The sequence below is a fragment of the Rhodococcus sp. NFXS4 genome (assembly GCF_058139645.1).
This window is the reverse complement of record NZ_CP192221.1, coordinates 2334551-2534361: the sequence shown is the minus strand read 5'-3', so window position 1 is coordinate 2534361 and position 199811 is coordinate 2334551. Positions and strand designations below refer to the sequence as shown.

Sequence of the window (199811 nt, the reverse complement as noted above, 5' to 3'; positions counted from 1 at the left end):
CACAGAGTTTCGGTGGCCATAGCGGAGGGGAAACGCCCGGACCCATTCCGAACCCGGAAGCTAAGCCCTCCAGCGCCGATGGTACTGCACCCGACAGGGTGTGGGAGAGTAGGACACCGCCGAACAATCCGTTCCGAAAGGGGACCCATTCACATGGGTCCCCTTTCGTGTTTCTGCACTCCGATCGTGAGTGCGGCATGATGACACCACCGGTGACGAGCGGGAGAGCTCGGTCGCCGATCGATCGAAAGGAACCACCGTGCCGGAAGAGCCGTCATCGGAAGGTCGTACGTCCGATTCGGACCGCCGGCCGCCCGCGCGCGACAACCGGGCACCTCGCCGCGACAGCGCGGGGGACCGCGGGTCGTTCCGATCATCGGCCCCTCGCTCCGGTGACCGTTCCGGGAGCCAGGACGAACGTCGCCATACCGGCGACCGTGGGCGCTCCGGGGATCGATCGACGTCCGGCGACCGTCGGCAGGGTTCCGGCAGGGGCCAGGCACCCGACCGCACTCGAGGACAGGGTGCACCCCCCCGTCGTCGCGGCGGTGAAGGGAGCGCCGGTCCGCGCGCCGGCGGTGGGCGAGGACCTGATTCTCGCGCTCCTCGTCCGGTCGAGCCCGATCTGCCGGACGATGTCGACGCGAAAGATCTCGAACCCGGGGTCCGTCGAGACCTGTTGAGCCTCGACAAGAGCAACGCGGAAGCTGTTGCACGACACATGGTCATGGTCAGTCAGCTGATCGGAGACGATCCCGCCGCAGCACTGCTGCACGCGCGAGCGGCGCGGCAGCGTGCCGGCCGCATCGCCGTGGTCCGAGAGACGGCCGGCATCGCCGCGTATCACGCAGGAGAGTGGGCGGAGGCTCTGTCCGAGCTCCGCGCCGCCCGCCGTATGGCCGGTGGACCGGGCCTGCTGTCCGTCATGGCTGATTGTGAGCGGGGCCTCGGTCGGCCGGAGCGCGCCATCGAGCTCGGACGCAGCGACGAGGCTCGCCAGCTGACGGGTGACGACGCGTCCGAACTGCGCATCGTCGTCGCGGGTGCCCGCATGGACATGGGGCAGTACGACCAGGCGGTGGTGACGCTGCAGACTCCGGATCTCGAGGGAGATCGCACGGGGTCGGCTGCAGCGCGGTTGTACTACGCCTACGCCGACGCTCTGGTGGCCGCCGGTCGAGCGGACGACGGGGTGCAGTGGTTCCTCCGTGCCGCCGCCGCCGACGTCGAGGGTGAGACGGACGCCGAGGACCGAGTCGACGAACTGACCGGTCAGTGACCCGTCTGACCGACGCTCACGACGCTCTGCTGCTCGATCTCGACGGGACTCTGTACCGGGGTCCCGATCCGATCGACGGTGCCGTCGACACTCTCCGCGAGTGCTCCTCGCAGCTCTGCTACGTCACCAACAACGCCAGTCGATCTCCCGCTCAGGTGGCCGAGCACCTACGCGATCTCGGTTTCCGTGCGCCCGACGAGTCGGTGGTGACGAGTTCCCAGGCGGCGGGGCGGCTTCTCGCTCGTCTCCTGCCCGCAGGTGCGGCCGTGCTGGTCGTCGGAACCGAGGCCCTCGAGGCAGAGGTGTCCGCCGCCGGCCTGGTGCCGGTTCGTACAGCGGACCCCACTCCGGACGCGGTCGTCCAGGGACATTCCCCCGAGACGGGGTGGGCGAACATCGCCGAAGCGACCTACGCGGTCCGTGCCGGCGCACGCTGGGTGGCCACGAATGCCGACACCAGCCTGCCGACTCCTCGCGGTCTCGGGCCGGGAAACGGTGCCATGGTCGCAGCGGTCGCCGCAGCGACGGGGGCCTCCCCGATCGTGGCGGGCAAGCCCGAGGCACCTCTCATGAAGGACGCGCTCGAGCGCAGCGGGTCGACCACGCCGCTGGTGGTGGGTGACCGTCTGGACACGGACATCGCGGGTGCCAACGAGGTGGGTGTGCCGTCACTCCTCGTGCTCACCGGAGTGAGCACCGTGCACGACGTGCTCACTGCCGTGCCACACGAGCGCCCCACGTACCTCGCGTCGTCCCTGTCGGCTCTGCTCGAGGAGCCGGCCGCGTCTCTCGTTCCCTCAGAGCCTTCCGACACCTGGTCGGTGTCGCTGTCCGGTTCCGTGTTGCGAGTCGAGACCACGGGCGACGTCGACGCCGACGGCGACCTCTGGATCGAGGCACTGCGCGAGGTTCTCCCCGCGGTCTGGGCGCTCGGCGGCTTCGACACCGTCGAGGGCGCGTCCGGTGCGGCTGCGGATGTCGTCGCGCGGTGGACCGCCTGACACTGACGGTCACCACCGCCGACCGACGTCGTCGGGGGTATCGGCTAGCGTTGTCCGCGATGAGCACGCCCGTTCCCCGCCCCGGTCAGCACTTGCCGTCGCACTCCGATGTCGAGGGCACGTCCGTCGATCCCGACGCCGTCGTCTCGGCTGTCGACGCGCTGGTCGCCGAGGCGGACGTTGCGGCGTCGGCGCCGTTCGGCGAGGGTACGGACGACCCGCACGGCCTGGTCACGCTGACGCGGCAGGCCCGCATCCTCGACCGCGCGCACGAGGTACTCGTCGACGCGCTCGCGTCCGTGGACAAGAACTGACATGGCTCGTCGCGCTCGGGTGGACGCCGAACTCGTCCGCCGCGGTCTGGCCCGCTCTCGGGATCACGCCTCGGAACTCATCTCGGACGGTCGAGTGCTGATCGCCGGCACCGTGGCCACGAAGCCCGCCACCGCGGTCGAGCCCGGCACGGCGCTACGGGTCACCGAGGTCTCCGACGAGGTGTCGTGGGCCTCTCGAGGTGCACACAAGCTGCTGGGCGCGCTCGCCGCCTTCGAGCCACGCGGTGTCACGGTGGAGGGCGCGCGGTGTCTCGACGCGGGTGCGTCCACCGGTGGGTTCACCGACGTGCTGTTGTCCAAGGGTGCACGCGAGGTCGTAGCGGTCGACGTCGGCTACGGACAGTTGGTGTGGCGGCTACGGACCGACGAGCGGGTGCGAGTCCTCGACCGTACGAACGTCCGCGGCATCGATGCCGAGGCCATCGGCGGGCCGGTCGACCTCGTGGTCGCCGACCTGTCCTTCATCTCGTTGGCTCTCGTACTCCCGGCGTTCGCCGCGTGCGCCCGTCCGGGTGCCAGCATCCTCCCGATGGTCAAGCCCCAGTTCGAGGTCGGCAAGGATCGCGTCGGTGCAGGGGGAGTGGTCCGCGATCCCGCCCTGCGCGCGGACGCGGTGCTCGGAGTCGCGCGCGCCGCGGCCGACCTGGGTCTGGTCACGTCCGGTGTGGAGCCGAGCCCACTGCCCGGTCCGTCCGGCAACGTCGAGTACTTCCTGTGGCTCACCGTTCCGGGTCCGGACCACGATCCGAGCACCGCCCAGTCGACGTCCGTCGAGCAACTGGTGTCCGACGCCGTGGAGAAGGGGCCGCAGTGAGCGAGTCGACCGTGCCCGAGCGCACCATCCTGCTCGTCGCGCATCCGGGTCGCCCGGACATCGAGCAGACGGCTCTGCGCGCGGCGAAGGTGTTCCACGATCACGGGATCGCACTGCGCGTGCTCGTCGACGAGCACGACACGTCGCGGTTGGAGTCGACGTCGGGGATCGATGCGCTCTCCACACCGCAGTCCGACGTCTCCGTCGTGGAGTTCGGTCCGTCGGCGGCGGTGGGCTGCGAGCTCGTCCTTGTCCTCGGCGGCGATGGAACCTTCCTGCGCGCTGCGGAACTTGCGCGGGTGGCGTCCATCCCGGTGCTCGGCGTGAACCTGGGACGCATCGGATTCCTCGCCGAGGCGGAGGCCGACGATCTCGAGGAGACCCTGGCCATCGTGGTGCGCCGCGAGTACCGCATCGAACCGCGGATGACGCTGGACATCACCGTGCACGTCGACGGCGAGATCATCGAACGTGGGTGGGCGCTGAACGAGGCCAGTATCGAGAACGGATCGCGGCTCGGGGTGCTCGAGGTGGTGCTCGAGGTGGACGACCGTCCGGTGTCCTCGTTCGGATGCGACGGTGTTCTGCTGTCGACCCCCACCGGGTCCACCGCCTATGCGTTCTCGGCCGGTGGTCCGGTCGTGTGGCCGGAGCTCGAGGCGATCCTCGTCATCCCCAGTAACGCCCACGCGCTGTTCGCGCGGCCGCTGGTGACAAGTCCCGAGTCACACATCGCCATCGAGACCTTCGACGGCGGACACGACGCGGTGGTGTTCTGCGACGGCAGGCGCACCCTGCGCCTGCCCGCCGGTGCTCGCGTCGAGGTGGTGCGAGGATGTGAGCCGATCAAGTGGATCCGGCTCGACTCCGCGCCGTTCGCCGATCGACTCGTACACAAGTTCGCCTTGCCGGTCACCGGCTGGCGGGGGAGGGTGACGTAACCGACGTGTTGTCCGAAATTCGTATCGACGGCCTGGGAGTCATCGCCGAGGCGACGGCGTCGTTCTCGGAGGGTCTGACGGTGCTCACCGGTGAGACCGGTGCCGGCAAGACGATGGTCGTCACCAGCCTGCATCTGCTCTCCGGCGCGCGCGCCGACGCCGGGCGTGTCCGTGTCGGCGCCGACCGCGCGGTGGTCGAGGGTCGTTTCACCACCGACCACGTCACCGACCAGGTCCGCGGCGACGTGGAGCAGTTGCTCGAGTCCACCGGCGGTCGGCGCGACGAGGACGACAGCATCATCGCCCTCCGGACGGTCGGCAGCGACGGCCGATCACGTGCTCATCTCGGCGGCCGCAGTGTGCCCGCAGGCGTCCTGTCGGAGTTCACCGGATCGTTGCTCACGGTGCACGGACAGAACGATCAACTGCGTCTGCAACGCAGTGATCAGCAGTTGGCCGCTCTGGACCGCTTCGCTGCGGACGCCATCGGGCCGCTGCTCGAGACGTACCGCACTCGCCGCTCGCAGTGGGTCGCTGCGGTGACCGAACTGCGGGAGCGGACGGAGAAGGCTCGCGAACTCGCGCGCGAGGCGGACCAGCTCACCTTCGCCCTGAACGAGATCGACGCGGTCGCACCGGCACCGCACGAGGACACCGACATCGCGGCGACCGTCCGGCGGCTCAGCGATCTCGACTCGCTCCGCGATGCGGCGTCCGCCGCGCACACGGCGCTCACCGGTGGCGACGACCCCGGCGACGTGTCCGTCATGGCGCTGTTGGGCGAGGCCCGCGATCGACTCGCCTCGACCGACGACGAGATTCTCTCGGCCGTCGGCCCACGACTCGCCGAGGCTATCGCGGTGGTGACCGACGTCGGAGCCGAGCTCACCTCGTACCTCGAGGATCTGCCCGCCGATCCGGAGTCACTGGACACGCTGCTCTCGCGTCAAGCGGAGCTCAAGAGTCTGACTCGCAAGTACGCCGCCGACCTGGACGGAGTGCTCGCGTGGGCGGAGGACGCACGAACCCGCCTGACGGGACTGGACGTCTCCGCCGACGCCGTGGCAGCGCTGACCGAGCGCGTCTCCACCACCGGTGCAGCGACCGCCGAGGTCGCACGCAAGCTGTCGGCCGCGCGGGTGAAGGCTGCGGCGAAACTGTCCAAGGCGGTCAGCGCCGAACTCGCCGGCCTGGCGATGGGCAAGGCCAAGCTGGACGTCGAGGTGCGCCCCCGCGCTGCGGGTGCGGACGATCGGTCGGCGCTGTCCGTCGACGGAACCGCGCTGCACGCCGGGTCGACCGGCACCGACGAGATCGAGTTCCGTCTGTCCGCGCACAGCGGTGCGCAGTCGCTGCCGCTCAACAAGAGCGCGTCCGGCGGTGAGCTCTCCCGCGTGATGTTGGCGCTCGAGGTGGTCCTCGCGCGATCGGATGCCGGAGCGACCATGGTCTTCGACGAGGTCGATGCCGGCGTGGGTGGTCGCGCCGCCGTGGAGATCGGCAAGCGGCTGGCACGCCTGGCCAGGACGCACCAGGTCATCGTCGTGACGCACCTCCCGCAGGTCGCGGCGTTCGCCGACACGCACCTGGTGGTGAACAAGACCGACGGAAAACGTGGCGGCCCCAACAGTGGTGTGCGCACTTTGACGGATTCCGAGCGTGTCGTGGAACTCGCGCGCATGCTCGCCGGGCTCGACGACACCGAGACCGGCCGGGCACATGCCGAGGAACTGTTGCGCACCGCGACGGCGGAACGGGAGTCCGCGACCGCCTGAGAGCGATGTGCTGGTGTGACTCATGTGAATGATGTGGTAGTTGTTACGGCGCGCCTCCGCCGATGCTGCCGTGTTGTTGTCCATCATCGTGTGCATGAAGATGCCGGCTCTGCTCTCGCGTAGTCATGACTCACTTCCCGGAGTCACGGGAATCGCTCGGGTCGATCGCTCCACGGCCAAGCTCCTGCGCCGTGTCGGTCCCGGAGACATCGTCGTTCTCGACGAACTCGACCTCGACCGGATCACCGCCGACCTGCTGGTACAGGCCGGCGTGACGGCCGTGGTCAACGCCTCCGCCTCGATCTCGGGGCGCTACCCCAATCTCGGTCCGGAGGTGCTCGTCGCCAACGGCATCGAGCTCATCGACGAGGTGGGCTCCGACGTCTTCAAGAAGGTCAAGGACGGTTCGAAGATCCGCCTGCACGACGGCAACGTGTACGCCGGGGAGCGACGTCTCGCCACCGGCACCGAGCAGTCCGAGGCCGACATCTCCGACCGCATGATCGAGGCCAAGTCTGGTCTGATCGATCACCTGGAAGCGTTCTCGGGCAACACGATCGAGTTCATCCGCACCGAGTCGCCGCTGCTGATCGACGGCGTCGGAGTGCCCGAGGTGGACGTCGACATGAACGGTCGTCACGTCGTGGTCGTCGCCGAGGGCACCGACCACGTGGCCGATCTCAAGTCGCTCAAGCCGTTCATCAAGGAGTACTCGCCGATCCTCATCGGTGTCGGCGCCGGCGCCGACACGCTGTCGGAGGCGGGATACCGCCCCGACCTGATCGTCGGCGACCCGGACGACGTGAGCAGCCGCACGCTGAAGTCCGGCGCCGAGGTGGTGCTCCCCGCCGATTCCGACGGCCACGCCAAAGGCCTCGAGCGCATCCAGGACCTGGGCATCGGAGCCATGACGTTCCCGGCCACGGGCACCCCGGCGGACCTCGCGCTCCTGCTCGCCGACCACCACGGCGCCTCACTCATCGTCACGGTCGGATGTGCCGCGTCGCTCGACGAGTTCTTCGACGCCAGCAAGCGCGCGGACACACCGTCGACGTTCATGACCCGACTCAAGGTCGGTCCGAAACTGGTGGACGCCAAGGCCATGGCGACGTTGTACCGCAGCCGGGTCTCCGGTGGCGCGGTGGCGCTGCTCGTCCTCGCAGCCCTCATCGCCGTCATCGCGGCGCTCGTCGTGACCAACGGCAGCGGTGCGACTCTGGACTGGGCGATCGAGACCTGGAACAGCTTCGCCCTGTGGGTGCAGGGGCTGCTTCAGTGATTTCGCTTCGTCAGCACACCATCTCGTTGATCGCGGTGTTCCTGGCGCTCGCGGTCGGAGTCGTCCTCGGCTCCGGCCTGCTGTCCGGTCGAGTGCTGTCCGGACTGCGCGACGACCGGGACGATCTGCAGACCGAGGTGAACGACCTGCAGTCGGCGAACAACGCACTCGGTGAGCAACTCAACGCCGCCGACGGTTTCGACGCGGCCGTCGCGACCCGGGTGGTCGCGGGAGCGCTGGCCGACCGCACCGTCGTGCTGGTCACCACGCCCGACGCAGACCCCGCCGACGTGGAGGGTGTGCAGCGCACCATCGCCGACGCGGGCGGGTCGGTGACCGGACGAGTGGGGCTCACCGAGGCGTTCGTGTCCGCCGCCAGCGGCGACGATCTCCGCACGCGCCTCACCAACGTGGTTCCCGCAGGCGCGCAACTGCGTACGGGATCGGTGGATCAGGGCAGCCTCGCGGGCGATCTGCTCGGTACGGTGCTGTTGCTGAACGCACAGACCGCCCAACCGCAGAGCACGCCGGAGGAACTGGGCCTGGCCCTCGACACCCTGCGCGGCGGCGGCTTCATCACGTACGACGACGGTGCCGTGGCACCGGCACAGCTCGCGGTGGTGGTCTCCGGACAGGCCGCCGACTCGGGTGAGGACGGCAACCGCGGCGCGATCGTGGCTCGCTTCGCCGGCGCTCTGGACGGACGCGGAGCCGGAACCGTGCTCGCGGGCCGTGCCGGTTCGGCCGAGGGCAGCGGTCCCATCGCGGTGGTGCGGTCGGATTCCGCCCTCGCAGCCGGGACCAGCACCGTCGACGACGTCGATCGCACGTCGGGGCGCATCACCGTCGCCTTGGCACTCGGTGAGCAGCTCGCCGGTGGTACGGGTCGGTACGGAACGGGTCCTGCCGCGACGGCCGTGACGGTCGGGGCGACCCCGAGCTAGGTACTCCAGCCGTCGTCGCCCGCGTGGTGTCGACCGAACTCGCGTGAAGGTGTTACCGTGAAGTCCCGTGGGTCGGCCAGGTTCCGAACCACTCGATGTTGAGCGATTCGCTCGCTGTCACCATCGGGTCGCACCGTCACGGGAGTCTCTTTGCAGTCACGCATTCACACGCGGGCCGACATCAAGCACATCTTCGTCAGCGGCGGCGTCGCGTCGTCGCTCGGCAAGGGGCTCACGGCCTCGAGCCTCGGTCAGCTTCTCACCTCACGTGGCCTTCGCGTCACGATGCAGAAGCTCGATCCCTACCTCAACGTCGATCCCGGAACGATGAACCCGTTCCAGCACGGCGAGGTCTTCGTCACCGAGGACGGCGCGGAGACCGACCTCGACGTCGGCCACTACGAGCGGTTCCTCGATCGGGATCTCTCCGGATACGCCAACGTGACCACCGGCCAGGTGTACTCCACGGTGATCGCCAAGGAGCGTCGCGGCGAGTACCTCGGCGACACCGTCCAGGTCATCCCGCACATCACCGACGAGATCAAGGCCCGCATCCTCGCGATGCGCGGACCGGATCTGCAGGGCCAGGAGCCCGACGTCGTCATCACCGAGATCGGTGGCACCGTCGGCGACATCGAGTCGCAGCCCTTCCTCGAAGCGGCGCGTCAGGTCCGCCACGACGTCGGCCGGGAGAACGTCTTCTTCCTCCACGTCTCGCTCGTTCCGTTCCTCGCGCCCTCGGGTGAGCTCAAGACCAAGCCGACGCAGCACTCGGTGGCGGCGTTGCGCAGCATCGGTATTCAGCCCGACGCGCTGATCCTGCGATCAGACCGCGACGTGCCGCAGGCCCTCAAGGCGAAGATCGCGCTCATGTGCGACGTGGACGTCGACGGGTGCATCTCCACACCCGACGCGCCCTCCATCTACGACATCCCGCGCGTGCTGCACGGCGAGGGTCTCGACGCGTACGTCGTGCGGCAGCTCGGACTGCCGTTCCGGGACGTCGACTGGACCGTGTGGGGAACCCTCCTCGAGCGAGTGCACCAGCCTCGTGAGACGGTGCGCGTCGCCCTGGTCGGCAAGTACGTCGATCTGCCCGACGCCTACCTGTCGGTGACCGAGGCGCTGCGGGCCGGCGGTTTCGCCAACCGCGCGAAGGTCGAACTCGTGTGGGTGCAGTCCGACGACTGCGACACCGCGGCCGGCGCCAAGCTGGCGCTCGCCGACATCGACGCCGTGGTGATTCCCGGCGGCTTCGGCATCCGCGGTATCGAGGGCAAGCTCGGCGCGATCACCCACGCCCGGACGCACAAGATCCCGACGCTCGGGCTCTGCCTGGGTCTGCAGTGCATGGTCATCGAGGCGGCGCGGTCCGTCGGTCTCACCGATGCGAACTCGGCCGAGTTCGAGCCCGAGACGACACAGCCGGTCATCTCGACGATGGCGGACCAGGAGCAGGCGGTCGCCGGCGAGGCGGACCTGGGCGGCACGATGCGCCTCGGGGCCTACCCCGCCACGCTCACCAAGGGGTCGGTGGTGTCGCAGGCCTACGGCAGCGAGTCCGTCTCCGAGCGTCACCGCCATCGCTACGAGGTCAACAACAGCTACCGCGACCGCATCGCGGAGAGTGGACTGCAGTTCAGCGGCACGTCCCCGGACGGCCACCTGGTCGAGTTCGTCGAACTGCCGCGGAGCGCGCATCCGTTCTTCGTCGGCACGCAGGCGCATCCCGAACTCAAGAGCCGGCCGACGCGGCCGCACCCGCTCTTCGCGTCGCTGATCTCCGCTGCGCTCTCGTACAAGTCCGAGGAGCGGCTGCCCGTCGACGTCCACGGCGACGAGTCCGACACGGCGCAGCCGGCCGAACCCGCCGCGACGAAGGCCTGACCATGGCCGATCGTCACGAGTTCGAGATCCTCGAGTCGTCCGTCGAGTACCAGGGTGCGATTCTCGCGCTCCGGCTCGATCAGGTGACGATGCCCGGCGGTCGTCGGGCCGAACGTGAGGTCGTCGAACATCACGGTGCGGTCGCCGTGGTCGCGCTGGACGACGACGAGCGCATCGTGCTGATCAGCCAGTACCGGCACCCTCTGGGGCGTCGCCTGCTCGAGCTTCCCGCGGGTCTGTTGGACGAGCCGGGGGAGGACCCCGTCGAGGCCGCGAAGCGTGAGCTGACCGAGGAGACGGGGCTCGCCGCGGCGTCCCTGTCGTTGCTGGTCGACGTGGCGGCGTCACCCGGGTTCACGGACGAGACCGTGCGGATCTACCTGGCCGACGCGGTGACCGAGGTCGATCGACCGGAGGCACACGACGAGGAAGCCGACATCGAGCTCGTCCGCGTCCCGGTGGACGAGGCGGTGTCGCGGGTGTTCAGCGGCGAGATCGTGAACGCGTCGGCGGTGGCGGGAATCCTGGCGCTGGCGGCGGTGCGGTCACGCTCGGTTCCGTTGCGGCCGAGCGATGCACCCTGGCGTGATCGACCCACCGCGTTCGAGAAGCGCAAGGGCGCGCATGGCAGCTGACTCGCCGGGCGAGGTGATCGCGACCTATCTCGATCACCTCGCCGTCGAGCGCGGGTCAGCTCGCAACACCATCACCTCGTACCGCCGCGACCTCTCGCGCTACGCCAGCCATCTGGGTGAACTCGACCGGAACAGTCTCCGCGACGTCACCGAGGTGGACGTCGCGGAGTTCGTGACGGCCCTCCGGTCCGGCAACGAGCTGTTCCCGCCGCTCGCGGCGAGCAGCGCCGCGCGCACGGTCATCGCGGTTCGCGGAGTCCACCGCTTCGCGCTGGCCGAGGGCATCGTCGACGTCGACGTCGCTGCCGGGGTCAAACCGCCGGCGCCGGGCCGCCGGCTCCCGAAGTCGCTCTCCGTCGAGCAGGTGTTCGCGCTCCTCGATGCCGTCGCCGGGGAGGCCGCGGACACCCCGCGCGGTCTTCGCGACCGGGCGCTGCTCGAGCTCCTCTACTCCACCGGTGCGCGCATCTCCGAGGCCGTGGGACTCGACGTCGACGACATCGACTCCGACTCGCGGTCCGTGGTCCTGCACGGCAAGGGCGGCAAGGAGCGCATCGTGCCCATCGGCCGTCCCGCACTCGACGCCGTCGACGCGTACCTCGTCCGTGGTCGACCCGCACTGGTGTCGCAGGGCACGCCCGCCCTGCTGCTGAACGTGCGAGGCGGCCGGTTGTCACGCCAGAGCGCCTGGCAGGTCCTCCAGACCGCGGCGGAGCGCGCCGGGATCGGAGCCAGCGTGTCCCCGCACACGTTGCGGCACTCCTTCGCGACCCACCTGCTCGACGGCGGCGCGGACGTACGTGTGGTGCAGGAACTTCTGGGTCACGCCTCGGTGACCACCACGCAGATCTACACACTGGTCACCGTCACGACGTTGCGCGAAGTGTGGGCCGAGGCGCATCCGCGCGCACGGTAGCGTGTCCGCACGAAGCTGCACCCGACACGCGGTAGCGTTCAGGGGAACTGCAGCACGAGGTGAGGATGGAGGTCCGGTGGTGTCAGCGGCGCACGACGACGGAGCACTGTTCCGCACTCGTCAGCCCGAACCGGAACATCCCACGCTGGCCCACCCGTCGGGCATGGGGCCGACGGGCCGCCCGTATCGCGACATCCCGGATCCGCAGCCGCTGTCCTCGCACGGACCGGCGACGGTCATCGCGATGTGCAACCAGAAGGGCGGCGTCGGCAAGACCACGTCGACCATCAATCTGGGTGCGTCGCTGGCCGAGTACGGACGCCGAGTCCTGCTGGTCGACCTCGATCCGCAGGGCGCGCTCTCCGCGGGTCTCGGTGTGCCACACCACGAGTTGGACCTCACGGTGCACAACCTGCTGGTGGAGCCGCGGGTAGCGATCGACGACGTCCTCATGCGTACGCGGGTGGACGGGATGGACCTGCTCCCCAGCAACATCGATCTCTCCGCGGCCGAGATCCAACTGGTCACCGAGGTCGGCCGCGAGCAGACGCTGGGACGCGTGCTGCACCCGATTCTCGATCGCTACGACTACGTCCTCATCGACTGCCAGCCGTCGCTCGGCCTGTTGACCGTCAATGCCCTCGCGTGCGCCGATTCCGTGCTCATCCCGATGGAGTGCGAGTACTTCAGTCTGCGCGGACTCGCGTTGCTCAACGACACCGTCGACAAGGTGCGCGATCGTCTCAATCCGCGGCTGAAGCTCGAGGGCATCGTGGTCACGATGTTCGACGCCCGCACGCTGCACTCGCGAGAGGTCATGAATCGCGTGGTCGAGGTGTTCGGCGACGTCGTCTTCGACACCGTCATCACGCGCACCGTGCGTTTCCCGGAGACGAGCGTCGCCGGCGAGCCGATCACCACGTGGGCGCCGAAGTCCGCGGGTGCCGACGCGTACCGGTCGTTGGCCCGCGAGGTCATCCACCGGGACACCGCACCCCAGTCTTGACCGACGGGACGGTCGTGACGGACACGACGGTCGGGGACGCGCCGACGCCCACCGGATTCCAGGTGCGGCTCACCAACTTCGAAGGCCCGTTCGACCTGTTGCTGACCCTGATCGGGCAGCACCGACTCGACGTCACCGAGGTCGCACTGCACACCGTCACCGACGACTTCATCGCGTACACCCGCGCGATGGGCGCGGAGATGGGTCTCGACCAGACCACCGAGTTCCTGGTGGTCGCGGCGACCCTGCTGGACCTCAAGGCCGCCCGCCTCCTGCCGTCGGGCGAGGTGGACGACGCCGAGGACCTGGCACTGCTCGAGGTGCGGGACCTGCTGTTCGCCCGGCTGCTGCAGTACCGGGCCTACAAACAGGTGGCGCAGTTGTTCGGCGAACTGGAGAACGCCGCGCTGCGGCGCTATCCGCGATCGGTCTCGCTCGAGGACTCGTTCGCGTCGCTGCTGCCGGAGGTGTTGCTCGGTGTGGATCCGCGCCGCTTCGCCGAGATCGCCGCGGCGGCGTTCACCCCGCGCGAGGTGCCGACGGTCGGTCTCGGCCATCTCCACGCGTCGGCGGTGTCGGTCCCGGAACACGCGCGGGCGATCCTGGCGATGCTGCGCGACCGCGGAGTGGGTGAGTGGGCGACGTTCGCCGACCTGGTCCGCGACTGCGAGGTCACCGTCGAGGTGGTCGCACGGTTCCTCGCGCTGCTCGAGCTGTATCGCGAGAAGGTCGTCGCGTTCGACCAACCCGAGGCGCTGGGCGATCTCGCGGTCACCTGGACCGGCGACGACGACGCTGCCGACATCGACCGGATGGACGTCTCGAGGATGGAGGACTACGGATGACAGCGAGCGAGGACGCTCCCGACGCCCTGTCGGACGCCGAGGTGCGCGCGGCGCTCGAGTCGGTGCTGCTCGTCGTCGACACCCCGGCATCCGTCCCGCAGCTCGCCTCCGCCCTGGACTGTGACGAAACGCGCATCCGGCAGGCGCTGACCGCCATGGCCGCCGACCTCACCGCCCGCGGCAGTGGCATCGACCTGCGGTTCGCCGGCGACGGGTGGCGTTTCTACACCCGCACCGAGTACGCGCCCTATGTCGAACGGCTCCTCCTCGACGGTGCGCGGTCCAAGCTCACCCGAGCGGCACTGGAAACCCTCGCTGTGATCGCCTATCGTCAACCGGTTACTCGCGCACGAGTCAGTGCTGTGCGCGGAGTGAACGTGGACGGCGTGATGCGCACTCTCCTCGCGAGAGGTCTCATCGCCGAGGCGGGTCCCGACCCGGACTCTGCGGCGACGCAGTACGTCACCACGGAAATGTTCCTCGAACGGTTGGGGTTGGCGTCACTGTCCGACCTCCCCGAACTTGCTCCGCTGCTTCCTGGCGTGGACATGATCGACGACATCAGCGACAGCATGGACTCCGATCCGCGGGTCCTGCGTGCCGAGCGTCGACGAGAGAACACCGAGTCGAACTCGACCACCGAGTTCGGCACCGACACCACAGACGAATAGGTAAGAAAAGTGAACGACTCCGCTCGCCGTGATGGCACACCGGACCGGGACGGCGCATCCGACGCCTCCACTCCCGAACGACAGAAGAAGCGCCCCAACAAGAAGGTCGCCGCTGCTGCGTACAGCAAGCGCACCGAGAGCCGTAAGCCCGGCGGCAAGTCCGGGTACCCCCGGGTGGCTCCCAAGAACAGCGGCTCCAAGCCCGGCAAGTCGCCGAAGCCGGAGCGCAAGACGACGGCTGCTCCGACCATCAGCAACGCCAAGCCCGCCCGCCACCAGCACACCGACGGCCCGCGGCCGCACGTGGCTCCGGAGGACGGTGTGCGCTTGCAGAAGGTGCTCGCCCAGGCAGGTGTCGCCTCGCGTCGCGCCGCCGAGCAGCTCATCGACGAGGGACGCGTCGAGGTCGACGGCCGCATCGTCACCGAGCAAGGTGTCCGCGTCGACCCCGAGGTCGCGGTCGTGCGGGTGGACGGCACCCGTGTCGTCATCAAGGCCGATCTGGTCCACATCGCGCTGAACAAGCCGCGCGGATGGCAGTCCACGATGTCGGACGACCTCGGTCGGCCCTGCATCGGCGACATCGTCTCGGAGCGGGTCCAGGCAGGACAGCGGCTCTTCCACGTCGGCCGACTCGATGCCGACACCGAAGGCCTGATCCTGCTCACCAACGACGGCGATCTGGCCCACCGGCTGATGCACCCCTCCTTCGAGGTGTCCAAGACGTACCTCGCCACGGTGCAGGGTGTCCTGGACCGCGACGCGGGCAAGAAGCTGCGTTCCGGAGTCGAACTCGACGACGGACCGGCGAAGGTGGACTCCTACGCGGTGCTCGACGTGAACGAGGGCAAGACGCTCGTGAAGGTCGTGCTGCACGAGGGTCGCAAGCACATCGTGCGCCGACTGTTCGACTCGGTCGGGTTCCCGGTGAAACGCCTGGTGCGCACCGACATCGGGGCCGTCGCCCTCGGCGACCAGCGCCCCGGCACGCTGCGGGTGCTCGGTCGCGGCGAGGTCGGCAGTCTGTACGGGGCGGTCGGCCTGTGACCGCGTCGGAGGATCGACTGATCGTCGCGATGGACGGCCCGTCCGGTACCGGCAAGTCGTCCGTCTCCCGCCTGTTGGCGACCCGGCTCGGTGCGTCCTACCTCGACACCGGTGCGATGTACCGCGCGGCGACGGCCTGGGTGCTGACGAACGACGTCGATCCCGTAGACGCCGACGCCGTCGCTGCGCTCACCGAGTCCATCGACCTCTCCATCGGCACCGATCCCACGGGGGAGCGGGTCGAGGTGTCGGGCGAGGACGTCACCGGTCCGATCCGCGGGTCCGCCGTGACGGCGGCCGTCTCCGCGGTGTCCGCCGTGCCCGCTGTGCGCGAGAAACTCGTTGCGCTGCAACGAGAGATCGCGGACACTGCCGGTCGCATCGTCGTGGAGGGTCGCGACATCGGCACCGTCGTCCTCACCGACGCTCACATCAAGATTTATCTGACCGCGTCCGCGGAGACGCGCGCCACGCGTCGTAACGACCAGAACATCGCCGAGGGCCGCGGGGACGACTACGACGCCGTGCTCGCCGACGTCCAGCGTCGGGACCACGCGGACTCCACACGTGCCACGTCCCCGCTGCGACCCGCGGACGATGCGGTCACCGTGGACACCAGCGACCTCGACAAGGACGCGGTGATCGACGAACTGATGCGTCTGGTCACCGAGCGTCTGGACATCGGGCGTCCGACTCATGCCCCGGAAGGAGCACGCTCATGAGCGACAACACATTCGACACGCTCGACGCGACCGAGGTCTACGCCTCGGACGGCATCTGGTCCGAGGAGTCGGACTGGGAGGACATCGACTTCGAGGGTGACGGCGAGGCCGAGGCCGAGGTCGCCGTTCCCACCCTCGCCGTCGTCGGTCGGCCCAACGTGGGCAAGTCCACGCTCGTCAACCGCATCATCGGCCGCCGCGAGGCCGTGGTGGAGGACGTTCCCGGCGTCACCCGCGACCGTGTCTCGTACGAGGCCAACTGGTCCGGACGTCGATTCATGGTGCAGGACACCGGCGGTTGGGAGCCCGACGCCAAGGGGATGCAGCAGTCGATCGCCCGGCAGGCCGAGATGGCGATGCAGACGGCGGACGCCATCCTGCTCGTCGTCGACGCCGTCGTCGGTGCGACGGCGACGGACGAGGCCGTGGCACGAGTCCTGCGTCGGTCGAAGACGCCGGTCATCCTGGTGGCCAACAAGGTCGACGACGAGCGCACGGAATCCGAAGCGGCACTGCTGTGGTCGCTGGGTCTCGGTGAGCCCCGTCCGGTCAGTGCGACGCACGGCCGCGGTACGGGCGATCTGCTCGACGACGTCCTGGCAGTCCTGCCCGAGACGCCCCGCGAGGGAACCGGTGTCGCCGGCCCTCGTCGTGTCGCCCTGGTCGGCAAGCCGAACGTGGGCAAGTCCAGCCTGCTGAACAAGCTCACCGGCGACGAGCGATCGGTCGTGCACGACGTCGCCGGCACCACCGTCGACCCGGTGGACTCACTGGTGGAACTGGGCGGCAAGGTGTGGCGTTTCGTCGACACCGCGGGGTTGCGCAAGCGCGTCAGCCACGCCAGCGGCGCCGAGTTCTACGCCTCGCTCCGCACCAAGGGCGCCATCGACGCGGCCGAGGTCGCGATCCTGCTGCTCGACGCGTCCGAGGTCATCTCCGAGCAGGACCTGCGGGTGCTCTCGATGGTCGCCGACGCGGGCCGCGCGCTGGTCATCGCGTTCAACAAGTGGGACCTCGTCGACGACGACCGTCGTGGCCAGCTCGAGAAGGAGATCGACCGGGACCTGATGCGCGTGCCGTGGGCGCAGCGCGTCAACGTCTCGGCCAAGACCGGTCGTGCGGTGCAGAAGCTCGTGCCCGCTCTGGAGACGTCGCTCGCGTCGTGGGACAAGCGCATCTCGACCGGTCAGCTGAACTCCTGGCTCAAGGAGGTCGTGGCCGCGACGCCGCCGCCGATGCGTGGTGGTCGACTGCCGCGCGTCATGTTCGCCACGCAGGCGAGCACGCGGCCGCCGACGTTCGTGCTGTTCACCACCGGTTTCCTCGAGGCCGGGTACCGCCGGTTCCTCGAGCGCCGACTGCGTGAGGAGTTCAACTTCGACGGCAGTCCGGTGCGGATCTCGGTGCGTATCCGGGAGAAGCGGGACCGCAAGAAGAAGTAGGCGACTGCCCCGGTGGTGCTGCTGAGGCGATTGGCGTCCAGCGTCGCCACTGGGGTAGTGTTTGCTCGTTCCCTTCGGGGCACACACGATCCCTTTCGAGGGATCGCGGGCTGTGGCGCAGCTTGGTAGCGCACCTGACTGGGGGTCAGGTGGTCGCAGGTTCAAATCCTGTCAGCCCGACACAGAAATGGCTCCGGACGGTTGTCCGGGGCCATTTTCCATGTTCGCGTCCAGTGCGGTGCGCGCGGAGGCCGCGCCCGTGGTCGTCGACTTCCTCGGCAGCTGAGAGAGCCTGCCGTGGGAGAATGACGGGAGTACATCACCCGTCAGGAGTGCGCGAAGGAGGGCAGCGGCGGTGTCTTCCTCCCCGGCGATGAGCCGTCGAGAACGGAACAAGCAGGACAAGCTCGACCGCATCACCACGGCGGCACGCGACCTCTTCGCCGAGTACGGCGTGAGTGAGGTGACCACACAACAGGTCGCCGACCGCGCCGACGTGGGAACCGGAACGGTCTTCCTGTACGCGAAGAACAAGGGTGAACTGCTTCTTCTGGTGCAGAACTCGGACTATGCGAGCGCGCTCGAGCGGGGCATCGCCGCGGCCGCCCACGTCGTGGACCCGGTCGAGGCCGTCATGGCCGTCCTCATGCCGGTCGTCGAGTGCAACCGCAAGCAGATCGAGAACGGCCGGACCTATCAGCGAGAGGTCGTGTTCGGTGACGACACGGAACCTCATCGTCGTGAAGCGTTGTCACTCGCCGCGCGGACCGAGGCGGTCGTCGCGGAGATCCTCGGCCGCGACGACGACACGACGCACCACCCGGACCGGCAGGTGCAGGCCCACATCGTCTCCGCCATCCTGTTTCTCAGCATGGCTCTGACGGCGAACGCGACCAAGAGTGTCGCGGACGTGGCGGCAGAGATCGAGATGCAGATCGGTGTCCTGCTCGGCCGTTGACGCCACTCGCGGCGTGTCGAACATGAAGAAACCTTCATCGTCGTCTCATGGGACGGTCATGGACCCCCGGCATAGTTGCTGTCATGCGCTCCTCCCGCCCACTCGCCGTGGCCGCCGTCCTGGTGGCCATCGCGTGCGTTCTCGTCGCCGGGGTCCTGGTGACGCGATCACCGGCGCCACGCCTCGACCCCTCGCCCGTCGTGGTGAGTGTGGCGCCGGAGCCGACGCCCGAGGTGATCGCTCCCACACCTGATGTCCCGCTCGCCTCTCCCGCGCCCGCGCCTGCGCCGGCCGCTCCCGCTCCGATCACACCGCCGCCAGTTCAGGCCCCAGTGCAGGCACCGCCGATCGTCGACTTCTCCGACGACGACGCGGACGACGGCGATGACGGCGCCGACGACGTCGACGGCGTCGACGGCGTCGACGGCGGTGACGACGATGAGTGACGCCGCCGGTGTCTCGGCTCGCCGCGGATCGGCTCTTCCGGCACGGTGGAAGATCACCGCCTGGATCATGTTGACGACCCTTCTTCTGTTGGTGGTCGTGCTGGTGACCGCCCGCAATCTGCTGTTGCGCGACGTCGACGTGCGCGCCAACGGGGACGTCGCGCAGGAAGCCGAGGAGTTCCGGACCTTCGCGTCCGAGGGGGTCGATCCCACGACGACGCAGCCGTTCGTCTCGGTGGAGCGGCTTCTCGAGGTGTACCTCGCCCGGCAGTCGGCCGGCACGGGTGAAGTGATGTTCGGCGTCGTGGGCGACTCGGTACTGACTCAGCCCGGCGTCGATGTGCCGACCGTGCTCGCACCGGGGTCACCGATCCTGACGACGATCGTGCAGTCGGCCGAACCCGCCGGAGTGCTGGACACCGACAACGGCGAGATGCGGTGGGGGCACGTCGTCATCGACGACGCGACCGGCCGCGCCGGCACGTTCGTCGTCACGGCGTTCACCGGTGCGAACCGTGATCTCGTCGATCGGACCATGCGAACCATGGCAGTGGTCGGCGCCGTCGGACTGCTGCTGACGACAGGAATCGCGTATCTCGTCGCCGGTCGCATTCTCGCTCCCGTCCGCACGGTGCGCACGGTCGCGGCCGAGATCGGGGAGACGGATCTGACCGCGCGCGTCCCGGTCCACGGGCGCGACGACATCTCCGATCTCGCCGAGACGTTCAATGCGATGCTCGACCGGCTGGAGCAGGCGTACACCACCCAGCGACAGTTCGTCGACGATGCCGGACACGAACTGCGCACGCCGATCACGATCGTCCGGGGGCATCTCGAGCTCATGTCGGAGGACCCGGAGGAGCGGCGGCGTACGTTGGCGCTCGTCGACAGCGAGCTCGCCCGCATGGGGCGGATCGTCAGCGATCTGCTCATGTTGGCCAAGGCCGAGCAGCCCGATTTCGTCGTGCCCGCCCCCGTCGATGCGGCGCAACTCGTCCTCGACATCGAGTCGAAGGTGCAGACGCTCGGCGATCGGCAGTGGTTGCTGATGCAGGTCGCGGAGGGCTCGTGTGTTCTGGACGCCCAGCGCGTCACGCAGGCCATGGTCCAGCTCGCGGCCAACGCCGTCGGACACACCCAGGACGGGAGCCGCATCCGGCTCGGATCGACCTTCCACGACGACGGGGACGCTCGACGGTTGTCGCTGTGGATCGCCGACGACGGGCCCGGTGTCCGCCCCGAGGACGCGCCCGTCATCTTCGACCGTTTCCAACGCGGATCGCCCGCCGACCGGACGTCACCGGCAGCGCGGTCGGGAGCCGGCCTCGGACTCGCCATCGTCCGTGCCATCGCCGACGCCCACGGCGGCTCCGCCTGGGTGCGCAGTGTGCACGGCGAGGGGGCGACGTTCGGCCTCGACCTCCCGGCTCCGGGCCACAGCCCGCGGTCCGAGACCGGCCCGGCGCTCACGACAGACGATGCACTCACGAAGGAGATCCGATGAGCCGAATCCTGATCGCGGAGGACGACATCCACATCGCCTCCTTCGTCGGCAAGGGTCTGCGGGCCGCCGGGTACACCACCGAGCACGTCGCCGACGGCGAGACCGCGCTCATGATGGCGCGTGGCGGTGGCTTCGACATGGTGGTGCTCGACATCGGCCTGCCGGCGATGGACGGGTTCACGGTGCTCCGACAGTTGCGCGGCGAGGGTGTGTCGACACCCGTGGTGGTCCTGACCGCTCGGGACAGCGTGCGCGACACCGTTGCCGGGCTCGAGGGCGGCGCCAACGACTACATGACCAAGCCCTTCCAGTTCGCCGAGCTCCTCGCACGGGTACGCCTGCGGTTGCAGGACGACACCGCAGGTTCGGCGGACAACTCGCTGACCTCGGGGGACCTTCGTCTCGATCTGCGGTCACGCCGTGTGCACGTGGGGGAGTCGGTCGTCGATCTGACGGCGCGCGAGTTCGCTCTGCTCGAGACGTTCCTGCGCCACCCCGACCAGGTGCTGTCCCGTGAGCAGATCCTCGGGCAGGTGTGGGGATACGACTTCGATCCGGCCTCGAACGTGGTCGACGTCTACGTGCGTGCGTTGCGCGCGAAGATCGGCGCCGAGCGCGTGGAGACCGTGCGCGGGATGGGATACCGCGTCCGATGACCGTCACCGAGTTCGCGACGACGCCGCCCGGGCGGCGTACTCCCACCAGTCCTGTCCCGACCCGGACGCCGCGGCGAGTTCCGACGCCGTCGCCGCGGACCCTCGTCAGTGCCGTCATTCTCGCGGTGCTCGCCGTCGGTGTCGTCCTGGCAGGAGTGGCCGGCGATCTGACCGCACACGGGACCATCACGGTGCTGGTCTTCCTCGTCGCGGTGTGGATGTGGATCTTCTCGCCCCTCGACGACACCCACGTCGCTCTGGGCGCCGCTCTGACGTTGGTGATCCTGGGTCCCGTGTCCACCGAGACCTTCACGCGCACACTGGGTGACACCGTGATCTGGCTGTTGGTCGGGTCGTTCGTCATCGCCGCGGCGGTGACGGCCAGCGGCCTGTCCGCTCGGGTTGCGGCACGCGTGCTGTCGGTCGCCCGGTCGCCGCGGCAGCTCGTCCATCTGGTCACCCTCGTGCTGCTCCTGACGACCTTCGCGATCCCGTCGACGTCGGGCCGGGCTGCGCTGGCGCTGCCGGTGTTCCTCGCTCTGGCGACCGTTCTGCGTGAACGGCCCCGAGTGGTGCTGACGCTGTCCCTGGTCTTCCCCGCGGTGATCCTCTGCTCCGCGGTCGGGTCGCTGCTGGGGGCCGGCGCGCACCTCATCACCAGCGAGATCGTGCGCACGACGACCGGATCGGGCATCGGGTTCCTGCAGTGGGCGATTCTCGGACTGCCGCTCGCGATCGTGTGGTCGCATCTCGCGGCGGAGATCGCGCTGTCCCTGTTCACCGATCGAGCGGAGCGACGCCGACCGCTCTCGGTGACACGCGACGCGTTCGTCGGGTCCACCGGGCCATTCACCGTCCCGCAGAAGCGTGTCCTGCTCGTTCTGGTCGCCGTCGTGACCCTGTGGTGCACCGAGCCGGTGCACGGTGTCGAACCGGCCATCGTCGCGATGATCGGCGCACTGCTCGCGTCGGCACCGTTCGTCGGGGCCACCACGCTGCCTGCCGCCGTTCGCACCATCCCGTGGAGCCTGCTGCTCTTCATGGCCGGAACACTGTGTCTCGGAGTGGCGCTGACCACGACGGGTGCCGCCGAGTGGTTTGCCGACCTGGTCTTCGGGCCCATCAGCGCGCTCGGGTCGTCCGCCGCGACCGTGTTCGTGGTCGTACTGGTGCTGGTGTCGCTGCTGTCCCACCTCGTGGTCCAGTCACGGTCCGCCCGCTCCGCGGTGCTCGTCCCCGTCGTCGTTGCCACTGCGCCGGTGCTCGGCATCGATCCTGCCGCCGCGGCGTTCGCTTCCACCGCTGCCGCCGGCTTCTGCCTCACCCTCACCAGTTCGGCCAAACCGGTGGCGATGTTCGCCGCGAGCGACTCCGTCCCGGGGTTCTCGGCAGGCCACCTTCTCCGCCTGTCCGCCGCGGTCGCCCCGGTGTCCGTCGCTCTCGTTCTCGTCTGCTCGGTATGGCTGTGGCCTGCCCTCGGTCTTCCGCTGTACCTGCCCTGACTGCTCCCACCCCTATCTCAGGAGAACCATGTCCACACGAGTTCCCCAGCGCATCCTCGTCGCCCCCAGCGGTTTCAAGGAGAGCCTCTGCGCCGAGTCCGTCGCGTCCGCCATCGCATCGGGGGTGCGGCGCGCACTACCCGGAGTTCGGGTCGACACCGCGCCCATCGCCGACGGCGGTGAGGGAACGGCACGCACACTGGCGGCCGCGACGCGCGGCACCCTCCACGAGACGACGGTCGTCGGACCGGTGGGGGAGCCGGTGCCCTCGCACTGGGCCCGACTCGGTGGCTCCGAGCGCTCCGTCGCCGTGGTGGAGATGGCGGCTGCGGCGGGGCTCTCCCTCGTACCGCACGATCGGCGCGATCCCGGCGCGACCACCACCTACGGTGTCGGCCAGCTCATGGCCGCGGCGCTCGACGCGGGCGCGGACACGATCCTGGTGGGTTGCGGCGATTCCGGCACCTGCGACGGGGGAGCCGGGGCACTGCAGGCGCTCGGCGCCAGGATCCTCGACGTGCAGGGCCGTGAGATCGGCCGCGGCGGTCGAGAACTGATCCGGGCGCACCACCTCGATCTGACGGCGCTGCATCCCCGTCTCGCCGAGGTCGACGTCGTGCTCGCGTGCAATCCGCACAACGTATTGTGCGGACCCAGCGGTGTCGCCCGCGTGTTCGGACCGCAGAAGGGGGCGTCCCCGGATCAGGTGGACGAACTCGCCGCCGCCCTGGACAACTGGGCGCGCGTCCTCGAGCGGGACGGTGTGGCCACCGGCGATGTGGCGACCGGAGCGGGCACGGGAGCGTCGGGCGGACTGGGTGCAGGACTCGCGGCCGGGGTCGGGGCGCAGTTGCGGTCCCGCTTCGATGCGTTGCTGGACTCGGGCCTGTCGGGAATCGACCTCGACCGCCGAATCCGCAAGGCGGACCTCGTCATCACTGCTGAAGGGTCCATCGACTTCCAGACCCCGCGGGGCAAGGTCCCGGCGGAGGTGGCGCGGCGCTGCCAGCAGTTCGGCGTGCCGGTGATCGCGTTGGCGGGATCACTCGGTCGCGGAGCGCCGGCGGTGCACGACGTGGGCATCGCCGCCATCGCGTCCATCATCACGGTGCCGATGCCGTTGTCCGAGGCGGTCGCGAACGGCGAGCGGTTGCTCACCGACGCCGCCGAACGGACCATGCGCATGATCCTGCTCGGGGGTGCGGTCTCCGCTCGATCCGGTAATCGGAGTCGCAAGAAGTCGGCGTGAGGCCGGTCGATGTCGGCGTCAGCGAATGCCGAGGATGGCGTCCAGCAGCGACGGAACACTCGGCGCGGTCACGATCGTCGGGGTCGCCAGATCGAACGCCCCGAGCGCGGTGAGTACGTCGTCGCTCTGGGTCGCCGGGCCGCCGTAGGTGTTGGCCGCGACCGTGAAGTCGTCGCCGATGGAGGCCGAGGCGACGACGCTGGACCCGTCGTCCGCCCAGCCCCACTTCGTTCCGGTGGCGGCGGCGAGCCGGCCGGTGCCCCAGTCCTGGACCGTGCCGTCGGCCGCGACCGGTAGCGCCGTGGTCATCCACGTGAGGACGGGGCTGCCGGGATCGGTGCGCTTCTTGGTGTCGAGGAAGCGCACGGTGTCGGCCGTGCTGGTGTAGGAGTCGCCCCAGAAGCTGCCTCGCGAGGTCGCGGTCAGTCCGTACTCGCGCGCCGCGGCGTCGATGGCGCCGGGGTACTTGCTGTCGAGCAGCGAGGCGGCCCAGTCGTCGCTCACCTGGATCATGCGAGCGGCGAGGTCGCGGTCCTCCGCGGACGAATCACCCTGTCGGAGCACGTGATCCGCCAGGTAGAGCTTGACCGTGGAGAGTCCCGGCCGTGCCTCGTTCTCGTTGGCAGTGCCGACGTGGACGCCCGTGGAGAGCGAGGTGTACGACAGGGAGGTCCGCTCTGGGACGCCGGAGAAGTCGCCCGGTGCGGGCGCGGCGCTCGCGGGGGCCGCGAGGGCGGTGACCAGTGCGACGCCCACTGCGGCGGTCGCGAACCAGGTGGCCGGTCGTCTGTGTCGAACGTTCATCGTGCTGCCCCTCCGGCGGTAGTGCCGCCGACGAACGACGAACACCGTCGAATCTATTGCCTCCGCTACCGGAACGGTGGACGACGCCGCGGTGGCGTGGTGGGGATCACATACCCGCGCGGCCCGGTGATCACGCTGTCCCGGAGTGAACAGCCGCTGAGAAATTGCTGTGACTCGTCGGCATGTTCACCGATCCGTCACCGCAGTGTCGGATCGATGGGCAATACTCGCGTCGTGACACGCACACCCTTCCCCGCAGCCTCCCGGTCGACGACGCCCGGCGCAGCACCCCTGTCCACCGATCCGACGGATCCGTCGGAGACCGACCTCGCGATGGTCGCCTTCCTGCGGCGGTGGTACGTCTACGGCGGCGGCCGCGCCGAGGACATCCTGGTGGAGTTCGGACTCACGCCCCACGAGTTCTTCGGTCGTGTGAAGGTGTTGCTGGAGAACGGCGTTCGGGTCACCGACCGCGGGCTGGTCGAGCCCATGCTCGCCGTCTGCCGGAAGCGGCTCTGGCTCGGTCAGTGACGACCGGCCTCACACCGACCGTGAAGTGACGTTCTCTCGCTCCGACGACCGCCGTGTGCGTGTCGAGGGACACGCACACGGCGCACGCGTCTGTCAGCGCAGGTGATGGACCTCCTGCAGCCCGTACACGGGGGTGTCCAGGCCTTCGTACCGAGCCTTCAGCTGTAGGCCGAGGTAGAGCGAGTAGTGCCGCGACTGGTGCAGGTTGCCGCCGTGGAACCACAGGTTGTCCTGCTGCGTCGGCTTCCACATGTTGCGCTGCTCGCCCTCCCACGGGCCGGGGTCCTTGGTGGTGTCGGAACCGAGACCCCAGCACTTGCCCACCTTGTCGGCCGTCTCCTGGTCCACCAGGTCGGCCACCCAGCCGTTCATCGATCCGTAGCCCGTCGCGTACACGACGAGATCGGCCTCGAGTTCCGTCCCGTCGGACAGCACCACCGCGTTCTCCGTCAGGTGGTCGACCTGGCCGCCGACGAGGTGGATGCTGCCGTCCGCCACCAGCTCCGAGGCGCCGACATCGATGTAGTAGCCGGAGCCGCGCCGCAGGTACTTCATGAAGAGTCCGGAGCCGTCGTCTCCGAAGTCGTGCTGGAAGCCGGCCTTCTCGAGGCGGTCGTAGAAGTCCCTGTCCTTCTCGGCGATCTGCTGGTACACCGGGATCTGGAACTCGTGCATGATGCGGTACGGCAGTGAGGCGAAGGTGAGATCCGCTTTCTGCGTGGTCATTCCGGATTCGACGGCGCGCTCGGAGTACAGGTCGCCCAGCGCGATCTCGCACAGCGAGTCGGACTTGACGATGTGAGTGGACGATCGCTGGAGCATCGTGACGTCGGCGCCCGTCTCGAACAGCGCCTTGCAGATGTCGTGCGCCGAGTTGTTCGAGCCCACCACCACGACCTTCTTGCCGACGTAGGCGTCCGGACCGGGATGCTGACTCGAGTGATGCTGCTCGCCTCGGAAGACGTCCATTCCCGGGAAGTCGGGGATGGAGGCCTTGCCGGACATGCCCGTCGCCATCACCAGCTGCTTCGGTCGCAGCGTCACCTCCTCGCCGTCACGATCGACCACCACGGTCCATTCCCCGGCCGCCTCGTCGAAGGTCGCCGACAGGGCGGTCGTCTTCGTCCAGTACGGCACCTCCATGACCTTCGTGTACATCTCGAGCCAGTCGCCGATCTTGTCCTTCGGGGCGAACACCGGCCAGTTGTCCGGGAACGGCAGGTAGGGGAGGTGGTCGTACCAGACCGGATCGTGGAGGCACAGCGACTTGTAGCGTCCTCGCCACTGATCACCGGGGCGCTCGCCGCGATCGACGACGATGGCCGGGACGCCCATCTGACGCAGGCGAGCGCCCAGAGCGATGCCACCCTGACCGCCGCCGACGACGAGGGCGTATGGCTGGATGCCGTATCCCAGTTCCTTCTCCTCCGCCTCGCGTCGCTCGGCCCAGGTCTTCGTCTCCTTGTTCGAGCCGTGCACAGCCCCCATCGGTCGCGCGTGCCCGCGCGGTTCCTCGTACCCCTTCAGTTCCTGCATCGTCGTCAGCAAGGTCCAGGCGAGCGACTCACCGGACTCCGCGTCGGTGCGTAGCCGCAGATGTCCCTTGCCGCGTGCCGTCGCGGTCTCGAACTCGATCCATGCGGAGGTGACACCGTCGGCCTCGTCGGGTGTCTCGGTCGTGCGAAAACCCTGCGGAGCGACGTCGGCGAGCCGTGCCGTCAGCATGTCGGCGATACCGTCGCGTCCCTCCACCGTCTTGAGGTTCCAGGTGAACGTCACCAGGTCGCGCCAGAAGCTGTCGACGGCGAACATCGCGACGACTCGATCGATGTCCCGCGCAGCGAGCCCCGCTTCGAAATCGGCCAACCATGCGTCGACCCGCTGCTGCGGCGAGATGCTCTGCGTGGGTGGCTCGAGGGTCTGGGTCATGACAACTCCGTCTTCGTCGTTCCGTGGTCGTGCTCGTGTGATGCACAGCACACGCCGTGGACGCGGTCCGAGGAAGAGTTGCAGCGGGTTGCAGTCGCAGGTGCAACCGACTGCAACCCTGTCGTGCTGTGCCGCGTGTCACATAGAACGGTGATCACGGCCGTCGCTGGGACGGCCGGTGAGGAGTCGAACGATGCGCGCAGCGGTGTACCACGGGCCCGGCAAGGTCGAGATCGCCGATGTCCCGGAGCCCGACCCGGGACCGGATCAGGTGAAGATCGCCGTCGGTGCCAACGGCATCTGCGGTACCGACCTGCACGAGTACTACGCCGGTCCGATCTTCATTCCCACCGAGCCGCACGCCCTGACCGGTCAGCAGATGCCGCTGATTCTCGGACACGAGTTCTCCGGCACCATCACCGAGATCGGCGCGGGAGTGACGGGATGGTCGATCGGCGACCGTGTCGCCATCGAACCGCTGTACCGCTGCGGGCACTGTGGTCCGTGTCGAGCCGGCAACTACAACGTGTGCCAGTCGATCGGCTTCCACGGACTGATGTCCGACGGCGGTATGGCTGAGTACACGGTGGTGCCGACCGACATGCTGCACGCGCTGCCGGACTCCGTGTCCCTCGATCTGGGTGCGCTGGTGGAGCCGATGTCGGTGGCCTACCACGCGGCGACTCTGGGTGAGGTGCGCGAGGGCGACACCGCGATGGTGTTCGGGGCGGGACCGATCGGCATCGGACTCTGGTTCGCGCTGCGCGGCAAGGGGCTCGACGACATCCTCGTGGTGGAGCCGTCCGCGACCCGGCGGGCAGCGATCGAGGCGCTCGGTGCACGCACTCTCGACCCCACGTCCGTCGACGTCCCCGCTGTGGTGGCCGACGAGACCGACGGGCGCGGCGCCGACGCCGTGTACGACGCGGCCGGTGTCGCGCCGGCGGTGGCGACCGCGCTGGCGTGCGTCGGGTCCCGCAAGCCGATGGTCAGCGTGGCCATCTACGAGAAGCCGCTCACCACACCGCTTCTCGATCTGGTGATGAAGGAGGCCCGCATCCAGGGGTCGCTCTGCTACACCTCCGCCGACTACGACGCCGTCATCGCTCTGATGGCCGACGGCGTGTACGACCCCACCGGGTGGGTGTCGCGCATCGGGATGGACGCGGTGATCGACGACGGCTTCGAGGCACTGCATGCCGGCACGAAGATGAAGGTTCTCGTCGATCCGTCGCTCTGACCTCCGTCCCGGACATCCACCATCACATGAAGGAGACACGCATGAGCATCGACGGACAGGTCGCACTCGTCACCGGCGCAGGACAGGGAATCGGGAGGGGAATCGCCCTCCGACTCGCGCGGGACGGCGCGGACATCGCCCTCGTCGACGTGCACCCCGACGGCATCGGCAAGGTCGCCGACGAGGTGCGGGAGCTCGGTCGCGCAGCCACGACGATCGTCGCCGACGTCAGCGATCGCCGCCAGGTGTTCGACGCCGTGAACCGGGCCGCCGCCGAGTTGGGAGGTCTCGACATCATGGTCAACAATGCCGGGATCGCACTCGTCGGCCCGCTGTCCGAGGCCACGCCGGAGGAGGTCGGCCGCATCCTGTCGATCAACGTCGAAGGTGTGCTGTGGGGTATCCAGGCGGCCGCCGCGACGTTCATCGAACTCGGTCGGCCCGGCCGCATCATCAACGCGTCGTCCATCGCAGGGCACGACGGGTTCGAGATGCTCGGTGTGTACAGCGCCACCAAGTTCGCCGTGCGCGGTCTCACGCAGGCCGCCGCCAAGGAGTACGCGTCCGCCGGGATCACCGTGAACGCCTACTGCCCGGGTGTGGTCGGCACGGACATGTGGGTCACCATCGACAAGCGGTTCGCCGAACTGACCGGCGCGGAGGAGGGCGCGACCTACGAGAAGTTCGTGGGCGGTATCGCGTTGGGCCGAGCCGAGACTCCCGACGACGTCGCGGGATACGTGTCCTACCTCGCCGGGCCCGACGCGGCGTACATGACCGGTCAGGCCGGTCTCATCGACGGCGGACTCGTCTACCGATGACCGATCGGGACAGACCCGGGCATGACGCGCACTGTGATGTGGAGCACAATCGGTGTCGATGACTCGAACCTCCGAACCCGAGCCCGCCGTCGCGGCAGGTGAGGACCCACGTCGGTACGCACAGCTGCTGTCCGCCGTGTACGACGCGACCATGTCGGGTGCCCGCGCGCCCGCTCGCCCCCGCGACGTCATCGGTGACTCGTGGCAGCGCGTGATGAACCTGGGTGTCGATCCGGAGAACCGCGGACCCGCCGATGCTGTCGACGCCGCGGCACTCGAGCAGATGCGTCGGGACTCGGGGCTCGTGGAGATCCTGCCGGAGTTGACCGGGAGCCTGCGTTCGGTTCTGCAGGACTCCGACAACCTACTGGTGGTCGCGGACCGGCTCGGGCGGGTGCTGTGGCGCAGCGGGGCACCCTCGGTGCTTGACCGCGCCGATCGGCTCGGCTTCGTCGAGGGGGCCGACTGGGCCGAGGACAGTGTGGGAACCAACGCCATCGGCACGGCACTGGTCTCGCGCTCGGCGGTGCAGATCTTCTCCGCCGAGCACTTCGTGCGCACTCACCACGCGTGGACCTGCGCGAGCAGTCCCATCAAGGATCCGCGTACCGGCCGGGTGCTGGGCCTCGTCGACGTCAGCGGACCTGCGAGTTCGGTGCACCCGACCACGCTGGCGCTGATCGATGCCGTGTCTCGACTCGCCGAAGCTCAACTGCGTGAACAGCATCGACGCACGCTCGACAATCTGCGCTCGGTGGCGGCGCCGATGCTGGCTCGGTCGGAGACGCCCGCGCTGGCCGTCGACGGGCACGGGTGGGTCGCGGCGGTGGCGTCGGTCCCGGTGCGCAATCGGGTGCTGCTCCCCGACGAGGTGGCGCCGGGCCGACTGTGGGTACCGACGCTCGGCGTGTGCGATCTGGAGCCGCTGCCCGGTGGCTGGATGGTGCGACCGGCGTCCTCGCAACGCGACGGAGTGGTCGACGGGGAGTCGACGCCGACGAACATCCGCATCGACGTGTCCGACCCCTCGCGCACCGTGGTCGAGGTGTCGAGTCCCTTCGGAACCTGGTCCCACGAGCCGACACCTCGGCACGCGGAGATCCTCTTCCTGCTCGCCGCGAGGAGAGACGGGCGCACCGCGGCAGAACTTGCGACGGAACTGTTCGGCGACAACGGCCGTGCCATCACGGTCCGGGCCGAGATGTCACGGCTGCGCAAGGCCTTCGCCGGCGTGGTGCTCGCGCAGCCGTACCGGATCGACGAGTCCGCTGTCGTGGAGCTGGCCCTTCCGGCGGATCGCTCGCGCATCCTGCCGTACTCGGCGGCGCCGGCCGTGCGCGCGCTGCGCGCACCGGCCCGGTGAGCCTGGCTACTGTCGCCTGATGGACACGCGCCTCGAACGTGCAGAGATCGTGCGGACGCTGGACGGTTTCGAGAGTCGGCTCATCGAGGGCGGTGACGAACGACGCGCCTCGGTCGTGGTGGCCGTCGGCGGGGAGCCCGGCGATCGGCACGTGCTGCTGACGAAGCGGCCCTCCCGGATGCGCGCGCATCCGGGCCAGTTCGCGTTGCCTGGCGGGCGTGTCGACGACGGCGAGACACCGGTCGATGCCGCCCTGCGCGAACTCGACGAGGAGGTCGGCATCCGAGTCGGCCCGGACTCCGTGCTCGGGACGCTCGACGACTATCGGACCCGCTCCGGCTACGTCATCCGTCCGTTCGTGGTGTGGATCGCGGACTGGACCGGGGACGCGGTGCCCAATCCTGACGAGGTGGAGTTCCTCTACCGCGTCACCGCGGACGAGCTCGACGTCGACGCCCGGTTCGTGTCGATCGCCGAGTCGCCGCGACCGGTGGTGCAGTGGCCTTTCCGCTCGAGCCTGGTGCACGCGCCCACGGGCGCGGTGGTGCACCAGTTCCGCGAGGTGGTGCTCGGTGGGCGGCACACCCGCGTGCACGACTACGAGCAGCCGGTCTTCGCCTGGCGGTAGCGGCTCGTCGGGTCCGGACGGCGCGCCCGTGTGGAAAGCTCGGGGGATGACCGATCCGGCGTCCGACAGCCCTCGCGACGTGGTCGCCGGTGTCGTCGGCGATCGCATCCTGACGGTGCCCAATGCTCTGAGTGTCGTTCGTCTGCTCGGGGTGCCGGTGTTCCTGTGGTTGTTGCTGGGGGAGCAGGCGTACGGCTGGGCGCTACTGCTGCTCCTGCTCAGCGGGGCCACGGACTGGTTGGACGGCAAGCTCGCCCGGCTGCTCGACCAGTCGTCGGCCCTGGGTGCTCTGCTCGACCCGTTCGTCGATCGCCTGTACGTCGTCACCACACTGGTGGGGTTCGCCCTCGCGGGCATCCTCCCGTGGTGGGTGGCCGTGGTCCTGATCGCGCGGGACGGCATCCTCGCACTCACCCTGCTGCTCTACCGGCGGCGGGGACTCGCTCCGCCCGAGGTGATCTACCTCGGCAAGGCCGCGACGTTCGTTCTGATGAGCGCCCTGCCGTTCCTCCTCGCCGCGCGGGTGGACTGGGTCGGCGCCGAAGTGATCGAGGTTCCCGCGCAGGCCCTGCTGGTGTGGGGGACCGCGCTGTACCTCTACACGGGCGCGCTGTACCTCGGCCTGGCGCTCGGTCCGGTCCGACGCCTCCCGCTCGCCGCACGATGAGCCGGGGAGCGCCCGCCTTGCGGAGGCGGAAAGCTCGCCAATACGCTCAGCGCGAGTGCGGTTCTCCTCGTCCGCACCGCGACAACGCCTGCGAAAGGACCCGGTTCACGTGAGCCAGACCGATATCCCCACCGAGTTGCGGTACACGGCCGAGCACGAATGGGTCCAGCGGACCGGCCCCACCACCGTGCGCGTGGGCGTCACCGACTACGCACAGTCGCAGCTCGGCGACGTCGTCTTCGTTCAGCTACCCACCGAGGACGATGCGGTGTCGGCCGGTGAGTCGCTCGGCGAGGTGGAGTCCACCAAGAGCGTCTCCGACATCTACGCCCCGCTGTCGGCCAAAGTGGTTGCAGTGAACGGTGAACTGGACGGCGACCCCGAACTGGTGAACAGCGATCCGTACGGCGCCGGCTGGCTCGTGGACCTGTCCGTCGACTCCGAGAGCGATCTCGACGACGCTCTCGAGGCGATGATGGACGCCGAGGGGTACGCGTCGATCACGACCACGTAACAGCCGTGCCCGGCGGGCGGGCAAGCACGCCCGGGCGACGGTGTGTGCAAGGTACGGTCGGTAAGGTCCTCACGTGGTTCGGCGGCACCCCGGTCGGGGAACCGCGGAACCGTCAGACAAGCGTGACAAGAGAATGTGCTGAATCGCCTCGTGGGTGAGGGGCGATCAGATCGAGGAGGAGAAACGTGAGCGATAACGGCAACGACGGCGTCTACGGAGAGTCCCCCGCGGAGACCACCTCGGTCTTCCGAGCGGACTTCCTGAACGAGATCGATTCCGCAGCGGCGCCCCAGGGCTCCTCCGACGCACCGGTCTCCGGAGTCGAGGGTCTGCCCGTCGGTTCCGCCCTGCTCGTCGTCAAGCGGGGCCCCAACGCGGGCTCTCGCTTCCTGCTGGACCAGCCCACGACGTCCGCGGGACGCCACCCGGACAGCGACATCTTCCTCGACGACGTCACCGTGAGCCGTCGCCACGCGGAGTTCCGTCAGGACGACGAGGACTTCCAGGTCGTCGACGTCGGCAGCCTCAACGGCACCTACGTCAACCGTGAGCCCGTCGACTCCGCCGTTCTGGCGAACGGCGACGAGGTGCAGATCGGCAAGTTCCGCCTCGTGTTCCTGACCGGTCCGAAGGGTCAGTCCGCAGGCGGCCAGCTCGGCGAGTCGTCTGCCGGCGCAGGTAGCTGATGACGGCAGTCGGGCAGCAGTCCGGTGGCGGCATGTCGATCGGGTCCGTACTCGATCGACTGCGCCCGGACTTCCCCGACGTCACCATTTCGAAGATCCGTTTTCTCGAGGCCGAGGGACTGATCTCCCCGGAACGAACGGCGTCGGGTTACCGGAGATTCTCCGTCGAGGACTGCGAGCGCCTGCGCTACGTCCTCACGGCGCAGCGTGATCACTACCTCCCGCTGAAGGTCATCAAGGAGCAGTTGGACGCGCTGGACAACGGCATCCGTTCCGTGGGTCCCGACGGTGTCGCCGCGGCGCCTAAGGGGCCACGTGTGCTGGCTCTGGCGCCCGGAAGTGTCTCGCCCACCGAGTTTCTCGGGGAGCGGCGCGTCCGGATGAGTCGTGCCGACCTGCTCGAGCGTGCGGGCGTGGACGAGCCGTTCCTGCTCGAACTGCAGAAGAGCGGCCTCGTCTCGGCGGGTCCGGCCGGCTTCTACGACGAGGAAGCCGTGGTGCTCGTGCGCACCGCGTGGGCGATGGCGCAGTACGGACTCGAGGTGCGGCATCTGCGCGCGTTCAAGCTCGCCGCGGACCGCGAGGCGAACCTGCTGGCTCAGGTCGCCGGGCCGGTGGCGCTGGGCCGTGACGCGGGCGCGCGAGACCGCGCCGAGGAGCTCGTCCGGGAGCTGGCCGCGTTGTCGCTGTCGCTGCACACGTCATTGGTCAAGTCCGCGGTGCACGGGATACTGGACAAGTAGTCCCGAGGGCGTGCGTCGGCCGCTCGCACGGCCGGTCGTCGGCGCCGCGGGTCAATACACTGGAGAGCACGTCCGCCCCGTCGAGTGCGCGGGCGACGAGTCACAGCAGCTGGGAGGCGGCGCGATGGGCGAGATGCGCGTGATCGGTATCCGGGTGGAGCAGCCACAGAATCAACCTGTTCTGCTGTTGCGGGAGTCGGACGGCGAACGGTACCTGCCGATCTGGATCGGCCAGACGGAAGCCACGGCGATCGCACTGGAGCAGCAGGGCGTGCAACCGCCGCGTCCGCTGACCCACGATCTCATCGGTGACATCGTCACGGCCCTCGGGCGATCCCTGAAGGAAGTCCGCATCGTCGATCTCCAGGAGGGCACCTTCTACGCCGACCTGGTCTTCGACCAGGACGTGCGTGTCTCGGCACGCCCGTCGGACTCGGTCGCCATCGCCCTGCGAGCCGGCGTGCCGATCTTCGCGGAGGAGCCCGTTCTGGCCGAAGCCGGTCTGGTCATGCCCGACGAGCGCGAGGACGAGGTGGAGAAGTTCAAGGAATTCCTGGACACCATCTCGCCGGACGACTTCAAGGCGACCGACGGTTAGATAACGATCGAGTCTCACCCTTGAGTTGAGGTTGAGGCTTACCGCGTGGCGCGTTGCCTCACGGCTCCGCGGTCCATAGCGTTCGGGTCGATGAAGGACGTGCCGCTCACCGCGGTGAGGGCGTATTCTCGACCTCGCCGAGCGTCACGGATGTCATCGTCGTTCTCACCGCGCGTACCGCACAGGTCCGCGGACGAGGACTCCAGGCGGACCATCCGAGAGGGAGAGAAACACGTGGCAGATCAGCCGCAGGAGCCGGAGCAGATGAGCCTGCTGGCATCGAACGACGTGGACGAGGTGCAACCCGGTCTCTTCCCCGACGATTCGGTTCCGGACGAGTTGGTCGGCTACCGCGTCCCCAGTGCGTGCCAGATCGCCGGCATCACCTATCGGCAGCTGGACTACTGGGCCCGCACCGGCCTCGTGGTGCCGTCCATCCGCGGCGCGGCAGGATCCGGCAGCCAGCGGCTGTATTCCTTCAAGGACATCCTTGTACTCAAGATCGTCAAGCGACTGCTAGACACCGGCATCTCGCTCCAGAACATCCGCGTCGCCGTCGACCACCTCCGTCGTCGTGGCGTGGCGGATCTGGCCCGTATCACGCTGTTCTCGGACGGCACCACCGTCTACGAGTGCACGTCCGCCGAGGAGGTCGTCGACCTGCTGCAGGGCGGACAGGGCGTCTTCGGGATCGCGGTCAGCGGAGCCATGCGTGAACTGACCGGCGCCATCGCCGACTTCCCCGCCGAGCGTGCCGACGGCGGCGAGAGTCAGCCGACGCCCGAGGACGAGCTCGCCTCCCGCCGCAAGAATCGCGCGAGCCGCAAGACCGGCTGACCCGCCGACGCGCACTCCCATATACTGAGGAAGCGTCGACGCCGCACGGGAGAGCTTCGCCGGGACGCGGTCCGTCACAGGACCGAGCCCGACGAGCGCCGAAGGAGCAGCACCTCTCCGTCAATCTCTCAGGCACCCGGGACCGTGCGGGCTCCGACGCCTCTGGAAAGTGGTGGAATCGTCCACCCGCCCACGGGGAAAGGCGCCGTACGCGGCGGCCGAATCTCTCAGGCGCCCGGTGGTCTCGGGCATCACGACAGAGGGAGAGGGGCGTCCCTCCCTGCGTGTGGGGCGTGCACCTCGCCACCACCACGGGAGATCACGTGACCGCCGAACCCCGCTCGACCTCCGGACTCCGTACCTTCGTCGACCGCCACATCGGGCCCGACGCGGAGCAGACCGCGCGACTCCTCGACGTCATCGGTGTGGCGAGCCTGGACGATCTCGCTGCCGCCGCGGTTCCCGCCGACATCCTCGACGCGGCCGTCGACGGCATCGCGGACGGTCTGGACGCGCTGCCCGCGCCGGTCTCCGAGCACGAGGCACTCACCGAACTGGCCGCGCTGGCCGCGAGCAACACCGTCGCGACGTCCATGATCGGCCAGGGTTACAGCGCCACGCTCACCCCGCCCGTCCTGGTGCGCAACATCCTCGAGAACCCGGCCTGGTACACCGCGTACACGCCGTACCAGCCCGAGATCAGCCAGGGCCGACTCGAGGCACTGCTCAACTTCCAGACCATGGTGTCCGACCTGACGGGTATGGACATCGCCAACTCCTCGATGCTCGACGAGGGCACCGCCGCGGCGGAGGCCATGACGCTGCTGCGCCGAGCCGGCAAGTCGAAGTCGGCCCGCCTGGTCCTCGACACCGACCTGTTCCCGCAGACCCGCGCCGTCATCGCGACGCGCGCGGAGCCGCTCGGCATCGAGCTCGTCGACGCCGACCTCGCGGCGGGCCTGCCCGAGGGCGAGTTCTTCGGTGTCGTGTCGCAGACGCCGGGAGCATCGGGCCGCATCGTCGACCTCACGTCGGTGATCGCCGAGGCGCACGATCGGGGCGCCCTCGTGGCCGTCGGCGCGGACCTCCTCGCCGCCACTCTCGTCACCTCGCCCGGCGAGCAGGGGGCCGACGCGTGCTTCGGCACGTCGCAGCGGTTCGGCGTCCCGATGGGCTTCGGTGGACCCCATGCGGGATACCTGGCCGTGCGCACCTCCCACGCTCGTCAGTTGCCGGGCCGACTCGTCGGCGTCTCCGTCGACGCCGACGGATCGCCCGCCTACCGCCTGGCTCTGCAGACACGTGAGCAGCACATCCGCCGCGAGAAGGCGACGTCCAACATCTGCACCGCGCAGGTGCTCCTCGCCGTCGTCGCCGCGATGTACGCGAGCTACCACGGTGCCGACGGGCTCACCGCCATCGCGCGTCGCGTCGCCGGACACGCGGCCTCGCTGGGTGCCGCGCTGCGCGCCGGTGGCGTCACCGTGGTGCACGAGAACTACTTCGACACCGTCCTCGCCCGCGTACCCGGCCGCGCGGCCGAGGTGGTCGCCGCCGCGAAGACGACCGCCGCGATCAACCTCCGCTTCGTCGACGACGACCACGTCGGCATCTCCTGCGACGAGGCCACGATCGACGCTCATGTGGAGGCCGTGCTGCAGGCCTTCGGTGTCGAGCCGGCCTCCGACTCCGCGCCGATCGCCGTTCCCGACGCCCTCTCCCGTACGTCGGAGTTCCTGACGCACCCGGCGTTCACGCGGTACCGCACCGAGACCGCCATGCTCCGGTACCTCCGCGCGCTGTCCGACAAGGACATCGCCCTCGACCGCAGCATGATCCCGTTGGGCTCGTGCACTATGAAGCTCAACGCCACCGCGGAGATGGAGCCCATCACGTGGCCGGGCTTCAACGCCCTGCACCCCTTCGCACCCGCTGACGATGCTCCCGGCATGGCGCGCATCATCAGCGACCTCGAGGAGTGGCTCGTCGCGGTCACCGGTTACGACGCGGTGTCCCTGCAGCCGAACGCGGGCAGCCAGGGCGAGTACGCAGGACTGCTGGCGATCCGCAACTATCACCGCAGCCGCGGGGACGACGCACGCACCATCTGCCTCATCCCGTCCAGCGCCCACGGCACCAACGCGGCGTCCGCCGTGATGGCCGGGATGAAGGTCGTGGTGGTGGCGTGCCGCACCAACGGTGACGTGGACGTCGACGACCTGCGCGCCAAGGTGGCCGAGCACGCCGAGTCGCTGGCCGCCATCATGATCACCTACCCCTCGACCCACGGCGTCTACGAACACGAGATCGGCGACATCTGCGCCGCGGTGCACGACGCGGGTGGCCAGGTGTACGTCGACGGCGCGAACCTCAACGCTCTGGTCGGCGTGGCGCGCCCCGGTCGCTTCGGCGGCGACGTCAGCCACCTGAACCTGCACAAGACGTTCTGCATCCCGCACGGCGGCGGCGGCCCCGGCGTCGGTCCGATCGGCGTCCGCTCCCACCTCGCGCAGTTCCTGCCCGGACACCCGTTCGTGGAGGGTCTCGGTGAGACCGGTGCGATCTCGGCCGCACCGTACGGTTCGGCGTCCATCCTGCCGATCACGTGGGCCTACATCCGCATGATGGGTGCCGCCGGTCTACGGCGCGCGACCCTCACCGCGATCGCGTCGGCGAACTACATCGCCCGCCGACTCGACGAGTACTTCCCGGTGCTCTACACCGGCGATCGCTCGATGGTCGCGCACGAGTGCATCCTCGATCTGCGGCCCATCACCAAGCGCACCGGGGTGACGGTCGACGATGTCGCGAAGCGGTTGGCGGACTACGGTTTCCACGCACCGACGATGAGCTTCCCGGTGTCGGGCACCCTCATGATCGAGCCGACCGAGAGCGAGAATCTCGACGAGATCGACGCCTTCGTCGACGCCATGATCGCCATCCGCGCGGAGATCGAACGAGTGGCGTCGGGGGAGTGGACCGTGGACGACAACCCGCTCCGGGGCGCGCCGCACACGGCGCACTGCCTCGTCACGGACTGGACGCACCCGTACTCGCGCGAGGAGGCCGTCTACCCGGCCGGCACCTCGCGCGCCAAGGTGTGGCCGTCGGTGCGGCGGATCGACGGCGCACACGGCGATCGCAACCTCGTGTGCTCCTGCCCGCCGATCGAGGCCTTCGCCTGACCCACTGACACTGACGCGATGTGATCAGCGCGCCGTCCGGAGCTCCAGCAGAGAGATCTCGGGCGGCGCGCCGATGCGTACCGGGGGACCCCAGGCGCCGGCGCCGCGGGTGGTGTACAGCGTGGTGTCGCCGATGGTGTCGAGGCCCTGGACCGAGGGCTGTTGCAGCGGTACGAGATACACGATCGGCCAGATCTGTCCGCCGTGAGTGTGGCCGGAGACCTGCATGTCCACACCGAGATCGGACGCCTGCGTCGCCTGCTTGGGCTGGTGCGCCGAGAGCAGCTGGAAACGGGCCGGGTCGGTGCCCTCGAGGGCTGCCGCCAGATCCGGCTCGTACGGTTCCGGCGCCGTGAGGTCCTCGATGCCGACCAGGTCGATCGTGTCGACGCCGCGGGTGAGCGGGACCGTCTCGTTGCGCAGGACCCGCAGTCCCAGCGAGTCGTACAGGTCGAGCCACGCGCCGCCGTCGCCCGCGTAGAACTCGTGGTTACCGCTGGTGACCACGACACCCAGCGGCGCCGACAGTTCGCTCAGCGGAGCCAGTGCCGGGCCCACGAGGTCCACGGTTCCGTCGACGAGGTCCCCGGCGATGATGACGAGATCCGGCTTCTCGGCCATGAGGGTGTCGACGACCCCCTGCACGAACGCCTCGCCGCGCGCCGGGCCGACGTGCAGGTCGGACACCAGTCCCACCCGCACACCGTCGAACGACGCGGGCAGTGCTGCGAGTTCGACTGTCGTCCGGGTCACCTTCGGGGTGGCGGCCGCGACGACTCCGTACGCGACGGCCACCACGGTGCCGAGGACGAGAACGGCGGTGGCGGGACGCACGAAGGTGCGCCGTGCGGACACCACGTCGCGGTGGGCGACACGCGCTCCGATCCGCACCACCAGGGCGCCCACGGCGATCAGCAGGGAACCGAGGCAGAGGTACAGGAGTGCGGCGAGCCAGGTCAGACCCGGGTACGCGACGTAGCGGGCCCACGAGGGATCCAGTACCTCACCGCTGCCGATCCCGACCACCGCGGCGGCCCAGAACGCCACGAGAACGGCATCTGCGGCGAGGCGCGCGGCGCCGGTGAGTCCGGTGGCCACCACCAGACGGCGGTGCAGGACGAACGTCACGATCGCCAGGAGCACGGCGAACGTCAGCATGCGAATCACGGGGAAGCCCTTCGGCATTCGGTGGAGATCGTCACCGGTCGGAGGACAATCGGTCGAGCGAGGCGGTGAGTGAGGGGTCGGAGGAGGACACCTCGACGAGGTCGCCTCCGGTCTGGCCCGCGAGGCTGCGCAGCGTCGCGATGTCCGAGTTCTGGGTCAGAGACACCACGTCGATGCGGACCGGACGCGCAGGGTCCGACGCGGCGGCGATCGACTGGAGGAAGGACGCGGCGGAGATCGAGGTGTCGTCGTTCGGGCCGTCGGTGACGAGAAGAACCGAGTTGGTCCCGTCGCCCGACCAGTTCTGCACCGCCGATTCGTAGGCGGCCTGCGCGGAGGCGTAGGTCGAGGTGGCGGTGGCGGGAGACAGACCGGCGAGAGAGCTGTCCAGTGCGGCGCGGGACTCGGAGTTCGCCTCCTTGAGCGGAACCTCCACCCGGTACGGCCGTGATCCGTCCAGTGCCCGGCTGTACGTCCACAGGCCGATTCGGCTGGTGTCGGGAACCGCGCCGATCACCTGACGCAGGGCGGACGTCACGTTGGTCAGGCGCGTGGCGGACCCGTCGATCGACTCCATCGATCCCGACACGTCGAGCAGGACGGTGGTGCTCGACGGGCGGGTGGGTGACGCGAGGGTGTCGAGCACCGCCGTGCGCGCCGCCGGCTCGGGCGACGCGGCGGGCTGACCGATCGCCGGGAACGTCAGTCCCGCCACCGACGGAGGTGTCGCCTCGGTGGTTCCGTCGGCGGTGGGAACGCGGAATCCCTGTCGCAGGAACGCCTGCTGCTGATCGGCTCCGCGGGCGAACTCCGCGAACGCGGCCGCAGCCGCGCGTCCGGTCGCATCACCGTCCGAGAGCACCACTGCAGGATGGTCGGCACTCGGCGTCGAACCGGCCGGGCGGAAGGCGGCCAGCTGCTGGCCCTCCGTGATCCGGCCGTACAACTGCTGTTCGGTGACCGGGACGGCGTGGACCGGGGCGGCCGCGGGGTCGCCGCCCTGCACCATCGCATCGAGAGCGGCCGCAGCATCGGCGGGCGGCGTGGGAGTCTCGTCCGTCGCCGCGCGGGAGAGCGCGGAGACCGCCGACACGACGGGCGCGGACGCAGCCTGATCGGCGGTCAGCGGCGCGGTGGAGGCGGTGGGATCGACGACCGCCGCAGCCACCGACACCAGAGCCGCGGTGGTGGTCGACCCCGCCGGCAGTGCCGGTCGCAGGGATCCCCAGCCCACGGCGCCGATGGCGTCGAGCGACTCGGGGGTGGCGGCGAGACGAGGTAGGTCGGCCCACCCCACGGCCGCCGCTCCCAGGGTGTCGGCGAGCGTCGGCGCGACGCCGAGGACGACGGGACTGGTGGCGAGAGACCGCGGGGTGCTGTCGACCCGCCGCGCGTCGATCAGCGGCGCCGCATCCGCCGAGGTCGCCGGGATCCACAGCGACGGACGAGGACCGGCCGCCGCGTCGTACGGATCGGCCGCGAGGGCCGCTGCCGCGACGTCCGACGCCGTCTCGGTCACCGTCGTGGTGACGCAGTGATCGCGCACCACCGGCGCCGTGGCGTCCCACGCCGCGGCGACCGTACGCACGGCGTCGGCGATGTCGGGATCGGCCGTGACGGCCAGCACGGCGTCACCCTCCACACAGGCCTTCGCGGCCTGCTCACCCTCGTCGGTGATCCGATCGCGCAGGGCGAACCAGCCCAGGACGGCCGCGACGAGCAGCACGAGAACGACGACGACCACGACGGGTCCGCGGCTCACACCGCGACGACCACCCGACGTGGACGCGGTGCGACGATGCTCTCCCACCCTCGGGACCCGTCCTCTCTCGTGCTGCTCCCGGCCTCCCTGTCAGGATGCCTGGTTCGCTGCCTTGTACTCGCGACGGCGCGCGTGGAGGATCGGCTCCGTGTACCCGTTCGGCTGCCGGGTTCCCTCGAGGATGAGGTCCTTGGCGGCGTTGAAGGCGATGTTGGAATCCGAGTTCTCGGCGAGCGGTCGGTAGGTCGGGTCGTCGGCGTTCTGCCGATCGACCACCGGCGCCATGCGTGCCAGCGAGGCGACGACGTCCTGCTCGGTCACGACGCCGTGACGGACCCAGTTGGCCAGCAGCTGGCTCGAGATGCGCAGCGTCGCACGGTCCTCCATGAGCGCGACGTCCTCGATGTCCGGAACTTTCGAGCAGCCGACGCCGTGGTCGATCCACCGGACGACGTATCCCAGGATCGACTGGCAGTTGTTGTCGAGCTCACGCTGCTTGTCCTCGTCGCTCCAGGAGGTGTCGGCAGCCAGTGGGATCTCGAGGATGTCGTCGACCGTGGCGCGGCGAGCCTTCGCGATCTCATCCTGGCGGGCGAAGACGTCGACCTGGTGGTAGTGGGTGGCATGCAGCGTGGCCGCGGTGGGCGACGGGACCCAGGCGGTGTTCGCACCCGCGCGCGGGTGACCGATCTTCTGCTCGAGCATGTCGTGCATGAGATCGGGCATCGCCCACATTCCCTTGCCGATCTGCGCCTTGCCCTCGAGGCCCGCCGCGAGACCGGTGTCGACGTTCCAGTCCTCGTAGGCGGCGATCCACTTCTGCTTCTTCATCTCGGCCTTGCGCACGACGGCTCCGGCTTCCATGGAGGTGTGGATCTCGTCGCCGGTCCGGTCGAGGAAGCCGGTGTTGATGAACACGACGCGTTCCTTCGCCGCGAGGATGCAGGCCGCGAGGTTGACCGTCGTGCGACGCTCCTCGTCCATGATGCCGACCTTGAGGGTGTTGCGGGGGAGGCCCACGACGTCCTCGACCCGCGCGAACAGCTCGTTCGTGAAGGCGACCTCGTCGGGACCGTGCATCTTGGGCTTCACGATGTAGAGCGAGCCGGTGCGGCTGTTGCTCAGCGCGACGTCGTCTCGCAGGCTGTGCTTGCCCGTCAGGGACGTCATGACGGCATCGAGAATGCCTTCGGGGATCTCGTTGCCGTCCTTGTCGAGGATCGCATCGGTGGTCATCAGGTGCCCGACGTTGCGGACGAACAGAAGCGACCGGCCGTGCAGCACGAGTTCGGAGCCGTCCAGAGCGGTGTAGACGCGATCCGGATTCATGGTGCGGGTGAAGGTCTTCCCGTTCTTCGACACCTCCTCGGCGAGATCGCCGCGCATCAGACCGAGCCAGTTGTGGTAGCCGAGCACCTTGTCGTCGGCGTCCACGGCGGCGACGGAGTCCTCGAAGTCCATGATCGCGGTGACCGCGGACTCGAGCAGCACGTCCTTCACGCCCGCGGCGTCGGTGCTGCCGATGGGACTCTCGGCGTCGATCTGCAGTTCGAAGTGCAAGCCGTTGTGGACGAACAGGATGCCGGTCGGTGCGGACGGCTCACCCGTGTAGCCGAGCAGCGAGTCCGGTGACGCGAGACCGACGGTGTCGCCGGAGGACAGGGTGACCGCCAGGGCGGACCCGTCGACGACGTACGACGTGGCGTCCGCGTGCGAGCCGGACGTCAGCGGCACCGCGTCGTCGAGGAACGTGCGAGCCCACGCGATGACCTTGTCGCCGCGCACCTTGTTGTAGCTGGTGCCCTTCTCCGCGCCGCCGTCCTCGGAGATGGCGTCGGTGCCGTAGAGCGCGTCGTACAGCGAGCCCCACCGGGCGTTGGAGGCGTTGATGGCGAAGCGTGCGTTGAGGACGGGGACGACCAGCTGCGGGCCGGCCGTCGTGGTGATCTCGGTGTCGACGCCCTCGGTCGTGATCGCGAACGCGGCAGGCTCGTCCTGCAGGTACCCGATCTCCTTCAGGAACGCCTTGTACTGCGCGCGGTCGTAGCCGGCTCCGGGGTGCTCGGAGTGCCAGGCGTCGAGCTTGCCCTGGATCTCGTCGCGGGCCTCGAGGAGCGCCCGGTTACGGGGCGCGAGATCCTCGAGGAGGGACTGCACACCCGCCCAGAACGCATCCTGATCCACACCCGTGCCGGGCAGAGCCTGCTTCTCCACGAACTCGTGCAGCACTGCCGCCACCTGCAGATCGCCGACCTGGACGCGTTCCGTCATCACAGCCCCTCACTTGACTCTCGCCTGTCGCGGCGTCGTGCCGCGCTGGATCGCCCCGATGTTACCCAGTGGTAGTGCGGAGCCCACCGGTGGTGGCGCGCGGGACGATCACGAGCAGGAATACCTGCGACCCCCACGGCGTCGTACTCGCCATGACGACATCGACGACTTCCCGCCCCGCCGACGCGAGCGGCACCTTCCTGCTCGGTGGAGACCTCGAGATCACCCGGCTCGGTTACGGCACCATGCAGCTGCCCGGAGAAGGCGTCTGGGGGCCGCCGCGTGACCGCGACGAGGCGATCCGCGTGCTGCGGCGATCGGTGGAGCTGGGCGTGACCTTCTTCGACACCGCAGACAGCTACGGCCCGGAGGTGGCCGAGGACCTGCTCGCCGAGGCGCTGCGTCCCTACGCCGACGACATCGTGATCGCGACCAAGGCCGGGCTCACCCGGCAGGGCCCCGGGCAGTGGACCCCGGTCGGTCGTCCCGCATACCTCCGCCAGCAAGCCGAGTTGTCGCTGCGCCGTCTCGGTGTGGACCGCATCGACCTGTTCCAGCTGCACCGGATCGACCCGGACGTCGCGCTCGAGGATCAGGTCGGCGAACTGAAGGCGCTGCAGGACGAGGGCAAGATCCGGCACATCGGCCTCAGCCAGGTGTCCGTCGAGGAGGTGACACAGGCGCAGAGGATCGCTCCGATCGTGTCCGTCCAGAACCTCTTCAACCTCACGGACCGCTCCTCCGAGGAGCTCCTCGACTGGTCGACCGAGCAGAACATCGGCTTCATCCCGTGGTTCCCGCTCGCCACCGGAAAGCTCACCGGCGAGGGCAGCCCGCTGACGGAGCTGGCCCAGCGGCACGGCGTCTCCGCGTCGCAGCTCGCCCTCGCGTGGCTGTTGCGTCGATCCCCGGTGATGCTGCCGATTCCCGGAACGTCGTCGGTGTCCCACCTCGAGGACAACGTCGCCGCCGCGAGCATCGAGCTCAGCGACGAGGAGTTCGCCGAACTCTCGGCCGTGGGCGTCTGACCCGAACCGTCAGCGCAGATCGGCGAGCAGGCCGCCGATCGCGACTCGCAGAGCGGCTCCTCGTTCCGCGATCGCCGACTGGGCGCGCACGTACTCGGCGCGCCCGGTCGGGGTCTCGACACGCACGGGGGAGTAGCCGTACGCCGTGAGGTCGTACGGGCTCGCCCGCATGTCCAGTTCACGCGCCGTCATCGACAGCGCGAAGCAGTCGAGCAGCAGATCGGACGGCAGCAGCGGTCCGAGCTTCGCCACCCACTTGTACAGATCCATCGAGGCGTGCAGGCAGCCCGGCTGTTCCGTCAGGAGCCGGTGCTCCGGCGTCAGCTCGAGCGCGTTCCGCGGGACCGCGTCCGGGGTGAAGAAACGGAACGCGTCGTAGTGGGTGCAGCGCAACGGCATCGACTCCACCACCGCGTCGGTGCCGTCGTGACCGAGGCGCAGCGGCACGTCGTGACGCAGAGCCTCGTCCCCGCCGCGGTAGACCATCGCCCACTCGTGCAGACCGAAGCAGCCCAGCTGCGCCGGGCGGGTGGCCGTCCGGCCGATCAGGGTGCTCACGAACTCGATCGCGGACGACCGCCGGTCGAGGAACTCGGACGACACCGTGACGCCGGGTCGCCCGCACACGGCGACGTCCACGTACCCGGAGCGTCCGCGGTAGTCCTCGATGCCCGGCCCGGTCAGTACCGAGCCGTGACCGGGGTGCCACCGGCGCAGATGGCCCGGCTTGAGGCTGTAGTAGGTGAAGAGGAAGTCGAGCACCGGATGCGGCTCGCCGACCGCGCGCCGCTCCAGATAGGCACCGATCATCTCGTCCACCCGCTCGCCGTGAGCGTGCCGCCGAGGATGCCACGCGTCCGGTCCGAGAACGACGAGATCGGTGTCCGACACGACGGACGTCACGGCGCGTCGGGCCCGGGGACGACGTCCTCCACGAGGTGGGTGCCGTCGCGCACCGTGCCGACGAACTCCTCGACGAGGTCCTCGAGAGCGACGATGCCGATGGTGCCCTTGCCCGTCTCCACCACGGCGCCGAGGTGACTGCGTCGGCGGCGGAGACCGGCCAACGCCTCGTCGAGAGGGGTGCGCGCGTCGATGATCGGCAGAAGGCGGACGTCCGAGCGCGGGATGATCGTCCCCGAGTCGGCCAGCGGGTCCGCCATCAGATCGAGGACGTCCTTGATGTGGAGATACCCGATCATGCCGTCGGTCTCGTCGCGGACCGGGTACCGCGAGAAACCGGTCTCGCGGACCGCCTCCTCGATCGCACCCAGCGTGGGTCCCTTGGGTCCGCAGACCACCGTGCGGGCCTTGTCCAGCGGGATGAGGACCTCCCGCACGGTGCGACCCGACGTCTCGAGAGCCTGCGTCAGCCGGCGGTGCTCCTCCTCGTCGATGAGTCCCTCCGAGCGGGACTCGCCGATCATGTCGGAGAGCTGGTCCGCCGACACCGACGAGTCCAGCTCGTCCTTCGGCTCGACGCGCAACAACCGCAGTGTGCCGTTGGCGCACAGGTTGTAGAACGAGATCAGCGGCTTCGCGACGCGCAACCACCACAGATGAACGGGCACCAGCAACATCGCCGTCGCTTCCGGTCCGGCGATCGCGATGTTCTTCGGCACCATCTCGCCGATGAGGATGTGCAGGATCACCACGATGCCCAGGGCGAGGGCGAACCCGATGGGGTGCAGCAGGGAGTCGGGTACGCCGAGCAGCTCGAACGGACGCTCGATCAGGTGGGCCACGGCGGGTTCCGCCACGCGCCCGAGCAGGATCGAGCAGATGGTGATGCCGAGCTGCGCGGCCGCGAGCATCATCGACAGGTTCTGACCGGCCTCGATGACCGTCTGAGCCCGTTTCTTGCCCTGCACCACCAGACTCTCGAGGCGGTCGCGGCGTGCCGAGATCAGAGAGAACTCGGCACCGACGAAGAAGGCGTTGAGGAGCAGGAGGACGACCGCGAGGCCGACGGCGAGAAGGTCACCCATCGAGGTCCTCCCGGTCGTGCTCGCGGACGGTCTCGGCGCGCAGCCGGGTGATCTCGTCCTCCGCGGCCGGGCGAACGAGGATCCGGTCGATCCGGCGCCCGTCCATCGCGTCCACGCGCGCGACCCAGCCGCCCTCGTCGGACTCGAGGTCTCCGCTCGGGGGCGGCAGGATGACCTGGTCGCCGGCGTCGGGGATGCGTTCGAACTGCGTCAACACCAGGCCACCGAGGGTGTCGTACTCGCCCTCGGGTGCCGCGTACCCGGTGAACTCGGTGACCTCGTCGATGCGCAGGAGTCCGGAGCAGAGCCACCCGTCGGCGACGCGTTGGACGTCGACCTCGCGGGTGTCATGCTCGTCGCGGACGTCGCCGACGATCTCCTCGATGAGGTCCTCCATGGTGACGATGCCCGCGGTGCCGCCGTACTCGTCCACCACGATGGCGACCTGCATGCCGTCGGCGCGCACCCGTTCCATGACGGTATCGCCGTCCAGGCTCGAGGGGACGTTGGGGACACGCTGCGCGAGGGAGCTGACCGTCGTTCCGGCGCGGCGCTCGGCGGGCACGGTGAACGCGTGCTTGATGTGGACGACGCCCACGGTGTCGTCGAGGTCGCCGTTGACGACGGGGAACCGGGAGAACCCGGTGCGGGCCGCGGTGTCGATGAGGTCGGCGACCGTGTCGTCCGCGGCGAGGGTCTCGATCTTCACGCGGGGGGTCATCAACTCCTCCGCCGTGCGCTCGCCGAACTGCAGCGAGCGGTCGACGAGGAGAGCGGTGCGCTGGTCGATGGAGCCGTGTTCCGCGGAGGAGCGCACCAGCGACCCGAGTTCCTGGGGCGAGCGCGCCGAACGCAGTTCCTCCGCGGGCTCGACGCCGAGGCGGCGGACCACCCAGTTCGCGGAACCGTTGAGACCGTTGATGGCCCAGCGGAAGACGAGGGAGAACCCTGCCTGCAGGCCGGCCGTCGCCCGCGCCACCTTCATCGGATTGGAGATGGCCATGTTCTTGGGCACCAGCTCGCCGAACACCATCGACGCCGAGGTGGCGATGATGAGCGCCAGCACCAGAGACACGGCGCCGGCGAGCGAGTCGGACGCACCGAGCGCCGTGGCGGCGGGGGTGATGAACCGCGCCAGCACCGGCTCGGCGATGTAGCCGGTGATCAGCGTCGTGATGGTGATGCCGAGCTGCGCACCGGAGAGCTGGAACGACAGCGTCCTGTGCGCGTGCTGGACCTGGCGGGATCGCATGTCACCGTCGCGGGCCGCCGCGTCGACGGTGCTGCGTTCGAGTGCGGTGAGGGAGAACTCCGCGGCGACGAAGATCGCCGTTCCCGCCGTCAGCGCGACGAAGCCCACGAGGGACAGGATCGGAACGAGAACGGTCACGAGGGACACACCTCGCTGCGACTCGAGGTGGTCGTCGGGAAAGCGCCGGGTGAGCCCGGCGACCTAGAGGAGCCCTCCGGAGAGAGACCGCCGGACGACTCCCCGTCGGGGGAGGGGCGGTCTCGGGACGGTCGGTCCGGGGACGGAGTGCCGGCCCCGGGGGTCGGCGTCGTCGTGGGTGCCTCGGGCACCGGTGTCCTTCCTGTCGTGTGGCGTTCGCGTGGAGGCGACGCCTGCGCCGCAGAATCGGCGCGTGTCACAGCAGTACCCGCTCGGGGGCGCCGCTATCGCACACATCGTATCGTCGCCGACCCGGAATCACCGAGTCGGCGGCGTGAGCACGAGTGCGGCCGAGATCACCAGCCGGACGGGAGCGGCCGCCCCTCGGCGAAGCCCGCCGCAGACTGGATGCCGAGCACGGCATCCCGATGCAGCTCCTCGAGCGAGCGCGCACCGGCGTACGTGCAGGTGCTGCGCACACCCGCGCAGATGTGATCGATGAGGTCCTCGACACCGGGCCGCTCCGGATCGAGGCGCATCCGCGAGCTGGAGATGCCTTCCTCGAACAGGCCCTTGCGCGCCTGGTCGAACGCACTGTCCGCCGCGGTGCGTGCGGCCACGGCTCGCTTCGACGCCATGCCGAAGCTCTCCTTGTAGGCCACCCCGGCGGCGTCGACGCGGAGATCTCCGGGCGACTCGTGGGTGCCGGCGAACCAGGACCCGATCATGACGTTGGAGGCACCCGCAGCGACGGCGAGCGCGACGTCGCGGGGATGTCGGACTCCGCCGTCGGCCCACACGTGCTTGCCCAGCTCGCGCGCCGCGGCGGCGCACTCCTCGACGGCCGAGAACTGCGGGCGGCCCACGCCGGTCATCATGCGGGTGGTGCACATGGCGCCGGGGCCCACCCCGACCTTGACGATGTCCGCGCCGGCCTCGATCAGGTCACGGGTACCCGCTGCGGACACGACGTTGCCGGCGACCAGGGGCACGCCCAGATCGAGCGCCGCGACGACGGCCAGCGCATCGAGCATCTTCTGCTGGTGGCCGTGGGCGGTGTCGAGCACCAGGACGTCGGCCCCGGCCTCGACCAGGGCGGCGGCCTTCGCGCCCACGTCACCATTGATGCCGACGGCGGCGGCGATGCGCAGGCGTCCGTCGGCGTCGGTGGCGGGCCGGTAGATGCCGGCGCGCAGCGCACCGGTGCGGGTGAGCACTCCCGCGAGTGCGCCGTCCGGTCCGGTCAGCACGGCGAGGTTCTCGTGCCGGGCCTCGAGCTGCTCGAAGATCTCGCGGGGACTCGTGTCCACGGAGGCCGTCACGAAGTCCTTGTCCATCACCGTCGAGAGGCGCGCGAAGCGATCGACGTCCGTGCACGCCGCCTCGGAGACGATGCCCACGGCCGTGTCACCGTCCACGACCACGACGACGCCGTGGGCACGCTTGGGCATGAGGGCGAGAGCGTCGGAGACCGAGTCCTCCGCCGTCAACACGACCGGGGTGTCCGCCACCAGGTTCCGGCTCTTGACGAAGGAGACCGTCTCGGCGACGGCCGCGGTCGGCAGGTCCTGCGGGATGACGACGATGCCGCCGCGTCGCGCGACCGTCTCCGCCATCCGGCGGCCGGCCACGGCGGTCATGTTGGCGACGACGATGGGAATGGTGGTCCCGGAGCCGTCGACACTCGCCAGATCGACGTCGAAACGGGACGTGACCGTCGTGTGGTTCGGGACGAGGAACACGTCGTCGTACGTCAGGTCGTAGGGCGGGCGCTGGTCGCGAAGGAAATGCACGGGACGCCAGCGTACGCGACCGACGGATATATCTTGCGGCGGCGACGTCGAGGGTGGGTCAGACAACAGGGACGGCGTCGTCCGCACGCCCCTGCTCCCGCGAGAGAACCACGGTGGTCACGATCATGACGATCACGGCGGAGGCGACGACCACGCCGCGCAGTCCGTCGAGGCGGAGCCGTTCGTCGAGCACCACGATGCCGAGGAACACCGCCGCCAGCGGCTCGCACACGGTCACCGCCGGCAGCGACGCCGCGAGCGGACCGGCCTGGAAAGCACGCTGCTGCAGGTAGAAGCCCGAGACTCCCGCGGCGATCAACGCGTACGTCTGCCACGCCGTGAGGGCGCCGAGCAGATCGGACTCCACCAGGTCGGTGACGTACTTGGTGAACGCGACGGCGACACCGAACAGCAGCCCACCGCCGATTCCGAGCAGCAGCGCCGCACGACCGGGCTCGCGCGTGAGCACACCGGCGACGGCGCCGACCAGCGCCACCGCCACCACGGCGGCCAACGGCGGTGCCCACACCGACAGCGGCGCGTCGGCGGTGCCCTCGGTGGGGTCGCCGACCGCGACGAACGCCACCAACGCGACCGTGAGACCCACGGCCGAGATCCAGGTGGCGCGCCGCATCCGCAGACCGGAGTACTTCGCGGCGAGGGGAAGCGCGAACAGCAGCATGCTGACGAGCAACGGCTGCACCACGGACACCGACCCGACGGCCAGGGCGGCCACCTGCACCAGGTAGCCGCCCAGGTCGCCGACCACCCCGGCCCACCACCGCGGGCTGCTCACGAGACCCGAGATCAACGAGTCCCCGTCCGCGACCGCCGACGCCGCCGTCTGCTGAGCGACGGCGGCGCAGGCGAAGAGAAATGCCGCGACGAGCGAGAGCCCGACCGCGAGCACGGACGAACTCACGGCGGAGGTCAGGCCTCGATCTCGGACCGGTCCTCGCTCCACAGGGTGTGGAACTTGCCGTCGGCGTCGATGCGCTCGTAGGTGTGCGCTCCGAAGAAGTCGCGCAGACCCTGCGTCAGCGCGGCGGGCAGACGTTCGGCGCGCAGTCCGTCGTAGTACGACAGGGCGGAGGCGAAGCCGGGCACCGGGATTCCGAGGAGTGTCGCGGTGGACACGACGCGACGCCAGCTGTCGACGGCGTTCTCGACGGCGTCACGGAAGTACGGCGCCAGCAACAGCGCGGGCAGTTCCGGGTTCTCGTCGTAGGCGTCCTTGATGCGGTTCAGGAACCGGGCCCGGATGATGCATCCTCCGCGCCAGATGGTGGCGAGATCGCCGGGGTGCAGATTCCAGTCGTACTCGGCCGAACCGGCGGCGATCTGATCGAAGCCCTGCGAGTAGGCGACGACCTTGGAGGCGTACAGCGCGGAACGGATGTCCTCGGTGAAGGTCTCGATGTCCTCGGGCTTCGCCGAGAGCGTTCCCGACGCCAGACCCTTGGACGCCTCGCGCTGGCCGCGCGCGCCCGAGAGTGCTCGGGCGAACACCGCCTCGGCGATGCCGGTGACGGGGACTCCGAGATCCAGCGCGGACTTGACGGTCCAGCGACCGGTGCCCTTCTGCTCGGCGGCGTCGACGATGACGTCGACCAGCGGCTTCCCGGTCTTCGCGTCCTTGTGGGCGAGCACCTGCGCGGTGATCTCGACGAGGTAGCTCTCGAGGTCGCCCTCGTTCCACTGGCGGAAGACGTCTGCGACCGCGTCCGGATCCATGCCCAGCGCGTCGCGTAGCAGGTTGTAGGCCTCACCGATGAGCTGCATGTCGGCGTACTCGATGCCGTTGTGCACCATCTTCACGAAGTGCCCGGACCCGTCGGGGCCGATGTGGGTGCAGCACGGGGTGCCGTCCACGTGTGCCGAGATCGACTCGAGCAGGGGCCCGACCGACTCGTACGACTTCGCGGGGCCGCCGGGCATGATCGAGGGGCCGTTGAGTGCACCCTCCTCGCCGCCGGAGATGCCGGCGCCGACGAAGAGAAGGCCGCGGTCCTTCAACGAGGACTCGCGGCGGATGGTGTCCGTGTAGAGGGCGTTGCCGCCGTCGATGATGATGTCGCCCTCGTCCATGACGCCGGCGAGTTCCTCGATGACCGCGTCCGTGGGATCGCCGGCCTTGACCATGATGACGACCTTGCGTGGCTTCTCGAGGCTGGCCACGAAGTCGTCGATGCTCTCGGACGCGACGAAGGTGCCGTCACTGCCGTGCGCGTCGAGCAGAGTCTGTGTCTTGGAGTAACTCCGGTTGTGCACCGCGACCACGTGTCCGTGGCGGGCGAAGTTCCGCGCCAGGTTGGACCCCATGACAGCGAGGCCGGTGACACCGATCTGGGCGAGAGGTGAAGAATCCGAGGAAGTCATTCCCCCAGCTTTCCCTGCCCGGCCCCGACGCGAAAGTCGGGGCCGGACAAGGACGGGAGAGCTGTCAGTCGCGCGCGGTGCCCGCAGCACGGCTGCGGAACCCGCCGGTGCGCGAAGCCGTTGCGCCCGTGCGGTTCTCGTCGCGGCCCTTGTAGCCACCGGTGGATTCGCCGCCGCGGTAGCCGCCGGTGCGGTTCTCGTCGCGGCCCTTGTAGCCACCGCTCGACTCACCGCCGCGGTACCCACCGGTGCGGTTCTCGTCGCGACCCCGGTATCCGCCGGAGTCGCCGCCGCGGTAGCCACCGGTGCGCGGGGATCCCGAGGCGCCGAAGCGCGAGGGGCCACTGGGACGCTCGCGACGCGGTGCCTCACGCACCGGCTCGCCGGACGGAGCCTTGGCTCCGGTGATGGAACCGAGCTCCACCGAACCGGGGGAGACGTCCACCGAGGTGACCTTCACCCCGGCCTGGCCGGTCAGCCGGCTGATGATGCGGCGCTGGTTGGGCAGCGCGATGGCGACGACGGTGCCCGCCGCACCGGCACGTGCCGTACGGCCGGCGCGGTGCATGTAGTCCTTGTGATCCGCGGGCGGATCGACGTGCACGACCAGGTCGATGCCGTCGACGTGGATGCCGCGTGCGGCGACGTCGGTGGCGACGAGCACGGGGGTGCGGCCGCTCTTGAAGCGGTCGAGCACGCGGGTGCGCTGGTTCTGAGCCTTGCCGCCGTGCAGCGACTCGGCGTGGATGCCGACTGCGCGCAGGCGATCGGTGATGCCGTCGCAGCCGAGCTTGGTGCGGGCGAACATGATGGTCCGGCCACCCTCGCGAGCGGCGATCTCGGACAGGACGATGTCCTTCTGTCCACGGCCGACATTGAGGATGTAGTGATCCATCGACTCGACGGCGGCCTTGCTGTCACCGGTCGAGTGCTGGACGTGGTCGGCCAGGAACTGGCGGACCAACGACTGGACCTCGCGATCCAGCGTGGCGGAGAACAGCATGCGCTGGCCACCGTTCGCGGTCTGTCCGAGGATGTCGCGCACCTCGGGCAGGAAGCCCATGTCGGCCATCTGGTCGGCCTCGTCGAGTGCGGTGATCTCCACTGCCTCGAGGACGCAGGTGCCCTGACGCAGGTGATCGCCGAGGCGTCCGGGGGTGGCGACGAGAACGTCGACACCGCGGCGGAGCTGATCGGCCTGACGACCGAACGGGGTGCCCCCGACGGCCGGACGCACGCTCAGTCCGAGGACGGTGGCGTAGGACTGCAGCGAGTCGACGACCTGGAAGGCGAGCTCGCGGGTGGGGACCAGCACCAGTGCGCGGGGACGCTTCGCGGCGGGCTTGGTACCGGTCGACGCCAGGCGGGCGAGCATCGGCAGACCGAACGCGAGCGTCTTGCCCGATCCGGTCTGTGCGCGGCCGAGAACGTTACGGCCGGCGAGGGCGTCGGTGATGGCCATCTTCTGGATGGGCGAGGGAACGGTGATGCCGTTCTTGGCGAGCGCCGCGACGATGGCCGCGGGAAGTCCGAGGTCGGAGAACGTGGTCTCGGACGCCTCGGGAGTGCTGGTGGCAGAAACAGAAACGGGGGTGGCGCTGGTCAACGCGGTGGTACCTCTCGGGGTTGCAGGCGCGTCGGTGCACAGCAACGATGAATCACCGCGCAGCGTGACGAGCCAGGGCACACATCACCTGGTCATCGATGCGCAAGCGGAGCTCGGGCGCAATGTGAGGTGTCTTGTCACCGGTACGACTCCGTGGCGTCCACGAGGGGACGGATCGGAGCGACGGCGAAATTTGTGCCATATCGACTAACGGATGGTTCTGATGAACCACGGGTAACACTACGCGACGAGTGGTGCCGATGCCGACTCGTGTGAGCCAGTAGTCACGAACCGTGTCGTGCGAGGCGCGTCAGCTCGGTCAACCACGGCACGGCGACGTAGATGGTCGGCACCACGAGGATGGCCGCCGACGCGAGATAGGCGAGAGTGGCGACACCCGGGGTGGAACCGGGAGTGGCCAACCGGCGCACCCGCACCAGCGTGCTCGGCCCACCCGCGGCCAGAGCTCCCCGCGGCGCCGACGATCCGGAGCAGGCCACGAGAGCGCGGGCGAGGGGACGAGGGCCCGTGACGCGCACCGCGGAATCGTCCGCGAGCAGCTCGACCAGCAGCTGCACCGACCCCAGCGCGGACCGGCTGCGCACGACGTGCGGGAACGCCTGGTTGACGGCCATGAACGCCTCGAGAACGAGATCGTGCCGCGCGCGCAGGTGGGAGCGTTCGTGGGTCAGGATGGCGGCCAGCTCGTCGTCGTCCAGGTTGGACAACGTGCCCTCGCTGACCACGACGCGTTGCCGCAGTCCGGGCAGGCAGTAGGCGATGGGGTCGAGGCTCTCGAGGACCCGCACGTCGGTTCCGTGGGCACTGGTCTCGCCCGCACTGCGATCGAGGATGTCGACCAGCGTGCGGTGTCGCGCACGCCGTCGTCGGGTCTTGATCGCCACCAGGGACGTGGCCCAGACGAGCCGCGCACCGATGACGAGGGTGATCGCGAGCACCGTCACGTAGAGGATCCACAGCGGGAGGCCGAGGGCGTCGATCTCGGCCGTCGGCGCCGTGGTGGGCCGGCCGTCCGGTCCGGGGACGAGCAGCTGGCTCGCGATCGCGAGACCGGAACTGAAGGCCGAGAGCACCGCGGCGAGTGCGATCGCCTGCCACAGCACCAGGGCGGCGCGCGGTGTCCGGTGCGGCCATGTCGCACGGGACAGCATCGCGGGAACCGGTCCCGTCAGGATCAACGCGAGTACCGCGAAGACCAGTGCTGTCGGTGCGTTCATGTCCTCACCGTCGTGTGGGAGGGAGCGTCGAGGGTCGAGAGGTCAGGCGTTGGAGGAACCGTCGTCCTGCGTCTCCAGTGCCGCGAGGGCCTCCCGGAGTGCGGCGGCCTCGTCGGCGCCGACCCGACCCACGAAGTGGACCAGGGCAGCAGCGCGTCCGCCGGAGCGGTCGGCCTGCTGGAGGGCGTCGACCATGAGGCTGGCGACAAGCTCTTCGCGCCCATGTACCGGAGCGTACCGATGCGCGCGGTCGTCCCGCTGCTGGGTGACGAGCTTCTTCTTCGCCAGACGCTGCAGGACCGTCATGACCGTCGTGTATGCGAGCTCACGCTTCGACGCCAGTGCCTCGTGGACCTGACGGACGGTCTGCGGCTCCGAACTCGACCACAAATGTTCCATCACTGCTCGTTCGAGATCGCCCAGGCCTGCCATTCGTCAGATGATACGGCCACTCCGACGCAAATGCGTACTACACGATGTAGCAGCGGGTCGTCGCACGTCGGCGCGCGTCCACCGGCGCGGAAACACGCGTCGAGAACTTCTGCGCGACTACTGTTGCGCCGTGGCATTCGTCGACACGTCGTTGGTCAGTGGACCGGTCCCGATCGTCGTCACGGTCGTCGGAGTGCTCGGGCTCGTCTGGCTCGTGCTCGCGCGGCGTCGGCGGCACCTCACCCGCGCCGTCCCGGTGGCCGTCGCGGTGGCGGCCGTCCTCACGGTGGCGGCGTGGTTCGGCATCGAGAAGATCTGGCGGGTCTTCCCCGATCCCGTCGAGACGTCGGTCTACGTCTGGGTCGGTCTCGGAGTCCTGGGTCTGTTCCTCCTCGTACCGCGGATGCTGGCCGCGACACGGTGGTGGACCCGCGTGGTGACCGTGATCGCGACGGTGGCCGTGGTCGCGACGTCCGCGCTGCAGGTCAACCTGGTCTTCGACGCCTACCCCACCGTCGGTACCGCCCTGGGGATCTCGTCCGTGCAGGAAGTGGACGTCGACGACGTCACCGGCCGCACAGCGGACCCGATCACCGGTACACCTCTCGCGAGCGTGTGGACCGCCCCCGCCGACATGCCGACCGGTGGTCGCATCCTGGACACGCCGATCCCGGGCACGGAGTCGGGTTTCTCCGCCCGGAACGCGAAGGTCTACCTGCCGCCCGCGTACTTCACCGCACGCCGGCCGCTGCTGCCCGTCCTCGTGCTGCTCGCCGGCCAACCCGGAGCGCCCGACGACTGGCTCACCGGCGGCCGGTTGGTCCAGACGATGGACGCCTACGCCGCCGATCACGCAGGTCTCGCACCCGTCGTGGTGGTGGCGGACGCGACCGGGTCCACCATCGCCAATCCGCTCTGCGTCGACTCTCCGCTCGGCAACGTGGCGTCCTATCTGGCGAAGGACGTGCCGGCGTGGGTGAACGCGACCCTGCAGGTGGACACCGATCCGGCGCACTGGGCGATCGGCGGGCTCTCCTACGGCGGTACCTGCGCCATGCAGATGACCACCAACTACCCGCAGCTGTACCCGACCTTCCTCGTTCTCTCGGGGCAGCTCGAACCGACGTTGGGGGACAAGCAGCGCACGCTGGACGCGGCGTTCGGCGGAAGCGAGGCCGCGTTCGAGGCCGTGAACCCGATGAACCTCATGGCCACACGCCAGTACCCCATCAGCGCCGGCGCCTTCGTCGTCGGCGCCAGTGATCCCGATTACCAGAACTCGGCGAAGCAGCTGCTCGCCGCCGCACAGAAAGCCGGAATGGACGTGCGTTATGCCGAGGTCCCGGGTGGACACAGTTACGAGACGTGGTCTGCGGGCCTGAAGCTGGAGCTGGACTGGCTCTGCACCCGGCTGGGGTTGACGTCGTGACCGATCCGTCCGCCGCAGGATCTCCCGCGCAGGGTCCGGTCGCCCGTGCGCGGACCGACATCGCCGCGTGGTGGGGACGAACCGGTCGCCAGGGCGCACGGTTGTGGTCCACGATCGCCTACGGCGCCAAGGGGGCTCCGATCAGCCTGGCACTGCTGGCCGTCATGTGGGTGGGGCTGATCGTGCTCTCCCTCACCACGCGCAGCTATCGCAGCTTCCTCGACCACCACACCGCGCTGGGCATCGTTCCGATCGAGAACCTGCGGCTCTGGACCCCCGTCACGTCGGGGCTCTTCGCCGTGGGGGTGGCCGCCTTCGTCGTCGCCACCGCGTTGTTCCTGGTCGTGGCAGCGCCGATCGAGCACCGGATGGGTACTCGGCGCTTCGCGGTCGCCGTCCTGGTGACCCAGGTGGGCGGCTCGCTGCTGGGTCTCGCGCTGGCCGCTCTCGGGCAGTTGCTCGACGAGGGGTGGGGCTTCCAGCTTCATCTCGGCGTCACCTCGGGCCCCACGGCCTGGATCCTCGGCACGCTGATGGTGGCCAGCGCGAACATGGGAACGCTCTGGCGTCGGCGGGTGCGGGTGGGCCTCGTGGCGCTGACCGTCGTGATGGCCCTGTTCGGTGGCCATCTCGCCGACATCACCGCGCTCGGCTCGGTCGTGGTCGGCGCAGTGGCGGGTCCGTTGATCGTCGGACGATCCTCTCGCGCCATCCATCTCGCCGGTACCCGCCGCGAGGGTCGGGTGCTGGTGGCCCTCATCGTCGCGGCGTCCGCGATCGGCCCGATGATCGCTGCCTTCTCGCCCAATGCGGTGGGCCCGTTCGCCGTCCTGCGCGAACTGTTCCGCAGCCAGGAGTGGACGCTCGACGAGGTGAACCTGGTCTGTGGTGCAGATCCGGGGTCCACCGACTGCCGACGCGGGCTGCTCGATCTCCGACTCGGCGGAGTGGGACCGGTGCTGGCCAGCGTCATGCCCTCGGTCTATCTGCTGGTCCTCAGCGACGGACTGCGCCGCGGGCGTCGGTTCGCCTGGATCGGTGCGATGGTCTCGCAGGTCGTGCTCCTGGCCCTGGCGCTCGCCAACTACCTGATCCGCTTCGCCGATCTGGACAACGGCGACACGCTGTTCTACGGCGTCGCAGATCCGACGCTCTACCGCACCGCCGTCCCGTTCGTCGTCCCCCTGGCGGTCATGGCACTGCTGGTGGTCACGCGCACGAACTTCGACGTGTCCGCGCCTGCCGGTACGTACACGCGACTGTGGGCCACCGTGGTCGGGGCCGGCGCGGTTCTCGCCGTTCTCTACGTCGCCGTCGGCGCGCTGATCCGGTCCGGCTTCGACGGCAGCCCGGGAGTGCTGACGCTGCTCGGCGACTTCCCGCAGCGGCTCGTGCCCCCGGTTCTGCTGCAGTGGTTCGACCCGCCCTTCCTGCCGACGAGCTGGCTCGCCACCGTGCTCTACGAATGGACGGGCATCGTGTTCTGGGCGGTGCTGGTCGTCGCGACTGCGGGATCGTTCGTGAGACCGGCGTACGGCGTGGAGACCGACGCCACCGAGCGCGCCCGGGCGGTGCTGACGAGCAGCAGCGGCAGCGCCCTGTCCTGGATGACGACGTGGCGCGGCAACCGGTACTGGTTCTCGCCCGACGGTCGCAGTTACGTCGCGTTCCGGGTGATCTCGGGTATCGCTCTCACCACCGGCGATCCGGTGGGTCCGCCCGCGGACCGGGAGGCGGCCATCGTCGGCTTCTCCGAGTACGCCGCCGCGAACGGATGGTCGCCCTGCTTCTACTCGGTGACGCCGGACGTCGCGGCGATCACCGGCGCTCTGGGCTGGGAGAGCATCCAGGTGGGGGAGGAGACCGTGCTCCCGCTCGCGCATCTCGCCTTCACGGGCAAGAAGTTCCAGGACGTCCGCACCGCGGTGAACCGGGCGAAGAAGGCCGGTGTCGAGGCCGAGTGGATCTCGTTCCCGACGGCGCCGCTGGCGATCACGGACCAGATCACCGCGATCTCCGAGGAATGGGTCGCCGACAAGGGCATGCCCGAGATGGGCTTCACGCTCGGCGGCCTGGACGAGGTCGACGATCCGCAGGTCCGGTGCCTCATCGCCGTGGACGAGCAGCGCACCGTGCACGGCATCACCTCGTGGATGCCGGTGTACCGCGACGGCGTCGTCGTGGGCTGGACCCTGGACTTCATGCGCCGTCGGTCCGAGGGCTTCCGGCCCGCGATGGAATTCCTCATCGCGTCCGCCGCACTGTCCCTGCAGGAGGAGGGCGCGCAGTTCCTCAGTCTGTCGGGAGCGCCGCTGGCCAAGGTGGGCGATCCGACCGAGGACACGGCGCAGACGTCGACACTCTCGGGGATGCTCGAGCGTCTGCTCGACGTCGTGGGCCGCACGCTCGAACCGGTCTACGGCTTCCGGTCGTTGCTGGCGTTCAAGTCGAAGTTCCAGCCGGTGTACGAGCCGATGTACATGACGTTCCCCGATCCGGCTGCGCTACCGAGCATCGGCAACGCCATCGGACGGGCCTACCTGCCGGACGTGTCCTTCGGTCAGAGTGTCCGGCTCGTGAAGACGATGATCGACCGCTGACCGTCAGGCCGGTCGGATGCCGGCGCCCGCCCGGACGTGGCGGGTGCCGATGGGCACGATCAGCGGACGATCGGAGACCGGGTCGTCGATGACGGCCGCGGACAGGCCGAAGACGTCGAAGAGCATCTTCTCGGAGATGACCTCGGACGGCGTACCGCTGGCGACGATCGCTCCCTCGTGCATGACCACGAGACGGTCGCTGTAGCGGACGGCCAGGTTGAGGTCGTGCAGCACCATCACCACGGTCCGGCCCATCTCGTCGTGCATCCGGTCCACCAGGTCGAGGACCTCGATGGAGTGCGCGAGATCGAGGTAGGTGGTCGGCTCGTCGAGGAGCAGGACGTCGGTGCCCTGCGCCAGTGCCATGGAGATCCAGGCACGCTGGCGCTGTCCTCCCGAGAGCTGGTCGACGGGACGTTCGGCGAGATCCTCGATACCGGTGAGCTTCAGCGCACGCGCCACCTCGGACTCGTCGTCGCGGGACCACTGCCGGATCCAGGACTGGTGGGGATGGCGGCCTCGTGCCACCAGGTCCGCCACCGTCAGCCCCTCCGGAGCGATCGGCGACTGCGGGAGCACCCCCAGAGTGCGCGCGACGTCGCGGGTCTTCATGTGGCCGATCGCCTTGCCGTCCAGCGTCACCTGGCCCTGGCGCGGGGACAGCAGGCGGCCGAGAGCGCGCAGCAGAGTCGACTTGCCGCAGCCGTTGGGTCCGATGACCGTCGTGACGACGCCGGTGTGGATCTCGAGGTCGAGCCCCTCGATGATGATGCGGTCGCCGTAGCCGACCGAGATGTTCTCCGCGGCGAGACGGTGCGGAGGTGTGGCTCCGGTGATCTCCGGATGCGCGTGCACGCTCATACTGTCGCCTTTCGGTTGACTCGGACCAGCAGATAGAGGAGGAAGGGTCCGCCGAGGACGGACGTGACGATGCCGACGGGGAGCTCGACCGGCAGAATCGTGCGCGCCACCAGGTCGGAGCCCACCACGGTGACGGCGCCGGTGAGGGCCGAGGCGATCAGCGGAGGCTCGGCGCACCGGGTCAGCCGCAGAGCGATCTGCGGCGCGGCGAGGGCCACGAAGCCGATCGGGCCGGCGACGCTCGTGGCGATGGCGGCCATCGCGACCGAGATGACGAGCAGGACGGCCTGGGACCGCTGCACGTCCACGCCCAGCGAGCGGGCGGTGTCCGGTCCGAGCCGCATGGCGGACAGTCGGAACGACATGATCACCGAGCCCGCTCCGAGAACGACCACGGCGGCGGTGACGGGCCACACCTGCGACCACGTGGCGCCGGACAGCGTCCCGGTGAGCCACAGCTGGGCGCGGGTGACGTCGGTGATGTCGGCATTGACCAACATCCAGCCGATCAGCGCGACCATCATGGCGTTGATCGCGATGCCCACGAGCACCAGCCGCATGCCCTGCACTCCGCCCCGCCACGACAACAGGTACACCAGCGCTGCGGTGAGCAGCCCGCCGACGAGAGCGGCGAGGGTCACGCCGAGCGTGGCGAACAGGCCCACGGCCGTACTGGTGCCGCTCAGGACGATCAGCGAGATGGCGGCGACGCTCGCGCCGGACGTGATGCCGAGAATGTCCGGGCTCGCGAGTGAGTTGCGGGTGATCGACTGCATCAACGCGCCGGAGACGGCGAGCGCGGCGCCGACGAGCGCGCCCGTGAGGGCACGCGGCAGGCGGAGGTCCATGACGACGAAACGCTCGATCCGCGAGCCGCCGCCCACCAACACGTTCACGACGTCCGGGATCGACAGCGGGTAGTCGCCGCGCCCGACGTTCAGACAGAACACGAGGAACAGCACGATCGCGAGGGCGAGGGTGACGAGCACCCTGGCGGGGCGACGCACCGTCGACAGCGGTCCCATGCGGAAGGCCGGGCGACCCGCCACCGACGGCGCGGTCGCCGCGGAACGGACGGTCGGGTGCGCGGTCACAGCGACACCAACGTCCGACGGCGTACCAGGGCGATGAAGAACGGCGCGCCGATCAGCGCGAGCACGATGCCGACCTGCAGTTCACCGGGCCGCACGACGACGCGACCGATGACGTCGGCGAGCACGAGCAGGACACCGCCCAGCGCGCCGGCGAACGGGAGCAGCCAGCGATAGTCCGGGCCGGTGATGGCACGCGCGATGTGGGGCACCACCAGTCCGACGAAGGCCACGGGCCCACACGCAGCGGTCGCCGCGCCGGTCAGAAGTGTGATGGCCACGATGCCGACGACGCGCGTGAGGGTGATGTTGGTGCCCAGTGAGCGGGCGACGTCGTCACCGAGGCTGATCGTGTTGAGGGCCGGCGTGCCCGCGACGGCGATGATCAGCCCGATGACGATGAACGGGAGCACGGTCCAGAAGATGTCCGGCCCGCGTCCCGAGACGGAGCCGACGACCCAGAACCGGTAGCTGTCGAGGGTGGTCTGATCGAGCAGCACCACCGCGTTGGTCATGGCCTGCAGGAAGAACGCGATCGCGGCTCCCGCGAGGGCCAACGACAGCGGGTTGGCCCGCGCCCCGCCCAGAGACGCGGTACCGAACACGACGATGCTGGCCGCGGCAGCGCCGGCGAAGGCGAACCAGAGGTAGCCACCGGGGGACGTGATGCCGAAGAGGTAGATCGCCATGACGACGAAGAAGGCGGCACCGGCGTTGAGGCCGAGCAACCCGGCATCGGCGAGCGGATTGCGGGTGTGGCCCTGGATCAGGGCGCCGGCGACGCCGAGTGCGATGCCCACGACGAGTCCGAGGATCGTGCGGGGGAGGCGTAGCGACCGGACGATCACGTCGGTGTCGGTCCCGGTGGCGGAGAACAGCGCATGGAAGATCTCGGCGAAGGTGAGCGGCCGCGCACCGACGGCCACGCTCATGAGCGCGACGAGCACGATGGCGGCGACGAGGATGATCAGTCCGGAGGTTCGGCGTCGACGGGTCGCTGCCGAGGAGGTGTCCGGAGCGACCGGTTCGAAGTCCTCCGCGACCGCGACGGTGAGCCGGACCGTCTCGACACCGGGCTTCCGACGCAGCGTCAGAGCAGGTCGGACGCCCACCGCGTCACCGGTCTCGGCGTCCCGCAGCACGAGGGCGAACAGGGACTTTCCGACGCTCTGTCCGGCGCGACCGTCCCGGAACCCCCGGTTCCACACCAGCACACCCGCGGCCGCGAGCACCGCGATGACGCCGAAGACCGCGCGGTCGACCTGGCCGCCGCCGTTGTCGTCGGCGAGCGATCGGACGACGACGAGGCCGAGCACGAGGGGGAGCAGGACGACACCGACGTCGACCGCCGAGGCTGCCGCGACGGTCACCCGGCCGGGCGCCCGCCGATCCGCGTCGGCGATCGAGTAGTCGCGATCGGGACGAACCGTGGTGCCGGGCTCGGGGAGGTCGTTCGGGCCGGGGTGAGATGCGAGAGGTCCGGACGCGGTGTCGGTCACGCGGTCCTCCTCGATCGGTGTGGTGGTGTCTCTCATGGAAGGTTACGCAAGCCTAAGCAGTCGTGTGGCGGCGCGGTCTCGCGGTGATGCGAACCACACCCGGTTGTCTTCGATGTATTGGTTAGGCTTACCTTATGACTTGACCGGTCGCCTCGACCGGTCGGTGCGTGTCACCGTCCGGGCACCTGCAGACGAGGAGTTCCATCCGATGACAGTCACGATCGACACCGTCGTCTCACCGCACGATCGTCGAGCCGCGGTGTCCACCGCCTTCCGGCACACCATGACCGCTCTGCGACACCTCGATCCGGAGGCCCCCCGCGTGTACGCCGTCGCGGACATGGCCGAGCAGAGCAAGCGTCGCTGGTGGTCGTTCGCCACCGGGCTCGAGTCGGGCCGCTTCGACGCCCTGCTGCGCCGGTCGTCGCTCGACCATCCGGACCCGCGTCGTGCGGTGGACCAGGTGGCGGCCGCACTCGTGCACGCGGTCGTGGGACGGTCGGCCGCGGCGTTCGTCGGATGTGGACGGGTGTGGGACCCCGGCCCCGAGAATCTCTGGATCCATCTCGACAGCGACGTGGGCATCGACTGGGCGGGCGTGCGGGACACGGCGCTGCGCTCGGTGTCCGGCTCGGGCGCGACCGCGGGAACGGTGGTCATGCCGTGCGACGAGGCGCTCGCGGCCTGGACCGCGCATCGCGCTGCTCGCTCGCTCGAGGTCGCCGCGGCAGGGTTGTCCGCGCTCGGTCCTCTGGACGCCACGCAGATGAGCCGCATCGTGGGCGAGTCGGTCCTCGGCGCCTCGGCACGAGTTCCGTTGCTGGGTGGCGTGTCTCGTGACGGCGGCTGGCGCAGGGGGCAGATGCTCCTCGATGCGTTCGTCGACGCGGGGTGGCGCGTCCGGTTACGGCGACCTGCGTGACTTAGGCAAGGCTATCCTGTATAGTCCGAGCCACACGAACTTCGGATCGTGCCGACGTCCTGAGGGCTGCAGCGACGTCGGCGTCCGTGCCCCGGCGGGCCTCGCGACACACTGCGAGGCCCGCCGCTTCGTGTCCGTCCACGTGATTCACTGAACGCCATGAACGATGTGTCACCGTCGGTGTCGGACGAACTTCGAGAGCAGTTGGACAGCGGTTTCGGGAAGGTGCTGGGTCTGCAGTTCCGCGAACTGGGACCCGATCGGGCCACCGCGGAGTGGACCGTGCGCCCGGAACTCCTGCAGCCGTTCGGGATCGTGCACGGCGGCGTGCACTGCGCCGTCGTCGAGTCGCTGGCGAGCACGGCGGGCGCCCTGTGGTTGGGGGATCGCGGCCACGTCGTCGGAGTCAACAACACCACCGATTTCATCCGCGCCGCCCGCGAGGGCGTGCTCACCGCCGAGGCACTGCCCGTGCACCGCGGGCGGACCCAGCAGATCTGGACCGTCACCATCACCGATGCCGCGGACCGTCTCATCGCCCGCGGCCAGGTCCGACTGCAGAACATCGAGGACACGGGGCGGATCGGCGCGTCCTGACGCGCGTCCGGCGAGCGCGACGGCCAGGGTCGTGCCAGCATTGCCTGTCGCCGTCGTTCGCCGCGAAGGGAAGTGTCCCCCATGAGATTGTCTCCGCACGAGCAGGAGAGGTTGCTGCTCAGCTACGCCGCGGAACTGGCGCGTCGCCGGCAGCAGCGCGGACTCCGGTTGAACCATCCGGAGGCGATCGCGCTGATCACCGACCACCTGCTCGAGGGCGCACGCGACGGGCGGTCCGTGGCGGAACTGATGTCGTCGGGCCGTGAGGTGCTGACCCGCGCCGACGTGATGGACGGCATCCCGGAGATGCTGCACGAGGTGCAGGTGGAGGCCACGTTCCCGGACGGCACCAAGCTCATCACCGTTCATGACCCGATCTCGTGAAGGAGTGCGCGTGATTCCCGGAGAGATCATCACCGAGGACGGGTCGATCGAGCTCAACGCCGGTCGTGCGTCGCTCACTCTCGACGTCGTGAACGACGGCGATCGGCCGGTGCAGGTGGGAAGTCACGTCCATCTCCCGCAGGCCAACGCCGCGCTGACGTTCGATCGCGTCGCCGCGCACGGGAAGCGCCTCGACATCCCGGCGGGCACCGCGGTGCGGTTCGAACCGGGTATCGCTCAGGAGGTCGTGCTCGTCGACATCGGCGGTCTCCGCGAGGTTCACGGCATCTCGCTCACCCCGCCCGGCGCACTGGACGACACGACACCCCGGGACGGTCACTGATGGCGTACCTCGATCGTTCGCGCTACGCGGAGCTGTACGGACCCACCACGGGTGACCGGATCCGCCTGGCAGACACCGACCTGCTGATCGAGATCACCGAGGACCGCAGCGGTGGGCCGGGTCTCGCCGGCGACGAGGCCGTGTTCGGCGGCGGCAAGGTGATCCGCGAGTCGATGGGACAGTCGCGGGCCACGCGGGCCGACGGTGCGCCCGACACCGTCATCACCGGTGTCGTGGTGCTCGACCACTGGGGTGTGATCAAGGCCGACGTCGGACTGCGTGACGGACGGATCGTGGCGCTGGGCAAGGCCGGGAACCCGGACACCATGCCGGGAGTGCATCCCGGTCTCGTCATCGGGCCGTCCACCGAGATCATCGCCGGCAACGGCAAGATCCTGACCGCCGGCGCCATCGACTGCCACGTGCACCTCATCGCCCCCCAGCTCATGGAGGAGGCGCTCGGCGGTGGCATCACCACCATCATCGCCGGCGGCACCGGCCCCGCCGAGGGCACGAAGGCGACCACCGTGACCCCGGGTGCCTGGCATCTGGCGCGGATGCTCGAGGCCATGGACGGGTGGCCGCTGAACGTGGCGCTGCTGGGCAAGGGCAACACCGTCTCACCCGACGCGATGTGGGAGCAGTTACGTTCCGGCGCATCGGGATTCAAGCTGCACGAGGACTGGGGCTCGACCCCGGCCGCCATCGACGCGTGCCTGCGGGTCTGCGACGAGGCCGGTGTGCAGGCGGCGCTCCACTCGGACACTCTGAACGAGGCGGGCTTCGTCGAGGACACCCTCGGCGCGATCGCCGGTCGCGGCATCCACTCGTACCACACGGAGGGTGCGGGCGGCGGGCACGCGCCGGACATCATCACCGTCGCCTCGCAGCCACACGTGCTCCCGAGTTCGACCAACCCGACTCGGCCGCACACGGTCAACACTCTCGACGAGCATCTCGACATGCTGATGGTCTGTCACCACCTCAGCCCGTCCATTCCCGAGGACCTCGCCTTCGCCGAGAGCCGCATCCGCCCCTCGACCATCGCGGCCGAGGATCTGTTGCACGACATGGGTGCCATCTCGATGATCGGCAGCGACTCGCAGGCAATGGGACGCATCGGTGAGGTGGTCATGCGGACGTGGCAGACCGCACACGTGATGAAGAAGCGTCGTGGCTTCCTCGCCGGTGACTACCGTGCGGACAACAACCGCGCGATGCGGTACGTCGCGAAGTACACGATCTGCCCGGCCGTGGCGCACGGACTCGACGGCGAGGTCGGATCCGTCGAGCCCGGCAAGTTGGCCGACCTCGTGCTGTGGGAGCCGGCGTTCTTCGGTGTCCGGCCGCATCTGGTGATCAAGGGCGGCATGATCGCGTGGGCCACCATGGGCGACGCCAACGCCTCGATTCCGACACCGCAGCCGGAACTGCCGCGACCGATGTTCGGAGCGGCACCCAAGGCGGCGGCCGCCACGTCCGTGCACTTCGTCGCGCCCCAGGCGCTCGACGACGGGCTGGCCGATCGCCTCGACGTCGCGCGTCGACTCGTTCCGGTCGGGAACGTCCGCGGCATCGGGAAGGCACAGATGGTGAACAACGACGCGGTTCCCCGTATCGAGGTCGATCCGGACACCTTCACCGTCCGCATCGACGGCGACGTCTGGACCGAGCAGCCGGCGACGGAGCTGCCGATGGCGCAGCGGTACTTCCTGTTCTGATGACGAATCCGCATTCCGGTGTCGGCCTCGCCACGTTGCTCACCCTCGCCGACTCACGGCTCCCGATCGGTGGGCACGTGCACTCGGGGGGAGTCGAGGAGGCGATCGCCGAGGGACTCGTCCGGGACCTGCCGACGCTCGAGGCGTATCTGCTGCGGCGTATGCGCATCAGCGGCGCCGTGGCGGCGTCGATCGCTGCCGCTGTGGCCGCCGGTGTCCTGCCCGCGGACGCCGCCGATCGCGAGACCGACGCCCGCACGCCGTCTCCTGCGGCTCGCGCCGCGTCCCGCGCCCAGGGGAGGGGATTGCGTCGCCTCGCCGAGACGGTGTGGCCGGACCACGACTGGACGGCGGTCGGACGGCGCCCGCACCTGCCCGTCGTGGCGGGAGTCGTCGGTGCCGTCACCGGCGCGGGACCGTACGAGACGGCGTCCGTGCAGATCTACACGGCCATGACGGGCGCCGCCATCGCCGCCCAGCGACTTCTCGCGTTGGACCCGGGCGCCGTGGCGGGGTGCACCGTGGCGCTCGCGGCCGAGTGCGACCGGATCGCGGCCTCGGTCGCACGCGCGCTCCCGGCTCTGTCCGACGAATCGGATCCGCTGCTGGACCACCTCGGCGAACGTCACGTCCGGCGCGAACGTCCCCTCTTCGTCTCCTGATCACCCCACAGAAAGAGAGAACACCCATGCCTCCGCATCTCATCGACGGCGAGCCCCACTCCCACGCCCTGGACCGGCCCAAGCGCGTCCGCACACCCGGAGAAGCGCTGCGCGTGGGTATCGGCGGTCCCGTCGGATCCGGCAAGACCGCACTGGTGGCGGCGCTGTGCCGCCAGCTGCGCGAAGAACTGTCGCTGGCCGTGCTGACCAACGACATCTACACGACGGAGGATGCCGACTTCCTGCGCCGTCACGCAGTTCTGCCGGACGAGCGCATCACGGCCGTGCAGACCGGCGGCTGCCCGCACACGGCGATCCGCGACGACATCACGGCGAACCTGGACGCCATCGACGACCTGGTCGACGCCAATCCGCCACTCGATCTGATCCTCGTCGAGTCGGGCGGCGACAACCTCACCGCGACCTTCTCGTCCGGGCTGATCGACGTGCAGATCTTCGTCGTGGACGTCGCCGGCGGTGACAAGGTGCCGCGCAAGGGCGGTCCCGGCGTGACGTTCTCGGATCTGCTCGTGATCAACAAGACCGATCTCGCCCCCATGGTGGGTGCCGACCTCACGGTCATGGAGAACGACGCGGTGCGGGTGCGTGAGGGTCGTCCCACCGCTCTGATCTCGCTCACGGAGGATCCTGCCGCGACGGTGGTGCTCACCTGGGTGCGCGAGCAGCTCGCTGCCGTCGCTGCCTGACGTGACGACGCACGGCGCGCTGCGCTCGACGGTGCTCGTCGTCGCGTCGCGGAGCAGGTCACCGCGCATCGAGGCGGTGGGCGGGCTCGCCGTACGCCGGACCGGAGTCGACCGTGTCCACCTCGTCGGCTCGGCCGCGACCCCGCTGGGTGGGGACACCATCGACGTCCGGATCGTGGTCGAGGCGGGGGCGCGGCTGCACGTGTGCAGTGTCGCCGCCTCGGTGGCGTTGCCCGGGCGCTCGACCGACGTGTCGCACGCGTCGTGGACCGTGGACGTCGAGGACGGCGCCGAGGTGATCGTGGACCCGGAACCCACCATCGTCGCCGGATCGGCGGACCACCGATCGTCGGTGTCGCTGCATCTCGGCGACCGGGTACGCGCCGCCGTGCGCGAACGAATCCAGATCGGCCGCACCGGGGAAGTGGACGGCCGGTGGTCGGGTCTCTTTCGAGTCGACGGCGTGGCCGGTCCGGTGCTCCGCCACCGACTCGACCTGGGTAGGGGCGCCGCAGGGCACGACGCGCTCTTCGCGCCGACCGCGTCGATCAGTACGTTGACCTGGCCGGAGTGTCTGGCGGACAGTCCCTCCGGAGACACCGTGGCCGGTCTGGAGACGACGATGCCGATGGCCGGAGGCGGGACACTGTCCACCTGGCTCGGCCATCGGCTCCCGGTGACCCGGTCGGTCGCTGCGCTCTCGGCGCGGGGAGATCAGCCTGCGCGCTTGGCTTCCGCGGTCTCCGCCGCTCCGTCGTTCGCGGAGGGCTCCTCGCCCTGACGCTCCGCCGGTGTGGGTGAGGCGCCGGAGGCGGCCCGCTTCTCCGTGCTGTCGAGCTGCCTGCTCTGTTCCGCCGCATCGGCCGTGGCACCGGACTCGCGGTCCGCCGCCTTCGAGGTCGCCTCGACCGTGCGGGTGGGGATCGCCACGCCGTCGACGCGGTTCTCCTGCTCGAGCGTGTGGAGTTGCTCGATTGCGAGGCGCGCGAACACCTGCTGTTCGGTGGACGCCATCTGCGCCCGACCCTTGCCCAGGAAGGTGACGAACCAGGAGATCACCGTCGTCAGACGGTTCCGGTATCCCACCTGGTAGAAGAGGTGGAGTCCGAGCCATGCGACCCAGGCGATGAATCCGCCGAACTCCAGCTTGCCGACCTTGCACACGGCGCTGAATCGCGACACCGTGGCCATCGACCCCTTGTCGAAGTACGAGAATGGCTTGCGCTCGGACGGGTTCTGTCCGTCGAGTGAGGCCTTGATCTGCTTCACCGCGTACTTCGCGCCCTGGATCGCGCCCTGCGCCATACCCGGGACGTCCTTGACCGACATCATGTCGCCGACCACGAACACGTTGGGGTGTCCCTTGACGGTCAGATCCGGCTCCACCACGACACGGCCCGCGCGGTCGACCTCGGTGCCGTCGGACTGGTCGGCGAGCTGCTTGCCCAGCGGGCTGGCCTGCACGCCGGCGGACCAGACCTTGCACTGCGCCTCGATGCGGCGTTCGGTGCCGTCCTTGTCCTTGACGGTGAGACCGTCGTTGTCGACGCCGGTGACCATCGCGTTGAGCTGGATGTCGACACCGAGCTTGGTGAGGCGCTTCGCGGCCTTCTCGCCCAGCTTCTTTCCCATCGGGGGAAGCACGGCGGGCGCCGCGTCGAGCAGCACCACCTTCGCGTCCTTGGCGTCGATGTTGCGGAAGGCTCCGTCGAGCGTGCGCGTCGCGAGCTCGGAGATCTGGCCCGCGAGCTCGACGCCGGTGGGGCCTGCGCCGACCACGACGAACGTCATCAGGCGCTCGCGCTCGGCCGGATCGGTGGACAACTCGGCCTGCTCGAACGCGCCGAGGATGCGTCCGCGCAGTTCCAGGGCGTCGTCGATCGTCTTCATGCCGGGTGCGAACTCGGCGAAGTGGTCGTTGCCGAAGTAGGACTGCTGGGCGCCCGCAGCCACGATGAGGCTGTCGAACGGCGTCACGGTCTCGCGCTCGAGCAGCCGCGAGGTGACGGTCTTGTTCGTCAGGTCGATGGTCTCGACGTCACCCATCAGAACCTCGGCGTTCTTCTGCTTCCGCAGGATGACGCGGGTCGCGGGGGCGATCTCGCCGACCGAGAGGATGCCCGTGGCCACCTGGTAGAGCAGTGGCTGGAACAGGTGGTGGGTGGTCCGCGCGATGAGCGTGACGTCCACATCGGCTCGCTTGAGGGCCTGTGTGCCGAAGAGGCCACCAAAGCCGGAACCGATGACGACGACGCGGTGGCGCTTCTTCTCGTTCGTCTCGACGCTCATGTATCCGCTCCTAGATGTCTATGCGTTCTGAGCTCAACGGTAGTCTCCCCACCCCCGCGCGTCTCCGCGAGGCCGTCGTCAGGGGACGAGGACGTACTTGCCGCGCGGGTGGTGCGTCTGCAGTTCGCGGTGGGCGGTGGCCGCCTCCGCGAGGGGAAACGTCCCGGCCACCGTCACGGTGATCACCGATCCGGCCAACTCGAGCAGAGGTAGACGCGCCTCCTTGCGCCGTGCGGCGCTCTCGTTGTTCCCGCCGCCCGCGGACCGGAAACCCTCGTCGGCTGCCCGACCGAAGGCAGTGATGGTCACGATGCGCGTCCGGTCCTGCACCACCACCAGGGACACGTCGATCGCCTCGTCGGTGCCGGCCGTGTCCAGCGCGGCATCCACGCCGTCGGGCGCCGCGGTGCGTACCCGGTCGAGCAGACCGTCGCCGTACGCGACTGCGACAGCGCCGAGGGCGCGCACCGCGTCGAGGTTGCGGGGATTCGCGGTGCCGATCACCTGTGCTCCGCGGTGCAGGGCGAGCTGGACCGCCTGCGAGCCGACGGCGCCGGATGCTCCGTGGATCAGGACGCAGTCGCCCTCCTCTACGCTCGCGAGCTCCGCCATGTCGTAGGCGGTGGCCGCAGTGAGGGAGTACCCGGCCGCTTCCTCCCAGCCGAGCGCCTGCGGTTTCGGCAGCACCGCGTCGGCATCGACGAGAAGGCGATCGGCGTAGGCACCGTCTGCCAGAACGATGACCTCGTCGCCGACACGGACGGGACCCGCCGGTCCGACGGCGTCGCGCCCCACCGCGGACACCACGCCCGACGCCTCGCTACCGAGGTGCAGCGGGAGTGTGCTCTCGTCCGTCCCGAATGCGCCGCTGTAGAGCTTGTGATCGAACGGATTGACGCCGGCGGCGCGAATGTCCACGACGACCTGTCCGGGACCCGGTTCGTCGACCACCTCGTCGCGGATCGCCAGGACGTCGGGTCCACCGAAGGCCGTGGCGACCACGGTGCGTGTCGTTCTCGAACCAGTCATACGAGGACCAACGGTGCCCGGTGCTCCGAATGTTCCCCGGGAGTGCACCGCGTCGGCGGAGTGCTGATCCGACCATCGAGGAGAACCATCGTGCAGTTGGCAGTCCACTATCCCTACTTCACCCTTCCGGGTGGCTCCGCGGCCACGGCGGGACTGCTCTCCGACTCCGCGCGCGCTGCGGAGGACGGCGGGTGCACGCTGTTCACGCTCATGGACCACTGGTTCCAGATGGAGAATCTGGCGACCGCGCAGGACCCCATGCTCGAGGGCTACACCTCGCTGGGCTTCCTCGCGGGCCGGACCGAGAGCATCCGCCTGGGCCTGCTCGTCACGGGCGTGACCTATCGGCATCCGGGGCTCCTGGCGAAGACGGTCACGACCCTGGACGTGCTCTCCGGCGGTCGAGCGATGCTCGGCATCGGTGCGGCCTGGTACGAGCGCGAGCACCGCGGCCTCGGTGTGCCGTTCCCGTCGACGGCCGAGCGGTTCGAGCGTCTCGAGGAGACGTTGCGCATCTGCAGACAGATGTGGAGCGACGACGACGGACCCTTCGAGGGCACGCACTACTCGCTGGCCGAGACGCTCTGCGAGCCGAGGCCGCTGCAGAGTCCGGGTCCGCCCATCATGGTCGGCGGGTCGGGGGAGAAGAAGACACTCGCGTTCGTCGCGCGGTACGCCTCGCTGTGCAACCTCTTCGCCCCCGACCAGGAGACCGTGGCACACAAGCTCGACGTGCTGCGCGGTCACTGCGAGCGCGAGAACCGCGACTACGCGGAGATCGAGAAGACCATCATCACCTCGCTCGACCCGGTGGCCGACGAGGCCGGCTTCCTCCGGGAGATGGAAGGGTTCGCCGCGCTCGGAGTCGACACCGTGTGCGTGAGCCCGCAGGGACAGGACCCGGTGACCTGGACCCGGTCCGCCACCGCAGCCGTGGTCGACACACTCGCCGGATTGGAGAACTGACATGGACCTCCCGGGCAAGCACTTCCTGGTGACCGGCGCTTCCGGCGCTCTCGGATCGCGCATCACTCGCCGCCTGCTCGACGCCGGCGCCACCGTCACCGCGTCCGGCCGCTCGGAGCAGACGCTGGCCGGTGTCGACCTGGGCAGCGCGCACCTCGTGGCGTCGGACCTGACCCACCCCGCGGCCCCGGCCGACCTGATCGCGGCGGCCAAGAGCCACACCGGAACGCTCGACGGCGTCGTGATCGCCTCGGGCGTGGTGGCGTTCGGACCCGCGGCCGAGGTGGACGACGACACCGTCGACGATCTCCTGCTGGTGGATCTGCTGGCGCCACTGCGGCTGGTGCGATCGGCACTCACCGAGGTGGAGTCCGGGGGCGTCGTCGTCAGCATCAGTGGGGTGATCGCGGAGACGCCCGTCGGCGGGATGGCTGCGTACTGCGCGGCGAAGGCCGGGATCAGCGCGTTCGTCGAGGCGGCTCGACCGGAAGCGCGTCGGCGCAAGCTGCGGGTCGTGGACGTACGTCCGCCGCACACCGAGACCGGTCTGGCCGGGCGCGCGATCGCGGGCACGGCGCCCACCATGCCGGACGGTCTCGATCCGGACGCTGTCGCCGACCGGATCGTCAAGGCCATCGTGGACGACGAGAAGGATCTGGCGTCGACCGACTTCAGTTGAGTCGGGTCAGAGAGCGCCGCGGCGGACGGTGGTGGGCGTCGCGTTCCACCACCGTCGGCACGCACGAGTGAAGGCGGACTGCTCGGACAGTCCCACAGCGGCCGCGATCTGACTCATCGGCAGCGACGTCGTCGTGAGGTACCGATGGGCCTCCGTGCGGCGCACCTCGTCGACGATCGCCGCGAACGACGTTCCCTCCCCGGCCAATCGGCGTTGCAACGTCCGCGGGTGCAGGTTCAGCAGATGTGCGGCACCGTCGATGTGCGGTGGGGTGGTGCCGAGGGACTGCTGCAGGATGGTGCGCACCCGCGGTGCCACCTCGGTGGTGGGTCCGGCGCCCTGCCGAGCGAGGAAGGCCAGGGCCAGCCGTTTGAGGTTCGAGTCTCCGCCGTGGAGCGGTCGGTTCTGGAGTGTGGCCGGGACCCGGAGGACGGCGGCGGGACGGCCGACGCTGACCGCGACGCCGAAGAAGTTCTCGTAGACCGACACCGGAGCCGCCGGCACGTAGGGGAGCTCGACCGAGCGGAGTCCGTACGACCCGCCGACCAGTGCGATGGTGGCGCGGTGGAGGAACCCCAGCCCCATGTCGGTGCCCTGGACGGGCGCGACGACCCCGGGCTTCGTTCCGTACCGCAGCGCGACGATCCCCGGCGTCCCGTACGGGTCGGGTTCGGCACGCAGGCTGAGCGACTGGGCATGGATGAACAGGTAGTGCTCGGTGCACTCGAGTGCCTCCCCCACGGTCGAGGAGTTCTGGATCGCGAGTGCGAGCGGACCGAGCATGCCGAGATCCTGGCGCCGTGCGATCCGCAACCCCAGATCGGGGCACGCCAGCTCCGCCGCGGCGATCTCGAGAACCGCGGCCATGGCGACGTCCTCGACGAGGAGGTCGTCGGCGTCGAGCGCGTCCACGGGCAGCCCCGCCGCGACCGCGTACGCCTCGGCGTCCCCGCCCAGTTCGGCCACGGTCGCGCGGAAGCCGCGGAGACCGGCGGAGCGGATGGCGGGCACAGCGCTCACCTTGGGGTAGCTGTCGTCTGAAGTCAACTAGTTGTCGTGAGGTGTCAAGCCATCGGGTGGTGGCACGAGGACACTGGAGTCATGACGTCCACCACCGATCGACTCGACTCGTCCCCGACCGACACCACCCTCGAGCATCTCGACGTGATCGTCGTCGGCGCCGGGCTCTCCGGCGTCGGTGCGGGCTACCGCCTTTCGACGGAGCATCCCGGCAAGTCGTGGGCCATCCTCGAGGCGCGGTCCTCGATGGGCGGCACCTGGGATCTGTTCCGCTACCCCGGTGTGCGCTCGGACTCCGACATGTACACGCTCGGCTACCAGTTCAAGCCGTGGCGCGAAGCAAAGTCCATCGCCGACGGGCACTCGATTCTGAAGTACATCGAGGAGACCGCTGCGGAGTTCGGGATCGACGAGCACATCCGGTACGGGACCCGCGTCGTCGGCGCGGATTTCTCCACCGCGGAGGCTCGCTGGACCCTGACTCTCGACGTGACCGACGAGTCGGGAACCTCGCAGCAGCAGATGACGTGCGGCTTCCTGTACTGCTGCTCGGGCTACTACGACTACGCCAAGGGCTACAACCCCGACATCCCGGGACTCGACACGTTCGAGGGCACCGTGGTGCATCCCCAGTTCTGGCCCGACGATCTGGACTACGCCGGCAAGAACGTCGTCGTGATCGGCAGTGGCGCCACCGCAGTGACCCTCGTGCCGTCGATGGCGCGCGACGCCGGTCACGTCACGATGCTGCAGCGTTCACCCACCTGGATCAGCGCGGTCCCCGGACGTGACAAGCAGGCGGACAAGATTCGTGATCTTCTCCCGGCAGGTTTGGCGCACAGCGTGATCCGGGTCAAGAACATTCTGTTCAGCACCGGCTTCTATCAGTTCTGCCGGCGTCGTCCGCAGGCGGCACGGCGGCTCCTCACCAATCTCTCGACCAAGATCCTGGGCGACGAGAAGCTGGTGGCCGAGCACTTCACGCCCGAGTACAACCCCTGGGATCAGCGACTGTGCGCCGTCCCCGATGCCGATCTGTTCAAGGCGATGAAGAAGGGGAAGGCGTCGGTGGTCACCGACCGCATCGCCTCCGTGCGCCCCGACGGCATCGACCTGCAGTCGGGCGCCTCGTTGCCCGCCGACGTCATCGTCACCGCGACGGGACTGCAACTGCTCGCCTTCGGCGGTATCGAGCCCAAGGTGGACGGCGTGACCGTCGATCTGTCGAAGCAGTTCGTGTGGCAGGGCGCCATGATGACTGGTGTCCCCAACTTCGCCATCTGCATCGGCTACACCAACGCGTCGTGGACTCTGCGCGCCGATCTGACGTCGCGTCTCGTGTGCCGCGTGCTCGGGTACATGGACGACAAGGACTTCGCGTCCATCGTCCCGCAGCCCGACGGACCGCTCGAGGAGCGTCCGCTGCTGGACCTGCAGTCCGGCTACGTCCAGCGCTCGATCGACGCCTTTCCCCGGCAGGGCGATCACGGCCCGTGGCTGGTGCGTCAGAACTACATCCTCGACTCCGTCACCACGCTGCGGGGCGACCTCGGCAAGACCCTCTCGGGGACGCCGCGTCGGTCGGTGCGACGCGCCGCCGGAGTCGCCTGACCCGCCATGCACAGGACCACCCATCGTCAACTCAGGGGTGACGGTGGGTGGTCGACCAGGCACGTCGGTCCGGGGCGTCCTGGACCGACATCGGCCGCAGTACGGGAGTGAGCAAACAGGCCGTGCAGAAGAAGTTCGTGGCCAGACCGCACGCCGACGAGGCGTTGAACGCCAGCCAGGTTTTCGCTCGTTTCACCGAGCGCGTGAAGTACAGCCGCCGGCACGCGTTCCGTTCGATGCTGCGACGGCCGAGATTCTGGAACTGACGTTCCGCGAGGCGCTGCGCCTCGGGGCTGCTCAGTGGTCTCGGCGTGACGAGGGACCAGGTGGAGACCGACCTCGCTGCCGCTCTCGATCTGTCCTGAGAGCGGCAGCGCGTCCGTCACATGCCGCGGCGCATCACGGCGTAGTAGGCGGACGGGAACACGCGGGCGAGGATGTCGACGGTGTGGGCACTCGCGGCGATGAGGACCCGTCCCTTGCGCTTCTCGACCCCGTCGAGGATGCGGAGTGCAGCCTTGTCCGCGGGATAGGTGAGCAGTTTGGCGAAGGTGGCCTTGCCGTCCGCGATCTCCTTGTCCGTCGCTCCGGCGGCCGAACCGGCCGTCTCGGCGATGCGGGTCTTGATGCCGCCGGGGTGCACCGACGTCACGCCGATCGTCGGCGCCAGTTCGTGGCGCAGGCACTCGGTGAACCCGCGGATGGCGAACTTCGACGACGAGTAGGCCGACTGCCCCGGAGGCGCCACGATGCCGAACAAGCTCGACACGTTGACGATGTGCGCGCCCGTGGATCGGCGCATCGTCGGCAGCAGACGTCGGGTGATGTCCACCGGCGCATGGAAGTTGATGGTCATCACCGAGTCGAAGTCCTTGGCGGTGAGTTGCTCGAACGAGCCGCCGAACGCGATACCGGCGTTGTTGATCAGCAGGTCGATGCGCTCGTGCCGCTCGATCACACCGTCGATGACCACGCCGAGCGCGTCGAGGTCGGAGAGGTCCGCGACGACGACGTCGACGCTGCGTGCCGGTGAGGCGGACTCGATGGCGTGTGCGACGTCGGCGAGCCGATCGGCGTCCCGGTCGAGCAGGATCAGATCGGTGCCCCGTCGCGCGAGCTCGTGGGCCATCTGCTCACCCATGCCACTGGCGGCGCCGGTGACGAGCGCGGTGGCGCCGGGAAAGCGGAAGGGGGGCAAAGACGACATGACAACTCCTGAGCTCGGCGGTACCAACGTCTCGATCATCGCGGACGGCGGGCCGTCGTTCTTGACTTCAGGCGACACCGTCGTCGATCGCCCGCATCGAGGCCGTCGGGTCGCTACGGTGCACCGGTGACGCCTGACTCGACCGCTCCGCTCGCGTCCGGATCCGTGACGGTCCGCGCCGATGCCGAGGACGTGTACGCCCTCCTGACCGATCTCGACCGGCTCGCCGATCTGGCGGACGAGACGCACTCGATGCGGTGGGTGGGGAGCTCCGGCGCCCGTCCGGGTGCGTCCTTCGTCGGTCGGAACCGCAACGGTCTGCATCGATGGTCGACCACATGCACCGTGACCGCCGCCGACCCCGGAGCAACCTTTGCCTTCGACGTGCACTACGGCCCGTTCTCGCTGCCGATCGCGCACTGGCGCTACGACATCGACGGCGGTGGCGACGGCGGCGAGACCACGGTGACCGAGCGGATGTGGGACCGGCGGCCGCGATGGTTCGTCGGCGTCGGAGGACTGGCGACGGGTGTCCGCGACCGCGCCACGGTCAACGGCGACCACATCGCGGCCACCCTCGAACGGCTCCGGCAGACCGTCGACGGTCCCTTGGATTCGTAGGGTGCGAGTGCGGGCACACTGGACGCCATGACGGCACACGCGACGATCGGCATCTGGACCGGAACGCTCGACGGGGTCTCCGCCTCCGCGGTTCCCGACGTGGTGGGGGAGGTGGAGTCGCAGGGCTGGCACTCGCTCTGGTTCGGCGAGGCCTACGGCCGCGAGGCGCTCACCGCCGCGCAGATGTACCTCGGCGCCTCGTCGTCGCTGATCGTCGGTACCGGCATCGCGAGCATCTACGCCCGCGACGCCGTGGCGACCGCATCGGCGGCACGTACCCTGCACGCCGTCTCGGGTGGTCGGTTCGTCCTGGGACTCGGCGTGTCGCACGCTCCGCTGGTCGAGCGCATGCGCGGTCACAACTACGGCAAGCCCGTCGCGGCGATGCGGGAGTATCTCGACGCACTCGACAACGCACCCGCGGCAGTGGCGGGGGAAGAGCAGAACCCACCACGACTGCTGGCGGCGCTGGGTCCGAAGATGCTCGAGCTGTCCCGCGATCGCACCGCGGGGGCGCATCCTTACCTCGTCACACCGGAGCACACGGCGACGGCCCGCGAGATCCTCGATGCCGGAGACGGCGAGAAGCGCCCGGAACTGGTCGTCGAGCAGGCGGCGGTGGTGGACCCGGTCGCCGACACCGATGCGGAGGTGTGGGCCGAACGCGCGCACGCGCATCTGAACATCTACACCGGGCTGCCCAACTACCGGAACAACTGGGAGCGTCTGGGTTTCGGGCAGGACGACTTCGTCCGCGGCGGCAGCGAGAAGCTCGCCGAGGCGATGGTGACGCGCGGACTCGACGCGACTGTGGCCCGAGTGCGCGAGCACATCGAGGCGGGAGCCACCAGCGTCCTCGTCCAGGTCCTCGGATCCGCGATGAACGTTCCGCCGGTGGACGACTGGCGTCGACTGGGTGAGGCCCTCGAGCTCTCCCGTTGAGCTGAGGGTAGCCTTACCGCAAGCCTGCTCCACCAGTCGTCCCCGAAAGGTTCTTCATGCGCGTCTCCGTCGGTGTGTCCGTCGCGGCCACCGTTCTTCTGCTCGGAACGGCGGCGTGCAGCTCGTCGGACACGGACTCGGCGCCGGCCGCGGACGCGTCGGGAGCCTTCCCGGCCGAGGTCACCGACAAGTTCGGGACCGTGACGGTCGAGGGTGCGCCGGAGCGTCTGGTGACCGCCGGGTACAACGACCAGGACTTCGCGCTCGCTCTCGGTGTCACACCCGTGGCCACCCGCGGATTCACGGGGTACGACTACACCACCCGACCGTGGGCCCAGCAGCAGCTGAACGGTGCCACGATTCCCGAGGTGGGAAGCGACACACTCGATCTCGAAGGTGTCGCGGCCGCGGAGCCCGACCTCATCATGGCGACGTACGCCTATCTGGAGGAGCCCGAGTACCAGCAGCTCGGACAGATCGCCACGACGGTCGGCGACATCCCCGGCTCGGACGGGTCGGAGACCCCGTCGTGGCGAGACCAGTTGGCCGCGTACGGAACCGCCCTGGGCAAGACGGCCGAGGCAGAGACCGTGCGTGACGAGGTCGACGCGACGTTCGTAGACGCCACGACCCAGAACCCGTCCTTCGCCGGCCGCACCGCTGCGGTCGCGCTCTATCTCGACGGCACCTTCTACATCCTCGACAGCGGTGACCCGCGGAACAGGTTCTTCACCGACCTCGGCTTCGCGACGCCCGAGACCACCGGAACGGTGAGCCCGGAGCGCTACGACCTGCTCGATCAGCAGACTCTCGTGCTGCTGGGCGTCACTCCCGAGGACGTCGCCGGTGATCCGCTGCTGCAGAGCCTGAACGTGGTGAAGGAGGATCGCACCGTCTACGTCGGCGAATTCGGGACCACCGTGCCGGCCGCTCTCGGTTTCGCCAGCCCCCTCAGCCTTCCGTACGCGGTGGACGCGCTCGTCCCGGTGCTCGCACGGGCCTCGGACGACGATCCGGCCACCCGCGTCGGCACCGTCGAGGGCTGATCGGTCCTGCTCACGGGTCGGAAGGTTAGTGTGACCCGACGACAGGGGTAACCGTGGGCATGAGCATCGAGCAGTACGACAGGGACGGGGGCGGCCCGCCCGAGACCGAGCACTGGTCCGAGGGCCCGGTCACCACCCCGGAGCGGGACCCGTTCTACGTCGCGCCCGACGGTTTCGAGAGTGCCGCGTGCGGCGACGTCCTGCGCACCAGACCCGTGCGCATCGGTGTGTTCGGCCGGGTGCGGCAGCGCGTGCAGGCCTGGCAGCTGCTGTATCGCACCGAGGATCTCGAGCGCGTGCCACGCGTGAGTGTCACCACGGTCTTGCTGCCCGCCGGAGCCGTCCCCGACGCGACGCGACCACTCCTGTCGTATCAGTGCGCCATCGACGCCGTCTCCGGTCGATCGTTCCCGTCGTACGCGCTCCGGCTCGGGTCACGGGCGCGCGGCACGGTGCCGCAGTACGAGTTCCTGCTCGTCCTGCACGCCCTGCGTCTGGGTTGGGCGGTCTCGATCCCGGATCACGAAGGCGCCGAGGGGCATTGGGGTGCTCCGCTCGAGCCCGGGTACTGCACTCTCGACGCCGTCCGGGCCGCGCTCTCGTTCGACGAGCTCGGTCTCGACACGACCACACCGGTCGGACTGTGGGGATACTCGGGTGGCGGGCTCGCGTCGTCCTGGGCGGCGGAGGCCGCGGGGGAGTACGCACCCGAGATCGATGTCGTCGGAGCCGTTCTCGGGTCGCCGGTGGGTGATCCGGCGTCGGCGTTCTTCCGGCTGAACGCCACCCGCTACGCCGCGCTGCCGACTCTCGTCATCGAGGGTCTGCGGCGTACCTACCCGGCCCTGGACGACGTCATGCAGGAGTTCGTCACCGAGGAGGGTCTCGAGCTGCTGGCGTCGACGAACAAGATGACCACGATGCAGGCCATCATCGCGCTCCGCGGGTTCGACCTCGACGCCTACTCGACCATTCCCATCGCCGACGTCATGGCTCGTCCGGAGATGGTGACGATCTTCGAGGAGATCCAGCCGGGCCGGTCGGCGCCCGGATTCCCGCTGCTCGTCCTGCAGGCGACGCACGATCAGATCATCGCCGTGGACGACGTCGACGGGCAGGTGACGCGCTATCGAGACGCGGGTGCCGAGGTCGAGTACGTCCGCGATCGCACGAGCGAGCACATCACGCTGCTGCCGCTGTCGGTCCCGCTGACGCTCCGATGGCTCGACGACCGGTTCGCCGGGCGCCGACCGGGACTCGCGGCCACCAGGACCGTCTTCTCGGTGGCGGCGTCGTGGCGCAGCGCCGCGGGCTATCTGGCCATGGCAGGCTCGGCGGCGAGAGCGCTGACCGGGCTCCCCATCTCCGTCCGCCGCACCCGACGCTGAGACGACACCACCCCCGCACCGAGGACTCGGTGCGGGGGTGGTGTGGTGTTCAGGAGCGAGATCAGGCCAGTTCGAAGCGATCCAGCATCATGACCTTGTCCCACGCGGCGACGAAGTCCTGGACGAACTTGTCCTTCGCGTCGTCGCAGGCGTACACCTCGGCGATGGCACGGAGTTCGGAGTTCGAGCCGAACACCAGGTCGTTACGGGTGCCGGTCCACTTCGTCGCACCGGTGGCAGCATCCTTGGCCTCGTAGATGCCGTCCTCGGACGTGGGAACCCACTCGGTGCCCATGTCGAGGAGGTTCACGAAGAAGTCGTTGGACAGTGTGCCGACCTTGTCGGTCAGAACGCCGTGCGACGAGTTCTGGTAGTTGGCGCCGAGAACACGCAGACCACCGACGAGGACGGTCAGCTCGGGTGCGCTGAGTGACAACAGGTTCGCCCGGTCGACGAGGGAGTACTCCGCCGGCAGCTTCTGGCCCTTGCCGAGGAAGTTACGGAAGCCGTCGGCCTTCAGCTCGAGGTCCGAGAACGAATCGACGTCCGTCTGCTCCTGCGTGGTGTCCATGCGGCCCGGGGTGAACGGAACGCTGACGCCCGAAGCCTTCTCGAGTGCCGCGACGCCGCCGAGGACGACGAGGTCGGCAAACGACACCGTTCCGGAGAACGACTCCTGGATGCCCTCGAGCACGCGGATGACCTGTGCCAACTCGTCAGGCTCGTTGACCTCCCAGCCCGCCTGCGGCTGCAGGCGCAGGCGACCGCCGTTGGCACCGCCGCGCTTGTCGCTGACGCGGAAGGACGACGCTGCGGCCCACGCGGTCGAGATGAGCTGCTCGGTGCTCAGTCCGGAATCGAGGATGGTGGACTTGAGCTCGGCGATCTGTGCATCGTCGATCAGTTCGTGGTCGACGGCCGGGATCGGGTCCTGCCACAGCAGGGTCTCCGACGGCACCTCGGGTCCGAGGTACCGGCTGACCGGTCCCATGTCGCGGTGGGTCAGCTTGAACCACGCCTTCTGGAACTCTTCTGCGAGCTCCTCGGGGTGGTCGAGCCAGCGACGGGTGATCTGCTCGTAGATCGGGTCGACGCGCATCGCGATGTCCGAGGTCAGCATCGACGGGTGGCGACGCTTCGTCGGGTCGGCGGGGTCGGGAACCAGGTCCGCGCCCTCACCATTCTTCGGACGCCACTGATGTGCGCCGCCGGGGCTCTTGTAGAGCTCCCACTCGAAGCCGTAGAGCGTCTCGAGGAAAGTGTTGTCCCACTGCGTCGGGGTCGGGGTCCAGATGACCTCGAGGCCACTCGTGATCGCGTCCGCGCCGACACCACTCTGGAAGCTGTTCTTCCAGCCGAGACCCATCTGCTCGATCGGGGCGCCCTCGGGCTCGGCTCCGATGTGCGCATCGGGGTCGGCCGCACCGTGGGTCTTGCCGAAGGTGTGTCCGCCGACGGCCAGTGCTGCGGTCTCGACGTCGTTCATGGCCATGCGGCCGAAGGTCTCGCGGATGTCCAGTGCGGACTGCACGGGATCCGGGTTGCCGTTCGGACCTTCGGGATTGACGTAGATCAGGCCCATCTGCACGGCTGCCAGCGGGTTCTCGAGGCTCGTACGATCACCGTCGTAGCGCTCGTCGCCAAGCCAGGTCTGCTCGGGGCCCCAGTAGACGTCCTCGTCCGGCTCCCAGGCGTCGACGCGACCGCCGGCGTAGCCGTAGGTGGGCAGTCCCATGGACTCGATGGCGACGTTGCCTGTCAGGACGATGAGGTCGGCCCAGGAGAGCTTGCGGCCGTACTTCTGCTTCACGGGCCAGATCAGGCGACGGGCCTTGTCCAGGCTCGCGTTGTCCGGCCAGCTGTTCAGCGGTGCGAAGCGCTGCATGCCGGCTCCGGCTCCGCCGCGTCCGTCCTGCTTGCGGTACGTGCCGGCTGCGTGCCACGCCATACGGATGAAGAAGGGGCCGTAGTGGCCGAAGTCCGCGGGCCACCACGGCTGCGAGTTCGTCATGACCGCTTCGATGTCGCGCTTGACCTCGGCGAGATCGAGCGAGTTGAACTCGGCCGCGTAGTCGTAGTCCGCGCCCATCGGATCGCCGACGGCGGGGTTCTTCTTCAGGATCTTGAGGTTCAGTGCCTTGGGCCACCACTCGTGGTTGGTGCCACCCTCGACCGGCATCGGCATCTTGTCGTGCATGACAGGGCAGCCGCCGGACGCGTCCTGCGGCTGGTCCTGGTTCATCTCTTTTTCGCGTGTTGTGTGGTCCTCGGACACGAGTTTCCCTCCAAGAGAAGATGAATGAACTGATTTCGCGGCGCCTTCGCGCCTCGAGATCAGGGGCTGACGCTGGTGGAGCAGTTCTCGCACAGGCCCCAGTAGATGACCTCTGCCTCGTCGACGACGAAACCATGGGCCTCCGACGGAGTGAGGCACGGAGCCTCGCCGACGGCGCATTCCACGTCGGCGATGGTGCCGCAGGCGCGGCACACGACATGGTGGTGATTGTCGCCGATTCTGCTCTCGTACCGCGAGACCGAGCCGGACGGCTGGATGCGCCGTACCAGTCCCGCGGTGGTGAGAGCGTGGAGCACGTCGTACACGGCCTGGCGGGAGACGTCGGGCAGGGTGGCCCGAACGGCTCCGTAGACGGTGTCGGTGTCGGCGTGCGGATGTTCGTGCACCGCGTCGAGCACCGCCAGACGCGGGCGGGTGACTCGGAGCGCGGCACCACGCAGCATCTCCGGGTAGTTCGACGATGGGCTCACGTCGAACAGTATGCACGACTTTTCTGGAATGAGTCAGGAAACGGGGCGCGAACACCGGTCGAACGGCGTGTCGTCCGGCCCCCGCGGGGGCATGATGCGAGGCGACATCCAACGCTCGCAGGGGGTACGAAGATGACCGCGTTCCAGACCGTCGCCAACGCCGCGAACCAGGTCGTTCGACCTCTGATGCGACTGCCCGTGTTGTCCGCCGTTCTCGGGCGTGGCCTGGCCACCATCACCTACACCGGTCGACGGTCGGGCCGTGCGATCTCGCTGCCCGTCTCCTACCGGCGATCGGGCGAGACGGTGACCGTGATGGTCGCAGCACCGAGCCAGAAAGCCTGGTGGCGCAACTTCCATCCCGATCCCGCCCCGGTGACCGTCGACATCGCGGGGGACCAGCATCGGGGGAGCGCACAGGCGGTGGTCTCCGACAAGGGGGGCGTGCGTGTCGTGATCACCCTCGACAGCTGATCAACGGAGTACGACGAGCTGCTGGGTCGCGCGGGTCATCGCCACGTAGCGATCGACGGCGCTGTCCGCACTCGACCGGTCGACGAGATCGAACCCGAGGCCCTTCGCCGATCGTGCGCTCGACGATCGGATCCTCGCGGTGTCCGGTAGAGACGGCATCCCGATGACGCAGGCCACACCCTCACTCGTCGCGGCCCGCTCGTCCAGCACCGCCGCCAGGTCGTCGACGTCGGCGTGCCGGACGCCCACGCCGGTGGTGCGCACCGAGCGTGGCACGAGCGCGGCGCGCGCGCATCGCCGTCGCCCGTGGATCGCCGAGGCGGCGACGAGCGACATCGAGGACCGGGAGATCTGCTATGGTCCAGGGGGACCCGACGTTCCTGCGGACCGCCGCCCTGTCATCGTCGTCGAGCCAGGGTGCGCAGTGGCGTAGGTACGCCGGCACAGTCCAGAGGTCGGCGACGAGATCGGGAGCATCGATCACCGTCCACGACGACTCCACTCGGTCGCAGAGCTCGTCGATTTCACGCAGCGACGACGCCAGCTCGCCGGCCGACACGTTCGCGACGAGGCGGTCGACGAGGATATCGCCCAGAACCGCCCAGATCTCCTCTCGCGCATCGTTGTGCGGAGTCTCCGCCTGCGGTGCCGCAGTGCCGCGTCGATTCTGGCGAGGTTCCCCTCATCGCCGATCGTCGCGTGCCTCGGCCAACCGCCTGATCGCGGACGGCCCCTTTCCGTGTAGCGCGGACAAAGTCGCGAGGTTCGCCGGGAGGTCGTGCACCGTGCGATACCCCGCGTCGATCAACGCACCGGTCGCCGGCCGGCCGATGCGGACACCGTCGAACAGCGGTCCGCGGTCGACCGGCACGTCCCTCGTCATGCTGCTCAGCTGACGCCGAGAACCTTGATCGCGAAGATCAGAGAATCGCCCTGCTGGATGCCCGCGCGCGGCTGACCGTTGGGGTAACCGTCCGCGGAGGTCACCGCGACGCCGATCGTCGATCCCACGGTCTGGCCGGCGATGGCCTTCTGGAAACCGGCCACGACACCGTCGAGGGGGAATTCGACCGGGGCGCCGCGCTCGTAGCTGCTGTCGAAGGTGGATCCGTCGCGTCCGTTGACGCCCATGTAGCAGACGGAGACGGTGGCGTCCGCCGCGACGACGGGGCCGTCGCCGGCCTGCAATGTCTGCACCTGCGTCTCCGCGACGCTGAAGGGTGCCTCGACGGTGACCAGGGGAGCGGCATCGTCGGTGGACCCGGTCACCGCGATGCTGCCCGTGTCACCGTCGAGGTCCCACTCGGCCGCGGCACCGGACTCGGGCGCCGCGGTGGGGCACGACTCGGCAGCTGCGGTCGACGACGACCCCGCGGACGAGGATGCGGCGCTGGAGGAGGTGGCGGCAGATGGCGTGTCGTTGTCGGAGCTGCATCCGGACAGCACCAGGACGAGCGACGCGGACGAGGCCAGCAGGACACCGAGGGTACGAGAGGAGTTCACGCCCGACACGCTACAGCCGCCCGACTACTCGACCAGCCGGGCGAGTGCTGCGGTGACCGAGCCCCACCCTTCCGCGAACCCGAGGCTCGCGTGACGATCGCGTGTCGTCGGATCTCCGTGACGGACGACGGCCCGGTAAGCAGTGCCGCGCGGGTGGTCGGTCAGCGTGATCTCCGCTGACATCGCGACCGGCTGCGGCGACGCGGGGCGCCACCCGCTGTCGAGAGTGTTGGTGAACACCAGCCGGGTGTCGGGCTCGACTACTAGGAACACGGCGTCGGTGTGGGGCACGAATGTCGTTCCGTCGTCGCTCATCTCGGTGACGAACGCCCCGCCCGGTCGCACCTCCAGGTGGTCCACCCGAGTGACGGTGGGTGCCGGTGTCCACCACTGTGACAGCAACGACGAGTTCGTCCATGCCTCCCAGATGCGGTGACGAGGAGCCGCGATGACGCGATCGAGTACGAGGTCGAGGGCAGGATCGATCGGGAGCGCGGTCATGAGTCTTCTTCCGTCGGAGTCGGGGAGGTGACGAGTTGTTCGAGCCGATCCGTGCGGCTCTCCCAGAGGTGCCGTTGATCGTCGAGCCAGTCCTGGACGAGGTCGAGTCGTTCCCTGTGCAGAGTGCACGTCCGGACGCGTCCTACTTTGGCCGTGCGAATGAGCCCGCTCGACTCGAGACTGCGGACGTGTTTGAGGAAGGTGGGAAGCGCGATCGGGAACGGCGCCGCCAGTTCACCGACGCTTGCCGGACCGGCACCGAGACGCCGGACGACTGCTCGCCGCGTCGGATCTCCGAGGGCGGTGAGCACGGCGTCGAGTTCTGCCGTATGGTTAGCCATAAGGGTAAGTATTACAGGCGATCCGGGGTGTGGCGCAACCGATGACTTTCGACGTGTGCGTCGGTCGGAGTGTTCGTGGGCCGACCAGCGCCCACGGGGAACGAAGGAGTGCACATGCGCACGTTGATCGTCACCGCGTTCGTCTCGCTCGACGGCGTGATGGAGGCGCCTGGTGGAGAGGCCGGATACCGCAATGCGGGCTGGACCTTCACGGACGTCGAATTCGACGAGGCCGCGTACGAGATCAAGGGGCGGGAGCAGGGGGAGGCCGCCGCGCTGCTGCTCGGTCGCCGATCCTACGAGGCGTTCGCGCCCGTGTGGCCCACGATGGAGGACTTCGCCGGATACAACGCCATGCCGCGGTACGTGGTCTCGACGACGCTCGATGATGATGATTCGCGTTGGCCTGCAACGGTTCTTCGATCACTCGACGACGTCGCCGCGCTGAAGGAGACCGAGGGCGGACCGATCCTCGTGCACGGGAGCGCGACGCTGGGACGTGCGTTGGCCGACGCCGGGCTGGTCGACAGGTACCACCTGCTGGTGTTCCCGTTGCTGCTCGGCGCCGGCCTGCGCCTGTTCAGCGACACGGACAAGGGCGCCACGGTGCTGACGCTCGTCGAGCACGAGGTCTACGGCAACGGTGTCCAGAAGCAGGTGTTCGATGTGCGCCGCTGACGGGGAAACGTCATGCGCACACTGAGATTCGCGATGAACACGAGTGTGGACGGTTACGTCGCGGCGCCCGATGGCGACCTCGGCTGGAGCGTGCCGAGCGACGAGGCGTTCCAGTGGTGGTCCGACCGCGTCGACTCGACGGGCCTCACGCTCTACGGGCGGAGGCTGTGGGAGGCGATGAACGCGCACTGGCCGACGGCCGATCGGCAGCCAGGGGCGACGCCCGCGCACGTCGAGTACGCCCGTCGGTGGCGCGACATGCCCAAGGTGGTGTTCTCGTCGACCCTGGACGCGGTGGAGGGCAACGCGCGGCTCGTCACAGGTGACGCCGTGGCGGAGATCGTCCGTCTGAAGGCCGGCGACGGTGGCCCGATGGACATCGGCGGCGCCACACTGGCCGCGGCGGCGATGAGGGCCGGGCTGATCGACGAGTACGTGATCATGACGCATCCCGTTCTGGTGGGCGCCGGTACGCCGTTCTTCACGGTGCTCGACGAGTGGGCGGGCCTGGAGTTGGCGGAGACGCGGACGTTCTCGGGGGGACTGCACCTGATGAGGTACCTGACGCGGCAAGGGGTGGGAGATTCACGGTAGTTGACATAATGTCGATTATCGGCACAATTTGGTATCACCTGGAACCCTGCCTGAGCGTCGCACGTCGACCGACGTACCGTCGGTCGACGAAGTCCTTCCTGTACCTCACAGGTAGTGAGCACGGAAGGCGAAGATCGTGACTGTGGAACGACGCGTACTGATCACCGGGGCCAGCATCGCCGGCCCGACCCTCGCGTACTGGCTCGCGAGGTCGGGTCGTGCCGTGACGGTCGTCGAGCGCGCTCCGTCGCCTCGGCTCGGCGGGCAGAACATCGACATTCGTGGTCCCGGCCGCGAGGTCGTACGCCGCATGGGTCTGGAGGACGCTCTCTTCGCCGCGACCACGACGGAACAGGGCACCCGGTTCGTCGATCGACGGGGCGCGACGATCGCGGCGTTCCCGGCCGGTACGGCGGACAGCGGAGGCGCGACGGCCGAGCTGGAGATCCTCCGCGGCGAACTCGCGCGCATCCTCGTCGACGCGTCGGGACCGGACGTCGAGTACCGCTACGGCGACCGGGTCGTGGGCTGCGATCAGGACGCCCACGGTGTCGACGTGACGTTCGAGCACGGCGCTCCCGAGCGCTACGACCTCGTGGTGTTCGCCGACGGAGTGCGGTCCGGGAGCCGGGAGATCGTCTTTCCCGGCGAGGCCGTCACGCGAGATCTCGGGCTGTTCACCGCCTACGGGGTGCTCCCCCGCACCTCGGACGACGATGCATGGTGGCGCTGGTACAACGCGACCGGCGGACGTGTGGCCGGCTTGCGCCCGGACAACCAGGGCACCACGCGCTTCAGCCTGTCCTGGTTGTCGGGGCCGACCGGCCTCGAGCGGGCAGGGCAGTCGGAGGTCGTGGCCGCCCTTCGGGCGACGTTCGCCGGCGCCGGCTGGGAGACTCCCCGCATCCTGGAGTCGCTCGATTCCGCCTCGGAGCTGTACGTCGACCGCCTCGCTCAGGTCCACGCCCCACGGTGGTCGTCGGGCCGGGTCGCGATGGTGGGCGACGCGGCCTGGTGCGCGACTCCGGTGAGTGGGATGGGCACGACACTGGCCATCACCGGTGCCTACGTACTGGCCGCCGAACTCGCCCGCACCGATGATCACCGGGCCGCGTTCACGGCGTGGGACGCGCGGATGCGGCCCTTCGTCGACACGGTGCAGTCGCTGCCGCCGGGAACGCCGAGGCTGGCGCACCCGAAGACGGCAGTGGGGCTCGCGGTCTTCAACTCTGCTGTGCGACTGGCCGGTTCGGCGCCGGTGCGAGCGCTGGCCGGCAGGTTCGGCGGCTCGGACGACGCGAACCTCGATCTGAGCGACTACCGCTGACGCTGCTGGATGCGGATCAGGTTGCCCGCGGGATCACGCACCGCGCAGTCCCGGATCCCATAGGGCTGGTCGGTCGGTTCCTGCACGATGTCGGCATCCGCGGCCTGGAGTGCATCGAAGGTCGCCTCGAGGTCGTCGCTCGCGAGCAGGATGCCGCCGTACGTGCCCTTGGCCATCATCTCGGTGATGGTGCGGCGCTCGTCCTCGGTGATGGCGGGGTCGACCGCGGGCGGTGTCAGAACGATGGCGGTGTCCGGCTGCCCGGGCGGGCCGACGGTGAGCCACCGCAGGTTCTCGTACCCGACGTCGAGGCGGACCTCGAAGCCGAGAAGGTCGCGGTAGAAGGCCAGTGCGGCCCCCGGATCGTCCTGCGGGAGGAAGCTGGAGGCGATGGTGAGTGTCATGGCGACGACACTAGGTTCGCCTGGCGCGGTCCGCTTCTCGATTCCTGATCGGTCGGGTGACCACTTTCTCGACACACGACGGCGCGCCGGCCTCCGTGGACTGGTTCTGCTGCCGATACGCGGACGGGGACAGTCCGGTCAGTTCGGAGAACCGGGTGCTGAAGGTGCCCAGTGAGGAGCACCCCACGGTGAAGCAGATCTCCGTCACCGACCTCTCCGACCCCCGGAGCAACGCCATGGCTCGCTCGATGCGCCGCGTCATCAGGTACGCGTAGGGCGACTCTCCGTACGCGGCGCGGAACTGCCGGCTCAGGTGCCCCGCGGACATGTGCGCGTCGCGCGCCAGGGTCTCGAGGTTCAGTGGTGTGGCGTACTCGCGGTCCATTCGATCCCGTACTCGACGGAGACGACGCAGATCGTCGAGGTGTCGCGAGTCCGCACCGGTGTCGGTCACGCGTCCTCCTCTCAGGAATGCCGCAGCAGTCCGTGCAGTGCGCGCATGCAGAGATCATGCACCTCGTCGGCCGAGATCGACTGCCGGTCCACCCAGTCCACGCACACGGCGCGAACGAACGACACCCACCCGGCCACGGCCACCCGCGTCACCTCGTCTGCGCCGTCGTCGGGTCCCAGAGCCGCCAGGATCCGTTGCTGCTGCGTCTCGAACTCGGCCGTGAGGATCGCCTGGATACCGACGTCGCCCGACATCGTTCCTCGATTGATGGCCCGTAGTCCGTGAGCGTGATCGGTGGAGTAGCGGATGTAGGCGCGCAGTCCGGCGGACACCTGGTGCTCGACGGGCAGCGTGGTGTCGGGAGCCGTGATCTCGACCATCCGAGCGGATTCGAGCCGGATGATGTCGGCGAAGAAATCCCTCTTGGACGAGAAGTAGTGATACATCAGCCCACGCGAGACGCCGGCCAGGTCGGCAACCTCCTCGATCCACACCTCGTCGTAGGGCCGTTCCGCGAACAGTCGTGACCCGATCTCGAGCAACTGGTGCCGACGCTGATCGGGTGACAGGCGTTTGCGGGGAGAGGTCATGACCTGCGCCATGTTACGGGACTGCTCGTGATACTTGACACGCGTTCAGTAGGGGGTACCGTCCGCTGTTGTATCCCGGTTCAGTACGCCGGCCACCCACGCGAAAGGGTCCGACCGTGGTCACCACGATCTCGTCCACTTCTCCGCTTCCCCATCCCCCTCGACGACTCCCGGTGCTGGGCGACGTGCTGGGCGTACACGCGAGCACCCCGGTGCAGGACTCGGTGGCGCTGGCCGCGCAGCTGGGCCCCATCTTCGAGCGGGTGGTCCTGGGGCGCCGGTTCGTGATCGTGTCGGGCGCCGATCTCGTGGAGGAACTCAGCGACGAGTCGCGGTTCGTCAAGCACGTGGCACCCGCGGTCGCCGGACTTCGCTCGATCGGCGGGGACGGACTGTTCACGGCGTACTCGCACGAACCGAACTGGCGCAAGGCCCACGATCTCCTCCGGCCGGCGTTCACGCAGTCGGCCATGCGGAGCTACCACGACATCATGGTGGACGTCGCCGGACAGCTGGTGTCGCACTGGTCGTCCCGTGATCGGGTCGACGTCTCCTCGGACATGACCAAGTTGACGCTCGAGACCATCGGCCGCACCGGGTTCAGCTACAGCTTCGACTCGTTCACCCGCGCCGAGACGCACCCGTTCGTCCGGGCCATGGTGCGGACCCTGCAGCACAACCAGCGCCGCGCACTGCTGCCGCTCCCCGTCGTCGGCGACCTGGTGTTCCGGCGTCGCGAACGGCGGAACGATGCCGACAAGGCCTTCATGGCCGAGTTGCTCGACGACATCGTGCGGGCCCGCCGGGACGGTGAGACGAGCGGAGACGGCGATCTGCTGGACATCATGCTCCAGGCGGCACGCGACGGTGATCCCAACGCGCTGGACGAGGTGAACATCCGGCATCAGATCGTCACCTTCCTCATCGCCGGACACGAGACGACCTCCGGCTCACTGTCGTTCGCCCTGTACTACCTGTCGAGGCATCCCGAGATGTGGGCCCGGGCGCGTGCGGAGGTGGACGAGGTGTGGGGTGCGGACACGCCGTCCTTCGAGCAGGTGGCGAAGTTGCGCTTCGTCCGACGGGTTCTCGACGAGGGACTGCGCCTGTGGCCGACGGCCCCTGGTTACGCGCGCGAGGCACGCCACGACACGACGGTCGGCGGGCGTCCCATGGCCGCGGGCGACTGGGCCCTGGTGCTGATCCCCGGTCTGCATCGCGATCCCGTATGGGGGCCGGATCCCGAGGTGTTCGACCCGGACCGCTTCCTGTCGGCGAACGTGCGGGCCAGGCCGCCGCACGCCTACAAGCCGTTCGGCACGGGCGAGCGTGCCTGCATCGGGCGCCAGTTCGCTCTCCACGAGTCGCTGCTGGTGCTGGGCACGATCCTCCAGACCTTCGACGTCGCTCCCGATCCGGGCTACGAGCTCGCCATCGAGGAACGCCTCACCCTCATGCCGGCCGGGTTCGAGCTCGAGGTGGCTCGGCGCGACCGCAGCTGACGTGAGGATCCCGCACACTGGTCCCATGCGATCGCGCGGCAAGATCATGGAGGCCACCCTCGAGGTGATCGCGGAGCACGGTTTCGACGGCGTCACCATCGCGGGTGTGTCCGCCGCTGCCGGGGTCTCCCGACAGACCGTGTACTCCATCTTCGGCACGCGCGAGGTGTTGGTGACCCGCACGATGGAGCATTTGGCGGTCGAGGTCATGACCGAGATCCGGTCGCGCCTCGACGGCCCGGAGACCGTGCGCGACTACGTCGTGGAGATGGTGATCGGTGGTCGGCGGGCGGTGCGCGACATTCCCGCGATGGGAGCGCTGCTGCGGTTGAACGGCATCAACCCGGTGTTGCATCCCGATGTCGTCCAGCACGCCATTCCCGTCGTGCGAGATCTACTGTCCCCGCTGACCGCACTCGACCCCCGGGTCGCGGAGGTGTTGGACGACATCGTCCTCATCACCACTCGTCTCGGACTGTCCGTCGTGCTCTTCGACGATCCGTCCATCGCGGACGACGACGACCTCCGCGCCTTCCTCCTGCGGTGGCTCCCGGCGTCGATGACCGTGCCTCCGGAGTGACGGGCTTCACCTCGTGACCTTGACACCTGGTGCCGGAACTGTCTAACTTCAGGGCGCCTGCCGGGGGGTCCGCGCAGCGGGAAGGAAGTCGATGACACTGACACGCAGTCTGATCGTCGGAGCGGTGCTCGTGGCGTTGGTCGGTGTCGCACCCGCACTCGCCGACGCAGCCCCCGGTGACGACTTCTACTCCCCACCGACGGACGTCGCGGGTGCGCCGGGCACGGTGCTGCGCACCGAGCCGATGTCGCTCTTTCTCGCTGCGCCGGGAGTGGACGGTCGCTATCCCGCCACCGCGCAGCGCGTCATGTACACCTCGCGGACCGAGAACGACGAGCCCGTCGCGGTGACCGGAACGTTCATCGACTCGGCCGTTCCCTGGCGCGGCGCCGGCCCCAGACCCACCGTCGTGGTCGCTCCGGGGACGGTGGGGCAGGGCGACCAGTGCGCGCCGTCGCGGGCGTTCCCGCTCGGGCTGAACCTCACGACGGACCCGCTGTCCCTCTCGGCGAACCAGGAACTCGTGTCGTCGACGCTCTGGGGGTCGATGGGCGCGCGCGTCTTCGTGACCGACTACATCGGTCTCGGCACGCCGAGGTTGCACACCTACGTCAACCGGCCGGAGGAGGCGCACGCGGTGCTCGACGGCGCGCGAGCGGCGAACGCGCTGGCAGGCGACCCCGACTCCCCCATCGGTCTCTGGGGCTATTCGCAGGGCGGCGGCGCCACCGCCGCCGCCGCCGAGTCGGCGGCGAGTTACGCACCGGAACTGAACATCAAGGGCACCTGGGCGGGCGCACCGACGGCCGACCTGCTCGACGTGCTGAACACGGTGGACGGCACTCTCATCGGCGGCGTCATCGGGTACGCACTGAACGGAGTCCTCGAGCGGAACCCGTCGTTGCGGGCCCGCGTCGAGGAGCGCGTCTCCGATCACGGCAAGACGGTGCTGAACGACCTGTCGACCCAGTGCATCGCCGACACGATCCTGACGTATCCGTTCCTGCGCACCGAGACGCTGACGAAGGACGGTCGCTCGATGTCGGAGAACCTGAGATCCGTGCCCGAGGCCGGTCCCATCTTCGAGAAGCTGCGTACCGGCACCCTGCGGCCGTCGGCCCCGGTGTTGATCACCAGCGGCATCAACGACGACACGGTGCCGTACGGGCAGGCGCGGGAGTTGGCGGAGGAGTGGTGCGGCCAGGGTGCGTCGGTGACGTTCCGGTCGAACCCGCTGCCGCCGATCCTGCCGGGTGCGGTGCTGCCCAACCACTTCGGTCCGCAGATCATCGACGGCTACGGCGGTGCGGCCGCGGCGTACCTGATGGACCGGTTCGCCGACGTACCCACCGACGGGTGCGACATCGCCTGACGGTCGGTTCGGGTCACCGACCACGGTCGGCTCGGTCATTGTCGCGGACGGCGATCAGCCATAGTGTCACCGATCACAGTGGATCATTCGGCTGACTGAGGGGTACACACATGACGGTCCAGCACTCTCCGGAACGCACCGCGGCACCGACGCCGTCCGACGGAGAGGTGCACGCGGCCGTCGCCCGCGCGCGTGACGCGGCACTGTGGTGGGGCGCTCTCGATTTCACGGATCGCAAGGGGTGGCTGCTCGAGTTCCGATCCAGGATCGCCCGGACGTCGGGGTCGCTCGTCGACACCGTGCGCGAGGAGACGGGCAAGCCGAAGGACGACGCTCTGCTCGAGGTCATGCTGGCGGTGGAGCATCTCACGTGGGCCGCGAAGAACGCGCGACGTGTCCTGCGGGAGCGGTCCGTCTTCCCGGGTCTGGTGAGCATCAATCACGCTGCCTCCGTGCGGTATCAACCGATGGGCGTCGTCGGCGTGATCGGCCCGTGGAACTATCCGGTCTACACACCGATGGGGTCGCTCGCGTACTCGATGGCCGCCGGCAACGCCGTCGTCTTCAAGCCCAGCGAGCTCACTCCCCGCACCGGCACCTGGCTGGCCGACGCCTGGGCGTCGCTGGCGGCGCCGCACCAGGTGCTCCAGACCGTCACCGGCGACGGTCGGGTCGGTGAGGCGCTGTGCCGCTCGGGAGTGGACAAGCTCGCCTTCACCGGGTCCACCGCGACGGCGAAGAAGGTCATGGCGGTGTGCGCGGAGACGCTCACGCCGATCGTGGTCGAGGGCGGCGGCAAGGACGCGCTCATCGTCGACGCCACCGCCGACCTCGAGGCCGCGGCGACCTTCGCCGCGTTCGGCGCCATGGGCAACGCGGGCCAGACCTGCGCGGGTGTGGAGCGCATCTACGTGGTCGAGGAGGTCGCCGATCGTTTCGTGGACATCCTGACCTCCCGTGTACGCGACCTCCGGGTCGGCGACGCGGACGATGCGCAGTACGGACGCATGACGTTGCCGAAGCAGGTCGACATCGTGCGGGACCAGGTCGAGGACGCCCTGGCGCGCGGTGGTCGCGCCGTCGTCGGCGGACTCGAATCCGTCCGGGCGCCGTACGTCGATCCCATCGTGCTGCTCGACGTGCCGGAGGACAGCTCGGCCGTCGCCGAGGAGACGTTCGGTCCGACCGTGGTGGTCAACCGCGTCCGTGATCTCGACGAGGGCATCGAGCGGGCCAACGCCTCGAAGTACGGGCTGGGCGCGTCGGTCTTCACCGCGTCGAAGGCCGCGGCCGAGCGGGCGGCGGACCGGCTCCGCGTCGGAGTGGTGACGGTCAACTCCGTGCTGGGCTTCGCAGCGGTGGGCGCGCTGCCGTTCGGCGGAGTCGGCGACTCGGGCTTCGGACGGATCCACGGCGCCGACGGGTTGCGGGAGTTCTCCCGGGTGAAGTCGGTGACGAAGCAACGCTTCGCCGCCCCGCTGGGCCTGGTGACGATGACGCGCAAGCGGCGCGACGTCGCGGTCGCGCGCCTGTTGCTGACCAAGGTCTACGGGCGATGACCACCCTCCCCCGACCGCGCTTCGGGCGGTTCGGGTGGGTGCGGGTGATCGACGAGCTGGATCCGGTGGCGGACGCGGCCACCGTCCTCAAGATCACGGCGGGCTGCGAGTTTCCCTGGGACTACCAGCGCGCGTTGGAGTTCGCGCTGTTCCGCACGTACTGCGTGCCCACCATCTCGGCGTTGCTCCGCAGGACGGGAGAGTTCGAGCACCGCCCCCAGAAGCGGTACGACGACACCGCGCTGCTCATGTCGGAACTCGTGGAACACGGGTACGACTCCGAGCGCGGGCGCGCGTCGCTCCGCGCGGTCAACCGCATGCACGCGCGCTACGACATCTCGAACGACGACATGCTGTACGTGCTCTCCACCTTCGCGTTCGATCCGCTGGACTGGATCGACCGCTACGGGTGGCGGCGCCTGCATCCGCACGAACGGATCGCGAGCGTCGCGTTCTACCGCGAGGTCGGGATCCGGATGGGCATCCGGGACATTCCCGCGTCGACAGCCGACTTCCACGCCTTCAAGGTGCGGTACGAGCGCGAGCGGTTCGTCTACTCCGACGACAACAGGGCCATCGGCGAGTACACCCGCGACCTGCTGGCGTCGTGGTACCCGCGCCCGGTCCGCTCCGCGGTGCGCGGCGCCGTGCTGTCGATGATCGATCAGGACATGACCCGCGCCTTCGGGTTCGGCGACCCGGTCCCCGCCGTGCGCCCGGCGCTCGAGTCGGCGCTGCAGGCCCGAGGCCGCGTGGAGCGTCTGCTGCCCAAGCGGACGGCATCGCGGTCGGCGCAGGATCCGCGCAACCGGACGTACCCCGGGTACCCGCAGGGCTACCACCCGAGCGACCTGGGTGTCTGATCAGGATCAGCGCAGTCGTTCCGCGTCCTTGGCCAGGGTGACCAACCGGTCGCAGAGCTCGGCGAGTTCGGCCGCGTCGGCGCCCTCCGCGACGGCCGTGGCCACGTCTTCGGCGGCGCACCGGACTCTGAACGCGCGATCGGCGGCGGCACCGGCCTCGGCCTCCGTGAGCACCACGGCGTCGTCCGCGACGACGGTGTCCTTCAGCGACGTCCGCTGTTCGTAGGCGCGCTGACGGCAGGACTGACGGCAGTACCGTCGGCGCCGGCCCGCAGCGCCCTCGACCACCGGCCGACCGCACCACAGACACGTGCTCGGGCGCCGTGCGCGGGACCGACCGATCCCACCGTCCACAGTCCCGGATTCACCCCGCATCGACCCGACGATACCGACGTGCGCGGACCCTGCCGCATCACCGGTTAGAATGGGGTGTTCGCGTGCGGGAACGTTCCGCGCACCACGCGCGTTGAATTCGACGGACGCGACATGCGTACCACGATCGAGAGAGGACTCCACCATGGCAGATCGCGTTCTACGAGGTAGTCGACTCGGAGCGGTGAGCTACGAGACCGATCGCGACCACGACCTCGCGCCCCGGCGCATGGCTCGATACCGGACGGACAACGGCGAGGAGTTCGACGTTCCCTTCGCCGACGACGCCGAGCTGCCCGGCACCTGGCTCTGCCGCAACGGTCTCGAGGGCAGTCTGATCGAGGGCACCGCGCCCGAGGCCAAGAAGGTCAAGCCCCCGCGCACCCACTGGGACATGCTGCTCGAGCGGCGTTCGGTGGAGGAGCTCGAGGAACTGCTCAAGGAGCGGATGGATCTGCTCAAGGCGAAGCGTCGCGGCGCCGGAGTCTGACCGCCTCTCCCCTGTCGTCACCGAGGGCCCCGGAGCATCTGCTCCGGGGCCCTCGGTGTGTCTCGGGTCCGTCCGAGATCAGCGCAGGTGCTGCGCGACGATCGGTCCGATGATCGCGAGTGCCTGCGGATCGGTCATCGCGGAGTGTGCGACCGGCACCGCGTGATCGTGGATGGCACCGCGGACGTGTCGACGCCAGGCCGAGGCGGTCCGCCGTACGTCGTTCCGATTCACCTCGTCCTCGGTCGCCGTGAAGAACAGCACGTCGCAGTCCACGACGCCCGGTGAGTACCCGTGCGCCAGCGAGGTCCCGTTCACGTAGCCCGCGTACAGCCGCTCGAGGGTGTCGACGGTCATCGCCGCCATCGGACCACCCTCGGACCGCAGCGCGGCCGCCGCCTCCGCGACCGTCGGTTCCACGCCTGCCGGCAACTCGTGGCCGGTGAACTCCTCGATGAGATCCCGCACCGACGGTGTCGACTCGAGGTACTCGTCGGCGAGCACGTAGCTGTCGAGCATGGTCAGCGTCGCGACGCTCTCCCCCACCCGCTGCAGCTCGACGGTCATCGCGTGGGCGATGAGGCCTCCGAGCGACCAGCCCAGCAGGTGGTATGGACCGTGCGGCTGGATCGACCGGATCTCGCGAACGTAGTACCGGGCCAGCTCCTCGACCGTGTCGAACTCCTCGGTGCGTCCCGAGACGACGGGTGACTGCAGGCCGTACACCGGCTGATTCGAGTCGAGGTGGGCGAGCAGACCGCTGTAACTCCAGGACAGTCCGAACGCCGGATGAATGCAGAACACCGGTGACGCGGAACCCTGCGGGCGCAGCGGCAGCAGCATGTCCAGTGACGCCGTGGCCGTCGCCGCGACCTCGTCCGCCGACAGATGCGCGGTGTCGTCGATGCGCGCGGCGAGAGCTGCCGGCGTGGAGTCGGTGAACAACCATTGCATCGGAACCGCCGTGCCGAGGGTCTCTTCGAGTCGAGCGACCACGCGCGTCCCCACCAGCGACGTGCCGCCGAGTTCGAAGAAGCTGTCGTCGAGTCCGACTCCGGCCACCCCCAGGATCTCCTCGTAGACAGCGCAGACGGCGCGCTCGGTCGCGGTGCCCGGATCGCGATGCTCGCCGGTGACGGCGAACTCCGGAGCGGGCAGCGCTCGCCGATCGAGTTTGCCGACGGAGGTCAGCGGCAGCTCGTCCAGCAGCATGATCGACTGCGGCACCATGTAGCCGGGCAGTCGCTCCTGCAGATGGCGACGCAACGACGCCGTGTCGACCGACGACTCCCGGTGCGGCAGGACGTAGGACACCAGCACGGTGTCCCCCGAGGGCAGGACGTGGCCCATCGTGGTCGCGAAGTCCACGCCGTCGTGCACGTCGAACGCGGCGTCGATCTCACCCAGCTCGATGCGGAACCCGCGGATCTTGACCTGATGATCGGTCCGGCCCACGTAGGACAGGGTCGGGTCGCCGTCGGCGGACTCGCGCCAGCGCACCAGGTCACCGGTGCGGTAGAGGCGCTCACCCGGCTTGCCGTGCGGATCGGCGACGAACCGCGACGACGTCAACGCCGTCCGCCCGAGGTAGCCGCGAGCGAGTTCCGGTCCGGCGAGGTACAGCTCGCCGACGACGCCGAACGGCACCGGTTGCAGCTGGCGGTCGAGGACCTGCGCCGCGACACCGCGGATCGGTCCACCGATCGTGACCGGACCCTTGGGCACCATCGGCGCACTCATCGTCGTGACGATGGTCGTCTCCGTCGGCCCGTACACGTTGTACAGCGAGCGTCCCGGAGCCCAGCGCTCGACCAGTTCCGGTGGGCACGCCTCGCCGCCGACGAGGATGTGTCGCAACGACGTCGCGCTCGCCGGGTCCGCGGTCGACAATGCCGCGGTCGTGATGAAGGCGTGCGTGATGCGTTCCGATCCCAACAGGTCGCCCAGTTCGCGGCCGCCGTAGACCCCGGGCGGTGACACGACGAGTGTCGCGCCGGATCCGTACGCGAACAGCTGGTCCATGACGGCGGCGTCGAAACTCGGTGTCGCGAAGTGCAGCACGCGCGCCGTGTCGTCGACCTCGAATCGATCGCGCAGCTCGCCGGCGAAGTTCGACAGGCCGGCGTGGGTGACGACGACGCCCTTCGGTGTCCCGGTCGACCCCGAGGTGTAGATGACGTACGCGGGGTGCACGAGAGCGATGGGTCCGAGAAGCTCTGCGGGCGTCAGGGGTTCGTCGGACGTACGAGCCAGCTCGGCCAGGGTGTCCGCGTCGTCGAGCACGAGCCACCGTGTCGACGAGACTCCGTCCACGGCCGCCAGGTGCTCCGCGGTCGTCAGTCCCCACGTGGTCGCCGAGTCCGTCAGCATGTGACGGACGCGGTCGGCCGGGTAGTGCGGGTCGACCGGGACGAAGGCGCCGCCGGCCTTCGCGACGGCCAGGACCGCGACGAGGGAGTCGAAGGATCGCGTGAAGCCCAGGGCCACCAGTGATTCCGGTCCGACACCGCGCCGGACGAGAGCTCGGGCCACCGTGGTCGAACGTCGGTCGAGCTCGCCGTAGGTGATGTGGGCGCCGAGGTACTCCGCCGCGATGCGGTCGGGAACCCGACGTGCGGTCTGCTCGAACACCTCGGACAGGGTCAGCGACGGATCGGGATCGGTCTCGCCGCCGTGCACGGGCACCAGATGGGCTCGCTCCTGCGAGGTCAACATCTCGACGCTGCCGACGCTGCGGTCGGGTTCGGTGGCCAGGACGCCCAACACGCCCACCAGACGATCGAGCATGGTGCTCACGGTGGCGGCGTCGAACAGATCGGTCGCGTAGTCGGCGGTGACGGTCAGCCCCGCCGGCTCCCGGTCGTCGGTGCGCCGGTCGGTGACCGTGAACTGGATGTCGAACTTGGCGACGGCGACGTCCACCTCGGCCGCGTCGACGGTCACCTCGCCCATGCGGGCAGTCGTCGGAACGTCGTCCTGCAACGACAACATGATCTGGAACAACGGGTGATGGCTCGTGCTGCGCTGCGGGTGCAGCACGTCCACCAGACGTTCGAACGGAACGTCGGGGTGCGCGAACGCGTCCAGATCGACCGCGCGCACGTGCTGCAACGCCTCGGTCAGCGACGCGGTCGGCGAGACCCGCGTGCGCAGGACCAGCGTGTTGACGAACATTCCGACCAGCGCGTCCAGTGCCTGGTCGCCGCGGCCGGCGACCGCGGTACCGACGGACGTGTCGAAGCGGCCGGCGAGACGGCCGAGCACGACGGCGAGGGCGGTGTGGACGGCCATGAACAGCGTCGCGTTCTCCCGCCGCGCAAGGTCGACGAGCCGCCGGTGCGTGTCGACACCCACCGTGGTGGTGACCACCCCGCCCCGGTGAGACGGCACGCTCGGCCGCGGACGGTCGGTGGGGATGTCGATACGGTCGGGAGCTCCGGTCAACGCCGCCGTCCAGTACGCCAGTTGCGACGAGACGAGGCTCGACGGGTCGTCCTCGGAGCCGAGCCGGTCACGCTGCCACAGCGTGTAGTCCGCGTACTGCACCGGCAGTGGCTCCGTCGCGGGTGCCGTGCCGGTGGACCGCGCGGTGTAGGCGGTGAGCAGGTCGGCGGCGAGCGGCGCCAGCGACCAGCCGTCCGCGGCGATGTGGTGCAGCGTGACGACGAGGACGTGCTCGTCCCCGGCCGCCACCTCGAGCAGGTCCACCCGCAGGGGCGCCTGCGTGGTCACGTCGAACCCGCGGGCCGCGCTCGTGACGATCGCGGCCGTCACCGCGGAGGGCTCGGTCACGACGGGCTCCAGCGCCACCGGCACCTCGTGCGCAGGCAGGATCACCTGGTGCGGGCCCTCGGGCGAGTCCGGGTACACGGTCCGGAGCACCTCGTGGCGGTCGACGAGGTCGCGCAGCGCGGCCTCCAGCGCGGCGATGTCGAGCGGTCCCGTCAGGCGCACCGCGAAGGGCACGTTGTACGCCCCCGACGCCCGGTCGAACCTGTTGAGGAACCACAGGCGTTGCTGCGCCGAGGACAGCGGGATCCGGTCGGGTCGAGGCCGTGCCTCGAGAGCGGGGCCGGCGGACTCGGCGAGCCCGTCGATGTGCGCGGCGAGGGCTGCGACCGTCGGGTGCTCGAAGAGTGCCCGGACCGGAACCCGAACGCCGCGAGTGGAACCCAGGCGGGACGCGACCTGTGTGGCCAACAGGGAGTTGCCACCGAGTGCGAAGAAGCTGTCGTCGCGTCCGACCTCGACGTCGAGGTCCAGCACTGTCGCCACGGTCTCGGCGACGGTCCGCTCGGTCTCGGAGGCCGGCGCGTCGTGAGTGCGGTCGACGGCCACGACGACCGGGGCGGGAAGCGCCCGCACGTCCAGCTTGCCGACGGGAGTGAGAGGGATGCGCTCGAGAACCGTCATCGATGCCGGCACCATATGGCCGGGCAGAACGGAGCGGACGCCGCCCGTGACCGCGTCGACATCGATGTCGTGTCCGGTGGCGGCGACGACGTAGGACGCCAGCGAGGCGCGACCGGAGGCATCGGTGTGCACCAGAGTGTGCGCGAAGCCGACGGACGGGTCCCTCGTCAGTGCGGCGTCGATCTCACCGAGCTCGATGCGGAATCCGCGGATCTTGACCTGGGTGTCCGAGCGTCCGACGTAGTCGAGCCGGCCGTCCGCAGTCCACCGCACGACATCGCCGGTGCGGTACATCCGCTCCCCCGCTGTGCCGTACGGATCGGCCACGAACCGGCCCGCCGTCAGTCCCGCGCGGTCGAGGTAGCCGCGAGCGACGCCGACACCCGACAGGTACAGCTCACCCGTGACGCCGACCGGCACCGGATGCAGACGCGCGTCGAGCACCACGGCGCGAACTCCGGCGATGGGCGTACCGATGGTGACCGGTTCGTCGGCACGCAGTTCCGCGATGGCGGCGACGATGGTCGCCTCCGTCGGGCCGTACCCGTTGTACAGCGAACGTCCGACCGACCAGCGCCGCACCAGGTCCGCGGAGCACGTGTCGCCGCCCACCACCACGGTGGTGAGACTCGGCAGTGATCCGGCGGCGACGTCGACGGTCGCGAGCGCGGCCGGGGTGACGAAGGCGTGCGAGACCGACTCGCGGTCGATCAGTTCGGCCAGTTCCGCGCCGCCGTAGACGTCGCTCGGGGCGACGACGACGGTGGAGCCGACGCCCATCGCCATCAGGATCTCGAGCACCGACGCGTCGAAGCTCGGCGAGGCGAAGTGCAGGGTCCGCGATGTTCCGGTGATGCCGAACGTCGTGCGCTGCACCTCCGCGAACGAGGAGAGTCCCGAGTGCGTCACGGCGACGCCCTTGGGCAGTCCCGTCGATCCGGAGGTGTAGATGACGTAGGCCGGATGGTCGACACGCAGCGTGGACGTCCGGTCACGGTCGGTGACGGGTTCCGTCGACCGGGTCGCGATGTCGGCGACGGTGGCCGGGTCGTCGAGCACGATCCAGTCGACGTCCCGTCCTGCCGCCGGGCGGTCGGCCACGGTGCAGACACCGAGATCGGCCCCGCTGTCGGTGAGCATGTGGTCGATGCGGTCCGCCGGGTAGCGCGGATCGACGGGGACCCAGGCCGCGCCTGTCATCGCCACGGCGAGCATCGCCGCGACGGACTCCGCCGACCGGGTGAGCGCCAGGGCGACGACGCGCTCGGGTCCGGCTCCGCGTTCGAGCAGGACCCGGGCGAGACGGGTGGCGTCGGCATCGAGCTCGGCGTACGTGCGCGACCGCCGAGCCGTGACGTCGACGCCGTGGGACGGATCATGCACCAGCGCAGTGGTGTTCGCGTTCTCCCGCGCGACGGCGGCCCACAGGTCGGGCAGCAGTACCGGTGCGCCGGGACGCTCGCCGGCCCGTGTCGTCAGCTCGCGGGACTCCTGATGGGACAGGAGTTCGATGTCGCCCACGGTCACCGACGGGTCTCGGGCCACCGTGGTGAGCACGGCGCTGACACGGTCCGCGAAGGCGGCGATGGTGCTCTCGTCGTAGAGATCGCGCGTGTAGGTGACGCGGAACCGCCACGACCGCTCACCGTCGGCGTCGGTGCTCTCCGTGACGGCGAGCTCGACGTCGAACTTGCTGCGCTGCAGGTCGATCTCCGACGCGGTGACGGTGAGACCGCCGAGTTCGCCGCTGGTGACACCGTCGGACTGGAAGGCCAGCACGACCTGCACGAGCGGGTGCCGACCGGCCGTCCGCGACGGCGACAGAGCGTCGACCAGACGCTCGAACGGCAGGTCCGCGTGGGCGAACGCGTCGAGATCGGTGCTGCGGACCCGGCCGAGAAGGTCGGCGAAGGTGTCGGAGGGCGCCACGTCGGATCGCAGGACCAGGGTGCCGACGAACATGCCGACCAGCTCGTCCAGTGCGCGATCGCGTCGGCCGGCGATCGGGGTGCCGATCACCACGTCCCGGGTGTCGGCGAGCCGAGCGAGCGTGACCGCGAGTGCGGCGTGCATCGCCATGAACGTGGTGCCGCCCCGGCGCTCGGCGACGGCCGACAGGGCGGTCATCACAGCCGGATCGACGGCGAACTCGTGGACGCCGGCCCGGTGGGACGGCGCCGCCGGGCGGACGCGATCGCCGGGCAGGGTGCACTCGTCCGGAAGATCGGCGAGAGTGTCGGTCCAGAAGGAGAGTTCGCGGTGTGCCCGGCTCTCCGGGTCGGCCTCTTCTCCGAGCACGGCTCGCTGCCACAGGGTGAAGTCGCTGTACTGCACAGGAAGTGGGGTCCACTGCGGGGCAGCTCCGCGGGTGCGGGCAGCGTAGGCGACCATGACGTCGCGGGTCAGCGGTCCGAGGGACCACCCGTCCGCGGCGATGTGGTGTACGACGAGACCGAGCACGTGCTCCGTCTCGGAGATCGACAGAAGTGTGGTGCGCAGCGGGGTCTCGACCGTGAGATCGAACCCGCGACGGGCGAACCGGGTCAGCGCGTCCGCGACGTCGCCGCGGTCCACGACGGTCGTCGTGAGCGGTGCGGGTGCTGCCGGTGCGACGACCTGGTGCGGTCCGTGATCGCTCTCGGGGAACACGGTCCGCAGGCTCTCGTGCCGTTCCACCACGTCGGCCAACGCCAGTGCCATCGCGGGGGCGTCGAGGACGCCGTCCAGGTGCACCGAGAACGAGATGTTGTAGGCGTCGGAGGTGGGGTCGAAGCGGTTGAGGAACCACAGCCGTTGCTGCGGCGACGACAGCGGGATCCGGTCAGGACGGCTCGCCGCCGGAATCGCGACGAGCGGGATCCGCGACGCCGCACCGCTGTCGGCGTCGAGGTGAGCCGCGAGCGCCGCGACGGTCGGGGCCTCGAAGAGAGTGCGCACCTCCACCTCACGGCTCAGCGCGGCGCCGATCGCACTCGTGACACGGGTCGCCATCAACGAGTTGCCACCGGCGTCGAAGAAGCTGTCGTCCAGACCGACCCGGGGCACCGTCAGGACGTCCGCGAACACGCGGGCGACGGTCCACTCGGTCTCGGTGCGGGGCTCGCGATACGCCGCCTCCGTCGTCTCCGGTGTGGGCATCGGCAGCGCGCGGCGATCGAGCTTGCCCGACGGGGTGAGGGGCACCTCGTCGAGCACGACCACCGCGGACGGCACCATGTACCCGGGCAGGGTGCGGCGGGCGTGCTCGAGCACCGGCTCGGTTCCGGCGGCGCCCGGCGCGAGCGTGAGGTGCGAGACCAGGCGGGCGTCGGCCCGGCCCGCGTTCTGCACGCTCGTGACGGAGAACGTGACCGACGGATGACGCTGGAGCACCGCGTCGATCTCGGCGAGTTCGATGCGGTGACCCCGCACCTTGACCTGGTCGTCGGCTCGGCCGCGGAACACCAGTTCGGTTCCCGCGGTGGTGGTCACGGCGGCGACGACGTCGCCGGTGCGGTACATACGGTCACCCGGCGTGCCGAACGGATCGGCGACGAAGCGGGTGGAGGTCAGCGGCAGGCGCCCGAGGTACCCGCGGGCCAGCGCCGGCCCGGACAGGTAGAGCTCGCCGGGAACTCCGGGGACCACCGGGCGCAGACGACGATCGAGCACCCGCACGTCGACACCGCGGCGCGGGGCGCCGATGGTGACGGGCGAACCGGGTGCCATCGGCGGTGTCAGGGTCGCGACGACAGTGGCCTCGGACGGCCCGTACAGGTTGAGCATGCGGCGGCCGGGCGCCCACCGTTCGACGAGGGCGGGACTGCAGACGTCGCCGCCGACCCCGACGAAGGTCAGAGCGTCGAGGTCCGCAGGGTCCACCGTCTCGAGAGCAGCAGGGGTGACGAAGGCGTGGGTCACCCGCTGATCACGCAGCAGTGCGGTGAGGCGGTCGCCGCCGTAGACGTCGGTACCGGCGACCACGACGGTCGCGCCCGCGGCGAATCCCATGAGCAGTTCCAGGATCGAGGCGTCGAAACTCGGCGAGGCGAAATGCAGTGTGCGCGATCGCGGTCCGACTCGGTAGGTCGCCACCTGCTCGCGGGCGAAGTCGGCGAGGCCGCGGTGCGGCACCACGACCGCCTTGGGGGTGCCCGTGGATCCGGACGTGAAGATGAGGTAGGCCGGGTTCTCCGGGCGCACCCGTACGGGCAGTGCCGCCGAGGACTCGTCGGATCGGTGATCGACGGTGACCCACCGGACCGCAACGGGCAGTGCGGCTCCCGCGGCAGCGATGCCGAGGGACGCGGCGACGTCGGTGACCATGCGCTCGATGCGGTCCGCCGGGTAGCGCGGATCCACCGGGAGGAAGGCGGCGCCGGTCTTCGTCACGGCCCAGGTCGCGACGATCGAGTCGATCGAGCGCTCGAGACACACGGGCACGATCGATTCCGGGCCGACTCCCTCGGCGATCAACGCGTGCGCCAGCAGGTCCGACGCGTCGTCGAGTTCGCCGTACGTGACGGAGCCGTCCGCCGTGACGACGGCGGTGGCGGACGGATCGCGCCGCGCGGCCGAGACGAGGATGTCGGCGAGCGACGAGGTGGGCCCGGCTGCCGCGCCCACGAGGACGGCAGGAGCGTCGGTGGACGTGGACAGGTCGATGTCGCCGATCGCTCGGGTGGGATCCACCGCGACCGATCGCATGACGGACACCAGTCGCTGCGCCATCGTCGCGGCTGTCGCGTCGTCGAACAGATCGCGGGCGTAGCCCAGGCGCGCATCGACCCCGTCGGGCCGACCGTCGACCGTGGTGCGCTCCGAGAGCTGCAGTGTGAGGTCGAACTTGGCTGTGCGGGAGTCGATTTCGGCGACCTCGACATCCAGTCCGGCCATCTCGACGCGGACCGGCGCGAGGTTCTCGAAGGAGAGAACGACCTGGAACAGCGGGTGGCGCGACGTCGAGCGTTCCGGTGCCACCGCGTCGACGACACGCTCGAACGGGACGTCCGCGCGGGCGAACGCCTCGAGGTCGTGATCGCGTACCTCGCGGAGGAGGTCGGTGAACGGGACGTGCGGCGCGGGCGTCGACCGCAGCACCAGTGTGTTGACGAACATGCCGACGAGTCCGTCGAGCGCGCGGTGGCCGCGACCGGCGATGGGCGACCCGATCGCGACGTCGTCCGAGTCCGCGAGCCGTCCCAGCAGCGCGGACAGTGCCGCGTGCAACACCATGAACAGGCTGGCCGAGGTGTCCGATGCGAGCACGAGGAGCTGCTGGTGCAGATCGGCGTCGATGTGGAAGTCGTGGGCGCCGCCGCGGTGCGACGGTGCAGCGGGACGGGGGCGATCCGTCGGCAGCTCGAGCGTGTCGGGCAGGCCGTCCAACCGCGCGGTCCAGTAGTCGATCTGACTGCGCAGGATCGAGGTCGGATCGTTCTCGTCTCCGAGTGCGGCGTGCTGCCAGAGCGTGAAGTCCGCGTACTGCACGTCGAGCGGTGCCCACAGCGGCGCACTCCCCTGCGTCCGCGCAGCGTAGGCGGTCATGACACCGGTCGCGAGGGGGCCGAAGGAGAACCCGTCCGACGCGATGTGGTGCAGCACCACGGCCAGCGTGTGCGACGTCGGCGAGGTGCGGAACAGGCGGACACGGACCGGGTGCTCCCGCGTGACGTCGAATCCGTGAGACGCGAACTCCCGCACGGTGTCGGCCAGCGCCGAGTCGTCGGTGTCGATCGGCGCGAGGTCGTGGTGCGCGGGGTCCTGCACCACCTGGTGCGGACCGTCGGCGGAGTCGGGATACACGGTGCGCAGCGTCTCGTGGCGCTCCAGGACGTCGGCGAGCGCGACACTCAGAGCGTCCGCGTCGAGGTCGCCGTGCAACGTGATGGCGAACGGCATGTTGTACGCCGGGGACGCCGAGTCGAACCGGTTCAGGAACCACAGTCGCTGTTGGGCGAGCGAGAGGGGAATGCGATCCGGGCGAGGTCCTGCGACCAGCGGCGGCCCGGTGGTGACCACGGGCGCATGGGCGACGCGATCCGCCAGACGTGCCACGGTCGGCGCCTCGAAGAGGTCCTTGATGCCCACGTCGGCACCGAGCTCGGCGCTGATGCGGGAGACCACGCGCGTGGCCAGCAGCGAGTTGCCGCCGATCTCGAAGAAGCTGTCGTGGACACCGGGAGCGGGGACGTCCAGCACGTCGGCGATGGTCTCGGCGATGCGTCGCTCGACCTCTGTGCGCGGCGGGACCGAGGGCACGTCGGCCCGGCGGCGCACCGGTTCCGGCAGTGCCTTGCGGTCGACCTTGCCGTTGGCGCTCAACGGAAGTGCGTCGAGAACGATCACCAGCGACGGCACCATGTAGGACGGGAGGCGGTCGGCGACGGTCGCGGCGACAGCGCGGACCTCGACGCTCGCCGCGTCGGTGCCGGGCTCGGGTGCGACGTACGCGACGAGCGTGGTCTCGCCGCGCTCGTCGACGTGGGCCACGGCCACCGCGTGGTGCACGGCGGGATGCGCGACCAGAGCCGCCTCGACGTCGCCGAGCTCGATCCGCAGTCCGCGGATCTTGACCTGGAAGTCGGTGCGGCCCAGGTACTCGACGGCGCCGTCGGCCCGCCAACGCGCCAGGTCGCCGGTGCGGTACATGCGGGTGCCGTGCGCCGACAGCGGGTCGGCGACGAACCGGTCGGCGCTCAGATCGGGCCGACCGACGTAGCCACGGGCGAGCTGGTCGCCCGCGAGGTAGAGCTCGCCCGCCGTTCCCACCGGAACCGGCTCGAGCCGGGCGTCGAGGATCTGCAACGCGGTGTTCCACACCGGCCGTCCGATCGGCACCGTGACGGCGTCGGCGTCGGTCACTTTCCAGTAGGTGACGTCGACGGCGGCCTCGGTCGGCCCGTAGAGGTTGTGCAGCGCGGACCCGGTGAGCGAGCGGAATGCCGATGCCGTCTCCGCGGGCAGTGCCTCACCGCTGCAGAACACCTGACGCAGGTCACCGAGCCGGGCGTCGGACGCGCGCAGTTCAGCGACGAAGGCGCTGAGCATCGAGGGCACGAAATGTGCCGTGGTGACGCCTGATCCGGCGATGATCGAGGCGAGGTAGCGCGGGTCGCGATGCCCGTCGGGCTCCGCGATCACCAGGCGGGCGCCGACCTGGAGCGGCCAGAAGAACTCCCACACCGAGACGTCGAACGTCGCCGGAGTCTTCTGCAACACGGCGTCGTCGGCGCCGAGGTAGTACTCGTTCTGCATCCACAGCAATCGGTTGACGATCGCCTGGTGCGACACCCCGACACCCTTGGGGCGGCCCGTGGAACCCGACGTGAAGATCACGTACGCCAGCGAATCGGGTCGCAGAGTCGCCGTGCGTTCACTGTCGCCGACCGGTGTGTCGGCGAGTCCGGCGAGATCGAGCGTGTCGACGTCGACGCGCGCAGCGGTGTCGGGCAGGACGACACCCTGCGTGGACACCGTCAGCACGCACGCGGGCCGGGCGGTGTCGAGGACGTGGCCGAGACGCTCGGCGGGATGATCGGGGTCGAGCGGTACGTAGGCGCCGCCGGCCTTCTCGATCGCGTACATCGCGACGACGAGGTCGAGCGAGCGCTGCATGGCCAGGCCCACGAGCACGTCGGGTCCGACGCCGCGGGCGATCAACGCCCGCGCCAGGCGGGACGAGCGACGATCGAGTTCCGCGTACGTCAGTGCGGTGCCGGCGAACTCCAGGGCCGTCGCGTCCGGGGTGCGCCGCACCTGTGCGTCGAACAGCGCGGGCAGCGTGGTCCGCGGAACGCTCACGGCTGTGTCGTTGAACTCGGTGACCACACGGTCGTACTCGTCGGGCAGCACGACGTCGAGACCGGAGACGCGAGTTCGTGCCCCGCGTCCCAGGAAGTTCTCGAAGAAGGCGAGGAACCGCCGATGATGGGCGGCGAGGGTGTCCTCGTCGTACAGCGACGGGTTGCCCTCGAAGTCGATGTTCAGCGAGTTGCCGCCGCTGTTGTAGACGTTGAAGGTGAAGTCCTCGATGGGACCGCTGGAGAGCAGGTGCAGCCGGCCCACCAGATCGCCCAGACCGACGGTCCAGTCGAACAGCATGATGTTCACCATGGGTCCGAAGAACCCGCGGTGCATGGTCGAGCTGCCGTGGTCGCGGCGGATGTCCTCGTGGCGATACTTCTGGTGGCGCAGCGCACCGGTGATCTCGAGGGTCACCGACGACACCAGGTCGCCGATGTTCATGTCGGGCGAGATGTGCACGCGGATCGGTACGACGTTGGACACCATGCCGCCCGAGCGGCGCAGCGCCGCGGTGGTGCGGACGGACACCGGCAGACTCATGACGACGTCGGCGCGCCCGGTGACCCGGTGCAGGTAGGCGGCGAAGGACGCGGCCACGACGGCAGCGGCACTGGCGTCGAATCGCTCCTCCGCGGAGGTGAGCATGTCGCCGACGGTCTCGTCGGTGACACCGTTGAGTCGCAGGCGACTCGGCGCGGCCGGGGCGGTGCGATCGGCGAGGGAGAAGGTGTCCGGCAGACCCTGGAGCGTGTCCTGCCAGAAGGCGCGGTCGGTCTCGAACCTGGTGGAGGTGCGGTACGCGCGTTCTGCCGCGTAGAGCGTGGCCAGGTCGCCGGCTTTACTGTCCGGGGTGGGAACACCGGCCTGCTCGTTGGTGTACAGCTCGGCGACGCGCTTCATGGCGGTGACGGCGCCGTATCCGTCACCGGCGATGTGGTGCATGCGGGTGTACCAGAAGTAGCGGTGGTCCTCGACGCGGAAGACGACGTTGACGGTCAGCGGATCGCGGTCCAGATCGACCGGGGAGCGCATCTCCTTCTGCATCCAGGCCAGGGCCGCGGCGATCGGGTCCGCCTCGGACCGGACGTCGAGCCGAGTGGTGCGCACGGTGGCTGCCGGGTCGACGACCTGATACGGCTGACCGTCGATCTCCACGAGCCTGATCTCGCCGGACTGGAGTTCCGCGGCCGCGCGGGCACCCACGCGCTCGAGCAGGTCGATGTCGAGGTCACCCTGCACGTCGACGTACTGCGCGACGGTGAGGGGAACCTCGGGAGCGAGCTTCTGGGCGAACCACAGGCTGGCCTGCGCCGGGGAGAGCGGGAAGGGATCGGACGCTGTCCGGTTCACGGTAGGTGTCGTGTCGGCCGGTTCGGTGGTTCTCGGTGCGCTGTCCGACGTCGTCATCGTTCGCTCCTCCTCGTCGGTCCCGTGGCCGAGGAGCGGTCCTGCTCCCCGGGCTGTGCGAGACGACGCACACTTCCACCGAACGGACGCAGAAAGCATCGACGCCGCGGCCGATTCGGCCGCACGTCTGCGTGCTGTGTGTGACTTCCGGTGTCCCCGACCGTGGTCGCACTCTGTACTGAGCTGTATGTGGCATTCGCTCATCCACCCGCCGTGGATGGGTGAGACTTACCAACTTCTCGGTTTGCGGACCCGAAACGTTACGTCCATCGCGGTGACAGATCACGAAAAGTGCGGAAAGACCGCCCCGACCAGCGGACGCGGAGCCGTGTGCCCGGTCAGCGGGCCCGACGCCGTCGAACGTTCGGTATCGTGGCGCCGATCACACTCAGGACGCCGAGGGCCACGAACACGTACTCGACGGTGGATCCCAGCCGTGTCGCGAGTGTGGTGTCGGTGCGCAGACCCACCGTGGCGACCAGATGGTCGGCGTCGAAGAGAGCGGTTCGCGAGGTCACGGAACCGTCGGGCGCGATGACGGCGCTGACCCCGCTGGTGGCAGCGACAACGACGGTCCTCGAGTGCTCCACCGCCCGGACTCGCGACATGGCCAGCTGCTGGTAGGTCATCTCCGTGTCGCCGAAGGTCGCGTTGTTGGTGGGCACCGCGAGAATCTGGGCGCCGGCGCGCACCGCCTCGGTGGGTGCGCGGTCGAAGGCCACCTCGTAGCAGGTCGCGACTCCCACGGCGAGGGCCCGCTGCTCGCGATCCGTGCCGGCGGGCACGTGCACGACGCCGTCACCGTCGCCGGGCACGAAGTTGCCCGCCGAGTCGGCGTACGAGGAGAACAACCGGAAGAAGCTGCGGTACGGCAGGTACTCCCCGAACGGTTGGACGATCTTCTTGTCGTGGCGCTCCCCCGGTCCGGCGGCTCCGTCCCAGGCGATGACCGAGTTGGTGGAGGTGCCGTCGGCATTCGACAGCACCGCGCCCACGAGAATCGGTGCGTCGATCCGCACGGAGGCGGCGGTGATCTCGGCCGCTGCGGTCGCGTCGCGGGTGGGATCGACGTCCGACGCGTTCTCCGGCCAGATGACGACGTCGGGCTTCGGGGTCCGCCCCGCCTCGACCTCCTCCGCCAGCCGGAGAGTCTCGTTCACGTGGTTGTCGAGCACCTGGCGGCGTTGCGCGTTGAAGTCGAGGCCGAGCCGGGGAACGCTGCCCTGGATGGCCGCGATGGTGATCGTGTCGTCGCCGTCCTGCGGACCCGCGAGCGTGGGGCGTACGGAGAGGGCGACGACCGGCGCCACGGCGGCGAGCGCGACCAGCCCGGCGACCGAAGTGACGGCGAAGCCGGTTCGCACCGTCCTGCACAGCAGCGTCAGGCACACACCGATCAGTGCCACCGCGGCGCTGAGCAGCGGGGCGCCGCCGAGTGCGGCCAGCGGAAGCAGGGGTGACTCGGACTGACCGAAGGCCAGACGGCCCCAGGGAAATCCGCCGAACGGGACCGTGCTGCGCAACCACTCCGTCAGTGACCACACCATGGTGATCCACACCGCGGCGAACGGCAGGCGGGACACCACCACGGCGAGCAGTCCGAACAGACCGAGGAACAGTGACTCCGCGACGGCGAGCGCGATCCACGGCAGCGGTCCGACGTACACGCCGATCCACGGGAGCAGCGGCAGGAAGAAGCCGAGGCCGAAAGCGAACCCGTACAGGAAGCCGCCCTTCAGCGACAGGGCGCGCGCCGGATCGTCGACCCGCCGCTCGGTCAGGACGAACGTGACGAGCGCCAGGGCGACGGGCGCGAGAAACCACAGTGATCGCGGTGGGAACGACGCGAACAGGAGCGCGCCGGCGCCGGCCGAGAGAGCGAGCCGCGCGGGTGGGATCAGTCGAGCGGGAACGCTCACGCGCGGTACACCGTGGTGCCGCGGTGCACGGTCTCCAGGCACACCGGGTCCGGCGCCTCGGGATCGAGGCGAGGCAGGGCCGGAACTCGTGACCGCGGGTCGGTGGACCAGCGCTGCACCGAGTCCCGTGGTGCGATCACGACCAGTTCCGCGGCGTCCCACACCGCATAGCTGGCCGGCGCGCCCGGCACCAGCGTGCCGGCCAGGCCGTCGCGCACTCCCCCGGCGCGCCAGGCGCCGCGCGTGGCCGCGGAGAACGCGGCGCGGGGCGAGACGGCACTGCCCGGTGTGCGGTGGTTGACCGCTCCGCGGACACCGCGCCACGGCTCGAGCGGCGTGACGGGTGCGTCCGACCCGATGGCCAGCGACACCCCGGCGGACGCCATCATCGCCAGCGGGTTGAGTGCGCGAGCGCGCTCCGCGCCGAGTCGAGTGGCGTACAGGCCCTCCTCACCGCCCCAGTAGGTGTCGAACACCGGTTGCACGCTCGCGATGACACCCCACGCCGCGAGGGCGTCGGCCTGCTCGGACGACACCATCTCGATGTGTTCGAGGCGATGGCCGCGAGACGCCACGGCGGGGCCGCCGAGCTCGGCCACGACCCGCCCGAACGCCTCGACCACGGCAGTGGTGGCGGCGTCGCCGATGACGTGGAAGCCGGCCTGGATCCCGGCGCGGGTGCAGGCGGAGACGTGCGCCGCGATCGCGTCGACGTCGAGATACGAACGGCCGCAACCGGAGTGGTCGGCGTAGTGGTCGTGCAGCCAGGCGGTGTGCGAGCCGATCGAACCGTCGACGAAGAGGTCGCCGCCCAGGGCGTGCGCGCCGGTCGCGGCCAGGAGTGCCGTCGCCTCGTCCGGGGTCGAGACGGCCTCGCCCCAGTAGGCGCGCACCTCGACGCCGTGCTCGAGGGCGAGGAGTTCGGCCAGGTCGACGCGGCCGGAGATGTCGGGGCCGGCGCACTCGTGCACGGCGGCGACCCCGTGCGCGGCAGCATGATCGAGCGCGGCGACGCGGGCGCGGTGCCGGCCCGCGGGGCTCAGCAGGTCCAGCGCCCGGGTGCGCACGGCATGGTGCGCCTCCGCGATGAGCGGCCGTTGCGGATCTGCGGTGGCGACCACGTCCCCGGCGGCGCGACGCAGCACCGTCGAGCACGCCGCGGAGTGCGCGTCGATGCGCGAGAGGTACACGGCCCGTCCGGGTGCTGCGGCGTCGAGCTCCGCGGTGGTGGGGCCGCGCCCCTCCGGCCACGTCGACTCGTCCCAGTTCTGCCCCCAGATCAAGGTGCCCCCGTCCTCGGCCGCGTACGCCGCGAGAGCACGCAGGCACTCGTCGAGAGACCGAGCGCCGCTCAGATCGAGTCCGATGAGCGCCAGACCGGTGGCGGTGGTGTGGACGTGGGTGTCCACGAACGCGGGAGTCACGAACTCCCCGTTCAGTTCCACCACCTCGGCGTCGGGATGCAGCGCCCGCGCGGGGCGATCCTCACCGATCCAGACGACGGTGCCGTCGGTGACGGCCATGGCTGTCGCGTCGGGCGCGGACGGGCTGTAGATCCGTCCGCCGACCAGCAGATGCGTACTCACGCTCGCCAGTGTGCCCGGTGTCGGGCGGCCGGGGTGTCGGGGGTCAGCGCTCGTCGCGGCCGGTGGTGCCGTCGATCACACCGCGCGTGTCGCGAGGGGCCGAATTCCCGCGGTCCGGCATCACATCGCCGTCGATGACCACGTGACCGGCCCCGAAACCCTGCGGCCCGAATCCCTGCGGCCCGAAACCGCCGGGCGGGAACGTACGGCCCGAGGCCACGGCCGTCTCGACGCGCCGGGCGGCGGACCGCGCGATGACCGGACGAAGCAGCGCGCGGGTCAGCGGGATCATCAGCAGCAGGCCGAGGACGCTCGAGACGAGACCGGGAATCGTCAGCAGGACCGAGCCGAGGGCCACGAGCGCACCGTCCGCGACCGCGCCGCCGGGTGAGCGGCGTCCGGCGTTGGCCGAGCGCAGTTCCGAGAGCACGCGCCGACCCTGGGAGCGGATCGCGACCATGCCCAGAGCGGACAGTGCGATCACCACGAACACCGTCCACAGGATGCCGATCGCCGAGCCGAGCCACACGAGGGCGCTGATCTCGACGACGAGGTAGAGGAAGAAGTAGAGCAGTGGCATCGCGGGAGTCCTTTCGGCGACTGGTCGAACCCGTCTGCCGTGTCAACGCGCGACCGCCTCGTTTTTCTCCCGGCCGGTCAGGCGCCCGGAGTGACCAGTCCGAGCTCGTAGGCGAGCACGACGGCCTGGACGCGATCGCGCAGCCCGAGCTTGGTGAGCATGCGGCCGACGTGGGTCTTGACGGTCGCCTCGGACAGGAACAGCTCACCCGCGATCTCGGCGTTCGACTTACCGGCGGCGATGAGCAGCAGCACCTCGCGCTCACGGTCGGTGAGCGATTCGACGGCTGCCGATCGTCCGGGAACATCGCGCGGTTGCCCGGCGACGATGCGGGAGAGCAGACGTCGGGTCACCCGCGGCGAGACGACGGCGTCCCCTGCCGCCACGCTGCGGATCGCGGACACGAGGTCCTCCGGAGGCGTGTCCTTGAGGAGGAATCCGCTGGCACCGGCACGCAGTGCGCCCAGGGCGTGTTCGTCCAGGTCGAAGGTCGTCATGACGATGACCCGCACCTCGGGTTGCGCCGCGATGATGCGTTCGGTGGCCGAGACACCGTCGATACCGGGCATGCGGACGTCCATCAGCACGACGTCCGGTTCGAGGCGCGCGGCCGCGGCGATCGCGGTGGCACCGTCGGGCACGTCGCCCACCACGTCGATGTCGGGCTGCGCGCCGAGAACCATCGACAGACCCATGCGCATCAGTTCCTGATCGTCGACCAGGAGCACCGAGATGGACACGGGAGACAACCTAGCGGTCCGGGTGGTCCTGGTCGACGCCCAGCGCGGCCTTCAGTTCGAGGGGCAGCGTCGCGGCCACGCGCCACCGGCCGTCCGGCAGCGGACCGGCGCGGAGCTCTCCGCCCAGCACGGCGACACGTTCGCGCATGCCGATGACGCCGAAGCCGCTGGTGGTGGGTGCGGCGTGGATGTCGACGGCCGGGCCGGTGTCGTCCGAGGAATTGATCACCGACACCGTCACCGCGGACGGTTCGCGGCGCACGGCCACCACGGCTCGGGGCCGCTCACCGCCGTGGCGCAGCACGTTGGTGAGCGATTCCTGCACCAGCCGGTGCACCCCGAGCGACACCGCCGGCGGTAGGTCGTCGAGTTCGCCCGTCTGCTCGATGGACACCCGCAGCCCGGCGGCGCGCATCAACTCCACGATCTTGGCGAGGGCCGCGGTGCCGTACTCGGGGTGGGACTCGGACGACTCGTCGGTCCGCAACAGCGACACCGTGCGTCGGAGTTCGGCGAGTGCGGTGCGGCCGGTCGCGGAGATGTTCGCGAGTGCCGCCGCGGCCCGCTCCGGGTCCGACCGCAGCGCGTAGGACGCCCCGTCCGCCTGCACGATCATGACGCTCACCGCGTGGGCCACCACGTCGTGCAGTTCGCGGGCGATGCGGGTGCGCTCGGCGGACACCGCCTCGACGGCGCGTCGGTCACGATCGGATTCGGCGACGGCGAGCCGTGCGCTGACCTCGGCGACGTAGGCCCGGCGAGTCCCGAGGAACTCCGCCGTGATGTAGGCCAGGGCGTAAAGGAGGACGAAGAAGATGCTGGAGGTCCAGTCGGACCCGAGCACGAGTCGCACGACGACGATGTCGGCCGCGAGGCCCAGCGCGAAGAGGAGGGTCGTGCGCCGGTCGGTGTACACGGCCAGCGTGTAGAGCATCACCACGAAGCCGAGCTGCCCGGGCGGCAGCGTGCGCGGTTCCTCCGATGCCCACACCATCAGAGTCGCGACCTGGCCGAGTGCGAGCGCCGTCCAGGCGGCGGCCACCGGGTAGCGGCGGCGCCAGGCGATCGGCGTGGACACGGCGACCGCCATCGCCACGTAGACGAGGGGCTGCTCCACGGCACCGACGGCCGTGAGCTCGATGAGGAAGAGTGACACCGCCAGCGCACAGTCGACCGCGAACGGACGGTGGCGGAGCCATTCGCTGAATCGGCGCATCGTGGTCGAAGCGTAGCGCGGGAGCTGTGATCGAATGTCCGCCATGGGTGCTGGTGACTGGTCGGTGTTGCTGGCTGCCGCGCTGGCGGCGGGTTGGGTGGACGCCGTGGTCGGTGGCGGCGGGCTCATCCTGCTGCCCGCACTCCTGTTGGTCACGCCGGCGGCCACGACCCAGCAGACCGTGCTGGCCACCAACAAGCTGGCCTCCGTCGCCGGCACCACCGCCGCGGTGCTGACCTTCTCCCGCAAGGTCCCGATGAACTGGCGGCTCCTCGCACCCGCCGGAGTGGTGGCCGCGGTCGGCGCGGCGTTCGGCGCCGCCACCGTCAGCCTCATCGACAAGGACCTCTTCATCCCCATCGTGCTGGTGGTGCTGGTCGGCGTCGCGGTGCTGGTGACGCTGCGCCCCACCGTCGGCGTCGTGGTGGGTGATCCGCCGACGCGCCGCCGCATCACCATCGTGGTGGTGGTGGCCGCCGTCGCCATCGGGTTCTACGACGGCATCCTCGGTCCGGGCACCGGCACCTTCCTCATCATCACGTTCGCCACCCTGCTCGGCACCGAGTTCGTGCGCAGCGCGGCGATGGCGAAGGTGCTGAATCTGGGATCCAACATCGGCGCCCTCCTGTACTTCTCGGCGACCGACGACGTCCTGTGGTTGCTCGGCCTCGCCATGGCCGTCGCGAACGTCGCGGGCTCGCTGGTCGGCTCACGCATGGCGATCTCGCGGGGCGCCGGGTTCGTGCGCATCGTGTTGCTGGTGGTGGTGTTCGCGCTCGTCATCCGACTCGGGTGGCAACAGTTCGGCTAGCGTCACCGATGTGAGAGACGTCGACAGCGATTTCGTCGCCCTGCCACTGCACGCGCTCGCGGACGTGGCGCTGACAGCGGCACGTGCGTCCGGTGCCACGCATGCGGATCTGCGGGTGCATCGCTTGCGGACGCAGTCGCTCGCTCTCCGCGACGGCGAGGTGCAGTCGAGTGTCGAGGCGACGACGCTCGGCCTCGCGGTCCGGGTGATCGTCGACGGCACCTGGGGCTTCGCGTCCGGCGCGGTGCTGTCGGTGGACGAGGCCGTCTCCGTCACCTCGCGCGCCGTGCTCGTCGCGCAGGCGTTGCGCGACCTGAACCGGGATCCCGTCGTGCTCGCCTCCGAGCCGGTGTACGAGAACGTGTCGTGGGTGTCGGACTACGAGATCGATCCCTTCGACGTCCCCACCACCGACAAGGTCGATCTGCTGGGCGAGTACTCCGGCCGTCTGCTGGCCTCGGACGGCGTCGACCACGTGAGTGCCTCCGTGCTGCAGGTCAAGGAGCAGTCGTTCTACGCCGACCTCGCCGGGTCGCGCATCACGCAGCAACGGGTGCGACTCCACCCGCAGATCGACGCCGTGTCGGTCGATTCCGCGTCGGGTGGCTTCGATTCGATGCGCACCCTCGCTCCCCCGACGGGACGCGGTTGGGAGTACCTGACCTCCGACGGGACCGGCGCCGACGGACTGTGGGACTGGGACGACGAACTCTCGCGCATCCCCGACTGGCTCGCCGAGAAGACGAAGGCCCCCGGCGTGGAGCCGGGTCTCACCGATCTGGTGATCGACCCGACCAACCTGTGGCTCACCATCCACGAGTCCATCGGCCACGCCACGGAATACGACCGAGCCATCGGCTACGAGGCCGCCTACGCCGGAACGTCCTTCGCGACGCCCGACCAGCTCGGCACGCTGCGCTACGGCAGTGAGTCGATGCACGTGACCGCCGACCGCACCGAACGCCACGGGTTGTCCAGCATCGGGTGGGACGACGACGGCGTGGCCTCGCAGTCGTGGGATCTGGTGCGCGACGGGGTTCTCGTCGGCTACCAGCTCGACAGGGTGTTCGCACCCCGCCTCGGGCTCGAGCGGTCGAACGGGTGCTCGTACGCGGACTCGCCCCACCACGTCCCGATCCAGCGGATGGCCAACGTCTCGCTGCAACCGGACCCGCACGTCGATCGCAGCGTGGACGATCTCATCGCCGACGTCGAGCACGGCGTCTATGTGGTGGGCGACAAGTCGTGGTCGATCGACATGCAGCGCTACAACTTCCAGTTCACCGGCCAGCGCTTCTTCCGCATCGAGAACGGGGCTCTCGCGGGCCAGGTCCGGGACCTGGCGTACCAGGCGACGACCACCGATTTCTGGGGCTCGATGGAGGCGGTGGGCGGACCGTCCACGTGGCGTCTGGGCGGCGCGTTCAACTGCGGCAAGGCGCAGCCCGGTCAGGTGGCGGCAGTGTCGCACGGCTGCCCCGCTGCTCTCTTCCGTTCGGTCAACGTCCTCAATACACGAACGGAGGCGGGTCAGTGAGCGTCAGCACTCCCCTCGGCGGCCACGATCTGGTGGAGCGTGCGCTGTCGTACGCCACCGTCTCGGACACCGTCGTGATCGTCGCCGACATCTCGGAGGCATCCCTGCGGTGGGCCGGGAACTCGATGACCACCAACGGCGTGGGTGACTCGAGGTCCTGGACCGTCGTCTCGATCGTGCGGGACGGCACGGCGGCGCGGGTGGGAACGGTCTCGTCCACGAGCATGGATCCGGATGATGTCGCCGGCGTCGTGGCAGCCGCCGAGGACGCCGCTCGTGCGGCTCAGCCCGCCACCGATGCGATGCCCCTCGTCGAGGGCGCCCCGACGCCGGACTCCGGCTGGGGCGACGTCCCGCTCCGCACGGGGATCGACGTGTTCGACTCCGTGGTACCGGGCCTGGCGCGGGGATTCGACGGAGCCGATGCGTTGTACGGCTTCGCGCATCACACGGTCCGCACCGTGTGGCTGGGCACGTCCACCGGGGTACGGCGGCGCGTCGTCGAACCTGTCGGATCGCTCGAGATCAACGGTAAGAGGGGTGGTCTCTCGGGCGGTGCCAGTGCCTGGGTGGGCACCGGTACCCGAGACTTCCGCGACATCGATCTGGATGCGTCCCTGGCCGAACTGACGCGCCGGCTCGACTGGTCCGCCCGGACCGTCGACCTTCCCGCGGGACGCTACGAGACGATCCTCTCACCGTCCGCGGTCGCCGATCTGATGATCGATCTGCTGTGGTCGATGGACGGCCGGGGCGCGCAGGAGGGCCGCACCGCCCTGTCCGCTCCCGGCGGTGGCACCCGCGTCGGTGAGGTGCTCGGACACCTCGGTCTCACGCTGTACTCCGACCCGTCCGAGAACGGCCTCGAGTACGCCCCGTTCGTGGTCACCGGATCCTCGAGCGACGCGGTGTCGGTGTTCGACAACGGAATGGACGCAGGCCGCACCGACTGGATCCGCGACGGTGCAATCACCTCCCTTGCCTACCCACGTTCCGCCGCAGCAGAATTCGGGGCAACACCCACTGTGCCCGGTGACAACCTCGTCATGGTGGGCGGCGCCGGCGGTTCCGTCGACGACCTCGTCGCGCGCACCGAACGCGGACTCTTGTTGACGACACTCTGGTACATCCGCGAGGTGGACCCGACGACCATGCTCCTCACCGGGTTGACGCGGGACGGCGTCTACCTGGTGGAGGACGGCCGAGTGACTGCTGCCGTGAACAACTTCCGGTTCAACGAGAGCCCGCTCGACATCCTGCGCCGCGCGACAGAGGCGGGTACGACCATTCCCACCCTGCCGCGTGAGTGGTCGGACTGGTTCACCCGCGCAGCGATGCCCCCGATGCGGATCCCCGACTTCCACATGTCGTCCATGAGCGCGGCCCAGTAGGAGGGGCCTCACTCGCCGGGTGCGGTGAAGTAGTCGGTGCCGTGCGAGTCGCGGACATGGACGATCCCGTCCCGGAGCATGCGGTGGTGCCACTGCCGCCGGGTCTTCAGACCGTGGTGCCGACGGCACAGCGGCGCGAGGTTGCCGGTGACGGTCCATCCGCCTCTCCGGGGGTCGGTGTGGTCGAACGGGACCACGTGGTCGAGGTCGCAGTCCTCGCTGGGCACAGCACATCCCGGGTGAACGCACGTCGAATACAGCGCTGTCACCAGCGACGCGATCGCCTCGGACGGCCGGTAGGTCAACGCCCCGGCCGGGGGTACGGCGAATCCCCCATGTCCGTCGGGGTCGGCGACGGCACGGTCCACCGCCGATGGTGCGAGCGCGCGAAGGTACTCGACCTGCTCCCTGGCTTTTCGGGCTGTCGTGCTGCCCAGTTTCCCCGTGGTCGGTGTCCACCCTGCGGGCATGCGGCGGGTGCGGCGGACTTCCCGCCCGGCGGCGGGCATCGGCGGGCCCGGTGGTTCGGAGTCGGTCGGCGGGTCGTGCTCCGGGCATCGGCACCTGCACCCCGCCCGCGGTTCCGCGACCTCCGCGGCGGTGATCATCGCCTGCCACGTCGCATCCCCGGCAATTCTCCGGGCTATATCAGCTGGTACCGGTCCCCAGCCGACGAGGTGGCCGGGTTCCCCCGCCAACCCTGCTGCGGTGGCAGCATCGAGGACGATCACGGCACGGGCCGGCGTACCCGACACGGCCCCGGTCAAGAGCGCGTGCGCGGCGTCGAACAACCGAGCCGGCAACGACGTCGGATCGGTCACCCCGCGTGCGGCGGCAGCGGCGATGTTCCGCCACAGTGCGGCGACTTTGTCGGCCGGACCACGGATCTTCAGCTCGGCCTGATCGCGCGGGAGCTTGCGCACCGTCGCCGACCGCTCCAATGCTGCCCGTTCACGGATGATGCGGTGCCAGTCAGCGTCGAAGTCGGCGAGGATCCGGTCGATCGCCGACGCGACCGCACCCGGCGTGCACCGGGCTGCGACAGCAATGACCCGCTGCAGTAATGCTTCGGTCGCATGATGGAACCCGGCCAGGGATCGGCAGACCGTGCGGAACGCCGCGTACGCCAACCGGCCCGCATCGAACGCTTCCTGCACCGCAGGACGGGCGGTGCGAATCAGAAACAGCCACTCCGTGACAGTGCGCGTCGAGACCGCCAACGCCGCCGCGACCTCCGCCACCGCACAGGTCTCAGCAGCTTCCGCGTCGAACACCCCACCCGGACCGAGCACCGACGGCCGACGCGACGACTCCTGCACGTACGCACACGACGCCGACACGGACCGGGCGAACGAGGCCTGAGCGTCAACCTTCGCCGACACCAACACATCCGTCGAAACCACTGTGTCGTACACGAATTCACCCCCCGGTGATGCCCCGATCAGACCGCCCCCCGACGACCTGAACAGACAGTAACCGACACCACCGACACGGAATCAGGCCGCGCGCAACGCCAACCCGACGGTGCTGCTCTTACCCTTGAAGAGCGAGCTCATCGTCACCACGATGCGGCCGGTGATGCCGTACTTCTCGATCACCACGTCGCGGGTACGCGCGGTGCCTGCGTCGTCCAGCACCTCGGCGACAGCGTCCATGGCCGGGCCCACGTTCTTTCCACTGCGATCGCAGGTCGCGACCGTGACGCGCGGCGTGTTGCGGATCCGCTTGACCTTCCACGACTCCCGTTGCGTCCACATGAGGAGCCGGTCCCCGTCGAGCGCCGCCCAGATGGGTGTCGGCTTGGGGGTGCCGTCCTTGGTGAATGTGGTCAGGAGGACGTACTTCGCGGTGCCGACGTCACCGAACGGGTTGCTCATACGAGACAGGATAGGCCGGTCAGTCGCCCTCGAGCTCGCCTTCGCTCTCGAGGTAGGCCGCACGGAGGTCCGCGAGCACTGTCGGGTCCGGTTCCGCCCACATGCCGCGTTCCACGGCCTCGAGCAGTCGCTCGGAGATTCCGTGCAGCGCCCAGGGATTGGACGTCGACATGAACTTCCGATTGGTCTCGTCGAGGACGTACTCCTGCGTGAGCTTCTCGTACATCCAGTCCTGCACGACTCCCGTGGTGGCGTCGTACCCGAACAGGTAGTCGACCGTCGCGGCCATCTCGAATGCGCCCTTGTACCCGTGCCGCCGCATCGCGTCCATCCAGCGCGGGTTGACGACGCGCGCACGGAACACGCGGGACGTCTCCTCGTGCAGCGTGCGGGTGCGCACCGATTCCGGGCGGGTGCTGTCGCCGATGTACGCCTCGGGAGACGTTCCGGTGAGCGCACGCACGGTCGCCACCATGCCGCCGTGGTACTGGAAGTAGTCGTCGGAGTCGGCGATGTCGTGCTCGCGGGTGTCGGTGTTCTTCGCCGCCACCGCGATGCGCCGGTAGGACGAACGCATGTCGTCCGCTGCCGGGACGCCGTTCAGTCCGCGGCCGTACGCGAAGCCGCCCCACGTCGTGTAGACCTGCGCCAGATCCTCGTCACTGCGCCAGCTCTTGCTGTCGATCAACTGCAGCAGTCCGGCGCCGTACGTGCCGGGCTTGGATCCGAAGATGCGGGTGGTGGCTCGGCGGTCGTCGCCGTGCTCCGCGAGATCGGCCTGTGCGTGCGCACGCACATAGTTCTGCTCGTCGGTCTCGTCCAGGCCCGCGACCATGCGGACGGCGTCGTCCATCATCGCGAGCACGTGCGGGAACGCGTCGCGGAAGAAGCCGGAGATGCGGACCGTCACGTCGATACGCGGCCGTTTCAGCTCGTCCAGAGCGATCGGTTCGAGGTGCGTGACGCGGCGCGACGCCTCGTCCCACACGGGCAGCACGCCGAGCAGTGCGAACACCTCGGCCACGTCGTCACCCGAGGTACGCATGGCGCTGGTCCCCCACACCGACAACCCGACAGAGCGCGGGTACTCGCCGTGATCCTGCAGGTAGCGGGCCACGAGCGACTCGGCCATCGCCTGGCCGGTCTCCCACGCGAGCCGCGACGGCACCGCCTTGGGATCGACCGAGTAGAAGTTGCGGCCGGTCGGCAGCACATTGATGAGTCCACGCAGCGGCGACCCGCTGGGACCGGCCGGGATGAATCCGCCGTTCAGCGCATGCAGCACACGGTCGATCTCCTGGTCGGTCCCGCGCAGACGGGGAACCACCTCGGTGGCCGCGAAGCGGAGGATCTCGGCGACCGTGTCGGGCAGTCCCGCGGCGATGCCGTCGACGGCGTCCACCGACCAGTCGGCGCGGTGCAGTGCCGCAACGAGACCACGCGCCTGCTCCTCGACGGCATCGACCGACGTACGGGCCTCGTCGCCGTCCTCGCTGAGACCCAACGCTTCTCGCAGACCCGGAACGGTGCGCTCCCCGCCCCACATCTGACGGGCCCGCAGCATGGCCAGCACGAGGTCGACCTCCGCCTCACCGCGCGGAGCCTGCCCGAGGACGTGGAGCCCGTCGCGGATCTGCACGTCCTTGATCTCGCACAGCCAGCCGTCGACGTGCAGCAGCATGTCGTCGAACACCTCTTCGTCGGGGCGTTCCTCCAGGCCGAGGTCCTTGTGCATCTGGGCCGCGGTCATGAGCGTCCAGATCTGCTGACGAATCGCCGGCAGTTTGGCCGGGTCCAGCGTCGAGATGTTCGAGTGCTCGTCGAGCAACTGCTCGAGGCGGGTGATGTCGCCGTAGCTCTCGGCGCGGGCCATCGGCGGGATGAGGTGGTCGACGAGAGTTGCGTGCGCGCGGCGCTTGGCCTGTGTCCCCTCGCCCGGGTCGTTGACCAGGAACGGGTAGATCAGTGGCAGATCGCCCAACGCGGCGTCGGTGCCGCACGAGGCGGACATGCCGAGAGTCTTGCCGGGCAACCACTCGAGGTTGCCGTGCTTGCCGAGGTGCACGACGGCGTCCGCGGCGAAACCGCCGTCCTCCTCCGGGGCCGCGAGCCAGCGGTAGGCGGCGAGGTAGTGGTGGCTGGGGGGAAGATCCGGATCGTGGTAGATCGCCACGGGGTTCTCGCCGAACCCGCGAGGCGGCTGCACCATGAGGACAACGTTGGAGAACCGCAGTGCGGCGATGACGATCTCGCCCTCCGGATCCGCCGAACGGTCGACGTACAGCTCGCCCGGTGCCTCGCCCCAGTGTTCGACGACGCCGGATCGCAGGTCCTCCGGCAGCGTGTCGAACCAGCGTCGGTAGCGCGCGGCCGAGATACGGATGGGGTTGCCCTCGAGCTGCTCGGCGGTGAGCCAGTCGGCGTCCTGCCCACCGGCGGCGATGAGCGCGTGGATGAGGGCGTCGCCGTCCTGCGCGGCGAGGCCGGGCACCGCGTCGTCACCGTCGACGGGTCCGATGTCGTAGCCCAACTCGCGCATCCGCGTCAGCAGACCGATCGCCGACGCCGGGGTGTCGAGTCCGACGGCGTTGCCGATGCGGGCGTGCTTGGTCGGGTACGCGGACAGCATCAGCGCAATGCGCTTGTCGGCTGCGGGAATTCGGCGCAGTCGAGCATGCCGGACCGCGATGCCGGCGACACGCGCACAGCGCTCGTGGTCGGGTACGTACGTGCTGAGGCCGTCGGCGTCGATCTCCTTGAACGAGAACGGCACCGTGATGATGCGACCGTCGAACTCGGGCACCGCGACCTGGGTCGCGACGTCCAGCGGGGACATGCCGTCGTCGTTCGCGTCCCACATCGCGCGGGAGCTGGTGAGGCACAGGCCCTGCAGGATCGGCACGTCGAGCGCGGCGAGCTCGGCGACGTCCCAGGCCTCGTCGTCGCCACCGGCGCCCACGTTGGCGGGACGGGTTCCGCCGGCCGCGAGCACGGTGACCACCATGGAGTCGGCTTCGCGCAACGCCTCGAGCAGTTCGGGTTCCGCGCTGCGCAGCGACGCACAGTAGATCGGGAGCGCGCGGGCGCCCTTCGCCTCGATGGCGTCGCACAGGGCATGGATGTAGTCGACGTTGCCCGCGAGGTGCTGGGCTCGGTAGTACAGGACGGCGATCGTGGGCTCTGCCCCCGTGCGCCTTTCGCGTACCTCTGGATGCGCAAAAGGCGCACGGGTGCGCAGCACACCCCAGGTGGGGAGATGGGCGGGCGGCTCGAATCCGTGACCGGTGAGCAGAACGGTGTCCGACAGGAACCACGACAGCTCGCGGAGGTTGTCCGCGCCGCCCTCGGCCAGGTACTGGTGCGCCTGCGCAGCGACATTCGCCGGCACTGTCGACAGTTCCATCAACTCGGCATCAGGAGCCTGCTCGCCGCCCAGCATGACCACCGGAACGGGGCCGCGGAGCACCGCGTCGATACCGCTCTCCCACATCCGGCGCCCGCCGAGAATGCGCACGACCACCAGGTCGACACCGTCCATGAGCGTCGGCAGATCGGCGTCGACGAGGATGCGGGACGGGTTGGCCCAGCGGTACTCGGCGCCGGAGGCACGTGCGCTCAGCAGGTCGGTGTCGGATGTCGAGAGCAGCAAGATCACGGTGGTGGAGCCTTCCCTGGGGTTTTCGCGCCCCGTCGGCGTCGGTGTGCACCCCAGGTCTGACTTCTCCGGAGACGCTGGAGTCACAGTGGCGCGACCGCGCCGGAGTCTCACCGGCTTCCGGGGTGCTTCGCGATGATCGTACGTCGTAGCCTGGACTGCATGAGTGATGCCGGGGACAGGAGCAGACGGGACGCCTGCCCCGGGGCGCTCCAACTGCACGAGGCGAAGGACGGCTTGCTGGCTCGGGTGCGTCTGCCCGGCGGCGCGCTCAGCGCCGAGCAGATGGGTGTGCTCGCGGCGGCGTCGACAGATTTGTCCGACGGTGAGTTGGTGCTCACTTCCCGGGGGAACGTCCAGCTCCGCGCGGTACGCGATCCCGACGACCTGGCCGACCGGCTCGCGGCCGCGGGACTTCTGCCGTCGGAGACCCACGAGCGGGTCCGCAACATCCTGGCGTCGCCACTCTCGGGTCGTCTCGGCGGAACGGTCGACGTCCGCGACCTGGTGTCCTCGCTGGACACCTCGCTCACGAGTGATCCTGAGCTGGCCGACCTGCCGGGTCGGGTGCTGTTCTCGGTCGACGACGGCCGCGGCGATGTGACGGGTTTCGGCGCCGACATCGGCGTCCACGCCGTCGACGAGGACGCCTTCGCCCTCATCCTCGCGGGCGCCGACAGCGGCGTCCGGGTCCCGCGGGCCGACGCGGTCGCGGTGATGCTCGACGCGGCACGCGGGTTCCGCCGCGAGCGGCAGGGGCACTGGCGCATCGCGGAGATGCCGAACGGCGTGGAGGCTGTGCTCGGTCACGTCGATCACGCTGTCGGCGACCACCCTCGGGTCGCCGTCGAGACGTCGGTGGAGCCGCCGATCGGATGGTTCGTGCAGGACGACGCCACCGTCGCGCTCGGTGCCGCACTCGCCCACGGCGTGCTGCCGGCCCGCACCGCCCTCTTCCTCGCGGCGGTCGAGAAGCCGATCCACGTCACGCCGTGGCGCGGCATCGTGCTCCTCGATCTCGACGAGGGCGTCGCCGAGCAGGTCGTGCGTGTGTTGGCCCCGATGGGCCTGATCTTCGACGCGGAGTCACCGTGGGTGCGGGCCAGCTCGTGCGTCGGATCTCCCGGCTGCGCGAAGTCGCACTCCGACGTGCGCGCCGATCTCGACGCCGCCGTGGAGCACGGCGAGGTGGGCGACGGCCGGGAGCACTGGGTCGGGTGTGAGCGCAGATGTGGCCGACCCCGCGGTGAGGTCACCGACGTGGTCGCGACCGAGAGCGGTTACCAGCGCTCCTGAGCCGCCTGCATCCGATCAGGAGCCCGGTGAGGTCACGATCAGGTAGTACAGCGTGGCACCGATAGCCAGTATCTGTTGGCCAGGGAAGGCGTAGTTGTCGACCAGCCAGTGGCCGGCGAGGTCGAACAGAGTGCTCGGAAACATGGTTCGGCTCCGTTCTCGTCGACGACCCCGCGGTCGTTCGTCTCGGCAACGTTACGGGCGTTGCAGCACGACCGGAACAGACCCATCGTTACGATTCGGTGTCGATCCGTGGTGCCTCTCCCCCGTGCCGCGGCGCCGGACCCTGGCCGACCACGGCGCGTCATCGCTCCCTATCGTGGAGCCATGCACGACTACATTCGCGACGGCGACGAGATCTACCGGCGCTCCTTCGCGACCATCCGAGCGGAAGCCGATCTGTCGGCGTTCTCCGACGATGTGGCCCAGGTCGTCGTGCGCATGATCCACGCGTGCGGAGAAGTGAATCTGGCGCAGTCCATCGCGTCGACGGCCGACGTCGTGGCGAAGGGCCGTGCTGCGCTGCGCGCGGGGGCTCCCATCCTCTGCGACGCCACCATGGTCGCGTCCGGCATCACCCGTCGACGGCTCCCGGCCGACAACGAGGTGATCTGCACCCTCAACGCACCGGACGTCCCGGAGATGGCGCGCGAGCGCGGCACCACCAGAACGGCCGCAGCGGTGGATCTGTGGGTCGACCACCTCGACGGCGCCGTCGTCGCGATCGGCAACGCACCCACCGCACTGTTCCGGCTCATGGAGTTGATCCAGCAGGGCGCTCCGCGCCCGTCCGCGATCCTGGGTGGGCCCGTGGGCTTCATCGGCGCCGCGGAGTCGAAGGACGATCTCGTCGCCTCCGGTCTCGGCCTCGACCACTTGCTCGTCCTCGGCCGCCGCGGTGGCAGCGCCATCGCCGCGGCCGCCGTCAATGCCATTGCGACGGAACGCGAATGAGCGGCAAGCTTTGGGGTGTAGGTATCGGCCCGGGTGATCCGGAGCTGGTGACGGTCAAAGCCGCGCGGGTCATCACCGCCGCCGACGTCGTCGCCTTCCACAGCGCCCGGCACGGCAAGAGCATCTCGCGCCGCACCGCGGAGCCGTACCTGCGCGAGGGGCAGATCGAGGAGCACCTGGTCTACCCGGTGACGACGGAAGGCACCGACCACCCCGGCGGGTACGACGGCGCGCTCGCGGACTTCTACGTCGAAGCGTCCGAACGTCTGGCGGCGCACCTCGAGGCCGGGCGCTCGGTCGCGCTGCTCGCCGCCGGCGACCCGATGTTCTACAGCTCGTATCAGCACATGCACGTTCGTCTCGCGCACCGCTTCGACACCGAGGTGATCCCCGGCGTCACGTCGGTCAGTGCGGCGTCCGCGGCGGTCGGGGAACCGCTCGTCCAGGGTGACGAGGTCCTGACCATCCTGCCGGGGACCCTGCCCCGCGCCGAGCTCACGCGGCGACTCGAGGACACCGACTCCGCCGCGATCCTCAAGCTGGGCCGCACGTATCCCGCTGTGCGCGAAGCCTTGCGCGACAGCGGCATGATCGACCGCGCCCGCTACGTCGAGCGCGCGAGCACCACCGGCGAACGCGTTCTCGCCGCCGACGACGCGACGGACGTTCCGTACTTCTCCATCGCCGTGGTCTCGAGCCCGTCCTACGTGGTCAGCGAACCCGCTGCGTCGGGCGAGGTGGTGGTCGTCGGACTGGGGCCGGGCTCGGCCGAGTGGACCACGCCGGAGGTGCGCGGCGAGCTGCTCCGCGCCACCGATCTCGTGGGCTACACCACCTACATCGACCGGGTGCCCGTTCGAGCCGGCCAGCGTCGACACGCGAGTGACAACCGAGTCGAATCGGAACGGGCCGAGATGGCACTCGATCTCGCGTCTCGCGGCGGTCGGGTCGTCGTCGTGTCCTCCGGCGATCCCGGCGTGTTCGCCATGGCCGCAGCGGTTCTCGAGGTGGCGGCGCAGGACCGATGGCGCCACGTTCCCGTGCGCGTCTGCCCCGGGGTCACGGCCGCCAACGCGGTCGCGAGCCGCGTCGGCGCTCCCCTGGGCCACGACTATGCCGTTCTGTCCCTGTCCGATCGCCTCAAGCCGTGGGACGTGGTCGAGCGCCGCATCCGCGCGATCGCGGCGGCCGACATGGCGTTCGCCGTCTACAACCCGGCCTCGCGCTCGCGGACCTGGCAGGTGGAGGCGCTGAAGACGCTCGTGCTCGAGCACCGTGGCCCGGACACTCCCGTCGTCGTGGGCCGCGACGTCTCGGGACCCGAGGAATCGGTGACCGTCGTCCGGCTCGGGGATCTCGACCCGGCCACGATCGACATGCGCTGTCTGCTCATCGTCGGAGCGTCCACCACGACGGTCGATCACACCGCGGACGGCCCGCGGGTATTCACGTCACGGCGTTACGACACCGTCGATCCCATCGCCCGCGTCGGGAGCGGCGCGGGGAGTGCGTCGCTTCAGTAACCAGGTCACGCACTTGTCGGCTGTCGGCACCACGGGAACGTCGTCCTGAACGGGCGGCCGTTCCACCATGACGACGGGGATGCCGCGCTCGCGGGCGGCCTGAAGCTTGGCCGACGTGAGCTTGCCGCCGCTGTTCTTGCTCACCACCACGTCGATGCGGTGCTCGTCCAACAGCTCGCGCTCGCCCTCGAGGTCGAACGGCCCGCGTGACTCCAGAATGCTCGAGTGCGCGGGGACCTCGCCCTCGGGCGGATCGATGCACCGCACGATGAAGTGCCGGTCGTCCAGGGACGCGAAGTGGTGCACGCCCTGTCGGCCGATGGTGAGCAGGACGCGGGCGAGAGCGGGTCGGTCGGCGAGTGCCTGCGCTGCCGCCGGCATCGACGGCACCGTGATCCAGTCGTCCTCGGCCAGCGGACTCCACGGCGCGCGACGCACCAGCACCAGCGGCACGTCGGCCGCCGTGCAGACCTCGACCGCGTGCGCCGTCATCGTCGCGGCGTAGGGATGCGTGGCGTCGACGACGTGCGTCACCTCGTGCTCCGTGATCCACTCGCGCAGACCGTCCACTCCACCGAAGCCGCCGATCCGCACCTCCCCCACCGGGAGCACGGGATCGGCCACTCGGCCGGCGAGCGAGGAGGTCACGGTGGTGCCGTGCAGTCCGTCCAGCTTGATCGCGAGCTGACGTGCTTCGGACGTGCCACCGAGAACCAGAACATGCATTGGGGCGACCTTACCGGCCCCGGACGGTCAGTGATCGAGCCGTCGCCGGGCCGCCGAGTACAGGAAGCTGTCCGGGAAGCCCTCGGCCGACAAGACGCGGCCCACGACCACGACCGCCGTCTTCACGATGCCCGCCGCCACCGTCGCGTCCGCGAGATCGGCCAGGGTGCCCCGCACGATCACCTCGTCCGCGCGGCTGGCGAAGGCCACCACCGCTGCGGGACAGTCGGATCCGTAGTGCGGCACGAGTTGCTCGGTGATGCTGTGGATCTGGCGCGCACCGAGATGAATGACCAGTGTCGCCCCGCTCCGTGCCAACGTGGGCAGATCCTCGCCGTCGGGCATGGCCGTCGACAACGTCGACACCCGCGTCAGCACCACGCTCTGCGAGATCCCGGGCACGGTGAGTTCGCGGCCCAGCGCGGCCGCAGCCGCGGCGAACGCCGGAACACCCGGCACGATCTCGTAGTCCACGCCCGCCGCGTCGAGCCGTCGCGCCTGCTCGGCGACGGCGCTGTACAGCGACGGATCGCCGGAGTGCACGCGGGCGACGTCGAGGCCGTCACCCCAGGCTGTGACGAGTTCGTCGACGATCGCGTCGAGCGTCATGCGAGCGGTGTTCACGACGCGGGCGTCTGCCGGGCACGTGTCGAGCAGTTCGCGTGGCACCAACGACCCGGCGTACAGGCAGACCGGGCTCGACGCGATGATGCGGGCTGCGCGGACGGTCACGAGATCGGCTGCACCGGGTCCCGCGCCGACGAATCTGACGGTCACGCTGTCTCCTTCTCGTTCTTCGCGACGCTCCACTGCGTCACCGGCATCTGCGGACGCCACCCGGTGAATCCGCCGAGCGGTTCGCCGCGATGCACCTGCAGTCGTCGCAGCAGACCACCGTGCCGCTGATACCACTGCAGGAGTAGCGATTCCGACTCGGCGGTGACGGCATTGGCCACCAGCCGCCCACCCTCGGGCAGGGCGTCCCAGCAGGCGTCCATGACTCCGGGTTGGGTCGCGCCGCCCCCGACGAACACGGCGTCGGGTTCGGGCGCACCGGACAAGGAATCGGGTGCCGCGCCGCGGACGACGAGCGACGGAACGCCCAGGGCGACAGCGTTGGTCCGGATGGTCGCGGATCTGGACTCGACGCGCTCGAACGCGATCGCGGAACATGCCGGATGCGTGCGCATCCATTCGATCGCGATGCTTCCCGACCCGCCGCCGACGTCCCACAGACGTTCACCCGGTGAGGGCGCGAGGGCGCTGAGAGTCAGCGCCCTGACCTCACGTTTGGTCAGCTGACCGTCGCCCACGTAGAGCGCGTCGTCGAGTCCGGGTGCGCGCGAGACGGTGTGGCCCCGCACCTCGAGCGCGACGACGTTCAGTGAGTCGACGTCGCGCGCGTGCAGCCAGTCGGTGACGGGCAGCGCACGCACCCGCTCGCGCGGTCCCCCGAGTTGCTCGAGCACGGACATGGCACTGGAGCCGAGGTCACGGCTCAGCAGCAGAGTCGCGAGTTCGGCTGCGGTGCTCTCGTTCTCGGCGAGCACGAGGACGCGGCGTCGGTGTGTCAGGGCGGGCAGTACGGTCTCGATCGGCCTGTTCACCAGGGACACCACCTCGACGTCGTGGAGCGCCCAGCCGAGACGGGCGCACGCGAGCGACGCCGACGACGGGTGCGGAAGGACGCGCACCGCATCAGCACCGAGGAGCCGCGTCAACGTCACGCCGATCCCGTGAAACATCGGGTCACCGCTCGCGAGCACGCATCGCCGCGTACCGGCATGCTCGTCCAGGAGACCGGTCAGGGCGGGCAGCATCGGGGTGGGCCACACGATTCGCCGAGCCGCGGTGCCCGGCACCGCGTCGAGTTGACGCTCGGAGCCGAACAGGACGTCCGCGGATTCGACGGCGTCACGGGAGGTCGGCGACAGCCCGGCCCACCCGTCGGCGCCCACGCCCACGACGTCGATCATCGCGGCATCCGGCGCCAGATCGGACGTGGGAGGACGCGCATCAGGGCGACGAGTAGGCGCAGACGGCCGGGCACCCACACGACGTCGGTCCGCGAGCTCAACGCGCGGACCACCGCGTCGGCCACCTGGCCGGGTGTGCTCGACATCGGTGCGGGAGACATCCCCTCGGTCATCCGGCCGATGACGAAACCCGGTCGGATCAGCAGCAACCGCACGCCGGTCCCGTGCAGCGCGTCGGCGAGACCGGACGCGAATCCGTCCAGTCCGGCCTTCGCCGACCCGTAGACGTAGTTCGCCCTGCGGACCCGAGCGCCGGCGACGGAAGAGAAGACGACGAGCCGGCCGGATCCCTGCTCGCGCAACGCCGTCGAGAGATGTGTCAGCATGCTGACCTGCGCCACGTAGTCCGTGTGGACGACGGCCACCGCGTGCGCCGCATCCGTCTCGGCGCGCGTCTGATCGCCGAGGATGCCGAAGGCCAGGACCGCCGTGTCGATCGGCCCGTGAGCCAGAACTGACGTCACGAGACCGTCGTGCGACGCCAGGTCGTCGGCGTCGAACTCGAGCGTCGTCACCCGACTCGCGCCGGCCGCGCGCACTCGATCCGACTCGGCGACCAGATCGTCGGACCGACGGGCGGCGAGGACGACGTGGCGGCCGCGCGCGAGGCGCTCCGCGATCTCGAGACCGATGTCGCTGCGACCACCGAGGAGCAGCAGGATGCCGGTGCTCGACTGGTCGGGTGTGGTCAGGTCACGGCCGGCCGGTGGGTGGGTCACGGCGTCCAGTGTCCTCGATTATCGTGGCGGTCATGCCCGCCACCCCCTCCTCGCTGAACGCCGACGCCGGAACCTTCCTCACCGAGCGTCATCTGGCAACGCTGGCCACGAAGCGTCAGGACGGCACACCGCACGTGGTGGCGGTGGGATTCACGTGGGATCCGGAGGCAGGTCTGGCGCGAGTGATCACGCGGGACGGATCGCAGAAGGTGCGCAACGCCGAGCGCGGCGGCTACGGCGCCGTGACTCAGGTCGACGGGGCGCGATGGCTGACCCTCGAGGGGCCGGCGCGCATCCTGCGCGAACCCGACGCCGTGCGTGATGCGGAGAACCGTTACGCCCAGCGCTACCGGACGCCGCGGGAGAACCCGGAGCGCGTGGTCATCGAGATCACCGTCACCCGGGTGATGGGCTCCCAGTCGTTGCGGGACTGAGCAATCGGGCGGCGGCCTCCCTGGCCGCCCGCGCGGTCTCGCTCGACCGCGTGATGGCCGCGGTGGTCTGAGCACCCTCGGCCAACAGCGCGATCTGCAGTCCCACGGTGGGCGACGCCCCGGCCGCGACGGCCAGCGTCGTGACATGGTCGATGAACGTCAGCTTGTGGGCGCGCGCGGCATCGGACACCGCGGGCATCGTGGCGCCGAGTTCCCCGAACGAGTTGATGAACGCGCACCCGCGGAAGTCGTCCTCGAGGAACCAGTCGTGCAGGAAGTCGAAGATAGACAACAGCTTGTCCCGCGGTGACTCGTGTGCGCTCTCGGCCTCGTCGATGCGGCTGTTCCACATCGTCGTCCGGCCGTCGAGCACCGCGGTGACGATCGCGGACTTGGACGGGAACTCCGCGTAGAGCCGTTTGAGCGGAACGCCCGCCTCGGTGCGCAGTTCGTCCATACCGACGGCCTGCACCCCCTTGGCATAGAACAGCGTGTCTGCCGCCGAGAGGATCCTGGCGCGATGATCGGTCTCCACGAACCCTCCTGTCGTCATGAGCACTTGCGGCGAGAACCAACGTTCTCTACTGTAGCCGACACGAGCGAGAACGCTCGTTCTCCACGAGAGACATTCCCGTCGAAAGGTCGCGCACGCCATGGGACACATCACTGTCGGACACGAGAACAGCACCCCGGTCGACGTCTACTACGACGATCACGGCAGTGGACAGCCCGTCGTCCTCATTCACGGATATCCGCTCGACGGACACTCGTGGGAGCGCCAGACCGCGGCTCTGCTCGACGCCGGCCACCGCGTCGTGACGTACGACCGTCGAGGCTTCGGACAGTCGAGCAAGCCCACGTCCGGGTACGACTACGACACCTTCGCCTCGGACCTGAACGAGGTGCTCGAAGCGCTGGATCTGCGCGACGTGATTCTCGTCGGATTCTCCATGGGTACCGGTGAACTGGCGCGGTATGCCTCGCGATACGGGACCGACCGTGTGGCGAAATTCGCCTTCCTCGCGTCGCTCGAGCCGTTCCTCCTGCAGACCGACGACAACCCGACGGGTGTGCCGCAGTCGGTGTTCGACAGCATCGAAGCCGCCGCACGCGGAGACCGCTTCGCCTGGTTCGACGCGTTCTACAAGGACTTCTACAACCTGGACGACACGCTCGGCACGCGCATCAGCGAGGCCGCCGTCCGCAACAGCTGGAATGTTGCGGCGGCGAGTGCGCCGATCGCCGCGTACGCGGTGGTTCCGACGTGGCTCACCGACTTCCGCGACGACGTCCGCACCGTTCGCGAGTCGGGCAAGCCCACGCTGATCCTGCACGGCACCGCGGACAACATCCTGCCGATCGATTCGACGGGTCGCCCGTTCCACGACGCCTTCCCCGAGGCCACCTACGTCGAGGTGGAGGGCGCGCCCCACGGTCTCCTGTGGACCCACTACCAGGAGGTCAACACGGCGCTGCTCGACTTCCTCGAGTGACGTCAGAAGCGGGACGCGTCGAGCAGTGACTCCGCGACCGAAGTGTCACCGAAGACGGTGAGCACGTCGAGTGGTCGACGACGGCAGAGCACCAGCAGCAGGTGCTCTGCCGTACCCCGCAGTGCCACATCGGCTTTCCCGTGCCCGCGCGCACTGGCGAGGCCGTCGGCCCCGAGCGTGAACGTCCACTCCAGGTCGTCCACGTCCGTTCCGTGCACGTGCACGGTGCGCCCGATCGACTCGGGCGTCAGGCGGTCGAGGAGCAGTCGGTGCGGATACTGCACCTCGGTCAGCTCGGCCACGGCGTCCGCGGCGGCGTCGGGATCGAGCGCCTCGGGCGCCACTCCCCCGGCGGCGCGGACGGCGTCGGCGGCGTCGATGCGGTGCACGGCGACCTCGTGTGCCTGCCGTCGGAGCCACCACGCGGCCGTGCGCGCGCCGACGAACGTCTCCACGACCGCCTCGGGATCCGTCGACTCGAACGTGGCGACCATCGCCTCCAGCGACGATCGGTACGCGGGGAGACTGTCCGGGCCCTTGGGTAACGATTCGACCTGCTGCTTCGCCACCGCGCCCGTGTCCGCACCCGGGCCCGCCAGGATCACCGCGTTCGCCCACCGGTGGACCTTGCCCGTGTGTCGGACCACGTGCTCGAGCGTCCATCCCGGCACGGTGGGTACCGGCGCCGTCAGCGCCTCGACAGGCATCGACGCGAGGCGGTCGCCCTCGCGTCGCAGTGTGGCGAGGAGGTCGAGGCTCATCGCACCGGAAGCACGGTCAGGCCATGCGGCCGCGTGTTGACCGACTCGCAGCCCTCCGGAGTCACGATGACGATGTCCTCGATGCGGGCGCCCCACTCGCCGGTGAAGTACACCCCCGGCTCGATGCTGAACGCCATCCCCACCTCGAGCGGAATGTCGTTGCCCGCCACGATGTACGGCTCCTCGTGCACCGAGAGGCCGATGCCGTGCCCGGTGCGGTGCACGAAGACGTCGCCGTAGCCGGCGTCGACCAGGATGTCGCGTGCGGCGGCGTCGATCGACTCCGCGGTGACTCCGGGACGGACTGCATCGACGGCTGCCTGCTGCGCGCGCTCGAGGACCGCCACGGTCGCAGCGACCGAGTCCGACGGCTCGCCGATGCTGTAGGTCCGGGTGGAGTCCGAGTTGTAGCCCGGCTCGACGGGGCCACCGATGTCGATGACGACGACGTCGCCCTCCTCGATGACGCGCTCGGACACTTCGTGGTGCGGGTCGGCGCCGTGCGGGCCCGAGCCGACGATGACGAACGCCGCCTCGGTGTGTCCCTCCTCGAGGATCGCGGCCGAGATGTCGGCAGCGACCTGCGCTTCGGTGCGCCCGGCCGCAAGGAACTCGCCCATGCGCGCGTGGACGCGGTCGATGGCGGCGCCCGCCGTGCGCAACGCGCCGATCTCCGCGTCGTCCTTGGTCATCCGGAGCTCGCGCAGGACCGCCGTCGCCAGTACGGGCATCGCGCCGAGCGCCTCGGTCAGCGGAACGAGATGCAGGGCGGGCATGGCGTCGGTGACAGCGGTCCGGGCCGGGCCGGGAAGCAGCGCCGCGACTGCCTGATGCGGATTCACGCCGTCGACCCAGTCCCGCAGCTCGATTCCCAGGTCGGCCGCGGCCGAGTCCTTCAACGCCGCCAGTTCGATGCGAGGCACCACCACCGACGCGGGCGTGCCGTCCGCCGGGACGACGAGGCAGGTCAGACGCTCGAACGACTCGGCGCGCGAGCCGAGCAGATAGCGCAGGTCGGGTCCGGGCGTGATCAGCAGCGCGTCGAGACCGGCCTCGGCAGCGAGAGCCGCCGCTCGGTCGAGGCGGGTGCGATACACGGAGGAGGGAAACCGAGACGTCATGACGCCAGGCTATCGACTCCAGTGCCGCCTACATGCGGCAGGATGTGGCGCATGACGGCCGAGAGCAGAGACACGGTACTTCTCCTCGATGCGGCGAGCCTGTGGTTCCGGGCCTTCCACGCGTTGCCCGAATCGATCACGGCGCCCGACGGTCGGCCGGTGAACGCGGTGCGTGGTTTCACCGACATGGTCGCGTCCCTCATCACGCGGACGGGTGCGTCCCGACTGGCCGTCTGCCTCGACCTCGACTGGCGTCCCACCTTCCGGGTCGATCTGGTGCCGTCCTACAAGGCGCATCGGGTGCTCACCGAGTCCGCTGCGGGCCCGGACGCGGAGGAGGCACCCGACGCACTGGGTCCGCAGGTGAACCTGATCCTGGAGATCCTCGAGGCCGCGGGCATCGCGACGGCCGGAGCGGAGGGTCTCGAGGCGGACGACGTGTTGGGAACCCTCGCCGCCACCGAGCGCGACGGCACCGTGGTGGTGGTCAGCGGAGACCGCGACCTGTTGCAGGTCGTCTCCGACGATCCGGTTCCGGTGCGTGTGCTCTACGCGGGACGCGGACTGGCGAAAGCCGAGCTGTTCGGCCCGACAGAAGTGGCCGAGAAGTACGGGGTGCCCGCGGACCGACCCGGGCCGGGCTACGCGGAACTCGCACTGCTGCGCGGTGATTCGTCCGACGGGCTGCCCGGGGTGAAGGGGGTCGGGGAGAAGACCGCGGCGTCCCTCATGCAGAAGTTCGGCTCCCTCGAGTCGTTGCTCGCCGCCGCCGACTCGGGCGACCCCGAGATGTCGGCCGGGGTGCGCGCGAAGATCCAGAGCTCCCGCGACTACATCGACGCCGCACTCCCGGTGGTACGGGTGGTGACCGATGCGGACATCATCTGGTCGCGCCCCGACGTGCTGCCGCACGAGCCCGTCGATCCGGAACGCCTCGCGGCACTCGCCGAGGAACTCGGCGTGCAGAACTCCGTCGGCCGCCTTCTCACCGCGATGGCGCGGTGAGCTACTGGGGCCGGCCGACCTCGTAGGTGCCCTGGTCGTCCTTGACGGTCACCGTCACCGAGCGCGCCTCACCGTCCACCGTCAGGTCGCAGGAGAAGGTCGTGTTCGCCTCCACCTTCTGGCCCGACGGGCAGGACACCGCGGAGACGTCGATCGCGCCGTAGGACTCGGTCACGATCTTGGCCACTCCGCTCTGCACCGCGGAGTTGTCCAGAGTGTCGCCGCCCAGCGACGTGGCCGCGTAGATCCCACCCGCCACGACGATCGCAGCGATGACGACGCCGCCCACGATGAACGGCACCTTCGACTGCTTCTGCGCCGGCGCGGCGTTCCACTGCTGGTTGCCCTGCGGGTAGCCCGGCTGTCCGTAGGGCTGCTGGCCGTACTGGGGCTGCTGGCCGTAGGGCTGTTGGCCGTAAGGCTGCTGGCCGTACTGGGGCTGCTGGCCGTAGGGCTGTTGGCCGTACTGCGGCTGCTGACCGTAAGGCTGCTGCCCGTACTGGGGTTGCTGACCGTAGGCCTGCTGGTCGTAGCCCGGCTGTTGACCGTAGGGCTGTTGACCGTAGGGCTGTTGACCGTAGGGCTGTTGACCGTAAGCCTGCTGGTCGTAGCCCGGCTGCTGTCCGCTCGGGTACTGGCTGGTGGGCGTGTCCTCACCGGCCGAGGAACGGTCGTCGGGGTTGTACGGGCCGCTCATCATCGCCTCCGGTGGGTGCCTGTGGTGACTGCTGTGACTGTGGAGACCATCATGCGGCATCGACGGCGACGACTCCGCGCCGTATCGCCGAGATCGCCTTCGTGGCGGTCGCGGTGACCTCGTCGTCGGGGGACACCGAGCGGATCTGGTCGAGCAGATCGATGACCTGGCGGCACCACCGTACGAAGTCTCCGCCGGACAGGGCGCGGCCGTGCTGACCCGCGGCGAACAGCACGTCCTCGAGCGACTCCTTGCGAGCCCACTTGTAGACGGCCACCGCGAACCCGGTGTCGGGTTCCCGCGTCGGAGGCAGCTTCAGCCGGATCTCGTCCGCGCGGAGCTCGTGCCACGCGGCGACGGTGCGGGTCAACGCGTGTCGGATGTTCCCGGTCGGACCCTGCTCCGCGCTCTCACCCTCCTGGCGCGACTCGTACACGACGGTCGAGACCACGGCGGCGAGCTCGGCCGGCCCGAGGCCGCGCCAGATTCCCTCGGCGAGGCACTCCGCGACCAGCAGGTCCGACTCCGAGTACAGACGTCCGAGCTTGGCTCCACGGTCGGTGACCGCGACCTCGCCGTCAGGACCGGCGGCCAGATAGCCGCGCTCGGTGAGCAGCGCCAGGATGCGATCGAAGGTACGGGCCAACGAGTTGGTGGTCGCGGCGACCTTCTGCTTCATCGCATCGGTGTCACGTTCGAGCCGGCTGTACTTCTCGGCCAGCCGGGCGAGATGCTCACGATCCGGCCAGGTGTGGCACGGATGCGAGCGGACGGCGCGGCGCAGCACTCCGAGCTCGCGATCGTCGCCTGCCGACGACTGCCGGCGCCGACCGCGTCCCGGCGCGCTGATCCCCGTTCCCCGGAGCGCGGACGCCAGATCACGACGGGTCTGCGCCGTGCGGTGATCGACGTGGCGGGGAAGGCGCATGTGGCCGAGAGCCGACACCGGTGTGGGGAAGTCCGCCGACGACACGCGCCCCGCCCACTTGTCCTCGGTGAGCACCAGCGGCCGCGGGTCCACCGAGTTCGCGTCGGTCTCCAGGACGACAGCCAGTCCCGAGCGTCGACCGGACGGGATGGAGATGACGTCACCGCGCCGCAGCGACACCAGCGACGTGACGGCATCGTTGCGACGATCCGTGCGGCCCTGACGCTCGAGCTCGCGTTCGCGCTCCTTGAGGCGCGCGCGCAGGGCGGTGTACTCGACGTAGGGCGAGTCCTCGCCGCCCAACTTGCCGAGCAACTCGCGCCGAGCCACGGCGTTCTTCTCGATACCGCGCACCAACCCGACGACGGACGCATCGGCCTGGTACTGCGCGAACGACCGTTCGAGCAGCATCCGGGACGCGTCGACACCCATCCGGTCGACCAGGTTCACCGCCATGTTGTACGAGGGGCGGAACGAACTCCGCAGGGGGAACGTACGGGTGGAGGCCAACCCGGCCACCTCGGTCGGCTCGACACCCGACTGCCACAGCACCACCGCATGACCCTCGACGTCGATACCTCGACGACCGGCGCGGCCGGTGAGTTGCGTGTACTCCCCCGCCGACAGGTTGGCGTGCGCCTCACCGTTGAACTTCACGAGGCGCTCGAGCACCACCGTCCGCGCCGGCATGTTGATGCCGAGGGCGAGGGTCTCCGTCGCGAAGACCGCGCGGACCAGACCGCGAACGAACAGTTCCTCGACCGTGTGCCGGAACACCGGCAGCATCCCTGCGTGATGCGCGGCGATGCCCCGCTCGAGGGCGTCGCGCCACTCCCAGTAGCCGAGCACCTCGAGGTCGCTGCGCGGGATCTCGGCCGTGTGGCGCTCGACGACCTCGGTGATCTCGCGCGCCTGCTCCTCGGAGGTCAGCCGCAGTCCCGATCGAAGACACTGATCGACGGCGCCGTCGCACCCGGCGCGGCTGAAGATGAACGTGATGGCGGGAAGCAACCCCTCCTCGTCGAGGAGCTTGATGACGTCGGGCCGCGGGATCGGACGAGATTCCGGCCGGCCGGGGCGGCCACCGGACCGACCCGACCGCGGGCCACGGCCGCGTGGGGCCTCCCAGGCGCCCATGCGCTCGGCCTGCACTCGTTCCTTGACGTACCGGACGAGGTTCTTGTCCACGACCACGCCGCCCGGAGCACCGTTGTTCGCCTCGACGTCGAAGAGGTCGAACAGGCGGCGACCGACGAGGATGTGCTGCCACAGCGGAACCGGGCGGGTCTCGTCGACGACGACGGTGGTGTTGCCACGCACCGTCTCCATCCAGGCGCCGAACTCCTCGGCGTTGCTCACCGTCGCCGACAGGCTGACGAGCCGGACGTCCTCGGACAGGTGCAGGATGACCTCCTCCCACACGGCGCCGCGGAACCGGTCGGCGAGGTAGTGCACCTCGTCCATCACCACGTGCGAGAGTCCGCGCAGCGCAGGCGATTCCGCGTACAGCATGTTGCGGAGCACCTCGGTGGTCATGATGACGATCGGTGCGTCCGAGTTGATGCTCTGGTCACCGGTCAGCAGGCCGACGTAGCCCTTGCCGTAACGCGCGACGAGCTCGGCGTACTTCTGGTTGCTCAGTGCCTTGATGGGGGTGGTGTAGAAACACTTCGCGCCGCTGGTGAGTGCGAGGTGGACGGCGAACTCGCCGACGACGGTCTTGCCGGCTCCGGTCGGCGCGCACACCAGTACGCCGTGCCCGTCCTCGAGGGCCGAGCACGCACGGATCTGGAAGGGATCGAGCGGGAACGGAAGCGACGCCGCGAACTCCGTCAGCTTCGGCCCGTCCACGAGTCGAGTCCGGATGTCGCCGGTGTTCTGCTGCCCGCTGTGATTGGCCACGACTCCAGATTAGAGGGTGTCCGCCGATGGGGGTCACTCAGACAGTGTGGGCAACTCAGAGAGTGTCGGAGTAGTCGGCGTCGGCGTCGTGACGCACCGGGACGGGCCTGCCGACCGGGGCGGCGGAGGTGTCGAGAGGCGACGCCTCGTCATCGGAGACGTTCCCCCACTCCTCGGTCTCGCGCCGTGCGCGCCGTCGATCGTTGACGCGCGCGATCTGGATGGCGAACTCGACGAGGATGCTCAGCGCGAGCGCCAGCGCGGTCATCGAGAAGGGGTCACCGCCGGGCGTGACGACGGCGGCGAAGGCGAACATCGCGAAGATGAGCCCGCGACGCCAGCCGCGGAGCTTCTCGTACTTCAGGACGCCGACGGCGTTGAGCGCGACGATCAAAAGCGGGATCTCGAAGCTGACGCCGAAGATGACGAGCAGGTTGATGACGAAGCCGAAGTACTCGGCGCCACTGAGAGCGGTGACCTGGACGTTGTCGCCGATGGTCAGCAGGAAGTGCAGGGCTTTCGCGACGACGATGTAGGCGAGGACGGCGCCGGAGACGAAGAGCACGGCCGCCGCCGTGACGAACGAGATGGCGTAGCGCCGTTCCTGGCGGTAGAGGCCGGGCGTGATGAACGCCCACACCTGATAGAGCCAGATGGGGCAGGCGAGCACGACGCCCGCGGTGATGGCCACCTTGAACCGGAGCATGAACTGCTCGAACGGTCCGGTGGCGAGCAGCCGACACGTGCCGTCGTCGGTGAGCTCGGCACGACTCTCGGACGGGAGCGAGCAGTACGGCCCGCGGAGCAGGTCACCGAGCGACTCGATACCCAGCAGCGAGTGCGAGTACCAGAAGAACCCCACGATCGTGGTGAGGACGATGGCCAGCATCGACCACAGCAGACGCGTGCGGAGCTCGTAGAGATGCTCCACCAACGACATGGTGCCGTCGGGATTGACGCGACGCCTGCGCTGTCGCGGATCGAACGGTATGCGCACGGTGACTCTTCGCCTGTCGACTGCGGTGCCTGGACTGAAGACTGTGGTTCGCGGTGACGGGTGCCGAGGTGCGCACGCCGCAGCGGGCGCGAACCTCGGTCACCACCCACGAAACGGCCGAGGCGACATCGCCCCGACCGTGGTGCCTGCGAGTGTCAGGCCGAGCGCGGGTGCTGCTCGTGCGTCGGTTCGGTCGACGCGACGGTCGGGGTGACCGTGTTCGGGGACGGCAACTGCGACTGCGGTGCCGGCGCCGTGTTCGTGGTGGTGTCCGGCTTCTTGCCGTCGTTCTGCATCTCCTGCACTTCACTCTTGAAGATGCGCATCGAGCGTCCCAGGCCACGTGCGGCCTCGGGCAGCTTCTTCGATCCGAACAGCAGTACGAGCACGACGATCAGGACGATCCAGTGCCAGGGTTGTAATGCACCCATGAAAACCTCCCAGTTTCGGTGGATTCGATGCTACCGGACCCGAGGGCTCCCACCCGGTGTCCGGTGGACCCGCGTACCAACCGTTCGCCGAGAGTTCACCGGACGAGTCCTGCATGTCCGGACGACTCGAGATGGGCCGGTCACGCTCCCGAGACGGCGCGATAGACGTCGAGGGCGTCTCGCGACCGAGCGGTGACCTCACGAACCAGTGCGGGCGGTCCGAGCACCCGCACTCCCGACCCCAGACCCAGCGCCAGACGGCTCATCCAGTCGAGCGTCGCGAATCGCATCGAGACCTCGATCGAGCCGTCGTCGTGCGCAGCGGTCTGCGTCATGGGGTAGTAGTCCAGAATCCACACGTGGTCGGGTGCGACGACGAGCCGTGCGAGCGGCAGCGACGGATCGTCGTGGAAGAGATCGAGTGCGTCCCCACCGGTCCGGGCCTGCTCGGGCGGTGCGGACGGCTCGTCCAGCTCGGTCGCGGCATCGATGCGGTCCAGCCGGAACAGCCGGACGCCCTCCGCGTCGCGGCACCAGGCCTGCAGGTAGCTCTGATCGTCGACGAGGACGATGCGCAACGGATCGACGGTGCGTTCGGACACCACGTCCCGCGATGCCGAGTAGTAGGTGATGTGCAGCGCGCGACCGCGGGCGAGCGCCCCACGGACGGTCGTGACACTGGGACTCTCCTGCGGCTCGAACGTGTCGTCCGGCCCCTCGGCCGCCGCGACACCCGCCGCGGCCTCGATCTTCGCGATGGCGCGGTACGCCGCGGACGGGTCCACCATGCCGGGCATCTCGACGAGTGACCGCAGCGCGATGAGCAGCGCGGTCGCTTCCGTTGACGTCAGACGCAGCGGCCTGTCGATACCTGCGGAGAACGTGACCTCGATGCTGTCCTCGGAGAACGACAGATCGATGAGATCGCCCGGACCGTATCCGGGCAGTCCGCACATCCACAGCTGGTTCAGGTCGTCCATCAGCTGTTTGGTCGTGACCCCGAGCTCGGCCGCGGCGTCGGCCGCGCTGATACCCGGATTGGCGATGAAGTACGGCACGAGGTTGAGCAGCCGGGCCAGCCGCGAGGACAGGCGAACGCTCATGAGCTGCTCCCGGGCGAGATGGCGTCGGTCGGCGCGCGGTGCGCGCTCACGGACAGGGTGCCGACGACGATGTCGCGGAGTTCGGTCGGCGACAGCACGATCGCGTCGGCGCCGTGGCCGGCGACCACCCGCGCGATCCACTCCCACGACCGCACCGGGATGCGGACCACCGAACCGCGTCGCCCCACGAGCTCACGCGTCCCCACCTCGGTGCCGAGACGGCGCAGCTCGAGTCCCCGTCCCTCCGACACCCAGACGTCGGCGCTGCCCGCCACGTCACCGCTCGCGGCGGCGCGGGCCACGATGACACCGAGATCGACGTCGTCGGGCTTGCGCACCGATCCCGCCGGTCCGAAGGCCACGACGTCGTCCCCGATCCGTGACAGGCGGAAGGTACGGACGGCGTCGCGCTCGGTGTCGTGCCCGACGAGGTACCAGCGTCCGGAGTGGGTGACCACTCCCCACGGCTCGACGGTGCGCTCCCGGAAGGGGGCGGCCGGGGTGGAACGGTGCGAGAACCGCACGGACCGGCCGGCGTCGATAGCAGCCAGCAGCTTGCCCAGCGCGGGCTCGGAACCTCGACTGCGGGACGGAACGGCGGTCACGGCGGCCGGCGAGTTCTCGGTGTCCACCTGCACGCCCGCGGCGCGCAACTTCAACATCGCGCTCTGAGCGGCGGAGGTGAGCTCGGGCGACTCCCAGAGTTGGACGGCCACGGCGACCGCAGCGGCCTCGTCGCTGGCCAGGTCGACGTCGGGGAGTTCGTACCGATCGCGGTTGATGCGGTACCCCTCGACCGTCGAGAAGCGCGAGATCTGACCGGTCTCGAGCGGGACGCCGAGATCACGCAGCTCGTTCTTGTCGCGCTCGAACATGCGACTGAAGGCCTCGTCGCTCGCCGAGTCCTCGTATCCGGCGACGGACTCGCGGATGCGCTCGGCGGTCAGGTACTGCCGTGTCGAGAGCAGGCAGATGACGAGGTTCATCAACCGCTCGACTTTGGAGATCGCCACCGACCCAGCCTAGTGGCTGAGCATCTCCCCACCCGTGCGCATCGCCGGGGTGGGGAGGACGGGACTCCTGTGGAGAAGGAGGACCGTCGGCCTCTACATCGACGCGATCAGGCGCTCCACGCGCTCGTCGACCGAGCGGAACGGGTCCTTGCACAGCACCGTGCGCTGAGCCTGGTCGTTGAGCTTGAGATGCACCCAGTCGACGGTGAAGTCGCGTCCCGCCTCCTGTGCGGCGCTGATGAACTCGCCACGCAGCTTCGCGCGTGTCGTCTGCGGCGGCGTGTTCACCGCCTCGTCGATCTGGTCGTCCTCGGTGACGCGCTTGACCAGTCCCTTGCGCTGCAGCACGTCGAAGACGCCGCGGCCGCGCTTGATGTCGTGATAGGCCAAGTCCAGCTGGGCGATCTTCGGGTCGGACAGGTCCATCGAGTACCTGTCCTGATAGCGATCGAACAGCTTGCGCTTGATAACCCAGTCGATCTCGGTGTCCACCTTGGCGAAGTCCTGCGCCTCGACGGCGTCGAGGGTGCGGCCCCACAGGTCGACGACTTGCTCGATCTGCGCGTCCGGCTCGCGGTTGCGCAGGTGCTCGACGGCGCGGGCGTGGTACTCGCGCTGGATCTCGAGTGCACTGGCCTGGCGTCCCCCCGCGAGACGGACGGGGCGCCGCCCCGTCGAGTCGTGGGACACCTCGCGGATGGCGCGAATCGGGTTGTCCAGGGCGAAGTCTCGGAACGAGACGCCCGCCTCGATCATCTCCAGGACCAGCGCTGCGGTGCCGACCTTGAGCATGGTCGTCGGCTCGGCCATGTTGGAGTCGCCGACGATGACGTGCAGACGACGGTACTTCTCGGCGTCGGCATGCGGTTCGTCGCGCGTGTTGATGATGGGCCGTGAGCGGGTGGTCGCGGACGACACGCCCTCCCAGATGTGCTCGGCGCGCTGCGAGAGGCAGAACGTGGCGGCCTTCGGCGTCTGCAGGATCTTGCCCGCGCCGCAGATGAGCTGGCGGGTGACCAGGAACGGCAACAGCACGTCGGAGATGCGGGAGAACTCACCGGCGCGCACCACGAGGTAGTTCTCGTGGCAGCCGTAGGAGTTGCCCGCGGAGTCGGTGTTGTTCTTGAAGAGGTAGATGTCGCCGCCGATGCCCTCCTCGACGAGACGCTGCTCGGCGTCGATGAGCAGGTCCTCGAGAACACGCTCGCCGGCGCGGTCGTGCGTGACCAGCTGCAGAAGGCTGTCGCACTCGGCAGTGGCGTACTCGGGATGGGAGCCGACGTCCAGGTAGAGCCGCGCACCGTTGCGCAGGAACACGTTGGAGCTGCGTCCCCACGACACGACACGCCGGAACAGATACCGGGCCACCTCGTCCGGGCTGAGTCGACGGTGCCCGTGGAACGTGCACGTCACACCGAACTCGGTCTCGATCCCCATGATTCGTCGCTGCACACTTCGACAGTACAACGGCATCGACCGCGGCATCGGCTACCCGAGCCCGTGGCAGCCGTAGTGTGGCGCAGGTGAATCCCCGATCGCTGCGCGGCCGCACCCGTTCCGTCGATCTGGCGCTGGTGAAGGCCAGTTTCGCGTCGCGACCGTCGGGGTTGGACCCCGCGCTGCGCACGCTCACCGGGCTCGCCGATCACAGTGTTCTGTGGGCGATCGTGGCGTCGGCGCTCGCCGCGTCCGGCGGCCCCCGACGACGAGGTGCCGTACGCGGCATGCTCGCGGTCGTGGGTGCCAGCTCGCTCGCGAACGGGGTGCTCAAGCCGCTGCTCCCCCGCGATCGTCCACCGGCCGCGTCGGTCCCCGCGCTCCGGCGGATCATGACCCCACCCGTGTCGTCGTCGTTCCCGTCCGGTCACGCCGCCTCCGCCGCGGCGTTCGCGACGGGCGTGGCGCTCGAGGCTCCGCTCGCCGGTCTCCTGGTCGCCCCGCTGGCCGCGACGGTCGCGTACTCGCGAGTGCACGTCGGTGTGCACTGGCCGTCGGACGTGGTGGTGGGCGCGGCGCTCGGGGTCGCGGTCGCGCTGTCGACCCGCCGCTGGTGGGCCGTGCGCTCCACCGAGTCGGCCGAGTTGGGCCCCGCGGGGCTGGCGCCCGCCCTGCACGAGGGTGAGGGAATGCTCGTGCTGGTCAATCCGGGCGCGGGCACCCACAATTCGGAAGTCGTCGCCGACGTGGCGAAGGCCCTGCCGAGGGCGCGGTTCCTCGAGCCGGACGCCGACGACGACTTCACCGCCCAGTTCGTCCGCGCCGCAGGATCGGACGTGCTCGCGCTCGGAGTCTGCGGAGGGGACGGCACGGTGGCCGCTGCCGTCGCGGCCGCGGTGCGGACGGGGCTTCCTCTCGCGGTGTTCCCCGGCGGCACGCTGAACCACTTCGCACGGGACGTCGGCGCGGTGGAGGTGTCGGTCACCGCGGACGCCGTCACTCGCGGCGCGTCCAGCCGGGTGGATCTCGGCGGTGTGAGCATCGACGGCGGTGAGGAGATCCTCTTCGTCAACACCGCCAGCATCGGGGGCTACCCGGATTCGGTTCGGCTGCGGGACAAGTGGAGCTCACGCATCGGGAAGTGGCCCGCGGCCGCGGCCGCGATGGTGGCCGTCCTGGCGGTGGCCGAGCCGATGCACGTGGAGATCGACGGGCGCCGCGACTCGGTGTGGATGATGTTCGTCGGCAACGGCACCTACACGCCGGGTGATCAGGTGCCCATGTCGCGGCCGTCGATCGCGAGCGGTGTGCTGGACGTGCGGTTCCTGCGCGCGCACATGCGGCTCTCGCGTACCCGCCTCGCACTCGCCGCGATGACCGGGACTCTCGGCACGTCGCCCACCTACCGCCATCTGCGGGTGCCGGCGGTCTCGGTGCGCAACCTGCAGACCACGGTCGCGGTGGCGGTGGACGGGGAGGTGGCGGGCGAGGGCCGGGCCTTCGACTACCGGGCCCGGCCCTCGCTGCTCACGCTGTACGGAACGGGCACCGCCGACGCGCCGCGCGCGTGACGGGTGCTTCGTAGCCGGTCGGTCAGGTGCCCGCAGGTTCCGAACCGGGGGGCAACAGTCCCTGGAGCGCCGCTCCGGAGATCCGCCGGAACGCACGCCTCGGCCGCGTCTGTTCGAGAACGGCCACTTCGAGGCTCGTGACCTCGAGGACGCGCTTCTCCGCGGGCTCGCTCGCGGCACCGTTGGTCGGCGGCGTCGACGTGGAGTCCTGGAGCGCACCGACTGCCAGCGCGACCGCCGCGTCGAGATCGAGCCCCGAGCGGTACTTCTCGCGCAGGACCGTCGAGATCGGTTCGGTGGCACCGCCCATGACCACGAAGTCGACCTCGTCGACGATCGAGCCGTCGTACGTGATGCGGTAGAGCTGGGACCGGGGGCTCTCGTCGACGGCACCGACCTCGGCCACGCAGATCTCCACCTCGTACGGCTTGAGCTGCTCGGTGAAGATGGTGCCGAGCGTCTGCGCGTACGCCTTGGCCAACGATCGTCCGGTGACGTCCGCACGGTCGTAGGTGTAGCCCTTGGTGTCGGCGTGCACGATGCCGGCGCGGCGTAAATTCTCGAACTCGTTGTACTTGCCCACCGCGGCGAAGCCGAGGCGGTCGTACAGCTCGCTCACCTTGTGCAGTGCGGAGGACCGGTTCTCGGCGACGAAGAGCACGCCGTCCGCGTAGGTCAGCACGACCACGCTGCGACCGCGTGCGATTCCCTTGCGCGCCAGTTCCGAACGATCGCGCATGATCTGTTCGGCGGACGCGTAGTACGGCATCGTCATCGGCGCGCACCCCCTTCTTCCGATCGGTCCTGCAGTACCGCACGGGCCAGGGCCTCGATGCGGTCCGATCCCACCAGGTTCGCTCCCCCGGCACCGATGGCCACCGCCGTCGGGTAGATGCCGCGGGTCAGATCCGGTCCGCCGGTCGCCGAATCGTCGTCGGCAGCGTCGTACAGCGATTCGACCGCGACGCGCAGTGCCTCGTCCTCGGTCATGTCCTCGCGGTAGAGCTTCTTCATCGCCGACTTCGCGAACAGCGATCCCGATCCCACCGCGTGGTAGCCGGACCGTTCCTCGTAGCGGCCACCGACCACGTCATAGGACACGATGCGCCCCGCATGGCGGGCGTCGGCGGCGTCGAGGTCGTAGCCGACGAGCAGCGGAACCACAGCCAGACCTTGCATGGCCGCACCGAGATTGGCCCGCACCATGGAGGACAGCTTGTTGGCCTTGCCGTTGAAGGTGAGGGAGACGCCCTCGATCTTCTCGTAGTGCTCGAGTTCGACCGCGAACAGCCGCACCAGCTCGATCGCCATGCCCGCGGTACCCGCGATGCCGGCGGCCGAGTAGTCGTCCGTGACGTACACCTTGTCGACGTCGCGACTGGCGATGAGGTTGCCCATCGTCGCGCGGCGATCACCCGCGAGGATGACGCCGCCGTCGAAGGTGACGGCCACGATGGTGGTGCCGTGCGGTGCGATGTCGGACTGCATCGTCGCCTCCGGGGACAGAGCGAGATCCGCACGAAAACGGTTCTCGGGCAACAGGTGCGGTGCGTAGGCCCGCAGGTGTTCACTGAAGGAGGAGAACGGCGACCCGTAGCGCAGGGTGGTGTCGCTCTCGTGGGGACGGGGAACGGAGTTCGCGTCCGTCACTGGCCGCCCTTTTGCACGTAGGCGCGGACGAAGTCCTCCGCGTTCTCCTCGAGCACGTCGTCGATCTCGTCGAGGAGATCGTCGGTCTCCTCGGCGAGCTTCTCGCGTCGTTCCTGACCCGATGCGCCCTCGGCCGAACCGTCGTCGTCATCGCCACCGCCGGAGCGTGTGGTCTGCTCTTGTGCCATAGCCGACCTCCTCGTCACGAACCGCGTGTTCTCTCGACACGCAGCGAAACTTCACCCTACCGAGCATGCGCCGTCACAGGGTGACAACCCACCGTACGTCCGGCACGGGCGGACCGTCAGGTGGTGAGCTGGTCCACCAGTTCTGCGGCCGAGTCCACCGATTCGAGCAGAGCACCGACGTGGGCCATGCTCCCCCGCAGTGGCTCGAGGGTGGGGATACGCACCAGCGAGTCTCCACCCAGGTCGAAGATGACGGAGTCCCAGCTCGCGGCCGCTATGTCGCGGCCGAACTTGCGGAGGCACTCGCCGCGGAAGTACGCGCGGGTGTCGGTCGGGGGGTTCGAGACGGCGTCCATGACGTCCTGCTCGGAGACCAGCCGTTCCATCGATCCGCGCGCGACGAGCCGGTTGTAGAGACCCTTGTCGAGGCGGACGTCCGAGTACTGCAGGTCCACGAGGTGCAGTCGCGGCGCCGACCAGCCGAGTCCCTCGCGGTTGCGGAACCCTTCGAGCAGCCGCAGTTTCGCCGGCCAGTCGAGGAGGGACGCGCAGTCCATCGGGTCGCGCTCGAGCTTGTCGAGGATCATCGCCCACTTCTCGACGACGTCGGCGGCGCGCGGATCCTTCTCGCCCTGTGCGTCGAGATGCGCGGAGACGCGCTCGAGGTAGATGCGCTGCAGTGCCAACGCCGTCAGCTCGCGACCGTCCGCGAGCGCGACCGTGCGGCGCAGCGTCGGGTCGTGACTGATCTGGTGCACCGCCGTCACCGGACGGGCCAGCTGCAGATCGGACAGGTCCACGCCGGCCTCGACGATGTCGAGCACCAGGGCCGTCGTTCCGACCTTGAGATAGGTCGCCATCTCGGCGAGGTTGGCGTCACCGATGATCACGTGCAGGCGCCGGTACTTGTCGGCGTCGGCGTGCGGCTCGTCGCGGGTGTTGATGATGCCGCGCTTGAGCGTCGTCTCGAGGCCCACCTCGACCTCGATGTAGTCGGCGCGCTGCGAGAGCTGGAATCCGGGCTCGTCGCCGGACTGACCGATGCCGACGCGGCCCGAGCCGGTGAACACCTGGCGGGAGGCGAAGAACGGCGAGAGCCCGGCGATGATCGCGGAGAACGGGGTCTCGCGAGACATCAGGTAATTCTCGTGGGTGCCGTAGGACGCGCCCTTGCCGTCGACGTTGTTCTTGTACAACTGCAGGCGCGGGGCGCCGGGCACGCTCGAGGCATGGCGCGCAGCCGCTTCCATGACGCGCTCCCCCGCCTTGTCCCAGATGACGGCATCGAGCGGATCGCGCACCTCCGGTGCGGAGTACTCCGGGTGGGCGTGGTCGACGTAGAGACGCGCGCCGTTGGTGAGGATCATGTTGGCCGCGCCGACCTCGTCGGCGTCGATGATCGGCGCCGGGCCACTGAACCGGCCCAGGTCGAACCCGCGTGCGTCACGCAGCGGCGATTCCACCTCGTAGTCCCAGCGCGTCCGCTTGGCCCGCGGCACACCCGCCGCGGCGGCGTACGCCAGCACCGCCTGGGTGGATGTCAGGATCGGATTGGCGGAAGGCTCGGTAGGAGAGGAAATTCCGTACTCGACCTCGATGCCGATGATGCGCTGCATGCTCTCGACCCTAGGCTATCGACCCTGTGACCCCTGATCGAGTGGGAGCGGTGACGCATGCCTGACGACGAGATCGTGGCCGTGTACGACGAGCGTGGCCACGTGGTGGGCGAAGCGCCGCGCACCGAGGTGTACGAGCGCGGCCTGTGGCACGCGAGTGCCGGCGTGCTGGTGCGATCCACCGACGGGTCACGCGTGTACGTCCACCGCCGCACGACGACCAAGTCGGTGTTCGCGGGGATGCACGACGTTCTGGCCGGTGGGGTCGTCGATGCCGGGGAAAACCCTCGACAGACCGCCTCGCGAGAACTCGCCGAGGAACTCGGCGTCGTAGCGGACGTGACGGGCGACCCGGTGGTCGGCCGCTGGACGGGACGATCCGGCGCTGCGACGGTGCGCTGCCACCTGTTCGCGTACGAGGTGCGTCACGACGGACCGATGCACCACCAGCCTTCCGAGATCGCGGACGGCTGGTGGTGGTCGGACGTCGAGGTGCTGACACACCTGGACGATCCCGCGTGGCCCTTCGTTCCGGACACCCGCGTGATCGTCTCGGCGCTGCTACAGGTGGGCGGTCAGAGGTACTGACCCGTGTTCGACTCGGTGTCGATCGAGCGGCTCGCACTGGCGTTCTTACCGGTGACGAGCGTGCGGATGTAGACGATCCGCTCACCCTTCTTGCCCGAGATGCGCGCCCAGTCATCGGGATTGGTGGTGTTGGGCAGATCTTCGTTCTCGGCGAACTCGTCGACGATGGAGTCGAAGAGGTGTCCGACGCGCAGACCCGGTGTCCCGGTGTCGAGCACCGACTTGATGGCGTACTTCTTCGCGCGGTCGACGATGTTCTGGATCATCGCGCCCGAGTTGAAGTCCTTGAAGTACAGGACCTCCTTGTCACCGTTGGCATAGGTGACCTCGAGGAATCGGTTGTCGTCGCTCTCGGCGTACATGCGCTCGACGACGCGTTCGATCATGCCGCGGATGCAGGCGGCGCGATCGCCGCCGAACTCCGCGAGATCGTCGGCGTTGACGGGCAGCGAGTCGTCGAGATACTTCGAGAAGATGTCGAGCGCGGACTCGGCGTCCGGCCGCTCGATCTTGATCTTCACGTCCAGACGGCCCGGGCGCAGAATGGCCGGGTCGATCATGTCCTCGCGGTTGGACGCACCGATCACGATGACGTTCTCGAGGCCCTCGACACCGTCGATCTCGGCCAGCAGTTGAGGAACGACGGTGGTCTCCACGTCGGACGAGACGCCCGACCCACGGGTACGGAAGATGGAGTCCATCTCGTCGAAGAACACGATGACGGGAGTGCCCTCGGACGCCTTCTCGCGAGCCCGCTGGAAGATCAACCGGATGTGGCGCTCGGTCTCACCGACGAACTTGTTGAGCAGCTCGGGGCCCTTGATGTTGAGGAAGTAGGACTTCGCGTCGCGTGCGTCCTGCCCCCGTGCCTCGGCGATCTTCTTCGCCAGTGAGTTGGCGACCGCCTTGGCGATGAGTGTCTTGCCGCAGCCGGGAGGCCCGTAGAGCAACACACCCTTGGGCGGGCGCAGCGAGTACTCACGGAACAGATCCTTGTGCAGGAAGGGCAGTTCCACGGCGTCGCGGATCTGCTCGATCTGCCGCCCGAGGCCGCCGATGTCCTCGTAGCCGACGTCGGGGACCTCCTCGAGCACGAGGTCCTCGACCTCGGCCTTGGGAATGCGCTCGAACGCGTAGCCGGCCTTGGTGTCGACCAGCAACGAGTCGCCGGGGCGCAGGCGGCGCGACGGCCCGTCCGGATCCTCCGGTGCCTCGTCGTCGGCCATCTCCTGCAGCGGAGTCGCCAACCACACGACACGTTCCTCGTCGGCGTGGCCGACGACGAGGGCGCGCTTGCCGTCCTCGAGGATCTCGCGAAGGGAGCTGATCTCGCCGACGCGTTCGAATTCACACGCCTCGACGATGGTGAGGGCCTCGTTCAGACGCACGGTCTGGCCGGGCCGGAGTGCGGTGGCGTCGACGTTCGGCGAGCACGTCAGGCGCATCTTGCGGCCCGAGGTGAACACGTCCACCGTCGCGTCGGCGTAGGTGTGCACCAGGACGCCGTAACCGCTGGGCGGTGCGCCGAGCCGGTCGACCTCCTCGCGCAGGGCGATGAGCTGCTGGCGCGCCTCCTTGAGCGTCTCCATCAGCTTCGTGTTGCGCGTGGAGAGCGAGTCGACCCGCGACTCGAGATCACGCACGTCGGTGTTACGGGTGTCCGCCGACGGCGCACCCCCACGGGAAGCGTCGAGTTGTCGGCGCAGGACGGTGGCCTCGGCTCGCAGGGCATCGAGTTCGGCCAGGACTGCGGACTGGTCCGGGTTGTCTGTAGGGCTCATGCAGGACTCCTCCCAAAGCGATTTCTCAACGCTACCGGGCGAAACGCAAACGTGTGTGACGACCGTGGTCAGACACTGTCACCGACCACCGACAGACAGCGGACGAACGGCACACGGTCGGTGCATGAACCCCCGGTGTCAGGCGGGTTCGGTGGGGGTCTTGCCGGCCCGTCGCTGCGGTTTCGGGGTGACGGTGCCCTCGGCCAGACGACGCGCACTGACCAGGAACGCGGTGTGCCCCTGCATGCGGTGCTCGGGTCGCACTGCCAGCCCGACGACGTGCCACCCGCGCACGATCGACTCCCACGACCGCGGCTCGGTCCAGCACTCCTGCGCACGCAGGGCCTCGACGACCTTGGACAACTGCGTGACGGTGGCCACGTAGACGATCAGCACGCCGCCCGGAACCAGCGCACCGGCGACGGCGTCGAGTGCGTCCCACGGCGCCAGCATGTCCAGCACCACCCGGTCGACCATGCCCTCGTGACGCGCGACGTCGAACGCGGCGACGTCGTCGATCACCAGGTCCCAGTTCTCCGGCCGCTCGCCGAAGAAGGTCTCCACGTTGCGCACCGCGTGCACGGCGTGGTCCTCGCGCACCTCGTAGGAGATGACGCGCCCCTGCGGACCGACGGCACGCAGCAGCGAACACGTCAGGGCGCCGGAACCGGCGCCGGCCTCGAGCACGCGGGCACCCGGGAAGACGTCGCCCTCGTGCACGATCTGAGCGGCGTCCTTGGGGTAGATGACCTGCGCGCCGCGCGGCATCGACAGCACGTAGTCGACGAGGAGCGGGCGCAGAGCGAGATACGGGGTGCCGTTCGTCGACTTCACGACGCTGCCCTCGTCGACACCGATCAGATCGTCGTGGCGGATCCCGCCGCGGTGGGTGTGGAATTCCTTGGCCGCGTCGAGCACCACCGTGTAGTGCCGCCCCTTGGCATCGGTGAGCTGCACGCGATCACCGACGCGGAACGGTCCGCTCGCGCGCGCAGACGTGTCGGTGTCGGTCGGTTCCACGGGTGGTCCTCTTTCCGGTGCACTCTGGTCCCGCCCACGATGCGGGGCGCTCTCGGGGCGCGACGCGCCCCGGGGAACTGTAGGGCAGATACCGGATCGTGTCGGTGAGCGGGCATAGTGTCGGCGCCGTGAGCATCTCGACCGAAGACCCCGTCGTCACCGACGTCGCCGCGGCGGCACCCGACCGTCCTCGCCGTCGTCCCGCGTTGTCGCCCTCGCGCGCAGCGGATTACAAGCAGTGCCCTCTGCTCTACCGGTTCCGGGCCATCGACCGCCTGCCCGCACCGCCGTCGAAGGCGCAGTTGCGCGGCACCCTCGTGCACTCCGCCCTCGAGTCGCTCTACGCGTTGCCCGCGGCGGACCGGGTCTCGACGCGGGCCGGCACCCTCGTGCGGGAGGAATGGGACGCCATGGTCGTGTCGCACGAGTACGCGGCCGATCTCGTCGAGGAGCACGAGCGCGAGAAGTTCGTCGCCGAGGCGCAGTCGCTCGTGGCGTCCTACTACTCGCTCGAGGACCCCACACGGTTCGACCCCGAGTCGTGCGAGCAGCTCGTCGAGACCGAACTGGACGACGGCGTGCTGTTGCGCGGCTACATCGACCGCATCGACGTCGCGCCCACTGGGCAGCTGCGCGTCGTCGACTACAAGACGGGCAAGGCGCCGCGCGAGATCGCCGAGGCCAAGGCGTTGTTCCAGATGAAGTTCTACGCGGTGGTGCTGATGCGCACGCGCGGCATCGTTCCCGCGCAGCTGCGCCTGCTGTTCCTGAAGGACAGCCAAATTCTCACCTACGCCCCGGACGAGGACGAGCTCCGCCGGTTCGAACGGACGCTGTCCGCCATCTGGACGGCCATCCGGTCCGCCGGCGAGACGGGCGACTTCCGCCCCAAGCCCGGAAAGCTGTGTGGGTGGTGCGACTTCCAGGCCCTGTGCCCGTCCTTCGGCGGCACTCCGCCCGAGTACCCGGGGTGGCCGAGCGAGCCGACGGAGGTCACGGCGTGAGCGAGGATGCACTCTTCGTCCGTGTCGAGGGAACCGATCGCTATCGCGCCACGCGGCTCACCACGAGTGTGTGGGCGGAGAGCATGCAACACGGCGCTCCCCCGTCGGCGCTGCTCGCGCGAGCACTGGAGCAGTGTTCGCCGGTGCCGGGCACCCGGCTCGCGCGGGTGACGATGGAGATCCTCGGGCCGGTGCCCGTCGGACAACTCACCGTGCAGGCCCGTGTGGAACGCCCCGGTCGCCGGGTGGCCATGCTGTCGGCCGACCTCGTCGCGGATCTGCCCGACGGGTCGACCAGGGCGGTCGCGCGTGCCACGGCCTGGCGCGTGGCGATGACCGACACCTCGGCGGCCGGACAGACTCTCGATCCACCGCTGGTGCCCGGTCCGGACGAGTCCGAGGCCGGGTGGGCATTTCCGGACCACTGGCACGGCGGGTTCCTCGACAGTCTCGAGTTCCGGGGCGCCCGCCCGGTGACGGCGTCGGAGCCCGGCCGGGTGTGGGCACGTCCGAGGTATCCCGTGGTGGCCGGCGAGCAGACGTCGCCGATCGTCGGACTGTTCGCCGTGGCGGACATCGCCAACGGCGTCGCGGCGTTTCTCGATCCGACGGAGTGGACGTTCCTCAACACCGATCTGACGGTGCAGATCGTGCGCGAACCCGTCGGCGAATGGGTGGGTGTGCAGGCCCGCACCGCGATCGGCGACGACGGCATCGGGCTGTGCACCTCGACGTTGTACGACGCGACGGGGTCGGTGGGCCGCACGTTCCAGACACTCGAGGTGCGCGCTCGCCCCTGACGTCTCCACACCGGATCAGCCGAGCCGGACCACCTGTCCGACGCGGAAGATCCCCGCGGGATCGTGCTGTTCGGCCAGGGCTCCGAGCCAGGCCCGGGTGTCCTCGTCGTAGACCCGTGCGAGGTGAGCGGGGTCGTCGGACGCCGCGAAGTTGGGCAACGCGCCACCGGTCGACCACGGTGCCAGAGCCTCCACGACTGCCTCGCCGTGCGCGATCACCGCATCGGCGACGGGAGGCGCCAGCACTCCGATGCACAGGAGGCTGTAGGCGGCCTCGCGATGGCAGTACACGTCGGGATGCGGTCCCGGCCGGCCGAGAGCGCCGCCGAGCAGCCTCAGCTCCACGATCACCTGCGGTGAACTCGACGCGGGGCCGGTCATGACCAACACGGTCGCTGCCGCCTCCTCGTCGAACACGCGGAGCATCGTCGTGGCCTCACGTGTCGGCATCGGATCCACCGGGTCTGCATGCACCGACCCCACCGCCGCGTACGGAATGGTCGTGACCGTGTCGATGACGGTCGGGGCCGCAGCGCGCATCGGTGCGAGAACGTCGGCTGCGATCCCCGGCTCCGCGACCGATGCGAAACGCACCGCGACCACGAACTTCCCGGCCAACGGTTCCGGCACGCCGGGCAGCGGTGGAAGCTGGAGGAACGCGAGCGAGGTGTTGTGCTCCTCGGTCAGCGTGGCGCTCCACACCCGCCACGCCTCGAGTACCGCCGCCGCGTGCCGGCCGTCGTAATACAGTGCGCCCGCGTAGAACTCGGCGATCGGCAGCAGCTCCGTCTCGACCGCGGTGACGATGCCGAGTGTCGACTTGCCCCCACACAGGCCGCGGAAGAGATCGGCGTCGCTGTCCGGTGTCACCCGGCGCAGTGTGCCGTCGCCCGTGACGAGATCGAACGCGCGTACACGACTCGACGAGACCCCGTACGTCCGAGCCACCGGCCCGATTCCCCCACCGGTCAGAAATCCCGTGACGCCGGTGTTCGGCGACGACCCACACAGCGGCGCCGATCCGGACGGCGCGCCGGCGTCGAGAACCTGCTGCCACCGGACCCCGGCGCCGAGTCGGGCGACGCGCGTGTCGGGGTGGATCGTCAGTTCGTCGAGATCACCGGTGAGGACCAGAATCGTGTCCGGACCGATGCGCACCGCCCCGTGTCCGGTGGCCTGTACGGCCACGCGAAGCCCGGCCTCGCGCGCTGCCCGCACGGTGGCGGCGACGTCGTCCGCGGTGGCGGCCGCGACGACTGCCACCGGATCGACGGGGACAGCGACGTTCCACGGCACCGACCGCTCGTATCCGGGCTCCCCCGGACGCGACAGTGTTCCGGTGAGTGCAGCGGCGAGCGAGACCAGCAGGTCGGGGCTCGCAGAATCGACGACGGTCATGACGGATCCTCTCGACGACGCGACTCTAGCGACGAGAGGAGACTGGTCGGTACCGATCAGGAACTACTGGGACCGATCACAACGGAGCGGACGCGTCAGAATGCGCGGCACGACCGGATGTCGGACGCGAGAATCGCCTTGGCGCCGAGCTCGGCGAGCTCGTCCATCACGGCGTTGTGTCCCTTGCGCGGAACCATGGCACGAATGGCCACCCACGCCTCGTCCGCGAGCGGGGACAGCGTCGGCGACTCGAGGCCGGGCGTGATCTTGACGGCGTCGTCGAGGATGCTGCGCGGGCAGTCGTAGTCGAGCATCAGGTACTGCTGGGCGAAGACGACGCCCTGGACACGCGCGATGAGCTGGTTGCGCGCCTTGTCGTCGACTGGCGAGCCCGCCTGCTCGATGAGCACGCCCTCCGAGTCGCACAGGGATTCACCGAACGCCACCAGGTTGTGTTGGCGCAGTGTGCGTCCCGAGCCCACGACGTCGGCGATCGCATCGGCGACACCCAACTGGATGGAGATCTCGACGGCTCCGTCCAGACGGATCACGGTGGCCTCGAGGCCCCGCGCCGCGAGGTCCCGGCGGACCAGGTTGGGGTACGACGTGGCGATGCGGAGCCCGGCCAGATCGTTCGGGGTCCACTCCTTGCCGGCCGGCGCGGCGTAGCGGAAGGTGCTGTTGCCGAATCCGAGTGCGAGCCGCTCGGTCACGGGTGCGCCCGAATCGAGCGACAGATCCCGGCCGGTGATGCCGAGATCGAGCTCACCCGAGCCCACGTAGATGGCGATGTCCTTGGGACGGAGGAAGAAGAACTCGACGTTGTTGGCGTTGTCGAGCACGGTGAGATCGCGGGAATCGGCGCGGCGGCGATAACCCGCCTCGCTCAGAATCTCTCCGGCGAGCTCGGACAGGGAACCTTTGTTGGGGACGGCGACGCGAAGCATGGTGGGACTCCTGGGGTGCGGGAAGATCGGTGGCGGTGGAAGTGGGTCGGTCCGCTCACAGATGTCGGTAGACATCCTCGAGGGAGAGGTTCTTCCCGACCATCAACACCTGGATCCAGTACAGGAGCTGCGAGATCTCCTCCGCCAGCGCCTCGTCCGTCTCGTGCTCCGCGGCGATCCACACCTCCCCGGCCTCCTCGAGGATCTTCTTGCCCTGCTGATGCACACCCGCGTCCAACGCGGCGACGGTGCCCGAGCCCTCGGGCCTGGTGGCAGCGCGGTCGGTGAGCTCGGCGAACAGGGACTCGAAGTTCTTCACGGGTGATGATTGTTCCACGACGCGGCCCGCGGACCGCTATCAGTGTCCCCCGGCGCGCGCAGACCGGAGATCGTCGAGGGTGAGCCCCTCGAGGGTGGTGCGGAACGTACGGCCCGGTCCGCTGGGCACCTGCACCTCGGAGGGCACCACGACGACGGCGCATCCCGCCGAGACGGCGGACTCGGTTCCCGTGGGCGAATCCTCGACGGCGACGCACGACGCCGTGTCGACACCGAGCAGCGCTGCGCCCCGGCGGTACGGATCGGGAGCGGGCTTCGCGTGCGTCACCTCGTCGCCGCACACGGTCGCGCCGAAGTGGTGACGGCCCAGCGTCTCGAGCGCGATCTCCGTCAGCATGCGCTCGGTGTTGGTGACGAGGGCACACCCCAGACCGGCCGACTGCACCAGATCCAGCACCGCCTCCGCACCCGGACGCCACGGCAGACCACCCGCGAACAGCTCGACCACACGGCCGTTGAGCCAGGCAGCGGACTCCGCCAGGTTCTCCGGCGACGCCTCCCGTCCCACGTGCGCGTAGACCTTCGCCAGCGCACCCATCATCGAGTTGCCCAGAGTCGACTCCCGCACCTCCGGAGTGAGCTCGCGCCCGAGTGACTCGGACAGCTCGTACACCGCGATATCCCACAGGCGCTCCGAGTCCAACAGCGTCCCGTCCATGTCGAACAAGACGGCCTGGAGCTCAGACATTGAAGTACTTCGCCTCCGGGTGGTGCAGCACGAACGCATCCGTCGACTGCTCGGGGTGCAACTGCAACTCGTCGGACAGATCCACCCCTATGCGCTGGGGTTCGAGCATCGCGACGAGCTTGATGCGGTCCTCCAGATCGGGGCACGCGCCGTACCCGAACGAGTACCGGGCACCGCGGTACTCGAGCTTGAAGTACCCCTCCACGTCGGACGGATCCTGATCCACGAGGGAGCGGCCGCTGGGCAGCACCAGTTCCTCGCGGACGCGGCGATGCCAGTACTCCGCGAGCGCCTCGGTGAGCTGCACGCCGATGCCGTGCACCTCGAGGTAGTCGCGGTACGCATCCGCCTTGAAGAGCTCGTTGGCGAAGTCGGCGATGGGCTGACCCATCGTCACCAGGTTCATCGGCAGGACGTCGACCACCCCCGTCTCACGGGCGAGGTCTCGCGACCGCACGAAGTCCGCGATGCAGAGGAACCTGCCGCGGTCCTGGCGCGGGAACGTGAACCGGAAGCGCTCCGCCGCATCGGGTTCCGGGGACTCGAGAACCACCACGTCGTCACCCTCGGACACTGTCGGGAAGTACCCGTACACCAGTGCCGCGTGCGCGAGGATGCCGTCGGTGCTGAGGCGGTCGAGCCAGTACCGCAGGCGCGGACGGCCCTCGGTCTCCACCAGGTCCTCGTAGGACGGGCCCTCACCGGCGCGTGCGCCGCGCAGACCCCACTGACCGAGGAACAGGGCACGCTCGTCGAGAAGCCCCGAGTACTCGGACAGCGAGATGCCCTTGACGATCCTGCTGCCCCAGAACGGGGGCGCCGGAAGCTCCTTCTCGACGGAGACGTCGGAGCGCTCGGGAACGACGACCGGTGTCTCCGCGGCCTTGCGCTTCTCGGCGATGCGCCGGGACCGCTCGTGCCGCTCCTTGCGCTCCGCGGTCTTCTGCTGAGCGGCGAGCGCCTCCTCGCTGTCGGGAGCCGGCGCCACACCGCGTTTGGTGTTCATGATCGTGTCCATCAGGCGCAGGCCCTCGAACGCGTCACGCGCGTACGACACCTCACCCTCGTAGACCTCGGCGAGATCGTTCTCGACATAGGACCGGGTGAGCGCTGCGCCACCGAGCATGACGGGGAACTTCTCGGCGACGCCCTTGGCGTTGAGCTCGAGCAGGTTCTCCTTCATGACCACCGTGGACTTCACCAGCAGACCGGACATGCCGATGACGTCGGCACGCTTGTCCACCGCGGCGTCGAGAATCGCCGAGATGGGCTGCTTGATACCGAGATTGACCACCTCGTAGCCATTGTTGCTCAGGATGATGTCGACGAGGTTCTTGCCGATGTCGTGGACGTCGCCCTTGACGGTGGCGAGCACGATGCGGCCCTTGCCGTCCTCGTCGGACGCCTCCATGTGCGGCTCGAGGTGTGCCACAGCGGCTTTCATCACCTCGGCGGACTGCAGCACGAACGGAAGCTGCATCTGCCCGGACCCGAACAGCTCACCGACGGTCTTCATGCCGGACAGCAGCGTCTCGTTGATGATCGCGAGCGGCGGCTTCTCCTGCATCGCCTCGTCGAGATCGTCTCCCAGCCCGGCACGCTCACCGTCGACGATGCGGCGCTCGAGGCGATCGAACAAGGGAAGGCCGGCCAGTTCCTGCGCCCGCGACTCGCGTGCGGACGCCGCGGAGACGCCTTCGAACAGCGCCATGAGCGCCTGCAACGGGTCGTAGCCCTCGCGGCGACGGTCGTACACGAGGTCGAGCGCGACCTGGCGCTGCTCCTCGGGGATACGCGCCATGGGGAGGATCTTCGACGCGTGGACGATGGCCGTGTCGAGCCCGGCCTCCGTGCACTCGTGCAGGAAGACCGAGTTGAGCACCTGCCTCGCAGCAGGATTGAGGCCGAACGAGATGTTCGAGATACCCAGGGTGAAGTGCACCTCGGGATGACTCTCGTGCAGTCGACGGATGGCCTCGATGGTCTCGATGCCGTCCCGCCGGACCTCTTCCTGGCCCGTCGAGATGGGGAACGTCAGGGTGTCGAGGATGATGTCCGATTCCGGAAGACCCCAGTTGTCGCGGATGTCGGCGATGAGCCGCTCCGCGATGCGGATCTTCCAGTCCGCCGTCCGGGCCTGACCCTCCTCGTCGATCGTCAGCGCGACGACCGCCGCTCCGTGACGCTTGACCAGCGTCATGATGCGCTGGAAGCGCGAGTCGGGCCCGTCGCCGTCCTCGTAGTTGACGGAGTTGACCGCGCTGCGCCCACCGAGGTGCTCGAGCCCGGCCTCCAGGACTGCGGGCTCGGTGGAGTCGAGCATGATCGGCAGCGTCGAGGAGGTGGCCAGGCGCGAGGCCAGAGCCGACATGTCGGCAGCACCGTCGCGGCCGACGTAGTCGACGTTGAGATCGAGCATGTGCGCGCCGTCGCGCGTCTGGTCCTTCGCGATGTCGAGGCACTTCTGGTAGTCCTCGGCCAGCATCGCGTCACGGAACGCCTTCGAACCGTTGGAGTTGGTGCGTTCGCCGATCATGAGGATGCTGGCGTCCTGCTCGAACGGCACCGCTGCGTAGAGAGACGAGACACCCTTCTCGGGCTTCGGGTCCCGCACTCCGCGGCGCGCGTCGTGCACCGCGTCGGCGACCTGGCGGATGTGCTCCGGGGTGGTTCCACAGCAGCCACCCACCAGGGAGAGGCCGAACTCGGTGACGAAGCCGCTGAGCGCCTCGGCCAGCTCGTCGGGACCGAGCGGGTACTCGGCACCCTTGGGGCCGAGCTGCGGCAGGCCGGCGTTGGGCATGACCGAGACCGGCACGGTGGCATGCCTGCTGAGGTGACGCAGGTGCTCGCTCATCTCGGCGGGGCCCGTGGCGCAGTTGAGGCCGATCAGGTCGACCCCGAGCGGCTCGATCGCGGTCAGTGCCGCGCCGATCTCGCTGCCCAGCAACATCGTGCCGGTGGTCTCGACCGTCACGTGCGTGATGATCGGGATGCGGATGCCCAGCTGCTCCATCGCGGCCTGACTGCCGAGGATGGCGGCCTTCACCTGGAGCAGGTCCTGGCACGTCTCGATCAGGACGGCGTCGGCGCCGCCGTCGATCATTCCCAGCGCAGCTTCGGCGTAGGCGTCGCGCAGCGCCCGGAACGGGGCGTGGCCGAGGGTGGGCAGTTTGGTGCCCGGCCCCATGGACCCGAGCACGAAGCGGCCCATGCCGTCTCGCCCGGTACCCATCTCGTCGGCGACCTCGCGGGCCAGGATCGTTCCCTTGTACGACAGCTCGCGGATGCGGTCCGAGATGTCGTAGTCGGCGAGGTTGGGGAGGTTGCACCCGAAGGTGTTGGTCTCGACGGCGTCCGCGCCCGCCTCGAAGTACTCCCGGTGGATCTGACGGAGCACGTCGGGACGCGTGTCGTTGAGGATCTCGTTACAGCCTTCGAGGCCGCGGAAATCGTCCAGCGTCAGGTCTGCGGCCTGCAGCATCGTTCCCATGGCACCGTCGCCGATGACAACACGCTGGGACAGCGCATCGAGCAGGCGTGATCGGAATTCGACAGGCATGCCCCCAAGCGTAGTGGTCTGTCCCGACAGCTCTGGTCGTAGGCTGGGCGGGTGAGTGCGCCAGAAACGCCCGAGGGCGATCTCCCCGTGGTCCAGGACCCCCCGACAGACCTCGCCGCCGGCGTCGCTGCCGAGCTGGTGGCCGGTGTCGGAGCGGACGATCAGGACTCCGCGACGGACGAGTCCGAGCTGGACGAGATCCTGCCGACCCTGCGCAGCCCGATTCTCGTCGCGGCGTTCGAGGGATGGAACGACGCGGGCGACGCCGCGAGCGGCGCGGTGGAGCATCTCGAACTGATCTGGGACGCGACGCCCCTGGCCGAGCTCGACTCCGAGGACTACTACGACTACCAGGTCAACCGCCCGACGGTCCGACAGGTGGACGGTGTGACGCGCGAGATCGAGTGGCCGTCGACGAGGTTGTCGGTGTGTTCGCCTCCCGGCAGCGACCGCGACGTCGTGCTGCTGCGCGGTATCGAGCCCAACATGCGGTGGCGGAGCTTCTGCGACGACCTGCTCGAGTTCATCGACCAGCTCGGGGTCGAGACGGTCGTGATTCTCGGCGCACTGCTTGCCGACACGCCCCACACCCGGCCCGTTCCCGTGACCGGCACCGCGTACAGCACCGAGTCGGCGGAGCAGTTCAACCTCGAGCAGACCCGGTACGAGGGCCCGACCGGCATCACCGGTGTTCTGCAGGACGAGTGCGTCAAAGCGGGGATTCCGGCAGTGTCCCTGTGGGCGGCGGTCCCGCACTACGTGTCCCAGCCGCCGAACCCCAAGGCCACCGTCGCCCTGCTCCAGCGTGTCGAGGACGTCCTCGACATCGAGGTGCCGCTCGGCGAGCTGCCGTCCCAGGCGGAGGACTGGGAGGAGTCGGTCACCGAGATGACCAAGGACGACGACGAGATCGCCGAGTACGTCCGCACCCTCGAGGAGCGCGGCGACGCCGAGGTCGACATGTCCGAGGCCGTCTCCAAGGTGGACGGCGATGCGCTGGCCGCCGAGTTCGAGCGCTACCTGCGCCGACGCGGGCCGGGCAGCTTCGGGCTGTGACGCGCGCTCGTCACCGGTGAGCGCACGACTCGCACGGCTCCGCATCGGCGCTCTGTACGCCGGTGGCTTCCTCGGCCCGTTCGGCGGCGGAGTGGTGTCCTCGATGCTGCCCGAGATGGGCGCGGATCTGGGGGTGTCCACCGGGTCGGCGGCATCGACTCTCAGCGCGTACCTGTTTCCGTTCGCTCTGGCCATGCTGGTGTCGGGCACTCTCGGCGCGCGATGGGGCCGGGTGCGCACCGTGCGCCTCGCCTACCTGCTCTACGTCGTCTCCTCGCTCCTGTGTGCGGTCGCGCCCACGCTCGACCTGTTGCTGGGTGCGCGCGCGCTGCAGGGCATCGGCAATTCCTTCACGACGCCGCTGCTCCTCGCGTCACTGGCGGCCGTCACTCCCCGCGAGCGCCTCGGACGGGTGCTGGGTACCTTCGGCGCCCTGCAGGCGGCGGGTCAGACCAGTGCGCCGCTGGTCGGTGGCCTCGCCGCCGAGTTCGACTGGCGGTACGCGTTCGTCGTGCTGGCCGTCGTCGCCGCGATCCTCGGGCTGGTCGGGCTCCCCGCGGCCACCGCGCCGTCCACCCCCGGCGGTCGTCCCGAACGGTTGCGCGACGCTCTCACCGTCCCGGTCCTCCGCGTGGCAGTGGTCGCGCTCCTCGGCTGGGGCGCCCTCGGGGGACTCAACTTCCTCGTCGCCTTCCGCGCGGAGGACACGTTCGGTCTGTCCTCCACACAGCGCGGACTGCTGCTGACCGTGTTCGGGGTCGCCGGAATCCTGGTGGCGCGACGCGTCGGTGGACTGATCGACCGCATCGGGCCACGCCGAGCGATCGTGGGTGCCGCTCCTGTCGGCGCGGTCCTTATCGCCCTCGCCGGCACCATGCCCAGCCTGGTGGTCGTCGGCCTCGTCTGGGCGGCAGCGGGTGTCGCCAGCCAGTTCATCCTCGTCGGCGTCAACGCCGCTGTCCTCGGCTCGTCGGGGGCGAACCGCGGCGGCGCCGTGTCGGTCGTCCAGTCGTTCCGGTTCTCCGGGGCGGCCTTCGCTCCTCTCGCGCTCACCCCGCTGTACGGGGTGCACCCGACGTCGGCCTTCCTCATTCCCGCCGTCCTGCTGGCAGTGGTCGCGCCGCTGGTGATGACCGGGCGGAAGACCTGACACTGCGGCGGCCGCGCTCGAGAGTGAATGATGACGCCGCCGTAACACGGGCGCAGCAGTGCCGTCACCGCGTGCACGGACAGTCGTCCCATGGCCAGCACTCCGAAGTTCATCCAAGGCGTCTTTCCCTTCGTCGGGCACGGCCTGGGCAAGTCCGAGCTTCTCGACGCCGCCACGGCGTACACCGTTCCGTCGGGCCTGACCGCCCAGCCGCTCTACTTCCGCGGCGGTAACTCCTCCGACGAACTGGTCGTCGTCACGCTCACGCGCGACGGAGAGTCGATGCGCGTGTTCCCGATGGGCGCGAAGGCGAGCGTCAACGTTCCGCTGCGCGTCGTCGAGGACGTCGATCCCGACTCGGTTCTCGAGCTCACCGTCGCGGCGCCCGACGGCTGCAGCGGCGAGGTCGTCGTCGATTTCGGGATGATGATCTTCTGATGCCGGCTACAGGAGAACGGCAGCGCCTGCTCGTCGTCGGCAACGGAATGGCGGGGGCTCGCACCGTCGAGGAGATCCTCGGCCGCGACCGTGCGAAGTTCGACGTCACGATGATCGGCGACGAGCCGTACGGCAACTACAACCGCATCATGCTCTCGCACGTGCTCTCGGGCGAGTCGTCCATCGACGACGACGATCTGATGCTCAACCCGATGGCCTGGTACCGGGAGAACGGCGTCACCCTCCACGTCGGAGACCGGGCGGTGGCACTGGACCGCTTCGCCAAGAACGTGACGTGCGAGAGCGGACGCGTCGTCCCCTACGACACCGTGATCATCGCGACCGGGAGCACGACGTTCTTTCCCAACATGGACGGACTGCGTGAGGCCGACGGCAGACTGGCGCGCGGCGTCTTCGGTTTCCGGACGATCGAGGACACCAACGGCATGCTGCAGATGGCGTCCTCCCGCGACGGCATCCGCGCCGTCGTCATCGGTGGCGGACTGCTGGGCCTCGAAGCCGCCTACGGTCTGCGCACGCAGGGCATCGACGTGGACGTCGTGCACTCCCCCGGTCACCTGATGAACCAGCAGCTGGACGAACGTGGTGGACGCGTGCTGCGCAACAAGATCGAGGACCTCGGCGTCGGCGTGTACACGTCCAAGCGCACCACGGCGGTGCTGCGGGACGAGAGCGGTGCCGTCACCGGGGTCGCGTTCAACGACGGCTCCACCCTGCCCGCGGACATGATCGTCGTGACGGCCGGTATCCGCCCCAACGTCGACCTCGCGCGGCGGGCCGGACTGGTGATCGAGCGCGGCATCGTCGTCGACGATCAGATGCGGTGCGAGGACGAGGGAGCGATCCACGCAGTCGGAGAATGCTGCCAGCATCGCGGTGAGGTGTACGGCCTCGTGGCTCCCTTGTGGGAGCAGGCGTCGGTCCTGGCCGACGTGCTGACCGGTGCGAATCCGGCTGCGGCTTATCATGGTTCGCGACTGACGACGAAGCTCAAGGTCGCGGGCGTCGACGTTGCGGCGATGGGCGTCAAGGGTCCCGAGCGGGACACCGACGAGTTCGTGCAGTTCTACGAACCCCGCAGCGGCACCTACAAGTCGGTGGTCGTGCGCGACAACAAGCTGATCGGCGCGATGCTGCTGGGCGACATCAGCAAGGTGAGCTTCCTGACTCAGGCGTTCGACGAGAAGGTACCGCTTCCCGACGAGCGCATCAGCATGCTGTTCGACATGGGTACGCCGAGTACGGAGACCGGCGCCGCCGAACTGTCCGACGATGTCCAGGTGTGCAACTGCAACGGGGTCACGAAGGGCGACATCGTCGCCTGCGTGCACGGCGGGGCCACCACCGTCTCCGAGGTCGTGGGAAAGACCCGTGCGGGCAAGGGATGCGGATCCTGCAAGGGCCTGGTCGCCGACATCGTCGCCTGCGCCGCCGGTGGAGCGCTCGCGGTCGATCCCGCGGCGGACTGGTACGTCCCCTGTATCCCGATGTCCAAGCGCGAGCTGATCGAGGCCGTCCGCTCGCAGAACCTCCGGTCCGTCTCCGCAGTCTTCGATGCGTTGGCCGACGCCGAGGACGCGACCGCGAAGATGCCGCTGGCGTCGCTGCTGCGCGTGGTCTGGGGACCCGACTGGGTCGACGAGCGAGGCGCGCTGTTCATCAACGACCGCGTTCACGCCAACATCCAGCGAGACGGCACCTTCTCCGTCGTGCCGCAGATGAAGGGCGGCGTGACCACCCCGGACCAGTTGCGGCGCATCGCCGATGTGGCCGACAAGTACGGGGTCCCGATGGTCAAGGTCACCGGTGGGCAGCGCATCGATCTTCTCGGCATCAAGAAGGAGGACCTGCCGAAGGTGTGGGGCGATCTCGACATGCCGTCCGGGTACGCGTACGGCAAGAGCATGCGCACCGTGAAGACCTGTGTCGGAAGCGATTTCTGCCGTTTCGGACTCGGTGACTCCACCGCACTCGGCATCGCGATCGAGGAACGGTTCCAGGGTCTCGAAACTCCCGCAAAGCTCAAGCTGGCCGTGGCCGGATGCCCCCGCAACTGCTCCGAGGCGCTCTGCAAGGACTTCGGTGTGGTGGCCGTCGGCGACGGCCGCTGGGAGATCTACATCGGCGGCGCGGCCGGCGCACACATCCGCAAGGGCGACGTCCTCGCCACGGTCGACTCCCCCGAGGAGGTCCTGACCCTCGCGGGCCGATTCATCCAGTACTACCGCGAGGAGGCGAAGTGGCTCGAGCGGACCTACGCCTTCGTCCCGCGGGTCGGCCTCGAGACGTTGCAGCGACTGCTCGTCGACGACGCCGAGGGTCTCTGTGCAGGACTCGACGAGCGCATCCAGATATCCATCGACGGCTACACCGATCCGTGGAAGGAACGCGCGGCGCCGCGGTCACCGGCACAGTTCGCGCCCTCCCTCCCGCTTCTCCCGCTGCCTCAGGTGCCGGTTCGATGACGACGGCACAGGCGACCGTGGTGGGAACCGTCGACGATCTCACCCCCGGCGAGGGCCGGACCTACGTGGTCGACGGACGACAGATCGCCGTCTTCCTCCTGACCGACGGGACGGTCCGCGCCATGGACGCGGTGTGCCCCCATCGCGGCGGGCCGCTGGCGGACGGGCAGATCGACGGGGCCGTCGTCGTGTGTCCCCTGCACCAGTACCAGTTCTCCCTGGACACCGGCCGGTGCACCACCGACGGCATCGGAACGGTCGCGACCCACCGTGCCGACGTCGTCGACGGGCAGGTGGCTGTCCGACTGTCCTGACCGCCTACCCTGTTGCAGTGACCGAATCCGCCGACTCCTTCGTGGTGGACGACAGGCTCCGGCTCTTCTCGTTCGCGACAGCCGAGAAACGGGCCGACTACCTGCGGGTTCTGCGCGCTTTCGAACATGCCCGTACCGGCTACGTCGTTCTGCTGCACGCCGGCGAGGTGGCCGAGATCCTGGCCCGCACCGACGGCGGCGACACTCTGACCGGCCTCGAGATCGGCCCGCTGCTCGAACAGTTGCACACGTGGGGCGTCCTCGAACGCAGCTACGACGGCACCCGCGCGGCCACGCTCGCCGAGTACCGCAATCGCCACTACGTCTACCAGTTCGGTCAGGTCGGCTACCAGGCATACCGCGCCGTCGAGGACGTCCTGGCCGCCCGCCCCGAGGACGCCTCGCTCTCGCGTCTGGTGCTGCCCGAGCTGCTCGCCGACCTGGAGGATCTCGCGGCGGCGAACCTCGCCGGGGACGCCGACCTGGTGTACCGCAAACTCGATCGGCTCGACACCGCTCTCAACGACATGGCCACCCGCGCCGCGCACTTCTACCTGTCGCTGGGCGACCTCGTCCGCACCACGGACGTCACACCCGAGTCGTTCCTGGCACACAAGGACGCATTGCTCTCCCACATGCGGGAGTTCTCCCTCGACCTCGCCCGCTTCGGCCCCAAGCTCACCGCCGCCATCGAGCGGGTGGATGCCACCGGACTCGACTCGCTGCTCGACCGGGTGGCAGCCAGTGACGAACGCGTCTTCCTCAGCCGCGAGGAGCGCCGCGCCGACTGGGCGGGCCGGTGGACCGGTCTCGTGCACTGGTTCACCTCCACCGACGGCGAGCTCACCGAGTCGGATCGTCTGCGGGAGGGCACCATGAGCGCCATCGCCGCCGTGCTGTCGCTGCTGCGCCGCGTCACCGAGACCCGCAGGGGCGGAGTCAGTCGCGAGTCCCAGCTGCGACATCTCGCCGGGTGGTTCGCGTCCGCTCCCTCCGAGGAGTCCGCCCACGCCCTGTTCGGTGCCGTGTTCGGCCTCGGCCGGCCTCGTCACCTGTCGATGGTCCACCCCGACGACGACATCATTCCCACCACGCGATCGTGGTGGGACGCTCCGCCTGTCGAGATCTCGCGCACGCTCGCCGAGACCGGTCGGCCCCCCGCCGCCGGTGCTCCTGCCAGGGTCCACCGCAACGACGCCGGTGTCCGGCGTCTGCGCGAGGAACAGCTGAGCGTGCAGCGTCGCCGCGCTCAGGCCGCGCGATCACTCGCCGAACACGGGGTGTACGAACGGGATCTGACCAACGAGGAGACCGACGTGCTGCTCGGGCTGCTCAACGCCGCCCTCACCGCACGCGTCCCGGTCAGCGGCCGCGTGGGCAGCTCGACCGGCTCCGAGGGTGGCGTCACCCTGACACTGGCACCGCACGAGCAGTCCACCGTGGTGCGCACCGAACGCGGTCTACTGCACCTCGAACGGCTGTCACTCACCATCGGCGCGCGGCGATGAGAGCACGCACCATTCCGAGCCTGGCACTCGACTCGTACCAGCGCGCCGCCCGAGTCGTGTTGTCCCACCACCTGATCACCCGCACCTACCCGGACCGCATCGCCCTGCCCCTGGTTCGCCGATGGGCCACGGAACTGCGCGAGGACATGCTCGATCTCTTCGGATACCGACTCGAGGTCACGGAGACCACGGCCCGGCTCTACCCCGTATTCGACCGGTTGGACGCGAGTCGACCGGCCCGCACGACCTCCGACCGCGTCTTCGACCGTCGCCGCTACGCATTCCTGGCGCTCACCCTGGCGGCACTCGGTCGCGCGGGTGACCAGATCACGTTGTCCGAGTTGGCGGTTCAGGTCGCCTCCGATGCCGGACGCGTGGTCGGGGTCGACCTCGACACCGAACGCGCGACCGACCGGGACGCCTTCGTCGATGCCGTCGGCTGGTTGTCCGTTCGCGGTGCGATCACCCTGGCCGACGGTGATGCCGGCGGGTGGGCGCACAACCCCGACGCGGGAGAGGCCTTGTACGACATCGACCGCTCCGTCGTCGTGGCCCTGTTTCGTCCACCGCGCGCGCTCCAGCATCTGCGCAGCACGGCACACCTGCTGCACAGCACCACGGACGACCCGGCCGATCGCGCTCGCCGTGCCCGCCGTGCGCTCGTCGAGCAGCCCGTGGTCCACGGCCCCGACTCGGTGCCGGACGACCGGTCCGTCGAGGATGTCCGGCTGCTGACCGGACTGTCCGTCGAACGCCGGGCGGAGGGCATCGCGCTCATCGACACGTCGGGACGCCTGTCGGACATCAGGTTTCCGTCCACCGGCACGGTCGCGCAGGTCGCCCTTCTCCTCGCCGGTGAGATCGCGGAGCGGGTACTCGATCCCGATGCCGACGATCGGACCACGCTCGAGGCGGACATCGACCCCACCGACGAGCTGCTCGCGGCACTCGACAGCGCGATCCCGGACGGCGGCGTCGTGGACGACCTGGTCGACGACTCGGTCGCCCCGGACACGGTGGAGGCGTCGGACGAGCCGATCCGGCACCCGTTCGTCGCAGACTCCTGGCTCGACGAGACCGTCGGCGCCCTCGTCGACGCCTACGGCCGCACCTTCGCCGCTCAGTGGCAGGCGGACCGTGCCGGGGTTCGCGCGGCCGCTGTCGCACTCCTGACGAACCTCACTCTGGTGGCACCGGTACGCGGGGGCATCGTCGCGTTGCCGGCCCTGGCGCGCTATCGGGGAGTGGTCGTCACCGTCCGAGAACAGGCGTCCGCCGGCCTCTTTCCCACCGATCACACGAGCACCCTCGAGGAGCACACCCCGTGACGCGCAGCACCCGATTCCGGCCCACGCGCGCCGGCATCATCAACCTCTGGGACTACCGCGATCAGGAGTTCTCGTTCGCCGACGGTCGGCTGGTGTTGCGTGGCCCCAACGGATCCGGCAAGACCAAGGCACTCGAGGTGCTGTTCCCGTTCGTGTTCGACGGCCGGATCGAGCCGCGTCGCCTCAACCCGTTCGCGGGTGAGGAACGCACCATGAAGTCCAATCTGCTCTACCGCGGCCAGGATTCCGCGCACTCGTACGTGTGGATGGAGTTCGCACGTGGCGATCGGGACGAGCCCGAAGCGGTGACCGTCGGCATCGGCATGCGTGCGACACGGTCGGCGGACAAGGTGACGCGCTGGTACTTCGTCGCCGACGGCCGCGTGGGCGTCGACTTCTCGCTGCTGGGCACCGACGACAGGCCGCTGACGAAGAAGCAACTGGCCGAGCAGATCGGAACCGACGCCATCGTCGATCGGCCGGTGGACTACCGCGCCGCCATCGACGCGCGACTGTTCGGTCTCGGCGCCGAGCGGTACGACCAGCTCATCACCCTGATTCTCACGCTGCGACGCCCGCAGTTGGCGAAGAATCTCGACCCGAAGGGCTTGTCCCGTGCGCTGTCCGACGGACTGCGCCCCCTCGACGAGCACCTCGTCCTCGAGGCGGCGCGCTCCTTCAGCGACATGGAGGAGGTGGGCCGCGCGCTCGAGGGACTGGTGCAGGCCGACCACGCGTCGAAGAGGTTCGTCGAGGTCTACTCGAAGTACCTCGCCGTCCAGGCGCGCACCGACGTCGATCAGGTCGGTCGACGTCTCGAGGCCGTCGACCACGCCACCGTCGCCCTCTTCGCCGCCAAGGGCTTGCGTGAACGACGACGGGTCGAGCGCGTCGAGGCGGAGAAGCGGTACGAGGCAGCCGAGCGCGCACTCGATCTCGCCGTCGCCGACCAGCAGACCTTGCAACGGTCCACCGCTTACGAGGGCAAGCAGCAGCTCGACGATCTCGCGGATGCGGTCCGCAAGCTCGAGGTGTCCACCGCGCAGCAGCGCGACAAGGCTCGCAAGGCGACGGAGGCCGTCGACGTCCGGCGACGAGAGGCAGACGAGGCCGCAGTGGCGCTGCGGGAGTCGACCGCGTCGATCGTCCGCGCCGAGGACGAGCTCCTCGCGGCCGCCGAGGACGCCGGCATCGCCTGGACGCCACTCCCCCGCGACGCCCGTACCGACCAGATCACGGCAGCGGTACGCGGTCATGCCGAGGAGCGGGACGGGGACGTCCGGGCCGTACGTGCCGCGCTGTCCGTCGTCGACCGTGCCACCACCGAGCGTGCCCGTACCGAACGGGCCGCCGACCGCGCCCACACACTGCACGACGCCGCGGTGGCCTCCGTCCGCGAGGCCGAGGCCGCCGTCGAGTCGTCCCGTGCCGCGACGGCGGAATCGCTGCGCGCGTGGTGGGCCACGCACGCCTCGGTGCTGGACGACGGCGAGATCCTCGAGTCGTTGCACACCGCGCTCGCACGCGTCGGCGAGGACGACGCACCCACGCTCGGTGAGGTACTCGGCGACGGAGTTCGCGAGCTGCTCGACACGGTGCGGGACCGACGGAGTGCTGCACTGCAGGACCGGGACGACGCGGCGCGCACCATCACCGAGGCGACGGCCGAGCGCGCGTCGGTCGCCGCCGAGCACGACGACGCTCCCCCGGCGCTGCGCACCCGTACCGGCGACCGTGCGGGTCTCGACGGCGCACCGTTCTGGACACTCGTCCGCTTCGCCGACGACGTCACCGCCGACGATGCCGCGGCCCTCGAGGCCGCGCTCGACGCGGCCACCCTGCTGGACGCGTGGGTCGCCGACACGGCTCCGACGGGGCTCGTCTCGGATCAGTACCTGACCGCCACCGCACCGGTGACCGGGCGATCGCTGGCCGACGTCCTCGTCGTCGAGGACGACATCCCCGTGCAGCACAGCACCGTGCGGGCGATCCTCGACTCGATCGCGCTGGACGACGTGGGCAGTTCTGCGGGTGTCGGACGGGACGGGAGCTTCGCGCACGGTCTCGTGCGCGGCGCGCACCACAAGGACGCCGCCGAGTACATCGGCGCGACGGCACGAGCTGCACGGCGCACGTCCCGCATCGCGGAGATCGACGAGGCCCTCGAGGTGGCCACCGCGCGGCGCGACGAGGCCGATCGAGTCGCCGGGCAGTGTCGAGAACGTCTCGACTCGATCCGCGCCGCCGTCTCGACGGTTCCTCGTACGTCGGAGGTCACCGCGGCGCTCCGGGCGGTCACGTCGGCCGCCGGCGCTCTCCGATCGACGACCGAGTCGGTCGCGTCCGCCGACCGAGAACTGGACCACGCGATCGCCGAACTGTCTGCCGCCGAACGACGTCTGCGGACGGACGCCGTCGCGCGGCGGGCTCCGTTCACGCCGCGAGACCTCGACGCGCTCGCGGCGGCGATCCGCCACTTCGAGAACACCGGTTCTGCCATCCTGCGCCACCGCGGCGACGCGGACCGGTCCGCCGAGCGCGACCGGGAAGCTGCCGGGCGCCTCGACGAGGCCATGATTCTGGCCGAGGAGTACGCGGAGGAAGCGGCCATCGCCGAATCCGACTACGAGCAACAGCACGCCAAGTTGGAGATTCTGCGGGACTCGCTCGGTGCGAGCGCCGAGAAGATCGACGCCGAGCTCGACGCGATCAGGATGCGCATCGAGGCGTGCAAGACCGAGCAGCGCGCCGCCACGAAGGCGGACCGTGAATCGGGCGAGGCCATCGGCAAGGCGGAGGGCGCGCACGAGACGGCCGTCGCCGGACTGACGACCGCGTTGACCGAAGCGCTCAGCGACGCCGCGCGACTGGCTCCCTACGCGCACCGCGATCTGCTGGCGGTGCTCGGTGCGGCGCGCGACTGCTCCTGGCCCGCGAGCGACGCGGCCTGGTCGACGGTCGAGCAACTGCTCTACCGAACCGACACGGCTGTCGGGCCCGACGAGGCCCCGGACGTGCTGCCCCCGGAAGTGCACCGACTGCACACCGAGCTCACCGAGGCGACGGCGCAGGTCAAGGTCAGCGATGCGAGCCGCCGCTCCACACGCAGCGCGCTGACGGCGGCGTTGCAGGAGTTCGACGCTCAGCTGGCCGCGTCGGGTCAGGATTTCCGGCTCAGTTGGGACGCGGCCGACGGGGTCACCGTGGTGCGGGTGCAGGACGAGCAGGGCCACTCCACCATCGCGGACTTCGCGGATCGCATCGACGCGGCACGACGCGACCAGGAGACGCTGCTCACCGATGCCGAGCGCCGCATCCTCGAGGACGCTCTGCTCACCGGCCTGGCGCAGCAGATCCACGAGCGCACGGTCGACGCCCGCGAACTGATCGCCCGTATGGGATCGGAGATGAAGCAGCGCCGCATGTCGTCGGGCAACACCATCGGCGTGCACTGGGTGCTCGCGGACAACCTCGACGACAGCACCCGTGCCGTGTCGAAGCTGCTCGAGCGGGACGCCTCCGCGCTCGGACCCGAGGAACTGGCCGAGATGCGTGTGCACTTCGCGGCACAGATCCGGACGGCGCGGGCGCAGCATCCCGAGCGCTCGTACCCCGAGATCCTCAGTGCCGCACTGGACTACCGGCAGTGGCGCGTCTTCGCGTTCACGCTCATCTCCGGTGACGGCTCCGAGGACAGGCTCACCGTCGCACGCCACAGTGCGCTCTCGGGCGGCGAGCAGTCGGTGTCGCTGCACCTCCCGCTCTTCGCGGCGGCGCACGTGATGCTGTCGTCCGCGGACCCGCACTCACCGCGGTTGCTCGCACTGGACGAGGCGTTCGCGGGTGTCGACGACAACGGTCGCAGCGAACTCCTCGGTCTCAGTGTGCAGTTCGACCTGGACCTCTTCATGACGGGCTACGACCTCTGGATCACCTACCGCGACGTGCCCGGGTGCGCCCACTACGACCTCGCGCATTCGACGGTCGAGAACACCGTCAGCGCAGCGCTTCTCGTGTGGGAGAACGGGGAGTTGCTCGCGGAGCACGACGGGTCCGACCTGGCGGCGGCACTGGGCTCGCCGTTGAGCCGCCGCGTCGACCTCCCCGCGGAGGGTGGGCTGGACTTCGCCGAGGTGTGATGGTGGGTGTGGTGTTCCACTACCGGGTGTTCGCGGCGGGAATCCGCTCTCTCGGGCTGACACTGGCACAACACTCCCTCAGCGACGAGCGTGCCGTCGCCTTCTGACCTCGTGGGCGATCTGTCGAGCGATGCTGTCCGGATCACGCAGCACATCGAATGCCGCGTAGCGGAGCACACGGAATTCTGCCAGGACCAAAATGTTCTGGCGCACGCGATCTCGTCGGAAGACATCCCCGTCGATGTGGAACTCCCGGCCGTCCACCTCGATGATCACCCGCGACGCCTCGTCGTAGAAGTCGACGATGAACGCCCCGACCCGCGCGTTGACCTTCAGGCGCAGCCCGATGGCGATGAGGGCACGGTCCAGAACCCGTTCGGGCTCGGATGCGAACCTCGTCGAGGCAGATCTGAGTTGCTCGGTCAGGCGAGCGTTCCCCGAGCGCCCCGGTGCCGACGCGACGAGTCGCCGCACGGAATCCCGTGTCATGCCCGCGGCCAGCCGATGATCGACGAGTCGACCCGCCGCACGAGGTTCCATGATCGCGACGCAGTCGAGCAGTGCCTGCGCCTCCGTGACGACGGAGAGGTCGTCGACCCGAGTGACGGCATCACTGGCCAGGTCACGTCGATGAAGGACGAGCCACGACGGAGTACGGCCCTTTCTCGCCCGGGGAACCGTGGCCTCGATGATGGCCGGTTCGGCGAGCCACCCGTACAAGCGGGCCGCCGTCCGATGACTGAGGACGGCGTCCGATCTCCACAGCAGGACGGCGGCGCACCGTCCGGTCCAGCTCGGTTCGGTGCGAGAGTAGATCTGCGGTAACACGCGGTGATAGTTGCGAGAGAGGGAACTGCTGGAGACTCCTGCCGCCAACAGTTGCCGACGTGTCGCCAGGCCATACGTGGTCATGTCCGAGATCGTCGACGAGTGTGTGCGATCGTCAGCGCAGCCGACCAGGGTCGACAGAGAAGCTGTGGATCGAGCGACCCTGTGGACGACGTGGGAGTGGTGTTCCACTGGATCGGTCACAGCGCGGACAACCGCGTTCACGAACCACGAGTGGAACACCACTCCCGACGAGCTAGAGCTTCACACCCAGCAGCGCGTCCACCGCCAGCGACACCAGCCCCGGCGCCGCGGGGTCGGAGCCGCCGAGCGTCACGGCGTCGTGTGCCCACGCATCGATCGCGTCGAGTGCCTTGGCGGAGTCGAGATCGTCGGCCAGGTGCTGGCGCACGCGGGCGACGGTGTCCTCGGCGGACTGTGCCGACTCGAGCGCCACGGCCTTGCGCCACAACGCGAGTCGGTCCTGCGCAGCGGCGAGGATCTCGTCGGTCCAGGTGCGGTCCTGCCGGTAGTGGCCGGCGAGGAGACCGAGGCGGATGGCACCGGGATCGACACCCGCAGCGGTGAGCTTCGAGACCAGGACGAGATTGCCCAGCGACTTGGACATCTTCTCGCCGTCGAGGCCGATCATGCCGGTGTGCACGTAGTGTCGCGCGAAACGGTCTGCGCCCGTGAGCGATTCGGCGTGGGCCGCGGAGAATTCGTGGTGCGGGAAGATGAGGTCACTGCCGCCACCCTGCACGTCGAAGCCGGATCCGATGCGGTTCAACGCGATCGCCGCGCACTCGATGTGCCAGCCGGGGCGCCCCGGACCGAACGGCGAGGGCCACGACGGCTCGCCCGGACGCTCGGCCTTCCAGACGAGGGCGTCGAGAGGGTCGCGCTTGCCGGGGCGGTCGGGATCTCCGCCGCGCTCGGCGAAGAAGGTGTCCATCGTCGCCCGGTCGTACCCGGACTCGTAGCCGAACTGCTCGGTGGCGTCCGCGCGGAAGTACACGTCGGGGTACTCGGCGTCGTCCACCACGTAGGCGGCGCCCGAGGCGACGAGCTTCTCGACGAGCTCCACGACCTCGGTCACAGACTCGACCGCGCCGATGTAGTCGCGCGGCGGGATGACGCGGAGCGCGGTCATGTCCGACCGGAAGAGGTCGGTCTCGCGCTGTCCGAGCGACACCCAGTCGTCGCCGTCGCGTGCCGCGCGCTCGAAGAGCGGGTCGTCGACGTCGGTGACGTTCTGGACGTAGTGCACGTCGTGGCCGGCGTCGCGCCAGACCCGGTTGACGAGGTCGAACGTCAGGTAGGTGGCCGCATGGCCCAGGTGCGTCGCGTCGTACGGGGTGATGCCGCAGACGTACATGGTGGCGGTCGAACCGGGCGCGACGGGACGCACGGCGCGATCGGCCGTGTCGTACAAACGGAGCGGCGGGCCCTCGCCCGGCACGCTGGGAACGTCCACTTCGGGCCACGACTGCATGGGTGAAGACTATCCGGTCGGGCCGGAGCCGCCGCCGCGTGCCCGGTCTAGAACGCGGGCCAGGGAATGGGCCTGCTGGAGTCGGGCGCCGGCATGACCGGTTCCGCGAGCAACCGCGACACGCGACCGGCCAGCGCCTCGATCTCCTCGTCGGTGATGTGCGGCGCGAGGGTGTCCCCGAAGGCACCGCGCAGGTCGCGGGAGAAGTCGACGAGGTCGGCCACCAGAGCGGCGTCGACGGGTCGACCGGCCCACCCCCACAGCACGGTCCGCAGCTTGTTCTGCCGGTGCAGGGCGATGCCGTGGTCCACGCCGTACACGGAGCCGTCGAGTGCCTCGAGCACGTGTCCGCCCTTGCGGTCGGCGTTGTTGATGACGACGTCGAGAACAGCCATCCGGTGCAGCCGCGGATCGTCCGCGTGCACCAGTGCCACCTCGTCGCCGGCATCGTCGTAGGCCCGGAGCACGGGGATGTAGGACGAGGGCACGAGGTCGGGGCGGCAGAGGTCCACCATGTCGTAGCCCTCGCCCTTCTCAGGGAGGCGCTCGACGGTGTCGATCCACCGCTGCACCATGCCGACACCGAGCGGACCGTCCCGAAGCACGGTCGTGGGCACGACGCCCCAGCCCAGTGCGTCGGAGATCAGGTAGGACGAGATCTCGCGGCCCGCCAGCGTGCCGTCGGGGAAGTCCCACAGCGGCTGTTCCCCGCGCACCGGCTTGTAGACACAGCGCAGTGCCGGCGCGGGATCCTCACGCTCGATCTCGCACACGAGCGTCGCGTTGGACGCCTGCACCACGCGACCGACGATGGTCATCTCGCCGTGCGCGAGCAGGTCCGTGTCGTCGTCGGTCCAGGGCGCGGTGGCGTCGCCGGCGGAGGTCAGGACTCGTCCCCGAACTCGGTGGTGTCGCTTCCCAGCACGGTGCCGCGCCGGTACCCGTTGGTCCGCACGCACATGTGACCACCGGGCGCGAGGGGCTCACCGCAGAGCGGGCACGGGGGCCGACCGGCAGCGATGACGCGCTCGCTGCGCGCGGCGAACTCACGGGCCTGCTCCGGACTCAGGAACACCCGCACGGCGTCCGGACCCTCGTCCGTGTCGTCGAGCACCACCGACTCGTCGATCTCGGTCTCGGTGATGGCGAGCAGCTCCACCACGACGGCGCCGGCGTCGGCGTCCCAGCCCAGACCCATGGTCCCGACCCGGAACTCGGCGTCCACGGGCATCACCAGTGGGTCGACGTCGCTCGGATCGGCTTCCTCGGGTGGCACATCGGTACCGAAGCGCCTCGCCACTTCGTCGAGCAGGAGCCCGACACGGTCGGCCAGGACCTGAACCTGCTGCTTCTCGAGTGCCACCGACACCACTCGGGCGTCGTGCACTGCCTGGAGGTAGAAGGATCGATCGCCGGGCTCACCCACCGTTCCGGCGACGAACCGGTCGGGGGTGCGAAAGACGTGAATCGCGCGTGGCATATCTGCACCTCCAAAGATCGCGCCGCCGAACTGCCGCGGCTGTGACTCCCATTATCCGCGTGTTGTCACTGTCCGGTGGAACCACCGGGGACGGCGTCCGATTCCGACGCGGTCGGAGCCTGGTCGGACGGGGCCTCGGCAGTGGTGTCCGTCTCGGCGGGCGGCGTCGGAACGAACTGCGTCAGATCCCCACCGAGATCGCCGAGACGATGGACGAACGGCCGCGTCTCGGTGTACCGGACGACACTGATCGACGCCGGGTCCACCACGATGCGCTGGAACTGGTCCAGGTGCGACCCCAGAGCATCGGCCAGGACGGACTTGATGACGTCGCCGTGCGAACAGGCCACCCACAGCACGTCGGCGCCGTGCTCGGCGGCGAGCCGCGCGTCGATCTCACGGATCGCGCGCACCGCCCTGATCTGCACGTCGGCGAGGCCCTCACCCCCGGGGAAGACGGCAGCGGACGGGTGCTGCTGCACCACCTTCCACAGCGGCTCCCCCACGAGATCCTTGATCGGCTTGCCGGTCCACTCGCCGTAGTCGACCTCGAGCAGCCGATCCTCCACGACGGGTTCGAGCTCGCGCGCCGCAGCGAGGGGCGCGACCGTCTGTTCGCACCGGAGCAACGGTGATCGCACGATCGCCGCGAGCGGAAGCACCTCGAGACGGGCGACGACACGCTCCGCCTGCTCCCGACCGAGATCGTCGAGTTCCACGCCGTCCGACCTGCCCGCGAGCGTGCCGGCCGTGTTGGACGTCGAGCGTCCGTGGCGCAGAAGTATGACCGTCATGACCTCAGCCTAGTGAGACGCGAGGGGCGCCCGGCGTCGCGGTGGCGTCAGTTCGCTGCGACGACACCCGTGGCGAGGAGGCCGAGAACCGCGACGCCGACGACGATGCGGTACCCGACGAACCAGTACAGCGAGTGGTTCTCGACGAAGCGCAGCAACCAGGCGATGGAGGCGTACCCCAGTACGAAGGCCACGAGCGTCGCCACGACGAGCTGGGATCCCGACGCCTGCAGACCTTCGCCCGCCGGTTCGAAGGCATCCGGCAAGGAGAAGAGTCCGGACGCGGTGACGGCCGGGATCGCGAGCAGGAACGAGAAGCGGACCGCGGCGGCACGCGTCAGGCCCATGAACAAACCGGCACTCGTGGTGGCGCCGGATCGGGACACGCCCGGGATGAGCGCGAGACACTGCGCGGCGCCCATGACGAGGCCGTCGCGGGTGGTGAGCTTCTCGATCGGTCGCGTCTGTCGGCCGACCTTCTCCGCGACGGCGATGACCACGGCGAACACGATGAGCAGCGTCGCGATGATCCACAGGTTGCGCGCACCCGTCCGGATCGCGTCCTTGAAGACGAAGCCGAGCACCCCGATCGGGATGGTGGCGAAGATGACGTACCACCCCATGCGGTAGTCCAGAGTGTCGCGCTGGGACTTGTCGGCGATACCGCGGAACCACGCCGCGACGATGCGCCCGATGTCGCGGGCGAAGTAGAGCAGGACCGCGGCCTCGGTACCGAGCTGCGTCACCGCGGTGAACGACGCGCCGGCGTCGTCACCGAAGAAGACCTCGGAGACGATGCGCAGGTGTGCAGAGGAGGAGATGGGGAGGAACTCGGTCAACCCCTGCACGGCGCCGAGCACGAGGGCCTGCACCCAGGACATCGATTCCGCGATCATCGCTGCTCTCCTGCCGTCCGATTCCGCGGCGCGCAGACGCCACCGACGAGGTTTCCTGTCGAAGTCACGAGGCACGACCGTACTAGGGTCGTGCCTCGACCACCGTGTCGGCAGGACGAGACACGGACGGAACACGGCGAAACGGATGCACTGCCTTCATGAAGCACAGAACGGTCGGGAGCAGCGGGCTGCGGGTGTCACGCCTGGGGCTCGGAACGGGTGAATGGGGACGCGGAGTCGACGGTGACGACGCCGCGGCGCAGGTGACGGCGTTCGTCGACGCGGGCGGGACCCTCGTCGACGCGTCCGCCTCGTATGGAGACGGACGCGCGGTGCGGGTGTTGGCCGAAATCGTCGACGACGTGGTACCGCGCGGTGAGCTGGTTCTCAGCATCGATTCCGGCGTCTCGCGTCCGGACACCTCGGGGCACTGGACCGTCGACTGCTCGCGGCGCGCGCTCCTCGCAGACCTGGACAGGACACTGCGCGAGCTCGGCACCGATCACCTCGATCTGTGGAGCGTCGGCGCGTGGGATCCGCAGACCCCTCTCGGTGAGGTGGCGGCGACTCTGGAGCACGCGGTCTCGTCCGGGCGGGTCCGCTACGCGGGTGTTCGCGGCTTCACGGCGTGGCAGCTGGCCACCGTGTCGGCGTCCGTCGACATCACCGCGGCGCAGGCGGAGTACTCCCTGCTCGCGCGCGGCGCCGAGGACGAGCTGTTCCCCGCGGCCGACCACCACGGCGTGGGCGTTCTCGCGGTGTCGGCTCTGGCGGGCGGCGTGCTCACGGGCAAGTACCGGGACGGTGTACCCGCGGATTCACGCGGCGCGGACGATCACCGACGCCACGCGCTCGCACCCTTCCTCGGTGAGGACGGCGGGAAGGTGGTCGAGGCTGTCATCACGGCGGCCGACGGTCTGGGCACGTCGCCACTCGCGGTGGCTCTGGCGTGGGCCCGAGATCGCCCCGGTGTCGCGTCGGTCGTGGTCGGGACGCGGGACATCGGTCAGCTGACGGGTGTGTTGGCCGCCGAGGAGGTCGCGCTTCCGTCGGCCATCACCTCCGCGCTGGACGACGTCAGTTCCTGACCGTCACTTCGGGTCGATCGCGTTGCCCAGCCGCCCGAGCAGCGATCGCAGGAGTGTGGTGTCGGGCGGCTGCGGCGAGTCGAGCGGACGGACGTCGGCGACCGCGTCCCGGACCGCGGCGACGATCGAGCGCTCGTCCGAGAGGTCGACGTCCGTGACATCGCGCTCCGCGACCGCGTCGACGTCGAGATCGTCGGGAACGGCCTGCGCCAGGTCGGAGCGGTAGACCTCCACGCGCAACGACTTACCGCGTACCCGGAAGGCGAAGCTCCGCCCGTCCGGAGTGGACCCGAACCCGTGGGCGTGCGCCCCCACCGACACGTCCTCCACCGAGAACTCCGCATTGCTCGGCCCCGTCATGCGCCCTCCCTCGCTCTCTCTCGTCGACAGGCACTCGTCGAAACGTACAGACGCGTCATGGTGGCCACATCCCTCCCCTGTGCTCGCGCCGGGACGGCGAGATGATCGGATGAGAGAAGACCTGAAGGAGAATCACCCCCATGGCACCCCGACCGACCAGTGCCCACCCGGCACGACGCAGCAGTACCCGTTTCGTCCTTCTCGGCCTCGCCCTGGTGACGACGGTCACAGCAGGATGCGCGAACTCCGACGATCCGGAGCAGCTGAACACGCGTGAGCCGGAGGTCGCGGCGGTGTCCCCCGACACGACCGTCACGCCGGCGGGCGTCACGGCCGACCCGCGCTTCGGCGGTCCGGCCACCGTCGACGGCCTCGCGATCGAGCCTCGCGACCGGATCGCCGGGATTCTCACCGACGACGGTACGACGCTGCTGCTGACCCCGCTCGACTCGGAGGAGAATCCGCGCTCGGTGCGACTCTCCGCACCCGGCACGTCCGTCTCCGCCGGCAGGGACGGCGAACTGCTGGTCACGACGTCGTCGGGCATCAGCCGGGTGGACGCGCAGTCCGGTGAGGCGACCGACGTCGCGATCGACGGCGGCGCCGCCTCGGTGACGCCGTGGGACGACGGGTACGCCGTCGGGACGCCGGCCGGAACCGTCGTGATCACGGGAGCCGACGGCGCGGTCGAGAGCACCATCCCCGGTCAGGCGTCGGTCGACGGTCTCGTACGCACCGGAGACGATCTGGTGTCTCTGGACACCCGGCAGACGTCGGTGACGTCCGTGAACGTCGGTGCCGAACGTCTCGGCGCCGCGCTGCGCGCAGGCGACGGGGCCACCCGCATGACCGGATGCGCCGACGGTGCCGTCGTGGTCGCCGACACCACCGACGACGAACTGCTCGTCTTCACGGGCGACCCCGATCTGATCATGCGTCAGCGCTACCCCGTCGCCGGTTCCCCGTTCGCCGTCGCGTGCGAGGACGACGGCACCGTGTGGGTGACCGTGACCGCACTGAACGAGGTGGTGGGATTCGACATCACCTCCGGAATTCCTGTCGAGTCGGCACGGTTCCCCACAGTGCGCCAGCCCGACTCGCTCGCCGTGGACTCGCAGTCCGGCGAACTTTTCGTAGGCTCGAACAGTGGCGCCGGGGTCCAGGTGATCCCGACCCGGGCGTGAGTGCCCGCGAGGACGAGAGCGAGATCCGTGAACCGGAACAACCGTGCGATGCCCGTCGGCTGGGAGACCCAGTCGGACGACTGGGAGTACGTGCCCATCAAGCTGCCGCCGGACGTCACCCGAGTGACGGCCTCGATGCGGCTGGCCATCTCCGCCGAGTTCGGTGGGTGGGAGCTCTCCCGGGTCCGGCTGTACACCGACGGCAGCAGGCGAGTACTTCTAAAACGACGCAAGACCGCGCACCACGTGCCCGATCCCGGTCTCTGACCGAGTGGCGGCGCCGCACCACCGACGAGATTCCCCGACGAGAGGTTTCCAGGCTGTGAGCCCGTACCGGCTGCTGCTCCGCGCGATGTTCCTGCTCCCTCCGGAACGCATTCATCACCTCGCATTCGCGGCGATGGTCGCGGTGACTCGATTCGCGCCCCTGCGTGCGCTGGTCTCGCGCGTGCTCTCGGTCCGAGATCCGGCACTGCGGACGACCGCCTTCGGCGTGACGTTCCCCACCCCGGTCGGCCTGGCCGCCGGTTTCGACAAGACCGGTGAGGGTGTCGACGCGTGGGGTCCGCTGGGGTTCGGTTTCGCGGAGGTCGGCACCGTGACCGCGCAGGCGCAACCCGGGAACCCACAGCCTCGACTCTTCCGGCTTCCCGCCGACCGAGGCCTGCTCAACCGCATGGGTTTCAACAATCCGGGTGCGGCGGCGGTGGCCGAGCGTCTGCGCGGACGGCGCGGGGACATCCCGGTCGGCGCCAACATCGGCAAGACCAAGGTGGTTCCCGCGGCGGACGCCGCGATCGACTACACGGAGAGTGCGCGGCTGCTCGGCCCGCTGTCGGACTTCGTCGTGGTCAACGTGAGTTCGCCGAACACCCCCGGACTGCGGGATCTGCAGGCGGTGGAATCGCTGCGGCCTCTGCTGGCCGCCGTGGCGAGCGTCGTGACGGTGCCCGTCCTGGTGAAGATCGCGCCCGACCTGTCGGACGACGACGTCGACGCGGTGGCAGACCTGGCCATGGAGCTCGGATCCGCCGGCATCGTGGCGACCAACACGACCATCGGGCGCGACGGGCTGCGGACGGCCGGGACCGCGGATCTCGGAGCGGGTGGCGTCTCCGGCCCGTACGTCGCGGACCGATCACTCGAGGTGCTGCGCCGACTGCGTGCACGCGTCGGGGACTCGATGACGCTGATCTCGGTCGGCGGTGTCGAGACCGCCGACGACGCGTGGGAACGCATCCTCGCCGGTGCCACCCTCGTGCAGGGGTACACAGGCTTCGTCTACGGCGGTCCGTTCTGGGCGCGTCGCGTCGCCGTCGGCCTGGCTCGACGAGCTCGGGCCGCGGGATTCGCCTCGGTGGCCGACGCGGTCGGCACGGAGACTGTCCCGCGGCCCGGGCCGCGCTGACTCGGTTCTCGTCAGCTCTGCTCGTACGTGCCCACGATGACGGCACGCGCGATGGCGTGACTGAAGAGGTTGAATCCGAGGTACGCCGGTGACGCACTCTCGTCGATCTCGAGCTTCTCGACGTCGACGGCGTGTACCGCCACGAAGTAGCGGTGCGGTCCGTGCCCCTGCGGGGGTGCGGCACCGATGAACCGGGCCAGGCCCGCGTCGTTGCGCAGCGTGATCGCGTCGTTCGGCAACCCGGTGGAGCTGTCGTCGCCCGCTCCGGTGACCAGGGTGGTGGTCGAGACGGGGATGTTCGCCACCGCCCAGTGCCAGAAACCGGACGCCGTCGGCGCATCGGGGTCGTAGACGGTGACGGCGAAGCTCTTGGTCTCCTCCGGGAAACCCGACCACGACAGCTGCGGCGAGTTGTCGTGGCCGCCCGCGCCCATGATGCCGCTGACCTGGTCCTCGTGGAGCGGCTGACCGTCGGTGACGTTGTCCGACGTGAGCTCGAACGACGGCAGCGACGGCAGTGCGGCGTAGGGATCGTGTGACATGAGGTCCTCTCGGGAGATATGGGTTCGGGGGTTGTCAGCTGTGCAGAAGGAAGTGCTCGAAGACCTTGGTACCGAAGATCAACGACTCGACGGGTACCCGTTCGTCCACGCCGTGGAACAACGCCGCGAAGTCGAGCTCGGGCGGCAGCTTGAGCGGCGCGAAGCCGAAGCAGCGGATGCCCAGCTTGGCGAACGCCTTGGCGTCGGTGCCGCCGGACAGCATGTAGGGCACCGTGCGACCGTTCTCGTCGAACGCCAGGATCGCGTCGTTCATCGCGTCGACGAGGTGCCCGTCGAACGTGGTCTCGTACGGCTCCAGGTCGGTGATCCAGGACCGTTCGACGTGCGGACCGATGAGCGCGTCGACCTCGCGCTCGAACTGCGCCTTGCGTCCCGGCAGGACGCGGCAGTCGATGGTGGCAGAGGCCGTCTGCGGGATGACGTTGGCCTTGTACCCGGCCGAGAGCATCGTGGGGTTTGCCGTGTCGCGCAGTGTCGCGCCGACGATGCGGGCGATGCTGCCGAGCTTGGCGAGGGTGCCGTCGATGTCGGGCGACTCGGGGTCGAAGGCCAGGCCGGTCTCCGAGCTCACGGCGGCGAGGAACTCGGTCACCGAGTCCGTCATCACCAGCGGGAACTGGTGGTTACCCAGTGCTGCAACGGCTTCGGCGAGGTACGTCACGGCGTTGTCCTCGTGCAGGAACGATCCGTGACCGGCGCGAGCCTTGGCCGTCAGACGCATCCAGGCGAGCCCCTTCTCCGCCGTCTCGACGAGGTAGAGGCGACGCTCGTCGCCCTCGGGGGTGGACACCGTCAGCGAGAAGCCGCCGACCTCGCCGACGGCCTCGGTGACACCCTCGAACAGATCGGGCCGGTGCTCGACGAGCCAGTGCGACCCGTACCTGCCGCCGGCCTCCTCGTCGGCCAGGAACGCGAAGACCAGGTCGCGGGGCGGGACGGTGCCGGCCGACTTGAACTGTCGGGCCAGCGCCAGGGCCATGCCGACCATGTCCTTCATGTCGACGGCGCCGCGTCCCCACAGGTAGCCGTCCTCGACGGCACCCGAGAAGGGATGCACGCTCCAGTCGGCGGGCTCGGCCGGAACGACGTCGAGGTGGCCGTGCACGAGCAACGCGCCGCGTGAGCTGTCGGCGCCGGCCAGTCGGGCGAAGACGTTGCCGCGGCCGGGCGCACCCGACTCGACGTACTCGGTCTCGTACCCCACGGCCTCGAGCTGGCGCGCCACCCACTCGGCGCACTCCTTCTCGCCGGCGGTGGTCTCGAGCTCACCGGTGTTGGAGGTGTCGAAGCGGATCAGCGACGAGACGAGGTCGACCACCTCGTCCACGGCCACGGTCTGCTTCTCGGTCTGGTGGTCGTTCTCTCCTGTTGCGGACACAGCTCGTTCCTACCACTCCAGGTGCCTCGGCAGGTGCTCCGACGTGCGGTTTTGGTCCAGGGCGCGGTATCGGCTAGATTTAGCGACCGCACCGAGAACACGGGTGCGACGCGATCGTGAACTGTGTGTGACCAGCAGGGTGTGACGCGGGTTGTCCGAGTGGCGGAATGGCAGACGCGCTAGCTTGAGGTGCTAGTGTCCTATTAACGGACGTGGGGGTTCAAGTCCCCCCTCGGACACCGAAGACAGACCGATGAAAGCCCCGATTCCTCACGGAATCGGGGCTTTCGTCATGACACGGGAGCGTGGAGGCGGCGATGACGGAGCACAGCGTGACGGGCATCGACCCCGACGAACTCGCCGCGTGCCTGCGCGTGCTCGACCGCGCGGCGGCCCTGGACGACGACCACCCCGACGCCGTGACCGTGCAGCGTGCCACGGCCGGCATGTTCAAGGCCGCGAAGAAGCGTCGCCGCCTGGAGTCGCGCGCCCGCGTCGCCGACGCCGACCGCGCCGTCGTCGCCGCCACGGCGACCGGATCACCCGACCGCATCGACGACGAGACCGCCGGGCTGGCGCTGACGTCGGCCACCACCACCGAGACCGCGGGCACACTGCAGCGTGCGCGTCCCTGCTACATCTGCAAGCAGCGGTACACCACGGTGGACGCGTTCTATCACCAGCTCTGCCCCGAGTGCGCCGCCCTGAACCACGCGAAGCGGGACGCCCGGACCGATCTCACCGGCCGCCGCGCCGTGCTCACCGGCGGGCGCGCGAAGATCGGCATGTACATCGCGTTGCGCCTGCTGCGCGACGGTGCTCACCTGACCATCACGACGCGCTTCCCCGCGGACGCGGTGCGCCGGTTCTCCTCGATGTCCGACAGCCACGACTGGATGCATCGACTGTCCGTCGTCGGCATCGACCTGCGTGATCCCGCGCAGGTGGTCGCGTTCGCGGACTCCGTCGCGGCGGAGGGCCCGCTCGACATCCTGATCAACAACGCCGCTCAGACCGTCAAGCGGTCCGCCGGCTCGTACACCGCCCTCGAGGACGGTGAGCACGGCGTCGATCTGGCAGCGCTCGGGGTGCGCACGTTCGGCGCGACGAGCGATGCCCATCCGGCAGCGCTGGTGGGGGCGTTCGGCGAGACCGACGGCGACACCGTCGCTCTCGACACCGCCGTCATGGCGAACATGGGGCCGTCGCAGGTGACCTCCATGGCCCTCGTCGCCGGTTCGGCGTCCCTGCAGCGCATGGCTGCCGGAACGGCGATCGACGCGGGTGGGCTGGTACCCGACGAGGCGCCGACCAACAGCTGGGTGCACACCGTCGACCAGGTGGATCCCGTCGAGCTGCTCGAGGTTCAGCTGTGCAACTCGGTGGCGCCGTTCATCCTCGTCTCGCGCCTGCGCGCCGCCCTGGCGGCGTCGCCGCATCGCCGGTCCTACGTCGTCAACGTCTCCGCGATGGAGGGCCAGTTCGGCCGCGGCTACAAGGGACCGGGGCATCCGCACACCAACATGGCCAAGGCCGCACTGAACATGCTGACGCGAACCAGTGCGAACGAGATGCTCGACGACGGCATCTCGATGAGCGCGGTGGACACCGGCTGGATCACCGACGAACGCCCGCACCCGACGAAGATCCGCCTCGCCGACGAGGGCTTCCACGCGCCCCTGGATCTGGTGGACGGCGCGGCTCGTGTCTACGACCCCATCGTCCAGGGTGAGCTCGGTGTCGATCTGCACGGGAAGTTCCTCAAGGACTACGCGGCCTCGCCCTGGTGACACCGCCGAACCCCCGTGTCGTGCGCCTGGCGGCCGCCCACGTGGTGCAATGTCGTGATGGGCGACGAGGTCGAGCAGCGCACGTTCAGCCGTAAGGACCGGCAGATGTTCCGGCACAAGGTGCAGGAGTGTCTGGACGCCCTGGCGGCGATGTTGGCGGACGACACCTTCCGGGTGGACGAGCCACGCCTGGGCATGGAGATCGAGCTCAACCTGGTGGACGAGTCGATGCAGCCGGCCATGGCCAACGCGGCCGTGCTCGAGGCGATCGCCGATCCGGACTTCCAGACCGAGCTGGGCCAGTTCAACATCGAGATCAACGTGGCCCCGGAACCGCTGGCGGGCGACCGGATGCGCATCCTGGAGAACGGATTACGCACCTCTCTGGACACCGCGGACGCCCGTGCTCGTGAGCAGGGATGCGCCCTGGCGATGATCGGGATGCTGCCCACGCTGGGCAAGGATCACTTCGCCCACCAGTGGTTGTCCAGCAATCCGCGATACGACCTGCTCAACCAACAGATCTTCGCGGCGCGCGGCGAGGACATCGAACTGTCGATCACCGGGGTCCCTCTGCCCGGCAGCCACGACATCGAGTCGTTGAACGAGATCTCCGACACGATCCTCCCCGAGGCCGCGTGCACCTCCGTGCAACTACACCTGCAGGTCTCGCCGACGGAGTTCCCCGCGCACTGGAACGCCGCGCAGGCGCTGGCGGGAGTGCAGGTGGCACTGGCCGCCAACTCCCCCTTCCTCGCCGGCAAGGCACTGTGGCACGAGACCCGGATCCCCGTGTTCGAACAGGCGACGGACACGCGCCCACAGGAACTCAAGAACCAGGGAGTACGACCCCGCGTGTGGTTCGGCGAGCGCTGGATCACGTCGATCTTCGATCTGTTCGAGGAGAACTCGCGGTATTTCCCCGCGCTGCTGCCGGTCGTGTCCGACGAGGATCCGATGGCCGAACTCGCGGCGGGCCGAGCGCCCGGCCTGACCGAGCTGAAGATGCACAACGGCACCGTCTATCGATGGAACCGTCCGATCTACGACACCTCGAACGGCGAGCAGCACATCCGCCTCGAGAACCGCGTTCTTCCCGCGGGGCCGACCGTGCTCGACGTCCTCGCCGACGCGGCGCTGTACTACGGCACCCTGCGGTCGCTCGTCGACGCGGACCGGCCGGTGTGGACGCAGATGTCGTTCGACGCCGCCGTGGAGAACCTGCACTCGGCGGCCCGCGGCGGGTTCGACTCGAGGCTCTACTGGCCGGAGGTCGGCTGGATCTCGCCGCAGGAGCTGGTCCTGCGCCGACTGCTGCCCATGGCCGAGGCGGGTCTCGCGTCGTACGGCGTGGACACCGAGGTGCGCGACCGCTACCTCCGGGTCATCGAGGGTCGATGCCTGCGCCGTCAGTCCGGATCGGTGTGGCAACGCAATGCCGTCGTCGCACGCGAGCGTGCCGGGGAGTCGCGCGAGCGCGCGGTGGCGGGCATGTTGTCCGACTACCTGCAGCTCATGCACGAGGGCGAGGCCGTCCACACGTGGTCGTGGTGAGTGGTGGTGGGTCACAGGAGCGCTTGTAGGCTCGGGTGATGGCCGAGACTTCCGCACCTGACCCATCCGAACTCGACACTGCGTCCGATCTCGACACGGCAGGGGATCGCGAGTTGGACGTCGTCGTCTACGGCGCCACCGGTTTCGTGGGCGCGCTCACCGCCGAGTACCTGGCGAATCATGCCCCGCAGGGCACGTCGATCGCACTCGCGGGCCGGTCCCGATCCAAGCTGGAGTCGACCCGTCGCGGTCTGCCGTCCCGCGCCGCCGACTGGCCACTGCTCGTCGCGGACGCGGACGACGAGGCCGCGCTCATCGACATCGCTTCTCGCACACAGGTCGTCATCACCACGGTCGGGCCGTACGCGAAGTTCGGACGCACGCTCGCGCACGTCTGCGCGGCGCACGGCACGGACTACGTCGACCTCACCGGCGAAGTGCTGTTCGCTCGCCTCAGTGCCGACCAGAACCACGATCTCGCACACTCCACCGGCGCTCGGATCGTGCACTCCTGCGGCTTCGACTCGGTGCCGTCCGACATCGGCGTGCACGCGCTCTACTCCAAGGTCCACGAGGACGGAGCAGGCGACCTGACCGACACCACCCTCGTCGTGACGTCGATGAGCGGCGGGGTCAGCGGCGGCACCATCGACTCGCTGCGCGGCCAGATCGACGAGATCACGAAGGACCGCGCCGCGGCGAAGATGGCGGCGAGCCCCTACTCGCTCAGCCCCGACCGCTCGATCGAGCCGGATCTGGGACGTCAGAGCGACACCCCCATCGTCAAGGGCGCCGACATCCACCCCGATCTCAAGGGGTGGAAGGCACCGTTCGTGATGTCCTCGTACAACACTCGGGTCGTGCGCCGCACGAACGCGCTGCTCGGATACCCGTACGGCAAGAACTTCCGCTACAGCGAGGTCATGAGCGTCGGCTCGTCGCCCGCCTCCCCGGTGATCGCCGGTGCCGTGCTCGCCGGACTGGGCGCCTTCGTCGCGGGCATGGCCTTCAAGCCCACCCGTTTCCTCCTCGACAAGATCCTGCCCAAGCCGGGCGACGGTCCCAGCGAGAAGACCCGGCAGAAGGGGCATTTCACGATCGACGTCTACACCACCACCAGCACCGGTGACCGGTACGTCTCGCGCGTGAAGGCGAAGGGCGATCCCGGCTACGCGGCCACCGCCATGATGCTGGGCGAATCGGCACTGGCGCTCGCGCTCGACCGTGACGCACTCCCCTCCGTCGGCGGCGGCGTGCTCACCCCGGCCTCCGGAATCGGTGACGCGCTGACCCACCGACTCCGCGGCGCCGGCATGGAGATCTCCGCGCGCAAGGTATGACCGACCTGCTGCACCGGTACCAGGCCGACCTGGGTCTCGCTCAGGCCGCCGACATCACCGTGCGACCCGTGTCCGAGGGCGTGTTGTCGTCGACCCTGCCGGTGGCCGCGCTGGCCGTCGGTGCGGTCGCTGCACTCGGTTCCGCGGTCGACCGGTTCCGCGTGGCCTCGGGGCTGACCGCGCCGTCACCGCGCGTGGTGGTCGGTGATCGGGTCGCGGCGTCGTTCGCGGGAGACAGACTGTTGCGCATCGACGGGCGGCCGGTCGCAGGGTTCGCCGCCCTGTCCGGCTTCTTCCGCACCGCGGACGGGTGGGTGCGCACCCACGCCAACTACCCGCACCACCGGGCGCGACTGCTCTCGCTCCTCGAGCTCGCCGACGACGCCGACCACACCGCCGTCGCGGCGGCTCTGCTCCGCCACGAGGCTCTGGACGTGGAGGAGCGTGCAGCAGAACTCGGCGCGCTCGTCGTGGCGGTGCGGACCCCGGACGAGTGGTTCGGCTCGGCGCCCGGCCGTTTCACGCGTTCCGGCCCCATCGTCTCGTCCACCGTGCGTCCCGACGGTCTGCCGTCGCTCCCCGAACCACCGACCGACCCGATGCGACCGCTGGCCGGGGTGCGCGTACTGGATCTCACGCGGGTCATCGCCGGCCCGGTCGCTGCGCGCGATCTGGCCCTCCTCGGTGCATCGGTACTGCGGGTCGACTCCCCACTGCTGCCGGAGATCGAAGCCCAGCACCTCGACACCGGCGCCGGCAAGTACTCGACACTCCTGGACGTGCTCGTCGACGACGACGACGAGCGACTGACGGCGCTGATGTCGTCGGTGGACGTGGTGGTCGGCGGCTACCGGCCGGGCTCCTACATCGACGACCACCTCCGCGCGCACCGGCCGAGCGGAGCGATCATCGGGACGGTGAGTGCGTGGGGCGGCCGGGGGCCGTGGGCACGGCGGCGCGGATTCGACAGCCTGGTGCAGGCAGCGTCCGGCATCGCGAACATGTGCGGCGGGAAGGCCGGAGGCCGGTCGGATGACGGCGGGAAGGCCGGAGGCCGGTCGGATGACGGCGGGACGGCCGGGGTTCCGGGGGCGCTGCCGGTGCAGGCGCTCGATCACGCGTCCGGCCACCTGCTGGCGGCGGGAATCGTCGACGCTCTGACCCAGCGCCTCGACGGTGGCATCGGTAGGACGGTGTCGGTCTCGTTGGCACGCACTGCCGCCTGGCTGCTCGATGCCGACGGCAAGGTCGACACTCCATCCGACCCCGTGCTGCCGACGGACGAGCACACCGTCCTCCACGACGACGTCCGCACGGCCCGACCGGCGCTCGCGGAGTACGACGATCACCCCTTCCCGGCCCGCCCGTGGGGACGCGACGAGCCACGCTTCCCGTCCTGACAGGATGGCGGCATGACCGACGTCGACTCCCCCGCCCGCACTCGACTCCTCGTCGACGTCGACACCGGAATCGACGATTCCCTCGCTCTGGTCTATCTGGCTGCGAGTCCGGAGGCCGAGATCGTGGCCGTGTGCTGCACGGCGGGCAACGTGCCCACCGCGCAGGTGACACGGAACACGCTGTCCTGGTTGGAGATCTGTGGTCTGACCGACGTGGAGGTGGCCGTCGGCGTCGACGCACCGCTGGTCGCCCCGCTGATGACGACGGAGGACACGCACGGTCCGCTGGGAGTGGGCTACGCGAATCTGCCGGCGCCCACCATGACCGTCTCCGATCGGACGGCGGCGCAGGCGTGGGTGGACCTGGCGCGCGAGAACCCGGGCGAGCTGGTCGGGCTGGTGACCGGTCCGATGACGAATCTGGCTCTGGCACTGCGGCTCGAGCCCGCACTACCCGTGCTGCTGAAGCGTCTGGTGATCATGGGCGGCAGCATCGATCACCCGGGGAACACGACGCCCACCTCCGAATGGAACGTGGCGGTCGACCCGGAAGCTGCGAAAGAGGTGTTCGACGCCTTCGACGCGGTGCCCTCGGGCCGGGAGCCGATCGTGTGCGCCCTGGGCCTGACGGAACGGATCGAGATGCACCCGTCTCACGTGGCACGTCTGGCAGAGATCGCCGGATCCGTTCCGGTGGAGCATCTCTCGATCGACGAGGTGGGAGCACGCTCGACGGCGTCGGTGCCCGTCGTGCGGTACCTGACCGACGCGGTGCGGTTCTACATGGAGTTCCACCACGCGCAGGGTGAGGGATACCTGGCGCACATGCACGACCCGTTCGCGGCGGCCGTCGCACTGCACCCGGAGATCGCCGAGTACGCCCTGGCCACCGTCGACGTCGAACTCGTCGGGACCCTCACGCGGGGAACGATGGTGGCCGACCGGCGCGGGTTCTGGGGACGTCGCCCCAATGCCGCGATCGCCGTGTCGACCGATCCGGACGCCTTCTTCGATCACCTGCTCGCGACGGTCGGGGCGTTCGCCGCCGGGACCTGAGTTCAGCCGTCGAAGGCGGTCAGGATCTCCTGCGCACCCAGTGCGGCCGTGAGCGATCCGTCGGCCACGCGCCTCTCCACGTCGGCGCGGACGGCGGTCACCGCGGGACTCGACGACAGTCGGCGCATCAGCTGGTCCTGCACCATGGTCCACACCCACTGGACCTGCTGGTCGCGGCGGCGGGCGTCGAAGTCGCCTGCCGCGGTGAGGACGTCGCGATGGCGGCACACAGTGTCCCAGAACTCCGTGAGTCCGGTCTCCTCGATCGCGCTCATCGTCAGCACGGGCGGCGTCCACAGGGCGTCGTGCGGGTAGATCAGTCGGAGCGCTCCGGCGAGTTCGCGCGCGGCACCCTTGGCGTCGCGGAGATGGTTCCCGTCGGCCTTGTTGACGGCGACCACGTCGGCGAGTTCGAGGACACCCTTCTTGATGCCCTGCAGCTGATCTCCCGTGCGCGCGAGCGTCAGGAAGCAGAAGGTGTCCACCATGCCCGCGACCGTGATCTCGGACTGCCCGACCCCGACGGTCTCCACCAGCACGACGTCGTAGCCGGCCGCCTCGAGCAGCACGATCGTCTCGCGGGTCGCCTTCGCGACACCGCCGAGGGTTCCCGACGTCGGGGACGGCCGGATGTACGCCTCGGGCGCGACCGTGAGCCGTGCCATCCGTGTCTTGTCCCCGAGGATGGAGCCCCCGGTACGGGTCGACGACGGATCCACCGCGAGAACCGCGACGCGGTGGCCCTTCTCGATGAGCGTCATGCCCAGGGCATCGATGAACGTCGACTTGCCGACTCCCGGTACGCCCGTGATGCCCACCCGATGTGACCCCCCGGCGTGCGGAAGGAGCTCGAGCAGCATCTGTTGGGCGAGGTCGCGATGGTCGTCGCGGGTGGACTCGACGAGGGTGATGGCACGCGCCAGCCCGGCACGCTCACCGGCCCGCACCGAGGCCACGAGCGCGTCGAGATCGATCGCCGGACGCGTGGGACGTGCTGCGGTCGCGTCGGACATGCTCAGGCGTTCGCTCCTGCGTCCGAGACGGCCGCGCCGTGACCCAGGCTCTCCGCGAGCTGGCCGATGAGATCGACCGCGGCGTCGGCGATCACCGTGCCGGGCGGGAAGATCGCGGCCGCCCCGGCCTCACGCAGCGCGTCGAAGTCTCCCGGCGGGATGACGCCGCCGACCACGACCATGATGTCGGACCGGCCGACGGCGGCGAGCGCTTCCCGCAGCGCCGGAACCAGCGTCAGGTGACCGGCGGCGAGCGACGACACCCCGATGACGTGGACGTCGTTGTCGGCGGCCTGGTTCGCCACCTCCTCGGGGGTCTGGAACAGGGGGCCGACATCGACGTCGAAGCCGATGTCGGCGAACGCCGTCGCGATGACCTTCTGCCCGCGATCGTGTCCGTCCTGCCCCATCTTCGCCACCAGGATGCGGGGTCGGCGGCCCTCCGCCTTCGCGAACGCCGTCGCCAGCTCGCCTGCATGCACCATGTTCGTGGCCTTCCCCGCCTCGTCCCGGTAGACACCGCTGATCGTGCGGATCTCGGCGCGGTGCCGTCCGTAGACCTTCTCGAGAGCGTCGGAGATCTCGCCCACCGTCGCCATGGCCCGCGCCGCGTCGACGGCGAGGGCGAGCAGGTTGTTCTCCATCCCGCCGTCGGTGGACGCGGCCGCCGCGGTGAGGGCGGACAGCGCCGCCTCGACGCGGCCGGGGTCGCGCTCCTCGCGCAGCCGCTCGAGCTTCTCGATCTGCTCGGTGCGCACCCGCGAGTTCTCGACCTTGAGCACCTCGATGGCGTCGGGCTCGTCGGGAACGTACTTGTTGACACCCACCAGCGGCTGCCGACCGGAGTCGATGCGCGCCTGCGTCCGCGCCGCCGCCTCCTCGATGCGGAGCTTCGGGATGCCCTCACCGATGGCCTTGGCCATTCCACCGGCCTCCTCGACCTCGGCGATGTGCGCGCGGGCCCGATCGGCGAGCTGGTGGGTCAGCCACTCCACGTAGTACGAGCCGCCCCACGGATCGATGGGCCGCGTCGTGCCGGACTCCTGCTGCAGCAGCAGCTGGGTGTTGCGGGCGATCCGGGCGGAGAAGTCGGTGGGCAGCGCGAGTGCTTCGTCGAGCGCGTTGGTGTGCAGTGACTGCGTGTGTCCCTGCGTCGCGGCCATCGCCTCGATACACGTGCGGGAGACGTTGTTGAAGACGTCCTGCGCCGTCAGCGACCAGCCGGACGTCTGCGAATGTGTGCGCAGCGACAGTGATTTCGCGCTGGACGGATCGAACTTCTGCACCAGCTCCGCCCACAGCAACCGGCCCGCGCGCAGCTTGGCGACCTCCATGAAGAAGTTCATGCCGATGGCCCAGAAGAAGGACAGCCGCGGGGCGAACGTGTCGATGTCCATGCCCGCGGCCAGCCCGGCGCGGATGTACTCCACCCCGTCGGCGAGGGTGTACGCGAGCTCCAGATCGGCCGTCGCGCCGGCTTCCTGGATGTGGTAGCCGGAGATGGAGATCGAGTTGAACTTCGGCATGTGCGTCGAGGTGTACGCGAAGATGTCGGAGATGATCCGCATCGACGGCTCGGGCGGATAGATGTAGGTGTTGCGCACCATGAACTCTTTGAGGATGTCGTTCTGGATGGTGCCGGCGAGCTTCTCCGGTCCGACGCCCTGTTCCTCCGCCGCGACGACGTACAGCGCCAGGATCGGCAGCACGGCGCCGTTCATGGTCATCGACACCGACACCGACCCCAGGTCGATCCCGTCGAAGAGTTGGCGCATGTCGTAGATCGAGTCGATCGCGACACCCGCCATGCCGACATCGCCCTGCACGCGCGGGTGGTCACTGTCGTAGCCGCGGTGCGTCGCGAGGTCGAACGCGACCGACAGCCCCTTCTGACCGGCAGCGAGGTTGCGACGGTAGAACGCGTTGGACTCCGACGCCGTCGAGAATCCGGCGTACTGACGAATCGTCCACGGCTGGTTGACGTACATCGTCGGGTACGGACCGCGCAGGAACGGAGCCGTGCCCGGGTAGGAGTCGAGCGGGTACCCGGCCTCGGCCGCCTCCGCCCGGTCGGCGCCGGTGTACAGGGGTCGGACGTCGATGCCCTCGGGGGTGGACCACACCACCTGCTCGGGCGAGTAGCCGTGAGCCGCCGCGGCCGCCTCGACGTGGGCGCGCGCATCGTCGGCCGCCGGCGCTGCCGCGTCCGCACCGCGGGGGTCGACGAGCGGAACGTCCGCGAAACTGCCCACGGGGCCCATGTCACCAGCGTCGTCGGTCATGCGGTGTGTCCTTCCGTACGAGCCTCGCCGGTGAGTGCATCGAGAAGAGCACTGAGTTCGGCGACGGCATCGATGGTGAGCGTGAGATGTCCGTCCGGGGTCTGTTCCGGCGACGCGTCCGCGAAGGCCGAGGCACCGCCGGCGACGAGCACCGTCCGCACCCCCGCCGACCGCAGAGCGGCGACGGCGTCCGGTCCCTCGGCGGCGTACCGCTTGTCGGTGCCGCACAGCACGGCGATCGGCGAGGCGGTCTCGCGTGCCACCGCGGCGAGATCGGCTCCCGCACCGGGGTTCACCGCCTCGATCCCGCCCGACGCCGTGAGGTTCGCCGCGAACGTGGTGCGTCCGTTGTGTTCCGCGACGCTGCCCAACGACGCCAGCAGCACCACCGGGCGACTGCCCTTGTCCGCCAGCACCGCGTCGCTGCGATCACGCAGCGCCTCGAACTCGGCGGCGTACCGCGTCGCGGGACGTCCGGCGACGGTGCCGTTCCCCGAGGCCGCGGGCGACGGCTCCTGCAGGTTCGGGAACTCGTTGACACCGGTGACCGCGGTGCGGCGGTGGGCGATGTCGCTCGCACGGGCAGCTCGGGTCTCGTCGACCCGGCGCGCGATCTCACCGGACTCCAGCGCGGCGCGGTAACCGCCGGCGGCCTCGACCGCCTGCAGAACCGACCACGCCGAGTCCGCGAGCGCGTCGGTGAGCGACTCGACGTACCAGGAACCACCGGCCGGATCGACCACCCGACCAAGGTGGGACTCCTCGAGCAGGAGCAGCTGGGTGTTGCGCGCGATCCGTGCGGCGAATGTCTGCGAGACGTCCGCGGCGCCGCCGGGAATCGCGGCGTCGAACGGCAGGACGGTCACCGCGTCGGCTCCGCCCACACCGGCGCCGAACGCGGCCAGCGTCGTGCGCAGCATGTTCACCCAGGGATCGCGCTGCGTCATCATCGCCGCCGAGGTGACGGCGTGCTGTGGGGCCCCGCCGTGCTCCGGCGCCCCGAGCACCTCGGCCACCCGGGCCCAGACCCGCCGGGCCGCACGGAACTTGGCGATGGTCTCGAACTGCTCGTCGGTGGCCGCGAGCCGGAACTCCACCTGTCCCAATGCCTCGACAGTGGACAGTCCCGCCGCCGTGAGCGCGCGCAGATACTCGAGTCCGGCCGCGACGGTCAGACCGACCTCCTGCGCGTCTGCCGACCCGGCAGCGTGGAACACGGTGCCGTCCAACGTGATCGCGCGCACCCGCTCGGTGCGCGCCACTGCCCGCACCGCGAGATCGATCGCGTCCTGCTCGCTCGCACCCGGGAGGTCGGCGAATCGATCGGTCAGCGGTGACGCCCCCAGTCGGACGTCGGCGGCGGCGCCGCGCTCGTCCAGGAGCGCGAACAACGCGTCGGC

171 protein-coding genes, 2 tRNA genes, 1 rRNA gene, 2 pseudogenes and 1 riboswitch (1 of these 177 cut by a window edge) are annotated in these 199811 nt (G+C 69.4%); of the genes and pseudogenes, 97 read left to right on the top strand and 79 right to left on the bottom strand.

Annotated features, from left to right (window positions below; translation table 11 throughout):
* Window positions 1-8 precede the first annotated feature (8 nt).
* The 25 genes from rrf to J4E04_RS11725 all read left to right on the top strand — a co-directional run bounded on the left by rrf (window position 9) and on the right by J4E04_RS11725 (window position 23854).
* Window positions 9-125 (top strand): 5S ribosomal RNA (gene rrf / locus J4E04_RS11845).
* Between the two features lie 134 nt (window positions 126-259).
* Complete coding sequence (locus tag J4E04_RS11840; RefSeq protein ID WP_374197733.1) at window positions 260-1279, top strand: hypothetical protein; 1020 nt, start codon at window positions 260-262, stop codon at window positions 1277-1279.
* A complete protein-coding gene (locus tag J4E04_RS11835) occupies window positions 1276-2280 on the top strand; it encodes an HAD-IIA family hydrolase (RefSeq protein WP_490148670.1) in 1005 nt (334 codons plus the stop codon). The genes J4E04_RS11840 and J4E04_RS11835 overlap by 4 nt, the downstream gene beginning before the upstream one ends.
* Window positions 2281-2339: 59 nt before the next feature.
* Window positions 2340-2594 (top strand): hypothetical protein, encoded by a 255-nt coding sequence (locus tag J4E04_RS11830; RefSeq protein WP_222631329.1) that lies wholly within the window; start codon window positions 2340-2342, stop codon window positions 2592-2594.
* Window position 2595: 1 nt separating this feature from the next.
* Window positions 2596-3429, top strand: coding sequence for a TlyA family RNA methyltransferase (locus tag J4E04_RS11825; protein ID WP_222632476.1), 834 nt, complete (start codon window positions 2596-2598; stop codon window positions 3427-3429).
* Complete coding sequence (locus tag J4E04_RS11820) at window positions 3426-4370, top strand: NAD kinase (RefSeq protein ID WP_027505467.1); 945 nt, start codon at window positions 3426-3428, stop codon at window positions 4368-4370. The genes J4E04_RS11825 and J4E04_RS11820 overlap by 4 nt, the downstream gene beginning before the upstream one ends.
* Before the next feature lie 5 nt (window positions 4371-4375).
* Window positions 4376-6145, top strand: coding sequence for a DNA repair protein RecN (recN, locus tag J4E04_RS11815; protein WP_490148669.1), 1770 nt, complete (start codon window positions 4376-4378; stop codon window positions 6143-6145).
* 94 nt (window positions 6146-6239) lie between these two features.
* The gene (gene steA, locus J4E04_RS11810; protein WP_027505465.1) at window positions 6240-7424 is read left to right on the top strand and encodes a putative cytokinetic ring protein SteA; all 1185 of its coding nucleotides are present in this window, start codon (window positions 6240-6242) and stop codon (window positions 7422-7424) included.
* A complete protein-coding gene (locus J4E04_RS11805; RefSeq protein ID WP_027505464.1) occupies window positions 7421-8368 on the top strand; it encodes a copper transporter in 948 nt (315 codons plus the stop codon). The genes steA and J4E04_RS11805 overlap by 4 nt, the downstream gene beginning before the upstream one ends.
* Before the next feature lie 150 nt (window positions 8369-8518).
* A complete protein-coding gene (pyrG, locus tag J4E04_RS11800) occupies window positions 8519-10255 on the top strand; it encodes a CTP synthase (protein ID WP_222632474.1) in 1737 nt (578 codons plus the stop codon).
* Window positions 10252-10890, top strand: coding sequence for an NUDIX domain-containing protein (locus J4E04_RS11795; protein WP_490150540.1), 639 nt, complete (start codon window positions 10252-10254; stop codon window positions 10888-10890). The genes pyrG and J4E04_RS11795 overlap by 4 nt, the downstream gene beginning before the upstream one ends.
* The gene (gene xerD / locus J4E04_RS11790) at window positions 10880-11806 is read left to right on the top strand and encodes a site-specific tyrosine recombinase XerD (protein WP_222631321.1); all 927 of its coding nucleotides are present in this window, start codon (window positions 10880-10882) and stop codon (window positions 11804-11806) included. The genes J4E04_RS11795 and xerD overlap by 11 nt, the downstream gene beginning before the upstream one ends.
* A gap of 106 nt (window positions 11807-11912) precedes the next feature.
* Complete coding sequence (locus J4E04_RS11785; RefSeq protein WP_051613290.1) at window positions 11913-12812, top strand: ParA family protein; 900 nt, start codon at window positions 11913-11915, stop codon at window positions 12810-12812.
* Window positions 12809-13657 (top strand): segregation and condensation protein A, encoded by an 849-nt coding sequence (locus J4E04_RS11780; RefSeq protein WP_222632467.1) that lies wholly within the window; start codon window positions 12809-12811, stop codon window positions 13655-13657. The genes J4E04_RS11785 and J4E04_RS11780 overlap by 4 nt, the downstream gene beginning before the upstream one ends.
* Window positions 13654-14328: an SMC-Scp complex subunit ScpB gene (gene scpB, locus J4E04_RS11775; protein ID WP_051613243.1), complete on the top strand. Its 675-nt coding sequence runs from the start codon at window positions 13654-13656 to the stop codon at window positions 14326-14328. Before J4E04_RS11780 ends, scpB begins: the two co-directional genes overlap by 4 nt.
* A 9-nt stretch (window positions 14329-14337) precedes the next feature.
* Window positions 14338-15375, top strand: a complete 1038-nt coding sequence (locus J4E04_RS11770) for a pseudouridine synthase (protein WP_081821205.1) — start codon at window positions 14338-14340, stop codon at window positions 15373-15375.
* 29 nt (window positions 15376-15404) lie between these two features.
* On the top strand, window positions 15405-16097 hold the full coding sequence (gene cmk, locus J4E04_RS11765) for a (d)CMP kinase (protein WP_490150539.1): 693 nt from the start codon (window positions 15405-15407) through the stop codon (window positions 16095-16097).
* Window positions 16094-17539 (top strand): ribosome biogenesis GTPase Der, encoded by a 1446-nt coding sequence (gene der, locus J4E04_RS11760; RefSeq protein ID WP_056444408.1) that lies wholly within the window; start codon window positions 16094-16096, stop codon window positions 17537-17539. The genes cmk and der overlap by 4 nt, the downstream gene beginning before the upstream one ends.
* 106 nt (window positions 17540-17645) lie before the next feature.
* A tRNA-Pro gene (locus J4E04_RS11755) sits at window positions 17646-17719 on the top strand.
* A gap of 175 nt (window positions 17720-17894) precedes the next feature.
* The gene (locus J4E04_RS11750) at window positions 17895-18497 is read left to right on the top strand and encodes a TetR/AcrR family transcriptional regulator (RefSeq protein WP_490148668.1); all 603 of its coding nucleotides are present in this window, start codon (window positions 17895-17897) and stop codon (window positions 18495-18497) included.
* A gap of 83 nt (window positions 18498-18580) precedes the next feature.
* Complete coding sequence (locus J4E04_RS11745; RefSeq protein ID WP_490148667.1) at window positions 18581-18943, top strand: hypothetical protein; 363 nt, start codon at window positions 18581-18583, stop codon at window positions 18941-18943.
* Entirely contained in the window at window positions 18936-20447 is a 1512-nt protein-coding gene (locus J4E04_RS11740) for a sensor histidine kinase (RefSeq protein ID WP_490150538.1), read from the top strand. Before J4E04_RS11745 ends, J4E04_RS11740 begins: the two co-directional genes overlap by 8 nt.
* Window positions 20444-21103, top strand: a complete 660-nt coding sequence (locus tag J4E04_RS11735) for a response regulator transcription factor (protein ID WP_056444417.1) — start codon at window positions 20444-20446, stop codon at window positions 21101-21103. The genes J4E04_RS11740 and J4E04_RS11735 overlap by 4 nt, the downstream gene beginning before the upstream one ends.
* Window positions 21100-22605, top strand: a complete 1506-nt coding sequence (locus J4E04_RS11730; RefSeq protein WP_490148666.1) for an SLC13 family permease — start codon at window positions 21100-21102, stop codon at window positions 22603-22605. Before J4E04_RS11735 ends, J4E04_RS11730 begins: the two co-directional genes overlap by 4 nt.
* A 28-nt stretch (window positions 22606-22633) precedes the next feature.
* Window positions 22634-23854 carry a glycerate kinase family protein gene (locus tag J4E04_RS11725; protein WP_307093134.1) on the top strand — a complete coding sequence of 407 codons (1221 nt, stop codon included), beginning with the start codon at window positions 22634-22636 and terminating at the stop codon, window positions 23852-23854.
* 18 nt (window positions 23855-23872) lie between these two features.
* On the opposite strand, the gene J4E04_RS11720 is transcribed toward J4E04_RS11725, so the two are convergent.
* On the bottom strand, window positions 23873-24658 hold the full coding sequence (locus tag J4E04_RS11720; protein WP_056444429.1) for a serine hydrolase: 786 nt from the start codon (window positions 24656-24658) through the stop codon (window positions 23873-23875).
* Window positions 24659-24892: 234 nt separating this feature from the next.
* Here J4E04_RS11720 and J4E04_RS11715 point away from each other — a divergent pair, with 234 nt between their 5' ends.
* Complete coding sequence (locus tag J4E04_RS11715) at window positions 24893-25189, top strand: DUF3263 domain-containing protein (protein WP_222637488.1); 297 nt, start codon at window positions 24893-24895, stop codon at window positions 25187-25189.
* A gap of 93 nt (window positions 25190-25282) precedes the next feature.
* Here J4E04_RS11715 and J4E04_RS11710 read toward each other — a convergent pair whose 3' ends face one another.
* Window positions 25283-27118 carry an NAD(P)/FAD-dependent oxidoreductase gene (locus J4E04_RS11710; protein ID WP_222645168.1) on the bottom strand — a complete coding sequence of 612 codons (1836 nt, stop codon included), beginning with the start codon at window positions 27116-27118 and terminating at the stop codon, window positions 25283-25285.
* 193 nt (window positions 27119-27311) lie between these two features.
* On the opposite strand from J4E04_RS11710, the gene J4E04_RS11705 reads away from it, so the two are divergent.
* The 11 genes from J4E04_RS11705 (at window position 27312) to gcvP (ending at window position 38400) form a co-directional block, all read left to right on the top strand.
* Window positions 27312-28358 (top strand): 2,3-butanediol dehydrogenase, encoded by a 1047-nt coding sequence (locus tag J4E04_RS11705; protein ID WP_490148665.1) that lies wholly within the window; start codon window positions 27312-27314, stop codon window positions 28356-28358.
* A 41-nt stretch (window positions 28359-28399) separates the two neighbouring features.
* Window positions 28400-29179 carry an acetoin reductase gene (locus J4E04_RS11700; RefSeq protein WP_027505446.1) on the top strand — a complete coding sequence of 260 codons (780 nt, stop codon included), beginning with the start codon at window positions 28400-28402 and terminating at the stop codon, window positions 29177-29179.
* A 58-nt stretch (window positions 29180-29237) separates the two neighbouring features.
* The gene (locus J4E04_RS11695; protein WP_222637492.1) at window positions 29238-30542 is read left to right on the top strand and encodes a GAF domain-containing protein; all 1305 of its coding nucleotides are present in this window, start codon (window positions 29238-29240) and stop codon (window positions 30540-30542) included.
* Window positions 30543-30561: 19 nt separating this feature from the next.
* The gene (locus tag J4E04_RS11690; protein WP_490148664.1) at window positions 30562-31170 is read left to right on the top strand and encodes an NUDIX hydrolase; all 609 of its coding nucleotides are present in this window, start codon (window positions 30562-30564) and stop codon (window positions 31168-31170) included.
* 46 nt (window positions 31171-31216) lie between these two features.
* Entirely contained in the window at window positions 31217-31837 is a 621-nt protein-coding gene (locus tag J4E04_RS11685; protein ID WP_490148663.1) for a CDP-alcohol phosphatidyltransferase family protein, read from the top strand.
* Window positions 31838-31946: 109 nt separating this feature from the next.
* The gene (gcvH, locus tag J4E04_RS11680; RefSeq protein WP_027505442.1) at window positions 31947-32351 is read left to right on the top strand and encodes a glycine cleavage system protein GcvH; all 405 of its coding nucleotides are present in this window, start codon (window positions 31947-31949) and stop codon (window positions 32349-32351) included.
* A 185-nt stretch (window positions 32352-32536) separates the two neighbouring features.
* Window positions 32537-33037, top strand: coding sequence for a glycogen accumulation regulator GarA (gene garA / locus J4E04_RS11675; protein ID WP_490148662.1), 501 nt, complete (start codon window positions 32537-32539; stop codon window positions 33035-33037).
* On the top strand, window positions 33037-33780 hold the full coding sequence (gene ftsR, locus J4E04_RS11670; protein ID WP_027505440.1) for a transcriptional regulator FtsR: 744 nt from the start codon (window positions 33037-33039) through the stop codon (window positions 33778-33780). Before garA ends, ftsR begins: the two co-directional genes overlap by 1 nt.
* Before the next feature lie 124 nt (window positions 33781-33904).
* Complete coding sequence (locus J4E04_RS11665; protein ID WP_027505439.1) at window positions 33905-34378, top strand: bifunctional nuclease family protein; 474 nt, start codon at window positions 33905-33907, stop codon at window positions 34376-34378.
* 234 nt (window positions 34379-34612) lie between these two features.
* Window positions 34613-35215 (top strand): MerR family transcriptional regulator, encoded by a 603-nt coding sequence (locus J4E04_RS11660; protein ID WP_027505438.1) that lies wholly within the window; start codon window positions 34613-34615, stop codon window positions 35213-35215.
* 36 nt (window positions 35216-35251) lie between these two features.
* Window positions 35252-35370: riboswitch (glycine riboswitch) on the top strand.
* A 168-nt stretch (window positions 35371-35538) separates the two neighbouring features.
* Window positions 35539-38400, top strand: a complete 2862-nt coding sequence (gene gcvP, locus J4E04_RS11655) for an aminomethyl-transferring glycine dehydrogenase (RefSeq protein ID WP_490148661.1) — start codon at window positions 35539-35541, stop codon at window positions 38398-38400.
* A 24-nt stretch (window positions 38401-38424) separates the two neighbouring features.
* Here the strand turns inward: gcvP and J4E04_RS11650 are convergent, their stop codons facing one another.
* From J4E04_RS11650 to J4E04_RS11640, 3 genes are read right to left on the bottom strand one after another with little or no spacing between them, the layout of a single operon-like run.
* Complete coding sequence (locus J4E04_RS11650; RefSeq protein ID WP_490148660.1) at window positions 38425-39567, bottom strand: metallophosphoesterase; 1143 nt, start codon at window positions 39565-39567, stop codon at window positions 38425-38427.
* A gap of 31 nt (window positions 39568-39598) precedes the next feature.
* The gene (locus tag J4E04_RS11645; protein WP_490148659.1) at window positions 39599-41377 is read right to left on the bottom strand and encodes a VWA domain-containing protein; all 1779 of its coding nucleotides are present in this window, start codon (window positions 41375-41377) and stop codon (window positions 39599-39601) included.
* A gap of 42 nt (window positions 41378-41419) precedes the next feature.
* Window positions 41420-43600 (bottom strand): malate synthase G, encoded by a 2181-nt coding sequence (locus tag J4E04_RS11640; RefSeq protein WP_490148658.1) that lies wholly within the window; start codon window positions 43598-43600, stop codon window positions 41420-41422.
* A 152-nt stretch (window positions 43601-43752) separates the two neighbouring features.
* Here J4E04_RS11640 and J4E04_RS11635 point away from each other — a divergent pair, with 152 nt between their 5' ends.
* Entirely contained in the window at window positions 43753-44628 is an 876-nt protein-coding gene (locus J4E04_RS11635) for an aldo/keto reductase (RefSeq protein WP_027505433.1), read from the top strand.
* A 9-nt stretch (window positions 44629-44637) separates the two neighbouring features.
* Here the strand turns inward: J4E04_RS11635 and J4E04_RS11630 are convergent, their stop codons facing one another.
* From J4E04_RS11630 to J4E04_RS11590, 9 genes are all read right to left on the bottom strand, one after another.
* Window positions 44638-45531 (bottom strand): 3-methyladenine DNA glycosylase, encoded by an 894-nt coding sequence (locus tag J4E04_RS11630; RefSeq protein ID WP_490148657.1) that lies wholly within the window; start codon window positions 45529-45531, stop codon window positions 44638-44640.
* Complete coding sequence (locus J4E04_RS11625; RefSeq protein WP_222645175.1) at window positions 45528-46616, bottom strand: hemolysin family protein; 1089 nt, start codon at window positions 46614-46616, stop codon at window positions 45528-45530. The genes J4E04_RS11630 and J4E04_RS11625 overlap by 4 nt, the downstream gene beginning before the upstream one ends.
* Entirely contained in the window at window positions 46609-48006 is a 1398-nt protein-coding gene (locus tag J4E04_RS11620; protein WP_490148656.1) for a hemolysin family protein, read from the bottom strand. The genes J4E04_RS11625 and J4E04_RS11620 overlap by 8 nt, the downstream gene beginning before the upstream one ends.
* Before the next feature lie 356 nt (window positions 48007-48362).
* Entirely contained in the window at window positions 48363-49799 is a 1437-nt protein-coding gene (guaB1, locus tag J4E04_RS11615) for a GMP reductase (RefSeq protein ID WP_222631279.1), read from the bottom strand.
* A gap of 58 nt (window positions 49800-49857) precedes the next feature.
* Complete coding sequence (locus J4E04_RS11610; RefSeq protein WP_490148655.1) at window positions 49858-50721, bottom strand: DMT family transporter; 864 nt, start codon at window positions 50719-50721, stop codon at window positions 49858-49860.
* 8 nt (window positions 50722-50729) lie between these two features.
* The gene (gndA, locus tag J4E04_RS11605) at window positions 50730-52178 is read right to left on the bottom strand and encodes an NADP-dependent phosphogluconate dehydrogenase (protein WP_056444455.1); all 1449 of its coding nucleotides are present in this window, start codon (window positions 52176-52178) and stop codon (window positions 50730-50732) included.
* A gap of 64 nt (window positions 52179-52242) precedes the next feature.
* A complete protein-coding gene (locus J4E04_RS11600; RefSeq protein WP_051613283.1) occupies window positions 52243-53784 on the bottom strand; it encodes a DEAD/DEAH box helicase in 1542 nt (513 codons plus the stop codon).
* A gap of 284 nt (window positions 53785-54068) precedes the next feature.
* Window positions 54069-55022 (bottom strand): M56 family metallopeptidase, encoded by a 954-nt coding sequence (locus J4E04_RS11595; protein ID WP_027505428.1) that lies wholly within the window; start codon window positions 55020-55022, stop codon window positions 54069-54071.
* Between the two features lie 42 nt (window positions 55023-55064).
* Window positions 55065-55454 carry a BlaI/MecI/CopY family transcriptional regulator gene (locus J4E04_RS11590; protein WP_027505427.1) on the bottom strand — a complete coding sequence of 130 codons (390 nt, stop codon included), beginning with the start codon at window positions 55452-55454 and terminating at the stop codon, window positions 55065-55067.
* A gap of 130 nt (window positions 55455-55584) precedes the next feature.
* Here J4E04_RS11590 and J4E04_RS11585 point away from each other — a divergent pair, with 130 nt between their 5' ends.
* Both J4E04_RS11585 and J4E04_RS11580 read left to right on the top strand, forming a co-directional pair.
* Window positions 55585-56883, top strand: coding sequence for an alpha/beta hydrolase (locus J4E04_RS11585; RefSeq protein ID WP_490148654.1), 1299 nt, complete (start codon window positions 55585-55587; stop codon window positions 56881-56883).
* Window positions 56880-59483: a bifunctional lysylphosphatidylglycerol flippase/synthetase MprF gene (locus J4E04_RS11580; protein ID WP_490148653.1), complete on the top strand. Its 2604-nt coding sequence runs from the start codon at window positions 56880-56882 to the stop codon at window positions 59481-59483. Before J4E04_RS11585 ends, J4E04_RS11580 begins: the two co-directional genes overlap by 4 nt.
* A gap of 3 nt (window positions 59484-59486) precedes the next feature.
* On the opposite strand, the gene J4E04_RS11575 is transcribed toward J4E04_RS11580, so the two are convergent.
* The 3 genes from J4E04_RS11575 to J4E04_RS11565 all read right to left on the bottom strand — a co-directional run bounded on the left by J4E04_RS11575 (window position 59487) and on the right by J4E04_RS11565 (window position 62970).
* Window positions 59487-60344 carry an ABC transporter ATP-binding protein gene (locus tag J4E04_RS11575; protein WP_056444458.1) on the bottom strand — a complete coding sequence of 286 codons (858 nt, stop codon included), beginning with the start codon at window positions 60342-60344 and terminating at the stop codon, window positions 59487-59489.
* A complete protein-coding gene (locus J4E04_RS11570; RefSeq protein WP_081821226.1) occupies window positions 60341-61369 on the bottom strand; it encodes a FecCD family ABC transporter permease in 1029 nt (342 codons plus the stop codon). Before J4E04_RS11570 ends, J4E04_RS11575 begins: the two co-directional genes overlap by 4 nt.
* A gap of 65 nt (window positions 61370-61434) precedes the next feature.
* A complete protein-coding gene (locus tag J4E04_RS11565; protein ID WP_222637501.1) occupies window positions 61435-62970 on the bottom strand; it encodes a FecCD family ABC transporter permease in 1536 nt (511 codons plus the stop codon).
* Window positions 62971-63142: 172 nt separating this feature from the next.
* On the opposite strand from J4E04_RS11565, the gene J4E04_RS11560 reads away from it, so the two are divergent.
* From J4E04_RS11560 to J4E04_RS11525, 8 genes are all read left to right on the top strand, one after another.
* On the top strand, window positions 63143-63856 hold the full coding sequence (locus J4E04_RS11560) for a hypothetical protein (RefSeq protein WP_490148652.1): 714 nt from the start codon (window positions 63143-63145) through the stop codon (window positions 63854-63856).
* A 159-nt stretch (window positions 63857-64015) separates the two neighbouring features.
* Window positions 64016-64453: a PaaI family thioesterase gene (locus J4E04_RS11555; protein ID WP_490148651.1), complete on the top strand. Its 438-nt coding sequence runs from the start codon at window positions 64016-64018 to the stop codon at window positions 64451-64453.
* Window positions 64454-64534: 81 nt separating this feature from the next.
* Window positions 64535-64837, top strand: coding sequence for an urease subunit gamma (locus J4E04_RS11550; RefSeq protein ID WP_027505419.1), 303 nt, complete (start codon window positions 64535-64537; stop codon window positions 64835-64837).
* 10 nt (window positions 64838-64847) lie between these two features.
* Window positions 64848-65180: an urease subunit beta gene (locus J4E04_RS11545; protein ID WP_027505418.1), complete on the top strand. Its 333-nt coding sequence runs from the start codon at window positions 64848-64850 to the stop codon at window positions 65178-65180.
* Window positions 65180-66901, top strand: coding sequence for an urease subunit alpha (locus J4E04_RS11540; protein ID WP_027505417.1), 1722 nt, complete (start codon window positions 65180-65182; stop codon window positions 66899-66901). Before J4E04_RS11545 ends, J4E04_RS11540 begins: the two co-directional genes overlap by 1 nt.
* Window positions 66901-67563 carry an urease accessory protein UreF gene (locus tag J4E04_RS11535; protein ID WP_222645180.1) on the top strand — a complete coding sequence of 221 codons (663 nt, stop codon included), beginning with the start codon at window positions 66901-66903 and terminating at the stop codon, window positions 67561-67563. Before J4E04_RS11540 ends, J4E04_RS11535 begins: the two co-directional genes overlap by 1 nt.
* Window positions 67564-67589: 26 nt before the next feature.
* The gene (ureG, locus tag J4E04_RS11530) at window positions 67590-68270 is read left to right on the top strand and encodes an urease accessory protein UreG (protein ID WP_027505415.1); all 681 of its coding nucleotides are present in this window, start codon (window positions 67590-67592) and stop codon (window positions 68268-68270) included.
* Between the two features lies 1 nt (window position 68271).
* Window positions 68272-69051 carry an urease accessory protein UreD gene (locus J4E04_RS11525; protein ID WP_490148650.1) on the top strand — a complete coding sequence of 260 codons (780 nt, stop codon included), beginning with the start codon at window positions 68272-68274 and terminating at the stop codon, window positions 69049-69051.
* Window positions 69052-69220: 169 nt separating this feature from the next.
* Here J4E04_RS11525 and J4E04_RS11520 read toward each other — a convergent pair.
* Both J4E04_RS11520 and J4E04_RS11515 read right to left on the bottom strand, forming a co-directional pair.
* Window positions 69221-70559: pseudogene (locus J4E04_RS11520) on the bottom strand (NAD(P)/FAD-dependent oxidoreductase); the annotation flags it as partial.
* Window positions 70560-70637: 78 nt separating this feature from the next.
* Window positions 70638-71588, bottom strand: a complete 951-nt coding sequence (locus tag J4E04_RS11515) for an NADP-dependent oxidoreductase (protein ID WP_490148649.1) — start codon at window positions 71586-71588, stop codon at window positions 70638-70640.
* A gap of 90 nt (window positions 71589-71678) precedes the next feature.
* On the opposite strand from J4E04_RS11515, the gene J4E04_RS11510 reads away from it, so the two are divergent.
* Window positions 71679-72554 (top strand): LLM class F420-dependent oxidoreductase, encoded by an 876-nt coding sequence (locus J4E04_RS11510; RefSeq protein ID WP_056445133.1) that lies wholly within the window; start codon window positions 71679-71681, stop codon window positions 72552-72554.
* 1 nt (window position 72555) lies between these two features.
* On the top strand, window positions 72556-73233 hold the full coding sequence (locus J4E04_RS11505; RefSeq protein WP_490148648.1) for an SDR family NAD(P)-dependent oxidoreductase: 678 nt from the start codon (window positions 72556-72558) through the stop codon (window positions 73231-73233).
* Window positions 73234-73239: 6 nt separating this feature from the next.
* Here the strand turns inward: J4E04_RS11505 and J4E04_RS11500 are convergent, their stop codons facing one another.
* On the bottom strand, window positions 73240-74280 hold the full coding sequence (locus J4E04_RS11500; protein WP_261769395.1) for an AraC family transcriptional regulator: 1041 nt from the start codon (window positions 74278-74280) through the stop codon (window positions 73240-73242).
* 54 nt (window positions 74281-74334) lie between these two features.
* Here J4E04_RS11500 and J4E04_RS11495 point away from each other — a divergent pair, with 54 nt between their 5' ends.
* On the top strand, window positions 74335-75864 hold the full coding sequence (locus J4E04_RS11495; RefSeq protein ID WP_490148647.1) for a flavin-containing monooxygenase: 1530 nt from the start codon (window positions 74335-74337) through the stop codon (window positions 75862-75864).
* Window positions 75865-75914: 50 nt separating this feature from the next.
* Window positions 75915-76073 (top strand): annotated as a pseudogene (locus J4E04_RS11490) (Clp protease N-terminal domain-containing protein); the annotation flags it as partial.
* Window positions 76074-76246: 173 nt separating this feature from the next.
* Here the strand turns inward: J4E04_RS11490 and J4E04_RS11485 are convergent.
* A complete protein-coding gene (locus tag J4E04_RS11485) occupies window positions 76247-77071 on the bottom strand; it encodes an SDR family NAD(P)-dependent oxidoreductase (protein ID WP_490148646.1) in 825 nt (274 codons plus the stop codon).
* A gap of 126 nt (window positions 77072-77197) precedes the next feature.
* Here J4E04_RS11485 and J4E04_RS11480 point away from each other — a divergent pair, with 126 nt between their 5' ends.
* The 4 genes from J4E04_RS11480 to J4E04_RS11465 are packed head-to-tail and all read left to right on the top strand — an operon-like array spanning window position 77198 to window position 81068.
* Window positions 77198-77692: an SRPBCC family protein gene (locus J4E04_RS11480; RefSeq protein ID WP_222631239.1), complete on the top strand. Its 495-nt coding sequence runs from the start codon at window positions 77198-77200 to the stop codon at window positions 77690-77692.
* 27 nt (window positions 77693-77719) lie between these two features.
* Window positions 77720-78634 (top strand): TIGR03620 family F420-dependent LLM class oxidoreductase, encoded by a 915-nt coding sequence (locus tag J4E04_RS11475; RefSeq protein ID WP_037185417.1) that lies wholly within the window; start codon window positions 77720-77722, stop codon window positions 78632-78634.
* Between the two features lie 56 nt (window positions 78635-78690).
* A complete protein-coding gene (locus tag J4E04_RS11470; protein WP_490148645.1) occupies window positions 78691-79680 on the top strand; it encodes an ABC transporter substrate-binding protein in 990 nt (329 codons plus the stop codon).
* A gap of 59 nt (window positions 79681-79739) precedes the next feature.
* On the top strand, window positions 79740-81068 hold the full coding sequence (locus J4E04_RS11465) for a lipase family protein (RefSeq protein ID WP_490148644.1): 1329 nt from the start codon (window positions 79740-79742) through the stop codon (window positions 81066-81068).
* A gap of 61 nt (window positions 81069-81129) precedes the next feature.
* On the opposite strand, the gene katG is transcribed toward J4E04_RS11465, so the two are convergent.
* Together katG and J4E04_RS11455 are read right to left on the bottom strand one after the other, a co-directional pair.
* The gene (gene katG, locus J4E04_RS11460; protein ID WP_027505407.1) at window positions 81130-83310 is read right to left on the bottom strand and encodes a catalase/peroxidase HPI; all 2181 of its coding nucleotides are present in this window, start codon (window positions 83308-83310) and stop codon (window positions 81130-81132) included.
* A 92-nt stretch (window positions 83311-83402) separates the two neighbouring features.
* Window positions 83403-83807 (bottom strand): Fur family transcriptional regulator, encoded by a 405-nt coding sequence (locus J4E04_RS11455; protein WP_037185410.1) that lies wholly within the window; start codon window positions 83805-83807, stop codon window positions 83403-83405.
* Window positions 83808-83966: 159 nt separating this feature from the next.
* Here J4E04_RS11455 and J4E04_RS11450 point away from each other — a divergent pair, with 159 nt between their 5' ends.
* Window positions 83967-84308, top strand: a complete 342-nt coding sequence (locus J4E04_RS11450) for a nitroreductase/quinone reductase family protein (RefSeq protein WP_328809834.1) — start codon at window positions 83967-83969, stop codon at window positions 84306-84308.
* On the opposite strand, the gene J4E04_RS11445 is transcribed toward J4E04_RS11450, so the two are convergent.
* The 5 genes from J4E04_RS11445 to J4E04_RS11425 form a co-directional block, all read right to left on the bottom strand.
* On the bottom strand, window positions 84309-84644 hold the full coding sequence (locus tag J4E04_RS11445; RefSeq protein ID WP_027505404.1) for a hypothetical protein: 336 nt from the start codon (window positions 84642-84644) through the stop codon (window positions 84309-84311).
* A 346-nt stretch (window positions 84645-84990) separates the two neighbouring features.
* Window positions 84991-85191, bottom strand: coding sequence for a helix-hairpin-helix domain-containing protein (locus J4E04_RS11440; RefSeq protein ID WP_490148643.1), 201 nt, complete (start codon window positions 85189-85191; stop codon window positions 84991-84993).
* 5 nt (window positions 85192-85196) lie between these two features.
* Complete coding sequence (locus J4E04_RS11435; RefSeq protein ID WP_155956988.1) at window positions 85197-85820, bottom strand: FKBP-type peptidyl-prolyl cis-trans isomerase; 624 nt, start codon at window positions 85818-85820, stop codon at window positions 85197-85199.
* Between the two features lie 15 nt (window positions 85821-85835).
* Complete coding sequence (locus J4E04_RS11430) at window positions 85836-86312, bottom strand: SRPBCC domain-containing protein (protein ID WP_056444490.1); 477 nt, start codon at window positions 86310-86312, stop codon at window positions 85836-85838.
* Window positions 86309-86653 carry an ArsR/SmtB family transcription factor gene (locus tag J4E04_RS11425; RefSeq protein WP_056444493.1) on the bottom strand — a complete coding sequence of 115 codons (345 nt, stop codon included), beginning with the start codon at window positions 86651-86653 and terminating at the stop codon, window positions 86309-86311. The genes J4E04_RS11430 and J4E04_RS11425 overlap by 4 nt, the downstream gene beginning before the upstream one ends.
* 114 nt (window positions 86654-86767) lie before the next feature.
* On the opposite strand from J4E04_RS11425, the gene J4E04_RS11420 reads away from it, so the two are divergent.
* The 3 genes from J4E04_RS11420 to J4E04_RS11410 all read left to right on the top strand — a co-directional run bounded on the left by J4E04_RS11420 (window position 86768) and on the right by J4E04_RS11410 (window position 89252).
* Window positions 86768-87331, top strand: a complete 564-nt coding sequence (locus J4E04_RS11420) for a dihydrofolate reductase family protein (protein ID WP_222631219.1) — start codon at window positions 86768-86770, stop codon at window positions 87329-87331.
* 12 nt (window positions 87332-87343) lie between these two features.
* Window positions 87344-87925 carry a dihydrofolate reductase family protein gene (locus J4E04_RS11415; protein ID WP_490148642.1) on the top strand — a complete coding sequence of 194 codons (582 nt, stop codon included), beginning with the start codon at window positions 87344-87346 and terminating at the stop codon, window positions 87923-87925.
* 136 nt (window positions 87926-88061) lie between these two features.
* Window positions 88062-89252 (top strand): FAD-dependent monooxygenase, encoded by a 1191-nt coding sequence (locus J4E04_RS11410; protein WP_222645194.1) that lies wholly within the window; start codon window positions 88062-88064, stop codon window positions 89250-89252.
* On the opposite strand, the gene J4E04_RS11405 is transcribed toward J4E04_RS11410, so the two are convergent.
* The 3 genes from J4E04_RS11405 to J4E04_RS11395 are packed head-to-tail and all read right to left on the bottom strand — an operon-like array spanning window position 89243 to window position 90700.
* Entirely contained in the window at window positions 89243-89656 is a 414-nt protein-coding gene (locus J4E04_RS11405) for a VOC family protein (RefSeq protein ID WP_490148641.1), read from the bottom strand. The genes J4E04_RS11410 and J4E04_RS11405 overlap by 10 nt on opposite strands.
* Before the next feature lie 10 nt (window positions 89657-89666).
* On the bottom strand, window positions 89667-90110 hold the full coding sequence (locus J4E04_RS11400) for a helix-turn-helix transcriptional regulator (RefSeq protein WP_222631207.1): 444 nt from the start codon (window positions 90108-90110) through the stop codon (window positions 89667-89669).
* An 11-nt stretch (window positions 90111-90121) separates the two neighbouring features.
* The gene (locus J4E04_RS11395) at window positions 90122-90700 is read right to left on the bottom strand and encodes a TetR/AcrR family transcriptional regulator (protein WP_490148640.1); all 579 of its coding nucleotides are present in this window, start codon (window positions 90698-90700) and stop codon (window positions 90122-90124) included.
* Between the two features lie 116 nt (window positions 90701-90816).
* On the opposite strand from J4E04_RS11395, the gene J4E04_RS11390 reads away from it, so the two are divergent.
* The 5 genes from J4E04_RS11390 to J4E04_RS11370 all read left to right on the top strand — a co-directional run bounded on the left by J4E04_RS11390 (window position 90817) and on the right by J4E04_RS11370 (window position 96576).
* Complete coding sequence (locus J4E04_RS11390) at window positions 90817-92202, top strand: cytochrome P450 (protein WP_027505392.1); 1386 nt, start codon at window positions 90817-90819, stop codon at window positions 92200-92202.
* Between the two features lie 25 nt (window positions 92203-92227).
* Window positions 92228-92782, top strand: coding sequence for a TetR/AcrR family transcriptional regulator (locus J4E04_RS11385; RefSeq protein WP_285184776.1), 555 nt, complete (start codon window positions 92228-92230; stop codon window positions 92780-92782).
* 91 nt (window positions 92783-92873) lie between these two features.
* Window positions 92874-94154 carry a lipase family protein gene (locus J4E04_RS11380; protein WP_490148639.1) on the top strand — a complete coding sequence of 427 codons (1281 nt, stop codon included), beginning with the start codon at window positions 92874-92876 and terminating at the stop codon, window positions 94152-94154.
* A gap of 110 nt (window positions 94155-94264) precedes the next feature.
* On the top strand, window positions 94265-95713 hold the full coding sequence (locus J4E04_RS11375) for an aldehyde dehydrogenase family protein (protein WP_056444508.1): 1449 nt from the start codon (window positions 94265-94267) through the stop codon (window positions 95711-95713).
* Entirely contained in the window at window positions 95710-96576 is an 867-nt protein-coding gene (locus tag J4E04_RS11370; RefSeq protein WP_222631181.1) for an oxygenase MpaB family protein, read from the top strand. The genes J4E04_RS11375 and J4E04_RS11370 overlap by 4 nt, the downstream gene beginning before the upstream one ends.
* Before the next feature lie 6 nt (window positions 96577-96582).
* Here J4E04_RS11370 and J4E04_RS11365 read toward each other — a convergent pair whose 3' ends face one another.
* A complete protein-coding gene (locus tag J4E04_RS11365; RefSeq protein ID WP_490148638.1) occupies window positions 96583-96951 on the bottom strand; it encodes a hypothetical protein in 369 nt (122 codons plus the stop codon).
* Between the two features lie 142 nt (window positions 96952-97093).
* On the opposite strand from J4E04_RS11365, the gene J4E04_RS11360 reads away from it, so the two are divergent.
* Window positions 97094-97438, top strand: a complete 345-nt coding sequence (locus tag J4E04_RS11360; protein ID WP_027505388.1) for an RNA polymerase-binding protein RbpA — start codon at window positions 97094-97096, stop codon at window positions 97436-97438.
* 78 nt (window positions 97439-97516) lie between these two features.
* On the opposite strand, the gene J4E04_RS11355 is transcribed toward J4E04_RS11360, so the two are convergent.
* The 6 genes from J4E04_RS11355 to J4E04_RS11330 form a co-directional block, all read right to left on the bottom strand.
* Window positions 97517-111043 (bottom strand): non-ribosomal peptide synthetase, encoded by a 13527-nt coding sequence (locus J4E04_RS11355; RefSeq protein ID WP_490148637.1) that lies wholly within the window; start codon window positions 111041-111043, stop codon window positions 97517-97519.
* 338 nt (window positions 111044-111381) lie between these two features.
* The gene (gene lnt / locus J4E04_RS11350) at window positions 111382-112962 is read right to left on the bottom strand and encodes an apolipoprotein N-acyltransferase (RefSeq protein ID WP_490148636.1); all 1581 of its coding nucleotides are present in this window, start codon (window positions 112960-112962) and stop codon (window positions 111382-111384) included.
* The gene (locus J4E04_RS11345) at window positions 112959-114548 is read right to left on the bottom strand and encodes an amidohydrolase (RefSeq protein ID WP_490148635.1); all 1590 of its coding nucleotides are present in this window, start codon (window positions 114546-114548) and stop codon (window positions 112959-112961) included. The genes lnt and J4E04_RS11345 overlap by 4 nt, the downstream gene beginning before the upstream one ends.
* 43 nt (window positions 114549-114591) lie before the next feature.
* Window positions 114592-115128 (bottom strand): FxsA family protein, encoded by a 537-nt coding sequence (locus tag J4E04_RS11340; RefSeq protein ID WP_285184792.1) that lies wholly within the window; start codon window positions 115126-115128, stop codon window positions 114592-114594.
* A gap of 77 nt (window positions 115129-115205) precedes the next feature.
* Window positions 115206-115868, bottom strand: coding sequence for a response regulator (locus tag J4E04_RS11335; protein WP_056444522.1), 663 nt, complete (start codon window positions 115866-115868; stop codon window positions 115206-115208).
* 10 nt (window positions 115869-115878) lie between these two features.
* Window positions 115879-117084 (bottom strand): sensor histidine kinase, encoded by a 1206-nt coding sequence (locus J4E04_RS11330; protein WP_490148634.1) that lies wholly within the window; start codon window positions 117082-117084, stop codon window positions 115879-115881.
* Between the two features lie 43 nt (window positions 117085-117127).
* Between J4E04_RS11330 and J4E04_RS11325 the strand changes: the two genes are divergently transcribed.
* The 3 genes from J4E04_RS11325 to J4E04_RS11315 are packed head-to-tail and all read left to right on the top strand — an operon-like array spanning window position 117128 to window position 120823.
* Complete coding sequence (locus J4E04_RS11325) at window positions 117128-117895, top strand: TSUP family transporter (RefSeq protein ID WP_056445145.1); 768 nt, start codon at window positions 117128-117130, stop codon at window positions 117893-117895.
* A 10-nt stretch (window positions 117896-117905) separates the two neighbouring features.
* Entirely contained in the window at window positions 117906-119432 is a 1527-nt protein-coding gene (locus J4E04_RS11320) for a TldD/PmbA family protein (RefSeq protein ID WP_490148633.1), read from the top strand.
* A complete protein-coding gene (locus tag J4E04_RS11315) occupies window positions 119429-120823 on the top strand; it encodes a metallopeptidase TldD-related protein (RefSeq protein WP_490148632.1) in 1395 nt (464 codons plus the stop codon). The genes J4E04_RS11320 and J4E04_RS11315 overlap by 4 nt, the downstream gene beginning before the upstream one ends.
* An 8-nt stretch (window positions 120824-120831) precedes the next feature.
* Here J4E04_RS11315 and J4E04_RS11310 read toward each other — a convergent pair whose 3' ends face one another.
* The 3 genes from J4E04_RS11310 to cobN all read right to left on the bottom strand — a co-directional run bounded on the left by J4E04_RS11310 (window position 120832) and on the right by cobN (window position 126355).
* Complete coding sequence (locus tag J4E04_RS11310) at window positions 120832-122205, bottom strand: HNH endonuclease signature motif containing protein (protein WP_490148631.1); 1374 nt, start codon at window positions 122203-122205, stop codon at window positions 120832-120834.
* Window positions 122206-122319: 114 nt separating this feature from the next.
* On the bottom strand, window positions 122320-122700 hold the full coding sequence (locus J4E04_RS11305) for a PPOX class F420-dependent oxidoreductase (protein WP_222631154.1): 381 nt from the start codon (window positions 122698-122700) through the stop codon (window positions 122320-122322).
* A 19-nt stretch (window positions 122701-122719) separates the two neighbouring features.
* Window positions 122720-126355 carry a cobaltochelatase subunit CobN gene (cobN, locus tag J4E04_RS11300; RefSeq protein WP_490148630.1) on the bottom strand — a complete coding sequence of 1212 codons (3636 nt, stop codon included), beginning with the start codon at window positions 126353-126355 and terminating at the stop codon, window positions 122720-122722.
* A 162-nt stretch (window positions 126356-126517) separates the two neighbouring features.
* On the opposite strand from cobN, the gene cobG reads away from it, so the two are divergent.
* Window positions 126518-127651: a precorrin-3B synthase gene (gene cobG, locus J4E04_RS11295; RefSeq protein ID WP_490148629.1), complete on the top strand. Its 1134-nt coding sequence runs from the start codon at window positions 126518-126520 to the stop codon at window positions 127649-127651.
* Between the two features lie 15 nt (window positions 127652-127666).
* On the opposite strand, the gene J4E04_RS11290 is transcribed toward cobG, so the two are convergent.
* Window positions 127667-127795 (bottom strand): hypothetical protein, encoded by a 129-nt coding sequence (locus J4E04_RS11290; protein WP_307093034.1) that lies wholly within the window; start codon window positions 127793-127795, stop codon window positions 127667-127669.
* Window positions 127796-127978: 183 nt separating this feature from the next.
* Between J4E04_RS11290 and J4E04_RS11285 the strand changes: the two genes are divergently transcribed.
* Window positions 127979-128605: a precorrin-8X methylmutase gene (locus J4E04_RS11285; RefSeq protein ID WP_027505377.1), complete on the top strand. Its 627-nt coding sequence runs from the start codon at window positions 127979-127981 to the stop codon at window positions 128603-128605.
* On the top strand, window positions 128602-130128 hold the full coding sequence (gene cobJ / locus J4E04_RS11280) for a precorrin-3B C(17)-methyltransferase (protein ID WP_490148628.1): 1527 nt from the start codon (window positions 128602-128604) through the stop codon (window positions 130126-130128). The genes J4E04_RS11285 and cobJ overlap by 4 nt, the downstream gene beginning before the upstream one ends.
* Here cobJ and J4E04_RS11275 read toward each other — a convergent pair.
* Genes J4E04_RS11275 through dprE2 form a run of 4 tightly spaced genes read right to left on the bottom strand, consistent with a single transcriptional unit; the run spans window position 130057 to window position 133609 of the window.
* Complete coding sequence (locus tag J4E04_RS11275; protein WP_222631146.1) at window positions 130057-130854, bottom strand: cobalt-precorrin-6A reductase; 798 nt, start codon at window positions 130852-130854, stop codon at window positions 130057-130059. The two genes, cobJ and J4E04_RS11275, sit on opposite strands and share 72 nt — an antisense overlap.
* A 27-nt stretch (window positions 130855-130881) precedes the next feature.
* On the bottom strand, window positions 130882-131631 hold the full coding sequence (gene cobM / locus J4E04_RS11270; protein ID WP_222648939.1) for a precorrin-4 C(11)-methyltransferase: 750 nt from the start codon (window positions 131629-131631) through the stop codon (window positions 130882-130884).
* Window positions 131628-132830 carry a precorrin-6y C5,15-methyltransferase (decarboxylating) subunit CbiE gene (cbiE, locus tag J4E04_RS11265; protein ID WP_490148627.1) on the bottom strand — a complete coding sequence of 401 codons (1203 nt, stop codon included), beginning with the start codon at window positions 132828-132830 and terminating at the stop codon, window positions 131628-131630. Before cbiE ends, cobM begins: the two co-directional genes overlap by 4 nt.
* Window positions 132827-133609 (bottom strand): decaprenylphospho-beta-D-erythro-pentofuranosid-2-ulose 2-reductase, encoded by a 783-nt coding sequence (dprE2, locus tag J4E04_RS11260; protein WP_307108879.1) that lies wholly within the window; start codon window positions 133607-133609, stop codon window positions 132827-132829. The genes cbiE and dprE2 overlap by 4 nt, the downstream gene beginning before the upstream one ends.
* Window positions 133610-133641: 32 nt before the next feature.
* Between dprE2 and J4E04_RS11255 the strand changes: the two genes are divergently transcribed.
* Window positions 133642-134043 carry a PPOX class F420-dependent oxidoreductase gene (locus J4E04_RS11255; RefSeq protein ID WP_056444561.1) on the top strand — a complete coding sequence of 134 codons (402 nt, stop codon included), beginning with the start codon at window positions 133642-133644 and terminating at the stop codon, window positions 134041-134043.
* On the opposite strand, the gene J4E04_RS11250 is transcribed toward J4E04_RS11255, so the two are convergent.
* The gene (locus tag J4E04_RS11250) at window positions 134006-134596 is read right to left on the bottom strand and encodes a TetR/AcrR family transcriptional regulator (RefSeq protein WP_027505372.1); all 591 of its coding nucleotides are present in this window, start codon (window positions 134594-134596) and stop codon (window positions 134006-134008) included. The two genes, J4E04_RS11255 and J4E04_RS11250, sit on opposite strands and share 38 nt — an antisense overlap.
* A 100-nt stretch (window positions 134597-134696) precedes the next feature.
* Between J4E04_RS11250 and J4E04_RS11245 the strand changes: the two genes are divergently transcribed.
* Window positions 134697-135536, top strand: coding sequence for an alpha/beta fold hydrolase (locus tag J4E04_RS11245; protein ID WP_490148626.1), 840 nt, complete (start codon window positions 134697-134699; stop codon window positions 135534-135536).
* Between the two features lie 2 nt (window positions 135537-135538).
* On the opposite strand, the gene J4E04_RS11240 is transcribed toward J4E04_RS11245, so the two are convergent.
* A complete protein-coding gene (locus J4E04_RS11240) occupies window positions 135539-136297 on the bottom strand; it encodes a maleylpyruvate isomerase family mycothiol-dependent enzyme (protein ID WP_328809813.1) in 759 nt (252 codons plus the stop codon).
* Window positions 136294-137418, bottom strand: a complete 1125-nt coding sequence (locus J4E04_RS11235) for a M24 family metallopeptidase (protein ID WP_027505369.1) — start codon at window positions 137416-137418, stop codon at window positions 136294-136296. Before J4E04_RS11235 ends, J4E04_RS11240 begins: the two co-directional genes overlap by 4 nt.
* A 42-nt stretch (window positions 137419-137460) precedes the next feature.
* Here J4E04_RS11235 and J4E04_RS11230 point away from each other — a divergent pair, with 42 nt between their 5' ends.
* Window positions 137461-138423, top strand: a complete 963-nt coding sequence (locus J4E04_RS11230) for a 5'-3' exonuclease (protein ID WP_490148625.1) — start codon at window positions 137461-137463, stop codon at window positions 138421-138423.
* Between the two features lies 1 nt (window position 138424).
* On the opposite strand, the gene J4E04_RS11225 is transcribed toward J4E04_RS11230, so the two are convergent.
* The 7 genes from J4E04_RS11225 to pafA all read right to left on the bottom strand — a co-directional run bounded on the left by J4E04_RS11225 (window position 138425) and on the right by pafA (window position 146946).
* Entirely contained in the window at window positions 138425-139123 is a 699-nt protein-coding gene (locus J4E04_RS11225; protein ID WP_490148624.1) for a DUF4333 domain-containing protein, read from the bottom strand.
* 46 nt (window positions 139124-139169) lie between these two features.
* Complete coding sequence (locus J4E04_RS11220) at window positions 139170-141899, bottom strand: DEAD/DEAH box helicase (RefSeq protein ID WP_490150537.1); 2730 nt, start codon at window positions 141897-141899, stop codon at window positions 139170-139172.
* Between the two features lie 106 nt (window positions 141900-142005).
* Entirely contained in the window at window positions 142006-142947 is a 942-nt protein-coding gene (tatC, locus tag J4E04_RS11215; RefSeq protein WP_056444573.1) for a twin-arginine translocase subunit TatC, read from the bottom strand.
* 155 nt (window positions 142948-143102) lie between these two features.
* A complete protein-coding gene (gene tatA / locus J4E04_RS11210; RefSeq protein WP_027505364.1) occupies window positions 143103-143378 on the bottom strand; it encodes a Sec-independent protein translocase subunit TatA in 276 nt (91 codons plus the stop codon).
* Window positions 143379-143518: 140 nt separating this feature from the next.
* Window positions 143519-144481 (bottom strand): helix-turn-helix transcriptional regulator, encoded by a 963-nt coding sequence (locus tag J4E04_RS11205; protein WP_490148623.1) that lies wholly within the window; start codon window positions 144479-144481, stop codon window positions 143519-143521.
* Complete coding sequence (locus J4E04_RS11200) at window positions 144478-145494, bottom strand: helix-turn-helix transcriptional regulator (RefSeq protein ID WP_490148622.1); 1017 nt, start codon at window positions 145492-145494, stop codon at window positions 144478-144480. The genes J4E04_RS11205 and J4E04_RS11200 overlap by 4 nt, the downstream gene beginning before the upstream one ends.
* A 93-nt stretch (window positions 145495-145587) precedes the next feature.
* Window positions 145588-146946, bottom strand: coding sequence for a Pup--protein ligase (gene pafA / locus J4E04_RS11195; protein WP_197027762.1), 1359 nt, complete (start codon window positions 146944-146946; stop codon window positions 145588-145590).
* Window positions 146947-147017: 71 nt separating this feature from the next.
* Between pafA and J4E04_RS11190 the strand changes: the two genes are divergently transcribed.
* Window positions 147018-148502 (top strand): bifunctional phosphatase PAP2/diacylglycerol kinase family protein, encoded by a 1485-nt coding sequence (locus J4E04_RS11190; RefSeq protein WP_308115430.1) that lies wholly within the window; start codon window positions 147018-147020, stop codon window positions 148500-148502.
* A gap of 22 nt (window positions 148503-148524) precedes the next feature.
* Here J4E04_RS11190 and prcA read toward each other — a convergent pair whose 3' ends face one another.
* The 4 genes from prcA to dop form a co-directional block, all read right to left on the bottom strand.
* The gene (gene prcA, locus J4E04_RS11185) at window positions 148525-149277 is read right to left on the bottom strand and encodes a proteasome subunit alpha (RefSeq protein WP_027505359.1); all 753 of its coding nucleotides are present in this window, start codon (window positions 149275-149277) and stop codon (window positions 148525-148527) included.
* Window positions 149274-150152 (bottom strand): proteasome subunit beta, encoded by an 879-nt coding sequence (prcB, locus tag J4E04_RS11180; RefSeq protein ID WP_027505358.1) that lies wholly within the window; start codon window positions 150150-150152, stop codon window positions 149274-149276. The genes prcA and prcB overlap by 4 nt, the downstream gene beginning before the upstream one ends.
* Window positions 150149-150340, bottom strand: coding sequence for a ubiquitin-like protein Pup (locus tag J4E04_RS11175; protein WP_027505357.1), 192 nt, complete (start codon window positions 150338-150340; stop codon window positions 150149-150151). The genes prcB and J4E04_RS11175 overlap by 4 nt, the downstream gene beginning before the upstream one ends.
* Before the next feature lie 116 nt (window positions 150341-150456).
* On the bottom strand, window positions 150457-151956 hold the full coding sequence (gene dop, locus J4E04_RS11170) for a depupylase/deamidase Dop (RefSeq protein ID WP_490148621.1): 1500 nt from the start codon (window positions 151954-151956) through the stop codon (window positions 150457-150459).
* A 57-nt stretch (window positions 151957-152013) separates the two neighbouring features.
* On the opposite strand from dop, the gene J4E04_RS11165 reads away from it, so the two are divergent.
* Entirely contained in the window at window positions 152014-152544 is a 531-nt protein-coding gene (locus J4E04_RS11165; RefSeq protein ID WP_490148620.1) for an NUDIX hydrolase, read from the top strand.
* Here J4E04_RS11165 and arc read toward each other — a convergent pair.
* Together arc and J4E04_RS11155 are read right to left on the bottom strand one after the other, a co-directional pair.
* Complete coding sequence (arc, locus tag J4E04_RS11160) at window positions 152532-154325, bottom strand: proteasome ATPase (protein ID WP_490148619.1); 1794 nt, start codon at window positions 154323-154325, stop codon at window positions 152532-152534. The two genes, J4E04_RS11165 and arc, sit on opposite strands and share 13 nt — an antisense overlap.
* A gap of 138 nt (window positions 154326-154463) precedes the next feature.
* On the bottom strand, window positions 154464-155345 hold the full coding sequence (locus tag J4E04_RS11155) for a tRNA (adenine-N1)-methyltransferase (protein WP_027505353.1): 882 nt from the start codon (window positions 155343-155345) through the stop codon (window positions 154464-154466).
* A gap of 128 nt (window positions 155346-155473) precedes the next feature.
* Here J4E04_RS11155 and J4E04_RS11150 point away from each other — a divergent pair, with 128 nt between their 5' ends.
* Window positions 155474-156349 carry a RecB family exonuclease gene (locus J4E04_RS11150; protein ID WP_373428291.1) on the top strand — a complete coding sequence of 292 codons (876 nt, stop codon included), beginning with the start codon at window positions 155474-155476 and terminating at the stop codon, window positions 156347-156349.
* A complete protein-coding gene (locus J4E04_RS11145; RefSeq protein WP_490148618.1) occupies window positions 156346-157149 on the top strand; it encodes a thioesterase family protein in 804 nt (267 codons plus the stop codon). The genes J4E04_RS11150 and J4E04_RS11145 overlap by 4 nt, the downstream gene beginning before the upstream one ends.
* Before the next feature lie 15 nt (window positions 157150-157164).
* Here the strand turns inward: J4E04_RS11145 and J4E04_RS11140 are convergent, their stop codons facing one another.
* The 5 genes from J4E04_RS11140 to metH all read right to left on the bottom strand — a co-directional run bounded on the left by J4E04_RS11140 (window position 157165) and on the right by metH (window position 164083).
* Entirely contained in the window at window positions 157165-158547 is a 1383-nt protein-coding gene (locus J4E04_RS11140) for an FAD-binding oxidoreductase (protein ID WP_490148617.1), read from the bottom strand.
* Between the two features lie 95 nt (window positions 158548-158642).
* Window positions 158643-159494, bottom strand: coding sequence for an ATP phosphoribosyltransferase (gene hisG, locus J4E04_RS11135; RefSeq protein WP_027505349.1), 852 nt, complete (start codon window positions 159492-159494; stop codon window positions 158643-158645).
* Between the two features lie 55 nt (window positions 159495-159549).
* Entirely contained in the window at window positions 159550-159831 is a 282-nt protein-coding gene (locus tag J4E04_RS11130; RefSeq protein WP_197027761.1) for a phosphoribosyl-ATP diphosphatase, read from the bottom strand.
* Between the two features lie 21 nt (window positions 159832-159852).
* Entirely contained in the window at window positions 159853-160521 is a 669-nt protein-coding gene (locus tag J4E04_RS11125; protein ID WP_490148616.1) for an HAD family hydrolase, read from the bottom strand.
* Window positions 160514-164083, bottom strand: coding sequence for a methionine synthase (gene metH, locus J4E04_RS11120; protein WP_307092998.1), 3570 nt, complete (start codon window positions 164081-164083; stop codon window positions 160514-160516). Before metH ends, J4E04_RS11125 begins: the two co-directional genes overlap by 8 nt.
* Window positions 164084-164272: 189 nt before the next feature.
* Between metH and J4E04_RS11115 the strand changes: the two genes are divergently transcribed.
* The 8 genes from J4E04_RS11115 to J4E04_RS11080 all read left to right on the top strand — a co-directional run bounded on the left by J4E04_RS11115 (window position 164273) and on the right by J4E04_RS11080 (window position 176502).
* Window positions 164273-165139 (top strand): PAC2 family protein, encoded by an 867-nt coding sequence (locus J4E04_RS11115; RefSeq protein ID WP_197027772.1) that lies wholly within the window; start codon window positions 164273-164275, stop codon window positions 165137-165139.
* A 16-nt stretch (window positions 165140-165155) separates the two neighbouring features.
* Complete coding sequence (locus J4E04_RS11110; protein WP_027505344.1) at window positions 165156-166289, top strand: MFS transporter; 1134 nt, start codon at window positions 165156-165158, stop codon at window positions 166287-166289.
* Between the two features lie 90 nt (window positions 166290-166379).
* Window positions 166380-166727: a hypothetical protein gene (locus tag J4E04_RS11105; protein WP_042572487.1), complete on the top strand. Its 348-nt coding sequence runs from the start codon at window positions 166380-166382 to the stop codon at window positions 166725-166727.
* The gene (gene nirB / locus J4E04_RS11100; protein WP_490148615.1) at window positions 166727-169213 is read left to right on the top strand and encodes a nitrite reductase large subunit NirB; all 2487 of its coding nucleotides are present in this window, start codon (window positions 166727-166729) and stop codon (window positions 169211-169213) included. The genes J4E04_RS11105 and nirB overlap by 1 nt, the downstream gene beginning before the upstream one ends.
* On the top strand, window positions 169210-169527 hold the full coding sequence (locus tag J4E04_RS11095) for a Rieske (2Fe-2S) protein (protein ID WP_056444601.1): 318 nt from the start codon (window positions 169210-169212) through the stop codon (window positions 169525-169527). The genes nirB and J4E04_RS11095 overlap by 4 nt, the downstream gene beginning before the upstream one ends.
* Window positions 169528-169544: 17 nt before the next feature.
* Window positions 169545-171035: a TIGR02677 family protein gene (locus J4E04_RS11090; RefSeq protein ID WP_307108869.1), complete on the top strand. Its 1491-nt coding sequence runs from the start codon at window positions 169545-169547 to the stop codon at window positions 171033-171035.
* On the top strand, window positions 171032-172363 hold the full coding sequence (locus J4E04_RS11085; RefSeq protein ID WP_490148614.1) for a DUF2398 family protein: 1332 nt from the start codon (window positions 171032-171034) through the stop codon (window positions 172361-172363). Before J4E04_RS11090 ends, J4E04_RS11085 begins: the two co-directional genes overlap by 4 nt.
* Window positions 172360-176502: a TIGR02680 family protein gene (locus tag J4E04_RS11080; RefSeq protein WP_490148613.1), complete on the top strand. Its 4143-nt coding sequence runs from the start codon at window positions 172360-172362 to the stop codon at window positions 176500-176502. The genes J4E04_RS11085 and J4E04_RS11080 overlap by 4 nt, the downstream gene beginning before the upstream one ends.
* A 78-nt stretch (window positions 176503-176580) precedes the next feature.
* Here the strand turns inward: J4E04_RS11080 and J4E04_RS11075 are convergent, their stop codons facing one another.
* From J4E04_RS11075 to J4E04_RS11050, 6 genes are all read right to left on the bottom strand, one after another.
* Window positions 176581-177414 carry an endonuclease domain-containing protein gene (locus tag J4E04_RS11075; RefSeq protein ID WP_490148612.1) on the bottom strand — a complete coding sequence of 278 codons (834 nt, stop codon included), beginning with the start codon at window positions 177412-177414 and terminating at the stop codon, window positions 176581-176583.
* 172 nt (window positions 177415-177586) lie between these two features.
* On the bottom strand, window positions 177587-178825 hold the full coding sequence (gene mshC, locus J4E04_RS11070) for a cysteine--1-D-myo-inosityl 2-amino-2-deoxy-alpha-D-glucopyranoside ligase (RefSeq protein ID WP_027505337.1): 1239 nt from the start codon (window positions 178823-178825) through the stop codon (window positions 177587-177589).
* A 47-nt stretch (window positions 178826-178872) separates the two neighbouring features.
* Complete coding sequence (locus J4E04_RS11065; protein ID WP_373425285.1) at window positions 178873-179712, bottom strand: SCO1664 family protein; 840 nt, start codon at window positions 179710-179712, stop codon at window positions 178873-178875.
* On the bottom strand, window positions 179709-180305 hold the full coding sequence (locus J4E04_RS11060) for a DUF3090 domain-containing protein (protein WP_027505335.1): 597 nt from the start codon (window positions 180303-180305) through the stop codon (window positions 179709-179711). Before J4E04_RS11060 ends, J4E04_RS11065 begins: the two co-directional genes overlap by 4 nt.
* A 65-nt stretch (window positions 180306-180370) precedes the next feature.
* Window positions 180371-181099 carry a histidine phosphatase family protein gene (locus J4E04_RS11055; RefSeq protein WP_328809797.1) on the bottom strand — a complete coding sequence of 243 codons (729 nt, stop codon included), beginning with the start codon at window positions 181097-181099 and terminating at the stop codon, window positions 180371-180373.
* A gap of 47 nt (window positions 181100-181146) precedes the next feature.
* A complete protein-coding gene (locus J4E04_RS11050) occupies window positions 181147-181992 on the bottom strand; it encodes an undecaprenyl-diphosphate phosphatase (protein ID WP_027505333.1) in 846 nt (281 codons plus the stop codon).
* Window positions 181993-182153: 161 nt separating this feature from the next.
* Between J4E04_RS11050 and J4E04_RS11045 the strand changes: the two genes are divergently transcribed.
* Window positions 182154-183083, top strand: coding sequence for an aldo/keto reductase (locus J4E04_RS11045; RefSeq protein ID WP_222631102.1), 930 nt, complete (start codon window positions 182154-182156; stop codon window positions 183081-183083).
* Between the two features lie 3 nt (window positions 183084-183086).
* Here J4E04_RS11045 and J4E04_RS11040 read toward each other — a convergent pair whose 3' ends face one another.
* On the bottom strand, window positions 183087-183443 hold the full coding sequence (locus tag J4E04_RS11040) for a hypothetical protein (protein WP_027505331.1): 357 nt from the start codon (window positions 183441-183443) through the stop codon (window positions 183087-183089).
* A 140-nt stretch (window positions 183444-183583) separates the two neighbouring features.
* On the opposite strand from J4E04_RS11040, the gene J4E04_RS11035 reads away from it, so the two are divergent.
* Genes J4E04_RS11035 through J4E04_RS11025 form a run of 3 tightly spaced genes read left to right on the top strand, consistent with a single transcriptional unit; the run spans window position 183584 to window position 186035 of the window.
* The gene (locus tag J4E04_RS11035) at window positions 183584-184627 is read left to right on the top strand and encodes an NHL repeat-containing protein (protein ID WP_490148611.1); all 1044 of its coding nucleotides are present in this window, start codon (window positions 183584-183586) and stop codon (window positions 184625-184627) included.
* Window positions 184628-184675: 48 nt separating this feature from the next.
* Window positions 184676-184894 carry a DUF5703 family protein gene (locus tag J4E04_RS11030; RefSeq protein ID WP_037185612.1) on the top strand — a complete coding sequence of 73 codons (219 nt, stop codon included), beginning with the start codon at window positions 184676-184678 and terminating at the stop codon, window positions 184892-184894.
* Window positions 184895-184949: 55 nt separating this feature from the next.
* Window positions 184950-186035, top strand: a complete 1086-nt coding sequence (locus J4E04_RS11025) for a quinone-dependent dihydroorotate dehydrogenase (protein ID WP_490148610.1) — start codon at window positions 184950-184952, stop codon at window positions 186033-186035.
* Between the two features lie 11 nt (window positions 186036-186046).
* On the opposite strand, the gene J4E04_RS11020 is transcribed toward J4E04_RS11025, so the two are convergent.
* Window positions 186047-186577, bottom strand: coding sequence for a YbhB/YbcL family Raf kinase inhibitor-like protein (locus J4E04_RS11020; RefSeq protein WP_027505328.1), 531 nt, complete (start codon window positions 186575-186577; stop codon window positions 186047-186049).
* Window positions 186578-186611: 34 nt separating this feature from the next.
* The gene (locus tag J4E04_RS11015; RefSeq protein ID WP_081821196.1) at window positions 186612-187976 is read right to left on the bottom strand and encodes a M20/M25/M40 family metallo-hydrolase; all 1365 of its coding nucleotides are present in this window, start codon (window positions 187974-187976) and stop codon (window positions 186612-186614) included.
* A gap of 153 nt (window positions 187977-188129) precedes the next feature.
* Here J4E04_RS11015 and J4E04_RS11010 point away from each other — a divergent pair.
* The 6 genes from J4E04_RS11010 to J4E04_RS10985 all read left to right on the top strand — a co-directional run bounded on the left by J4E04_RS11010 (window position 188130) and on the right by J4E04_RS10985 (window position 195116).
* Window positions 188130-188215 (top strand) — tRNA-Leu (locus J4E04_RS11010).
* Window positions 188216-188293: 78 nt separating this feature from the next.
* Window positions 188294-189766 carry an SDR family NAD(P)-dependent oxidoreductase gene (locus tag J4E04_RS11005; protein WP_037185609.1) on the top strand — a complete coding sequence of 491 codons (1473 nt, stop codon included), beginning with the start codon at window positions 188294-188296 and terminating at the stop codon, window positions 189764-189766.
* 57 nt (window positions 189767-189823) lie between these two features.
* Window positions 189824-191320, top strand: coding sequence for a glutamate-cysteine ligase family protein (locus J4E04_RS11000; protein WP_490150488.1), 1497 nt, complete (start codon window positions 189824-189826; stop codon window positions 191318-191320).
* Window positions 191321-191358: 38 nt separating this feature from the next.
* Window positions 191359-192660: a saccharopine dehydrogenase family protein gene (locus tag J4E04_RS10995; protein ID WP_490150487.1), complete on the top strand. Its 1302-nt coding sequence runs from the start codon at window positions 191359-191361 to the stop codon at window positions 192658-192660.
* Window positions 192657-194060, top strand: a complete 1404-nt coding sequence (locus J4E04_RS10990; RefSeq protein ID WP_490150486.1) for a CoA transferase — start codon at window positions 192657-192659, stop codon at window positions 194058-194060. The genes J4E04_RS10995 and J4E04_RS10990 overlap by 4 nt, the downstream gene beginning before the upstream one ends.
* Window positions 194061-194072: 12 nt before the next feature.
* On the top strand, window positions 194073-195116 hold the full coding sequence (locus J4E04_RS10985; RefSeq protein WP_490150485.1) for a nucleoside hydrolase: 1044 nt from the start codon (window positions 194073-194075) through the stop codon (window positions 195114-195116).
* A gap of 2 nt (window positions 195117-195118) precedes the next feature.
* Here the strand turns inward: J4E04_RS10985 and meaB are convergent, their stop codons facing one another.
* The 3 genes in view from meaB to J4E04_RS10970 are tightly spaced (at most 2 nt apart) and all read right to left on the bottom strand, a layout consistent with a single transcriptional unit that may run on beyond the window.
* Window positions 195119-196129 (bottom strand): methylmalonyl Co-A mutase-associated GTPase MeaB, encoded by a 1011-nt coding sequence (gene meaB / locus J4E04_RS10980; protein ID WP_027505321.1) that lies wholly within the window; start codon window positions 196127-196129, stop codon window positions 195119-195121.
* A gap of 2 nt (window positions 196130-196131) precedes the next feature.
* Window positions 196132-198411: a methylmalonyl-CoA mutase gene (gene scpA, locus J4E04_RS10975; protein WP_235578919.1), complete on the bottom strand. Its 2280-nt coding sequence runs from the start codon at window positions 198409-198411 to the stop codon at window positions 196132-196134.
* Window positions 198408-199811 carry the 3' portion of a methylmalonyl-CoA mutase family protein gene (locus J4E04_RS10970; RefSeq protein ID WP_490150484.1) on the bottom strand. Its footprint extends 528 nt past the window's final position, so only the last 1404 of its 1932 coding nucleotides appear in the window; its start codon lies beyond the right edge, outside the window — the gene reads right to left on this strand; its stop codon occupies window positions 198408-198410. Before J4E04_RS10970 ends, scpA begins: the two co-directional genes overlap by 4 nt.

Excerpts from the sequence above, each read along its gene's own strand:
- J4E04_RS11020 (WP_027505328.1), bottom strand. The coding sequence starts at position 186,577 with ATGTCACACGATCCCTACGCCGCACTGCCGTCGCTGCCGTCGTTCGAG.
- J4E04_RS11425 (WP_056444493.1), bottom strand. The coding sequence starts at position 86,653 with ATGGCTAACCATACGGCAGAACTCGACGCCGTGCTCACCGCCCTCGGA.
- J4E04_RS11470 (WP_490148645.1), top strand. The coding sequence starts at position 78,691 with ATGCGCGTCTCCGTCGGTGTGTCCGTCGCGGCCACCGTTCTTCTGCTC.
- J4E04_RS11465 (WP_490148644.1), top strand. The coding sequence starts at position 79,740 with ATGAGCATCGAGCAGTACGACAGGGACGGGGGCGGCCCGCCCGAGACC.
- J4E04_RS11375 (WP_056444508.1), top strand. The coding sequence starts at position 94,265 with ATGACGGTCCAGCACTCTCCGGAACGCACCGCGGCACCGACGCCGTCC.
- J4E04_RS11640 (WP_490148658.1), bottom strand. The coding sequence starts at position 43,600 with ATGACGGAACGCGTCCAGGTCGGCGATCTGCAGGTGGCGGCAGTGCTG.
- J4E04_RS11245 (WP_490148626.1), top strand. The coding sequence starts at position 134,697 with ATGGGACACATCACTGTCGGACACGAGAACAGCACCCCGGTCGACGTC.
- J4E04_RS11105 (WP_042572487.1), top strand. The coding sequence starts at position 166,380 with ATGGCCAGCACTCCGAAGTTCATCCAAGGCGTCTTTCCCTTCGTCGGG.
- J4E04_RS11535 (WP_222645180.1), top strand. The coding sequence starts at position 66,901 with ATGACGAATCCGCATTCCGGTGTCGGCCTCGCCACGTTGCTCACCCTC.
- J4E04_RS11725 (WP_307093134.1), top strand. The coding sequence starts at position 22,634 with ATGTCCACACGAGTTCCCCAGCGCATCCTCGTCGCCCCCAGCGGTTTC.
- J4E04_RS11340 (WP_285184792.1), bottom strand. The coding sequence starts at position 115,128 with ATGCCACTGCTCTACTTCTTCCTCTACCTCGTCGTCGAGATCAGCGCC.
- J4E04_RS11455 (WP_037185410.1), bottom strand. The coding sequence starts at position 83,807 with ATGCTGCGTGGTGCCGCGCTCCGAGTCACCCGCCCGCGTCTGGCGGTG.
- J4E04_RS10995 (WP_490150487.1), top strand. The coding sequence starts at position 191,359 with ATGGCCGAGACTTCCGCACCTGACCCATCCGAACTCGACACTGCGTCC.
- J4E04_RS11235 (WP_027505369.1), bottom strand. The coding sequence starts at position 137,418 with ATGACGTCTCGGTTTCCCTCCTCCGTGTATCGCACCCGCCTCGACCGA.
- J4E04_RS11485 (WP_490148646.1), bottom strand. The coding sequence starts at position 77,071 with ATGTCGTCTTTGCCCCCCTTCCGCTTTCCCGGCGCCACCGCGCTCGTC.
- J4E04_RS11625 (WP_222645175.1), bottom strand. The coding sequence starts at position 46,616 with ATGGGTGACCTTCTCGCCGTCGGCCTCGCGGTCGTCCTCCTGCTCCTC.
- J4E04_RS11045 (WP_222631102.1), top strand. The coding sequence starts at position 182,154 with ATGAAGCACAGAACGGTCGGGAGCAGCGGGCTGCGGGTGTCACGCCTG.
- J4E04_RS11240 (WP_328809813.1), bottom strand. The coding sequence starts at position 136,297 with ATGAGCCTCGACCTCCTCGCCACACTGCGACGCGAGGGCGACCGCCTC.
- J4E04_RS11330 (WP_490148634.1), bottom strand. The coding sequence starts at position 117,084 with ATGCGCCGATTCAGCGAATGGCTCCGCCACCGTCCGTTCGCGGTCGAC.
- J4E04_RS11450 (WP_328809834.1), top strand. The coding sequence starts at position 83,967 with ATGACCGCGTTCCAGACCGTCGCCAACGCCGCGAACCAGGTCGTTCGA.
- J4E04_RS11555 (WP_490148651.1), top strand. The coding sequence starts at position 64,016 with ATGAACGATGTGTCACCGTCGGTGTCGGACGAACTTCGAGAGCAGTTG.
- J4E04_RS11685 (WP_490148663.1), top strand. The coding sequence starts at position 31,217 with ATGACCGATCCGGCGTCCGACAGCCCTCGCGACGTGGTCGCCGGTGTC.
- J4E04_RS11230 (WP_490148625.1), top strand. The coding sequence starts at position 137,461 with ATGTGGCGCATGACGGCCGAGAGCAGAGACACGGTACTTCTCCTCGAT.
- J4E04_RS11370 (WP_222631181.1), top strand. The coding sequence starts at position 95,710 with ATGACCACCCTCCCCCGACCGCGCTTCGGGCGGTTCGGGTGGGTGCGG.
- J4E04_RS11380 (WP_490148639.1), top strand. The coding sequence starts at position 92,874 with ATGACACTGACACGCAGTCTGATCGTCGGAGCGGTGCTCGTGGCGTTG.
- J4E04_RS11030 (WP_037185612.1), top strand. The coding sequence starts at position 184,676 with ATGCCCGTCGGCTGGGAGACCCAGTCGGACGACTGGGAGTACGTGCCC.
- J4E04_RS11735 (WP_056444417.1), top strand. The coding sequence starts at position 20,444 with ATGAGCCGAATCCTGATCGCGGAGGACGACATCCACATCGCCTCCTTC.
- J4E04_RS11075 (WP_490148612.1), bottom strand. The coding sequence starts at position 177,414 with ATGACCACGTATGGCCTGGCGACACGTCGGCAACTGTTGGCGGCAGGA.
- steA (WP_027505465.1), top strand. The coding sequence starts at position 6,240 with ATGAAGATGCCGGCTCTGCTCTCGCGTAGTCATGACTCACTTCCCGGA.
- J4E04_RS11285 (WP_027505377.1), top strand. The coding sequence starts at position 127,979 with ATGCACGACTACATTCGCGACGGCGACGAGATCTACCGGCGCTCCTTC.
- J4E04_RS11255 (WP_056444561.1), top strand. The coding sequence starts at position 133,642 with ATGCCCGCCACCCCCTCCTCGCTGAACGCCGACGCCGGAACCTTCCTC.
- cobJ (WP_490148628.1), top strand. The coding sequence starts at position 128,602 with ATGAGCGGCAAGCTTTGGGGTGTAGGTATCGGCCCGGGTGATCCGGAG.
- katG (WP_027505407.1), bottom strand. The coding sequence starts at position 83,310 with ATGAACCAGGACCAGCCGCAGGACGCGTCCGGCGGCTGCCCTGTCATG.
- ureG (WP_027505415.1), top strand. The coding sequence starts at position 67,590 with ATGCCTCCGCATCTCATCGACGGCGAGCCCCACTCCCACGCCCTGGAC.
- J4E04_RS11635 (WP_027505433.1), top strand. The coding sequence starts at position 43,753 with ATGACGACATCGACGACTTCCCGCCCCGCCGACGCGAGCGGCACCTTC.
- J4E04_RS11740 (WP_490150538.1), top strand. The coding sequence starts at position 18,936 with ATGAGTGACGCCGCCGGTGTCTCGGCTCGCCGCGGATCGGCTCTTCCG.
- J4E04_RS11570 (WP_081821226.1), bottom strand. The coding sequence starts at position 61,369 with ATGGGACCGCTGTCGACGGTGCGTCGCCCCGCCAGGGTGCTCGTCACC.
- J4E04_RS11695 (WP_222637492.1), top strand. The coding sequence starts at position 29,238 with ATGACTCGAACCTCCGAACCCGAGCCCGCCGTCGCGGCAGGTGAGGAC.
- J4E04_RS11095 (WP_056444601.1), top strand. The coding sequence starts at position 169,210 with ATGACGACGGCACAGGCGACCGTGGTGGGAACCGTCGACGATCTCACC.
- xerD (WP_222631321.1), top strand. The coding sequence starts at position 10,880 with ATGGCAGCTGACTCGCCGGGCGAGGTGATCGCGACCTATCTCGATCAC.
- J4E04_RS11055 (WP_328809797.1), bottom strand. The coding sequence starts at position 181,099 with ATGACGGTCATACTTCTGCGCCACGGACGCTCGACGTCCAACACGGCC.
- J4E04_RS11590 (WP_027505427.1), bottom strand. The coding sequence starts at position 55,454 with ATGGCAGGCCTGGGCGATCTCGAACGAGCAGTGATGGAACATTTGTGG.
- J4E04_RS11355 (WP_490148637.1), bottom strand. The coding sequence starts at position 111,043 with ATGACGACGTCGGACAGCGCACCGAGAACCACCGAACCGGCCGACACG.
- J4E04_RS11830 (WP_222631329.1), top strand. The coding sequence starts at position 2,340 with ATGAGCACGCCCGTTCCCCGCCCCGGTCAGCACTTGCCGTCGCACTCC.
- J4E04_RS11165 (WP_490148620.1), top strand. The coding sequence starts at position 152,014 with ATGCCTGACGACGAGATCGTGGCCGTGTACGACGAGCGTGGCCACGTG.
- J4E04_RS11515 (WP_490148649.1), bottom strand. The coding sequence starts at position 71,588 with ATGACTGGTTCGAGAACGACACGCACCGTGGTCGCCACGGCCTTCGGT.
- J4E04_RS10990 (WP_490150486.1), top strand. The coding sequence starts at position 192,657 with ATGACCGACCTGCTGCACCGGTACCAGGCCGACCTGGGTCTCGCTCAG.
- J4E04_RS11575 (WP_056444458.1), bottom strand. The coding sequence starts at position 60,344 with ATGAGCGTGCACGCGCATCCGGAGATCACCGGAGCCACACCTCCGCAC.
- arc (WP_490148619.1), bottom strand. The coding sequence starts at position 154,325 with ATGAGCCCTACAGACAACCCGGACCAGTCCGCAGTCCTGGCCGAACTC.
- J4E04_RS11445 (WP_027505404.1), bottom strand. The coding sequence starts at position 84,644 with ATGTCGCTCGTCGCCGCCTCGGCGATCCACGGGCGACGGCGATGCGCG.
- J4E04_RS11475 (WP_037185417.1), top strand. The coding sequence starts at position 77,720 with ATGACGGCACACGCGACGATCGGCATCTGGACCGGAACGCTCGACGGG.
- J4E04_RS11395 (WP_490148640.1), bottom strand. The coding sequence starts at position 90,700 with ATGACCTCTCCCCGCAAACGCCTGTCACCCGATCAGCGTCGGCACCAG.
- J4E04_RS10985 (WP_490150485.1), top strand. The coding sequence starts at position 194,073 with ATGACCGACGTCGACTCCCCCGCCCGCACTCGACTCCTCGTCGACGTC.
- J4E04_RS11205 (WP_490148623.1), bottom strand. The coding sequence starts at position 144,481 with ATGAGCGTTCGCCTGTCCTCGCGGCTGGCCCGGCTGCTCAACCTCGTG.
- J4E04_RS11665 (WP_027505439.1), top strand. The coding sequence starts at position 33,905 with ATGGGCGAGATGCGCGTGATCGGTATCCGGGTGGAGCAGCCACAGAAT.
- tatA (WP_027505364.1), bottom strand. The coding sequence starts at position 143,378 with ATGGGTGCATTACAACCCTGGCACTGGATCGTCCTGATCGTCGTGCTC.
- J4E04_RS11140 (WP_490148617.1), bottom strand. The coding sequence starts at position 158,547 with ATGACCGTCGTCGATTCTGCGAGCCCCGACCTGCTGGTCTCGCTCGCC.
- J4E04_RS11700 (WP_027505446.1), top strand. The coding sequence starts at position 28,400 with ATGAGCATCGACGGACAGGTCGCACTCGTCACCGGCGCAGGACAGGGA.
- J4E04_RS11560 (WP_490148652.1), top strand. The coding sequence starts at position 63,143 with ATGACAGTCACGATCGACACCGTCGTCTCACCGCACGATCGTCGAGCC.
- J4E04_RS11430 (WP_056444490.1), bottom strand. The coding sequence starts at position 86,312 with ATGACCGCGCTCCCGATCGATCCTGCCCTCGACCTCGTACTCGATCGC.
- prcA (WP_027505359.1), bottom strand. The coding sequence starts at position 149,277 with ATGACGATGCCGTACTACGCGTCCGCCGAACAGATCATGCGCGATCGT.
- J4E04_RS11415 (WP_490148642.1), top strand. The coding sequence starts at position 87,344 with ATGCGCACACTGAGATTCGCGATGAACACGAGTGTGGACGGTTACGTC.
- J4E04_RS11825 (WP_222632476.1), top strand. The coding sequence starts at position 2,596 with ATGGCTCGTCGCGCTCGGGTGGACGCCGAACTCGTCCGCCGCGGTCTG.
- J4E04_RS11275 (WP_222631146.1), bottom strand. The coding sequence starts at position 130,854 with ATGCATGTTCTGGTTCTCGGTGGCACGTCCGAAGCACGTCAGCTCGCG.
- J4E04_RS11175 (WP_027505357.1), bottom strand. The coding sequence starts at position 150,340 with ATGGCACAAGAGCAGACCACACGCTCCGGCGGTGGCGATGACGACGAC.
- cobG (WP_490148629.1), top strand. The coding sequence starts at position 126,518 with ATGAGTGATGCCGGGGACAGGAGCAGACGGGACGCCTGCCCCGGGGCG.
- J4E04_RS11000 (WP_490150488.1), top strand. The coding sequence starts at position 189,824 with ATGGGCGACGAGGTCGAGCAGCGCACGTTCAGCCGTAAGGACCGGCAG.
- J4E04_RS11495 (WP_490148647.1), top strand. The coding sequence starts at position 74,335 with ATGACGTCCACCACCGATCGACTCGACTCGTCCCCGACCGACACCACC.
- J4E04_RS11730 (WP_490148666.1), top strand. The coding sequence starts at position 21,100 with ATGACCGTCACCGAGTTCGCGACGACGCCGCCCGGGCGGCGTACTCCC.
- J4E04_RS11250 (WP_027505372.1), bottom strand. The coding sequence starts at position 134,596 with ATGACGACAGGAGGGTTCGTGGAGACCGATCATCGCGCCAGGATCCTC.
- gndA (WP_056444455.1), bottom strand. The coding sequence starts at position 52,178 with ATGACTTCCTCGGATTCTTCACCTCTCGCCCAGATCGGTGTCACCGGC.
- J4E04_RS11290 (WP_307093034.1), bottom strand. The coding sequence starts at position 127,795 with ATGTTTCCGAGCACTCTGTTCGACCTCGCCGGCCACTGGCTGGTCGAC.
- J4E04_RS11690 (WP_490148664.1), top strand. The coding sequence starts at position 30,562 with ATGGACACGCGCCTCGAACGTGCAGAGATCGTGCGGACGCTGGACGGT.
- scpB (WP_051613243.1), top strand. The coding sequence starts at position 13,654 with ATGACAGCGAGCGAGGACGCTCCCGACGCCCTGTCGGACGCCGAGGTG.
- hisG (WP_027505349.1), bottom strand. The coding sequence starts at position 159,494 with ATGCTTCGCGTCGCCGTCCCCAACAAAGGTTCCCTGTCCGAGCTCGCC.
- J4E04_RS11225 (WP_490148624.1), bottom strand. The coding sequence starts at position 139,123 with ATGATGAGCGGCCCGTACAACCCCGACGACCGTTCCTCGGCCGGTGAG.
- J4E04_RS11360 (WP_027505388.1), top strand. The coding sequence starts at position 97,094 with ATGGCAGATCGCGTTCTACGAGGTAGTCGACTCGGAGCGGTGAGCTAC.
- nirB (WP_490148615.1), top strand. The coding sequence starts at position 166,727 with ATGCCGGCTACAGGAGAACGGCAGCGCCTGCTCGTCGTCGGCAACGGA.
- J4E04_RS11540 (WP_027505417.1), top strand. The coding sequence starts at position 65,180 with ATGGCGTACCTCGATCGTTCGCGCTACGCGGAGCTGTACGGACCCACC.
- J4E04_RS11720 (WP_056444429.1), bottom strand. The coding sequence starts at position 24,658 with ATGAACGTTCGACACAGACGACCGGCCACCTGGTTCGCGACCGCCGCA.
- J4E04_RS11060 (WP_027505335.1), bottom strand. The coding sequence starts at position 180,305 with ATGCCACGCGCGATTCACGTCTTTCGCACCCCCGACCGGTTCGTCGCC.
- J4E04_RS11505 (WP_490148648.1), top strand. The coding sequence starts at position 72,556 with ATGGACCTCCCGGGCAAGCACTTCCTGGTGACCGGCGCTTCCGGCGCT.
- metH (WP_307092998.1), bottom strand. The coding sequence starts at position 164,083 with ATGCCTGTCGAATTCCGATCACGCCTGCTCGATGCGCTGTCCCAGCGT.
- J4E04_RS11035 (WP_490148611.1), top strand. The coding sequence starts at position 183,584 with ATGGCACCCCGACCGACCAGTGCCCACCCGGCACGACGCAGCAGTACC.
- J4E04_RS11385 (WP_285184776.1), top strand. The coding sequence starts at position 92,228 with ATGCGATCGCGCGGCAAGATCATGGAGGCCACCCTCGAGGTGATCGCG.
- J4E04_RS11710 (WP_222645168.1), bottom strand. The coding sequence starts at position 27,118 with ATGACCCAGACCCTCGAGCCACCCACGCAGAGCATCTCGCCGCAGCAG.
- J4E04_RS11745 (WP_490148667.1), top strand. The coding sequence starts at position 18,581 with ATGCGCTCCTCCCGCCCACTCGCCGTGGCCGCCGTCCTGGTGGCCATC.
- J4E04_RS11565 (WP_222637501.1), bottom strand. The coding sequence starts at position 62,970 with ATGAGAGACACCACCACACCGATCGAGGAGGACCGCGTGACCGACACC.
- J4E04_RS11125 (WP_490148616.1), bottom strand. The coding sequence starts at position 160,521 with ATGTCTGAGCTCCAGGCCGTCTTGTTCGACATGGACGGGACGCTGTTG.
- J4E04_RS11005 (WP_037185609.1), top strand. The coding sequence starts at position 188,294 with ATGACGGAGCACAGCGTGACGGGCATCGACCCCGACGAACTCGCCGCG.
- J4E04_RS11325 (WP_056445145.1), top strand. The coding sequence starts at position 117,128 with ATGGGTGCTGGTGACTGGTCGGTGTTGCTGGCTGCCGCGCTGGCGGCG.
- J4E04_RS11440 (WP_490148643.1), bottom strand. The coding sequence starts at position 85,191 with ATGACGAGGGACGTGCCGGTCGACCGCGGACCGCTGTTCGACGGTGTC.
- J4E04_RS11305 (WP_222631154.1), bottom strand. The coding sequence starts at position 122,700 with ATGAGCAACCCGTTCGGTGACGTCGGCACCGCGAAGTACGTCCTCCTG.
- J4E04_RS11420 (WP_222631219.1), top strand. The coding sequence starts at position 86,768 with ATGCGCACGTTGATCGTCACCGCGTTCGTCTCGCTCGACGGCGTGATG.
- cmk (WP_490150539.1), top strand. The coding sequence starts at position 15,405 with ATGGACGGCCCGTCCGGTACCGGCAAGTCGTCCGTCTCCCGCCTGTTG.
- scpA (WP_235578919.1), bottom strand. The coding sequence starts at position 198,411 with ATGACCGACGACGCTGGTGACATGGGCCCCGTGGGCAGTTTCGCGGAC.
- J4E04_RS11595 (WP_027505428.1), bottom strand. The coding sequence starts at position 55,022 with ATGAACGCACCGACAGCACTGGTCTTCGCGGTACTCGCGTTGATCCTG.
- J4E04_RS11550 (WP_027505419.1), top strand. The coding sequence starts at position 64,535 with ATGAGATTGTCTCCGCACGAGCAGGAGAGGTTGCTGCTCAGCTACGCC.
- J4E04_RS11705 (WP_490148665.1), top strand. The coding sequence starts at position 27,312 with ATGCGCGCAGCGGTGTACCACGGGCCCGGCAAGGTCGAGATCGCCGAT.
- J4E04_RS11085 (WP_490148614.1), top strand. The coding sequence starts at position 171,032 with ATGAGAGCACGCACCATTCCGAGCCTGGCACTCGACTCGTACCAGCGC.
- J4E04_RS11365 (WP_490148638.1), bottom strand. The coding sequence starts at position 96,951 with ATGCGGGGTGAATCCGGGACTGTGGACGGTGGGATCGGTCGGTCCCGC.
- J4E04_RS11040 (WP_027505331.1), bottom strand. The coding sequence starts at position 183,443 with ATGACGGGGCCGAGCAATGCGGAGTTCTCGGTGGAGGACGTGTCGGTG.
- cbiE (WP_490148627.1), bottom strand. The coding sequence starts at position 132,830 with ATGATCGACGTCGTGGGCGTGGGCGCCGACGGGTGGGCCGGGCTGTCG.
- mshC (WP_027505337.1), bottom strand. The coding sequence starts at position 178,825 with ATGCAGTCGTGGCCCGAAGTGGACGTTCCCAGCGTGCCGGGCGAGGGC.
- dop (WP_490148621.1), bottom strand. The coding sequence starts at position 151,956 with ATGCAGCGCATCATCGGCATCGAGGTCGAGTACGGAATTTCCTCTCCT.
- der (WP_056444408.1), top strand. The coding sequence starts at position 16,094 with ATGAGCGACAACACATTCGACACGCTCGACGCGACCGAGGTCTACGCC.
- ftsR (WP_027505440.1), top strand. The coding sequence starts at position 33,037 with ATGACGGCAGTCGGGCAGCAGTCCGGTGGCGGCATGTCGATCGGGTCC.
- J4E04_RS11405 (WP_490148641.1), bottom strand. The coding sequence starts at position 89,656 with ATGACACTCACCATCGCCTCCAGCTTCCTCCCGCAGGACGATCCGGGG.
- meaB (WP_027505321.1), bottom strand. The coding sequence starts at position 196,129 with ATGTCCGACGCGACCGCAGCACGTCCCACGCGTCCGGCGATCGATCTC.